Source organism: Shinella zoogloeoides, from assembly GCF_003574625.1.
Classification (GTDB): Bacteria; Pseudomonadota; Alphaproteobacteria; order Rhizobiales; family Rhizobiaceae; genus Shinella; species Shinella zoogloeoides_A.
Genome location: NZ_QNUJ01000004.1, coordinates 1 through 227166 on the forward strand (window position 1 = coordinate 1; position 227166 = coordinate 227166).

General features: G+C 65.3%; 205 protein-coding genes, 1 tRNA gene and 2 other RNA genes (1 of these 208 only partly in view). 138 read left to right on the plus strand and 70 right to left on the minus strand.

The annotated features are described in order from the left end of the window. Window positions 1–272: 272 nt before the first annotated feature. Window positions 273–989, plus strand: coding sequence for a ParA family protein (locus DSD28_RS08420; protein ID WP_119255956.1), 717 nt, complete (start codon window positions 273–275; stop codon window positions 987–989). Window positions 990–1252: 263 nt separating this feature from the next. Further along, entirely contained in the window at window positions 1253–2773 is a 1521-nt protein-coding gene (locus tag DSD28_RS08425; protein WP_119255957.1) for a globin-coupled sensor protein, read from the plus strand. 116 nt (window positions 2774–2889) lie between these two features. On the opposite strand, the gene DSD28_RS08430 is transcribed toward DSD28_RS08425, so the two are convergent. Beyond that, a complete protein-coding gene (locus tag DSD28_RS08430) occupies window positions 2890–4257 on the minus strand; it encodes a L,D-transpeptidase family protein (protein ID WP_432430851.1) in 1368 nt (455 codons plus the stop codon). Between the two features lie 352 nt (window positions 4258–4609). Between DSD28_RS08430 and DSD28_RS08435 the strand changes: the two genes are divergently transcribed. Together DSD28_RS08435 and DSD28_RS08440 are read left to right on the plus strand one after the other, a co-directional pair. Further along, window positions 4610–5461: a DUF4432 family protein gene (locus DSD28_RS08435; protein ID WP_119255959.1), complete on the plus strand. Its 852-nt coding sequence runs from the start codon at window positions 4610–4612 to the stop codon at window positions 5459–5461. A 209-nt stretch (window positions 5462–5670) separates the two neighbouring features. Continuing rightward, the gene (locus DSD28_RS08440) at window positions 5671–6009 is read left to right on the plus strand and encodes a TIGR01244 family sulfur transferase (protein ID WP_119255960.1); all 339 of its coding nucleotides are present in this window, start codon (window positions 5671–5673) and stop codon (window positions 6007–6009) included. A gap of 196 nt (window positions 6010–6205) precedes the next feature. On the opposite strand, the gene DSD28_RS08445 is transcribed toward DSD28_RS08440, so the two are convergent. The 4 genes from DSD28_RS08445 to DSD28_RS08460 all read right to left on the minus strand — a co-directional run bounded on the left by DSD28_RS08445 (window position 6206) and on the right by DSD28_RS08460 (window position 11132). Next, window positions 6206–7855, minus strand: a complete 1650-nt coding sequence (locus DSD28_RS08445) for a thiamine pyrophosphate-binding protein (protein ID WP_119255961.1) — start codon at window positions 7853–7855, stop codon at window positions 6206–6208. Beyond that, window positions 7852–9048 (minus strand): CaiB/BaiF CoA transferase family protein, encoded by a 1197-nt coding sequence (locus DSD28_RS08450; protein ID WP_119255962.1) that lies wholly within the window; start codon window positions 9046–9048, stop codon window positions 7852–7854. The genes DSD28_RS08445 and DSD28_RS08450 overlap by 4 nt, the downstream gene beginning before the upstream one ends. Before the next feature lie 183 nt (window positions 9049–9231). Beyond that, window positions 9232–10176: a DMT family transporter gene (locus tag DSD28_RS08455; protein ID WP_119255963.1), complete on the minus strand. Its 945-nt coding sequence runs from the start codon at window positions 10174–10176 to the stop codon at window positions 9232–9234. Continuing rightward, on the minus strand, window positions 10173–11132 hold the full coding sequence (locus DSD28_RS08460; RefSeq protein WP_119255964.1) for an alpha/beta hydrolase: 960 nt from the start codon (window positions 11130–11132) through the stop codon (window positions 10173–10175). Before DSD28_RS08460 ends, DSD28_RS08455 begins: the two co-directional genes overlap by 4 nt. A gap of 223 nt (window positions 11133–11355) precedes the next feature. Between DSD28_RS08460 and ettA the strand changes: the two genes are divergently transcribed. The 3 genes from ettA (at window position 11356) to metF (ending at window position 15244) form a co-directional block, all read left to right on the plus strand. Continuing rightward, window positions 11356–13005, plus strand: a complete 1650-nt coding sequence (ettA, locus tag DSD28_RS08465; protein WP_119256372.1) for an energy-dependent translational throttle protein EttA — start codon at window positions 11356–11358, stop codon at window positions 13003–13005. Window positions 13006–13332: 327 nt separating this feature from the next. Beyond that, window positions 13333–14340, plus strand: coding sequence for an ArsR/SmtB family transcription factor (locus tag DSD28_RS08470; RefSeq protein ID WP_119255965.1), 1008 nt, complete (start codon window positions 13333–13335; stop codon window positions 14338–14340). A 1-nt stretch (window position 14341) separates the two neighbouring features. Beyond that, complete coding sequence (gene metF / locus DSD28_RS08475) at window positions 14342–15244, plus strand: methylenetetrahydrofolate reductase [NAD(P)H] (protein WP_119255966.1); 903 nt, start codon at window positions 14342–14344, stop codon at window positions 15242–15244. 497 nt (window positions 15245–15741) lie between these two features. Here metF and DSD28_RS08480 read toward each other — a convergent pair whose 3' ends face one another. From DSD28_RS08480 to DSD28_RS08495, 4 genes are all read right to left on the minus strand, one after another. After that, window positions 15742–16677 (minus strand): DMT family transporter, encoded by a 936-nt coding sequence (locus tag DSD28_RS08480; RefSeq protein ID WP_119256373.1) that lies wholly within the window; start codon window positions 16675–16677, stop codon window positions 15742–15744. Window positions 16678–16811: 134 nt separating this feature from the next. Further along, window positions 16812–18008, minus strand: a complete 1197-nt coding sequence (locus DSD28_RS08485; RefSeq protein WP_119255967.1) for a lytic murein transglycosylase — start codon at window positions 18006–18008, stop codon at window positions 16812–16814. Window positions 18009–18164: 156 nt separating this feature from the next. After that, window positions 18165–18944, minus strand: a complete 780-nt coding sequence (locus DSD28_RS08490) for a glycoside hydrolase family 25 protein (protein ID WP_119255968.1) — start codon at window positions 18942–18944, stop codon at window positions 18165–18167. Between the two features lie 156 nt (window positions 18945–19100). Beyond that, the gene (locus tag DSD28_RS08495; protein WP_119255969.1) at window positions 19101–19763 is read right to left on the minus strand and encodes an outer membrane protein; all 663 of its coding nucleotides are present in this window, start codon (window positions 19761–19763) and stop codon (window positions 19101–19103) included. A 232-nt stretch (window positions 19764–19995) separates the two neighbouring features. Between DSD28_RS08495 and DSD28_RS08500 the strand changes: the two genes are divergently transcribed. Beyond that, entirely contained in the window at window positions 19996–21402 is a 1407-nt protein-coding gene (locus DSD28_RS08500; RefSeq protein WP_119255970.1) for a serine hydrolase domain-containing protein, read from the plus strand. Here DSD28_RS08500 and DSD28_RS08505 read toward each other — a convergent pair. Beyond that, a complete protein-coding gene (locus tag DSD28_RS08505) occupies window positions 21387–21788 on the minus strand; it encodes a ketosteroid isomerase-related protein (RefSeq protein ID WP_119255971.1) in 402 nt (133 codons plus the stop codon). The genes DSD28_RS08500 and DSD28_RS08505 overlap by 16 nt on opposite strands. 82 nt (window positions 21789–21870) lie before the next feature. Here DSD28_RS08505 and DSD28_RS08510 point away from each other — a divergent pair, with 82 nt between their 5' ends. Then, window positions 21871–22458: a GNAT family N-acetyltransferase gene (locus tag DSD28_RS08510; protein WP_119255972.1), complete on the plus strand. Its 588-nt coding sequence runs from the start codon at window positions 21871–21873 to the stop codon at window positions 22456–22458. Window positions 22459–22639: 181 nt separating this feature from the next. Here the strand turns inward: DSD28_RS08510 and DSD28_RS08515 are convergent, their stop codons facing one another. From DSD28_RS08515 to DSD28_RS08525, 3 genes are all read right to left on the minus strand, one after another. Continuing rightward, window positions 22640–23590 carry a lytic transglycosylase domain-containing protein gene (locus tag DSD28_RS08515; RefSeq protein ID WP_119255973.1) on the minus strand — a complete coding sequence of 317 codons (951 nt, stop codon included), beginning with the start codon at window positions 23588–23590 and terminating at the stop codon, window positions 22640–22642. Window positions 23591–23722: 132 nt separating this feature from the next. Beyond that, the gene (locus tag DSD28_RS08520; RefSeq protein WP_119255974.1) at window positions 23723–24352 is read right to left on the minus strand and encodes a LysE family translocator; all 630 of its coding nucleotides are present in this window, start codon (window positions 24350–24352) and stop codon (window positions 23723–23725) included. Between the two features lie 72 nt (window positions 24353–24424). After that, complete coding sequence (locus tag DSD28_RS08525) at window positions 24425–25639, minus strand: pyrophosphate--fructose-6-phosphate 1-phosphotransferase (protein ID WP_119255975.1); 1215 nt, start codon at window positions 25637–25639, stop codon at window positions 24425–24427. Between the two features lie 239 nt (window positions 25640–25878). Between DSD28_RS08525 and DSD28_RS08530 the strand changes: the two genes are divergently transcribed. The 19 genes from DSD28_RS08530 (at window position 25879) to aqpZ (DSD28_RS08620) (ending at window position 45880) form a co-directional block, all read left to right on the plus strand. Beyond that, window positions 25879–26619 (plus strand): TerB family tellurite resistance protein, encoded by a 741-nt coding sequence (locus tag DSD28_RS08530; protein ID WP_119255976.1) that lies wholly within the window; start codon window positions 25879–25881, stop codon window positions 26617–26619. After that, a complete protein-coding gene (locus DSD28_RS08535) occupies window positions 26616–27380 on the plus strand; it encodes an N-acetylmuramoyl-L-alanine amidase (RefSeq protein ID WP_119255977.1) in 765 nt (254 codons plus the stop codon). Before DSD28_RS08530 ends, DSD28_RS08535 begins: the two co-directional genes overlap by 4 nt. A gap of 225 nt (window positions 27381–27605) precedes the next feature. After that, window positions 27606–28256, plus strand: a complete 651-nt coding sequence (locus DSD28_RS08540) for a lytic transglycosylase domain-containing protein (RefSeq protein ID WP_245424785.1) — start codon at window positions 27606–27608, stop codon at window positions 28254–28256. Between the two features lie 68 nt (window positions 28257–28324). Beyond that, window positions 28325–29506, plus strand: a complete 1182-nt coding sequence (locus DSD28_RS08545; protein WP_119255978.1) for an NAD(P)/FAD-dependent oxidoreductase — start codon at window positions 28325–28327, stop codon at window positions 29504–29506. Window positions 29507–29547: 41 nt separating this feature from the next. Beyond that, window positions 29548–29943: RNase P RNA component class A (rnpB, locus tag DSD28_RS08550), an RNA gene on the plus strand. Window positions 29944–30362: 419 nt separating this feature from the next. Then, complete coding sequence (gene mraZ / locus DSD28_RS08555; RefSeq protein WP_119255979.1) at window positions 30363–30803, plus strand: division/cell wall cluster transcriptional repressor MraZ; 441 nt, start codon at window positions 30363–30365, stop codon at window positions 30801–30803. Between the two features lie 14 nt (window positions 30804–30817). Beyond that, window positions 30818–31843, plus strand: coding sequence for a 16S rRNA (cytosine(1402)-N(4))-methyltransferase RsmH (gene rsmH, locus DSD28_RS08560; protein ID WP_119255980.1), 1026 nt, complete (start codon window positions 30818–30820; stop codon window positions 31841–31843). 3 nt (window positions 31844–31846) lie between these two features. Further along, window positions 31847–32227: a cell division protein FtsL gene (gene ftsL, locus DSD28_RS08565; protein WP_119255981.1), complete on the plus strand. Its 381-nt coding sequence runs from the start codon at window positions 31847–31849 to the stop codon at window positions 32225–32227. After that, the gene (locus tag DSD28_RS08570) at window positions 32227–33969 is read left to right on the plus strand and encodes a peptidoglycan D,D-transpeptidase FtsI family protein (protein WP_119255982.1); all 1743 of its coding nucleotides are present in this window, start codon (window positions 32227–32229) and stop codon (window positions 33967–33969) included. Before ftsL ends, DSD28_RS08570 begins: the two co-directional genes overlap by 1 nt. A gap of 65 nt (window positions 33970–34034) precedes the next feature. Next, window positions 34035–35486 carry a UDP-N-acetylmuramoyl-L-alanyl-D-glutamate--2,6-diaminopimelate ligase gene (locus DSD28_RS08575; protein ID WP_119255983.1) on the plus strand — a complete coding sequence of 484 codons (1452 nt, stop codon included), beginning with the start codon at window positions 34035–34037 and terminating at the stop codon, window positions 35484–35486. After that, window positions 35483–36910: a UDP-N-acetylmuramoylalanyl-D-glutamyl-2,6-diaminopimelate--D-alanyl-D-alanine ligase gene (locus tag DSD28_RS08580; protein WP_119255984.1), complete on the plus strand. Its 1428-nt coding sequence runs from the start codon at window positions 35483–35485 to the stop codon at window positions 36908–36910. Before DSD28_RS08575 ends, DSD28_RS08580 begins: the two co-directional genes overlap by 4 nt. A 119-nt stretch (window positions 36911–37029) precedes the next feature. Further along, window positions 37030–38130 carry a phospho-N-acetylmuramoyl-pentapeptide-transferase gene (gene mraY, locus DSD28_RS08585; RefSeq protein WP_119255985.1) on the plus strand — a complete coding sequence of 367 codons (1101 nt, stop codon included), beginning with the start codon at window positions 37030–37032 and terminating at the stop codon, window positions 38128–38130. Window positions 38131–38136: 6 nt separating this feature from the next. Beyond that, window positions 38137–39534, plus strand: a complete 1398-nt coding sequence (gene murD / locus DSD28_RS08590) for a UDP-N-acetylmuramoyl-L-alanine--D-glutamate ligase (RefSeq protein ID WP_119255986.1) — start codon at window positions 38137–38139, stop codon at window positions 39532–39534. 14 nt (window positions 39535–39548) lie between these two features. Further along, window positions 39549–40703, plus strand: coding sequence for a putative lipid II flippase FtsW (gene ftsW, locus DSD28_RS08595; protein ID WP_119255987.1), 1155 nt, complete (start codon window positions 39549–39551; stop codon window positions 40701–40703). Window positions 40704–40712: 9 nt separating this feature from the next. Next, window positions 40713–41834: an undecaprenyldiphospho-muramoylpentapeptide beta-N-acetylglucosaminyltransferase gene (gene murG / locus DSD28_RS08600; RefSeq protein WP_119255988.1), complete on the plus strand. Its 1122-nt coding sequence runs from the start codon at window positions 40713–40715 to the stop codon at window positions 41832–41834. After that, complete coding sequence (gene murC / locus DSD28_RS08605; protein ID WP_119255989.1) at window positions 41831–43246, plus strand: UDP-N-acetylmuramate--L-alanine ligase; 1416 nt, start codon at window positions 41831–41833, stop codon at window positions 43244–43246. Before murG ends, murC begins: the two co-directional genes overlap by 4 nt. Further along, window positions 43243–44217, plus strand: coding sequence for a UDP-N-acetylmuramate dehydrogenase (gene murB / locus DSD28_RS08610; protein WP_119255990.1), 975 nt, complete (start codon window positions 43243–43245; stop codon window positions 44215–44217). Before murC ends, murB begins: the two co-directional genes overlap by 4 nt. Window positions 44218–44367: 150 nt before the next feature. Further along, a complete protein-coding gene (gene aqpZ / locus DSD28_RS08615; RefSeq protein WP_119255991.1) occupies window positions 44368–45054 on the plus strand; it encodes an aquaporin Z in 687 nt (228 codons plus the stop codon). Between the two features lie 139 nt (window positions 45055–45193). Next, on the plus strand, window positions 45194–45880 hold the full coding sequence (aqpZ, locus tag DSD28_RS08620) for an aquaporin Z (RefSeq protein ID WP_119255992.1): 687 nt from the start codon (window positions 45194–45196) through the stop codon (window positions 45878–45880). 71 nt (window positions 45881–45951) lie between these two features. Here the strand turns inward: aqpZ (DSD28_RS08620) and DSD28_RS08625 are convergent, their stop codons facing one another. Continuing rightward, entirely contained in the window at window positions 45952–47256 is a 1305-nt protein-coding gene (locus tag DSD28_RS08625) for an MFS transporter (protein WP_119255993.1), read from the minus strand. Between the two features lie 429 nt (window positions 47257–47685). Here DSD28_RS08625 and DSD28_RS08630 point away from each other — a divergent pair, with 429 nt between their 5' ends. The 8 genes from DSD28_RS08630 (at window position 47686) to ligA (ending at window position 59099) form a co-directional block, all read left to right on the plus strand. Continuing rightward, complete coding sequence (locus DSD28_RS08630; protein ID WP_119255994.1) at window positions 47686–48612, plus strand: D-alanine--D-alanine ligase; 927 nt, start codon at window positions 47686–47688, stop codon at window positions 48610–48612. After that, complete coding sequence (locus DSD28_RS08635; RefSeq protein WP_119255995.1) at window positions 48600–49520, plus strand: cell division protein FtsQ/DivIB; 921 nt, start codon at window positions 48600–48602, stop codon at window positions 49518–49520. Before DSD28_RS08630 ends, DSD28_RS08635 begins: the two co-directional genes overlap by 13 nt. Beyond that, the gene (gene ftsA / locus DSD28_RS08640) at window positions 49517–50848 is read left to right on the plus strand and encodes a cell division protein FtsA (RefSeq protein WP_119255996.1); all 1332 of its coding nucleotides are present in this window, start codon (window positions 49517–49519) and stop codon (window positions 50846–50848) included. The genes DSD28_RS08635 and ftsA overlap by 4 nt, the downstream gene beginning before the upstream one ends. A 96-nt stretch (window positions 50849–50944) precedes the next feature. Continuing rightward, window positions 50945–52702, plus strand: a complete 1758-nt coding sequence (ftsZ, locus tag DSD28_RS08645; RefSeq protein WP_119255997.1) for a cell division protein FtsZ — start codon at window positions 50945–50947, stop codon at window positions 52700–52702. A 331-nt stretch (window positions 52703–53033) separates the two neighbouring features. Then, a complete protein-coding gene (gene lpxC, locus DSD28_RS08650; protein WP_119256375.1) occupies window positions 53034–53993 on the plus strand; it encodes a UDP-3-O-acyl-N-acetylglucosamine deacetylase in 960 nt (319 codons plus the stop codon). A gap of 154 nt (window positions 53994–54147) precedes the next feature. Further along, window positions 54148–55014 (plus strand): outer membrane protein assembly factor BamD, encoded by an 867-nt coding sequence (locus DSD28_RS08655; RefSeq protein WP_119255998.1) that lies wholly within the window; start codon window positions 54148–54150, stop codon window positions 55012–55014. A gap of 21 nt (window positions 55015–55035) precedes the next feature. Then, window positions 55036–56706: a DNA repair protein RecN gene (recN, locus tag DSD28_RS08660; RefSeq protein ID WP_119255999.1), complete on the plus strand. Its 1671-nt coding sequence runs from the start codon at window positions 55036–55038 to the stop codon at window positions 56704–56706. 230 nt (window positions 56707–56936) lie between these two features. After that, window positions 56937–59099, plus strand: a complete 2163-nt coding sequence (ligA, locus tag DSD28_RS08665; protein ID WP_119256000.1) for an NAD-dependent DNA ligase LigA — start codon at window positions 56937–56939, stop codon at window positions 59097–59099. On the opposite strand, the gene DSD28_RS08670 is transcribed toward ligA, so the two are convergent. The 4 genes from DSD28_RS08670 to DSD28_RS08685 form a co-directional block, all read right to left on the minus strand. After that, window positions 59086–60003 (minus strand): M23 family metallopeptidase, encoded by a 918-nt coding sequence (locus tag DSD28_RS08670; protein ID WP_119256001.1) that lies wholly within the window; start codon window positions 60001–60003, stop codon window positions 59086–59088. The genes ligA and DSD28_RS08670 overlap by 14 nt on opposite strands. Window positions 60004–60133: 130 nt before the next feature. Continuing rightward, entirely contained in the window at window positions 60134–60544 is a 411-nt protein-coding gene (locus DSD28_RS08675) for a TIGR02588 family protein (RefSeq protein WP_119256002.1), read from the minus strand. A gap of 7 nt (window positions 60545–60551) precedes the next feature. Further along, a complete protein-coding gene (locus DSD28_RS08680; RefSeq protein WP_119256003.1) occupies window positions 60552–61379 on the minus strand; it encodes a TIGR02587 family membrane protein in 828 nt (275 codons plus the stop codon). A gap of 68 nt (window positions 61380–61447) precedes the next feature. Continuing rightward, complete coding sequence (locus DSD28_RS08685) at window positions 61448–63520, minus strand: DEAD/DEAH box helicase (protein WP_119256004.1); 2073 nt, start codon at window positions 63518–63520, stop codon at window positions 61448–61450. Between the two features lie 281 nt (window positions 63521–63801). On the opposite strand from DSD28_RS08685, the gene panC reads away from it, so the two are divergent. The 4 genes from panC to DSD28_RS08705 all read left to right on the plus strand — a co-directional run bounded on the left by panC (window position 63802) and on the right by DSD28_RS08705 (window position 66706). Continuing rightward, a complete protein-coding gene (gene panC, locus DSD28_RS08690) occupies window positions 63802–64665 on the plus strand; it encodes a pantoate--beta-alanine ligase (protein WP_119256005.1) in 864 nt (287 codons plus the stop codon). A 6-nt stretch (window positions 64666–64671) separates the two neighbouring features. Then, complete coding sequence (gene panB / locus DSD28_RS08695) at window positions 64672–65496, plus strand: 3-methyl-2-oxobutanoate hydroxymethyltransferase (RefSeq protein ID WP_119256006.1); 825 nt, start codon at window positions 64672–64674, stop codon at window positions 65494–65496. Between the two features lie 161 nt (window positions 65497–65657). Then, window positions 65658–66392: an AzlC family ABC transporter permease gene (locus tag DSD28_RS08700; protein ID WP_119256007.1), complete on the plus strand. Its 735-nt coding sequence runs from the start codon at window positions 65658–65660 to the stop codon at window positions 66390–66392. Between the two features lie 2 nt (window positions 66393–66394). Then, window positions 66395–66706, plus strand: a complete 312-nt coding sequence (locus DSD28_RS08705; RefSeq protein ID WP_162911347.1) for an AzlD family protein — start codon at window positions 66395–66397, stop codon at window positions 66704–66706. On the opposite strand, the gene DSD28_RS08710 is transcribed toward DSD28_RS08705, so the two are convergent. From DSD28_RS08710 to DSD28_RS25835, 4 genes are all read right to left on the minus strand, one after another. Next, window positions 66696–68531, minus strand: coding sequence for an aminopeptidase P family protein (locus DSD28_RS08710; protein WP_119256008.1), 1836 nt, complete (start codon window positions 68529–68531; stop codon window positions 66696–66698). The genes DSD28_RS08705 and DSD28_RS08710 overlap by 11 nt on opposite strands. A 491-nt stretch (window positions 68532–69022) precedes the next feature. Further along, entirely contained in the window at window positions 69023–69904 is an 882-nt protein-coding gene (locus DSD28_RS08715; protein ID WP_119256009.1) for a 50S ribosomal protein L11 methyltransferase, read from the minus strand. A gap of 78 nt (window positions 69905–69982) precedes the next feature. Next, window positions 69983–70582: an SCO family protein gene (locus DSD28_RS08720; RefSeq protein ID WP_119256010.1), complete on the minus strand. Its 600-nt coding sequence runs from the start codon at window positions 70580–70582 to the stop codon at window positions 69983–69985. A 227-nt stretch (window positions 70583–70809) separates the two neighbouring features. Further along, window positions 70810–70968 carry a hypothetical protein gene (locus DSD28_RS25835; RefSeq protein WP_162911309.1) on the minus strand — a complete coding sequence of 53 codons (159 nt, stop codon included), beginning with the start codon at window positions 70966–70968 and terminating at the stop codon, window positions 70810–70812. Between the two features lie 255 nt (window positions 70969–71223). Between DSD28_RS25835 and DSD28_RS08725 the strand changes: the two genes are divergently transcribed. Beyond that, entirely contained in the window at window positions 71224–71688 is a 465-nt protein-coding gene (locus DSD28_RS08725; RefSeq protein ID WP_117366518.1) for a chemotaxis protein CheW, read from the plus strand. A 151-nt stretch (window positions 71689–71839) separates the two neighbouring features. Next, the gene (locus tag DSD28_RS08730; RefSeq protein ID WP_119256011.1) at window positions 71840–72193 is read left to right on the plus strand and encodes a hypothetical protein; all 354 of its coding nucleotides are present in this window, start codon (window positions 71840–71842) and stop codon (window positions 72191–72193) included. A gap of 54 nt (window positions 72194–72247) precedes the next feature. Here the strand turns inward: DSD28_RS08730 and DSD28_RS08735 are convergent, their stop codons facing one another. The 7 genes from DSD28_RS08735 to DSD28_RS08765 all read right to left on the minus strand — a co-directional run bounded on the left by DSD28_RS08735 (window position 72248) and on the right by DSD28_RS08765 (window position 78580). Continuing rightward, window positions 72248–72745 (minus strand): CreA family protein, encoded by a 498-nt coding sequence (locus tag DSD28_RS08735; protein WP_119256377.1) that lies wholly within the window; start codon window positions 72743–72745, stop codon window positions 72248–72250. Window positions 72746–72813: 68 nt separating this feature from the next. After that, a complete protein-coding gene (locus DSD28_RS08740) occupies window positions 72814–73560 on the minus strand; it encodes a copper homeostasis protein CutC (protein WP_119256012.1) in 747 nt (248 codons plus the stop codon). Window positions 73561–73581: 21 nt separating this feature from the next. Continuing rightward, window positions 73582–74637 carry a dipeptidase gene (locus tag DSD28_RS08745; RefSeq protein WP_119256013.1) on the minus strand — a complete coding sequence of 352 codons (1056 nt, stop codon included), beginning with the start codon at window positions 74635–74637 and terminating at the stop codon, window positions 73582–73584. 90 nt (window positions 74638–74727) lie between these two features. Next, window positions 74728–75888 carry an N-acetylglucosamine-6-phosphate deacetylase gene (gene nagA / locus DSD28_RS08750; RefSeq protein ID WP_119256014.1) on the minus strand — a complete coding sequence of 387 codons (1161 nt, stop codon included), beginning with the start codon at window positions 75886–75888 and terminating at the stop codon, window positions 74728–74730. Further along, the gene (locus DSD28_RS08755; RefSeq protein WP_119256015.1) at window positions 75885–76907 is read right to left on the minus strand and encodes an SIS domain-containing protein; all 1023 of its coding nucleotides are present in this window, start codon (window positions 76905–76907) and stop codon (window positions 75885–75887) included. Before DSD28_RS08755 ends, nagA begins: the two co-directional genes overlap by 4 nt. Before the next feature lie 24 nt (window positions 76908–76931). Next, window positions 76932–77696, minus strand: a complete 765-nt coding sequence (locus tag DSD28_RS08760; protein WP_119256016.1) for a GntR family transcriptional regulator — start codon at window positions 77694–77696, stop codon at window positions 76932–76934. Then, window positions 77693–78580 (minus strand): N-acetylglucosamine kinase, encoded by an 888-nt coding sequence (locus DSD28_RS08765; protein ID WP_119256017.1) that lies wholly within the window; start codon window positions 78578–78580, stop codon window positions 77693–77695. Before DSD28_RS08765 ends, DSD28_RS08760 begins: the two co-directional genes overlap by 4 nt. A gap of 196 nt (window positions 78581–78776) precedes the next feature. On the opposite strand from DSD28_RS08765, the gene DSD28_RS08770 reads away from it, so the two are divergent. From DSD28_RS08770 to DSD28_RS08815, 10 genes are all read left to right on the plus strand, one after another. Continuing rightward, window positions 78777–79670 (plus strand): N-acetylmuramic acid 6-phosphate etherase, encoded by an 894-nt coding sequence (locus tag DSD28_RS08770; protein ID WP_119256018.1) that lies wholly within the window; start codon window positions 78777–78779, stop codon window positions 79668–79670. A 44-nt stretch (window positions 79671–79714) separates the two neighbouring features. Beyond that, a complete protein-coding gene (locus DSD28_RS08775) occupies window positions 79715–80974 on the plus strand; it encodes an ABC transporter substrate-binding protein (protein WP_119256019.1) in 1260 nt (419 codons plus the stop codon). A gap of 290 nt (window positions 80975–81264) precedes the next feature. Further along, window positions 81265–82215 carry a carbohydrate ABC transporter permease gene (locus tag DSD28_RS08780; protein WP_119256020.1) on the plus strand — a complete coding sequence of 317 codons (951 nt, stop codon included), beginning with the start codon at window positions 81265–81267 and terminating at the stop codon, window positions 82213–82215. Between the two features lie 14 nt (window positions 82216–82229). After that, entirely contained in the window at window positions 82230–83072 is an 843-nt protein-coding gene (locus DSD28_RS08785) for a carbohydrate ABC transporter permease (RefSeq protein WP_119256021.1), read from the plus strand. Continuing rightward, window positions 83069–84133, plus strand: coding sequence for a Gfo/Idh/MocA family protein (locus DSD28_RS08790; protein WP_119256022.1), 1065 nt, complete (start codon window positions 83069–83071; stop codon window positions 84131–84133). Before DSD28_RS08785 ends, DSD28_RS08790 begins: the two co-directional genes overlap by 4 nt. Before the next feature lie 12 nt (window positions 84134–84145). After that, window positions 84146–85147: an ABC transporter ATP-binding protein gene (locus DSD28_RS08795; RefSeq protein WP_119256023.1), complete on the plus strand. Its 1002-nt coding sequence runs from the start codon at window positions 84146–84148 to the stop codon at window positions 85145–85147. Window positions 85148–85324: 177 nt separating this feature from the next. After that, the gene (locus DSD28_RS08800) at window positions 85325–86662 is read left to right on the plus strand and encodes an efflux RND transporter periplasmic adaptor subunit (RefSeq protein ID WP_119256024.1); all 1338 of its coding nucleotides are present in this window, start codon (window positions 85325–85327) and stop codon (window positions 86660–86662) included. An 11-nt stretch (window positions 86663–86673) separates the two neighbouring features. Beyond that, the gene (locus DSD28_RS08805; protein WP_119256025.1) at window positions 86674–89808 is read left to right on the plus strand and encodes an efflux RND transporter permease subunit; all 3135 of its coding nucleotides are present in this window, start codon (window positions 86674–86676) and stop codon (window positions 89806–89808) included. A 6-nt stretch (window positions 89809–89814) separates the two neighbouring features. Continuing rightward, window positions 89815–90438: a TetR family transcriptional regulator gene (locus DSD28_RS08810; protein ID WP_119256026.1), complete on the plus strand. Its 624-nt coding sequence runs from the start codon at window positions 89815–89817 to the stop codon at window positions 90436–90438. A 95-nt stretch (window positions 90439–90533) separates the two neighbouring features. Then, the gene (locus DSD28_RS08815) at window positions 90534–91199 is read left to right on the plus strand and encodes a TetR family transcriptional regulator C-terminal domain-containing protein (protein WP_119256378.1); all 666 of its coding nucleotides are present in this window, start codon (window positions 90534–90536) and stop codon (window positions 91197–91199) included. Window positions 91200–91294: 95 nt separating this feature from the next. Here DSD28_RS08815 and DSD28_RS08820 read toward each other — a convergent pair whose 3' ends face one another. After that, on the minus strand, window positions 91295–91528 hold the full coding sequence (locus tag DSD28_RS08820; protein ID WP_245424786.1) for a hypothetical protein: 234 nt from the start codon (window positions 91526–91528) through the stop codon (window positions 91295–91297). Between the two features lie 280 nt (window positions 91529–91808). Between DSD28_RS08820 and DSD28_RS08825 the strand changes: the two genes are divergently transcribed. The 3 genes from DSD28_RS08825 to DSD28_RS08835 all read left to right on the plus strand — a co-directional run bounded on the left by DSD28_RS08825 (window position 91809) and on the right by DSD28_RS08835 (window position 95861). Further along, window positions 91809–92912, plus strand: a complete 1104-nt coding sequence (locus DSD28_RS08825; RefSeq protein WP_119256027.1) for a hypothetical protein — start codon at window positions 91809–91811, stop codon at window positions 92910–92912. A gap of 67 nt (window positions 92913–92979) precedes the next feature. Next, window positions 92980–94398 (plus strand): amidase, encoded by a 1419-nt coding sequence (locus DSD28_RS08830; protein ID WP_119256028.1) that lies wholly within the window; start codon window positions 92980–92982, stop codon window positions 94396–94398. 389 nt (window positions 94399–94787) lie between these two features. Further along, window positions 94788–95861: a DUF2778 domain-containing protein gene (locus DSD28_RS08835; RefSeq protein ID WP_162911311.1), complete on the plus strand. Its 1074-nt coding sequence runs from the start codon at window positions 94788–94790 to the stop codon at window positions 95859–95861. 128 nt (window positions 95862–95989) lie between these two features. On the opposite strand, the gene DSD28_RS08840 is transcribed toward DSD28_RS08835, so the two are convergent. Next, on the minus strand, window positions 95990–98452 hold the full coding sequence (locus DSD28_RS08840; RefSeq protein WP_119256380.1) for an ATP-dependent helicase: 2463 nt from the start codon (window positions 98450–98452) through the stop codon (window positions 95990–95992). 332 nt (window positions 98453–98784) lie between these two features. On the opposite strand from DSD28_RS08840, the gene DSD28_RS08850 reads away from it, so the two are divergent. From DSD28_RS08850 to DSD28_RS08865, 4 genes are all read left to right on the plus strand, one after another. Continuing rightward, the gene (locus tag DSD28_RS08850) at window positions 98785–99945 is read left to right on the plus strand and encodes an efflux RND transporter periplasmic adaptor subunit (protein WP_119256031.1); all 1161 of its coding nucleotides are present in this window, start codon (window positions 98785–98787) and stop codon (window positions 99943–99945) included. Then, window positions 99945–103103, plus strand: a complete 3159-nt coding sequence (locus tag DSD28_RS08855) for an efflux RND transporter permease subunit (protein WP_119256032.1) — start codon at window positions 99945–99947, stop codon at window positions 103101–103103. The genes DSD28_RS08850 and DSD28_RS08855 overlap by 1 nt, the downstream gene beginning before the upstream one ends. Window positions 103104–103198: 95 nt before the next feature. Continuing rightward, window positions 103199–104620 (plus strand): FAD-binding oxidoreductase, encoded by a 1422-nt coding sequence (locus tag DSD28_RS08860; protein WP_119256033.1) that lies wholly within the window; start codon window positions 103199–103201, stop codon window positions 104618–104620. 42 nt (window positions 104621–104662) lie between these two features. Beyond that, entirely contained in the window at window positions 104663–108451 is a 3789-nt protein-coding gene (locus DSD28_RS08865; protein ID WP_119256034.1) for an AsmA family protein, read from the plus strand. On the opposite strand, the gene DSD28_RS08870 is transcribed toward DSD28_RS08865, so the two are convergent. The 6 genes from DSD28_RS08870 to DSD28_RS08900 form a co-directional block, all read right to left on the minus strand. After that, entirely contained in the window at window positions 108444–108674 is a 231-nt protein-coding gene (locus tag DSD28_RS08870) for a ribbon-helix-helix domain-containing protein (protein WP_119256035.1), read from the minus strand. The two genes, DSD28_RS08865 and DSD28_RS08870, sit on opposite strands and share 8 nt — an antisense overlap. Window positions 108675–108743: 69 nt before the next feature. Beyond that, the gene (locus tag DSD28_RS08875) at window positions 108744–108953 is read right to left on the minus strand and encodes a DUF4169 family protein (protein WP_119256036.1); all 210 of its coding nucleotides are present in this window, start codon (window positions 108951–108953) and stop codon (window positions 108744–108746) included. A 9-nt stretch (window positions 108954–108962) separates the two neighbouring features. Then, window positions 108963–109481, minus strand: a complete 519-nt coding sequence (locus DSD28_RS08880) for an SspB family protein (RefSeq protein ID WP_119256037.1) — start codon at window positions 109479–109481, stop codon at window positions 108963–108965. 471 nt (window positions 109482–109952) lie between these two features. Further along, window positions 109953–110308, minus strand: a transfer-messenger RNA (tmRNA) gene (ssrA, locus tag DSD28_RS08890). Beyond that, window positions 110309–110848 carry a hypothetical protein gene (locus DSD28_RS08895; RefSeq protein ID WP_119256038.1) on the minus strand — a complete coding sequence of 180 codons (540 nt, stop codon included), beginning with the start codon at window positions 110846–110848 and terminating at the stop codon, window positions 110309–110311. A 43-nt stretch (window positions 110849–110891) separates the two neighbouring features. Beyond that, the gene (locus tag DSD28_RS08900; protein ID WP_119256039.1) at window positions 110892–111140 is read right to left on the minus strand and encodes a hypothetical protein; all 249 of its coding nucleotides are present in this window, start codon (window positions 111138–111140) and stop codon (window positions 110892–110894) included. 835 nt (window positions 111141–111975) lie between these two features. Between DSD28_RS08900 and DSD28_RS08910 the strand changes: the two genes are divergently transcribed. Beyond that, on the plus strand, window positions 111976–113106 hold the full coding sequence (locus DSD28_RS08910) for an HNH endonuclease domain-containing protein (protein WP_162911312.1): 1131 nt from the start codon (window positions 111976–111978) through the stop codon (window positions 113104–113106). A gap of 1 nt (window position 113107) precedes the next feature. Then, window positions 113108–114148: a hypothetical protein gene (locus DSD28_RS25840; protein WP_162911313.1), complete on the plus strand. Its 1041-nt coding sequence runs from the start codon at window positions 113108–113110 to the stop codon at window positions 114146–114148. 88 nt (window positions 114149–114236) lie between these two features. On the opposite strand, the gene DSD28_RS08920 is transcribed toward DSD28_RS25840, so the two are convergent. Then, the gene (locus DSD28_RS08920) at window positions 114237–115463 is read right to left on the minus strand and encodes a DUF6634 family protein (protein WP_119256042.1); all 1227 of its coding nucleotides are present in this window, start codon (window positions 115461–115463) and stop codon (window positions 114237–114239) included. A 175-nt stretch (window positions 115464–115638) separates the two neighbouring features. On the opposite strand from DSD28_RS08920, the gene DSD28_RS08925 reads away from it, so the two are divergent. The 8 genes from DSD28_RS08925 (at window position 115639) to DSD28_RS08960 (ending at window position 122235) form a co-directional block, all read left to right on the plus strand. Then, window positions 115639–115881, plus strand: a complete 243-nt coding sequence (locus DSD28_RS08925) for a helix-turn-helix transcriptional regulator (protein WP_162911314.1) — start codon at window positions 115639–115641, stop codon at window positions 115879–115881. Window positions 115882–116387: 506 nt separating this feature from the next. Then, window positions 116388–116699, plus strand: a complete 312-nt coding sequence (locus tag DSD28_RS08930; protein ID WP_119256044.1) for a DUF2853 family protein — start codon at window positions 116388–116390, stop codon at window positions 116697–116699. Between the two features lie 87 nt (window positions 116700–116786). Next, window positions 116787–117581, plus strand: coding sequence for a thymidylate synthase (locus DSD28_RS08935; protein ID WP_119256045.1), 795 nt, complete (start codon window positions 116787–116789; stop codon window positions 117579–117581). Window positions 117582–117603: 22 nt separating this feature from the next. After that, window positions 117604–118125 (plus strand): dihydrofolate reductase, encoded by a 522-nt coding sequence (locus DSD28_RS08940; RefSeq protein ID WP_119256046.1) that lies wholly within the window; start codon window positions 117604–117606, stop codon window positions 118123–118125. A gap of 197 nt (window positions 118126–118322) precedes the next feature. Then, window positions 118323–119447: an FtsH protease activity modulator HflK gene (gene hflK / locus DSD28_RS08945; protein WP_119256047.1), complete on the plus strand. Its 1125-nt coding sequence runs from the start codon at window positions 118323–118325 to the stop codon at window positions 119445–119447. Next, the gene (gene hflC, locus DSD28_RS08950) at window positions 119447–120388 is read left to right on the plus strand and encodes a protease modulator HflC (RefSeq protein ID WP_119256048.1); all 942 of its coding nucleotides are present in this window, start codon (window positions 119447–119449) and stop codon (window positions 120386–120388) included. Before hflK ends, hflC begins: the two co-directional genes overlap by 1 nt. A 10-nt stretch (window positions 120389–120398) precedes the next feature. Then, on the plus strand, window positions 120399–120587 hold the full coding sequence (locus DSD28_RS08955) for a DUF2065 domain-containing protein (RefSeq protein WP_119256049.1): 189 nt from the start codon (window positions 120399–120401) through the stop codon (window positions 120585–120587). 127 nt (window positions 120588–120714) lie between these two features. After that, complete coding sequence (locus DSD28_RS08960) at window positions 120715–122235, plus strand: Do family serine endopeptidase (protein ID WP_119256381.1); 1521 nt, start codon at window positions 120715–120717, stop codon at window positions 122233–122235. Between the two features lie 135 nt (window positions 122236–122370). On the opposite strand, the gene DSD28_RS08965 is transcribed toward DSD28_RS08960, so the two are convergent. Both DSD28_RS08965 and serB read right to left on the minus strand, forming a co-directional pair. Next, window positions 122371–122940: a GNAT family N-acetyltransferase gene (locus DSD28_RS08965; RefSeq protein WP_119256050.1), complete on the minus strand. Its 570-nt coding sequence runs from the start codon at window positions 122938–122940 to the stop codon at window positions 122371–122373. Next, window positions 122940–123830 carry a phosphoserine phosphatase SerB gene (gene serB / locus DSD28_RS08970; protein WP_119256051.1) on the minus strand — a complete coding sequence of 297 codons (891 nt, stop codon included), beginning with the start codon at window positions 123828–123830 and terminating at the stop codon, window positions 122940–122942. The genes DSD28_RS08965 and serB overlap by 1 nt, the downstream gene beginning before the upstream one ends. On the opposite strand from serB, the gene miaA reads away from it, so the two are divergent. Beyond that, on the plus strand, window positions 123829–124740 hold the full coding sequence (miaA, locus tag DSD28_RS08975; protein WP_119256052.1) for a tRNA (adenosine(37)-N6)-dimethylallyltransferase MiaA: 912 nt from the start codon (window positions 123829–123831) through the stop codon (window positions 124738–124740). The genes serB and miaA overlap by 2 nt on opposite strands. Here the strand turns inward: miaA and DSD28_RS08980 are convergent. Beyond that, window positions 124730–126784 (minus strand): ATP-binding protein, encoded by a 2055-nt coding sequence (locus DSD28_RS08980; protein WP_119256053.1) that lies wholly within the window; start codon window positions 126782–126784, stop codon window positions 124730–124732. The two genes, miaA and DSD28_RS08980, sit on opposite strands and share 11 nt — an antisense overlap. Window positions 126785–127125: 341 nt before the next feature. Here DSD28_RS08980 and DSD28_RS08985 point away from each other — a divergent pair, with 341 nt between their 5' ends. Together DSD28_RS08985 and ilvN are read left to right on the plus strand one after the other, a co-directional pair. Further along, the gene (locus DSD28_RS08985) at window positions 127126–128904 is read left to right on the plus strand and encodes an acetolactate synthase 3 large subunit (RefSeq protein ID WP_119256054.1); all 1779 of its coding nucleotides are present in this window, start codon (window positions 127126–127128) and stop codon (window positions 128902–128904) included. 17 nt (window positions 128905–128921) lie between these two features. After that, the gene (gene ilvN / locus DSD28_RS08990) at window positions 128922–129494 is read left to right on the plus strand and encodes an acetolactate synthase small subunit (protein ID WP_119256055.1); all 573 of its coding nucleotides are present in this window, start codon (window positions 128922–128924) and stop codon (window positions 129492–129494) included. A gap of 71 nt (window positions 129495–129565) precedes the next feature. Here the strand turns inward: ilvN and DSD28_RS08995 are convergent, their stop codons facing one another. Then, entirely contained in the window at window positions 129566–130411 is an 846-nt protein-coding gene (locus DSD28_RS08995; protein WP_119256382.1) for an aldo/keto reductase, read from the minus strand. 120 nt (window positions 130412–130531) lie between these two features. On the opposite strand from DSD28_RS08995, the gene DSD28_RS09000 reads away from it, so the two are divergent. From DSD28_RS09000 to DSD28_RS09015, 4 genes are all read left to right on the plus strand, one after another. Further along, window positions 130532–131125 carry a LysE family translocator gene (locus DSD28_RS09000; RefSeq protein WP_119256056.1) on the plus strand — a complete coding sequence of 198 codons (594 nt, stop codon included), beginning with the start codon at window positions 130532–130534 and terminating at the stop codon, window positions 131123–131125. Window positions 131126–131217: 92 nt separating this feature from the next. Further along, a complete protein-coding gene (gene nthA / locus DSD28_RS09005) occupies window positions 131218–131793 on the plus strand; it encodes a nitrile hydratase subunit alpha (protein WP_119256383.1) in 576 nt (191 codons plus the stop codon). Continuing rightward, on the plus strand, window positions 131790–132449 hold the full coding sequence (nthB, locus tag DSD28_RS09010; RefSeq protein WP_119256057.1) for a nitrile hydratase subunit beta: 660 nt from the start codon (window positions 131790–131792) through the stop codon (window positions 132447–132449). The genes nthA and nthB overlap by 4 nt, the downstream gene beginning before the upstream one ends. After that, the gene (locus DSD28_RS09015) at window positions 132436–132795 is read left to right on the plus strand and encodes a nitrile hydratase accessory protein (RefSeq protein WP_162911315.1); all 360 of its coding nucleotides are present in this window, start codon (window positions 132436–132438) and stop codon (window positions 132793–132795) included. The genes nthB and DSD28_RS09015 overlap by 14 nt, the downstream gene beginning before the upstream one ends. A gap of 98 nt (window positions 132796–132893) precedes the next feature. On the opposite strand, the gene DSD28_RS09020 is transcribed toward DSD28_RS09015, so the two are convergent. Then, window positions 132894–133985 (minus strand): AbrB family transcriptional regulator, encoded by a 1092-nt coding sequence (locus tag DSD28_RS09020; protein ID WP_119256385.1) that lies wholly within the window; start codon window positions 133983–133985, stop codon window positions 132894–132896. A gap of 144 nt (window positions 133986–134129) precedes the next feature. On the opposite strand from DSD28_RS09020, the gene DSD28_RS09025 reads away from it, so the two are divergent. Further along, a complete protein-coding gene (locus DSD28_RS09025) occupies window positions 134130–135257 on the plus strand; it encodes an ATP-dependent DNA helicase (protein WP_119256058.1) in 1128 nt (375 codons plus the stop codon). A gap of 77 nt (window positions 135258–135334) precedes the next feature. On the opposite strand, the gene DSD28_RS09030 is transcribed toward DSD28_RS09025, so the two are convergent. Together DSD28_RS09030 and DSD28_RS09035 are read right to left on the minus strand one after the other, a co-directional pair. Further along, entirely contained in the window at window positions 135335–136012 is a 678-nt protein-coding gene (locus DSD28_RS09030) for a MerR family transcriptional regulator (protein ID WP_119256386.1), read from the minus strand. 319 nt (window positions 136013–136331) lie between these two features. After that, window positions 136332–137411, minus strand: a complete 1080-nt coding sequence (locus DSD28_RS09035; RefSeq protein ID WP_119256059.1) for a hypothetical protein — start codon at window positions 137409–137411, stop codon at window positions 136332–136334. 245 nt (window positions 137412–137656) lie between these two features. On the opposite strand from DSD28_RS09035, the gene DSD28_RS09040 reads away from it, so the two are divergent. Further along, on the plus strand, window positions 137657–138409 hold the full coding sequence (locus DSD28_RS09040; protein WP_119256060.1) for a pyridoxine 5'-phosphate synthase: 753 nt from the start codon (window positions 137657–137659) through the stop codon (window positions 138407–138409). Window positions 138410–138446: 37 nt separating this feature from the next. Here DSD28_RS09040 and DSD28_RS09045 read toward each other — a convergent pair whose 3' ends face one another. After that, a complete protein-coding gene (locus DSD28_RS09045; protein WP_119256061.1) occupies window positions 138447–139334 on the minus strand; it encodes an NmrA family NAD(P)-binding protein in 888 nt (295 codons plus the stop codon). Window positions 139335–139480: 146 nt separating this feature from the next. Here DSD28_RS09045 and DSD28_RS09050 point away from each other — a divergent pair, with 146 nt between their 5' ends. Both DSD28_RS09050 and DSD28_RS09055 read left to right on the plus strand, forming a co-directional pair. Then, window positions 139481–139888, plus strand: a complete 408-nt coding sequence (locus DSD28_RS09050) for a winged helix-turn-helix transcriptional regulator (RefSeq protein WP_119256062.1) — start codon at window positions 139481–139483, stop codon at window positions 139886–139888. 35 nt (window positions 139889–139923) lie between these two features. Then, window positions 139924–141162 carry an FAD-dependent oxidoreductase gene (locus DSD28_RS09055; RefSeq protein WP_119256063.1) on the plus strand — a complete coding sequence of 413 codons (1239 nt, stop codon included), beginning with the start codon at window positions 139924–139926 and terminating at the stop codon, window positions 141160–141162. Window positions 141163–141219: 57 nt separating this feature from the next. Here the strand turns inward: DSD28_RS09055 and DSD28_RS09060 are convergent, their stop codons facing one another. Both DSD28_RS09060 and DSD28_RS09065 read right to left on the minus strand, forming a co-directional pair. After that, a complete protein-coding gene (locus DSD28_RS09060; protein WP_119256064.1) occupies window positions 141220–141429 on the minus strand; it encodes a cold-shock protein in 210 nt (69 codons plus the stop codon). 293 nt (window positions 141430–141722) lie between these two features. After that, window positions 141723–142103 carry a hypothetical protein gene (locus DSD28_RS09065; RefSeq protein ID WP_119256065.1) on the minus strand — a complete coding sequence of 127 codons (381 nt, stop codon included), beginning with the start codon at window positions 142101–142103 and terminating at the stop codon, window positions 141723–141725. 402 nt (window positions 142104–142505) lie between these two features. On the opposite strand from DSD28_RS09065, the gene DSD28_RS09070 reads away from it, so the two are divergent. From DSD28_RS09070 to DSD28_RS09080, 3 genes are all read left to right on the plus strand, one after another. Continuing rightward, window positions 142506–143153 (plus strand): TetR/AcrR family transcriptional regulator C-terminal domain-containing protein, encoded by a 648-nt coding sequence (locus tag DSD28_RS09070; RefSeq protein ID WP_245424788.1) that lies wholly within the window; start codon window positions 142506–142508, stop codon window positions 143151–143153. A gap of 57 nt (window positions 143154–143210) precedes the next feature. After that, window positions 143211–144230: a ketol-acid reductoisomerase gene (gene ilvC, locus DSD28_RS09075; RefSeq protein WP_119256067.1), complete on the plus strand. Its 1020-nt coding sequence runs from the start codon at window positions 143211–143213 to the stop codon at window positions 144228–144230. 479 nt (window positions 144231–144709) lie between these two features. After that, window positions 144710–145933 carry a PLP-dependent aminotransferase family protein gene (locus tag DSD28_RS09080; RefSeq protein ID WP_119256068.1) on the plus strand — a complete coding sequence of 408 codons (1224 nt, stop codon included), beginning with the start codon at window positions 144710–144712 and terminating at the stop codon, window positions 145931–145933. Between the two features lie 154 nt (window positions 145934–146087). Here DSD28_RS09080 and DSD28_RS09085 read toward each other — a convergent pair whose 3' ends face one another. Continuing rightward, entirely contained in the window at window positions 146088–147731 is a 1644-nt protein-coding gene (locus DSD28_RS09085) for a M20/M25/M40 family metallo-hydrolase (RefSeq protein ID WP_245424789.1), read from the minus strand. A 140-nt stretch (window positions 147732–147871) separates the two neighbouring features. Between DSD28_RS09085 and DSD28_RS09090 the strand changes: the two genes are divergently transcribed. The 4 genes from DSD28_RS09090 to DSD28_RS09105 all read left to right on the plus strand — a co-directional run bounded on the left by DSD28_RS09090 (window position 147872) and on the right by DSD28_RS09105 (window position 150670). Next, on the plus strand, window positions 147872–148288 hold the full coding sequence (locus tag DSD28_RS09090; RefSeq protein WP_119256069.1) for an Lrp/AsnC family transcriptional regulator: 417 nt from the start codon (window positions 147872–147874) through the stop codon (window positions 148286–148288). Window positions 148289–148372: 84 nt separating this feature from the next. Next, window positions 148373–149479 (plus strand): endonuclease/exonuclease/phosphatase family protein, encoded by a 1107-nt coding sequence (locus DSD28_RS09095; RefSeq protein ID WP_119256070.1) that lies wholly within the window; start codon window positions 148373–148375, stop codon window positions 149477–149479. Window positions 149480–149561: 82 nt separating this feature from the next. Further along, window positions 149562–150476 (plus strand): PhzF family phenazine biosynthesis protein, encoded by a 915-nt coding sequence (locus DSD28_RS09100; protein WP_119256071.1) that lies wholly within the window; start codon window positions 149562–149564, stop codon window positions 150474–150476. A gap of 118 nt (window positions 150477–150594) precedes the next feature. Beyond that, a tRNA-Lys gene (locus DSD28_RS09105) sits at window positions 150595–150670 on the plus strand. Between the two features lie 206 nt (window positions 150671–150876). Here DSD28_RS09105 and DSD28_RS09110 read toward each other — a convergent pair. From DSD28_RS09110 to gmd, 3 genes are read right to left on the minus strand one after another with little or no spacing between them, the layout of a single operon-like run. Next, window positions 150877–151953, minus strand: a complete 1077-nt coding sequence (locus DSD28_RS09110; protein WP_162911316.1) for a glycosyltransferase family 4 protein — start codon at window positions 151951–151953, stop codon at window positions 150877–150879. Between the two features lie 31 nt (window positions 151954–151984). Then, the gene (gene fcl / locus DSD28_RS09115) at window positions 151985–152953 is read right to left on the minus strand and encodes a GDP-L-fucose synthase (RefSeq protein WP_119256073.1); all 969 of its coding nucleotides are present in this window, start codon (window positions 152951–152953) and stop codon (window positions 151985–151987) included. Then, window positions 152946–154040, minus strand: a complete 1095-nt coding sequence (gene gmd, locus DSD28_RS09120; RefSeq protein ID WP_119256074.1) for a GDP-mannose 4,6-dehydratase — start codon at window positions 154038–154040, stop codon at window positions 152946–152948. The genes fcl and gmd overlap by 8 nt, the downstream gene beginning before the upstream one ends. 325 nt (window positions 154041–154365) lie before the next feature. Between gmd and DSD28_RS09125 the strand changes: the two genes are divergently transcribed. From DSD28_RS09125 to DSD28_RS09145, 5 genes are all read left to right on the plus strand, one after another. Further along, window positions 154366–155103, plus strand: coding sequence for a WecB/TagA/CpsF family glycosyltransferase (locus DSD28_RS09125; RefSeq protein ID WP_162911317.1), 738 nt, complete (start codon window positions 154366–154368; stop codon window positions 155101–155103). Window positions 155104–155250: 147 nt separating this feature from the next. Next, window positions 155251–156495: a glycoside hydrolase family 5 protein gene (locus DSD28_RS09130; RefSeq protein ID WP_119256076.1), complete on the plus strand. Its 1245-nt coding sequence runs from the start codon at window positions 155251–155253 to the stop codon at window positions 156493–156495. A 290-nt stretch (window positions 156496–156785) separates the two neighbouring features. Further along, window positions 156786–158327 carry a GumC family protein gene (locus DSD28_RS09135; RefSeq protein ID WP_119256077.1) on the plus strand — a complete coding sequence of 514 codons (1542 nt, stop codon included), beginning with the start codon at window positions 156786–156788 and terminating at the stop codon, window positions 158325–158327. A 6-nt stretch (window positions 158328–158333) separates the two neighbouring features. Continuing rightward, window positions 158334–159443, plus strand: a complete 1110-nt coding sequence (locus DSD28_RS09140; RefSeq protein ID WP_119256078.1) for a glycosyltransferase — start codon at window positions 158334–158336, stop codon at window positions 159441–159443. Window positions 159444–159455: 12 nt separating this feature from the next. After that, window positions 159456–160883 (plus strand): glucosamine inositolphosphorylceramide transferase family protein, encoded by a 1428-nt coding sequence (locus DSD28_RS09145; RefSeq protein WP_162911318.1) that lies wholly within the window; start codon window positions 159456–159458, stop codon window positions 160881–160883. Window positions 160884–160890: 7 nt separating this feature from the next. Here the strand turns inward: DSD28_RS09145 and DSD28_RS09150 are convergent, their stop codons facing one another. Both DSD28_RS09150 and DSD28_RS09155 read right to left on the minus strand, forming a co-directional pair. After that, window positions 160891–162240 carry a VpsF family polysaccharide biosynthesis protein gene (locus DSD28_RS09150; protein WP_245424790.1) on the minus strand — a complete coding sequence of 450 codons (1350 nt, stop codon included), beginning with the start codon at window positions 162238–162240 and terminating at the stop codon, window positions 160891–160893. A gap of 141 nt (window positions 162241–162381) precedes the next feature. Then, window positions 162382–163812: a lipopolysaccharide biosynthesis protein gene (locus tag DSD28_RS09155; RefSeq protein WP_119256080.1), complete on the minus strand. Its 1431-nt coding sequence runs from the start codon at window positions 163810–163812 to the stop codon at window positions 162382–162384. A gap of 404 nt (window positions 163813–164216) precedes the next feature. Between DSD28_RS09155 and DSD28_RS09160 the strand changes: the two genes are divergently transcribed. Further along, complete coding sequence (locus tag DSD28_RS09160; RefSeq protein WP_119256081.1) at window positions 164217–165974, plus strand: serine aminopeptidase domain-containing protein; 1758 nt, start codon at window positions 164217–164219, stop codon at window positions 165972–165974. Here DSD28_RS09160 and DSD28_RS09165 read toward each other — a convergent pair. Then, a complete protein-coding gene (locus DSD28_RS09165) occupies window positions 165971–166468 on the minus strand; it encodes a cupin domain-containing protein (RefSeq protein ID WP_119256082.1) in 498 nt (165 codons plus the stop codon). The genes DSD28_RS09160 and DSD28_RS09165 overlap by 4 nt on opposite strands. Before the next feature lie 175 nt (window positions 166469–166643). Here DSD28_RS09165 and DSD28_RS09170 point away from each other — a divergent pair, with 175 nt between their 5' ends. The 5 genes from DSD28_RS09170 to DSD28_RS09190 all read left to right on the plus strand — a co-directional run bounded on the left by DSD28_RS09170 (window position 166644) and on the right by DSD28_RS09190 (window position 172648). Then, window positions 166644–167201 (plus strand): DUF924 family protein, encoded by a 558-nt coding sequence (locus DSD28_RS09170; RefSeq protein WP_119256083.1) that lies wholly within the window; start codon window positions 166644–166646, stop codon window positions 167199–167201. 84 nt (window positions 167202–167285) lie between these two features. Next, complete coding sequence (locus DSD28_RS09175) at window positions 167286–169763, plus strand: mechanosensitive ion channel domain-containing protein (protein ID WP_432430847.1); 2478 nt, start codon at window positions 167286–167288, stop codon at window positions 169761–169763. Window positions 169764–169921: 158 nt separating this feature from the next. Next, window positions 169922–170170 carry a hypothetical protein gene (locus DSD28_RS09180; RefSeq protein ID WP_432430848.1) on the plus strand — a complete coding sequence of 83 codons (249 nt, stop codon included), beginning with the start codon at window positions 169922–169924 and terminating at the stop codon, window positions 170168–170170. Window positions 170171–170360: 190 nt separating this feature from the next. Continuing rightward, on the plus strand, window positions 170361–171188 hold the full coding sequence (locus DSD28_RS09185) for a response regulator (protein ID WP_119256085.1): 828 nt from the start codon (window positions 170361–170363) through the stop codon (window positions 171186–171188). Window positions 171189–171325: 137 nt separating this feature from the next. Further along, window positions 171326–172648 (plus strand): GGDEF domain-containing response regulator, encoded by a 1323-nt coding sequence (locus tag DSD28_RS09190; RefSeq protein ID WP_245424791.1) that lies wholly within the window; start codon window positions 171326–171328, stop codon window positions 172646–172648. Between the two features lie 92 nt (window positions 172649–172740). On the opposite strand, the gene DSD28_RS09195 is transcribed toward DSD28_RS09190, so the two are convergent. Beyond that, the gene (locus tag DSD28_RS09195) at window positions 172741–173748 is read right to left on the minus strand and encodes a GlxA family transcriptional regulator (protein WP_119256086.1); all 1008 of its coding nucleotides are present in this window, start codon (window positions 173746–173748) and stop codon (window positions 172741–172743) included. A 296-nt stretch (window positions 173749–174044) separates the two neighbouring features. Here DSD28_RS09195 and DSD28_RS09200 point away from each other — a divergent pair, with 296 nt between their 5' ends. After that, complete coding sequence (locus DSD28_RS09200) at window positions 174045–174647, plus strand: GNAT family N-acetyltransferase (protein ID WP_119256087.1); 603 nt, start codon at window positions 174045–174047, stop codon at window positions 174645–174647. An 86-nt stretch (window positions 174648–174733) separates the two neighbouring features. Here DSD28_RS09200 and DSD28_RS25845 read toward each other — a convergent pair whose 3' ends face one another. Continuing rightward, entirely contained in the window at window positions 174734–174937 is a 204-nt protein-coding gene (locus DSD28_RS25845) for a hypothetical protein (protein ID WP_162911307.1), read from the minus strand. A gap of 107 nt (window positions 174938–175044) precedes the next feature. Then, complete coding sequence (locus tag DSD28_RS09205; protein WP_119256088.1) at window positions 175045–175263, minus strand: hypothetical protein; 219 nt, start codon at window positions 175261–175263, stop codon at window positions 175045–175047. 115 nt (window positions 175264–175378) lie between these two features. On the opposite strand from DSD28_RS09205, the gene DSD28_RS09210 reads away from it, so the two are divergent. Beyond that, on the plus strand, window positions 175379–176296 hold the full coding sequence (locus tag DSD28_RS09210) for a LysR family transcriptional regulator (protein WP_119256089.1): 918 nt from the start codon (window positions 175379–175381) through the stop codon (window positions 176294–176296). A gap of 25 nt (window positions 176297–176321) precedes the next feature. On the opposite strand, the gene DSD28_RS09215 is transcribed toward DSD28_RS09210, so the two are convergent. Next, window positions 176322–177104 (minus strand): formyl transferase, encoded by a 783-nt coding sequence (locus tag DSD28_RS09215; RefSeq protein ID WP_245424792.1) that lies wholly within the window; start codon window positions 177102–177104, stop codon window positions 176322–176324. A gap of 188 nt (window positions 177105–177292) precedes the next feature. Here DSD28_RS09215 and DSD28_RS09220 point away from each other — a divergent pair, with 188 nt between their 5' ends. The 5 genes from DSD28_RS09220 to DSD28_RS09240 all read left to right on the plus strand — a co-directional run bounded on the left by DSD28_RS09220 (window position 177293) and on the right by DSD28_RS09240 (window position 181699). Beyond that, the gene (locus DSD28_RS09220; RefSeq protein ID WP_119256090.1) at window positions 177293–177451 is read left to right on the plus strand and encodes an entericidin; all 159 of its coding nucleotides are present in this window, start codon (window positions 177293–177295) and stop codon (window positions 177449–177451) included. Window positions 177452–177547: 96 nt separating this feature from the next. Beyond that, window positions 177548–178240 carry a 4Fe-4S dicluster domain-containing protein gene (locus DSD28_RS09225; protein ID WP_119256091.1) on the plus strand — a complete coding sequence of 231 codons (693 nt, stop codon included), beginning with the start codon at window positions 177548–177550 and terminating at the stop codon, window positions 178238–178240. 116 nt (window positions 178241–178356) lie between these two features. Then, on the plus strand, window positions 178357–179049 hold the full coding sequence (locus DSD28_RS09230) for a phosphodiester glycosidase family protein (protein WP_245424793.1): 693 nt from the start codon (window positions 178357–178359) through the stop codon (window positions 179047–179049). 80 nt (window positions 179050–179129) lie between these two features. After that, on the plus strand, window positions 179130–179651 hold the full coding sequence (locus tag DSD28_RS09235; RefSeq protein ID WP_119256093.1) for an RNA polymerase sigma factor: 522 nt from the start codon (window positions 179130–179132) through the stop codon (window positions 179649–179651). Window positions 179652–179665: 14 nt separating this feature from the next. Then, window positions 179666–181699 (plus strand): vWA domain-containing protein, encoded by a 2034-nt coding sequence (locus tag DSD28_RS09240; protein ID WP_119256094.1) that lies wholly within the window; start codon window positions 179666–179668, stop codon window positions 181697–181699. A gap of 340 nt (window positions 181700–182039) precedes the next feature. Here DSD28_RS09240 and DSD28_RS09245 read toward each other — a convergent pair whose 3' ends face one another. Continuing rightward, window positions 182040–182345 (minus strand): hypothetical protein, encoded by a 306-nt coding sequence (locus DSD28_RS09245; RefSeq protein WP_162911321.1) that lies wholly within the window; start codon window positions 182343–182345, stop codon window positions 182040–182042. A gap of 100 nt (window positions 182346–182445) precedes the next feature. On the opposite strand from DSD28_RS09245, the gene DSD28_RS09250 reads away from it, so the two are divergent. Beyond that, the gene (locus DSD28_RS09250; protein WP_119256096.1) at window positions 182446–183330 is read left to right on the plus strand and encodes a LysR family transcriptional regulator; all 885 of its coding nucleotides are present in this window, start codon (window positions 182446–182448) and stop codon (window positions 183328–183330) included. On the opposite strand, the gene DSD28_RS09255 is transcribed toward DSD28_RS09250, so the two are convergent. Then, entirely contained in the window at window positions 183315–183662 is a 348-nt protein-coding gene (locus tag DSD28_RS09255; RefSeq protein ID WP_119256097.1) for a hypothetical protein, read from the minus strand. The two genes, DSD28_RS09250 and DSD28_RS09255, sit on opposite strands and share 16 nt — an antisense overlap. Window positions 183663–183791: 129 nt before the next feature. Here DSD28_RS09255 and DSD28_RS09260 point away from each other — a divergent pair, with 129 nt between their 5' ends. Both DSD28_RS09260 and DSD28_RS09265 read left to right on the plus strand, forming a co-directional pair. Beyond that, window positions 183792–184439: a helix-turn-helix transcriptional regulator gene (locus DSD28_RS09260; RefSeq protein ID WP_119256391.1), complete on the plus strand. Its 648-nt coding sequence runs from the start codon at window positions 183792–183794 to the stop codon at window positions 184437–184439. After that, window positions 184436–185569 carry an aminotransferase class I/II-fold pyridoxal phosphate-dependent enzyme gene (locus DSD28_RS09265; protein ID WP_119256098.1) on the plus strand — a complete coding sequence of 378 codons (1134 nt, stop codon included), beginning with the start codon at window positions 184436–184438 and terminating at the stop codon, window positions 185567–185569. The genes DSD28_RS09260 and DSD28_RS09265 overlap by 4 nt, the downstream gene beginning before the upstream one ends. Window positions 185570–185642: 73 nt before the next feature. On the opposite strand, the gene DSD28_RS09270 is transcribed toward DSD28_RS09265, so the two are convergent. The 3 genes from DSD28_RS09270 to DSD28_RS25850 form a co-directional block, all read right to left on the minus strand. Then, on the minus strand, window positions 185643–186686 hold the full coding sequence (locus tag DSD28_RS09270; protein ID WP_119256099.1) for a quaternary amine ABC transporter ATP-binding protein: 1044 nt from the start codon (window positions 186684–186686) through the stop codon (window positions 185643–185645). Window positions 186687–187076: 390 nt separating this feature from the next. Next, window positions 187077–188075, minus strand: coding sequence for a glycine betaine ABC transporter substrate-binding protein (locus DSD28_RS09275; RefSeq protein ID WP_119256100.1), 999 nt, complete (start codon window positions 188073–188075; stop codon window positions 187077–187079). Between the two features lie 598 nt (window positions 188076–188673). Then, window positions 188674–188817 carry a hypothetical protein gene (locus tag DSD28_RS25850; protein WP_162911322.1) on the minus strand — a complete coding sequence of 48 codons (144 nt, stop codon included), beginning with the start codon at window positions 188815–188817 and terminating at the stop codon, window positions 188674–188676. A gap of 245 nt (window positions 188818–189062) precedes the next feature. On the opposite strand from DSD28_RS25850, the gene DSD28_RS09280 reads away from it, so the two are divergent. The 7 genes from DSD28_RS09280 (at window position 189063) to cobO (ending at window position 199958) form a co-directional block, all read left to right on the plus strand. Next, window positions 189063–190526, plus strand: a complete 1464-nt coding sequence (locus tag DSD28_RS09280) for a cobyric acid synthase (RefSeq protein WP_119256101.1) — start codon at window positions 189063–189065, stop codon at window positions 190524–190526. Window positions 190527–190674: 148 nt separating this feature from the next. Next, window positions 190675–192546 (plus strand): peptidoglycan-binding domain-containing protein, encoded by a 1872-nt coding sequence (locus tag DSD28_RS09285; protein ID WP_162911323.1) that lies wholly within the window; start codon window positions 190675–190677, stop codon window positions 192544–192546. A 604-nt stretch (window positions 192547–193150) separates the two neighbouring features. After that, entirely contained in the window at window positions 193151–193675 is a 525-nt protein-coding gene (gene cobU, locus DSD28_RS09290; RefSeq protein ID WP_119256103.1) for a bifunctional adenosylcobinamide kinase/adenosylcobinamide-phosphate guanylyltransferase, read from the plus strand. 3 nt (window positions 193676–193678) lie between these two features. Next, complete coding sequence (cobW, locus tag DSD28_RS09295) at window positions 193679–194728, plus strand: cobalamin biosynthesis protein CobW (RefSeq protein ID WP_119256104.1); 1050 nt, start codon at window positions 193679–193681, stop codon at window positions 194726–194728. A 304-nt stretch (window positions 194729–195032) separates the two neighbouring features. Further along, window positions 195033–198929, plus strand: coding sequence for a cobaltochelatase subunit CobN (gene cobN, locus DSD28_RS09300; RefSeq protein WP_119256105.1), 3897 nt, complete (start codon window positions 195033–195035; stop codon window positions 198927–198929). Further along, window positions 198929–199315, plus strand: a complete 387-nt coding sequence (locus tag DSD28_RS09305; RefSeq protein WP_119256106.1) for a GFA family protein — start codon at window positions 198929–198931, stop codon at window positions 199313–199315. Before cobN ends, DSD28_RS09305 begins: the two co-directional genes overlap by 1 nt. 1 nt (window position 199316) lies before the next feature. After that, a complete protein-coding gene (gene cobO / locus DSD28_RS09310) occupies window positions 199317–199958 on the plus strand; it encodes a cob(I)yrinic acid a,c-diamide adenosyltransferase (RefSeq protein ID WP_119256107.1) in 642 nt (213 codons plus the stop codon). A 138-nt stretch (window positions 199959–200096) separates the two neighbouring features. On the opposite strand, the gene DSD28_RS09315 is transcribed toward cobO, so the two are convergent. Then, window positions 200097–200882 (minus strand): TSUP family transporter, encoded by a 786-nt coding sequence (locus DSD28_RS09315; RefSeq protein WP_119256108.1) that lies wholly within the window; start codon window positions 200880–200882, stop codon window positions 200097–200099. A 243-nt stretch (window positions 200883–201125) separates the two neighbouring features. On the opposite strand from DSD28_RS09315, the gene DSD28_RS09320 reads away from it, so the two are divergent. The 6 genes from DSD28_RS09320 to DSD28_RS09345 all read left to right on the plus strand — a co-directional run bounded on the left by DSD28_RS09320 (window position 201126) and on the right by DSD28_RS09345 (window position 206302). Continuing rightward, window positions 201126–201602: a cobalamin biosynthesis protein gene (locus DSD28_RS09320; protein WP_119256109.1), complete on the plus strand. Its 477-nt coding sequence runs from the start codon at window positions 201126–201128 to the stop codon at window positions 201600–201602. Beyond that, window positions 201602–202444: a uroporphyrinogen-III C-methyltransferase gene (gene cobA, locus DSD28_RS09325; RefSeq protein ID WP_119256110.1), complete on the plus strand. Its 843-nt coding sequence runs from the start codon at window positions 201602–201604 to the stop codon at window positions 202442–202444. Before DSD28_RS09320 ends, cobA begins: the two co-directional genes overlap by 1 nt. Continuing rightward, entirely contained in the window at window positions 202441–203748 is a 1308-nt protein-coding gene (locus DSD28_RS09330) for a cobyrinate a,c-diamide synthase (protein ID WP_119256111.1), read from the plus strand. The genes cobA and DSD28_RS09330 overlap by 4 nt, the downstream gene beginning before the upstream one ends. Next, window positions 203745–204755: a threonine-phosphate decarboxylase CobD gene (gene cobD, locus DSD28_RS09335; protein ID WP_119256112.1), complete on the plus strand. Its 1011-nt coding sequence runs from the start codon at window positions 203745–203747 to the stop codon at window positions 204753–204755. Before DSD28_RS09330 ends, cobD begins: the two co-directional genes overlap by 4 nt. Beyond that, a complete protein-coding gene (gene cbiB / locus DSD28_RS09340) occupies window positions 204752–205732 on the plus strand; it encodes an adenosylcobinamide-phosphate synthase CbiB (protein WP_119256113.1) in 981 nt (326 codons plus the stop codon). Before cobD ends, cbiB begins: the two co-directional genes overlap by 4 nt. Before the next feature lie 141 nt (window positions 205733–205873). Next, window positions 205874–206302 carry a L,D-transpeptidase gene (locus DSD28_RS09345; RefSeq protein ID WP_119256114.1) on the plus strand — a complete coding sequence of 143 codons (429 nt, stop codon included), beginning with the start codon at window positions 205874–205876 and terminating at the stop codon, window positions 206300–206302. Between the two features lie 9 nt (window positions 206303–206311). Here DSD28_RS09345 and DSD28_RS09350 read toward each other — a convergent pair whose 3' ends face one another. After that, on the minus strand, window positions 206312–207037 hold the full coding sequence (locus DSD28_RS09350; RefSeq protein ID WP_119256115.1) for a Crp/Fnr family transcriptional regulator: 726 nt from the start codon (window positions 207035–207037) through the stop codon (window positions 206312–206314). Window positions 207038–207245: 208 nt separating this feature from the next. Between DSD28_RS09350 and hemN the strand changes: the two genes are divergently transcribed. The 8 genes from hemN (at window position 207246) to DSD28_RS09390 (ending at window position 215028) form a co-directional block, all read left to right on the plus strand. Further along, entirely contained in the window at window positions 207246–208595 is a 1350-nt protein-coding gene (gene hemN / locus DSD28_RS09355) for an oxygen-independent coproporphyrinogen III oxidase (protein WP_119256116.1), read from the plus strand. 123 nt (window positions 208596–208718) lie between these two features. Then, a complete protein-coding gene (locus DSD28_RS09360; RefSeq protein WP_119256117.1) occupies window positions 208719–209003 on the plus strand; it encodes an acyl carrier protein in 285 nt (94 codons plus the stop codon). Window positions 209004–209115: 112 nt separating this feature from the next. Beyond that, window positions 209116–209598: a 3-hydroxyacyl-ACP dehydratase FabZ family protein gene (locus DSD28_RS09365; RefSeq protein WP_119256118.1), complete on the plus strand. Its 483-nt coding sequence runs from the start codon at window positions 209116–209118 to the stop codon at window positions 209596–209598. 2 nt (window positions 209599–209600) lie between these two features. After that, complete coding sequence (locus tag DSD28_RS09370) at window positions 209601–210800, plus strand: beta-ketoacyl-ACP synthase (RefSeq protein WP_119256119.1); 1200 nt, start codon at window positions 209601–209603, stop codon at window positions 210798–210800. 10 nt (window positions 210801–210810) lie between these two features. Beyond that, complete coding sequence (locus tag DSD28_RS09375; protein WP_119256120.1) at window positions 210811–212097, plus strand: beta-ketoacyl-ACP synthase; 1287 nt, start codon at window positions 210811–210813, stop codon at window positions 212095–212097. Between the two features lie 13 nt (window positions 212098–212110). Continuing rightward, window positions 212111–213139 carry a zinc-binding dehydrogenase gene (locus tag DSD28_RS09380; RefSeq protein ID WP_119256121.1) on the plus strand — a complete coding sequence of 343 codons (1029 nt, stop codon included), beginning with the start codon at window positions 212111–212113 and terminating at the stop codon, window positions 213137–213139. Window positions 213140–213150: 11 nt separating this feature from the next. After that, a complete protein-coding gene (locus tag DSD28_RS09385; protein WP_162911325.1) occupies window positions 213151–214080 on the plus strand; it encodes a lipid A biosynthesis lauroyl acyltransferase in 930 nt (309 codons plus the stop codon). A 237-nt stretch (window positions 214081–214317) separates the two neighbouring features. Beyond that, window positions 214318–215028, plus strand: coding sequence for a PAS domain-containing protein (locus tag DSD28_RS09390; protein ID WP_119256123.1), 711 nt, complete (start codon window positions 214318–214320; stop codon window positions 215026–215028). 3 nt (window positions 215029–215031) lie between these two features. On the opposite strand, the gene DSD28_RS09395 is transcribed toward DSD28_RS09390, so the two are convergent. After that, window positions 215032–215514, minus strand: coding sequence for a hemerythrin domain-containing protein (locus DSD28_RS09395; protein WP_119256124.1), 483 nt, complete (start codon window positions 215512–215514; stop codon window positions 215032–215034). A 210-nt stretch (window positions 215515–215724) separates the two neighbouring features. On the opposite strand from DSD28_RS09395, the gene ccoN reads away from it, so the two are divergent. The 4 genes from ccoN to ccoP are packed head-to-tail and all read left to right on the plus strand — an operon-like array spanning window position 215725 to window position 219121. Then, entirely contained in the window at window positions 215725–217347 is a 1623-nt protein-coding gene (gene ccoN / locus DSD28_RS09400; RefSeq protein WP_119256125.1) for a cytochrome-c oxidase, cbb3-type subunit I, read from the plus strand. Between the two features lie 11 nt (window positions 217348–217358). Next, a complete protein-coding gene (gene ccoO, locus DSD28_RS09405) occupies window positions 217359–218090 on the plus strand; it encodes a cytochrome-c oxidase, cbb3-type subunit II (RefSeq protein WP_119256126.1) in 732 nt (243 codons plus the stop codon). 12 nt (window positions 218091–218102) lie between these two features. Further along, window positions 218103–218255: a cbb3-type cytochrome c oxidase subunit 3 gene (locus tag DSD28_RS09410; protein WP_119256127.1), complete on the plus strand. Its 153-nt coding sequence runs from the start codon at window positions 218103–218105 to the stop codon at window positions 218253–218255. 2 nt (window positions 218256–218257) lie between these two features. Further along, complete coding sequence (gene ccoP, locus DSD28_RS09415; protein WP_119256128.1) at window positions 218258–219121, plus strand: cytochrome-c oxidase, cbb3-type subunit III; 864 nt, start codon at window positions 218258–218260, stop codon at window positions 219119–219121. 313 nt (window positions 219122–219434) lie between these two features. On the opposite strand, the gene DSD28_RS09420 is transcribed toward ccoP, so the two are convergent. From DSD28_RS09420 to DSD28_RS09430, 3 genes are all read right to left on the minus strand, one after another. Continuing rightward, entirely contained in the window at window positions 219435–220172 is a 738-nt protein-coding gene (locus DSD28_RS09420; protein WP_119256129.1) for a GGDEF domain-containing protein, read from the minus strand. A gap of 214 nt (window positions 220173–220386) precedes the next feature. Then, the gene (locus tag DSD28_RS09425) at window positions 220387–220743 is read right to left on the minus strand and encodes a VOC family protein (protein WP_119256130.1); all 357 of its coding nucleotides are present in this window, start codon (window positions 220741–220743) and stop codon (window positions 220387–220389) included. Further along, the gene (locus DSD28_RS09430; protein WP_119256131.1) at window positions 220740–221156 is read right to left on the minus strand and encodes an SRPBCC family protein; all 417 of its coding nucleotides are present in this window, start codon (window positions 221154–221156) and stop codon (window positions 220740–220742) included. Before DSD28_RS09430 ends, DSD28_RS09425 begins: the two co-directional genes overlap by 4 nt. A 213-nt stretch (window positions 221157–221369) precedes the next feature. On the opposite strand from DSD28_RS09430, the gene ccoG reads away from it, so the two are divergent. The 5 genes from ccoG to gndA all read left to right on the plus strand — a co-directional run. Beyond that, window positions 221370–222941, plus strand: coding sequence for a cytochrome c oxidase accessory protein CcoG (gene ccoG / locus DSD28_RS09435; protein WP_119256132.1), 1572 nt, complete (start codon window positions 221370–221372; stop codon window positions 222939–222941). Further along, window positions 222938–223438 (plus strand): FixH family protein, encoded by a 501-nt coding sequence (locus DSD28_RS09440; RefSeq protein ID WP_162911326.1) that lies wholly within the window; start codon window positions 222938–222940, stop codon window positions 223436–223438. The genes ccoG and DSD28_RS09440 overlap by 4 nt, the downstream gene beginning before the upstream one ends. Beyond that, window positions 223435–225729 carry a cation-translocating P-type ATPase gene (locus DSD28_RS09445; RefSeq protein ID WP_119256134.1) on the plus strand — a complete coding sequence of 765 codons (2295 nt, stop codon included), beginning with the start codon at window positions 223435–223437 and terminating at the stop codon, window positions 225727–225729. Before DSD28_RS09440 ends, DSD28_RS09445 begins: the two co-directional genes overlap by 4 nt. Continuing rightward, window positions 225726–225881, plus strand: a complete 156-nt coding sequence (gene ccoS / locus DSD28_RS09450) for a cbb3-type cytochrome oxidase assembly protein CcoS (protein WP_119256135.1) — start codon at window positions 225726–225728, stop codon at window positions 225879–225881. The genes DSD28_RS09445 and ccoS overlap by 4 nt, the downstream gene beginning before the upstream one ends. Window positions 225882–226049: 168 nt before the next feature. Next, window positions 226050–227166, plus strand: the 5' portion of a protein-coding gene (gene gndA, locus DSD28_RS09455) for an NADP-dependent phosphogluconate dehydrogenase (protein WP_119256136.1). The gene runs 314 nt beyond the window's last position; only the first 1117 of its 1431 coding nucleotides appear in the window; its start codon is at window positions 226050–226052; the stop codon falls past the right edge of the window.

Sequence of the window (227166 nt, forward strand, 5' to 3'; positions counted from 1 at the left end):
GCCGGGAAAGGTCGCAATCGTCGCCGTCATGCGCAAGATGATCGTCATTCTCAACGCCAGAATGCGAGAGTATAGAGCAACGGCGCTTGACGCCTAACACCGTTGCTTTTTCTTTGCGAAATCCACATGCCGTCCGTCCGCATCGTTAATCTTCGCGATCCGGAAATTTCCTCTTTGTTAACCATGTTTTGAAAGGTTCGCTTAAGCGGGCGCCATTCTTCGGCGGTTCGACCGGAGCGATGAGCACGCTCGCAGCCTTCAAGAGGAAAGTCATGCCAGTCATCACATTTGCCAATGCCAAGGGCGGCGCGGGCAAGACCACCGCAGCCCTCATTCTCGCCACCGAGCTTGCGAGCCAGGGATACCGCGTCACCATTCTCGATGCGGACCCGCAGCGCTGGATCAGCCACTGGCACGAGATTTCCGGCCGTCAGCGCAACATCGCCGTCATCTCGGAAGTCTCCATGGGCTCCCTGCAGAGCCATATCCGCGAGAACCGCGCTGCCACCGACTATTTCATCATCGACCTTGCCGGCGCGCGCGATGCGCTCGTGGCGACGGCCATCGGCCTTTCCGACCATGTGATGATCCCGGTGCAGGGCTGTGCGATGGATGCGCGCGGCGCTGCGCAGATCCTTGAACTCCTGAAGCAGCTCGACGAGAAGGCGGGCATCCGCATCAACCATTCGGTCGTGCTGACGCGTATGAACTCGCTCGTCACCACCCGCGCCATGGCGGCGATCAAGGCGCTGCTCGCCGCCCGCGGCGTGACGGTGCTCGATACGCCGATCGGCGAGCGCACCGCCTTCCGCGATATCTTCGATTGCGGCGGCACGCTCTATTCGATGGACCCGGCGAGGGTCAGCAATCTCGACAAGGCGCGCGAAAATGCGCGGCTCTTTGCCGGAGAGGTGCTGCGTCTCGTGCCGGCGCGCCATCGGCCGGCGGGCGAGCGCGGGCTCTTCCGTACGATCCGGCGGGCGGCCTGAGCCCTCTGAAATTGACGAAAGGCAAGAACGGCTGCGACCAATTGCGCGGCCGTTTTTCATGCCGGAAGCGACGGTGGGGTAAGGAACAATTTACCACGCCTAACCTAATGATATCCCGTCAGAAAGCTATCCAATGAAGGCCAGGAGCCTTCGGCTGGACCCATGAAGGGTCGCGGGGATGGGCGTGCCGTGCGGCGCCGCCCTTCCGCTGGAGTTTTGTTGCTTTCTCCTCCGTTTCTCGCGTTGCCAGGATACCGCCCAGAATGAAGACTGCCTCGACCGCCAGCCCGAACCATGACATCGCGCGCCGTCTCGACTATCTCGGCCTCGACGAGGCCGCGCTGAAGCGGCTGCGCACCCTCAAGCCCTTCATCGAGAAGGAGATGGGGCCGGCGCTCGACAAGTTCTACGCCATCGTGCGCAAGAGCCCGGAGGTGAACCACCTCTTTTCCAACGACGCGCATATGAACCGCGCCAAGACTGCGCAGCTCGGCCATTGGGCGAACATCGCCGCCGGCGACTTCACCGGCGACTATGCGACGAAGGTGCAGACGATCGGCCATGTGCATGCGCGCATCGGTCTCGAGCCGCGCTGGTATATCGGCGGCTATGCGCTCATCGTCGAGCACCTGCTGACGGAAGCGGTGAGGTCGCTCTGGCCGAAGGGTGGGCTCTTCTCTCGCCAGGAAATCACGCCGGAAGAATTCGCCGCGCGCTTTTCCAGCCTGCTGAAGGCCATGTTCCTCGACATGGACCTTTCGATCTCGGTCTATCAGGACATGTCGGACGTCGCCAAGCAGCAGGCGGTGCAGGCGCAGGTCGTCGCCGAGGAGCGCAAGATCGTCAGCGACAGTTTCGGCGCCGCGCTGAAGCGCATTTCGGATGGCGACCTCACGGCCCGCATCACCGGCGCGCTGCCGGAAGCCTACGAAACGCTGCGCCACGACTTCAACCACGCCATTTCCACGCTTGCACAGGCTATCGGCAATATCGGTACCGGCGCCGGCTCGATCCACCTCAGCGCCCGTGAGATCGCCTCGGCCTCCGACGATCTCGCCAAGCGCACCGAGCGGCAGGCGGCGAACCTCGAGGAAACGGCCGCCGCCGTCGAGCAGGTGACGACGACCGTGCGCCAGACGGCGCAGAGCGCCAACGAGGCGAACGCCCTCGTCATGGCCGCGCGCGACAATGCCCAGCGCAGCGGCGAAGTGGTGGAAGAGGCGATCACCGCCATGGGCGAGATTCAGGCCTCCTCCGCCGCCATCGCCAATATCATCGAGGTGATCGATGAGATCGCCTTCCAGACCAACCTTCTCGCCCTCAATGCCGGCATCGAGGCGGCGCGGGCCGGCGAGGCGGGGCGCGGCTTCGCCGTCGTCGCTTCCGAGGTGCGGGCGCTCGCCCAGCGCTGCGCGGACGCGGCCAAGGACATCCAGAACCTCATCGCCAAGTCGCATGGCCAGGTCGAGGACGGCGTGCGCTCGGTGGGCGAGGTTGCCCAGTCGCTGCGCCAGATCGTTTCGCAGGTCGTGGAGGTCAGCTCGGTCTTCAACGCGATCCGCGCCAGCACGGCCGAGCAGGCGACCGGCCTCCAGGCGGTCAACCAGGCGGTCAACGCCATGGACCAGATCACCCAGCAGAACGCCGCGATGGTGGAACAGGCCAATGCCGCAAGCCAGGCCCTGACGGCCGAAGCGGCCTCCATCGCCGCCCAGCTCAGCGCCTTCCGCACCGGCGGCACCGCCCAGCCGGCGGAGAATTCCGGTTACACCCGCGCCGCCTGAACGAGGGTGAGACTTTAAAAAAGGCCGGGCAGCGGATTTCGCGCCCGGCCTTTTCGTTGGCCAAAAGAAAAGCCGGCCTTGCGGGCCGGCTTTCGATATCTGCTTGCGGGGAGACCTCAGTCGACGAATTCGACCGTCACGCCGGCGCTCGTCATCTTGGCGAGCTCGGTGGCGTCCCAGTTGGTCAGGCGGATGCAGCCGTGGCTCTGCGTCTTGCCGATCTTCGAGGGTTCCGGCGTGCCGTGGATGCCGTAGGTCGGCTTGGAGAGCGCGATCCAGACGGTGCCGACCGGGCCGTTCGGGCCGGGCTGAAGGGTGAGGATCTTGTCGTTGCCGCCCTGCTTGAAGTTGATCTTCGGATTGTAGGTATAGCCCGGATTGAGCGCGACGCGCTGGACCGTGACGGTGCCGGAGGGCGAGGGCGTGTCGGCCGAGCCGATACTTGCCGGATAGGCGGCGATCAGGGTGCCCTCCGCGTCATAGGCGAGAACCTGCTTGCGCGCCTTGTCGGCGAGGATCTTCGCCACCTTGCCGGTCTTCGCCCGGCCGGTATCCACGACCTTGACGATCGTGCCGGGAATGGTGAAGTCGACGCCCGGATTGATCTCCTTCAGGTAGGCCTCGTCCATGTGGAACTTTTCGGCCAGCATTTCGGTGGTCGAGGTGAAGGACATGTGGGGCAGGGCCGCCTTCTGGGAATAGTCGTCCGGGATCGCCGCCACATAGGGGCCGGCCGCGTCTGCGGCGCTGATCTCGTAGGTGGTGAAGGCCATGCCGCCGGAAAGGCGCAGGCGCTCCAGGATATCGTCGGCATTGTTCGGGTCGAGCGTTTCGCCCGTCGCATTCTGCCAGGCCTCGATCGCCTTGGTGACGTTGGAGCCCTTCCTGCCGTCGATCACGCCCGGCGAGAAGCCTTCGCGGTCCAGGAACACCTGAAGCGCGGTGACTTCGGCGGACGACATCTTGCCGAGCGCCTTGGCCGGCTGGAATTTCGGGCCGGGCACGAATTCGGCGTTCGGATCGGTATCGGCCGGCAGCGAGGCGGTGTCGCCCGGATTGTCGGAGAAATCGGGCAGGGGCTGCGAGGTGCCGAAATCGCTGCCCGGCAGGGGCTGGCGCTCGACATTGCCGTTGAGGCCGTCGCGCATTTCCGGCACGGAACTGGTCGTCAGGTCGTTGTCGTCGCTCGGTGCGGGCGGGAAGTAATCCGGGCTGGTCTCGGGATAGCCGCGGACCTCGCGATAACGGCCGCGCCGCGGATTGTAGTTGTCGCCGTCGCCGTAGTAGCGCGCGGCCGGCATGGCCGTGGCGACGATGTCGCCCCAGGAATCGACGAGGACCCGGCGGCCGCGATTGTCGCGCGCCCAGCGCACGCTGCCGTCGTTGGGAACGTAGTCCAGGATATCGCCGTCGGGGGAGACGAGGATGGTGTCGCGGGGCTGCTGGGCCTTTGCAGGCAGGACGGCGAATCCAAGGGCGGACACCGCTGCAAGGAGCGAAACGCTTGTTTTGAATATCGAATTCACGATTTTTGACCTGCCAGATTGCATATATCGCGCGGACGGAACACTTCAATTCAGACCTTAATATGGAAAAACTGAATCGATGGTGAACGTAAGGTCAACGCGAATGGCAAAAACTTGTGACCCGGCCTCCGGGTTCCGTGAGAAGAGGAGCGCGGTGCGGGTTCGGCCCTTGAGCATTTCCGCTTTTCCTCGAATCGCGGAAAACGCTCTAACTCTTTGTTTCATCGCGTTTGCGAACGCAAAACCGTTTCGCACTTTTGCCGGAAATGCTCTAGCATGCCGAGGTTTCATCCTGCCCGTCGGAGTCCCGATGACCTTCGCCCTTTCCGCCGATACGCCCGACCATTCCTTCCGCCTCGACCTGACGCCGCAATCGGCGCTCGATGTCGGCAGCGCGGTCTTTCGCGGCATCGACATCGCGCCCGGCTCGGCCATCCCGTCGGACGGCGATCCGCGCATCGACAGGGCGCTGCCGGGCTTCCTCTTCACCTGCGGGCCCGATCACATCCGCCATCCGGTGCCGGTGGAGGGGGCGGCGGACGGGCGGCGCTACCCGCTGCACGGATCGCTCTCCTCCCATCCGGCGCGGGACATCCTCATCGAGGAAGACGAGGGGGAGGTGGTCTGCGAGGGGCGGGTCGCTGTGTCGCTCGCCCATGGCGGGTCGGCCGATCTCGCGCGCCGCTGGCGGGCGGACCGGCGCACGGGGCACATCACCCTCGATGATGTCGTCACCAATACCGGCGGCAAGCCGTGGCCGCCCTTCGCCATGTACCACATCAATTTCGGCACCGGCCTCTTCGACGAAAGCACGCGGCTGACCGGCGCCATGCTGCCCGGCGGCCTGCCGTGGCGTTTCGACGAGGGGGACATGACGATCTTCTGCGTGCCGGCGGCGGAGACGGCCGAGCATGGCTGGGCGGAAATCGCCGTCGGGCCGATCCCCGCCCTCGGCGGGCGCAGCATGCATATCCGCTTCCGCACGGATACGCTGCCCTATCTACAGGTCTGGCGGAACCAGTCGCCCGGCTGCGCGGTGCTCGGCATCGAGCCGGTCTCGCACCGGCTCGCCTCCCGCGAGGAATTGATCGCCTCCGGGGAGGCGCCCGATTTCGCGCCCGGCGAGAGCGTCGGCTACGGGCTTGCCTTCGAGCTGCGGTAGGACCGATCGGCATTCAGCCCATGCCGGCCTGCAAACGGCGCTTTTCCGGGCTTCCGGTGCTCACGTACCGAAGTACGCTGCGCTCCGGATCCCGGAAAGGCACCATTTTCGGCTCAGCCTGAACTGAATGTCGATTGGTCCTGACACGATTGACGCTCCCGCGGCGCGGGCTTAAACGGTTTGCGCATCTCTTTCGAAAGGACACGTCCATGGATATCCGCGAGATCAACGACGAATATTCGGTTTCCGGCCAGATCACGGTCGAGGACCTCGACGCGATCGCCGCCATGGGCTTCAAGTCCATCGTCTGCCATCGCCCGGACCATGAGGAAGCCGGCCAGCCGGACTTCTCCACCATCGCCGCCCGCGCGCAGGAACTCGGCATCGAGACGGCCCATGTGCCGGTCGGCCCGATGGGCGTGACGGCGGAGGCGGTGCAGGGCATGGTCGACGCGCTCGACGAATTGCCGCGCCCGATGCTCGGCTATTGCCGCTCCGGCATGCGCTCGACCAAGACCTACGAGCAGACGCGGCATATCCGCGGGTGAGGAGTGGCGGGGAGGCGCTGCCCCTCATCCCGCTGCCGCGACCTTCTCCCCGCAAGCGGGACGAAGGGGCAAGAGGCGATGCCTCGCTCCCTCTTCCATGTTCATGATCTCGGGAAACCGGTCCCGCATATCCCTTCTCCCCGCCTGCGGGGAGAAGGTGCCGGCAGGCGGATGAGGGGCTTTCCAGCCCCGGGCCTCACTTTCCGCCGCGGATATCCGACAGGGTGCGCGTCGGCGTGATCGCTTCCGGGTCCAGCTTCACCTCGATGATCGACGGCTTGCCGCTGGCGCGGGCGCGCAGGAAGGCGGCGGCGAAGTCTTCCGTCTTCTCCACTGTCTCGCCATGGCCGCCATAGGCGACGGCAAGCGCCGCGAAATCGGGGTTGGTGAGGTCCGTGGCGCTGACGCGGCCGGGATATTCGCGCTCCTGGTGCATGCGGATCGTGCCGTAGATGCCGTTGTTGACGACCACGGTGATGATCGGCAGCTTGTAGCGCACGGCCGTCGCGAATTCCTGACCGTGCATCATGAAGCAACCGTCACCGGCAAAGCAGATGACCTCGCGCTCCGGGTGGAGTTGCTTGGCCGCGACGGCGGCCGGCAGGCCGTAGCCCATGGAGCCGGAGGTCGGGGCGGCCTGCGTGCCGAAGCGGCGGAAGCGGTGGAAACGGTGCACCCAGGTGGCGTAGTTGCCCGCGCCGTTGGTGAAGATCGTGTCTTCGGGCGTGTTTTCCTCGAGCCAGGCCATGATCGGTCCCATCTGGACCGCGCCGGGGCCTTCCATCGGCGGCGTCGACCACTTCAGGTAGCTTTCATGCAGGGCGGCGGTGCGGGCGGTCCAGCGCGGCGCGGTCTTCGGCGCAAGGCCGTCGAGTGCGGCGACGAAATCCTCCGGCGCGGCGCAGATCGCAAGATCCGGGCGGTAGACGCGGCCGAGTTCGGACGGGTCGGGATAGACGTGCACCAGCTTTTGCGCGGGGTAGGGGCTCTGCATCAGGCTGTAGGTGGAGGAGGGCATTTCGGAATAGCGCCCGCCGAGCAGCACGACGAGGTCGGCCTCGCGAATTTCCTTGCCGAGCGTCGGGTTGATGCCGATGCCGGAATCGCCGGCATAGTTGGGGTGCTGGTGATCGAACAGCATCTGGCGGCGGAAGGAACAGGACACCGGCAGCGACCAGCGCTCGGCGAAGGCGGTGATGCCCTTCACGCTCTCCTCGGACCAGCGCGTGCCGCCGAGGATGACGATGGGGCGCTCGGCCTTTTCGAGCAGGTCTGCCAGTTCTTCGACCTGCCTGCGGCCCGGATGGGCTTCGACAGGCATGTAGGGCTTCGCTTCGACCGTCTCGACCTCGTCCGTCAGCATGTCCTCGGGCAGCGCCAGCACGACGGGGCCGGGCCGGCCGGAAGTTGCGACGGCGAAGGCGCGGGTGATGAATTCGGGGATGCGGCGGGCATCGTCGATCTCGGCCACCCATTTGGCGACTTCTGTGAAGGCGCGGCGGTATTCCACTTCCTGGAAGGCCTCGCGCTCGCGCGCGTCGCGCTGCACCTGGCCGATGAAGAGAATCATCGGGATCGAATCCTGCCTTGCGATGTGCAGGCCTGCCGAGGCGTTGGTGGCGCCGGGACCGCGCGTGACCATGCAGATGCCGGGCTCGCCCGTGAGCCTTCCCCAGCAATCGGCCATCATCGCCGCGCCGCCTTCCTGGCGGCAGACGACGACGTCGATATTGGTGTCGTGCAGTGCGTCGAGCACCGCCAGATAGCTTTCGCCCGGTACGCAGGCGACGCGCTTGACGCCATTGGCTGCGAGGGCATCGACGATCAGCTGGCCACCGGTCTTCATGCGCTTTTCTTTCCTGCTTCGAGAGTTTCGAGTTCCGCCATGACGGCGTCGGTATGTTCGCCGAGCCGCGGGCTCGGGCGGTCGTAGACGAGCGGCGTGCCGGAGAAGACGATGGGCGTGCGCACGCCGGGGATGAGGTTTCCGTCGGCATCCGGCAGGTCGACGCGCAGGCCCCGGGCCTTCACCTGCGGGTCTTCGAAGGTCTCGGCGATGGAGTTGATCGGCCCGGCCGGAACGCCCTCGCGCTCGCAGGCCTCGAGGAGGTCGGCCTTGCTGATCGCCGCCGTCGCGCCGGTCACGAGGCGGCGCACCTCGCCGCGATTGGCGACGCGGGCGCGGTTGGTGGCGAAGCGCTCGTCGTCGGCAACACCGGCAAGCTTCAGGATGCCGCAGAGCTTGCGGAACTGCCCGTCATTGCCGACGGCGAGGATGATGTGGCCGTCGGAGGCCGGCACGACCTCGTAGGGCGAGATGTTCGGATGCGCGTTGCCGAGCCGGCCCGGGGCCTTGCCGGAGGCGAGGAAATTCATGTTCTGGTTCGCCATGACGGCGGACTGCACGTCGAGCAGCGCCATGTCGACATGCTGGCCCGTGCCGGTCTTCATGACATGGATGAGCGCGGCCTGGATGGCGCTGACGGCGTAGATGCCGGTGAAGATGTCGGCGATGGCGACGCCCGCCTTCATCGGCTCGCCGTCCGGCGCGCCGGTCACCGACATGAAGCCGGACATGCCCTGCACGATATAGTCGTAGCCGGCACGGGCGGCATAGGGGCCGTCCTGGCCGAAGCCTGTGATGGAGCAGTAGACGAGCTTCGGATGCTGCTTCGCGAGGCTCTGGTAGTCGAGGCCGTATTTGGTGAGGCCGCCGACCTTGAAGTTCTCGATCACCACGTCGGCCGTCGCGATGAGGCGATGGACGGTCTCACGGCCTTCCTCGGTCTTGAGGTCGAGGGCGATGGAGCGTTTGCCGCGGTTGGTGGAGTGGTAATAGGCGGCGGAAAGGTTCTCGCCGTCCTTGCCCGTCACGAAGGGCGGGCCCCAGGCGCGCGTGTCGTCGCCGCCGTCGGGGTTCTCGATCTTGATGACGTCCGCGCCGAGGTCCGCCAGCATCTGGCCGGCCCAGGGGCCCGCGAGAACCCGCGCCAACTCGATGACGCGGATGCCGGCCAGCGGCAGGTTCGACTTGTCCATCCCGTGCTCCCTCCAGGGCATTTCCAACACCATGGCGGGCGCGCGACGGTGCCCGCCGGGCGTCCCGGCCCGTTTTCCATTGGATAACAAAAAGCCGGAGGGCAGGATAGCGGGGTGCACGGGGGACATGATGACGGGTTCGACTGACTTGATGCCTGCCGCGTGCGCCTTGCGCGCCTTGGGTCAGATCGGTGTCGAAACCGTGGGAATGGTCGCCGTCTTGTTGATCTTCCGTTCGCGCCAGATGACGTAGAGGCCCGAGGCGATGATGATGGCGATGCCGAGCCATTTCACCGCATCCGGCAGATGGCCGAAGACCCACCAGCCGAGGATCGTCGCCGAGACGATCTCCAGATATTGCAGCGGAGCGAGCGTCGAGGCGGGCGCCGAGCGGTAGGCATAGACGCCGAGCACGCCGGCGATGGTGGCGGCGACGGCCGCGCCCGCGATGAAGAGCGTGTGTTTCACATCCGGCATGACGGGGGTGAGCATGGCGATGCCGGCCTTGCCGCCGACGATGAGAAGCATGCCGGCGAAGAGTGCGCCCCACAGGCCGGCATAGAACTGCATCGACCACGGGTCCTCCTTCTGCGCCACCATGCGGGTGAGCAGGAAGAAGAGGGCGAGCGAGGCGGCGGCCACCACCGGCAGGAGGGCGATGAGGCCGACTTCCTGCAGGCTCGGCTGGATGACGAGCAGCGAGCCGAGGAAGCCGACGCCGCAGGCCGTGTAGCGTCGCCAGCCGATGGTCTCCTTGAGGAAGATGGAGCCGAGGATGGTGAGGATGATCGGCTCGACGAAGAAGATGGCGATAGCATCGGCCACCTCCATGACGGCGAGCGGCGTGACGAAGCTGATCATGGTGATGGCCATCAGCAGGCCGCGGGCGGCGTGCAGGCCCATCTTCCTCCAGCTCACGTCGAACAGCGAGCCGCGCATCAGGCAGATCGGCCCCAGAACCGTCATCTGGAAGAGAAGCCGCACGAAGGTGATCTCCGTCGCCGGAACGGCGGTGACGGCGAGCTTGGCGAAAATGTCGATGATCGGCGAGATGAGCACCGAAAGAACCATGAGGAAGAGCCCAAGGCTCACCTCGTTGCGCAGCGGCGTTGCGGCGGTCGTGCTCATGCTTTTTCCGGTAGCCGGCGTCTTTCCTCGACAACCCGACGACACCAGCCGGCAAAGGCGTCGATGGCGGGATCGCGCAGCGCCGGGCTTTCGTTCAGCGTTTCGTGACGCATGCCGCGATAGACGATCGCGGTGACATCCTCAAGTCGTGATTTTTTCAACCGCCTTGCAAAGGCGTGTGTCGCGCGGCCATGGTCGGTCGCCGGGTCCTCCTCGCCGCCGACGAGGTGGATGGGCAGCGTCTTCGGCAGGCGCGCAAGGCCTTCCACCGAGGCATCGGCATAGGTGACAGTGAAGATGTCGAGCCACATCGACACATTGACGTCGAAGCCGCAGAGCGGGTCGGCGATATAGGCGTCGACCTCGCCCGGCTCGTGCGACAGCCAGTCGAACTCCGTCCGCCGGCCGGCAATGGCCTTGCTCCAGGCGCCGAAGGTGAGCCGCGGCAGGAGCCCGCTCGGCACGTCCGAGCCCTTCAGCATGCGCTCGGCCATCAGAATGGCCTGCGCCAGCCGTCCGGCAGCGCCCGGTTCGAGGTTGGAATTCCAGACGGCGAGCGCGTCGATGTCGGCTGGATGCGCCTCAGCGAAGGCGAGCGCCAGCAGGCCGCCCATCGAATGGCCGAAGAGCACGACCGGCAGGCCGGGATGCGCGCCGACGGCCAGGTCTCGCACGGCGCGCATGTCCTCGACGACACGCCCGATGCCGTTTCGCGGCGCGAACTGGCCGCGCGGCGCATCCGGCGCGGTGGTGCGGCCGTGGCCGCGATGGTCGTGGGCATAGACGTGGAAGCCTTCGCCCGCCATGCGGCCGGCGAAGGCCGCGTAGCGCGCGCTGTGCTCGGCAAGGCCATGGCTGAGAAGAAGAATGCCGCGCGCCTCGCCCCGCGCCGGCTCATGCCGCAGCGCCAGCGTCGCCCCGCTCGGGCTCTTCAGCGTCCTGAACTCTGAAAACACGGCACGTCCTCCCTCGGAAAGGTCAACGCGATTTGCGGGGGGAAGACAATGGGAGGTGGCATCTATTTTTCGATTTCCCGCCTGCTTCGCTATTCTTCGTGCGAAATCACCTGCCTGCCGAAGCTTGGGGCGCGGCGGCTGGGGACGGGGCTTTCGCTGATTGCCGCGGGCGGAGAATTCACCTACATAGCGGGCAAATTTGTCCGATCCGGAGCGCGTTTTCATGGCACGTCAGTTCATCTACCACATGTCTGGGCTCAACAAGGCCTATGGCAACAAGAAGATCCTCGAGAACATCCACCTCTCGTTCTACCCCGATGCCAAGATCGGTATCCTCGGCCCGAACGGCGCCGGCAAGTCGACGGTGCTGCGCATCATGGCCGGCCTCGACAAGGAATTCACCGGCGAGGCGTGGCTGGCCGAAGGCGCGACCCTCGGCTACCTGCCGCAGGAGCCGCAGCTCGACGCGTCCAAGACCGTGCTCGAGAACGTCATGGAAGGCGTCGCCCCCAAGAAGGCGATCCTCGACCGCTATAACGAGCTGATGATGAACTATTCCGACGAGACGGCGGAAGAGGGCGCGAAGCTCCAGGACGTCATCGACAGCCAGAATCTGTGGGACCTCGAAAGCCAGGTCGAGATGGCGATGGACGCATTGCGCTGCCCGCCGGGCGATGCGGGCGTCGAAAGCCTTTCGGGCGGCGAAAAGCGCCGCGTGGCGCTCTGCAAGCTGCTGCTCGCTCAGCCGGACCTCTTGCTGCTCGACGAACCGACCAACCACCTCGACGCCGAGACGATTGCCTGGCTCGAAAAGCACCTGCGCGAATATCCCGGCTCCGTGCTGATGATCACCCACGACCGCTACTTCCTCGACAACGTCACGGGCTGGATCCTAGAGCTCGACCGCGGCCGCGGCATCCCCTACGAGGGCAACTACTCCGCCTACCTGCAGGCCAAGGCCAAGCGCATGGCGCAGGAGGAGCGCGAGGAGGGCGCCCGTCAGAAGGCGCTGTCGCGCGAGCAGGAATGGATCGCCTCCTCGCCCAAGGCCCGCCAGGCAAAGTCCAAGGCCCGCATCAAGGCCTATGACGAACTGGTCAAGGCCGCGTCCGACCGCCGTCCCGGCGACGCGCAGATCGTCATCCCGGTCGGCGAGCGTCTCGGCAACGTGGTCATCGAGGCGGAGAACCTCACCAAGGCCTATGGCGACCGCGTTCTCATCGAGAACCTCACCTTCAAGCTGCCGCCCGGCGGCATCGTCGGCGTGATCGGCCCGAACGGCGCCGGCAAGACGACGCTGTTCCGCATGATCACCGGCCAGGAGCAGCCGGATTCCGGCACGATCACCGTCGGCGAGACGGTCGATCTCGGCTATGTCGACCAGAGCCGCGACGCGCTCGGCGCCGACAAGACCGTCTGGGAGGAAATCTCCGGCGGCAACGACGTGCTCAAGCTCGGCAAGCACGAGATGAACAGCCGCGCCTATTGCGGCGCCTTCAACTTCAAGGGCGGCGACCAGCAGCAGAAGGTCGGCACGCTCTCGGGCGGCCAGCGCAACCGCGTGCACCTCGCCAAGATGCTGAAGGGCGGCTACAACGTCATCCTGCTCGACGAACCGACCAACGACCTCGACACGGAAACGCTGGCGGCGCTCGAAGACGCGCTGGAAAACTTCGCCGGCTGCGCCGTCATCATCTCGCACGACCGCATGTTCCTCGACCGTCTCGCCACCCACATCCTCGCCTTCGAGGGCGACAGCCATGTGGAATGGTTCGAGGGTAACTTCGAGGACTACGAGCAGGACAAGATCCGCCGCCTCGGCGCGGATGCCGTCAATCCGAAGCGGGTGACCTACAAGCGCCTGACGCGCTGAGTGGGGGTAGGCGAAAGGATGGTGGGCGAATGCCCCTCATCCCGCTGCCGCGACCTTCTCCCCGCAAGCGGGGAGAAGGAGCATTGCCGCCCTGTTTTCCTTCCTTTTGGAAAAGCGTTGCCACAACTCCCTTCTCCCCACTTGCGGGGAGAAGGTGTCGGCAGGCGGATGAGGGGCAGCGCCCTTCCATCGTCGTTCACTAGCAAACCCCGGCTTGCCGGGGTTTTTCTTTATCCCTGTTGATGGGAAGATCGGCGGCATGGAATGGCTCTTGTGCGGCGTCGATTAATCGCATAAAGATATCTTTATGTCTTGATTGGAAAGATCATGGGCGAGATGCAGAAACTCGGACTGGACGATATCGTGGAGATCCTGAAGGCGGCGGGCGAGCCGACGCGCCTTCGCCTTCTCGCGCTGCTTTCGCATGGCGACCTCACCGTGACGGACCTCACCGACATTCTCGGCCAGTCCCAGCCGCGCATCTCGCGCCATCTCAAGCTCCTTGCGGAAGCCGCGCTCGTCGATCGTTATCAGGAGGGCGCCTGGGCCTTCTTTCGTCTCGGGCAGGGGGGCGTCGCCGTTTCGCTCGCCCGGCAGCTGCTCGACGCCATCGATCCGGCGGATGCGGTGTTCGCCCGCGACGACGAGCGGCTGCGGGCGCTGAAGCGCGTGCGCGCCGACAAGGCGCAGGCCTATTTCAGCCGCAACGCGGCGGAGTGGGATGCGGTGCGGCGTCTCCATGTCAGCGAGGCGGAGGTCGAGGCGAAGCTTGCGGCGATGATCGGCACCGAGCCGGTCGACGCCTTCCTCGATCTCGGCACGGGCACCGGGCGCATTCTTCAGCTTTTCGAAGGTCTCTACCGGCGCGGCGTCGGCGTCGATGCCAGCCGCGACATGCTGGCGGTCGCCCGCGCCAATCTCGACCGCGCCGGCATCACCAAGGCGTCCATCCGCCACGGCGACATCTTCAATCTGCCGCTGGAGCGCGACGAGTTCGACGTCGTGACGATCCATCAGGTGCTGCACTTCCTCGACGAGCCGGAGGCGGCGATCGCCGAGGCCGCGCGCATGCTGGCGCCGGGCGGCAGGCTCGCCATCATCGACCTTGCCCCGCACGCGCTGGAGCACCTGCGCGACGAGCATGCCCATATCCGCCTCGGCTTCTCCCACCAGACCATGTCCGAATGGCTGGAGCGGGCAGGGCTCTCCGTCGAGGAGGTCGTCGATCTCAAAGCCGCGCATCCGGATGCCGGTGCGCTCACCGTGACCATCTGGCTTGCCCGCGACCAGCGCGCGGAGGCGGCCGACCCCATTGCGATCCGCAGAAGGAGTTGACATGAAGCCGGCGACCGTCACGCCAGGGGGAAAGGCCCTTCGCCTGTCCTTCGAATTCTTCCCGCCCAAGACGCCGGAAGGCGAAAGCCAGCTCTGGGAAACGGCTGGCGCGCTTTCCGCCTATGATCCGGGCTTCATGTCGGTCACCTATGGCGCGGGCGGCACCACGAAGGTGCCGACGCTGGCGACGGTCGGCCATCTCCTGAAAATGGGCCTGCCGGCCGCCTCGCACCTTACCTGTGTCGGTGCGACGAAGGAGGAGACCCATGCCGTGGTCGCCGACTTCCAGGGTGTCGGCGTCAAGCATTTCGTCGCGCTGCGTGGCGACCCGCCGGGCGGCGTCGGCGCGCCGTACCAGCCGCACCCGGGTGGCTATGCCAATGCGGCCGAGCTCGTCGCGGGCCTGCGCGGCCTCGGTTTCGAGATCTCCGTCTCGGCCTATCCGGAAAAGCATCCGCAGAGCCCGGATGTCGCCGCCGATATCGACATGCTCAAGCGCAAGGTGGATGCGGGCGCGACGCGCGCGCTGACGCAGTTCTTCTTCGAGAACGACGATTTCGAACGCTACCTGGAGCGGGTCCGCAAGGCGGGCATCTTCATCCCGATCGTGCCGGGCATCCTGCCGGTGCACAATCTCTCGCAGGTCCAGAAATTCGCCGGCATGTGCGGCGCCACCGTGCCCGGCTGGCTGGCCGACCGCCTCGGCCCGGTCGACGACCGGCCGCAGGAGCGCGCGGCCGTCGCGGTGGAGCTGGCGATCCGCCAGGTGGAGGATCTCATCGCCCGCGGCATCGACGAATTCCACTTCTATACGATGAACCGGTCGACACTGGTCTCGGCGGTCTGCGACGGCGTCGGTTTCGCGAAGGCGGAACGCAGCCGTGCAGCGGGCGCTGCGGCCTGACGCCTTCTGAAACCCCTTCCTGAAAATGAAAATGCATGGCGCCGTCTCCGGGGCCATGCATTGCTTTGAATGGGTTTCGGCAGGGTTTCTCGATTTAGCCCCTGACCTTTCTGCTTCGCTTGTGCCGCCTCAGATGAAGATCATCGTCGCGACGAAGAGGAACGCTGCACCGATCATCAGAACATTCAAGGAATGTGTGAGTCCCATGGCTGACCTCCTTGCGTCTACGGTTCGATATTACGACCGAAAAAAGCGGGTTGGAAAGGTGTTTTGTTGCTGCGTTGCAACATCAGGCCCGCGCCGGACCGTTATTCACAATGCTAACCTGCTGAATTTCCTCCATTTTCGTACTCGCCACAAAAAAATCACAATCCCTACCGGATGACGAATGCCGACATTGTGCATTTACCATTGTGGCGCAAGCCGCACCCGCAATCCGCCGGATTGCCATGAAACGGCCGGAAAGGCGCTTTGTTCCGCCATGCTCCGCACCGGCCTCAGCCGGCCCTGAAACGGGCGAAGACGCGGCCGTCCAGCACCACGAGGCCCATGAGGACGAGCGCCATGCCCAGCATTCCGAGCGGCGTCAGCCGCTCGCCGAGGAAGAGCATGCCGGCGAGAATGGCGCTGGGCGGCACGAGCAGCGTGACGAGCGAGGTGTTGGTGGCGCCCGCCGCGGCCATGATTCGGAAGAAGAGGATGTAGCCGTAGGCGGTGGAGAGCAGCGCCAGCGCCAGCACGGCGAGGACGGCCGACAGTGGGGGCAGGGGAAGCTGCCAGGGCGAATCGGCGACGAGCGACACCGGCAGCACCAGCAGTGTCGCGGCGGTGAGCTGGCCGGCCGCCGTGACCGGCGGGGCGATGCCGCGGAAGCGTTTGCCGTAGGTCGCGGCGAGGCCGTAGGAGATGGCGGCGAAGACCGGCAGGATGACCGCCCAGAGCGGCGGGCCGCCGTCGCCGGTGAAAGGCGCCAGCGCCCGCGGGCCGATCAGCACCGCCGTGCCGAGAAGGCCGATTAGGCAGCCTGCGACCTTCTGCGGGGAGAGCTTCTCGTCCACCGTCATGCTGTTGGCGATCAGCACGGTGAAGATCGGCGTCGTCGCGTTGAGGATGGAGGCGAGCCCCGCGCCGATCTGCGTCTGGCCGAGGAAGATCAGGAGATGCGGCACGGCGTTGTTGATGAGGCCGAGCAGCAGGAATTCGCGCCAGCGGGCGCGCAGCGTCGGATAGATGTCGAAGCGGCCGGCGATATAGATATGCAGGGCAAGCGCCGCGATGCCGACGCGCAGCAGCACCAGCGTTGCGGGCGGCACATAGGCGACGGCGACGCGGGCGAAGAAGAACGAGCCGCCCCAGATCATGCCGAGAAGGGCGAGCAGGCCCCAGGTCTGGATATTCATGCGCGTCGGCGCGGCCGCAAGCGACTGTTGCATCATTCCCCCCGAATGCATCCGGCGGACGGATGCGGTGCGACAGAAAAGCGGCGCTGCCCGGTTTCGGTCGGGCAGCGCCGCTCAGGTCGTGACAGTCCTATCGCACCGGGCGGCGGCTTGCCACCCGATTTCCGTCAGAGGGCGGACAGCAGGGCCTGCGTCGCCCAGCCGTCGGCCGGCAGGCCGAGACGGAGCTGTTCCTTCTGGATCGCCGTGCGCGTGCCGGAGCCGAGAATGCCGTCGATCTTGCCGACATCGTGGCCATGGGCCTGCAGCTTGGTCTGGAGCTGCTTCATGCCGTCCTCGGAAAGGCCTTCCTCCGGGGTGCCGCGCTCATAGGGCGGGGCGCCGGCAAGGCGGGTCGCGAAATAGGCGGCCGAGGTCGTGTAGATGAACGACTGGTTCCATTCGAGATAGATGTTGAAGTTCGGATAGGTCATGAAGGCCGGGCCCTTACGGCCCTGCGGCAGCACGACGGAGGCCTCGAGATTGCCGAAGGAGGTGTCGCCGTCGCGCGGCTTGACGCCGAGCGCGAACCAGTCGCTCGCCTTCATGCCCGGCTGCAGGCCGGTTTTCTCGAAGGGCAGGTTGTCCGGCACGCTGATTTCCTGGATCCAGGGCTGGCCCTTCGTGAAGCCGAGATGCTGGATAAACTTGGCCGCCGTCAGGATGGCGTCGGGCGCGCTCTTCTTGACGTCGATATGGCCATTGCCGTCGCCGTCCACGCCGAATTCGATGATGTCCTTCGGCAGCATCTGCACCTGGCCGATCTCGCCGGCCCAGGCGCCCGTCGTGCCGTTCGGGTCGAGGTCGCCGTGGCCGACCATCTCGATGGCGGCGAGGAGCTGCTTGCGGAAGATTTCCGGCCGGCGGCAGTCATGCGAGAGCGTGACGAGGGCGTTGCGCGTATTGAAGTCGCCCTGCACGGCGCCGAAGTCGGTCTCCATCGCCCAGAAGGCGGCGATGATCGGGCCGGGAACGCCGAATTCCTGCTCGGCGCGGGCGAAGACGTCGGAAAGGTCCTTCAGCTTCTTGCGGCCGATGTCGAGGCGGGCCTGGCTGACCGTGCGCTTGGAGAATTCGAGGAAGGTCTGGCGGAAGACGCCCTGCGCGCGGTCGCGCGATAGCACCTTCTGGTCGATCGCCGCGCCGGCCAGCGCCCGGTCGGCGACCTCGGCGGAAACGCCGCGCGACAGCGCCTCGGCCTTCACGCCTTCGAGGAAGGCGGCAAGGTCGCCGCCGCAGGCGGGCGCCGTCTGGGCATGGGCGCCGCCGGCCAGAAGAAAGGCCGCAAGGCTTGCTGCAAGTGTCGTCTTCAGGGGGTGCCGCATCCGTTGTGCTCCTTGGTCCGTTGCCCTGTCATCCGGGATCGCCCGGCGTCTCGGTTGCCCGGCTGTCTCAGATGAATGTGACGGAAGCAAGAAGAAAACGGCGGGCGCCTCACGCCGCCGCTCTTTCTCGCGCCTGTGTTGCATTCGCCAGCGGCGTCAGCGGGAAACCGAGGCGACCCACTTGTTCCAGTTCTTGGCCGAGCCCGCGAAGACGTTGATGTCCGTATTGGTCGGAACGCCCGGAACGACACCGGTGGAGGTATATTGCCAGAAAGCCCATTTGCGCGCCGGATAGATGTTTTCCGGGTGGTTCGCCACCGAGCGCAGCCAGAAGGGATAGCCGTCGAAATACCCGACGAGGTTGTCGCGGTGGAAGTCGACGGTCGTGTAGATGATCGGCCGCTTGCCGTAATGCGCCTCGAGGCGGTCCATGAAACGCTTGAGGACCGTGCGCACTTCGTCGGCCGGCGGGCGGGTCTTGCAGGTGGGAGAGGCGGGGTTCCACTCGGCATCCAGCACCGGCGGAAGCTGCACGGCCTCCTTCGGCACATTGGCGATGAACCAGTCCGCCTGGGCATCCGCCGTCGAGCAGAAGTAATAGAAGTGATAGGGGGCGTGGAGGACGCCGGCCGTCTTCGCGCCCTGCCAGTATTCGGAAAAGCGGCCGTCGATGCGGTCGGTGCCCTCGGTCGCCTTCAGGAAGGCGAAGGAGACGCCGCCCTTTTTCGCCGCCTGCCAGTCGATGTCGCCGTTCCACTTGGACACGTCGATGCCGTGAACCTGATGGCGGTGCGGACTGCGGGCGCCGAAATCCTGCGGGTCCTTGTCGGCGAAACGCGGCGGAAGCGAGCCGGTGACGCCAAGGTCGTAATCCGTGGTGGAGCAGGACGTCGCCAGAAGGGCGAGGGGCAGGAGAGCCAGAATCAACCGACGCATGGAGGTCCCGTTTTTGCGCGTTTACCAATCCTGCCTCGAATGAACCGGGCCGTAAAGGGGAGCGCGCGAGACGGGTCCCATGACCTATCGCGCATTTTCGTAAAATTACGGTTAGCGGGAGGTTAAGCCGGGGCGACGGATCGCCCCAGCCCTCGGTCAGAACTTCATGCTCACGCCGAGCATGATGGAATGCGAATCGATGTCGCCATCCGAACCGGCAACGCCGAAGACGTCGGACTTGCCGTAGTCCGTGTAGCGATATTCGACACGCCCGGCGAGATTGTCGGTGAAGGCATGTTCGACACCGGCGCCGATGGTCCAGCCGTGGAAGGTTTCCTTGTCGGTCGCGCCGCCCGGGTCGGTCAGCTTGGCATTGGTGAAGGCATAGCCGCCCGTGCCGTAGATCAGGGTGCGGTCGATGGCGTAGCCGAGGCGGGCGCGGACCGAACCGCCCCAGGTCGTTTCATATTCGACGGGTCCGCCGCCGCTCGTGAAGCGCTCGTTGTTGAAGTCGTGCTTCACATCGGCTTCGACACCGTAGACCCAGCCGTTGTTGAAGAAGTTGTAGCCGGCGAAGGCGCCGAGGGCCCAGCCGTCCATGCTGTGGTCACCCGGCAGGCCGCCGCCGGTATAGTCGCCCTGCGTCCAGGCATAGCCCGTGTTCACGCCGACATAGAAGCCGCCCCAGTCGTAGACGCCCGCCGTCTCGACGATCGGGGTCTCCACAGGAGGCTCGGCCACGGCCATATCGGCTGCGAAAGCCGGCAGCGCGCCCGCGGTTACCAGGATGCCGGCGGCACCGAAGATCATGGATTTCATAAGATGGTCCTTCCCACTCGTTTGACGCGCGAAGCCCCACGCACGAATGACAACACCGCCCGAACGCACCAATCCGGCGATGGTTCCGCAAAAATAGGCGCCGTTCGGGGCGATAGCGTGGCATTTCGGTCAACAGGTCGGCCGGCCGGAGAGCCGGCCTGCCGCCGGCGACCCGAAAAGCCTTTTCATGACAGGGGAATCCTGCTTGTCTCCTGCCGAAGGAGAGGCCGCGATGAGACGATTGCAAAGGCTGGCCGCTTGGACGCTGACCGTCCTTGCCCTTGTCCTTGTGGTGGGGGCGAGCTGGCTCATCGTATCGCCGCCGTCGCTGCTGAGCGTCGGTTCGGGCTATGCTGCCAAGATCGTCTGCTCCAATGTCTTCGTCGCCGGGCGCGACCCGGCAAAGGTGCTGGCCGAGGACGTCCAGGCGCCCGGCCATCCGCTGCTGAAGCTGATGCGGCAGGACGTCGACTTCAAGGAAAAGACGGTGACGACGCATCTCCTCGGCCTCTTCGCGCCGGGCTATGCCGTCTGGCACGAGGGATTCGGCTGCTCCGGCGTGCCGGACGGCGATTTCCGCGCGGCGCAGCAGGCGGTCTCCGATGTGCCCCTGCCGAAGATCGCGGCGGGCGATCCCGCCACCCCCTGGCCGGACGGCGAGGCGGTGACGCCGGACGCGCGCCTTGCCGCTCTCCTCGCCGATTCGGCGCTTGCCGGGCCGGGCATGCGGGCGATCGTCGTGGTGCATGACGGGCGCATCGTCGCCGAGGCCTATGGTGACGGGTTTTCCGAAGCGACGCCGCTCCTCGGCTGGTCGATGACCAAGACCGTCAATGCCGCCCTCATCGGCCGGTTGATGCTGGCGGGCGCACTGTCACCCGACATGGCCGGTCTCTTCACGGAATGGCGCGGGGATGCGCGCTCGACCATCACGCTCGGCCAGCTCCTCGCCATGGAGAGCGGGCTTGCCTTCAACGAGGACTACGGCTCCGTCACGGATGTCACGCGCATGCTGTTCCTCGAGCCCGACATGTCGCGCTTTGCGATCTCACAGCCGCTGGCGGCCAATCCGGGCGAGACATTCAACTATTCGAGCGGCACGGCCGTCCTGCTTTCACGGTTCTGGATGGGCGCGCTCGGCGGGCGCGTGCAGGCGCTTTCCTTCCCCGCACGGGCCCTGTTCGGCCCGCTCGGCATGGCGAGCGCGGTCATCGAGCCTGACGAGACGGGCATCTTCGTCGGCTCGTCCTACATGTATGCGACGGCGCGCGACTGGGCGCGGTTCTCGCTGCTGCTGCTGAACGACGGCGTCTGGAAGGGAAGCCGGCTGCTGCCGCAGGGCTTCGTCGCGGCGATGACGGCGCCCAGCAAGGCATCGGGCGGCATCTACAGCCATATGCAGACCTGGACGAACGGGCCGGGCGAAAAGCGCGACGCGGATTACGGTCTTCCGGAGGACGCCTTCTGGATCCTCGGGCATGACGGCCAGTCGGCGGCGATCATCCCCTCGCGGGGGCTTGCGGTGATCCGGCTGGGGCTGACGCCGTCGAAACTCGGCTATCGGCCCCAGCCGCTGGTCAAAAGCATCCTCGACGCGCTGGATGCGTCGAGGCTCGAGGCCGGTCAGGCGCCGACCTGAGCGATCCAGTCGTTGAGATTGTAGGTGTTGGAGATGCGCGCGACCTTGCCGTCGCGGATCTCGAAGAAGGCGCCGGCGGGCAGGACATAGGTCTGGCCGTTCGCTTCCGGCAGGCCCTCGTCGGTGACGAGATACTGGCCGTTGACGACGAATTCGGCCGCCCCGCGCGCACCGTCGTCGCTCGACATGATGACCATGTCCGTCAGCGTCTCGCGGTAGCAGCGGTTCATATGCGCCATGAAGTCGCGGAAGGCGTCCTTGCCGACCTGACGTCCGCCCTGGTTGATGTCGTGGACGACATCGTCATGCAAGAGATTAAGGAAGGCCTCCATGTCCTGCCTGTTGAAAGCGTCGTAATAGGCGCGGATCGTCTCTTTTGCTGGCATGTCATCCCTCATATCGTTGTCGCAAGGCCGAAACCCGATCGCCTTATAGCATTGTTCAAGCCCTTGGGAACATTTACGGATCATGCAGATCAAGATCGTCCACGGCGAGGCCGTCACGCCGCATATCGCAGACCTCGCGCGCCTGCGCATCGAGGTCTTCCGCGCCTTTCCCTATCTCTACGAGGGGAGCGAGGACTACGAGGCCTCCTATCTTGCGACCTATGCGCGCTCGCCCGAAAGCCTCTTCGTGCTGGCGTTCGACGGCGCGCGGATCGTCGGCGCCTCGACGGGCGTGCCGATGACGGATGCCGCGGAGGAATTCAGGGCGCCGTTCGTTGCGGCCGGGATCGATCCGGCGAAGGTGTTCTATTTCGGGGAATCCGTCCTGCTCTCCAGCTACCGGGGCAGGGGGCTGGGCGTTCGTTTCTTCGAGGAGCGCGAAGCCTATGCGCGCCGCCTCGGCCGTTTCGACTGGTGCGCCTTCTGTGCGGTGGAGCGGCCGAAGGACCATCCGCTGCGTCCGGCCGATTACGTGCCGCTCGACGCGTTCTGGGGCAGGCGGGGTTACGTGCACCGCGCCGATCTTGCGACGACGCTGGCGTGGCAGGATATCGGTGAGGCGGAGGAGAGCGGGAAGCCGATGTCGTTCTGGCTGAAGGCGGCGGGTTAAGGGCCCCTCATCCGCCTGCCGGCACCTTCTCTCCGCAAGCGGGGCGAAGGGACATGTGGCGATGACTCGCGTCACGCGAACGTTGATATTCTCGGGAAATCGGATCGGCATATTCCCTTCTCCCCGCTTGCGGAGAGAAGGTCGCGGCAGCGGGATGAGGGGCCGCCGCTATCGTGCCGCCTTATCTCAGCCCGGTCTCGTCGAGCAGGCCCTTGCGCTTGGCATGGTAATAATAGCCGGCCGCATAGAGGCGCACGGCGCCGTCGTTCTTGTCGTCGGCCACGAGCCAGGCGCCGCGCAGGTACTTGCCGGCATATTTGATGTTGGTCTCGGCGTCGAACAGGCCTTCGGCCGGGCCTTCGTAGCCCATGCTCTTGGCCGTCGCATACTTGATCTGCATCAGGCCGTAATGGCCGCGGTTGAAGGCCTTCGGATTATAGCGGCTCTCGCGCTTGACGACGCGGTGGAGCAGCGATTCCGGGATGCCGTAGAGGCTGGCATATTTTGTGATCAGCCCGTCGATCGGCGTGCCGGATTTCTGTATCGGCTGCTCGGCGCGCGGCATGACGAGACGGGTCTCGGTGGTCAGCACGGCGTTGCTGAGCAGGGCGGGCTTTGCGACGGGCACGATCTTGTGGGTGGCGACGAGCTGTTCGAGGCCTTCCGGCTCGCCCGTGTCGAAGCCCGGTTCCATGACGGAGACGCCGATGGCCATCTCGGTCGCCTGCGGCATTTCGCTGACCGGGACCACGCCGGCAGCGGCGGTGTTGCCGGCAAGGGCAGCGGTGGCCGCGGCAGCGCCCGTCACGGGCCTCGCCTCGGCGAGCGCGGAAACGGGCATGGCCGCGCCGCCCGCATCCTCGACGGCCGCGACGGCGACCGGGGTCGGCAGGGCTGCCGGCGTGTTCTCGGTGCCGGGCTTTGCGGCGGGCATGGCGGCATAGGCGACTTCGGTGGCCGCGCCGTCGGCGGAGGCGATATCCGTGGTGGCGGGCGTTGCCGAAGCCGGCGTCACGGTCCTGGCGGTCGTTGCGTCCTCGGCGACACTGGCGCAGCCGGCAAGCGTTGCAAGAAGGCCTGCGCAGGCAAGCGCGGCAATGCGTGCCGGACGGGAAACGGGGATATCAGCCATGGTCGTCGCTCTCGGTTTGCCGGGGTGCGCGGGCGCCGGAACGCCCATGCTTTTGCAAATCAACCGGCCGTGGCCGTGCCCCGCTCATAACCGATCAGGCGCCAAGCGGCAACCCGCAGCGCTCGCCTTGCCTCAGGCGGCCGCGCGCTTGAGGCTTGCCGTCAGCAGTCCGGCGCTTATCAGTAGCGTTCCGCCGGTGCGGTTGACGATCTTCTGGACCGAGGGTTTGCGGATCGTCTTGCGGGCCGCGGAGGCGAGCAGCGCATAGGAAAAGGCGTTCAGCGTCGCGAGTACCAGGAAGGTTACCTCGAAGATCGCCATCTGCGGCAGGACGGGTCGCGAGAGGTCGAGGAACTGCGGCAGGAAGGCGACGAAGAAGACGATGCTCTTCGGGTTCAGCGCCGTGACGACATAGGCGTGGGCGAAGATGCGGAAGGGTTTTTCCTCCGCCGGGGCTTCGCCCTCCGCGCCGATCGTCACGGGCGCGCGCAAGAGCTTGATGCCGAGCCAGACGAGATAGGCCGCGCCCACCCATTTGAGAACGGTGAAGACGGCGGCGGATGCGGCGAGCAGCGCGCCGAGGCCGAGCATGGAGGCGGTCATGGCGGTGAAATCGCCGAGCGCCACGCCCGCGACCGTCGCGCCCGCGGTCCGCCTTCCGTGGCCGAGCGCGTAGGAGATCACGAGGAGGATCGTCGGCCCGGGAATGGCGAGCATGACGGCGGAGGCGGCGGCGAAGGCAAGCCAGTGGTCGAAGGACATGAAAACTCCCCGGATCGATGGTCGATCCGGGGAGCAAGCCATTGCAAATTTCCGGCGTCAAGCCCGGTGCGGTCAGGCCGCCGGCTTCCACTTCTGGCCGATGACGTCCATCACCTCGCCGAACCATTTCGCCGAGGTGTCGAAGTGCTTGCCGCCCTTGATGCGCGGGAACTCGATGGTGCGCAGCTTGCCGCCCTGGCCCTCGTCGTGGCCGGTGACGCCCGAGACCTTGTTGAGCGCGCTTTCGACGGCAAGATCGGTCATGCTCTGGATGAGGCGCAGGTCGTCGCGGTTGGCGGGGGCGGAGCGGGCGTAATAGCCCGACTTCTGCACCATGGAGCGCTCGGCGCCGAGCAGGGCGGCGAACTGCTTGGAGAACCAGTTGCCGACATTGATCGTGTCGATCTTCACATGGCCGAAGGCGTCGCGCTTGACGGTCTCGCCAGCCGCTTCCCGCTCGGCGACGATGGCGTCGAGGCAGGCGCCTTCCGAGACGAAGAGCGTGACGAAGCCGGTGCGGTCCATGACCGCCCTCAGGCGCTCGGCCTCGGCCTGGAGGTTGAAGTCCATCTCCGGCAAGTAGAGGCCGTCGATGTTCTTCAGCTGCGTGTTCATCATGAAGCCTTCGACATATTCGTTGCCGCTGGTCTTCTGGATATAGGCGCGGGCGGTGGCGGCGGTGAGCCAGCCGCAATGGCGGCCCATCACCTCGTGCACCACGAGGGTGCGGGGCGCGGCGCTCTGCTCGTTGCTGACATGGTCGAAGAAGCCGGCGCCGACTTCGGCCGCCGTCCAGGCGCCGAGCGACTGGCGGATCGGCACGACGTCGTTGTCGACCGTCTTCGGCAGGCCGACGACGGTGAGGTTGTAGCCGTTGGCGCCGAGATAGGCGGCAAGGTCGGCCGCCGTCGTATTGGTATCGTCGCCGCCGATGGTATGGAGGATGGTGATGCCGTCCTTGGCGAGGCGCTCGGCGGCGACGCGCAGCGGGTTCTCGCCCTCCTTGACGAGGCCGCGCTTCACGCAGTCGGCGGCGTTCGTCAGCTTCACGCGGCTGTTGCCGATGGGCGAGCCGCCGTAGCGATGGAGGAGGGGCGCCTTCTCGCGCATCTCGCGGGTGATCTCGATGCGGTCGGCAAGCAGCAGGCCCTGGTAGCCCGAGCGGTAGGCGACGAGCTCGATCTCCGGTGCGACGTCGCTGTAGCGCTCGATGAGGCCTCCGACGGCGGACGACAGACAGGGCGCCAGTCCGCCTGCGGTCAGCATTGCGACTTTCTGCTTGGCCATGTTTCCTCCTCGGCTTCAGCTCGTCTCGATGGTGCGGGTTGTCTAGCGCAGAATCCCCGGAAGGGAAACGGCGCGGCGAACTTATCCGCGTTCTGTGACGGATTGTCTTTTGTGCTCCACAGGCGAAAATCACGGCGCCGGAAAATCGGATGCATCCACTTATTGAGGGGCATCAAAATTTTGTCATCCGGGTATTTCCTGCCTTGCTTTCCCTGCAATTGTCTGCTCAAGATCACCTTATGTTCCAGAACTCCCCCAGTTGCTTCGTCAGTGCCGTATGGGACCGTCTCGTCGGCATCGTCTCCGATGCCGCCAGCAATGTTCTGTCCGGCGTGGTGGAAGCCGTGCGGACGCTCTTCGAGGGCGATCCGGAGACGCGCAGGCAGGTCGCCTTTTCCGTCGCGATGATCGCGCTTTCGGCCAAGATGGCGAAGGCCGACGGTGTCGTCACGACCGCCGAGGTCGATGCCTTCAAGGACATCTTCAAGTATCCGGACAACCAGGCGGCCAATGTCGCCCGGCTGTACAACCTCGCGCGGCAGGACGTTTCCGGCTACGAGGCCTATGCGGAGAAGATGAAGGCGCTGTGCGTCTCCTGCGAGAAGAACTGCCCGATCCTCGAGGATATCGTCGACGGTCTGTTCCATATCGCCAAGGCGGACGGGCTGATCCACGAGAACGAGATGGCCTTCCTCTCGCGCGTGGCGGAAATCTTCGGCATGGCCGAGGAGCGCTTCGAGCAGATCACGGCGCGCCACGTCCATATCAGCGGGCGCGATCCCTACAAGGTGCTCGGCGTCAAGCCCAGCGACGATTTTTCCGAGATCCGCAAGCGTTACCGGGTGCTTGCCTCCGAGAACCATCCTGATAGGCTGGTGGCGCGTGGCGTGCCGGCCGAGTTCCATCAGATCGCGAACGACCGCATGGCCGCGCTCAACGCTGCCTATGAGGCGATCGAGAAGGAACGCTGCGCTGCATGAGCGCATTCACATGTGACTATTCCGGCGCCTCCGCCGCGCCGTCGCCGAATTTCGGTGAACGGGCGGGCGGGCGCTCCCCCGACATCATCCTCCTGCATTATACCGGCATGGAAACGGCTGAAGGCGCGCTGAAATGGCTTCGCACGCCGGAAAGCGAGGTTTCCTGTCACTACCTCGTTCACGAGGACGGCCGCGTCGAGCAGCTCGTGCGGGAGGCGGATCGCGCCTGGCATGCGGGCAAGAGCTTCTGGAAGGGCGAGACCGACATCAACTCGGCCTCCATCGGCATCGAGATCGTCAATGCCGGCCATCCCGGCGGGCTGCCGGATTTCCCGGACGCGCAGATCCGGGCGGCCGTCGAACTTTGTCTCGATTGTGGCGAAAGGTGGGGTATCGCCCCCGAACGGGTGCTGGCGCACAGCGATGTGGCCCCCGTCCGCAAGGTCGATCCGGGTGAAAAATTCCCCTGGGGGCGCCTTCATGCCGGAGGCGTCGGGCACTGGGTCGAGCCGACGCCGGTCGCCGGCGGGCGCTTCTTCCAGCGCGGGGATGCGGGCCAGCCCGTCGAGGCACTGCAGACCATGCTGTCGCTCTACGGTTACGGCATTGAAATCGATGGGATTTATTCGGAAAAGACGGAGGGCGCCGTGGCCGCTTTCCAGCGTCATTTCCGGCCCGCGCAGGTCGACGGCATCGCCGATTTCTCGACCATCGATACGCTGCATCGGCTGCTTTCAACACTGCCGCGGCTAGGCGTCTGACAGCCCATTCTTATATTCGAATATTACGGTCTGTAACAGAAGTTTACCGCTTCGCCACATCCTGACCCGATTGGGCATGTTCTTTCCGGCTGCGTTCATTGCAGCGCAGCATGCGGTCAGGGCCTGACCGCGATCAATGAGGATCGAGACGTTTGCGCAGGGTGCGCGGCTTGGATTGCCGCGGGCCAGGGCTCTGCCTTTGCGCCTTTTGGAGACTGAAACTAGATGAGAAGACTACTTGCTGCCATCAGCGCGGCCTGCCTTTGCGTGTCCGTTTTTTCCGCCGGCCTGGCGCATGCCGCTTCCGGCGACCATCGCGGAGCGCTGGTGAAATCGTCCAAGGCGGAAAAGGCCGAAAGCAAGCAGAAGACCCGGAAGGTGTCGGCCAAGCGTAGCAAGCGCAAGGCGGCGGCCGACAGGAACGGCGTCGTCGTCGGCCAGTTGAAGACCTTCAAGAGCACCACCGGCTATCCGAAGGCGGAGAACCCGCTGAAGACCGGCGTCCAGGCGGCCAGCTATTCCAGCCTCATCCAGACCTATGCGAAGACCTATGGCGTGCCGGTCGATCTCGCCCATGCCGTCGTCCGCGTCGAGAGCAACTTCAATCCGCGGGCCCGCGGCAGCGCCGGCGAAATCGGCCTGATGCAGATCAAGCCGGCGACGGCGCGCATGATGGGCTATCGCGGTAGCGCCAAGGGCCTGTTCGATCCCGAGACCAACATCAAGTTCGGCATGAAGTACCTCGCCATGGCGCATGACCTCGGCGGCGGCACGACCTGCGGCACCATCCTGAAATACAATGCCGGCCATGGTGCCAAGCGCATGAACCCGGTTTCCAAGCGCTATTGCGGCAAGGTGCTGAGCTATATCGATTGAGGCCCGGGCCGCCGGGCTGGAATCGGTGCGCCGCCATGCTATGCCATCGCTGAAGAACGAGGGTGAGCATGGTTCGGCATTTCGATTTCGTCGTCGTGGGCAGGGGCATGATGGGGGCGGCGGCGGCGCGGCACCTTTCCCGAACGGGCGCTTCGGTGGCGCTCGTCGGCCGGGGCGAACCGGCGGACTGGAAGGCGCATGACGGTGTCTTCGCCAGCCATTACGACAGCGGCCGCATCACCCGCACGATCGACCAGGATCGCGACTGGGCGCTGCTCGCCAACCGCTCCATCGCCCGCTACCGCGAAATCGAGGAAGAGAGCGGCATCGCCTTCTACGGCGAGACGGGCTGCCTGATCAGCGGTCATGCGGATGGGGACTTCGTCTCGTCCGTCGCGGCGGTCGCCGCGCGCTACGGCCTCGATGCGCCCCTCTTGGACCGAGCGGGACTGCGCGCGCATTTTCCATGGTTCTCGCTGCCGGAACGTTCGGCGGGCGTCTTCGAGGCGAAGGGCGCTGGCTATATCGACCCGCGCAAGCTCGTCACCGCGCAGGTCATCTGCATGGAAAAGGTGGGCGGCGTTTCCATTTCCGACGACGCCGTCTCCGTGACGGAGGAGGGCGGCCATGCATCGGTGGCGCTGCGGTCGGGCGAAGCCGTCACTGGCGGGCGCGTGCTGGTCGCGACCGGCGGCTTTTCGCGGGCGCCGGGGCTGCTGCCCAGGGTGCCGAAGCTTACCGTCAAGGCACGGACCGTCGTTCTGGCCCAGCTTTTGCCGCAGCAGGCGGAGGCCTTTGCGGCCATGCCGTCATGGATCGACGAAAGCGCCGATCCGTCCGAGCATTTCTACCTGCTGCCGCCCATCGTCTATCCGGACGGGCATGCCTATCTCAAGATCGGCGGCGACCCGACGGATATCGATATCGCCGAGGAGCCGGCGATTGCCGACTGGTTCCGCGGGGAGGGCAATCCGGCAGCCATCGCCCATCTCAAGCGTCTGCTGGCCCGCTCCATTCCCGATCTCGATCCGGTGCGTCTCGTCTCCGCGCCCTGCGTCACGACATTCACCGTGCACGGCTATCCCTATGCCGGCTTTGCCGGCGGCGAGCGGATCGCGCTTCTGACCGGCGGCAACGGGGCGGCGGCCAAGAGTTCGGACGAGATCGGCCGCATCGGCGCGGACCTTCTGATTCGCGGCCGGCTCGACGAGCCGGACTATGCCACCGATTTCGCGGTTCATTTTCGCTGAGCCTATGGTGTTTCCGCCCGTCATGGGCTAGTCAGCCCCTGCCAGTTGGCCGGGCAGCCGCGCCTTGCAAGGGTCGAAAGGCCGCAGGGTGAGGAAAGTCCGGGCTCCACGGAAACACGGTGCCGGATAACGTCCGGCGGGGGCGACCCCAGGGAAAGTGCCACAGAAAGCAAACCGCCTTCCTCGGAAGGTAAGGGTGAAAGGGTGGGGTAAGAGCCCACCGCGGCCATGGTGACATGGACGGCAAGGTAAACCCCACCGGGAGCAAAACCGAATAGGGATGACGCGAGCCGCGCAAGCGGTTCAGCCTGTTTCCGGGCCGGTCATCCGGGTGGGTTGCAAGAGGCCGGGCGCAAGTCCGGTCCCAGATGAATGGCTGCCACGTTCCGGCGAAAGCCGGAGCCATACAGAACCCGGCTTACAGGCCAACTGGCAAAATCTCCCTTTCAGGCATGAATTTTTCGATGCCGCCAACGCGCTGGAATCGCGGGCGTTCGCGCCATGCGTGCGGCGTGCCGGAATGCGCGCCCGCGGCGTTTTTGCGCGTGCAGATTCAAGACGTTGGCGGGTCGTTCCTAACCTTTTGTTAAACTTAACGCCTTATAAACATTTGACGGTCTGAACAGCGGGTAAGAGGTCTCTTCCCATTGACGCCCATGTGGTCCCATGTTATCCCAGAACCATACTGCACGAGGACGCATGAGCGTCCGATCATCGCAAAGCTTTGAGGCAAACCGGCTGGGGACGGTGCGGCGCGCATGCGTTGCATCAGGGCTGGTTCGTGCGCGTTGTGTTGTGTTGGTGATGCCGGGGTGGATGCACAGTGCTCCGGCTTTGGAAGCGGCTGTATCGCGTCATGAACCGGTTCCTGTCGAATGCGACAAACAGGATCGATGCCAAGGGGAGGGTTTCCGTTCCTTCGGCATTCCGTTCCGTCCTGTCGCAGCGCGACATCCGGGAACTTTACTGCTTCCAGGATTTCATGTTTCCGGCGATCAGCGTCGGCGGGCTGGATCTGCTCGATCGTTTCGAGCGCCAGATCGCCAGCGAGGATGCTTTTTCGCCGAGGGCCAACCGGATGTCGCTCCTCATTCACGGGGGCGGCGTCTTCATGAAGCTCGATTCGGAGGGGCGCCTGCCGGTCACGGATTTCATCCGGGACTATACGGGCATCACCGCGGAGGTGACCTTTGTCGGTCGGGCGGATCATTTTCAGCTCTGGGCGCCGCAGACATTTCAAGCCACGCAGGCGGCCGCCCGGGAAGAGTTCAGGACGCGAGGTCCGGGCTCGGGGTAAGACGGAGAATCGGAATGGCGGCGGATCTTGGCGGAGGTTCTTCTGATGCCGATGGCGGATCGGTCCGTCACATTCCGGTTCTTCTCTCCGAGGTCATCGAGGCGCTCCAGCCCAAGCCCGGTCAGGTCATCCTCGACGGCACCTTCGGCGCAGGCGGCTATACGTCCGCGATCCTTACCGAGGGCGCGAGTGTCATCGGCCTCGACCGCGACCCGACGGCCATTGCCGGCGGGCAGGGGCTCGTAGAGGCCTCCGGCGGCCGGCTCACGCTCGTCCATTCGCGCTTTTCCGATCTCGCGCGCCACGCGCCCGCGGGCGGGCTCGATGGCGTCGTGCTCGATATCGGCGTTTCCTCCATGCAGATCGATGAGGCCGAACGCGGCTTCTCCTTCCAGAAGAACGGGCCGCTCGACATGCGCATGTCCGCCTCCGGCGTTTCGGCGGCCGACGTGGTGAACCGCGCCAAGGTCTCCGACCTCATCCGCATCTTCGGCTTCCTCGGCGAGGAGAAGCAGGCCGGCCGCATCGCCCGTGCCATCGAGAAGGCGCGCGAGAAGGAGCCCTTCACCACGACGCGCCAGCTCGCCAACCTCATCGAGCTGACGACGCCGCGCAAGGCCAAGGACAAGATCCATCCGGCGACGCGCGTCTTCCAGGCGCTGCGCGTCTTCGTCAACGACGAACTGGGCGAGCTTGCCCGTGCGCTGATCGCCGCCGAGCGCGCCCTCAAGCCGGGCGGCCGGCTCGTCGTCGTCAGCTTCCATTCGCTGGAAGACCGCATCGTCAAGAAATTCTTCCAGGATCGCTCCGGCAAGGCCGCGGGCTCGCGCCATCTGCCGGAGGTTCACGACAGGGCGGCAACCTTCGCACCAGTCGGGCGCCCTATGGTGGCCGCCAGCGACGAGGAGAGTGCGGTCAACCCGCGCGCCCGGTCCGCGAAGCTGAGAGCGGGCGAGCGCACCAGCGCCCCCGCCGGGACGGATGACCTGTCCATTTTCAACCTGCCCAACCTTGCCGGCCTCGAGAAGATGGGAAGCTGAGTGATGTTCCGTACCCTTGATGTCGTGATGATCGCCGTCATGACCGCTGCAGCCACCGTCACCTACTCGATCAAGCACCAGGCCGAGAACAAGCTCGAGGAGGTGCGCAAGCTCGATGCCGAGATCAAGCTGGAGGAGGACACGATCGACCTCCTCAAGGCCGACTGGGCGCTGCTGACGCAGCCCAACCGCCTCAACCGCCTCGTCAAGATCTTCGAAAGCGACCTGAAGCTCGTGCCGACGGAATCGACCCAGCTCGCCCGGCCGAGCGAGCTGCCGATGCCGACCGCCGAACTGCCGGCGCTGCCGGAAGACAAGGTCGCCAAGGCCAAGAAACCTGCCTCGGGCACGGACGCAATCCAAACCGGATCGGTGGCACGCTGATGTCGTTTCTCTCCCGCATCATGGACGTCAAGAGCAAGGCGCATTTCAACGCCGGCGGCAACAACAACGCCAGGACCGGTGGCCAGGCCTTCGAGGGCACGCGCAAGCGCTCGGGCTCGCAGGCCCGCAGCCGCGTCGCGGTGATGATCTGCTGCTTCGGCATGGCCTATGCGGTGATCGGCGGCCGTCTCGTCCAGTACGGCATGGCCTCCACCGAGACCGTCTCCAGCATCGGCCCGGCCGACCACCTGATGGCCTCGCGCCCCGACATCGTCGACCGCAACGGCGAAATCCTCGCCACCGACATCCGCACCGTCTCGCTCTATGCCGAGCCGCACAAGATCGTCGATGCGGACGAGGCGGTGGAAATGCTCGCCACCGTGCTGCCGGACCTCGACCGCCGCGGCATCTACCGCAAGCTCACCTCCAAGTCCCGCTTCCAGTGGCTGAAGCGCCAGCTCACGCCCAAGCAGCAGAGCCGAATCCTCGCGCTCGGCATTCCCGGCATCGGCTTCCGGCCGGAAAAGCGCCGCTTCTATCCGGGTGGCGCCACCGCCTCGCACATCGTCGGCCATGTCAATATCGACAACCGCGGCATTGCCGGCATGGAGCGCTATATCGACAACCAGGGCCTTGCCGACCTTGCCGCCATCGGCATGACGAGCGACGCCAAGCTGGAGCCGGTGCGGCTTTCCATCGACCTGCGCGTGCAGGCGATCGTGCGCGAAGTCGTCAAGGACGGCATGGAGCGCTACAAGGCGCTGGCCGCCGGCGCCGTCGTGCTCGATGTCCATACCGGCGAAGTGCTCGCCATGGCCTCCTATCCGGACTACGACCCGAACAATCCGGCGGAGGGCGCGAAGGAAGGCTGGATGAACCGCATGTCGAACGGCACGTTCGAGATGGGCTCGACCTTCAAGAGCTTCACCACCGCCATGGCGCTCGATTCCGGCAAGGTGAAGATCACCGACAGCTTCGACGCCCGCGCGCCGATCCGCATCGGCGGCTTCACCATCAAGGACTTCCACGGCAAGCATCGCGTGCTCTCCGTTCCGGAAATCTTCCAGTATTCCTCCAATATCGGCACGGCCAAGATGGCCGACGTCATCGGCATCGAGGGGCACAAGGAATTCCTCACCCGCATGGGGCTCTTGACCCGCATGGATACCGAGTTGCCGGAGGTGAAGACCCCGAGCCAGCCGCATGTGTGGAAGAAGATCAACTCGATCACCATCTCCTTCGGTCACGGCGTTTCCACGACGCCGCTGCAGACGGCGGTCGCCGGCGCCGCGCTCATCAACGGCGGCAAGCTCCTCAACCCCACCTTCCTGCCGCGCACGCGGGAGGAGGCCGACGAGATCGCCAAGGTGGTCATCAAACCCTCGACGGTCGAGAGCATGCGCTACCTCTTCAAGCTCAACGCGAATGACGGTTCCGGCCGCCGCTCGCTCGTTCCCGGCTTCAATGTCGGCGGCAAGACGGGCACGGCCAACAAGGTCGTGGGCGGGCGCTATTCCAACACGCAGAACTTCAACGCCTTCCTTTCGGGCTTCCCGATCGACGATCCGCAATATGTGGTCCTCACCTTCATCGACGCGCCGCAGACGGGCGAAGGCGGCGGGCGCACCGCCGGCCTCAACGCTGCGCCGATGGTGGGCGAGATCATCCGCCGGTCCGCCGCGCTTCTCGGTGTAAAGCCGAAATTTGGTGAGGACGGGTCTGCCTTGCTTGTGTCTTATTGAATGGAGAAGACGGGACGCCGATTCGTGAGCGAAGCGGCTACCAACGGAAAGCAGCAGAGCGGACAATGAAGATCAGTGACCTTGCCGGACCCGAAACCAACGACCTGGGCGCCGCAGCCGCGATAGACGCGACCGGCATCGCCAGCGACAGCCGCAAGGTCAAGCCCGGTGATCTCTTCGTTGCCCTGTCCGGTACCAAGGCTGACGGCAGCGCCTTCATCGCCGATGCCGTGGCCCGGGGCGCAGCCGCCGTCGTCGTTGCCGAGGGCGTGAAGGTCGAGACGTCCGTACCGGTCATCGCCGTTGCCGAGCCGCGCCGCTTCCTGGCGCTGGGCGCCGCCCGCTTCTACGGCCGCCAGCCGGAGACCATGGTTGCCGTCACCGGCACCGCCGGCAAGACCTCCGTCGCCTCCTTCACGCGGCAGATCTGGGAGCAGGCCGGCCATTCGGCCGCGATGATCGGCACGACCGGCGTCATCGCGCCCGGCCGCAACGACTACGGCTCGCTGACGACGCCCGATCCGGTCTCGCTGCATGCGTTGCTCGCCGAGCTTGCCGATGTCGGCGTCACCCATGCCGCCATGGAAGCCTCCAGCCACGGCCTCGACCAGTCGCGCCTCGACGGCGTGCGGCTTTCCGCCGGCGCCTTCACCAATCTCGGCCGCGACCACATGGATTATCATCCGACGGTCGAGCACTACATGGCCTCCAAGATGCGGCTTTTCGATACGCTGCTGGCGAAGGGCGCGCCCGCCGTCATCTATGCCGACGACGAATGGTCGGGCGCGGCGATCGAGGCCGCGCGCAAGGCCGGCCTCGACGTGCGCACGGTCGGCCGCAAGGGCGATTATCTCACCTTGAAGCGCGTCGAGCATTTCCGCCACAAGCAGACCGCCGAGATCCATGCCGGCGGCGACATCCATGAAGTGCACATTCCGCTGGCGGGCGATTTCCAGGTGGCCAATGCGCTGGTCGCGGCGGGCCTTGCCATGTCGACCGGCGTTTCCGCTTCCGTCGCCATGGCGGCACTCGAAAAGCTGATCGGCGCGTCCGGCCGCCTCGAACTCGTCGGCCATGCCAGGAACGGCGCGCTCGCCTATGTCGACTACGCGCACAAGCCGGATGCGCTGGAGAACGTGCTGACTTCCGTGCGTCCCTTCACGACGGGCCGCATCATCGTGGTCTTCGGCTGCGGCGGCGACCGCGACAAGGGCAAGCGGCCCATCATGGGCGAGATCGCGACGCGGCTTGCCGACGTGGTCATCGTCACCGACGACAATCCGCGCTCGGAAGTGCCCGAGGTCATCCGCTCTGAGATCATGGCCGCCGCCAAGGGCGCGACCGAGATCGGCGACCGTGCCAAGGCGATCCGCAGCGCCGTCGGCATGCTGCAATCGGGCGATACGCTGATCGTCGCCGGCAAGGGGCATGAGGAGGGGCAGACCGTCGGCTCCGTGACGCTGCCCTTCTCCGACCATGCCGAACTCGGCAAGGCACTGGAGGAACTCGACAGGTGACATGGCTCTGGACCACCGCTGATCTGCTCGCAGCCGTGCATGGCCGTCCCATCGGCAACATGCCGCAGGGCGTGACGGGCATTTCCATCGACAGCCGCGCCATCGCGCCGGGCGAAGCCTTCTTCGCCATCAAGGGCGACCGCGTCGACGGCCATGACTTCGCAAGCTTCGCCGTCGCCAACGGCGCGGCGCTGCTCGTCGTCAGCGAGGGCAAGCTGCCGGCGCTCGGCCGTCTCGTCACGCCGATGATCGTGGTGCCCGACGTGTTGCAGGCGCTCGTCGACCTCGGCTGCGCGGCGCGCGACCGCACGGCGGCGCGGATCATCGCCGTCACCGGCTCGGTCGGCAAGACGACGAGCAAGGAGATGCTGCGCCAGGCGCTTTCGCCCTCGGGCAACGTGCATGCCTCCGTCGCCTCGTTCAACAACCATTGGGGCGTGCCGCTGACGCTGGCGCGCATGCCCGAGACCACCGACTACGGCATCTTCGAGATCGGCATGAACCATGCGGGCGAGATCCGCCCGCTGGTCTCCATGGTGCGCCCGCATATCGCGATGATCACGACCATCGCGCCGGCCCATCTCGGCAATTTCCGGGACCTCGAAGAGATCGCCGCCGCCAAGGCGGAGATTTTCGACGGCGTCGTGCCGGGCGGCCACGCCATCCTGAACCGCGACAACGCGCAATATGCCTTCCTCGAAGCGGCGGCGCGCAAGGCCGGCGTCTCGCACATTCACAGCTTCGGCGCCGATCCGCAGGCGGAGTTCCGCCTGCTCGATTTCACCAGCGGGCCGGATGGCAGCCTGCTGCGCGCGGCGGTCGGCCGGCAGACGCTCGAAGTGCCGATGGGCGCACCGGGCCGCCACATCGCCGAAAACGCCGTCGCCGTGCTCGGCGCGGTACATCTTGCCGGCGCGGATATCGAGAAGGCGATGGCGGGGCTCGCCGCCATGCAGGCGGAAAAGGGCCGGGGCCGGCGCTACAGGCTGGCCAAGGACGGCGGCTGGTTCACGCTGATCGACGATAGCTACAATGCCAATCCCGCCTCGATGCGCGCTGCGATCGCGCTGCTGCGCGATGCGGAGCCGCATGGCCGGGGCCGGCGCATCGCCGTGCTCGGCGACATGCTGGAAATGGGCGAGCATTCGCCCGCCGTGCATGCCGGCCTTGCCGAACCGCTGCTCGAGGCCGCCATCGGCACCGTCTGGCTCGCCGGCCCGGACATGGCGTCGCTGCGCGACGCGCTGCCCGAGGGCATCGAGATCGACTACCGCGAAACCGCCGACGAGCTGGCCGCCCATGCGCTGCAAGGCGTTCAGCCGGGCGACGTGCTGGTCGTCAAATCATCGAAGGGCACGGGCTTCAGCCGCATCGTGGCGGCCCTGCTTGACAAATACGAGGCGTTCCCGGAGAGGGAGCGTTAGAGTTGTGGGAGGTTCGGCCGGGCAGACGCCCGCCGGACCTCGTCTTTTATGCGATCTGCTTTCATCGCCGGCCGGTCACGCCGGGATGCTTCACAGAACCTTTTGGGGAAAGGGTGACAATGCTGCTTTGGCTCGTCGAGCTGGCGAACACCATCCAGGTGTTCAACCTGTTCCGCTACATTACCTTCCGGACCGGCGCTGCGCTGTTCACCTCGGCCACCATCGTCTTCTTGTTCGGCCCGATGATCATCTCGTCGCTGCGCATCCGCCAGGGCAAGGGCCAGCCGATCCGCGCCGACGGGCCGCAGACGCATTTCAAGAAGGCCGGAACGCCCACCATGGGCGGCCTGATGATCCTTGCCGGCATCGTCGGCAGCGCGCTGCTCTGGGCCGACCTTTCCAACGTCTATGTGGTGGCGACGCTGCTCGTCACGCTCGGCTTCGGCGCCATCGGCTTCTATGACGACTACCTCAAGGTCACCAAGCAGACGGAAAAAGGCTTTTCCGGCAAGGCGCGCCTCGGCCTCGAATTCGTCATCGCCGGCATCGCCACCTATTTCATGATGCATGCCACGCTGTCGGCGGGCGCGGCGGGCTCGACCTTCGGCTCCTCGATCACCTTCCCGTTCTTCAAGGACATGCTGGTCAATCTCGGCATCTTCTTCGTGCTGTTCGGCGGCTTCGTCATCGTGGCGGCCGGCAATGCGGTGAACCTGACGGACGGCCTCGACGGCCTTGCCACCGTGCCGGTGATGATCTCGGCGGCGGCCTTCGGCCTCATCGCCTATCTCGCCGGTAACGCGGTCTTCGCGAACTACCTGCAGATCCATTTCGTGCCCGGCACCGGCGAGCTTGCCGTGGTGCTCGGTGCGGTCATCGGCGCCGGCCTCGGCTTCCTGTGGTTCAATGCGCCGCCGGCCGCCATCTTCATGGGCGATACCGGTTCCCTGGCACTCGGGGGTCTCATCGGCACCGTCGCCGTCGCCACCAAGCACGAGATCGTCATGGCCATCATCGGCGGCCTCTTCGTCATGGAGACGCTGTCGGTCATCATCCAGGTCGCCTCGTTCAAGCTCACGGGCAAGCGCGTCTTCCTCATGGCGCCGATCCACCACCATTTCGAGAAGAAGGGCTGGACGGAAAGCCAGGTGGTGATCCGCTTCTGGATCATCTCCGTCGTGCTGGCGCTGGTCGGCCTGTCGACGCTGAAGCTGCGGTAAGGCGCCATGATCCCCGTCACCACATTCAAGGGAAAGTCGGTCGCGCTCTTCGGGCTCGGCGGCTCGGGCCTTGCGACGGCAATGGCGCTGGCCGCGGGCGGCGCGAACGTGACCGCCTGGGACGACAATCCCGCGAGCGTCGAGAACGCGTCCACCGCCGGCATCCGGACCGCGGACCTGCGCGCGCTCGACTGGAAGGGGATCGACGCGCTGGTGCTGTCGCCCGGCGTGCCGCTGACCCATCCCAAGCCCCACTGGAGCGCGGACCTTGCGCGCGCCGCGGGTGCCGAGATTATCGGTGACGTCGAGCTCTTCGTGCGCGAACGCCGGGCGCAGGCGCCTGATTGCCCCTTCATCGCCATTACCGGCACCAACGGCAAGTCGACCACCACGGCGCTGATCGCCCATATCTTGCGGGCGAGCGGCCGCGACACGCAGCTCGGCGGCAATATCGGCACGGCCGTTTTGACGCTCGATCCGCCGAAGGCGGGTCGCTTCTACGTGGTCGAGTGCTCGTCCTACCAGATCGACCTCGCGCCGACGCTGAACCCCTCCGCCGGCATCCTGCTGAATCTTACACCCGACCATCTCGACCGCCACGGCACGATGCAGCACTATGCCGATGTCAAGGAACGGCTCGTCGCCGGCAGCAGTACGGCCATCGTCGGCGTCGACGACAGTTTCTGCACGATGATCGCCGATCGTATCGAGCGGGCCGGCACGAAGGTCGTGCGCATCTCCCGGCGCAATGTCGTCGCCGACGGCATCCATGCCGACGGTTCGCGGCTCCTCCTGGCGCAGGGCGGAACCTCGCGCGAGATCGCCGACCTTTCCGCCATCCAGACGCTGCGCGGCAGCCACAATGCGCAGAACGCGGCGGCTGCCGTCGCGGCCTGCCTTGCCGTCGGGCTCGGCGAAACGGAAATCCGCGCGGGCCTTGCCTCGTTCCCGGGCCTCAAGCATCGCATGCAGCCGGTCGGCCGCAAGGGCGACGCGCTCTTCGTCAACGATTCCAAGGCGACGAATGCCGATGCGGCGGCGCCCGCGCTGTCGAGCTTCGAACGCATCTACTGGATCGCCGGCGGCGTGCCGAAGGAGGGGGGCATTTCCACCCTCGGCGGCTTCTTCCCGAGGATCGCCAAGGCGTATCTCATCGGCGAGGCGGCGCCGGCTTTCGCCGCGACGCTCGGCGAGGCGGTGCCCTTCGAGATCGCCGGCACGCTGGAGCGGGCGGTGGCCGATGCGGCGGCGGATGCCGAAAGGGACGGAGGCGGTCCGGTCGCCGTTCTTCTATCCCCGGCTTGCGCAAGCTTCGACCAGTACAAGAATTTTGAAGTCAGGGGCGACGCCTTCGTGAAACACGTGGCGGCGCTGCCGGGCGTGTCCATGCTGGTGGAAATTTAAACGAGGAAAGAGACATGGTTAGTCGTGCCGAACGTGGTGCATTGGCGGACTGGTTCTGGACGATAGACCGGTTCTTCCTCGCGGCCTTCATCCTCCTGATGGGCCTCGGCTTCATGCTGTCCTTCGCGGCGAGCCCCGCGGTCGCCGAGCGCATCGGCCTCGACAGCTTCCACTTCGTCCGGCGCCACGCCTTCTTCCTCATCCCGGCCATCGGCATCATGCTCGGCATTTCCTTCATGTCGCCCCGGCAGGTGCGGCGGGCGGCGATGATCCTTCTCATCGTCTCGCTTGCGGCCATGGTGCTGGCGCTGTTCTTCGGCGTCGAGGTCAAGGGCTCGCGGCGCTGGATCTCCATCGGCAGCCTTTCCATCCAGCCTTCGGAATTCATGAAGCCGGCCTTCGTGGTGATCTGCGCCTGGCTCTTCGCCGAGCATGCGCGCCAGCCGGAAATCCCCGGCAACCTCTTCGCCATCATCCTCTTCGGCATCGTCGCGGCGCTGCTCGTCGCCCAACCCGACCTCGGCCAGACGATTCTCACCGCCTCCGTCTGGGGCGGTATGTTCTTCATGGCGGGCATGCCTTGGCTGTGGATCATCATCCTCGGCGGGGCGGGCGTCGGCGGCCTGCTGACGGCCTATACGCTGCTGCCGCACGTGGCGGCGCGTATCGACAAGTTCATGACCGGCGAGGGCGACACGTTCCAGATGGACACGGCGCGGGAAGCCATCATCCGCGGCGACTGGTTCGGCCAGGGGCCGGGCGAGGGCATCGTCAAGCGCATCATCCCGGACAGCCACACCGACTTCATCTTCTCGGTCGCGGCCGAGGAGTTCGGCATCGTCTTTTGCATGGCCATCGTGCTGGTCTTCGCCTTCGTGGTGATGCGCGGCCTCAATCATGCCTTCAAGGAGCGCAACGATTTCACGCGCTTTGCCGTTGCCGGCCTCGTGCTGCAGATCGGCATCCAGTCGATGATCAATATCGGCGTGAATCTGGAGCTGCTGCCGGCCAAGGGCATGACGCTGCCGCTGATCTCCTATGGCGGCTCATCGATGATCGCGATCTGCGTGACGGCCGGCTTCATCCTGGCGCTGACCCGTCACCGGCCGGAAAAGCGCGCCTCCGAGCGCAGCCTCTTCCGCGGCGGCATCGTGGCGCCCGCTGAATAAGGGTTTTGAATGGACAAGGGCATCGTTCTTCTCGCCGCCGGCGGCACCGGCGGCCATCTCTTTCCGGCAGAGGCGCTGGCGCATGAGCTGAAGGCCGGCGGCTGGTCGGTCCATCTCGTCACCGACAGCAGGGCCGAGCGATTTGCCGGCAAGTTCCCGGCGGACGAGATTCATGTCGTTCCCTCCGCCACCATCGGTTCGAAGAACCCGGTCAGCGTCGTCCGCTCGCTTCTGACCCTCTGGAAGGGCATTCGCGCCGCGCGCAGGCTGATGGCGCGGCTGCGGCCGAAGGTCGTCGTCGGCTTCGGCGGCTATCCGACCCTGCCGCCGCTGCTTGCCGCGACGGGCATGGGCATCCCCTCGATGATCCACGAGCAGAACGCCGTGATGGGCCGCGCCAACAAGGCGCTCGCCGCCCGCGTCAAGGCTATCGCCGGCGGCTTCCTGCCCGAGACGGGCGGCCAATATTCGGAAAAGACGGTGACGACGGGCAATCCCGTGCGCCCGGCCGTGCTGGACGCATCGGCCATTCCCTATGAGGCCTCGGCGGACGGTGAATTCCGCCTCGTCGTCTTCGGCGGCAGCCAGGGCGCGCAGTTCTTCTCCAAGGCCATTCCCTCGGCGATCGCCGCGCTGGAGCCGCAGGACCGGGCGCGGCTGAGGATCACCCAGCAGGCGCGGCCGGAAGACCGCGACGAGGTGGTGCGCTCCTATGCCGATCTCGGCATTCCAGCCGACGTCTCGCCCTTCTTCACCGACATGGCCGCGCGCATCGGCCATGCCCATCTCGTCATCAGCCGCTCGGGCGCCTCGACGGTCTCGGAAGTCTCGGTCATCGGCCGGCCCTCCATCCTCGTGCCTTACCCTTACGCGCTCGACCACGACCAGGCGGCCAATGCCGCGGCGCTTGCCGCCGGCGGCGGGGCGAAGGTGATCGCCCAGTCCGAGCTTTCGACGGAGCGCCTTGCCGGCATCGTCTCCAAGGCGATGCACGACCCCTCGCGCATGGCCGCGATGGCCGCGAATGCCAGAAAGGCGGGCAAACCGGACGCCGCGCGCTTGCTCGCCCTGATGGTTGAGGCTATTGCGGGCGGCAAGACGATCGCACAATTCAAGGGAGAACGGCCATGAAGATGCCGCAGAGCATAGGGCTCGTTCATTTCATCGGCATTGGCGGCATCGGCATGAGCGGCATCGCCGAGGTGCTGCACAATCTCGGCCATCGCGTGCAGGGCTCCGACCAGTCGGACAGCGCCAATGTGCAGCGCCTGCGCGACAAGGGCATCGAGGTCTTCGTCGGCCACAGGGCGGAAAACCTCGGCGACGCGGAAGTCGTCGTCGTGTCGACCGCCATCAGGAAGAGCAATCCGGAACTCGTCGCGGCGCGCGAAAAGCTGCTGCCGGTCGTGCGCCGCGCGGAAATGCTCGCCGAGCTGATGCGCTTCCGCAACGCCATCGCCATCGGCGGCACGCACGGCAAGACGACGACGACCTCGATGGTCGCGACGCTTCTCGAAGCCGGCGGGCTCGACCCGACCGTCATCAATGGCGGCATCATCAATGCCTACGGCACCAATGCCCGCATGGGTGAGGGCGAGTGGATGGTGGTGGAGGCCGACGAATCGGACGGCACCTTCCTCAAGCTGCCGGCGGACGTCGCCGTCGTCACCAATATCGACCCCGAACATCTCGACCATTACGGCAATTTCGACGCCGTGCGCGCGGCCTTCCGCCAGTTCGTCGAGAACGTGCCGTTCTACGGCTTCGGCGTCATGTGCCTCGACCATCCCGAAGTGCAGTCCATGGTCAGCCGCATCGAGGACCGCAAGGTCATCACCTATGGCGAGAACCCGCAGGCGGACGTGCGCTTTTCCAATATCCGCATGGACGGCGCGACCTCCGTCTTCGACGTGGAGATCCGCCGCCGCCGCACCGGCCAGGTGATTTCCATGAAGGATCTGCGCCTGCCGATGCCCGGCCGCCACAACGTTTCCAACGCGACCGCCGCCATCGCCGTCGCCCAGCGCCTCGGCATTTCGCCGGAGGCGATCGCCAAGGGGCTGGCGAGCTTCGGCGGCGTCAAGCGCCGCTTCACCTTCACCGGAAGCTGGAACGGCGTGAACGTCTATGACGACTACGGCCACCATCCGGTCGAGATCAAGGCCGTGCTGCGCGCCGCGCGCGAAGCCTGCTCGGGCCGCATCATCGCCGTGCATCAGCCGCATCGCTACAGCCGCGTGGCAAGCCTCTTCGAAGAATTCGCCGGCTGCTTCAACGATGCCGACACGATCATGATCGCGCCGATCTACGCGGCGGGCGAGGACCCCATCGACGGCGTGAGCGCGGAGGAACTGGTTTCGCGCATCAAGTCCGCCGGCCATCGCGACGCGCGGTTCCTGACCGCGCCGGAGGCACTGGCGCCTCTCGTGGCCGGCATTGCAAAGCCCGGCGACTTTGTGGTTCTCTTGGGAGCTGGCAGCATCACGTATTGGGCGCAGGCGCTGCCGAAGGAACTGGCAGGCATTTCGGGTGAGGTGGCATGAAGACGGTTGACGGGGCAAAACTTCTGGCGTCGCTGGGCGAGGGTATCAAGGACGTTCGCGGCCGCCTGACGCCGGATGCGCCGATGGATCGCGTGACGTGGTTCCGCGCCGGCGGCTTTGCCGAGCTGATGTTCCACCCGCATGACGTCGAGGACCTTACGACCTTCCTCAAGCTGCTGCCGGAAGAGGTGCCGCTGACGGTGACGGGCGTCGGTTCGAACCTGCTGGTGCGCGACGGCGGCATTCCGGGCGTCGTGATCCGTCTTTCGGCCAAGGGCTTCGGTGATGTCGAGCTCGTCGGCGAGAACCGCATCAAGGCGGGCGGCATCTGCCCGGACAAGAATATCGCCGCCATGGCGCTCGATCACGGCATTGCCGGCTTCGAGTTCTACTACGGCATTCCCGGCTCCATCGGCGGCGCGCTACGCATGAATGCCGGCGCCAATGGCGGGGAGACGAAGGACCTCGTCGCCGAGGTTCATGCCGTGGACCGCAAGGGCAACACGCATGTGCTGAGCAATGCGGACATGGGCTATACCTATCGCCATTCCGCCGCGCCCGCCGGCCTCATCTTCACCCATGCCGTCTTCGAGGGGCAGGCGGGTGACAAGGACGAGATTCGCGCGAAGATGGACGCCGTGCGCCAGCATCGCGAGACCGTGCAGCCGATCCGCGAGAAGACCGGCGGCTCGACCTTCAAGAATCCGGAAGGCCATTCCGCCTGGAAGCTGATCGACGAGGCGGGTTGCCGTGGCATGATGATCGGCGGCGCACAGATGTCGCCGATGCATTGCAACTTCATGATCAATACGGGGCAGGCGACCGGCTACGAGCTGGAATATCTCGGCGAGACCGTGCGCAGCCGCGTGCTGGAGCATTCCGGCATCATGCTGCACTGGGAGATCAAGCGCCTCGGCAATTTCATCCCGGGCTACGAGGTGAAGGAATTCCTGGGCCGCGCAACGGCCTGATACGCCAAGCTTGCTGGGGAGTTCGCGTGCGGCATCGACGCCACGCTACTCCTTCTCCCCCTTCGGCAAGCTCATCCAAAACTGTCTGAGATCGTGCGCACCGAGAGTGCGCCGGAGCCCTGCTGCATGGGCTTCGAAGGGGGAATATTCATGTTGAGGAAGCTCACGGCCGAGTTCATCGGCACGTTCTGGCTCGTTTTCGTCGGCAGCGGCAGCGGCATTCTGGCCGCGCATTTTCCGCAGATCGGCATCGGGATCGTCGGCATCGCCTTTTCCGCCGGCATCGCCGTGATGAGCATGATCTATGCGATCGGCCATGTTTCCGGCGGGCATATGAATCCCGGCGTTTCGCTGGGCCTGGCCGTTGCCGGCAGGTTCCCGGCTGCCCATGTGCTGCCTTATGCCATCGCGCAGGTTGCCGGCGGGATCGCGGCGGCAGCGGTGATCTACCTTGTCGCCTCCGGCAAGGCCGGTTTCGTGGCGGGCGGCTTCGGTGCGAACGGCTATGGCGAGCTTTCCCCGGGCGGCTACTCGCTGACGGCGGGTTTCGTTACCGAAACGGTGCTGATGGCGCTTTTCCTTTTCGTCATCCTCGGCTCGATCCACGAGCGTGCGCCCGCAGGCTTTGCACCGATTTCCATCGGTCTCAGCCTGACCGCGATCAACCTCGTATCGATCCCGATCACCAATACGTCGCTGAACCCGGCCCGCTCCACGGGTCTGGCATTGTTTGCCGAGACGGCCGCGCTCCCGCAGCTCTGGCTGTTCTGGCTGGCGCCCATGCTGGGCGCGGTCATCGGTGCGGTGCTTTGGAAGGTCGTTTGCGAAGATGCCTGATCGCCGGGCGCGGTTCAGCGTGCGGCGAACAGGTTTCATTCATCCCCTGTTCAGCAAGGTTTAGTGAATGCTATGCTCGGTCGCGCGACGGTTGCGCGGCGCGGCTCCGCTCCAGCGGGGCCCGGACCAGGGGGCATTCATGTTCAAGAAACTTTCCGCCGAGTTCCTCGGCACGTTCTGGCTCGTCTTCGGCGGCTGCGGCAGCGCCATCTTCGCCGCCGCCTTTCCGGCGCTCGGCATCGGCTTCCTCGGGGTCGCGCTGGCGTTCGGCCTCACGGTGCTGACCATGGCCTATGCGGTCGGCGGCATTTCCGGCGGCCACTTCAATCCGGCGGTCTCCGTCGGCCTGACGGTCGCGGGCAAGTTCCCGGCTTCCCGCCTCGTTCCCTATATCGTGGCGCAGGTTGTGGGCGCCGTCGTTGCGGCGGCCGTGCTCTACCTCATCGCCTCCGGCAAGGACGGCTTCCAGGCGGGCGGCTTTGCCTCGAACGGCTATGGCGAGCTTTCGCCGGGCGGCTATTCGCTGACGGCGGCGCTGGTTGCCGAGGCGGTGCTGACGGCGTTCTTCGTCATCATCATCCTCGGCTCGACCCACGGCCGCGCGCCGGCGGGCTTCGCGCCGATTGCCATCGGCCTCGGCCTGACGCTCATCCACCTCGTGTCGATCCCGATCACCAATACGTCGGTGAACCCGGCGCGTTCAACGGGCGTGGCGCTCTTCGCCGATACGGCGGCGCTCTCGCAGCTCTGGCTGTTCTGGGTGGCGCCGATCCTCGGGGCCGTCATCGGCGGCATCGTCTGGAAGATCGTCGGCGAGGACGACTGATCGCCGGCAAAAGAAAACCCGCCGCGGCGACGCGGCGGGTTTTTCGATTCGGGGCCTTTTTCCGTGAAGGCTCAGACCTCTTCCTTGCCCGAAAGCAGGATGCAGGCCAGTGTGATGACGGCCGAGAGGCCGAGATAGTAGCCGACATAGGTCATGCCGTAATTCGCCTGCAGCCAGGTCGCGATATAGGGCGCGAGCGAGGCGCCGAAGATGCCGGCGAAGTTGAAGGTGATCGACGAACCCGTATAGCGCACCTTCGTGGGGAAGGGCGCGGCGAGCGCCGTGCCGATCAGGCCGTAGGTCATGCCCATCAGCGCCATCGCGAAGATCACGAAGACGAAGATGCCGGTTTCGCCGCCGGTCATCAGGCCCGGCAGGAAGAACGAGAAGACGCCGATCAACACGGTCGTGGCGATCAGCACCTCGCGGCGGCCGAACCTTTCGGCGAGCTTGCCGGCGAAGGGAATGAACAGGCCGAACAGCACCGAGCCGACGAGCTGGATCTCGAGCGCCTCGACGAAGGGCAGCTTCAGCACCTTGACGTTATAGGACAGCAGATAGGCCGAGCCGATATAGAACAGCACGAAGGTGGCGAGCGCCACGAAGGTGCCGAGCACGAGGCTGCGCTTGTGGTTGCGGAAGAGCTCGACGACCGGCACTTCGACGCGTTCCCGCTTCTCGATGGCCTTCTGGAAGGCGGGCGTCTCGGTGATCGACAGGCGGACCCAGAGGCCGACGGCGATGAGCACGATGGACGCCACGAAGGGAATGCGCCAGCCCCAGGCGAGCAGCGCGTCCTGCGACATGACGTGCAGCAGCAGCCAGAAGATGCCCGAGGAGAGGAAGAGGCCGACCGGCGCGCCGAGCTGCGGGAACATGCCGTACCAGCTGCGCTTGCCCGGAGGGGCGTTTTCCGTCGCGAGCAGCACCGCGCCGCCCCATTCTCCGCCGAGGCCGAAGCCCTGGCCGAATCGGCACAGCGCCAGCAGCAGGGGTGCGAGCACGCCGATCGAGTCATAGGACGGCAGGAGGCCGATGATCACGGTCGAGACGCCCATGGTCAGGAGCGCGGCGACGAGCGTCGTCTTGCGGCCGATGCGGTCGCCGTAATGCCCGAAGACGATGGCGCCGAGCGGGCGGGCGAAGAACGCGATGGAGAAGGTCGCGAAGGAGGCGAGCAGCGCCGTCGTCGGATCGCTGTTCGGGAAGAACAGCGTCGGGAAGACCAGCACGGCGGCGGTGGCGTAAACGTAGAAATCGAAGAATTCGATGGTCGTTCCGACCAGGCTTGCAAAAAGAACGCGCGCCGGGGAATTGAGCCCGGCGCGGTTGGAATGCGCTGCGGTCGGCGACCCGGAAGAGAGTGTCTTACTCATCGGGGGTGCCTTTTTTGATGTTTCTTGTTTGCCGTCTTGGGAGGCAGCAGCGGGCTTTTACGCCAACCATCCGGTCGACGAAACAATAAAACTACCCGAATGGGCGAAAAATCGTACTTTTCGTTCTTCCCTGAGACCCGAGCATTTACGAAGCGCATTGCCGGTGCGCGCATGGACGTGATGATGCCCGATTTGCCGGTTTTTCTTGCGCCGCGCGCAACTCTCTGATTCCAGAGAGAGAATCGAAGCGTTGCCTGATTCGGCGCGAGGAAAATTTGTCCCGCGATGCGTCAGGTTAACGAAAGTAAACGCTTCATTAACCTTAATGGCGCTCTAGTGGTCCCAACTCGCCCGTCGAGTCGGACCGCAAGGCAAATCAGGTCCGCGCAAGGGTCGAGGGGCAGTGTGCGGAATACAGTCGAGGGTTCTATGAGCGTGAAGCATGTCGCGGTGCTGATGGGTGGTTTTTCGTCGGAACGGCCGGTGAGCCTTTCGTCGGGGAATGCTTGCGCCGATACGCTCGAGGCTGTCGGCTACAGGGTCACGCGCGTGGATGTCGGCCATGACGTCGCCAGCGTGCTCGCCGATCTCAAGCCGGACGTCGCCTTCAATGCGCTGCACGGTCCCTTCGGCGAGGACGGCACCATCCAGGGCATCCTCGAATATCTGGAAATCCCCTATACCCATTCCGGCGTGCTCGCTTCCGCGCTCGCCATGGACAAGGCGCAGGCGAAGATCATCGCCAAGGCGGCCGGCATTCCTGTTGCCGAGCAGCGCCTGATGAATCGCTTCGACTTCACCTCCAGCCATCCGATGAAGCCGCCGTATGTGGTCAAGCCCGTGCGTGAGGGGTCGTCCTTCGGCGTGGTCATGGTCAAGGAAGACCAGTCGCATCCGCCGCAGATCATCACCTCCTCGGAATGGCGCTATGGCGACAGCGTCATGGTCGAGCGCTACGTCTATGGCCGCGAGCTGACCTGCGGCGTCATGGGCGATGTCGCGCTCGGCGTCACGGAAGTCATTCCGCAGGGGCATTCCTTCTACGACTACGATTCCAAATATGTAAAAGGCGGTTCGAAACACGTCATCCCGGCGCAAATTTCACCGAATATTTACCAAAAAGTACAAACACTCGCACTCAAGGCGCATCAAGCGATCGGGTGCCGTGGCGTCAGCCGTTCCGACTTCCGCTACGACGACCGTTTTTCCGAGAATGGCGAGCTTATCTGGCTGGAGATCAACACCCAGCCCGGCATGACCCCTACCTCCCTGGTGCCCGAAATGGCCGACCACGCCGGCCATTCCTTTGGTGAGTTCTTGAAGTGGATGGTGGAGGACGCGTCGTGCTTGCGTTGAGCCTCAGGAAGAGCAGGGTGCGTCCCGCCGGGCTTTCCGAGCCGGAAGCCGGCCGCGTGCTGCCGCGGCCGCTGCGCCGGGTCGTGCGTTTCCTCGTCAGCCTTGCTGCCGGTCGCATCGCCATTCCGCGCCATGCCGGCAGCGTCGCGACGGTGCTGTTCCTCGGCTCGACCGGCCTTTACGGCATGTCGCTGGGCGGCCATTCGCAGGATTTCGCCCAGGCCTCGACCACCGCGATGGGCTTTGCCATCGAGGACGTGAAGGTCTCCGGCAACCGCGAGACCTCCGAGATCGACATCCTCGAACGCCTCGGCCTCGACGGCACGACCTCGCTGGTTGCGCTCGACGTCAAGGATGCGCGCGCCAAGCTCGCCGATCTGCCCTGGGTGCAGGACGTTTCCGTCCGCAAGGTCTATCCGGGCACGATCGAGATCGCGCTCAAGGAGCGCGAGGCCTTCGCGATTTGGCAGCACGGCAACGACCTGTCGCTGATCGAGAAGAACGGTTCGGTGATCGCGCCGCTGCGTGACAACAAGTTCTCCTCGCTGCCGCTCTTCGTCGGCCGCGACGCCGAGACGGCCGCCGCCGGCTTTGCCGACGAGTTCGACAACTGGCCGGAGATCAAGGCGCGGGTGAAGGCCTATATCCGGGTCGCCGGCCGCCGCTGGGACCTGCGCCTCGACAACGGCATCGTCGTGAAGCTGCCGGAGCACAACGTGCCGCGCGCCATGGACATGCTGGCGACGCTGGAAGGCGAGGAGGGGCTGCTGGAACGGGACATCGCCGCGGTCGACCTGCGGCTCGAGGACCGCACCACGGTGCGGCTCACGGAAGGGGCGCTGGAACGCCGCAATGCGGCGGTCGAGCAGAGGGCAAAGGACCTGAAGAAGGCAGCGAAACGCACATGAGCATTTTCGGTTCGTCCCATTTCGGCCTGCCGCGCTTGAAGCCGCTTTCCTCCAAGCGTGCTCACGTCGTTTCGGTCCTCGACATCGGTTCCACCAAGATCGTCTGCATGATCGGCCGGCTGACGCCGCGCGCCGAGAGCGAGATCCTGCCGGGCCGCACGCACAATGTCGAAGTGATCGGCATCGGCCACCAGAAATCCCGCGGCGTGAAGAACGGCGTGATCACCGACCTCGACGCAGTCGAGAGCGTCGTGCGCCTTGCCGTCGACGCGGCCGAGCGCATGGCCGGCCTCACCATCGAGAGCCTGATCGTCAACGTTTCCGCCGGCCGCCTGCAGAGCGACGTCTACACCGCCACCATCGACCTCGGCGGCCAGGAAGTCGACGCCAACGATCTGCGCAAGGTGCTCGCCGTCGCCGGCCAGCAGTCGCTGCGCCAGGACCGCGCCATCCTCCATTCGCTGCCGACCGGCTTCTCGCTGGACGGCGAGCGCGGCATCCGCGATCCGCTCTCCATGTTCGGCGACGTCCTCGGCGTCGACATGCATGTGCTGACGGCCGAGCGCACCGCGCTGAAGAACCTGGAACTGTGCATCAACCGCGCGCACCTCTCCGTCGAGGGCATGGTGGCGACGCCCTATGCGAGCGGCCTTTCGGCCCTCGTCGACGACGAGGTCGAGCTCGGCTGCGCCTGCATCGACATGGGCGGCGGCACGACGACGATCTCCGTCTTCGCCGAAGGCAAGCTGGTGCATTCCGACGCGGTCTCGCTCGGCGGTCACCACGTCACCACGGACCTAGCGCGTGGCCTCTCGACCCGCATCGAGGATGCCGAACGCCTCAAGGTCGTCCATGGCTCGGCGCTGCCGAACGCCGGCGACGAGCGCGACATCATCACCGTCCCGCCGATCGGCGAGGACGACCGCGACCAGCCGACCCACGTGCCGCGCACGCTCATCTCGCGCATCGTGCGGGCCCGGATCGAGGAAACGCTCGAGCTTATCCGCGATCGCATCCAGCGCTCCGGCTTCTCGCCGATCGTGGGCAAGCGGATCGTGCTGACGGGCGGCGCAAGCCAGCTGACCGGCCTGCCGGAAGCGGCCCGCCGCATCCTCGCCCGCAATGTCCGCATCGGCCGGCCGCTCGGCGTGTCCGGCCTGCCGACGGCGGCGAAGGGCCCGGCCTTTTCGACCGCGGTGGGCCTCATGATCTATCCGCAGGTCGCGGAACTGGAAGAACACGCTGTGCAGGGCGGCATGCTCTCGCAGCTCACGGGTGGCAACGGCCGCATAGCCCGCATGGGCCAGTGGCTGAAGGAAAGTTTCTGACGGGTTTCCCGGCGGCGCGCCGCCGGGAAAGACCGACAACGAGTATCGTGAATAGACCGGCTGGGCGAAGCGGCCGGAAACGAAAGGAACAATGCAATGACTATCAAGCTGCAGAAGCCGGACATCACTGAGCTGAAGCCCCGCATCACCGTCTTCGGTGTCGGCGGCGGCGGCGGCAATGCCGTCAACAACATGATCACCGCGGGCCTCGAAGGCGTCGACTTCGTCGTCGCCAACACCGACGCCCAGGCGCTGTCCATGACCAAGGCTTCGCGGATCATCCAGATGGGTGTCCAGGTCACCGAAGGCCTCGGCGCCGGCTCGCAGCCGGAAGTCGGCCGCGCGGCCGCCGAAGAGTGCATCGACGAGATCATCGACCACCTCAACGGTACCCACATGTGCTTCGTCACCGCCGGCATGGGCGGCGGCACCGGCACGGGTGCTGCCCCGATCGTCGCGCAGGCCGCCCGCAACAAGGGCATCCTGACCGTCGGCGTCGTCACCAAGCCGTTCCACTTCGAAGGCGGCCGCCGCATGCGCCTCGCCGAAGAAGGTATACTGGAACTCCAGAAGTCGGTCGACACGCTGATCGTCATCCCGAACCAGAACCTCTTCCGCATCGCCAACGACAAGACCACCTTCGCCGACGCCTTCGCGATGGCTGATCAGGTGCTCTATTCGGGCGTCGCCTGCATCACTGACCTGATGGTCAAGGAAGGCCTCATCAACCTCGACTTCGCCGACGTCCGCTCGGTGATGCGCGAGATGGGCCGCGCCATGATGGGTACGGGCGAAGCTTCGGGCGAAGGCCGCGCAATGGCCGCTGCGGAAGCCGCCATCGCCAACCCGCTGCTGGACGAAACCTCGATGAAGGGCGCGCAGGGCCTGCTGATCTCCATCACCGGCGGTCGCGACCTTACGCTCTTCGAAGTCGACGAAGCTGCGACCCGTATCCGCGAGGAAGTCGATCCGGATGCGAACATCATCCTCGGCGCCACCTTCGACGAAGAGCTCGAAGGCCTCATCCGCGTCTCCGTCGTCGCCACCGGCATCGACCGCTCGGCCTCGGAGGTGGCCGGTCGTTCTGCTGACTTTCGCGGCCATAGCAAGCCAGTAGTCCGTCCGTCGGCCGCCGTTCCGGTCCAGCCGCAGGTCCAGCCCGTCGCCGCCGCTCCGCAGCCTGTCGCGCAGCAGCCCGTGATGCAGCACCAGCCGGTCATGCAGCAGCCCGTCGCCCAGCAGCCGGTCATCGACCCGATTGCCGAAGCGATCCGCGCTTCCGAGGAAAACCTCGAGCGGGAACTCGCCATCTCGGCAAGCCGCCCGGCACCGGTCCAGCAGGTCGCCGCGCATCACGAAGAGCCGCGCCTGCAGAACCGCATCTTCGCAGCGCCCGCCGAAATGCCGGTCGTCCAGCGTTCGGTCCCGGTCCAGCAGCCCGTGCAGCAGGCCCCGGTCATGCAGCAGCGCGTCGAGCCCGCCGCTCCGATCATCCGTCAGGAGCCGCAGGCCATGCGCATGCCGAAGATCGAGGACTTCCCGCCGGTCGTGCAGGCCGAAATCGACCACCGCACCGCCCAGCAGCCGGCCATGGGACACCAGGAAGAACGCGGCCCGATGGGGCTCCTCAAGCGCCTGACCTCGTCGCTCGGCCGTCATGAAGAAGCGCATGCACAGGAGCAGGCCGCCCCTGCCGCCCAGCAGCAGCGCCGCCCGCTCTCGGCCGAAGCCAGCCTCTACGCACCGCGTCGCGGCCAGCTCGACGACCACGGCCGCGCCAATCCGCAGCCGCGCGCGCTGCAGGAAGACGACCAGCTGGAAATCCCGGCGTTCCTCCGCCGGCAGTCCAACTGAGGCCCTTCGGGTAGCCCCCTGAAACAAGATGCCCGGATCGCCGATCCGGGCATTTTTATTTCCGTTTCCTTTCAATAACTTGTTAGCTGAAACATGCGTAACAAAACGAAAGAAACAGTGATTTGTCTGAAGGTGAGGGGCCTACTACATTCAGGCTGGGCAAAGGGGATAGTCAGGATTCGCGCGGAAGGCCTTGCCGGAGCGCACATCACACTCCAGACGGTCCGGCATGAAAGTCGGCGGACGTAGCGCGTCCGGCGAATGGCTTCCTGAGCCCTGGACAGACAATATCGGCGAAGAATGAGCCGATAGTAAGATAAGGCGAATGCAGATGACGATCGGTATGCTCGGTTTCCAGACGACGATTTCCAGCCCGGTGACGATTTCCGGGACGGGCGTCCATTCCGGCGCGGCCGTATCGATCACCTTCAATCCGTCCGAGGCCGACAGCGGCGTCGTCTTCCAGCGCCTGCACGACGACGGCACGGTCAGCGAATACCGCGCGGTCTCCTCGCAGGTCGGCAACACCGACCTCTGCACCGTCCTCGGCTTTTCCCCCGCAGCGTCGATCGCCACGGTCGAGCACGTCATGGCTGCGCTCTACGCGCTCGGCCTCGACAATGTGCTGATCGAAGTGCACGGCGCTGAAATGCCGATCATGGACGGCAGCTCCGCCCCCTTCATCGACGCCATCGACCAGGTCGGCCTCGTCGCGCTCTCCGTGAAGCGCCGCTATATCCGCATCGTCAAGCCGGTGCGAATCGAAGCCGGCGCCTCCTGGGCCGAGTTCCTGCCCTATGACGGCGGCACGCGATTCGAGGTCGAGATCGATTTCGACTGCCCGCTGATCGGCCGCCAGTCCTGGAAGGGCGACCTGACCTCCACCACCTTCCGCAACGAGCTGTCGCGCGCCCGCACCTTCGGCTTCATGCGCGATGTCGAGCGGCTCTGGGCTTCCGGCCATGCGCTCGGCTCGTCGCTGGAAAACTCCGTCGTCATCTCCGACGACAACACCGTGATCAATGTCGAGGGCCTGCGTTACGCCAAGGACGAGTTCGTCCGCCACAAGACGCTCGACGCCGTCGGCGACCTCGCCCTTGCCGGTGCGCAGTTCATCGGCTGCTACCGCTCCTATCGCGGCGGCCACAAGATGAATGCCTATGCGCTGAAGGCGCTGCTCAGCGACCGCACCGCCTATGAGGTGGTCGAGGCCTCCGCACCGCGTTCGCGCGCCGGCCAGCGCGAGCTGATCGCCGTCAACGCTCCGGAATTCGCGCCCTGGTCTCTTTGAGCCAGGGGCAGCCCGGCGTCATCCTCCCGGTACGATTGCCATAAAAATGCGTTAATGCGTCGGCATGGCGTTGCGATCTTCCTGTATTTGGAGATACAACGCGGGGCGCGTGTGCGGCCTGTCCGCTTCAAGTGCCGTTAACTGGGATTGTCACATGGTTGTTGCAGGGTCTGTTGGTGTGAAGAAGACGGCGCGCATTGTCTATCTTACGCTTTTCGCTACGGCGTCTTCGATTGGTCTTTCTGCTTGCCAGTCGGACCCGGACATCGACATCACGAAACTGACCGGCGAAGCCGAATCCCCGGACACGCTCTACAATCAGGGCCTTGCCAACCTCAATGCCGGCAAGGTGGGTGAGGCGGGCCGCAAGTTCGAGGCGGTCGACCGCCAGAGCCCGTTCTCCGACCAGGCGCGCAAGTCGCTCGTCATGCTGGCCTTCACGAATTATCGCCAGGGCCGCAACGAAGAGGCGATCACTGCCGGCAAGCGTTACCTGTCGCTCTATCCGGGGTCGGAAGATGCGGCCTATGCGCAGTACATCATCGGCCTTGCCTACTGGAAGCAGATCCCGAGCGTGACGCAGGACCAGCGCGCCTCGCAGCAGACGATGGAGGCTATGCAGGCCGTCGTCGACAACTATCCCAACTCGGAATATGTCGAGGATGCGCAGGCGAAAATCCGCTTTGCCCGCGACCAGCTCGCCGGCAAGGAAATGCAGATCGGCCGCTACTATCTCGAGCGCAAGGAATATATCGCCGCGGCGACCCGTTTCCGCGTCGTCGTCGAGAAGTATCCGATGACCAACCAGATCGAGGAGGCGCTGGCGCGTCTCGTCGAGACCTACTACGCGATGGGCATCGACAGCGAAGCGCAGACGGCGGCGGCCGTTCTCGGCCACAACTACCCGGACAGCCAGTGGTATTCCGACAGCTACAAGCTTCTGCAGACCAAGGGTCTCGAGCCGCGTGAAAATTCCGGTTCCTGGATCGCGCGCGCCGGCAAGAAGCTGATCGGCGCCTGAGCGAAGAGAAACGATGCGGCAATGCTGGCGCAGCTATCGATCCGCGATATCGTCCTGATCGAACGGCTCGACCTTTCATTCGAGCCGGGTCTTTCCGTGCTGACGGGCGAGACGGGCGCCGGCAAGTCCATTCTTCTCGACAGTCTCTCGCTGGCGCTCGGCGGGCGTGGTGACGGTTCGCTGGTGCGCCACGGCATCGAGCGCGGCCAGGTGACGGCCGTCTTCGACGTGCCGATGAGCCACGCGGCGCGCGCGCTCCTGCGCGACAACGGCATCGACGACGACGGCGACCTCATCTTCCGCCGCCAGCAATCGGCCGACGGCCGCACCAAGGCCTATGTCAACGACCAGCCGGTCTCCGTGCAGCTGATGCGGCAAGCCGGTCAGCTTCTCGTCGAGATTCATGGCCAGCATGACGACCGCGCGTTGGTCGATACGGACGCGCACCGTCTGCTGCTCGACGCCTTCGGCGGCCTTGCGGAAGCGGCGGGCGATGTCGGCGCGCTGTATCATCATTGGAAGGATGCCGAGCGCACGCTGCGCCGCCACCGCGAGAAGGTGGAGGCCGCCGCGCGCGAGGCGGATTATCTGCGCTCCTCCGTCGAGGAGCTGGAGACCCTTTCGCCGCAGGACGGCGAGGAGGATGCGCTGGCCGAAGTGCGTGCCCGCATGATGAAGGCCGAGCGCATCGCCGGCGACGTCAACGAGGCGAGCGAATTCCTGAACGGCAATGCCTCGCCCGTGCCGCTGATCGCCGCGCTCGTGCGCCGGCTGGAGCGCAAGAGCCACGAGGCGCCGGGGCTGCTGGAAGAGACGGTCGAACTGCTCGACCAGGCGCTGAACCAGCTTTCCGACGCGCAGATGGCCGTCGAGGCAGCGCTGCGCAAGACGGAATACGACCCCAAGGAACTGGAGCGCACGGAAGAGCGGCTTTTCGCGCTGCGCGCCGCCGCCCGCAAATATTCGGTTCCCGTTACCGGCCTTCCGGCGCTTGCGGCGAAGATGATCGCCGACCTTGCCGATCTCGATGCCGGCGAGGAGAAGCTGGTGCAGCTCGAAGCGCGTCTCAACGAGGCGCGCGCGGCCTATGCCGTCTCCGCCCGCGCGCTTTCGGAAAAGCGCCACCATGCCGCCGATGCGCTGGCCGCCGCCGTCATGGCCGAGCTGCCGGCGCTCAAGCTGGAGCGCGCGCGCTTCACCGTCGAGATTACCACCGATCCCGAAGGCGGGGCGGAGGAGGGGATCGATACGGTCGAATTCCATGTCCAGACCAATCCCGGCACGCGTCCCGGCCCGATCATGAAGGTGGCGTCCGGCGGCGAGCTGTCGCGTTTCCTGCTGGCGCTGAAGGTCGCGCTTGCCGACCGCGGCTCGGCCCCGACCCTCGTCTTCGACGAAATCGATACCGGCGTCGGCGGCGCGGTGGCCGATGCCATCGGCCAGCGGCTGAAGCGGCTCTCCTCCACGGTGCAGGTGCTTTCCGTCACCCACGCCCCGCAGGTCGCGGCCCGGGCGGCGACGCATCTCCTCATCTCCAAGGGGCCGGTGGAGGGCAGCGAGACCGTCGCCACCCGCGTCGCCCGCATGGACGACGGCGCCCGTACGGAAGAGATCGCCCGCATGCTGGCCGGCGCCTCCGTGACCGACGAGGCTCGGGCGGCGGCCGCGCGGCTGCTGTCGGGCGGGGTATAGCCGCCCCTCATCCGCCTGCCGGCACCTTCTCCCCGCAGGCGGGGAGAAGGAGGATGTCGCGCTGTTTTCGCCATTCTTCAGTGATGCGGGAAATCCTGGCGGCATGGCCCTTCTCCCCGTTTCCGGGGAGAAGGTCGCGGCAGCGGGATGAGGGGCTGGCTCATCCGTGCCCTCGCATCTTTCCTTTCGTCAGCTTTGCTCTAAAACGACTCCCAAATCCGGAGCATGCCATGGCGAACGCGAAGACCCCCGTCGAGACCCTGACCGAAGAAGAAGCAGCAGCGGAGCTTGCCTATCTGGCGGCGGAGATCGCGCGCAACGACGAGCTCTACCACGGGCAGGACGCGCCGGAGATTTCGGATGCCGACTACGACGCGCTGAAGCGCCGAAACGAGGCGATCGAGGCGCGCTTTCCCGCGCTCGTCCGCGATGACAGCCCGTCGCGCCGCGTCGGCTCCGCGCCGCTTGCGACCTTCGCGCCGATCACCCATTCCCGCCCGATGCTCTCGCTCGACAATACGTTTTCCGATGAAGACGTGCGGGATTTCGTCGCCTCGGTCTACCGCTTCCTCGGCCGCCTGCCGGACGATTCGATCGCCTTCACCGCCGAGCCGAAGATCGATGGGCTTTCTATGTCGATCCGCTACGAGAACGGCCGCCTTGTGACCGCTGCGACCCGCGGCGACGGCACGACGGGCGAGAATGTCACGGCCAATGTGCTGACCATCACTGAAATCCCCGACCGCCTGCCGGCCGGCGCGCCGGCCGTCGTGGAGGTGCGCGGCGAGGTCTACATGGCCAAGAGCGACTTCCTCGCGCTCAACGAGAAGATGGCGGCGGAAGGCAAGCAGACCTATGTCAATCCGCGCAACACGGCCGCCGGCTCGCTCCGCCAGCTCGACGCCTCGGTGACGGCGAGCCGCAAGCTGCGCTTCTTCGCCTATGCCTGGGGCGAGATGTCGGACATGCCGGCGGACACGCAGTTCGGCATGATCGGCGTGCTGAAATCCTGGGGCTTCCCCGTCAACCCGATGACCGAGCGGCTGACCCGCGTCGACGACATCATCGCGCATTACCGCGAGATCGGCCTTGCCCGACCGGACCTCGACTACGATATCGACGGCGTCGTCTACAAGGTGGACGAGCTGGCGTTGCAGGAGCGTCTCGGCTTCCGCTCGCGCTCGCCGCGCTGGGCGACGGCGCACAAGTTCCCCGCCGAACAGGCGTTCACCACCGTCGAGAAGATCGATATCCAGGTTGGGCGCACCGGCGCGCTGACGCCCGTCGCGCGCCTCGTGCCCGTCACCGTCGGCGGCGTGGTCGTCACCAATGCCACGCTGCACAATGCGGATTATATCGAGGGCATCGGCAACAGCGGCGAGCGCATCCGCGAGGAGGGACACGATATCCGCATCGGCGATACCGTCATCGTCCAGCGGGCCGGCGACGTCATCCCGCAGGTGCTCGACGTCGTGATGGAAAAGCGGCCGGCCGAAGCACAACCCTACGAATTCCCCAAGACCTGCCCGGTCTGCGGTAGCCACGCCGTGCGCGAGCGCCACGAGAAGACGGGCCGGCTCGATTCCGTCACGCGCTGCACCGGCGGCTTCGTTTGCCGCGCGCAGGCGGTGGAGCATCTGAAGCACTTCGTCTCGCGCAACGCCTTCGATATCGAGGGGCTCGGCTCCAAGCAGATCGACTTCTTCTTCGAGGCGGAGGACCCGTCGCTGTCGATCCGCACGGCGCCCGATATCTTCACGCTCAAGCGGCGGCAGGAAGCCTCGCTGCTGCTCAAGCTGGAGAATATCGACGGCTTCGGCAAGGTCAGCGTTCGCAAGCTCTTCGACGCCATCGATGCCCGGCGCTCCATTGCCCTCAACCGCTTCATCTATGCGCTCGGCATCCGCCATGTCGGCGAGACGAATGCCAAGATCCTGGCGCGCGCCTACGGCACCTATGCCGCCTTCGAGGAGGCGATGAAGGCGGCGGCGCCGCTTTCGGGCGAGGCGTGGAGCGAGCTCAACAGCATCGACGGCATCGGCGAGGTCGTCGCCCGGGCCATCGTGGAATTCTACAAGGAGCCGCGCAATCTCGACGTGCTCGGCCGGCTTCTCGAGGAGGTGGTGCCGGAGGCCGCCGAGGCGGTGGTGGCGACGTCGAGCCCGGTTGCCGGCAAGACGGTCGTCTTCACCGGCTCGCTGGAGAAGATGACGCGCGACGAGGCCAAGGCCATGGCCGAGCGGCTGGGGGCCAAGGTGGCGGGCTCGGTCTCCAAGAAAACCGACCTCGTGGTCGCCGGCCCCGGTGCGGGCTCCAAGCTCGACAAGGCGCGCGAGTTCGATGTCGAGGTGATCGACGAGGACGGCTGGTTCGACCGCATCAAGGGATCGTGACGGTCGAGCCGCGCACCAGGAAACGGCCGCCGTCGAAGGTCATCGGCACGCCGAGGCCGGTATCGGGTTCGAGCGTGCCGCCGAGATAGGCGTGGATGTGCAGGTGCGGCTCCGAGGAGTTGCCCGAATTGCCCACCCGGCCGAGCGTCTCGCCCTCCGTGACGATCGCGCCGCCCGAAACGGCGATCGAGCCCTTCCTGAAATGGGCGAGCAGGATGCGCGCCGTGCCGCAGGCAAGGATGATGTGGTTGCCGGCGGGCTCGCTCGTATTGGTCTGTGAGATGGGATTGTCCGCGATGCCGTCATGGGCGGAGATGGCGACGCCCGTGCAGGGGCTCTTCACCTCGCGGTCGAAGATGACATAGTCGGTGAGGTTCTCGGGCATCAGGCCGTTTGCCCGCGCGCCGAAACGGTTCAGCGCGACGATATCGAGCGCGTAGCGCTGACTCCGCTCCGCATGGTGGTAGTTGATCGCCGTCGCGCCGCCGCCCTGGCCGATATAGTAGGTGCCCGGGCCGAAGGGGAAGGCAAGCTCCACCGCGGTTTCCTGATAGCCGTAGCCGGAAAGCGCGCGGGCCGTCAGCGCGAGGAAGAAGACCGCCATCGCCGCCGTCAGGCCATGTTTGCGGATGGCGGAGCGGGCTCCGTTCCATGGGCGATCCCGCACGCGCAGGTAGGAGAGGGCGGCGAGGGCGACAAAGAGGATGGGCAGGACCAGCGCCAGATCCGCGCTTAGGAAATCCCAGCGGCCGATCACGAGGATGAGGGCGAAGTAGCTCGCTCCGTAGAGCACGCGCATCGCCCAGCCCAGCCGGTCGACGGGGCGCGGCAGCCAGAGCCACAGCAGGAAGAAGAGCGGAAGCAGGACCTGGGTCGTCAACAGGATGAGAAGAGGCAGTTCCATGGTTCCGACCTTGCTGGATCAGCCATGCCCTCCCTCACCACCGGACACGGGTGTTATCGTTGCTGGACAATCCGCGTGGATGGATTTGGTTCCGCTTTTCAGAATCCTTTCCGCAACTTATCGCCCTTTCCTAAGGATCGGTATAGCCGGCGGCCCGGATGTCCAGGTCCAGGCCGGCAGGATCGTTGCGGAAGAGGATGGCGCCGGTCGACTTCGATTCGGCGGCGACATAGTCGAAGGTGACCTGGTTCTCCTCGACGATCCTGTCGCCCTCCGTCAGCCGGCCGATCACGGTGACGGAGGCGGCCGTGGTGGTGGCGGAGTTGTAGATGTCGAAGGCGACGCGGTGGCCGGCGGCGGTGGCTTCCGTTGCCAGCACCCTGATGGAAAGGTCGGGCGGGGTCGCCTTGCGAGTGACGGCTTCCCAGCCTATCCATGAGAGCATTCCGGCGATCAGGACGGCGGAGACGAGCCCTGTCAGCCATTCGATCCAGTGCGGGTCGTGGCGTTCGCGGTGGCGGCTTGTGCCGGAGCGCGTCATGGCAGCCTCACAGGATCAGCCGCGCGGCGGCGGCACCGAGCGAGGCGGGAAAGCCGAGCACGATGACGGAAAGCATGATCTCGACGGCCGAACTGTCGCCGAGCCGCTCGAATATCCACAGCGTGAAGACGCAGATTGCGAGCGCGACCACGTAGCCGGGCAGGGTGAAGCGCACGAAGGCGTGCCACCAGGGCGTCTCGGGCGAAAGCTCGTGGCCGCCGATGAAGGAGACCGCGTAGACGAAGCCGTGCATGAGGGTGATCGACAACAGGGCGACGACAAGCGCGTGCCATGCCGTCATCTTGTAGGCGAGCACCACGATCTCGTCGGTCGGCGCGATGTTGAGCGAGAGGAAGAGGGCGCCCGTCGCCATCAGCAGGAGCTCACCGGGATAGGTGCCTTTCTTCCCGTCGTCCGTCTCCTCATGGCCGAGCTGGCTGCGGCCGAGCATGGCTCCGATGCTGGCAGGCACCGATTGCAGCGCCGTCTTTCCCACGATCTCGGCCGCAGGCATCCCGCCGCGCAGGAGGCCGAGCGCCGCCAGCACGACGAGGCTCGTCACGATGCCGATGCCATAGGCGATGATGGCGTCGCGCACCGCCTCGCGCCAGGTCGAGATATTCTCGAAGCCGATGCGGTGGGCGAGAAGGACAAGCAGCGGAATGTTGAGAAGCAGGAGCAGGAAAAGACGCTCGCGCGCCATGTAATAGCCGAGATGCCACATCTCCATGGTCATCAGCATGGGAAGCGCAAGGAACAGCGCGCCCGCGACGCCGCGCCCCAGACCGGTTACGAACCGGCTGAACCCGCTTGTCTCATCCTCGGCAACGGCCATTCATGAATCCCCTCGCAAAGCGCGGGGGAAACGCGGTGCGGACCTGCAAGTTCCGCACCGCGCGCATTTCAATGCCGATCCGGCTTCTTGCCCTTCGGCTTGCGGGCGTCGCCGGGCTTGGTGAACGTCTCGTCGCGCTTGCCCTTGAAGGGCTTTGCGCCGGCAAAGGGCTTGGCAGGCTTCTTGCCGCCGTCCTCGCGATCCTTCCAGTGCGGCTTGGCGCTTGCGCCCTCCGGCTTGTCGAAGTCGCGCTTCTTCTCGAAGCGGGGCTTCTTGTCGACATCGCCCTTGTTGAAGTCGGGCTTGTCGCCGCGGTCCTTCCAATGCGGCTTGGCGCTCGCGCCTTCCGGCTTGTCGAAATCGCGTTTCTTGTCGAAGCGCGGCTTCTTGTCGTAGCCGCCCTTCTTCTCGAATTCGCCCTTCGGCTTCCAGTCGGCGCGGCGCTCCGGACGGTCGTAGCGCTGGGTCTTCTCGCCGGGCGTGCGCTCATAGAACTGCGGCGTCAGGTCGGGCATGCCGTCCAGCACCTTCACGCTGATGCCGCGCTCCAGCATGCTGTTCGGGCCGAGTGCGCCGAGGAAGCCGTCGGCGGCGTCGGCGGAGAGCTCTACATAGGTCTCCTCCGGCTGCATCTTGATCGCGCCGATCTCGTTCTTGGTGATGTTGCCGTTGCGGCAGAGCATGGGGATCAGCCAGCGCGGTTCGGCCCGCTGCTTGCGGCCGACCGAAATGGAGATCCAGACGCTGGCGGCAAAGCTGTCGCGGGGGCGCTTGGTCTCGGCCGGGATGGCATCGTTGCTGCGCTCGCGCGGCTTGCGCTGCTCGAGCGAGACCTCGATCAAGTCTTCCGGCGCGGAGCGACCGGCCTTGAAGAAGCGCGTGACGGCGGCGGCAAGCTGGCGGGAGTCGAATTTCTCGACCAGCGCCGCGACCGTTGCTTCTTCGTCTTCGGTGACCTTGTCGGAAAGCAGCGGATCGGCGAGCAGGCGCTCGTCGTCGCGGCGCAGGATCTCCTCGGCCGAGGGCGGGGTCGCCCAGTTGGCCTTGAGGTTCGCCATCTGAAGCAGGCGCTCGGCCTTGCGGCGGGCGTTGAGCGGCACGATCAGGGCGCTCACCCCTTTTCGACCGGCGCGGCCGGTGCGGCCCGAACGGTGCAGCAGGGTATCGGGATTGGTCGGCAGGTCGGCATGGACGACCAGCTCGAGGTTCGGCAGGTCGATGCCGCGGGCGGCGACGTCGGTGGCGATGCAGACGCGGGCGCGGCCGTCGCGCATGGCCTGAAGGGCGTGGGTGCGCTCGTTCTGGCTGAGTTCGCCGGAAAGGGCGACGACCGAGAAGCCGCGATTGTTGAAGCGGGCCGTCAGGTGGTTCACCGCCGCGCGCGTCGAGCAGAAGACGATGGCGTTCTGCGCATCGTAGAAGCGCAGCGTGTTGATGATGGCGTTCTCGCGGTCGGCAGGCGCGGTCAGCAGGGCGCGATAGTCGATATCGACATGCTGCTCCTTCTCGGCGGCCGTCGAGATACGCATCGCATTGCGCTGGTAGTTTTTCGCGAGCGCGGCGATCTCCTTCGGCACGGTGGCCGAGAACATCAGCGTGCGGCGGTCTTCCGGCGCGGCTTCCAGGATGAATTCGAGGTCTTCGCGGAAGCCGAGGTCGAGCATTTCGTCGGCCTCGTCGAGCACGACGGCGCGGATGTCGGAAAGATCGAGATTGCCCCGGGTGATGTGGTCGCGCAGGCGTCCCGGCGTGCCGACGATGATATGGGCGCCGCGCTCCAGCGCGCGCCGTTCCGTGCGCACGTCCATGCCGCCGACGCAGGAGGCGATGACGGCGCCGGTCATCTCGTAGAGCCATTCCAGCTCGCGCTTGACCTGCATGGCAAGTTCGCGCGTCGGGGCGATGACGAGGGCGAGGGGGCTTGCGGCGCGGCCGAAGCGCTCTTCGCCGTCAAGCAGCGTCGGGGCGACGGCGAGGCCGAAGGCGACGGTCTTGCCGGAGCCGGTCTGCGCGGAGACCAGCGCGTCGGCATCGCCGATCTTCGGGTCGGAGACGGCGATCTGCACCGGCGTCAATGTGGTATAGCCGCGTTTTTCCAACGCCTTTGCCATCGCCGGAGCGAGGCCTTCGAAACTCGTCATAGGGGGTCTTTCGGAATTCGGGTTCAGCGGCGATCTTGCACCGCACTCTCAAGCCCGCGCGTAACGGGCGTGTGTGGGCGCTCTCTACTGTTCCTTGCCGCAAATGTACAGTGCGCAAAACGCAAAGCTGCCCAGCGGGTTAAGCGATGGCGGGCAAGAGTCTTTCCCGATTGTCTTTTTGCGCTGCACAAGATAGAAAACGGCGCTCCCCGAAATGCTCCCGAGAAGGCATGCGGACAGGGCCGCCCGCGGGAGAGGGCGAGAGCAAGGAGGAACCGGCGATGCAGACCTTCACCACCATCGCGGACCTGCGCGCGGCGCTGGCGCCGCACCGCCTGGACGGCCGGACCATCGGTCTCGTTCCCACCATGGGCTATCTTCATGTCGGCCATATGGAGCTTGCCCGCCGGGCGCTCGCCGACAACGACATCGTCGTCGCCACCATTTTCGTCAATCCGCTGCAGTTCGGCGCGAACGAGGATCTCGCGCGCTATCCGCGCGACCTTGCCCGCGACCAGGCGATGCTGGAGGCGGCGGGTGTCCACTATCTCTTCGCCCCCGGCGTCGCCGACATGTATCCGCGGCCGATGGAAACCGTGGTCGACGTGCCGACGCTCGGCGCGGAGCTGGAAGGCTCCGTCCGTCCCGGCCATTTCGCCGGCGTCGCGACGGTCGTGACCAAGCTCTTCAACATCGCCGGTCCCGACCGCGCCTATTTCGGCGAGAAGGACTACCAGCAGCTCGCCATCATCCGCCGCATGGTCGCCGATCTCGCGCAGCCCCTGGAGGTGGTCGGCGTGCCGACGGTGCGCGAGGCGGACGGGCTCGCCTGCTCCTCGCGCAATGTCTACCTGTCCGCGGAAGAGCGTGCCGCCGCCGCCATCGTGCCGCGCGCGCTGGAAGAGGCCGAGCGGTTGGTCGCGGCGGGCGGGACGGATGCGAAGCGGCTGGAAGCGGCCGTGACGGCCTTCATCGCCGCGGAGCCGCTGGCAAGGCCCGAAGTGGTCGCCATCCGCGATCCCGACACGCTGGCCGAGATCGGCAGCGTTGGCGACAGGCCGGTTCTTTTGTTGCTTTTCGTGCGCTTTGGGGGCACGAAACTCCTCGATAACCGGGTCATCGGCCCGAAAAACGCGAAAAGGTAGCGTGATATGAGCGTACACACCGCCAAACGCCGTCTGGCTCCCGCCGACATCAAGGCTTTGAAGGGCCAGCGCCCGATCGTCAGTCTCACCGCCTATACGACGCCGGTTGCCAAGCTGATGGACCCGCATGTCGATTTCATGCTGGTCGGCGACAGTCTCGGCATGGTGCTCTACGGCCTCGATTCGACCGTCGGCGTAACCATCGAGATGATGATCGCCCATGGCCAGGCCGTCATGCGCGGCTCGTCCAATGCTTGCGTCGTGGTCGACCTGCCGTTCGGCTCCTACCAGCAGTCCAAGGAGCAGGCCTTCGCAACCGCCGCCCGCGTGCTCAAGGAAACCGGCTGTTCGGCTATCAAGCTCGAGGGCGGCGCGGAAATGGCCGAGACGGTGCATTTCCTCACGCAGCGCGGCATTCCGGTGCTCGGCCATGTCGGGCTTATGCCGCAGCTCATCAACACGACCGGCGGCTACCGCACGCTCGGCCGCAACGACAAGGAAGTCGACAAGATCCGCAAGGACGCCGCGGCCATCGACGATGCCGGCGCCTTCGCCATCGTGGTGGAGGGCACGGTCGAGCCGGTGGCGCGCGAGGTGACCGCCGAGATCAAGGCGCCGACCATCGGCATCGGCGCATCGCCGGCCTGCGACGGCCAGGTTCTCGTCGTCGACGACGTGCTCGGCATCTTCACCGACTTCAAGCCGCGCTTCGTCAAGCATTTCGCCAATCTCGCGCCGGTGATGAGCGAAGCCTTCGCCACCTATGCCGAGGAGGTGAAGGCCCGCAGCTTCCCGGGACCGGAGCATACGTTCCAGCTCAAGAAGAGCTGAGCCTGAAGATCAGGAGGCCCGCCTCCTGATCTTCATCCATCAGCGCCGGTCGTCACAGGGCGCCGATCGATCAATCCTGCTGAACGGTCCATCAGCCATATTGGTTTGCCGGTGGACCGTGCCTGCTCTATGGCTTCAGCCAACGCAAGAGAGCAGAACCCATGACACCCGCCACGAAAGAAGAAATCCGCGACGCCGCCCGGCGCGGGCTGGCCATCGCGCTCGCCGCCGCGCCGTTCGGCGTGCTGTTCGGCGCCGTCGCCGTCGATAACGGCCTCAGCATCGCCGAAGCGGCGCTGATGAGCGCCACGCTCTATGCCGGCGCGAGCCAGCTCGTCGGCGTCGAGCTGTTCAATCATCATGTCGCGCCGTGGCTGGTGGTGCTGTCGATCTTCGCGGTGAATTTCCGCCACGTGCTCTATTCGGCGGCGATTGCCGCCCATATCCGGCATTTCACCTTCTGGCAGAAGGCGACCGGGCTTTTCCTGCTGGTCGATCCGCAATTCGCCGAGACGGAGCGGCGGGCCGATGCCGGCATTCGCGTCGGCTATGTCTGGTTTCTGGTGCTCGGCCTCAGCGTCTATATTCCCTGGTTCTTCCTGACGTTGCTCGGCGGCTTCCTCGGCAACCTCATCGGCGATCCCAAGGCCATCGGTATCGACGTGCTGCTGCCGATCTACTTCATGGGGCTGGTGCTCGGCTTCCGCAGCCGGGCGAACTGGCTGCCGGTGGTGCTCGCCTCGTCCGTCGGCTCGATCCTGGCGCTGCATTTCGTCGGCTCGCCCTGGCATGTCAGCCTCGGCGCGCTGGCCGGCATCGCCGTCGCCGCTGTCATGCCCATCGACGGGGAAGAGAGCGCGGCGCCCATCGGCGATACCGTTGAAGGGGAGGCATGAGCATGGACACGATGTTCCACACCCAGACACTGCTGATCATCGCGGCCGGCGCGATCGCCACCTATCTCACGCGCATCGGCGGCTATGTCTTCATTACGCGCATGAAGCGCATTCCGCCGCGGGCCGAAGCGGCGCTGAATGCCGTTCCGGCCGCGGTCCTGACGACGCTGGTGGCGCCGGCCGCCGTGACCGGCGGCCTCGACGTCACCCTCACCATGGCGGTCGCCTTCCTCGTCGGCCTGCGTATCTCGCTTCTGCCGATGCTGGGCGTGGGCTGGATCGTCGTGATGATCCTGCGTCACGTCATCGGCTGATCGGGGCCGTCGCCTTTTCCAGCCATGCCTTCGTCGCGTCGTCCGAAAGGAGCGGCGCGATCTTTTCGCGCGTTTCGGCGTGATAGGCATTGAACCAGGCGAGCTCCTCGTCCGTCATCAGCGCCGGCACGACGAGGCGGCGGTCGATGGGGCAGAAGGTCAGCGTCCCGAAACCGAGCATGTCGATATCACCGCCCTCGACGGGCGCGGCCGGCAGGGTGTGGATGAGGTTCTCGATGCGGATGCCGAAGCTGCCGGGGCGGTAGTAGCCCGGTTCGTTCGAGAGGATCATGCCGGGCAGAAGCTCCTGTGTCGAAAGCCGCGAAATGCGCTGCGGGCCTTCATGCACCGAGAGATACGAGCCGACGCCATGGCCGGTGCCGTGCGCGAAGTCGGCGCCGGCCTTCCACAGGGCGATGCGGGCGAGGGGGTCGAGATCGCAGCCGCGCGTTCCTTTGGGGAAGCGGGCCGTGCTGATGGCGATCATGCCCTTGAGGACCAGCGTGAAGAAGCGCTTCTGCTCCTCCGGCACCGCGCCGATGGCGACCGTGCGGGTGATGTCCGTCGTGCCGTTGATATATTGCGCGCCGGAATCGATGAGGAAGAGCGTGCCCGGTTCGAGCGTCGCATCGCTCGCCGTCGTCACGCGGTAATGCATGATGGCGGCATGCGCGCCGGCGCCGGAGATGGTGTCGAAGGAAATGTCCTTCAGCGGGTTCTGCTGGCGCTCGCCGACGCGGCGGCGCACCTCTTCCAGCTTCTTCGTGACGGCGATCTCGGTCTCGGTTCCCGGCGTCGTGCCATCGAGCCAGGCGAGGAATTCCACCATGGCCGCGCCGTCCTGGAGATGGGCGCGGGCGGAGCCCTGAAGCTCGACGTCGTTCTTGCAGGCGCGGGGCAGGCGGGCCGGGTCGGCGGCCTCGACGAGCGTGCCGCCCTTGCCGCGGACGATCTCGGCCAGCGCGAAGGGTGCGTGGTCCGGGTCAATGAGGATGCGCTTGCCTTCCGCCGCCAGCGCCGCGATGCGTTCGTCGAACTGTGAGGGGGGCACGAGGTCGGCGAGCTGCGTGAGATAGGCTTCCTGCTCGATGCCGGTCTTGCGCTTGTCGAGGAAGAGCTGCGGGCGGCCGTTCGCCGGGATGATGGCGCGGGCCAGCGGGTGGGGCGTGTGCGGCACGTCGCTGCCGCGGATGTTGAAGATCCAGGCGATGGAGGAGGGATCGGTGACGGCGAGGGCATCGGCGCCGGCCTTCGCCGTCGCCTCGGCCATCTTCACGAGCTTGTCCCTGGCGAGCTCCCCGGCATGGTCGATGGTCTGGATGGCGACGCGGCCGAGCGGTTCGCTCGGGCGGCCGGTCCAGATGCGGTCGAGCGGGTTGTGCGGCAGGAGGACGAGCGCGCCGCCGAGGCCGGCAAGCGCCTTTTCCAGCCGGCGCACTTCCGCGCCGGTGTGCAGCCAGGGATCGATACCGAGGCGGAAGCCCTTCGGCGCATGATTTTGCAGCCAGAGATGCGGCGGTTCGCCGACGAGGTCGCCGCCGGTGAAGACCGTGCCGTCCACCTGCTCGGCGAGCTGCGTGACATAGCGCCCGTCGACGAAGACCACGGCCTCGCCGCGCATGACGAGCGCGACGCCCGCCGAGCCGGTAAAGCCCGTCAGCCAGGACAGGCGCTCGGCGGAGGCCGGCACATATTCGCCCTGATATTCATCGGCGCGCGGCACGAGGAAGCCGTCGATGCCGAGCGTGTCGAAGGAGGCGCGCAGTGCATCCGCGCGCTCGCGGCCGAACTGGGGCGTGGAGGTGACGTCGAAACTCTGGAACATGGGTGGCTTCCGGTGAGGCGATGAATCGTGCAGGCAATTTAACCGATCCCGGCAGGGAGGGAAACGCGGGCGGGGGCATACGGACGGATCGAGAGGTCTCAGATTGGACTTATGCGCTCCGCGCATGGCACCCATGACGCAAAAGGGACTATCTCTATTTTTTCTATCGATTATAAGCGGCGTCAACGAAGCGAACTTAAACGCGCTTCAAGCGAAACGAAGTGAAAGTTCCTCCAGTCCTTCGTGTCGCACATAGCTAGGTGTTCCGATCAGGCGTCTTGCCGGTCACTCCTCCTCCCTCCTCCGGGAAGGCGCTCGGAACACATAGGTCCGCTCGAGCACTCCTCCTCCTCAAGCTCGCGGGCAGGCCGGTTCGCCGGTCCATAGGCGGTGCCTCTGGCACCGCCTTTTATTTTGCCCGGATTTCCAGTCGACACCGCGCCATGGCCTCGGGGCGAGCCCGAGGGCGATGGAGATGAGGAGAGAGAAGCCTAGCGGCGGTTGTCGAGGTGGATCGTCACCCAGCCTTCGCGCCAGATGGTCTTCACATGGCGCAGGCCCGCGCCGTTATAGGCGGCGAGCACCTTCCAGCGTTGCGAGGCGAGGATACCCGACAGGATGACGTCGCCGTTCGGGGCGAGCTGCGCCGCCAGTTGCGGGGCCATGCGCATCAGCGGGCGGGCGAGGATATTGGCGATGATCAGATCGAACGGACCGTGGCGACCGAAGGCGGTGGAGTGGAAGCCCGGCGCGGTTTCCAGCGCGATGCCCGAGGCTATGCCGTTGAGGCGCACGTTCTCGCGCGCGACGCGGGTGGCGATGGGATCGATGTCGGTCGCCAGCACCCGGATGGGGGCGAGCTTGCGCGCGGCGATCGCCAGCACGCCGCTGCCCGTTCCAAGGTCGAGCGCGCGCTTTACCCTGCGCTTGCGCATCACGTCGAAGATGACTTCCAGGCAGCCCGCCGTCGTGCCGTGATGGCCGGTGCCGAAGGCCTGCCCGGCATCGATCTCGATGGATATCTCGCCGGCGCGCGCCGTGCCGCGGTCATGCGAGCCGTGCACGACGAAGCGCCCGGCGCGCACGGGCTTCAGGCCCTCGAGCGACTTGGCGATCCAGTCGATATCGGGAAGAACCTCGCGCTGGATCTCGACGCCCGGGAAATCGGCGGCGAGCAGGGCGGCGAAGCGTTCGTGGATATCCGCCTCTTCCGGCCGGAACATGTAGACGGAGGCTTCCCAGACGTCGTTCTTCTCGTCGATCTCCATCGTGGCGATGGCGTAGCCTTCTTCCTCGAAGGCGTCGCTCATCAGCGAAAGTGCCGCTTCCGCCTTTTGCTCGGTGGTGCTGATATAGAGGCGGATTTCGCTCACGGGCCGGGTTCCTGTTGTTTCAGGTCCGCCTAGCATGTCCGAAAGCCGAGGGCAAAGGTGGATCGCCGGTAAGCGCGCTTATCCCTTGATCAGGTTGGCGAGCTTCTTTTCGGCGACGTCCGGGTTTTCGCCATAGGAGATCGTGCCGGTGAAGCGGCCGGTCGCGTCGAGCAGGAAGACCGAGGCCGTGTGGTCCATCGTGTAGTCGCCGTCCGGCTTTTCCTCGTCGAGCGGCACCTTGCGGTAATAGACGCGGAAGCCCTTGACCATGTCCAGCACCTTGGCCGGCGGGCCGGAAATGCCGGTGATGCGCTTGGAGACGTTGCCGACATACTGGCCCATCAGCTCGGGCGTATCGCGCTCCGGGTCGACGGTGACGAAATAGGCCTGCAGCTTGCTGCCGTCCGGGTCCACCTTGTCGAGCCAGCCGTTGAGCTCGAAGAGCGTCGTCGGGCAGACTTCCGGGCAATGGGTGAAGCCGAAGAAGAGGGCTGTCGGCTTGCCGGTGAAGGCCTTCTCGGTGATCGGCTTGCCGTCCTGGGCGACGAGTTCGAAGGGCACGCCGAACGGACCGCTCGCCACCTGGTCCTTGGAGCGGGTCATTTCCAGCGTGAACCAGCCGAGCAGGCCGGCGACGAGCGCGACGGCGATCCAGAGTACGAGGCGCAGGGTCTTCATGGCAGTCCTTCGGTGGGCTCCGGAGCATTTTCGCTTTTCTTCGAATCGCGAAAGCGCCCCAACTCTTTGTTTCGCCGCATTGTCCGGCGCCGAAGCGATCCCGCTTCGGCTGGAAATGCTCATGTCGGCAACGCCGCTCGCCCGGTGTCATAGTCCTTCGGCGCAGGGCGCGCAAACGCGCCAATTGCCGCAATGCCGGCAAAGCGGAAGGGCTCGCGCGATTGTGATCAGAAGCACCAGGACATGCCGGATTCGGCAAGGCTGAGGAAGATCGCCGTGCCGTGCTCCAGCCAGCCGGCAAAGGCCGCCGTCGCGACCATGACGGCGAGCCCGAGCGCGACCAGCGCGGCGGGAACGACGGTATATCGGCGGGCTGTCTTGTCCATGGCGGGACCATAGCACGGAACGGCCATGTTCGAAACCGCCCCGGCCTGCCGCTACGTCAGGCGTTTCAATGTGCCGAAACCGGCCGGAATACCTCATTCTGCAAGGTTTCCTTAGGCATTGTTTAATCTCTCTTTGTCACCTTGCCATGACGCGCATCAGGCCCTCGGGCTCCGGGACATGACGTCCGCCGCACGCCGAACGGCGCGCCGCGCATCTCTCACAGTTCGCTCCCTCGTCGGGAAGAGGTCTTGTCCATGTCCAACGCCATCAAGCAGTCCGGCGCCTATCTCGAAATCGTTTCCTTCCATCTCGGTGAGCAGGAATTCTGCATCGACATCATGGCCATCCGCGAAATCCGCGGCTGGGCGCCGGTGACGCCGATGCCGCACACGCCGCCCTATGTGCTCGGCCTCATCAACCTGCGCGGCGCGGTGATCCCGGTCATCGACATGGCCTGCCGTCTCGGCATGAAGATGACCGAGCCGTCCGAGCGCTCCGCGATCATCGTCACGGATATCGCCGGCAAGCTGGTCGGCCTCCTCGTCGAGCAGGTCTCCGACATGATGACCATCAAGAGCGAAGCCCTGCAGCCGGCGCCGGAGATCATCCCGGAAGCCCAGCGCGCCTTCTGCCGCGGCATCGTGGCGCTGGAAAAGTCGATGGTCTGCTTCCTCAACCTCGACACCGTCATCGCCGACGAACTCGCCCAGGCCGCCTGAGGCCGAAGGCACCGGAATTTCAGCGAAAGCGCCCGTCGTCTCCGCCGGGCGCTTTCGGCTGCGCACGTTCTCGTGAAAATCCATGAGGAACCAAACGAGACTCCTCCCGTTTTCTCCATGCTTCCGCAAATGAAAACAGTGGAGAATGACAATGAACAGGACAGTTACGATCGCCCTTGCCTCGCTTCTCGCCGTGTCGCCCGTCGCAGGCGTCGCCTATGCCCAGCAGGGCATGGATGCGGACAGGATGACCACCGGCTCGATCGGCACCGACAACGTGAGTGTCGTGCAGATGTCGACGCTGGAAATGGACCAGAGCCAGCGCGGCGAATTCGACCGCCTCTCTCACCGGATGAACGATCCGGCCTCGGTCGAGCGGGTGCAGGCTGAACTTCAGTCCAACCCGGACCTGACGGCGCTTCTTGCTTCCAAGAACGTCCAGCTCAACAATGTCGTCGAAATCAAAACGGCGGCCGACGGCAGCAAGATCGTCTATGTGAGGTAGATGCCTTGCCGTTCCGCGAACCGCGCCCCGAGCCAATCACGGCCGGGGCGTTTTTCATGGTTTGCCCTTGGTCCAGGTCACGGTCTCGCCATAGAGCGGGACGGTCGAGATCGACATCTTCGCCGAGCCGTTCACCACCTCGCGCGAATGGGCGAGGTAGATCAGCGTGTCGTTCTTTCTGTCGTAGACGCGCGTGACGATCAGCGATTTCCAGATCAGCGACAGACCGGCCTTGAAGACCTCCTCGCCGCCGCGGGAAAGATCGATATCGTCGATGGTGATCGGGCCTGTCTGCTGGCAGGAGATGGCATTGTTCGACGGGTCCTCGAACCAGTTGCCCTTCTGCAGGCGGTCGATGACCGAGCGGTCGAAATAGGTGACGTGGCACGTCACGCCGGAGACCTTGGGATCGCTCACCGCATCGACATAGATATCGTTGCCGATCCAGTCGACGCCGACCTTGCCCACCGTATCGGCGGCGGCGGGAAGGGCGGCGACAGCCAGCAGGCCGGCGGTGAGAGTGGTGCGCAGGCAGGCATGGGCAGAAGGCATGGGCATGGCAGGTCTCCTTGTTCCCGTGAAAGGTAGGGATAACCGACCGCTGCCCGCAAGATGGCGCGTCAGGATTTTGCGGCGGCGATGGTCGCCCGGACGGCGTCCTTGTCCGTCAATGTCAGTTCGTATTCGCGGTCCTTCTCGGTGCCGCCCATGCCGACATGCGGATTGCGGAAGACCATGCCGCTCGGCACGGTCGTCAGCGCCGCGAAATGCATCTCGGCAAGGCCGGCCTCATCGCGGACCTTGCGGATGTTGCCGGCGTCGAGCGCGCCGCAGCCCATGATGACGATGCGGCCGGCGGCCTGCTCAACCGCGCTTCTCAGGATGGCAATGCCTTCGACGGCGGTGTCGCGCTGGCCGGAGGTCAGCACGCGGTCGATGCCGCAGCGGATCAGGGCCTCCAGCGCCTCGCCGGCATCCGCCGTCATGTCGAAGGCGCGGTGGCAGGTGACGGACATCGGCCGTGCCGCCTCGACCAGCGCGCGGGTGCGTTCCTCATCGATCCGGCCGTCCGGCGTGAGGCAGCCGATCACGACGCCGGAGACGCCCTCGCTTTTCAGCGCCCTGATGTCCTCGACCATGGTCTCGAATTCGGTATCCGAATAGAGGAAGTCGCCGCCGCGCGGGCGGATGATGGCGTGGACGGGAATGCGCGCGGCCTTCACGGCGGCGCGGATCGTCGCGAGGCTCGGGGTCAGGCCGCCCTCCATCAGGCTTGCGCAGAGCTCCACCCGGTCGGCGCCGGCCTCCTGGGCCGCGAGGAAACCGTCGATGCCTTCGACGCAGAGTTCGATGAGGGGCTTGGTCATGTAATCTGTCCGTGTTGTTCGTCAGGCTTCGCGCCAGACGGTTTTCAAAAGCCGCAGCCAGTTCTCGCGGCAAAGTTTCGCAAGGTCGTCCTCGCCGTAGCCGGCGGCGCGCAGCGCCTCGACCAGCGCCTGGTTGCCGGCCGCATCGCCGATGGCGGCGGGGATCGTCGCGCCGTCGAAGTCCGAGCCGATCGCCACGCAGTCGATGCCCATGCGCTCCACCATATGGTCGATATGGCGAACCATGTCGGAGAGCGGCGTGTCGGCATTCTCCATGCCGTCGGCGCGCAGCATCGTGGTCGCGTAGTTGAGGCCGGCAATGCCCTTGCGCTCGCGGATCGCATCGAACTGGCGGTCGGTGAGGTTACGCGAGATCGGCGTCAGCGCATGGGCGTTGGAATGGGTGGCGACGAGCGGCTGCGTGCTTTCGCGCGCCACGTCCCAGAAGCCCTTTTCGGTGATGTGGGCAAGGTCGATCATGATGCCGAGCCGGTCGCATTCCTTCACCAGCGCGACGCCGGCCGGGGTGAGGCCGGGGCCGGTATCGGGCGAGGAGGGGAAGGCGAAGGGCACGCCGTGGCCGAAGCGGTTGTGCCGGCTCCAGACCGGGCCGAGCGAGCGCAGGCCCGCGGCGTAAAGCGTCTCCAGTGTCGAGAGGTCCTCTGCGATCGGCTCGCAGCCTTCGATATGCAGCACGGCGGCGAAGCGGCGGGCCTCCATGGCGGCGCGGATATCGGCGGTGGAGCGGCAGATCGAAAGCGCGCCGGCGCGTTCCAGCCGGAAGGCGATCGCGGCCATTTCGAGCGCGGTGGCGAGCGCGGCGGGCTGTTCCAGCGGGCCGACCATCGGAATGCTGTAATGGCCGTTCGCGTCGACTTCCCGCGCCGGATAGTCCTCGTTCGGCGGGATGAACATGGCGCAGAAGCCGCCGGCAAGGCCGCCCTTCAGCGCGCGCGGGGCGTCGATATGGCCCTTGTCGGTTCCGTGGGCGAATTCGGCGACGGGATCGATCCCCTCCCGCGCATGCTCCCAGAGCCGAAGGAGAACATCGTTGTGGCCGTCGAAGATCAATTGCATGTACCGCTCCCGGACAAATTCTATCCTGCTGGGCTCGGGTAGAGCCGATTCCGCCGCGGTCCGCAAGGAGAGCGGCGGGGCCGTCATGCATCAGGCATGGAAGACCGGGATGCCGCCGATCCAGGTCGACAGGACATTTACGCCGTCGTCGATGACCGCGAAATCGGCGTCGTGGCCATGGGTGAGGCGGCCCTTACGGCCGGTCATGCCGATGGCCTCGGCGGGATAGAGCGAGGCCATGCGCAGGGCCTCTTCCATATCGATGCCCACGGTGTCGCGCATGTAGCGCACGCAGGAAGCCATATCGATGTCGGCGCCGGCGAGCGTGCCGTCGGCCAGCGTCAGGCGCCCGCCCTCGCGGAAGATCTCGCGGCCGTTCAGGAAGAAGCTCGTCATGTCCGTGCCGATGGGCGACATGGCGTCGGTGACGAGGAAGATGCGGCCGGGGCCGCGCTTTGCCCGGAGCGCCGCGCGGATGGCGACGGGGTGGACATGGTAGCCGTCGGCGATCAGGCCGGCATTGACATGGCCGAGATCGAGCGCCGCGCCGACCATGCCGGGCTCGCGGTTGCCGAGCTGGCTCATGGCGTTGAAGAGATGCGTCATCATGTGCGCGCCCGCCTCGACGGCCGCCGCCGCCGTGGCATAGCTGCTGTCGGAATGGCCGAGGCTGACGGTGACGCCGGCCGCATGCAGCGCGGCGATCTGCTCGTTGGTCGCGTTTTCCGGTGCGAGCGTCATCAGCAGGGTATCGAGGCCCTTGCGGGCGGCGATGGTCCGTTCGAGGTCCGCCTGTTCCATCGGCCGGATGAGAGCCGGGTCGTGCGCGCCCTTGCGGGCGATGGAAAGATGCGGGCCTTCGAGATGCAGGCCGAGGAAGCCGGGCACGCCCGCTTCGCGCGCCGCAAGGCCGGCCGCGATGGTCTTCGCGGTCACCTCGCGGTTGTCGGTGATCAGCGTCGGCAGGAGGCCGGTGGTGCCGAACCGGGCATGGGCGGCGCACATGGTGCGGATGCCCTCGACATCGTGCTGCTCGTTGAGCAGCACGCCGCCGCCGCCATTGACCTGGAGATCGATGAAGCCGGGAACGAGCGAAAGCCCGTCCATCGGCACGATCCGGGCGTCGGCCGGCACGTCGCGCAGCGCGGCGATGGCGGCGATCTTGCCGCCCTCGACGATGAGCGCGCTGTCGTCATGCCACAGATTGCCGTCGAAGATCCGGGCTCCGGTAATGGCGGTGAGGGCTGTCATCGGGTTTCCGTCACTTTCTTGAGGTTGACCGGCTTGTCGGGGTCGAGGCCGCGCCCGCGCGACCAGGCTTCGACGAAGCCGTAGAAGGGAACGATCAGCGCCAGCGCGTCGGTGATCGGATGTCCCGTGGCGACGAAGGGCAGTTTTCGCGCGCTCTTGGCGCCGGCCGCGGTGATGCCGACATAGGCGCCGCGCTCGGCGAGGCTGTCGGCCATGCCGGTGACGGAGGCTTCGGCCGCATCGCGGGCGGCAAGGGCGATCACCGGGAAGGAGGGGCCGACGAGGGCGACGGGGCCGTGCAGCACTTCCGCCGAGGAATAGGCCTCGGCATGCATGCCCGAGGTTTCCTTGAACTTCAGCGCGGCCTCGCTCGCAATGGCAAGGCCCGGGCCGCGGCCGAGGACATAGAGCGACTGCGCGTCCTTGAGGTCGCCGGCAAGCTCGGACCAGTCGAGCGCGACGGCCTTGGCGAACTGTTCCGGCAGGTTCTTCACGGCGCGGTCGAGATCGGCGTCGCCCGTCCATTCGGCGAGCACGGCAAGGCCGGCGACGATGGAGTTCACATAGGACTTCGTCGCCGCGACGCTGATTTCCGGGCCGGCCGAAAGATCGAGCGAATGGGTGCAGGCATCGGCGAGCGGCGAGGGCAGCGTGTTGGTGAGCGCGATGGAGATCGCGCCGCCCTTCGTGGCGCCGTCGGCCATGGCGACGATGTCCGGGCTCTTGCCCGACTGGGAGATGGCGATGGCCGCGCCGCCGCCGAGCTTCAGCTTCGCGCCGTAGATCGAGGCGAGCGATGGGCCGAGGGAAGCGACCGGCCGGCCGGCGGTGAGTTCGATCGCATATTTCAGGAAGAGGGCCGCGTGGTCGGAGGAACCGCGGGCGACCGTGACGAAGAACTGCGGATCGCGCTCGCGCAGCGCCTTGCCGGCAGCGGCGATGGCATCGGCGGAGCCGGCAAGCAGGCGGGCCGCCGCTTCTGGGATTTCATTGATCTCTTTTCGCATGTTGGTCTGCATGGAATTCCCTTTGCGATTGGACGCTCACGTGTCGGACAGCGTCAGTTCGGCGACGAAATCGTAGGCGTCGCCGCGGTAGATGGAGCGGGTGAACTCGACCACCCGGCCGGTGCGCAGATAGGAGATGCGCTCGATGGAAAGGCCCGCCGCGCCCGGCGGCACGCCGAGCATCGAGGCGTCCGGGTCCTTCATGTTGTAGGCGGAGATGCGCTGCACGGCGCGCACCGGGCGGCAGCCGCGCTTTTCCAGCGCGGCATAGAGCGAGCCCTGCACCTGCATGGGATCGGGCAGGAACTCGGCGGAGATGCAGGCGCGCTCGATGGCAAGCGGCATGTCGTCGGCAACGCGCAGGCGCCCGAGGCGGGCGACAAGCGCGTCGGCGGGCAGGCCGAGCATCATCATCTCGTCGGGCGAGGGATGGAACAGGCCGCGGTCGATCCACTCGGCGCGCGTCGTCAGGCCGCGCCGCGCCATGTCCTCGGTAAAGGAGGTGAGGCGCGAGAGCGACTGCTGCACCTTCGAGACCGGCTTTGCGACGAAGGTGCCGGAGCCGTGGCGGCGGACCAGGAGGCCGTCCTTGACGAGATCGTCGACGGCCTTGCGCACGGTGACGCGGCTGACATTGGCATGGTCGGCAAGGTCGCGTTCCGCCGGCAGGGCATCGCCGTAATTCAGCTTGCCGGAGGTGATGGCGTCCTCCAGCGTCTGGCGGAGCTTCAGGTAGAGCGGACCGGGCACGCCCGATTGCAGGCTTTCCGGCGTCAGGATGGCGGAAAGGGGCGTGCTCATGCGGCCGCTCCCGTTCTTTGCCGGTAGCCCTTGGCGGCGAGCGCCACGGCGCCGGTCAGCGCATCGGCCTCGGCCTCGACGAGGATCGAGCGGTGCCGTTCGCACAACCATTCCGGATAGATCGGCGCAAGGCCGCCGAGCAGGCAGAGGCGCTGTTCGCCGGCCAGCGCCATGATGGCGTCGAGGGATTCGTTCACCGTCGCCGCGCCCGCCTTGACGATGGCGATCGCCTGGGCGTCGCCCCGGCGGGCATGGTCGAAGAGGACGGGGGCGAAGCGGCCGAAGTCGCCGGGCTTGGAGAGGCGCGCGAATTCGACGATGCCGCGCGGGTCGCCCTTGAATTCCTCCAGGATGGCGTCGGTAACGCCCGAGCGCGGATGCACGCCGTCATGGGCGAGCAGCGCCTCCTGGAGAAGCGCATGGCCGAGCCGCGCGCCGCCGCCGAGATCGCCGACGGTGAAGCCCCAGCCGCCGATATAGCGGACGGTGTTGTTCCGGCGCGCCATATAGATGGAACCGGTGCCGAGGATCGCCACCGCGCCGTCGCCGTCGCCGATCGCGCCCTGCAGGGCGATCAGGCCGTCGCTGTCGATGTCGGTGTGGCGGAAGGGCAGGCGGTCGTGCACATAGCGGGTAAGGTCGCCGACATTGGTGCCGGCAAGGCCGAGAAAGGCCGAGGCGCCGTTGACACCGGCTTCGTCGAGCCCGGCGTCGCGATAGGCGGCTTTCGCCGCTTCCGTGATGGAGATGATCGCGTTGTTGGGATCGGTCAGGATATTGGCCGCGCCGCTCTTGCCGCGACCGAGGATGATGCCGTCCGGCCGCGCCACCGCTGCGCGGCAGCTCGTTCCCCCACCGTCGATACCGAGAATATAGTCAGTCATGGGCACCTCCGAGCACAACGATACCAAAAAAATACCATTAACCAAGGGGTATGGTGGTATCGAAAATCAGCTTTTATGTAACTAATTGATTTTTATCGATTAAAATATTTGAGGCCAAAAAAGTGGTCTCATAAATTAATTTCCTATGGACAATTGGTATTTTTTTGGCATTAATTTCGGCCAGAGGAGAAACGACATGGCCGCAGGCAGGACCGAGGGCAGGCATGATCAGGCGAACGGGCTGGACGAACGTCAGCCCGTGGACGCGCTGAAAGTGCTTGCGGATGGGCAGAAGGCCGCGGCCGCCGTGGTCGATGCCGCGCTTGCCGATATCGCCGCCGCCGCCCGCCTTGCCGCCGATGCGCTTCTTTCCGGCGGCCGCCTCGTCTATGCCGGCGCCGGCAGTTCCGGCCTCATGGCCATGGCGGATGCGCTCGAGCTTCCCGGCACCTACGGCATCGCGCATGACCGCATCGTCATCCTGCTCGCCGGCGGTGCCGCGAGCCTCGTCGACCTTGCCGGCGGCTATGAAGACGACCGCGACCTTGCCGTGAACGATGCCGTTTCCGCCGGCGTCGATGCGAAGGACTGCGTGATCTGCGTTTCCGCGAGCGGCAGCACGCCTTATGCGCTGGCGATGGCCGCCCATGCGAGGGAGAAGGGTGCCCGCGTCGTCGCGATGGCCAATAATCCGGGCGCGCCGCTCTTTAAGGGCGCCGATGTCTCCATTCTTCTGCAGACGCCGCCGGAGGTGATTTCCGGTTCGACGCGCATGGGTGCCGGCACGGCGCAGAAGATCGCCTTCAACCTGTTCTCGACGCTCGTCGGCATCCATCTCGGCCATGTCCATGACGGGCACATGGTCAATCTCAAGGCCGACAACATCAAATTGAAAGGGCGCGCCTGCCGCATCGTTTCCGACATTTCGGGTGTCGGGCTCGACGAGGCGGAGCGCCTTCTTGCGCGCTCCGGGGGCTCGGTCAAGGCGGCCGTGCTTCTGGCCGCGGGGGCGGAGGATCCCGGCGCCGCACAGGCGGCGCTGGAGCGTTCGGGGCAGAGCCTTCGCCGCGCCCTCAATTCCATCGGATAAACTGGTCTCAAAACGCGCTACGGCGCATAAAAGGGGAGAATGCAATGACACGCAACGCTATCAAAGGTCTGCTTCTTGCCACGAGCATCCTCGGCACGGCCGGGATCGCTCAGGCGGCGGACGTCACGCTGACGGTCGAAAGCTGGCGCAACGACGACCTCGCCATCTGGCAGGAAAAGATCATCCCGGCCTTCGAAGCGAAGAATCCGGGCATCAAGGTCGTCTTCGCGCCGACCGCGCCGACCGAGTACAATGCCGCGCTCAACGCCAAGCTGGACGCCGGCTCGGCGGGTGACCTCATCACCTGCCGTCCGTTCGACGCTTCGCTCGAACTCTTCAACAAGGGTCACCTGACCGCCCTCAACGACCTGCCGGGCATGGAGAACTTCTCCGACGTCGCCAAGTCGGCCTGGACGACGGACGACGGCTCCAAGACCTTCTGCGTGCCGATGGCCTCGGTCATCCACGGCTTCATCTACAACAAGGACGCCTTCGAGCAGCTCGGCATCACGCCGCCGGCCACGGAAGCCGAATTCTTCGCCATGCTCGACAAGATCAAGGCGGACGGCAACTACATCCCGATGGCCATGGGCACGAAGGACCTCTGGGAAGCCGCGACCATGGGCTACCAGAACATCGGCCCGACCTACTGGAAGGGTGAGGAAGGCCGCAAGGCGCTGATCAAGGGCGAGCAGAAGCTGACCGACGAAGGCTGGGTCGAGCCCTACCGCGTCCTCGCCAAGTGGAAGGACTATCTCGGCGACGGCTTCGAGGCGCAGACCTATCCGGACAGCCAGAACCTCTTCACGCTCGGCCGCGCCGCCATCTATCCGGCCGGCTCGTGGGAAATCGGCCTGTTCAACACGCAGGCGCAGTTCAAGATGGGCGCCTTCCCGCCGCCGGTGAAGAATGCCGGCGACACCTGCTACATCTCGGACCACAACGACATCGGCATCGGCCTCAATGCCAAGAGCCCGAATGCGGACGCCGCCAAGAAGTTCCTGACCTTCGTCTCCTCGCCGGAATTTGCCGACATCTACGCCAACTCGCTGCCGGGCTTCTTCAGCCTGAACTCGACGGCCGTGAAGATGGCCGACCCGCTGGCGCAGGAATTCGTCTCCTGGCGCGAAAAGTGCAAGCCGACGATCCGTTCGACCTACCAGATCCTGTCGCGCGGCACGCCGAACCTCGAAAACGAGACCTGGACGGAATCGGCCAACGTCATCAACGGCACCGACACGCCGGAAGTGGCCGCCGAAAAGCTCCAGAAGGGCCTCGACAGCTGGTACAAGCCGGCGAAGTAAGCCTCGCGCTTCGGCTGCCGGACTTTGCTTGAGGAGCGGGCTTTCCCGCTCCGGTCCTCTCCCCGCTCATGCGCGGGGGGAGGGACCCGGGCGGCGCGGCTGACTATTGCAGACGCGCCTGCCGCATCGCCTCTTCGTCCCGGTGGACAGAGGCCGCCGAAGGGCAGATTGGGGCAGCGACCCCGTCACTATCGTGTATGCTGAACTTGTCATGTGCGGCCGGGCTGCCGCGCACGGCGTTCGCGCATGCAAAAACCGAACGAACAACAACCGGAGGGGCAAGCTGGGCCATGAGCGACATACCTTCTTCCCGTGATGCAGCAGAGCCGATCAAGCGCCCCATGCGCTGGCATATCGGCGTTTTCCTGCTGCCCGCCTTCATCGTCTATTCGGCGGTCATGATCCTGCCGCTGATCGAGACGCTGCGCCTGTCCCTGTTCAACGTCGTGGACGGTCAATCGACCTTCGTCGGCCTTGGCAACTTCAAGGTCCTGTTCGGCGACGAGCGCTGGGCGGCGGACTTCTGGAACGCGCTCAGGAACAACTTCGTCTTCTTCGTCATCCACATGCTGGTGCAGAACCCGATCGGCGTGGCGCTCGCGGCCATGCTGTCGCTGCCCAAGCTGCGCTTCGCGGCCTTCTACCGCACGGCGATCTTCCTGCCGACGCTGCTCTCCTTCGTGATCGTCGGCTTCATCTGGAAGCTGATCCTTTCGCCGATCTGGGGTGTCTCGCCCTATCTCATGGATCTCGTCGGCCTGAAGTCGCTGTTCTCGCCCTGGCTCGGCAAGCCCGGCTCGGCGCTGATCGCCGTGTCGCTGATCTCCGTCTGGCAGTATGTCGGCATTCCGATGATGCTGATCTATGCGGCGCTGCTGAACATCCCGGAAGAGGTGGTCGAAGCGGCCGAATGCGACGGCGTGACGGGCTGGAGCCAGTTCTGGAAGATCAAGCTGCCGCTGATCATGCCGGCCATCGGCATCATCTCGATCCTCACCTTCGTCGGCAACTTCAACGCTTTCGACCTCGTCTACACCGTGCAGGGCGCGCTGGCCGGGCCGGACAAGTCCACCGACATCCTCGGCACGCTGCTCTACCGCACCTTCTTCGGCTTCCAGCTCCAGCTCGGCGACCGTTCGATGGGCGCGACGATCGCGACGGTCATGTTCCTCATCATCCTCGCCGGTGTCTCGCTGTATCTCTTCGTGATCCAGCGGCGCATGCGTCGCTACCAGTTCTGACCGGAGGGCCCGACATGTCCAACAAGGCACGCACCTCGCTCGCCCGCTCGTCCTTCGTCCACCTCGCCCTGATCGCCTATGCGGTGGTCTCGGTCTTCCCGGTGTTCCTGACGCTCATCAATTCGATGAAGGATCGCAACGCGATCTTCCGCAATCCGATGCAGCTTCCGACCACCAAGACCTTCGACCTCGTCGGCTATTACACGGTGCTGGGGCAGGGGGATTTCGCCACCTACTTCCAGAACAGCTTCATCGTCACGGTGGTCGCCATCGCCCTGGTGCTGCTGTTCGGCGCCATGGCCGCCTTCGCTCTTTCGGAATACCGCTTCCGCGGCAACACGATGATGGGCCTCTATCTCGCCATCGGCATCATGATCCCGATCCGCCTCGGCACGGTCGCGATCCTGCAGGGCATGGTGGCGACGGGTCTCGTCAACACGCTGACGGCGCTGATCCTGGTCTATACGGCGCAGGGCATCCCGCTCGCCGTGTTCATCCTGTCGGAATTCATGCGGACCGTCTCCGACGACCTCAAGAATGCCGGCCGCATCGACGGGCTTTCGGAATACGCGATCTTCTTCCGCCTCGTGCTGCCGCTGGTGCGGCCGGCCATGGCCACGGTCGCCGTCTTCACGATGATCCCGATCTGGAACGACCTGTGGTTCCCGCTGATCCTGGCGCCGAGCGAGGCGACCAAGACGGTGACGCTAGGCTCGCAAATCTTCATCGGCCAGTTCGTCACCAACTGGAACGCAGTGCTCGCGGCGCTGTCGCTGGCGATCTTCCCCGTCCTTGTCCTCTACCTCGTCTTCTCGCGGCAACTGATCCGCGGCATCACTTCGGGAGCTGTAAAGTGAACTCTGCCATGACCCCCATCCGTGTCCTTTCCGCCGGTCTCGGCAACATGGGCAGGAGCCATGCGCTCGCCTATCACGAAAATCCGGGCTTTACGATCGTTGGCCTCGTCAACCGCTCGAAGGTCGCCGTTCCGGAAGGCCTCGAAGGCTACGAGATCCTGCCGTCCTTCCCGGAGGCGCTGAAGGAGTTGAAGCCGGAGCTCTGCTCGATCAACACCTATTCGGACAGCCATGCCGAATTCGCCATCGCGGCGATGGAAGCGGGCGCCCATGTCTTCGTGGAAAAGCCGCTGGCCACCACGGTCGCCGATGCCGAGCGCGTCGTCGCCTGTGCCCGCGCCAACGGCCGCAAGCTGATCGTCGGCTACATCTTGCGCCATCATCCCTCGTGGATGCGGCTCATCGACGAGGCGCGCAAGCTCGGCGGGCCTTACGTCTTCCGCATGAACCTGAACCAGCAGTCGAGCGGGCCGACCTGGGCGACCCACAAGGCGCTGATGCAGACCACGCCGCCCATCGTCGACTGCGGCGTGCACTATGTCGACGTGATGTGCCAGATCACCGACGCCAAGCCCGTCGAGGTGCGCGGCATGGGCCTGCGCCTGTCGAACGAGATTGCGCCGGACATGTACAATTACGGCCATCTCCAGGTGCTGTTCGACGACGGTTCGCTCGGCTGGTACGAGGCGGGCTGGGGCCCGATGATCTCGGAAACGGCCTTCTTCGTGAAGGACGTCATGTCGCCGAACGGCTCGGTCTCCATCGTCATGGATCCGAACGCCAAGTCGGACGACATCGACACGCACACCAAGACGGCGGTCATCCGCCTTCACAACGCGGCGACCGGGCCGGACGGGAAGTTCCTGTCGCCGGACGAGGACCTGAAGATGGCGGGCGAGCCAGGCCATCAGGAACTGTGCGACCGCGAACAGGCCTTCGTGCTGAAGGCGATCCGTGAGGACATCGATCTTTCACGGCACATGGACGATGCGGTGCAGTCGCTCAGGATCTGCCTCGCCGCCGACGAAAGTGTCAGAACCGGTCAGACGGTCAAGCTCTAAAGGGGATATCGGGTGGGCTCTCTTCAACTCAAATCCGTACGCAAGTCCTTCGGCAATGTCGATGTGATCAAGGGCATCGACCTTGACGTGAAGGACGGCGAATTCGTCATCTTCGTCGGCCCCTCGGGCTGCGGCAAGTCCACGCTGCTGCGCATCATCGCCGGCCTCGAGGACGCGACGTCCGGCTCGATCACCATCGACGGGACGGAAGTGGCGACGGTGCCGCCGGCCAAGCGCGGCATCGCCATGGTGTTCCAGTCCTACGCGCTCTATCCGCACCTGTCGGTCAAGGACAATATGGGTCTTGGCCTCAAGCAGGCCGGCACGCCGAAGCCCGAAATCGACAAGCGCGTCGACAAGGCCTCGGCCATGCTGTCGCTGGAGAAGTATCTCGCCCGGCGCCCGGCGGAGCTTTCCGGCGGCCAGCGCCAGCGCGTTGCCATTGGTCGCGCCATCGTGCGCGAACCGAAGCTCTTCCTCTTCGACGAGCCGCTGTCGAATCTCGACGCGGCGCTGCGCGTCAACACGCGTCTGGAGATCGCAAGGCTGCACCGCGAGCTGAAGGCGACGATGATCTACGTCACGCACGACCAGGTCGAGGCGATGACGCTGGCCGACAAGATCGTCGTTCTGGATGCGGGCGTGATCCAGCAGGTAGGCTCACCGATGGAACTCTACAACCGTCCGGCCAACCTCTTCGTCGCCGGCTTCATCGGCTCGCCGGGCATGAACTTCATCGATGCGGCGCGCCTCGGTGTCGCGGGCGCGAAAACTGTCGGGGTGCGCCCGGAGCACATCACGCTGTCGCGCGAGAGCGGCGAATGGCAGGGCAAGGTCGTGCATGTCGAGCATCTCGGCGCCGATACGATCGTCTATCTCGAATCGGAAAAGGTGGGTGCGCTTACGGCACGGCTGTTCGGCGAGCATCACTATGCGGTCGACGACGTCGTCTTCGCGACGCCCGCGGCGGGTCAGACGCATCGTTTCGATGCGGATGGCCGAGCGATACGTTGAGGACCCTCATCACAATTTTGTGATGAGGGTGGATTGCTGCCTTTCTCGCGGCTATCCTCAGTTGTCAAAAGACAGAAACTAACATACAGCCTTGTTTGTATGTTGCGATGCGGTGATCCTGCGGTCACCGCATCTTCACGTTTTCAGCTCCTTGCCGGCCTTTTGCCGACATCGCCTATGGAAGAACCCATGCGTTTTACGAGACCGATTTCGATTGCGACCTTTGGCGCCCTCATGATCCTCGCCGGCTGTAAGGACGAACAGGCGCCGCAGGGAGCGGGGGGCTTCCCGCCGCCGCAGGTGGCCACCATCACCGTCAAGGCGGAAGACGTGCCGATCACCAACGACCTGCCGGGCCGCATCGCGGCGACGCGCACGGCCGAAGTTCGTCCGCGCGCGACGGGCATCGTCATCGAGCGCGTCTTCGAGCAGGGCTCGCTGGTCAAGGAAGGCGACGTGCTCTACCGCATCGATCCGGCGCCGTTCCAGGTGCAGGTCGAAAGCGCCGAGGCGACGCTGCGCCGCGCCAAGGCCGTACAGGCCCAGGCGAAGAACGACACCGTTCGCCAGGAACAGCTCCGGAAGTCCAACGTCGCTTCCGCACAGGCTTATGACGACGCCGTCGCCAAGCTGGCGCAGGCCGATGCCGATGTCGCAATCGCGGAAGCCGGTCTCGCGACGGCCAAGCTCAATCTCGAATATACCGAGGTGAAGGCGCCGATCAGCGGCCGAATCGGCCGCGCGCTCATCACCGAAGGCGCGCTGGTCTCGGCCAACGGCACGGAGAACCTGGCGACCATCCAGCAGCTCGATCCGGTCTATGCCGACTTCACCCAGTCGGCGACCGACCTCATCCGCCTGCGCAAGGCGCTGCAGGACGGCGACCTGATGGCCGACAACAATTCGGCCGACGTCACGCTGATGCTCGACGACGGTTCGACCTATGCGCAGCCGGGCAAGCTGCTGTTCTCCGAAGCGGCCGTCGACGAATCGACCGGCCAGGTGACGCTGCGCGGCGAATTCCCGAATCCCGATGGCGACCTCCTGCCGGGCATGTATGTGCGCGTGCAGATCGAACAGGGCATCGAGAGGGGCGCCGTTCTCGTGCCGCAGCAGGCCGTGCAGCGCGACGCCTCGGGCAGCGCGCTCGTCTATGTCGTTTCCGCCGACAACAAGGCCGGTCCGCGTCCGGTTCACGTCGGCCGTGCCGCCGGCACGCGCTGGGTCATCACCGAAGGCCTGAAGGACGGCGAGAAGATCATCGTCGAGGGCTTCCAGAAGGTCCAGCCGGGCGCTGAAGTCGTGCCGTCCGAATGGGACCCGAATGCTGTCGCCAACGCTGCCAAGACGCCCGCCGAAGGCGGCGCTGCGGAAGCCGGCAAGGATGCCAAGACCGAGGGGGCTGCCCCGGCAGGCGAGGCAGGCAAGGCTGAGGGCGGCGAAGGTGCCGCCAAGACCGGCGATGCCGGCAAGGCCGAAGGCGGCGATGCCGCCAAGACCGAGCAGGCAAAGTAAGGATCCGGACTATGCCCAGTTTCTTTATCGACAGGCCGATTTTCGCCTGGGTCGTCGCGATCTTCATTATGATCGCCGGCGCCATCTCCATCCCGCTCCTGCCGATCGCGCAATATCCGAACGTCGCCCCGCCGCAGATCTCGGTCTCGACGACCTATTCCGGCGCGTCCTCGCAGGACACCTACCAGAGCGTCACCAAGCTCATCGAGGATGAGCTGAACGGCGTCGACGGCCTGCTCTATTTCGAATCGACCTCCAGTGCCGCCGGTTCGGCCGAAATCAACATCACCTTCGCGCCGGGCACCGATCCGAGCCAGGCCTCGGTCGACGTGCAGAACCGCGTCAGCCGCGTCGAGCCGCGTCTTCCCGATTCGGTCCGCCGCCAGGGCGTGCAGGTCGAAGAAGCCGGCTCCGGCTTCCTGCTGATCGTCTCGCTTACCTCCACCGACGGCTCGATGGACGCCATCAGCCTCGGCGACTACCTGAACCGCAACATCCTGTCGGAAATCCAGCGTGTGCCCGGCGTCGGCCGTGCGCAGCTCTTCGCGACCCAGCGCTCGATGCGCGTCTGGCTCGATCCGGCCAAGATGCTCGGCCTCAACCTGACGGCCGCGGACGTCACCGCCGCCGTGCAGGCGCAGAACGCGCAGATCGCGGCCGGCAGCATCGGTGCCCAGCCGAACCCGATCACCCAGCAGATCGCAGCTCCCGTCAACATCAAGGGCCAGCTCACGACGCCGGAGGAGTTCGGCGCCATCGTGCTGCGCGCGAATGCGGACGGTTCGGCCGTGCGCCTGCGCGACGTGGCGCGTGTCGAAGTGGGCGGCGAGACCTATTCGTTCTCGACGCGCCTCAACGGCCAGCCTTCCGCCGCCATCGGCGTGCAGCTTTCGCCGAGCGGCAACGCCATGGCGACGTCCGAGGCGATCAAGGCGCGCATGGATGAACTGGCGAAGTTCTTCCCGCCGGGCATCGAATATTCGATCCCCTACGACACGTCGCCCTTCGTGAAGGTGTCGATCGAGAAGGTTCTGCATACGCTGCTCGAAGCCGTCGGCCTCGTGTTCCTCGTGATGTTCCTGTTCCTGCAGAACATCCGCTACACGATCATCCCGACGCTCGTCGTTCCGGTCGCGCTGCTCGGCACCTGTGCTGTCATGCTCGCCATGGGATTCTCGATCAACGTCCTGACCATGTTCGCCATGGTGCTCGCCATCGGCATTCTCGTGGACGATGCGATTATCGTCGTGGAGAACGTCGAGCGCATCATGTCGGAAGAGGGGCTGCCTCCCAAGGAAGCGACCCGCAAGGCGATGAAGCAGATCACCGGCGCCGTCATCGGCATCACGCTGGTGCTCGCCTCGGTGTTCATTCCGATGGGCTTCTTCCCCGGCGCGGTCGGCGTCATCTACCAGCAGTTCTCGCTGACGATGGTCGTCTCGATCCTCTTCTCGGCCTTCCTCGCCCTGTCGCTGACCCCGGCGCTCGCCGGCAGCTTCCTCAAGCAGGTTCCGAAGGGACACCATCACGAGAAGCGTGGCTTCTTCGGCTGGTTCAACCGCAGCTTCGACCGCAGTTCGAGAGGCTATAGCGGCACGGTCGGCTGGCTGGTCCGCAAGGCGGGCCGCGTGATGGTGATCTATCTCGCGATCCTCGCCGGCCTCGGCTACATGTTCATGAAGCTGCCGTCCTCGTTCCTGCCGGACGAAGACCAGGGCTTCGTGATCGTCATGATGCAGCTTCCCTCGGAGGCGACCGGCCACCGTACGGACGAAGTGCTTTCGCAGACCGAGAAGATCTTCGGCAAGGAGCCGGCGGTCGACACCATCGTCGGCATCAATGGCTTCTCGTTCTTCGGCGCGGGCCAGAATGCAGGTCTTGCCTTCGTGACGCTGAAGGACTGGAGCGTGCGCGGACCGGACGATTCGGCCCAGTCGATCGCAGGGCGCGCCAGCATGGCGATGAGCCAGATCAAGGATGCGATCAGCTTCGCGCTGTCGCCGCCGCCGATCCAGGGCCTCGGCACGACGGGCGGCTTCTCCTTCCGTCTCCAGGACCGCGGCGGCCTCGGCCAGCAGGCTCTTTCGGCCGCGACGGCCCAGCTCCTCGATCTTGCCGGCAAGAGCAACGTCATCACGGGCGTGCGCGTCGACGGCATGCCGGACGCCGCGCAGGTCAACATCGTGATCGACCGCGAGAAGGCCAACACCTTCGGCGTGACCTTCGCGGACATCAACACGACGATCTCGACCAATCTGGGCTCGACCTACGTCAATGACTTCCCGAACGCGGGACGCATGCAGCGCGTGACGGTCCAGGCGGACCAGAACGAACGCATGCAGATCGCCGACCTCCTCAACCTCAACGTCCGCAATTCCAAGGGCGGGATGGTTCCGATCTCGGCATTCGCGACCGCCGAATGGGTGAAGGCGCCTACGCAGACCGTGGGCTATAACGGCTATCCGTCGATCCGCATCAGCGGCGATACCAAGCCGGGCTTCTCCTCGGGCGATGCCATCACCGAGATGGAGCGGCTTGCCGCCCAGCTGCCGCCGGGCTTCGGCTACGAGTGGACGGGGCAGTCGCTGCAGGAAATCCAGTCGGGTTCGCAGGCGCCGATCCTCGTCGGTCTCTCGATCCTCCTGGTGTTCCTGTGCCTTGCGGCGCTCTATGAGAGCTGGTCGATCCCGTTCGCGGTCATCCTCGTCGTGCCGCTCGGCGTCATCGGCGCGGTCATCGCAGTGACGCTCCGCGACATGTCGAACGACGTGTACTTCAAGGTGGGTCTCATCGCGATCATCGGCCTTTCGGCGAAGAACGCGATCCTGATCATCGAGTTCGCCAAGGAACTGATGGCGGACGGCCGGTCGCTGATCGAGGCGACCATCGAGGCCTGCCACCTGCGCTTCCGCCCGATCCTGATGACCTCGCTCGCCTTCACGCTCGGCGTTCTGCCGCTCGCCATCGCGACGGGCGCCAGCGCCGGCAGCCAGCGCGCCATCGGCACCGGCGTCATGGGCGGCATGATCACCGCCACGGTGCTCGCCATCTTCTTCGTGCCGGTCTTCTTCGTCTTCGTGATGAAGCTGTTCGGCTACGGGAAGAAGAAAGAGGAGCCGGCTCCGGCCGCAAGCCCGGCGGAGTAGGCCGCCATGCGCCGGACCAAGGCGGAGGCCAAGGAAACCCGCCAGCAAATCCTGCTGGCGGCCGAGAAGGTCTTCTACGAAAAAGGTGTCGCCCATGCCTCCATGGAGGATGTGGCGCGCGCCGCGGGGGTCACCCGCGGCGCCATCTACTGGCACTTCGCCAACCGGGCGGACCTCGTGCTGGAACTCTACGATTCGCTTCCCCTGCCGCAGGAAGACCTGATCGCCCGCGAGCTGGAGGCGGAGAATGTCGACGTGCTCGCCGTTCTGGAGCGGGTCGGCAAGGAATGGCTGGAACTGCTGGCTGCCGACGAGCATCGCCAGCGCATCCTGTCGATCCTCCTGCGTTGCGACGCCACCGGCGAATTCGCCCGTATCTCCGAGCGCCAGAACGACATCGACGACGAGCACATGCAGACGCTGGAAACGGCCTTCGCCAAGGCCGAGCGGCAGGGCCAGCTCTGCGCCTGCTGGACGCCCCGTTCCGCCGCATCCATGCTGCGCTGGGTCCTCAAGGGGCTCTGTTCGGAATGGCTGCTGTTCGGCCGCAGGTTCGACATCGCAGGCGAGGGAACGGAGGCCCTGCGCCGTCTTTTCCGCACCTATGGATCGCACGCGCCGTCCGGCTGAGCGGCACCCGCTGCCGGCCTGTCGCAGAAGGTTCTTGACAGCGGGGCGCATTGTCCCGCTCTTCTGCGCACAAGCGAGGCAGGGTGACGGCGAAGATGCGGGCAGGCGGGGCTGAACAGGGCTCGGGCGAAGGCGAGAAACGGGTACGCAAGGCCCCAAAGGCGACGCGCCGGCAGCAGCTCATCGAGGCGACGATCGATTCGCTTGCCAAGCGCGGCTATTCCGACACGACGCTTGCCGACGTCGCCGATGGCGCCGGCCTTTCCCGCGGCATCGTGAACTTCCATTTCGAGAGCAAGGAAAACCTGCTCGTCGCCACGCTGCAGTTCATGTCCGAGGAATATTCGGACCATTGGAACGCGGCGCTGGAAAAGGCGGGAGAGAGCCCGGCGGCCCGGATCTGGGCGCTCGTCCACGCCGATTTCGACCGCAGAATCTGCACGAGACGCAAGCTGGCGGCCTGGTGCGCCTTCTGGGGCGAGGCGAAGTCGCGGCCGACCTACCAGGCGCTCTGCGGCGCGCGCGACGTCAAGTATCAGGAGACGGTGATCTCGCTCTGCGCCGGCCTCAAGGCGGAGGGCGGCTATGCCTTCCAGCCGGAAGCGGTCGCACTCGCTCTTTGCACCCTGCTGGAAGGCCTGTGGCTGCGCCTGACGATGGGCGACGGCACCACGCGGGAAAAGGCGTTGGAGGCGGCTGTCGCCTTCCTCGCCACTGCCTTTCCGAACCATATCACCCCGCAGGGACTGCGGCCGGAATAGGCATGCGCCCATACCTTTGCTAAAACCCCGGCCTTCGCGAAAACCCCGGTCGCGGCGCAACCGGGGCATGGCGATTCCGTCGATGAGGCCGGCGCTTAGCGGCAGACCCTCACGCGCTTGAAGACGACATGGCCCCACTTGTTGTAGCGCTTGATCTTCTTCCAATGGCAGTGGCGATGGTGATGGCCGTAATAGTGCGAGACATGGCGGTGATGGCCGCCCCAGCCGTGGCCATAGCCGCCGCCATAGGAACCGGCGGCCTGCGAGGGAGCGGCGAAGGAGAGCGCTGCGGCGATGGCGACCACGGCTGACAGGATGAACTTGCGCATTTCAATATCCTCTCTTCAGGTCAAAGGATGAACCATTCATCCGATGGCATTCTCGCAGGCAAGACGCCGCAGGGTTGTTCCGTCGGGAACATGTTTGCCGTCACCTTTCCGGTCCCTGTCGGACGAGAAATGCATCACGCATGAAGCGCGGAAAGAGCGTGCGTTCTTCAAAAAACGGTGATAGCCACGAATAGTCGCCCGGTTGTGAACGTCCGTCCTGCTGCCTCTCCGATTGCGGGACGGGTAGATCGTTTCCCGGCCGGCGGGGGGATCACGCGACATGGGTTTCAAGGATATTTTCAGCGCCTGGCGCAACCGGAATGCCGCCCGCCCGACCGGCGGTGGGGGAGAAGAGCCGCTGTCGCTGGAAGGCAGCCTCGTCCGCGATTACGACCTCTATCTCGTCGAGCTTCACGACGAGTTGCCGGACCTCGTTCCGCAGCGCGATGCGATGCGCGCCGCATGGAGCCTGGGGGATTTCGAGGCCTATCATCAGGCCTTCGAGACGGCGCGGGCGAGCGGTATTATCGCTGCGAACGGCAAGCCGCTCCATGCGCTCGTCAGGGACTGGTTCCTGGAGTCCTTCCCGGGCCTGCCGGACGATGCGGACGCCGCGCCGCCGCAGGGCGACATGCTGGCGCCCTTCCGGGCGTTCTTCGAGCGCAGTCCCTCGGCCTTTTCCGCTGCGACCTATGCCGATGCGCTGCGCACCGCCGCCTTCATGCGGCGCGGCACGGCCTGGGGGCACGAGGTGACGGCCGACCAGTGGAAGGGCTTTGAAGCGCTGCTGAAGGAGGCGGACGCCGTTCTCGACAGCCATGCCGATCCGAAGGATTTCAGCTGGCGCATGAGCGATTATCGCCGTTCGGCGAACGAGGGCAGTTTCGAGACGTTCAAGGCGCGCTTCGAGCGGGCATGGCTGCTCGACCGCTACAATATCGACCTCTGCCGCGCCCATGCCCGCATGATCCTGCCGCGCTGGCTGGGCCGGAACGCGCGGGACCTCGAGGATTTCGCCCGGCGGGCAGCGGAACTGACCGGCGACCGCTTCGGCCTCGGCTTCTATGCGCTGATCCATCAGGCGAACACGGATGTCGGCGACCACCAGCTTGCCGATACGCTGTGCGATCCCGCCCTCGTCAAGCAGGGGTTCGAGGACCTTCTGACGCGCTTTCCGGCGCCGAGCGTGATGAACCTCTATGCCGACATGCTGGAATGGATGGGCGACACGGAGGCGCTGGCCGACCTCCTCGAAACGCGCTTCCGCGTGATGGTGCCGCAGATCTGGTACGGCGAAACGCGCAGCGACAAGATCTCCTACCTTTTCGCCACCTTGCTGGAGGCGGCCGAGGTGCTGGACGAACGGCGCGCGGCGCGGCGCTAGGGACGGGCTGGCGCGGCGTGCCTCTGCCTGCTAGCTCTAGCATCAGACGATTGCCGGAGCGCCGACCTTGCAGGACATCACCGATCTTTCCGCCCTTGCCCTTTCCGCCGCCATCGCCGAGCGCCGGCTCGATTGCCGCACGGTGATGGCCGCCTATCTTTCGCGCATCGAGGCGGTCAATCCGCGCATCAACGCCATCGTCAGCCTTCGCCCGGCCGAGGCGCTGCTCGCCGAGGCGGAGGAGGCCGACCGGGCGCTTGCGGCCGGGGACTATCGCGGCTGGCTGCACGGCATGCCCTTCGCGGTGAAGGACCTTTCCGAGGCCAGGGGCATCCTCTGCTCCTTCGGCTCGGCGAACTATGCGGATTTCGTGCCGGACTATGACGACATCCATGTCGAGCGCATCCGCGCGGCCGGCGCCATCATCATCGGCAAGACCAATGCGCCGGAGATGGGGCTTGGATCCCACAGCTACAACCCGATCTTCGGCGTCACCCGCAATCCTTATGACACGGCGAAGAGCGCCGGCGGTTCTTCCGGCGGCGCGGCGGCGGGGCTGGCGGCGCGGATCCTTCCGGTCGCCGACGGCAGCGACATGATGGGGTCGCTGCGCAACCCTGCGGCCTTCAACAATGTCGTCGGTTTCCGTCCGTCCTTCGGCCGGATTCCCTCGCTCGGCAGCGAGCTCTTCCTCGGTCAGCTTGCCGTCAACGGGCCGATGGGGCGCAGCGTCGCCGATGTGGCCGCGCTCCTTGCGACCCAGGCCGGGCACGACCCGCGCGATCCGCTTTCGCTGCGCGACGAGGACCTGTCGCTGGACGGAAGCCGCGATCTTTCCGGCGCCCGTGTCGGCTGGCTCGGCGATTTCGGCGGGTACCTTCCCTTCGAGCCGGGCGTGCTGGAGCTCTGCCGTGCCTCGCTCGACGTGTTCCGCCGGCTCGGCTGCACGGTGGAGGATGTTCCGCCGGGCTTCGACATGGCGCGGCTCTGGCAGGTCTGGCGCACGCTTCGCCATTTCCTCGTTTCCGGCGGGCAGGCCGCCGACTATGCCGACCCGGAGCGCCGGGCGCGCATGAAGCCGGAGATGATCTGGGAGATCGAGCATGGCCACGACCTTACGGGCGCGGAGATCTATGCCGCCTCGCTCGGCCGCAGCGACTGGCACCGCCATGTCGCCGGGCTTTTCGAGACTTACGATTTCCTGATCCTGCCCGCCGCGCAGGTCTTCCCCTTCGATGCGGAGCTGGACTGGCCGAAGGCGATCGAGGGGCGGACGATGGATACCTATCACCGCTGGATGGAGGTGGTGATCGGCCCGACGCTCGCCGGGCTTCCCGTCGCGGCCATGCCGGCCGGCTTCGGCGCGAACGGGCTGCCCGCCGGCATCCAGATCATCGGCCCGGCGCGGGGCGACCGGGACGTGCTCGCCGCGGCCGCCGCCTATGAGCGGGCGACGGACTGGCTGGCCCGGTATCCCGAATTCTAGGGAGTCCGGCCCTTCGGACACGCCAGCGCCGCATTTTCGTGAAAGGCACGCTTGCCGGGTGTTGAGGACCGCCCGGCCGCATTCCTTCAAAAACATGAGGCGCCGTTTAGGAATTGCTTACCATATTTCGTCATTCTTTGCTCGTTCGGCAGACACCCGGGACGCGTGATCCCCACTGCCGCCAGCGTAAAGGCCTTCGGACTGTTTTTTCCGCGGCCGCGTCGAGTAACGAGTATCGGGTAACGAGTATCATGGCGTCTGTGTACAATTCCGCGCGTTCCGCGTCGAAATCCCGTGGGGGCCGCTCCGGGGGTATCTTTCTCGGTGCATTGATTGCTTGCGGCGTCATTGCCGGGTCCGCCTGGGCGGTCGTTTCGACGCTCGGCGCGATGCAGGATGCCGCTTCCTCCCTTTCGGACGGAAAGAAGAATATCGCCGCTTCCCTTCTCACCGCCACGCCCGGCGTCGAGAAGAACCAGCCGGCGCGCATGATCAAGGTCGCGAAATTCTCGCGCCTTTCGCCGCCCTCCGAGAGCGAGATCCGCCAGAAACAGCTTACCGCCGAGGCGATCCAGGCCGCGCATCAGCGCAAGATTTCCGTCCAGCTCGCTTCCGCCGTCAAGCGCGAGAAGGCCAAGGCCCTGATGCTGGAAGCCGCCTTCGCCCGTGCCGAGCGTTCGGTGGAACAGGAGAAGGCCGTGAGCGGCCAGCCCGCGCTGGTGACGGCGCTGCTGCCGAATGACGTTTCCGCCCGCAAGGATCTCCAGCCCTTCGGCCTCGTGATGAAGAAGCCGGAAGAGGAAAAGTCCGAGGAGGATATGATCCTCGGTGAAATCCCGCTGCCCGAGGCCCGGCCGGCGCTGGAGACTGTCACCATCGAGCGCAAGCCGGCGGAGGAAAAGCCTGCCACCCGCACCGCCCGCGAAGAAAGCAAGGACAAGGACGACGACAAGGATGTCGCCGCCATCGTCAAGCCGGAGCGCTCGCTCTTCGGCGGCCTCTTCTCGGGCAAGAGCAGCACCGGCTGGCCGGGCAAGGGCACGCGGGTCGCGATCTACGACGTCTCGGCCGCGACCGTCTACATGCCCGACGGCACGAAGCTTCGCGCCCATTCCGGCATCGGCAAGATGCGCGACAACCCGAATTACGAGCATGTGAAGATGAGCGGCCCGACGCCGAAGGGCATCTATCGCCTGAGGATGCGCGAGCAGCGTTTCCACGGCGTCGAGGCGATCCGCATGCTCTCGGTCGATGGCCGCGATCCGAAGAACCGCACGGGCCTGCTGACGCATACCAATCTGCTCCGTAACCAGAAGGGTTCGCACGGCTGCGTCGCCTTCCAGAACTACGAGCCGTTCCTCAATGCCTTCAAGCGCGGCCATGTCACCATGATGGTCGTGGTGCCGGAACTGCCGTCCTCCCGCACGCAGCTCGCCGCGCTCTATCGCAAGGCTGGGGCGTAAGGGAGACCCCTCCCTAAATCCCTCCCCGCAAGGGGGAGGGATTTAACATGCCGCGTCCTTGGCATTCCATTTTGAACGATGAGCAAGCCTCCCGCTGGGCGAAATGCCGGCAGGCAGAGGTGATCGCGTCAAACCCGCTCGACGAAGCCGTCGAGCACGCGTTTCTGGCCGGCGCGGTCGAAATCGATCGTCAGCTTGTTGCCCTCGACCGCCGCCACGTTGCCGTTGCCGAATTTCAGGTGGAAGACCCGGTCGCCGATCGAAAATTGCGACGGCTCGCTCGTGGTCGACTTGGCGACCAGCTCGCCCTCGATGGTGCGGCCGCGCGGGCCGCTTTCGCCGTAGCCGATACGCTCGACCGCGTGGCCGGAGCGTGAGCCCCAGTTATCCCGCGTCGCATCCGTGCGGTTCGCCTGCGCGCGCCGCCAGCCGGGTGTCGAATAGGCGTTCTGGAACGGCTCCTGCTTGTCGAAGCGCGACTGGCCATAGCCGCCGCGGCCGTAACCGCCATAGGACTGTTCCACCTCGGCCACTTCGACATGCGTTTCCGGCAGCTCGTCGAGGAAGCGCGAGGGCAGGGTGGATTGCCACAGGCCATGGATCCGCCGGTTCGAGACGAACCAGATGTGGCAGCGGCGTTTCGCCCGCGTGATGCCGACATAGGCGAGGCGGCGTTCCTCCTCCAGCCCGGAGCGGCCGCCCTCGTCGAGCGCGCGCTGGTGCGGGAAGAGGCCTTCCTCCCAGCCCGGCAGGAAGACGGTCTCGAATTCGAGGCCCTTGGCCGAGTGCAACGTCATGATCGATACGGCGTCGAGGTTCTCGTTCTGCTCGGCGTCCATCACGAGCGAGACGTGCTCCAGGAAACCGCGCATGGACTCGAAGGCCTCCATGGAGCGGATGAGTTCCTTCAGGTTCTCCAGCCGCCCCGGCGCCTCGGCCGACTTGTCGGCCTGCCACATGGCGGTATAGCCGCTCTCGTCGAGGATCTGCTCGGCAAGCTCGGTATGCGGCATCGTCTCCAGCAGCGACTGCCAGCGGCGGAAATCGGTGACGACGTCGAAGAGCGCCTTGCGCGCCTTCGGCTTCAGTTCGTCCGTATCGATGATCTCGCCCGCCGCCGCGAGCATCGGAATGTCGCGGGCTCTCGCATAGTCGTGCAGGTTGCGGATCGTCGTGTCGCCGAGGCCGCGCTTGGGCGTATTGACGATGCGCTCGAAGGCGAGGTCGTCAGCCGGCTGGCTGACAAGGCGGAAATAGGCGAGCGCATCGCGGATCTCCAGCCGCTCGTAGAAGCGCGGGCCGCCGATGACGCGATAGTTGAGGCCGAGCGTGACGAAGCGGTCTTCGAATTCGCGCATCTGGAACGACGCACGCACGAGGATCGCCATGTCGTTCAGCTTGTGATCCTTGCGCTGAAGCTGCTCGATCTCCTCGCCGACGGCGCGGGCTTCCTCCTCGGAATCCCAGGCGGCGTGCACGACGACCTTGTCGTCGTCGGGGTCGTGCCTGTCGGTGAAGAGCGTCTTGCCCAGCCGGTCCTCGTTATGGGCGATCAGATGGCCGGCGGCGCCGAGGATATGGGCGGTGGAGCGATAGTTGCGCTCCAGCTTGATGACTTTGGCGCCCGGGAAATCTTTCTCGAAGCGCAGGATATTGTCGACCTCCGCGCCGCGCCAGCCGTAGATCGACTGGTCGTCGTCGCCGACGCAGCAGACGTTCTGTGGCGTGCCCTTGGGGCGCTGGGCGAGGAGGCGCAGCCACATATATTGCGCGGTGTTGGTGTCCTGGTACTCGTCGACGAGGATATAGCGGAACTTCTGGTGATATTCGGCGAGCACGTCGGGATTGGCGCGGAACATGCGGATCGGATGCAGCAGCAGGTCGCCGAAGTCGCAGGCGTTCAGCGTTTTCAGGCGGTTCTGGTAGGCGACATAGAGTTCGCGGCCCTTGCCGTTGGCGAAGGCGCGTGCGTCTCCCTCCGGAATCTGCGCCGGGTCGAGGCCCTTGTTCTTCCAGGTGTCTATCATGCCGGCGAATTGCTTGGCCGGCCAGCGCTTGTCGTCGATGCCCTCGGCCTGGAGGATCTGCTTGATGAGGCGCACCACGTCGTCGGTATCGAGGATCGAGAAGTCCGACTTGAGGCCGACGAGTTCGGCATGGCGGCGCAGCAGCTTGACGCCGATGGAGTGGAACGTGCCGAGCCAGGGCATGCCCTCAACCGCGCCGCCGACGAGGAGGCCGATGCGTTCCTTCATCTCGCGCGCTGCCTTGTTGGTGAAGGTCACGGCGAGGAGCTGGCTGGGAAAGGCGCGGCCGGTGGCGAGGATATGGGCGATGCGGGTGGTGAGCACCCGCGTCTTGCCGGTGCCGGCGCCGGCGAGCACCAGAACGGGGCCGTCGAGCGTCTCGACCGCCTCGCGCTGCTCGGGATTGAGGCCGGAGAGATAATCCGGCGCCCGGTTGGCATCGCGGGCCGCCATGGCGCGTGCGGCGATGCCGAGGCCGCCGGCCGGCTTGGCCGGTGCCGCGGGCTTTCCACCGAGCTGCGGGTCCTCGTCGAAGAAGGGAATGTCGTCGTAACCGCTGATCATGCGGCTCAATGTAGTGATTCGGTCCCGAAAGGCCAGTTTTCCGTTCTGCTTTTATTCCGCGGGGAAGGACGAGGGCCGAAAGATTGTGGAAACCGCCGCCGTCCGGGCCCTTGCGGGGCCGCCGGCGGAGATGTCGTCCCCGTCGAGGGAGGGGAGGTCCGGCTCGGCGGAATTCTCCACTTTTTCTTACATTTCGGTAACAGACCGGCCCGGCTATCTTACAATTTCGTAATGATCGTACTCTTTCATTGCCGGTTCATTTCCAAAGCGGGATACTTGCTCTATGTCGCGTCGCAACAGGCGATGTTTCGCTTCCATCGGAGAGTGTGTGCATGCGGGTTTGGAAACAGCTCCTCATCGGCCTTGGCGTGATCGCGGCGGGGGTGTTGCTTTGGGGCCGCTTCGTTCCGGGAGCGAACGGCATGCTGGAGGCCGCGGGCCTGCCCGGAGGGCTCGTCGCGGCCATTGCGCCGGCCGGTGACGGCAAGGCCGAAGGCGGGAAAGAGGGTGGTGGACGCCGCGGTTTCGGCGGCGGGCCGACGCTCGTCGCCACAAGGCCCGTCGCCATGGCCGTCGTCAACGACCGGCTGAACGCCATCGGCGACGGCGAGGCGATCCGCACCGTGACGGTCACGCCCTATTCGACCGGCAACCTCACGGAAGTCCTCGTCGAATCCGGCGAGCGCGTGGAACAGGGGCAGGTGATCGCCCGGCTCGACAGCGACGAGCAGAAGATCGCCGCCGACCAGGCGCGCGTCGCCCGCGACAGCGCGGAGCAGAAGCTCAAGCGCATCCAGAACCTGCGCTCCTCCACCAGCCTTGCCGACCTGCAGGATGCCGAGACCGCGCTGAAGGCGGCGGAACTTGCCCTCAGGAATGCGGAACTGACGCTCCGCCGCCGCGATATCACCGCGCCCTATAGCGGCGTGGTCGGCATCATCTCGGTCAATCCCGGCGACTACGTCACCACCGCCTCGGCGATCGCCCGCATCGACGACCGCTCGGAAATCCTCGTCGACTACTGGGTGCCGGAGCGCTTCGCCACCAGCGTGCGCGTCGGCAACGACCTGACGGCGACGGCCGTCGCGCGGCCGGGGGAGACCTTCACCGGCAAGATCCAGGCCGTCGACAACCGCATCGAGCAGGAAAGCCGGACGTTGCGGGTGCGGGCACGCATCAGCAATCCCGAGGACGTGCTGCGCGCCGGCATGTCCTTCCAGGTGAACATGCGCTTCGAAGGCGACTTCTATCCGAGCGTCGATCCGCTGGCGATCCAGTGGAGCGCCGACGGCTCCTATATCTGGAAGCTCAAGGGCGACACGGTCGAGCGGGTTCCGGTGCATATCGTCCAGCGTAATCCCGACAAGGTGCTGGTGAAGGCCGCGCTTGCCGAGGGCGACGCCGTCGTCACGGAAGGCGTGCAGACGCTGCGCCCGGGCGGCGCGGTGCGCACGGCCGAGGAGAAGACCCCCGCCGTGACGGAGGGCTCGTGATGTCGGGTGAGGCAGGCGGGCTCAACGATACCGGCACGGCGGGCTTTACCGCGCTCTTCATCCGGCGGCCGATCTTCGCCCTCGTCCTCAACACGCTGATCGTCGTCGCCGGCCTCGCCGCCTTCAACGGCGTGGAGATTCGCGAGCTTCCTTCCGTCGACCAGCCGGTCATCAGCGTGACGACCACTTTCGACGGCGCTTCGCCCGAGACGGTAGACCGCGAGCTGACCGACGTCATCGAAGGCGCCGTTTCCCGCGTGCAGGGCATCAAGGATATCTCCTCGGTCTCGTCCTTCGCGCGCAGCCGCGTGACGCTGCAGTTCTCGGATACGACGGACGTCAACCAGGCCGCCAACGACGTGCGCGACGCGCTCGGCCGCGTGGCCAACAAGATTCCGGACGGCGCCGAGGAGCCCCGCGTCGTGAAGGCCGATGCGGACAGCCAGCCGATCATGCGGCTTGCGCTGACCTCCGACACGCAGTCGCTCGAAGACCTGACGCTGCTCGCCGAGAACGAGATCACCGACCGTCTCGCCTCGGTCGAGGGGGTCGCGGACGTCGCCGTATATGGCGACCAGGAGAAGATCTTCCGCGTCGACGTCGACCAGTCGAAGCTCGCGGCACGCGGCCTGACGGTGGCGGACCTGCGCAACGCGCTGGCGACCGCCGCCTTCGACGTGCCGGCCGGCTCGCTGAAGAGCCGCAGCCAGGACATCACGGTGCGTGCGACGGCCGACCTTGCCAAGCCCTCCGACTTCGAGAACCTGATCCTCAAGAACCGCGTGCGCCTCGGCGACATCGCCATGGTGACGCTGGGGCCGGACGAGGGCTCGACGGCGCTGCGTTCCAACGGCCGCCAGGGTATCGGCCTCGGCATCATCCGCCAGGCGCAGTCCAACACCCTCGATATTTCCGAGGGCGTGAAGCAGATGGTCTCGCGCCTCGGCACCATCCTGCCCGAGGGCACCCAGCTCAAGATCACCAGCGACGATGCCGTCTTCATCGACGGCGCCATTCACGAAGTGGAGATCGCACTCGTCGTCGCCGTGCTGATCGTGACGCTCGTCATCTATCTCTTCCTGCTCGACTGGCGCGCGACGCTCATTCCGACGATCAGCATGCCCATCGCGCTGATCGGCACGATCGCGGCCATCTACATGGCCGGTTTCTCCGTCAACATCCTGACGCTGCTGGCCATCGTGCTGGCGACCGGCCTCGTGGTGGACGACGCCATCGTGGTGCTGGAAAACATCGTGCGCCGGCGCGCCGAGGGGCTGAAGCCGCGCGCGGCGGCGATCCACGGCACGCTCGAAGTGTTCTTCGCCGTCATCGCGACGACCGCGACGCTCGCCGCCGTCTTCGTGCCGCTCTCGTTCCTGCCGGGGCAGGCGGGGCGCCTCTTCCGCGAATTCGGCTTCGTGCTGGCCTTCGCCGTGCTGCTCTCCTCCTTCGTGGCGCTGACGCTCTGCCCGATGCTCGCCTCGCGCATGCTGACCAAGGAGGTCAAGCACGAGCACACCGGCATTCTCGCCCGCATCGGCGGGGCGGCCTCGCGCTTCTATCGCTCGACGCTGAGTGCCTGCCTCGGCGCGCCCTTCGTCGTCTTCCTCGTGGCGCTGCTCTTCACGGCGGCGGGGGCGACCTCGTTCTTCACGATCAAGTCGGAACTGACGCCGAGCGAGGACCGGTCGATGGTCATGCTGCGCGTGAACGCGCCGCAGGGCGTGTCGCTCGATTATGCGCAGGACCAGATGAAGGTGGTCGAGAACAAGCTGCGTCCGCTCTACGACGACGGCGAGATCGTCAACATCTTCTCCATCTCGGGGCAGGGCGGCTCGACGAACAGCGGCTTCATGGTGCTGACGCTGGCGCCGTGGAGCGAGCGCGACCGCACGCAGCAGCAGATCGTGCAGGACATCAACGCCGCCGTGGCGACGGTGCCGTCCGTGCGCGCCTTCACCATGCAGCCGAACAGCCTCGGCATCCGCGGCGCCGGCAACGGCCTGCAGGTGGCGCTCGTCGGCAACGACTATACCAAGCTCGGCAGTGCGGCGGCCGAACTCGTGCGCAAGATCGAGGACAGCGGCCGCTTCCAGAACGTGCGTCTCAACTACGAGGCCAACCAGGCGCAGCTTTCGGTGACGATCGACCGCGAGCGCGCCGCCGATCTCGGCATCGACATCACCGGCCTTGCCGCCGCGCTGCAGGCGATGCTGGAGGGCACCAGCGTCGTCGACGTCTATGTCGAGGGGCAGGCCTATCCGGTGAAGCTCTCCTCCACCACGACGCCGATCAACGACCCGATGGACCTGGAGAACATCTTCCTCAAGACCGGCGACGGCAAGATCGTGCCGATGTCCTCCATCGCCTCGCTGGAGGAAAAGGCCGTCGCGCCGCAGCTCTCGCGCGAGCAGCAGCTTCGCGCCGTCTCGCTTTCCGCCGGCCTCAAGGACGGGCTGGCGCTCGGCGATGCGCTGAAGATGGTGCAGGACATGGCCGAACCGCTGCTGCCGGAGGGCTCGCGTCTGATGCCGATGGCGGAAGCCGCGACGCTGCAGGAGAATTCGAGTGGCCTCGTCGTCACCTTCGGCTTCGCCATCGCCATCATCTTCCTCGTGCTGTCGGCGCAGTTCGAAAGCTTCGTCAGCTCCATCATCATCATGGTGACGGTGCCGCTCGGGCTTGCCTGCGCCGTCTTCGCGATGATCCTGACGGGGACGACGCTCAACATCTACAGCCAGATCGGCCTCGTGCTGCTCGTCGGCATCATGGCGAAGAACGGCATTCTCATCGTGGAATTCGCCAACCAGCTGCGCGACCGCGGGCAGGATATCCGCAGCGCCATCGAGAACGCCTCGAACATCCGCCTGCGTCCCGTGCTGATGACGATGATCGCCACCGTCGTCGGCGCGGTGCCGCTGGTGCTGGCAAGCGGGGCGGGCGCGGAAGCGCGCATCTCGCTCGGCTGGGTACTGGTCGGCGGGCTCGGCCTTGCGACGGTGGTGACGCTGTACCTGACACCGGTCGCCTATCTGGTGATCGCCCGCTTCACCAGCCCCCATGCCGACGAGGAAAAGCGCCTTGCCGCGGAGCTGGAGCATGCGCGCATGCTCGCAAAGGGCGATGAGGCCGAGGTCCTGCCGCTGGCGGCCGAGTGATCGCTGCCGGCAAAGGTGGCAACAAGCCGATATTGCGGCTGGACAGCCGGGCGGCAATTTGCTGAGTAAATCCCCACGAATGTGAGGACGTTACGATGGCATTGGCGGATATCAGGACCGGGGCGCGCAACGAGGCTGGCATTGCCGAGGCGCTCGCGCGCCTCGCGGAGCGCTTCGGGCCGCGATTGCAGACGGGCGAGGCGATGCGCGCCCAGCACGCGCATACCACCACCTATATTCCCGCCCAGCTTCCCGACGGGGTCGTCTTCGTGGAGAATGCCGAGGAGGTGAAGGCGGTCGTGGGCCTTTGCGCCGAACTCAAGGTGCCGGTCGTTCCCTTCGGCACGGGCTCCTCGCTGGAGGGGCAGGTGAATGCGCCCGAGGGCGGCATCTCCATCGATTTCAGCAACATGAAGCGCGTGCTCGAGGTCAATGCCGAGGACCTCGACTGCACGGTCGAGCCCGGCATCACCCGCGAGGAGCTGAACCTCTATTTGCGCGACACCGGCCTTTTCTTCCCCATCGATCCCGGCGCCAATGCCTCGATCGGCGGCATGGCCTCGACGCGCGCCTCCGGCACCAATGCGGTGCGCTACGGCACGATGAAGGACAACGTGCTTGCCGTGACCGCCGTGACAGCGACGGGCGAGGAGATCCGCACCGCCCGCCGCGCGAGGAAGTCCTCGGCCGGCTACGATCTCACCCGCCTCTTCGTCGGCGCGGAAGGAACGCTCGGCGTCCTGACCTCGGTCACGCTGCGCCTCCAGGGCATTCCCGCGGTGATCGCCGGCGGTATCTGCGGCTTTCCGACATTGAAGGACGCCTGCAATGCGGTGATCATGACGATCCAGCTCGGCATTCCCGTCGCCCGCATCGAGCTGCTCAACACGCTGCAGATCAAGGCGTGCAACGCCTATTCGGGCCTCACCCTGCCGGAGCAGCCGACGCTCTTCCTCGAATTCCACGGCAATGAGGAAAATGTCCGGCTGCAATCGGAGGAGTTCGGTGCCATTGCGGCCGAATGCGGCGGTGGCGCATTCCAGTGGACGGCGGACGCGGAGGAGCGCGCCAGGCTCTGGAAGGCGCGGCACAATGTCTACTGGGCGTCCAAGGCGCTGCATCCCGGCTATGCCGCCATCGCGACGGATGTCTGCGTGCCGATCTCCCGGCTGGCCGACTGCGTGGCCGAGACGGAACGGGACATCGAGGAGCACGGCCTGCTGGCGCCCATCGTCGGCCATGCCGGCGACGGCAATTTCCATGTCAGCCTGATCTTCGACGACAAGGACGCGGCGCAGATCGCCGGGGTCGAGGCCTTCGTCACCCGGCTCAATGCGCGCGCGCTCGCCATGGACGGCACCTGCACGGGCGAACATGGCATCGGGCAGGGCAAGCAGGCCTTCCTGCCGGGCGAGCTCGGCGGCGCGGTGCATCTGATGCGGCAGATCAAGCAGGCGCTCGACCCCGACAACATTCTCAACCCCGGCAAGATTTTTTCGACCCTGCCGGAGAATTAGACGTTATCGTGAAGCGATTGAACGGAATTCGAGGCTTGCGGCGTGCTTTCTAGGATCGGGCTCTTTGTCGGCGGCGTGGTGGTCGTGGCGCTGTTCGCGGCGCTGCTTGCCCCGCTCTTCGTCGACTGGACCAGCTTCCGGCAGGATTTCGAGCGCGAGGCGAGCCGCATCATGGGGCGTCCCGTCACCGTGCATGGCAGCGTCGATGCGCGGCTGCTGCCGTTTCCCTCCGTCACGCTGAGCGACGTGCGCGTCGGCGCGCCGGAGGACGGCAAGCCGCTGGTGGAGGTCGAGCGTTTTTCCATGGATGCGGAGCTTGCACCGTTCCTTTCCGGCGAGGCGCTGATCTTCGACATGCGCATCGAGGAGCCGAAGGCGCGCGTCAAGCTGTTTTCCGACGGCACGCTCGACTGGGCGCGCGGCCTGAAATCCGACATTCCCGCCAAGACGGTCATCCTCGAAAACGTTGCGATCACCGGCGGCGAGATCGAATTCGTCGACGAGCAGACCGGCCGCACGCGCCATGTCACCGGCCTCGACGCGCAGGTTTCGGCCAAGTCGCTCGGCGGGCCGTGGCGCATCGACGGGCGCGCGGCGCTCGACGGCGAGACCGGCGCCTTCCAGCTTGCGAGCGGGCAGGTGGAGAATGGCGAGCTCTCGATGCGCGCCCGCATCGTGCCGGACCGGCTGTCCTTCAGCGCCGATCTCGACGGCGTGCTGAAGGTGGTGGACTTCCGCCCGCAATACCAGGGCGGCTTCACGCTCGCGGAAAAGCCGCGTCCCAAGGGCGAGGCGACGGCCGATCCGATCCGCGTCGCCGGAAAATTCGAGCTTTCCAACGAGCGCATCCGCGTTCCCGAATACCGGCTGGAGGCCGGGCCGCAGGACGATCCCTATGTGGTGACCGGCGAGGCGACGCTCGATACCGGCCGCGCGCCGGAATTCCTGCTGATCGCCGACGGCCAGCAGATCGACGTCAGCCGCATCGGCAACAAGGGAGAGGGCGGCAAGACCGGCCGCAACCCGCAGGTTTCCGCCCGCCAGCGGCTCCAGGCGCTGCTGGCGATCGCCGCCGACATCCCCATTCCGCAGGTGCCGGGGCGGGCAAGCCTGTTCCTGCCTGCCGTGGTCGTGGGGGACACGACGGTGCGCGAGATCCGCCTCGACGTGAAGCCGGACGGCAATAGCTGGCGGATCGACCGCGCGGATGCGCAACTGCCCGGCCGGACGGCGCTGGAGGCCAAGGGCCGCCTGACGCTCCGGAACAATCGCGGCTTCGTCGGCAACCTGCTGGTGGCGTCCAATCAGCCATCCGGCCTTGCCACCTGGCTGGCCGGTTCCGTCGATCCGGAAATCCGCAGGCTGAAGACCGCGGGCTTTTCGGCCGACGTGAACCTCACCGACGATTTGCAGCGTTTCGAAAACCTCGAAATCGCCGTGGACGGCGCCTCGCTCACCGGCCGGCTGGAGCGCGAATCCCGCGCTGACGCGGCCCCGACGCTTTCGCTGCAACTGCGCGGCGACGAGGTGGAGCTGGATTCGCTGCAGGCCCTTGCCGGGCTCTTTGCCGGCGATGCCTCGCTGCCGGCCGTGCTCGGCCATTCCATCGCGCTCGATATCAAGGCGGATCATCTACGCGCCTTCGGCGAAAGCGCCGATGGCGTCGAGGCCGTGCTGTCCGCCAAGGACGGGCTTCTCACGCTCAGCCGCTTCGACGTCGCCTCGCTCGCGGGCGCTGCGCTTTCGGCGAAAGGCACGCTCGGCGGCACGTTGACCGAGCCTAGCGCCGGGCTCGACGTGGCGCTCAAGGCGGATGCCATGCAGCCCGTCGTCGATCTCCTGGCGCGCCACCTGTCGGCCCATCCGCTGCTCACCCGTTTCGTCGCCAATGCCGGCTACTACGACAATGCGAACCTGTCGCTGCGCGCCGCCGTTTCCGGGGAGGCGGGCGCTCCCGCCACCTTCACGCTGGCGGGGCCGGTCAATGACGGACGTGTCGATCTCAAGCTCTCGGCGTCCGGTCTTGCGCAGCTTCTGGACGGGCGCGGCTTCGAGTTGGAGGGCAGCCTCTTCAATCCGCAATCCGTGGTGCTGGCCGGGCAGATGGGCCTCGATCCGCTTCCCTTCGACGCCGATCCCGACGGGAGCGTCACCTTCAGCGTCGACCAGCCGGAGGAGGGGCCGGCTACGGTCTCGGCGGCGTTCAATGCCGGCAGGACGTCGATCTCGGCCAAGGGCACGGCGGCGCTTTCGGCAGCGGACTTCCTGACGGGCGCGCTCACCCTTTCGGCGAAGAGCGACGATATCGAGCCCTATCTGATGATGAACGGCATCGCATTGCCGCAGGGCGGCGCGGGGCTGCCGCTGACCTTGCAGGCATCGGTCGACACCAGCGCCGAGGCCGTCGCCATCACGGATATCTCCGGCGAGGCCGACCGCAACGGCTTTTCCGGCGGGCTGACGCTCGATCGGACGGCGCCCACGCTTGCCGGCACCGGCGCCCTTCGCTTCGACACCCTCGACTTCGCCTTCCTTGCCGAGGCCGTGGCGGGCCCCGTGACCGATGCAGCGGAAGGCGGGCTCAATGCCGCGCCGCTCGGCCGGCCGCTGCTTGAGAATGCGGACCTTACCGTTGCGCTCGAGGCCGGCGCGTTCTGGCCGGGGCTTTACGGCGCGGTGGAGGGCTTCAAGGGCAATCTCGCCTGGAAGGGCGGCGAACTGACGCTGACGGACATGGCCGGCGACTGGCTGGGCGGCAAGCTGTCCGGCCGCCTCAAGGTGGCGAATTCCGAGGAGAACGGGTTGTTCGAGGCGCGCGTTGCCCTTTCAGGGACCGATCTGTCGAAGATCGTCTGGGCGAGCCCCGATGGCGCGGTCGCGGGCGGCAAGGCGGATGTGACGCTTGCCGTGGACGCGTCCGGCAAGAGCGTGCGGGCCATGGCCGAAGGCGCGAGCGGTTCGGGCGAGGCGCGGGTGGCCGATTTCGTCGTGCGCGGCATCGATACCGGGGCGTTCCCCTCGCTGCTTTCGGCCGCGGACCGGATCGAAGGCGACGTCACGCCCGAGCGGGTCGCCGGCTTTGCCGCGGATGCCGTGCTGAAAGGCGAGGCGGCGTTGGGGACCGCTCGCATTCCCTTCGCGCTCGCCAGCGGCAAGCTGCGCGTCCAGAACGTCACGGCGGAAGACGGCAAGGCGGCGCTTTCCGGCGATGCGGATATCGATCTTGCCGACGAGACCATGACCGGCCGGCTCGCTGTGACCTACAAGGCCGGCGAGGAGGCGCTCGCCGGGGCGGAGCCGGAAGTGGCGCTCGGTTATCGCGGCCTTGTGGACGCGCCGGGCGTCGAGCTCGATGTCCAGCCGCTTGCCAATTACCTGTCGCTGCGCCGCTTCGAGACGGAGCGGCGGCGCGTGGAGACATTGCAGGCCAACGTGCTGGAGAAGCAGCGGCTGCGCCGGGAGGCCGCGCTCTATCGCGCACGCGCCGAGGCACGCGCGGCGGAGGCCGAGGCGGCGCGGCTGCGGATGGAGGAGGAAGAGCGCCTGCGCGCCGAAGCGCGCGCGCGGGCCGAGCAGGAGCGCGCTGCGCAGGCCGCCGAAGAGGCGAAGCGCAAGGCTGCCGAGGATGCGCGCCGGGAGGCGGAAGCGCAGGAGCAGGCGAGACGCCTTGCAGAACAGAAGGCTGCCGAGGACGCGCGCAAGGCCGAAGAGGAGGCCGCGCGCCGACGCCTGCCGGTCTCGCCGGAGGAGGGCGTCGAGCGCGGCAGCGAGTTGCCGCCCGTCGGCAACGGACAAAGCCTGAATTTCGACGCGCTGCCCGGCGTCAATTGAGCGGGACGTCGCCCGCCCGCTGCTTCAGCCATTGCAGGACGAAGAGACGCAGCGCCGAAGACAGGTTGCCCTCGACGCCGCGCGCATCGTCGATCTCCCTGAGAAGCGCGGCCAGCGGCATGGCGCGCGCGTCCGCGATGCGTTTCAGCTCGTCGTGGAATGCCGGTTCGAGCGAGAAGCTCGTGCGGTGGCCATGCAGCGTGGTGGAATATTTGCGGATCATGCCGTCCTCACAGGATGATTCAGGCCGTTGGCGGATCGATTCCGGGGATGCCGGCAAGGTGCTGGGATGTCAGCCTTTTTCGCCATCCGAGGCATCGCCGGGCCGCTCGAGGCGGCCCTGCTCCAGCGTCTTTTCCGCCTTTTCGTTCAGCGCGCGCGTCAGGGATTTCTCCGCCTTCGTGCGGCCGAAGGCGACGCGGTTCTGCTCGGCCTGCTTCTCCTTGTCGGAGCGCGCCTTCTGCTTGCGGAACTGGCGGAGATTGACGACGTCGCCGCTCATCGGAAAGGCTCAGTTCTTCTTGCGGAAGGAATCGAGCGAGACGACCGAGCCGCCCTTGTTGTCGCCGCCGCCGGTCGGGGGCGCCGGCTCTTCGGCGGCATCCTCGGCCTTTTCCGGCGCGGCGGGATAGGCCGTCACCTCGGCGGAATGATCCTCTTCCTCCTCGACCGTCGGCACGTCGAACTCCAGTTCGAAGCTGACGGACGGATCGTAGAAGCCGCGGATGGCATTGAAGGGGATGACGAGCTTTTCCGGCGTATCGGAGAAGGAGAGGCCGATCTCGAACAGGCTCTCGGTGACCTTGAGGTCCCAGAACTGATGCTGGATGACGATGGTCATCTGCTCGGCATATTTCGCCTTGAGGTGCTGCGAGATGCGCACGCCGGGGGCGTTGGTCAGGAAGGTGATGAAGAAATGGTGCTCACCGGGCAAATGGCCCGTGACCGCAACTTCGGACAGAACCTTGCGAATGACGCTGCGCAGCGCGTCCTGGGCGAGAATGTCGTAGCGAATGTGGTCTTGCGCCATCCGTTCCTGTCTTTCTTCCTGCCCTTGTATTCGGGCATTCTTCGTTTGCTTCATGCCTTCCGGCACGAGTCATCTGGCACAGCTATAGACCATTTCAAGGGATTGGAGAAGGTGAAGGCTTCTGTTGCCAGGTGCCTTCGGACCCCGCCTGCCGGTGCGACCCGTCAGGACTTTGAGTGAAGTGTCACACCGCCATTAGGCAGCGAGACGAGCTTCCGCATAGTTGTCGTTTGCAACTACAAGTTTAGCCCGATAACGGTGGTACAATGCCGAGCAAAAAGTCGATCTTTACGCCCTTGTCGATCCTATTTCGCCCCCATCAAAAGCCGGTCCGTCAAGGTCGACCGGTTTTTGGTGGAGGCGCCGGGTACCGAACCTTATAAAGACAACTTCGGAGTTAGCCGACGTAAGTTTCTAATTAAATCAGAGGCTTATGTGGTTTCGTCGTGGGCTAACTGGCGAGTGGGAGGAAGTGGAGGTTTCTGTTGCCAGGTACCTCCGAACCCCGCCTAAGAGTGCGACCCCTTAGGACTTGATTTGAAGTGTCACACTGCGATTAAGCAGCGAGACGAGCTTCCGCATAGTTGTCGTTTGCAACTACTATTTTGACCCGATAACGGTGGTATCATGCCGAGCACAGCTTTTGTCTTTCAATGCCAGTCGATCCCATTTCGCCCCCATCAACAGCCGCCGTACCCGGCGGTTCTTGGTGGAGGCGGCGGCTTCGAAGCCGCGTCCTGTACATCTATTGCACAAAAGGTTTAGCACCATAGCCTCCTTGCGGGGGCATTTGTGAGATAGTGCATTCGTCCGCCGATTTCAATGGGCTATCGGCGGTGAAGGTGTACAACTGACACACCCGCAGCCTCCTTGAGTTCTCGCACCATGCGAAGGGCCTGGAGGCGTTCCAAATGCCATTCATGGGTGCGGGTGAGCACGCGATTGAGATAGTCGCGCAGTTCGTCCCGTTCCTTCTTCAGTCGCTCGTACCGGGCCTGAAGCTGGACGAACGCCTTGGTAGGAGACTTTCCTATCTCGACGTCCGGAAGATCAGCAAGTTGCTCGCGCAGAGTTCGATTCACGCGGGCAAGGAAGTCTACCACATCGCGTTTCGTTGTTTCCTTGTGCTTGGGACCATTGAGGAAGTTCCACCCTAGTCCGCATAGGACCATGAAGTCTCCCTGTTCAAGCTGCACTTTGTCGTCGCGCGTTAACCTGTCCCAGAGTACTCCGCTCTGAAGCTCTTTCTCGACGAGGGTCATGCCAGACTGGATCTTCCGGAGCGCGTCTTCCGTCCGAGAGCAAGCCGCACCCTTGAGGCCATCCAAGACCTTTCTCTTGTTGGAGGTGGACTTCTTCGATGTCATCGGGTTCTCTCCAGCGCTGGAACAGTGTCAAAATCATTCGAAATCAGCCCTCCAGTCTGGCCACGCGGCTGACTGGGCGGTCAGCAAGTTGCTCGCGCAGCCTCTGATTCACGCCAGCGAGGAAGTCGATGACATGGCGTTTCGTGGTTTCCTTTTGTTTCGGACCGTTGAGGAAATTCCAGCTTAGTCCGCACAGGACCATGAAGTCCTGTTGCTGAAGTTCGACTTTATCGTCGCGCACCAGCCGGTGCCAAAGAACTCCACTCTGAAGCTCTTCCTCGACCAGGGCCATACAAGCCTGGATCTTCTGGAGCGCCTCTTCCGTCCGCCAGTGAGGTGCATCCCTGAGACCATCCAAGGCCCCTTGTTGTGTCACCGAATCCCAAGCGTTCGCCCTTCATCGATGCCTAAGGTCGTGAAGACTTGAAATGATCGAACGTAGTTTCGAACCTACTGACGAGCCGTGCCTCGCGTCTCGTATTCAGGGGTGTAAGGCCTAGCTCATTGTTCTTCCGATGCGCGGCAAACAGGGTCTTAACACTTGAGGACTCCGCAGTTCCGACGAAGTAGCGGTCGCCCTTGTAGACATCGTTCAGCAGTCCAAGAAACGAGCGTCCCAAGCCGATCCCGATCCCGGAATTCAGGTAGTATTTGCACTCGGCGGCGAGGACAAGCTTGCTACTCCGGGGTTCGACGTTGGAAGCGCGGCAGATGTCGGCCTCGCTTTTGTAGAGCACGGCAACATCGCATTCGTGCGCGATATGGGAGCGAGGGTTTCGAACCGATGCGGCCCCATAAAGTCACGACATCCAGGGCGAGCCTTGTTTCTTAGTAAGATCCTCGAAACACGCGGTGATGTTCATGCGGGATCGATAAGCAACGACGACATCGTTTTCATAGAAGTTAGCCCTTTAAGATTGTAATTTACTGCGTGGAGAGGTTGGGTAAGGTAGTGGAATCGTGCTGAGAAATGCTGGAAGCGTGCGAAGCGCAATGGCTTCGGGATGAAAGTCGTTCAACGGAGCCTGATAAGCGCATTCCCCATTGCTTGTCGGCTCCGCGCTCAAGGAACGTCGTTCTCTGGCATCCGCCGAGGGATCGGCTTACAACTATCCCGGGAGCATTCGTTGAGACTACCCGACAAAGAACCTGTCCACGGAAAACTGCTTGGAGAGGCGCTCGATCGGACGACCGCCACCTACAAAATCACCCTGATGAAGACGATCATTGCACATGTCCGCGGCGGTGGTGGGGCGTTTCTTTCCTTCGGATCCATACTCCGCGGCATGATTGAAACCATCTGGGTCCCAGTCGCCCGGTTCCGCCTGACGCTCGGCCATGCCGATCAACTCGCGGGGTTTCTGGATTCGGTTCCCGAAGACATCCGCCTCTACGGCACCTTCCAGACCGCGCTCTCGCATCTCGACATGGGCCGGGCGGCTCATGAGACCATCCTCCGCTATCCGCTGGCGGTCTTTCTCACGCCGTGGTTCAAAGCAGCGAGCGTGCAGCACAAGAGGAGCATCAGGCCTGGCAGGGATGCGATCCGCGCAGCCGATGCCGGGATCTACCTCCCGTACGACATCGAGGCCGACGGACTGAGACTGGATTCTGCCTTCATAGACTATGTTGCCGGGAACATGGCACTGCTCGAGGGCTGGACTGACATGTGTCTCGTAGACTATCTGCAGCGGCGAAATCCGAACGTTCCTGCCATACCGATGAAACTGCGCGATCTGGATCGGCCGGGCCTCGCAATCCAGCGCCGCTTCTGGAAGCAGGCGATGCAGAATGTGCCGCGCGCGTGCTTTTACACTGGGCGGCCGCTCGATCCGGAGAACTTCCATCTCGACCACTTCGTTCCCCGGCGGTTCGTCGCTCATGATCGCATATGGAACCTTGTCCCGTCGCTTCCGGAAATCAACCTCAGCAAGGGTGTGGGCGTGCCGGATGCGAACCTGATCCCGGCCATGGCGCGGCTGCATTTTGACGCCATCGGAGCCATCCGGCAGCACTCCCCGCAGAAATGGGCGCGCGACCTGCGCGAGGAGTATCTCGATGATCTAGGGGTATCGCCGGAGGCGTTGGCGGACAACGCCAGCTTCGCGGCGGCCATGTCGGACACCCTGCAGCCACTGCTCAATCTTGCGCGCAAGCGCTTCCCTGACTGGCGGGGGCATCCCAACCTGCCACACGCGGTGGCCTCCCGGCGACATCCACGGCGAGTTCCTCTACTGCAGGGAATACTTCAGGGATGACATGAACTGGCGGGATCGGCTGGCCGACGCACTGGAGCGGACCGATCATCGGCGCATCCGTCTCGCGACGATCCTCGCCGCAGTGTCCGGCTGCGATCTGAAGACGATCATCGAGAAGGTCTCGGCAGATGCCGTCCTTGCCCAGATCGACGGTCTCGAGGAGGAGTTCGGCCTGCAGGCGGTTGGCATGGCCGCGGCGCTCGCCGAACGCGGGCTGCTGCCGCTCTACGGCATGCCAACGCGGTCGCGAAATCTCTACGTCGAGCTGAAGAAGGCGAACGGGAAGGGAAACTTCGAGGCCGAGTGGGACACCATCGACCGCGACCAGGACATGGCGATCTTCGACTTCGCGCCGGGAAGCGTTCGAACGCGGGAAAAGCTGCGCCACCGCTGCATCGGCTTCACTGGCGTTCTGCTCGATCCTGACCAGCACGCAACGAACTTCGACGGCCCCGTGGATCCCATCTCCGAATGGAGGAAGGACGACTTCCACCTCCGCTTCTGCGGCCAGTGCGGCGCGTGGAGCAGGGGCACCGAACATACCGTCGCCTGCCATGCCTGCGACGCACCCCTGGCCGATGCCGGGATCCGGTGCATCACTCCTGCAGGCTACCGTACGGAACTCATCCCCACGGACGAGAGCCTTGCCTCCAAGGTCGGCCAGCGCATGACGCTTGCGAGCCTCGGCAAGCCGGACGAACAGAAGACCGACGCAAATCTCAGCGTCAATTTCGCGGAGCAGTCGGAGATCTTCCTCGTCAATCCCGGCTTCAGGGATGAAACGGACTTCACGGGCTTCGAGGTGCAGGAGGTGGTCGACAACAACGCCCAGCGCATCTGGTGGTGGGTGGACAAGCCGCTTCTGAGGCTTTCGGGACCCTGGCCGGTTCGAAGCCAACCTTTGACAGCGCTTCCCCAAGCGTTTCTTTGTCGCCCGTCCGTTCTTCATGCGACCCAAGGTCGTCGGCTTTGGTCGTCTCGTTCTTACCACCGTGCGGCATCCCAGACTCCATTTCGCCATCCCGTGGACGATCCTGTTTAGGTCGCCCGCCAGGGGCGTGAGCTGCAATGAGAGATGCCTGCATGCGAAGTGGCCGAGCGACTTGGGGTGGACATCATCGCATGCGGCCTTATTGTCGTCGCCTTGCACGTTCACGCGCCTCCCGCAATACTTCGACGAGACGCTCCAGCTTCCGGATCGAACCACCCGTCCAAAAGCTCGCCAAGGCGTCCAACTCGAATCCTTCAAGCGGAGTTGCCCAGCGCGGATCATGACCCGTCTCGATGTACAGCCGCTGCAGGATTCGCGTGGCGAACAGCGGCAACTGGTCGGCTCCCGGATTGGGAAAAGGCAGGATTCGGCACCTGTCCCGCAAAGCCGCCGGGACCGGCTCCAGTGAGTTCGCCGTCATCAGCCATGATACGCGCGACAGATCGCAGTGGGCCTCAAGGTAGGGATCATGCCAGCGTCTCGATGTCTCGGGTTCGAAAAGTCCGATCAACACGTCGTGCACGTTGCCATTGTTGCGGCCGGCACCGATCTTCTCGATCTCGTCGAGAATGACAACTGGCCCGGCGCATTCGTGTTCACGCACGGCCATGACCGGAAGGCTAGGTTCGCCCGACGACCATCTCCGGGCGGTTCCGCCGATGGCGCTATCGCTCAAGCCTCCACACGAGATGAGCTCACAGGGCGCCCTGAGTTCCTCCGTCAATCGCCTGGCGAACCGCGTCTTGCCACTTCCGGGTGCTCCGAGCAGGACGGTCGGCTTCAGGTGAACATTTGGCCGACCGACAAGGCCCTCGAGCACGTTGTCAACAACCGCCACCGCATAGGGAAATTCCGCGATCAGTTGCGCTCGAACTGTGGTTAGGTCGGGCATGCCGGGCAGCGGCAACGGACGCAGTTTGAACTTCGCGAATTCCTTCTCCACTCGCTTCCCATCGGCTGTCGTGTCGTTGCCGATGCCGCTGATAACGACGACTCCGTCGGTCGGTCGCGTTTCGAGTTCTGATGGTTCCTTTTTTTCCCAGGTTGCTTCTGCAAGGCCAGCAGATGATGAATCCTTGGGTTCTGGCTCGGCAGCCAGGCGGTACCAACGGTTGATCGTACGCGCGATGCCAACCTCCGTGTCCATGTACATGAGCTGACTGGTCATGATTTCACGACTGTCTCCCAGAGATGGATGTCCAAAGACGTATCCTGAGAGGCAGGCCGTCCTGCGTGAATACATCTGGTGTGCTTCGAGGATGGGAGCGGTGTGGAGTGACAGTATGTGGGTGATTCCAGCCTCAACCGAGCGCAAATCGGCGGACAGTCTCTGTGCATCTTCTGCGCTCAAATAGGCGAACTTCATGGGATTGCCCTCTCCTGTTGATTCGCTGCTTTCAAGAACCACGAAATATTAGCGATTATGTCGCTTTAATTAGCGAATCTATCGCTACTTTTCGCGAGTCTTTCGCTATTGTCAACATTTGTTTGCGAACCGGGGCTTTTGATGACACCAAGGCGGCATGAGGCCGCCATCACGAATGCTTGCTGTCGCTCGACTTGTCCTTGGTCAAACTCAGGCCGAGGTGGCGGAGGATTCCGGCATCAGTCCACGCACGATCTACATGATCGAGAAGGGAGCAGCCGGGATCGCAAGCGTTGAAAAACTGGTCCGCCACTACGGCAAGCGCGGCGTGATCTTTCTCGCGCCTAGTGGGGCGGAAGGCTGGGGTATCCGCGCCAGCTTTGTAGCCGGATGTTATGATGATGAACGGCCAGAGTGATCGACTGCCAGTGTTGCTGAGGTCGGGCGCTCAAAGCCCCTTCCTTCGGTCGGGGTCCAAGTCGGCTTCGCCGCAAATGACGGCCTACCGGCCGGCTTCTTAAGTTCTTTTTGACGACAAGACCTCGTCCGCTGCGAAGTTGGGCTCCGCTCCTCGGCCTTGTCTTCTAAGCGGAATGCGTGCTGTTCGATCGCCTAGGGGCGATCGGCACGCATGCTTCATTCTAAGGGAGAGTTGGCTGGTCGACTAACTGGCGCGGGTTGTCTGTATAACGCCCCCGGGTCCAATGGGTTTATTACACCGCCCGTTTATTGCCATAGCTGCCGAAGCAGCACTTCACATATAGGCATTCCGGGCGCGCAAGAAAAGGGCTTTGTGACAGAGATTTTGCCCCGCGGCCGGGCAGGCGTTCATTAGCGCTTGACTTGCCGCCATGCGTTGAAAAACATGGGCATGCGGCGGGACCCCCATGACGGCGGCAGCCGAACGACCGTAGAGGAGACACCATGACCGACTATCTCGCAGATGTCCGCAAGTATGACAGCGGTGCCGACGAGGCCATCGTCAAGAAGATCGTGAGCCATCTGGGCATCGCCCTGCGCAACCGCGACTCCTCGCTCGTCTCCTGCTCCGACCCCGAAGAACTCAACCGCGTGAAGGAAAAGTGGTGCGGCAAGAAGCTCGGCATCACGGGCGACGCCGCCGACAAGGCCGTCGAGGCCGTCTGCAAGGCGATGGCCGACGACCGCTCCAAGTCGCGCGTGACCTTCTACTATCTCACCGCCAAGGAACTCGGCAAACTCGGCGCGCTCGCCTGAGGAAAGCCGGGGAAATCCCATTTCGCCCTTTGGCTGCCGCCGCTTCGGCTCTAGTATCGAACGCTGGACAACGAATCGGCGGCGACCATGCAGCAGTATCTCGACCTTCTCGCCCATGTGATGGAAAACGGCACCGACCGGGGTGACCGGACCGGCACCGGCACGCGCGGCGTCTTCGGCCACCAGATGCGCTTCGACCTTTCCGAAGGTTTCCCGGTGCTGACCACCAAGAAGCTGCACCTGCGCTCCATCATCCACGAGCTGCTGTGGTTCCTGAAGGGCGACACGAACATCGCCTATCTGCGCGACAACGGCGTCACCATCTGGGACGAATGGGCCGACGACAACGGCGACCTCGGCCCGGTCTACGGCTACCAGTGGCGCTCCTGGCCGACCCATGACGGCCGGCATCTCGACCAGATCGTCGCGGTCCTCGACAGCATCCGCAACAATCCGAATTCCCGCCGGCACATCGTCTCGGCCTGGAACCCGGCGCTGGTCGACGATATGGCGCTGCCGCCCTGCCATTGCCTCTTCCAGTTCTACGTGTCGGACGGCAAGCTCTCCTGCCAGCTCTACCAGCGCTCCGCCGACATCTTCCTCGGCGTGCCGTTTAATATCGCCTCCTACGCGCTCCTCACCATGATGGTGGCGCAGGTGAGCGGGCTGCAGCCGGGCGACTTCGTCCACACGCTGGGCGACGCCCATATTTATTCCAACCATTTCGAGCAGGTGCGCGAGCAGATGAAGCGCCGGCCGAAGCCCTTGCCCTTCATGAAGATCAATCCCGAGGTGAAGGACCTTTTCTCCTTCAAATTCGAGGACTTCACCCTGATCGGCTACGAAGCCGATTCAAATATCAAGGCACCCATTGCCGTCTGATTTCCAGGAGAGCCCGAGCCGCATGAGTGAAGCCAGGATCGTTCTCGTCGTGGCCGTTGCGAGAAACGGCGTGATCGGCCGCGACGGCGACCTGCCGTGGCGGCTGCCTTCCGATCTCAAGCGCTTCAAGGCGCTGACCCTCGGCAAGCCGGTGCTGATGGGGCGCAGGACCTGGGATTCGATCGGCCGGCCGCTGCCGGGGCGCCCGAATATCGTCATCACCCGCGACAGGGCCTTTTCCGCGCCCGGCGCGGAGGTGGTCGCCTCGCTCGACGAGGGACTGGCGGCGGCGGGCCGCGCGGCCGAGGCGCTCGGTGTCGACGAGATCTGCGTCATCGGCGGCGGGCAAATCTATGCGCAGGTCTTCGACCGCGCCGATATCCTCCACGTGACGTATGTCGAGGCGGAGGTCGAGGGCGACACGCGGTTTCCGGATATCGACCCCGGCCTTTTCGACAAGGTCGTCGAGGAGCCCATTCCGCAGGGCGAGAAGGACAGCCACGCCATGCGCTTCGTCACCTGGCGGCGCCGGAAAACCGCCTGAATTTCGCCGATCACGAACTATTTTGCCGCACGGGCGCGCAACGCGCCGTGGATTTGTTGAAAGGTGCCCGAGGGATACCTATAACGGGTTCACCTAGCGTTGCGCGGCGAAACAATCTGCGAAATGCTTAGAACAAACGATGGAGCGCTGCCGCATCCGCGGAAGCGCTCCAAGGGGATGCAAAGAAAGAGGTATTGATGCCCTGGAGCAATCAGAATGGCGGCGGCGGCCCTTGGGGCGGCGGCGGCGGCGGAAACAATCAGGGGCCATGGGGGCAGGGACCGAACCGCCCCCGCGGCGGCGGCGGTGGCGGCAATGGCGGCCCGCCGGACCTTGAGGAGATCATCCGGCGTGGCCAGGACCAGCTTAAGAACGTCATGCCCGGCGGCTTCAACGGCGGCATCGTCGTTATCGCACTGCTGCTCGTCGGCGTCTTCTGGCTGATGAACGCCATCTATACCGTCCAGCCGGACGAGCGTGGCGTCGAGCTGCGCTTCGGCAAGCCCAAGCAGGAAGTCTCCATGCCGGGCCTGCATTTCCATTTCTGGCCCTTCGAGACCGTCGAGCTCGTCAAGATCACCGAGCAGCAGCAGAATATCGGCCGCCGCGCGGCCTCTGCGAATTCCGACAAGTCCGGCCTGATGCTGACGGGCGACCAGAACATCGTCAACGTCCAGTTCTCGGTGCTCTATTCGGTCACCGACCCGCAGGCCTATCTCTTCAACCTCGAATATCCGGCCGAGACGCTGCAGCAGGTCGCCGAAAGCGCGATGCGTGAAGTCGTCGGCCGCCGTCCAGCCCAGGACATCTTCCGCGACAACCGCCAGGCGATCGCCGAGGGCGTGAAGTCCACCATCCAGGCGACCATGGACGCCTACGGCGCCGGTCTCTCGATCAACACCGTCGCCATCGAGGATGCGGCCCCGCCGCGCGAAGTCGCCGATGCGTTCGACGAAGTGCAGCGCGCCGAGCAGGACGAAGACCGTTTCGTCGAGGAAGCCAACCAGTACGCCAACCAGAAGCTCGGTCTTGCCCGCGGTCAGTCGGCGCAGATCCGCGAAGAGGCGGCGGCCTACAAGGACCGCGTCGTCAAGGAAGCGGAAGGCGAGGCGGCACGCTTCCTCTCCGTCTACGAGCAGTACAAGGCCGCTCCCGACGTCACGCGCAAGCGTCTCTTCCTTGAAACCATGGAAGGCGTGATGAAGAGCTCCAAGAAGGTCATCATCGACGAGAAGCAGGGCGGACAGGGTGTCGTTCCCTTCCTTCCCCTCAATGAACTCGGCCGGACCACCGGCCAGCAGCAGGCGGGAGGCACGCAGTGATGGGTAACCGCGTACCGGCAATCCTGATCGCCATCGGCGTTCTTCTCTTCATCGCCTATTCGTCCGTCTTCGTCGTGAACGAGCGGCAGCAGGCCATCGTGCTGCGCTTCGGCCAGATCAAGGACGTCAAGACGGAGCCCGGCCTCTATTTCAAGCTGCCCTTCGGCTTCATGGACGCCGACAGCGTCCAGTACATCCAGGACCAGGCGCTGCGCTTCGACCTCGACGATATCCGCGTCCAGGTCTCGGGCGGCAAGTTCTACGAGGTCGATGCCTTCGTGGTCTACAAGATCACCGATGCACGCCGCTTCCGTGAAGCGGTCTCGGGCGACCGCGAAGCGGCGGAAGCGCGCCTGCGTACCCGTCTCGATGCGGCCCTGCGCCGGGTCTACGGTCTGCGCGGCTTCGAATCCGCGCTGTCGGAAGAGCGCGCCTCGATGATGCGCGAAGTCCGCGGCGAGCTGACGAACGACGCTTCGAACCTCGGCCTTACCATCTCCGACGTCCGCATCCGCCGTACCGACCTCACGCAGGAGGTCTCGCAGCAGACCTACGACCGCATGAAGGCCGAGCGTCTTGCGGAAGCCGAGCTCATCCGCGCCCGCGGTAACGAGGAAGGCCAGCGCCGTCGTGCCATCGCCGACCGCCAGGTCGTCGAGTTCGTCGCGGCCGCCCAGCGCGATTCGGAAATCCTGCGAGGCGAGGGCGAGGGCGAGCGCAACCGCGTCTTCGGCGAAGCTTTCTCGCAGGACCCGGACTTCTTCGAGTTCTACCGCTCGATGAGCGCCTACCGCAACTCGATGAATTCGGCCGACACGACGCTCGTCCTGTCGCCGCGTTCGGAGTTCTTCCGCTTCTTCGAGGATGCGTCGGGCCAGAAGCCCGCGGCCGCCTCGGGCGCGACCAACGGCGCGGCGGCGACGCCCTCCACGGCAAACTGAGAACGCTTCCGTGTCCGATTTCCTGACGGGGATCGCGTTCTTCCTGATCATCGAGGGGCTGGTGTACGCACTGGCCCCTTCGGTTTTGAGGCGCATGGCGCAAATGCTGCCGCAGATTCCGGAGAACCAGTTGCGCACCTCCGGGCTCGTCGCCGTCGCGCTTGGCGTGCTGATGGTATGGTTCATCCGCGGCGCGTGAAACCCGCCCTTGCGGCCGGTGGCCAATGCGGGCAAGACTTGACGGCAAATCATCGCGGCCGACTGATTTTCGCCTCATGGCGGGCAAAGACTGGCCGCGACCCAGCAGACGAAAGAGGATGCCGAACATGGCTTTGAAGACCAGGTCCAACGTAGCCCATGCGGCACTCGCGCTCGCGGTGAGCCTTTCGCTCGGCGCAGGGCCGCTCGCCGTTCCGGCAAGGGCCGAGGTGAAGCCCGCAGGCCCCGAATCCGTCGCCGACCTCGCCGAGGGCCTGCTCGACGCGGTGGTCAACATCTCCACCTCGCAGAACGTCAAGAGCGACGACAAGGCGCCCATCCCGCAGGTGCCGGAAGGCTCGCCCTTCCAGGATTTCTTCGACGATTTCTTCAAGGGCGAGGACGGCTCGAACCAGCCCCAGACGGTCAATTCGCTGGGGTCCGGCTTCGTGATCGACCCCAAGGGCTTCATCGCCACCAACAACCACGTCATCGAGGGTGCCGACGACATCGAGGTGAACTTCGCCAACGGTTCCAAGCTGAAGGCCAAGCTGGTCGGCACGGACCCGAAGACCGACCTTGCGCTCCTCAAGGTGGAGCCGAAGGCGCCGCTGAAGGCCGTGCCCTTCGGTGATTCCCGCACCATGCGCATCGGCGACTGGGTGATGGCGATCGGCAATCCGTTCGGCCTCGGCGGCTCGGTGACCGTCGGCATCATTTCCGCGCGCGGCCGCAACATCAATGCCGGCCCCTACGACAACTTCATCCAGACGGACGCCGCCATCAACCGCGGCAATTCCGGCGGCCCGCTGTTCAACATGAAGGGCGAGGTCATCGGCATCAACACGGCGATCATCTCGCCGTCGGGCGGGTCGATCGGCATCGGCTTCTCCGTGCCGACGGAGCTCGCCGAGAATATCTTCCTCCAGCTTCGCGACTACGGCGAGACGCGCCGCGGCTGGCTCGGCGTGCGCATCCAGCCGGTCACCGACGACATCGCCGAAAGCCTCGGCATGACGGAGACCAAGGGAGCGCTGGTCGCGGGCGTCATCAAGGGCGGGCCGGTCGACAACGGCTCTATCATGACGGGCGACGTCATCGTCCGCTTCGACGGCAAGGACGTGCACGAGATGCGCGACCTGCCGCGCGTCGTCGCCGAAAGCCCGGTGGGCAAGGCGGTCGACGTCGTGCTTCTGCGCGGCGGCAAGGAGATGACCGTCAAGATCACGCTCGGCCGCCTGGAAGACGGGGAAAAGCAGGCGGATCCCGCCGACGAGGCGACGCCGGACGAGGGCACGACCAAGGAGGGAACGGCCCCCGATACCGAGGAGCAGGCGCTGCCGAAGAACATCGAGACCGTTCTCGGCATGGGCATTGGCGAACTCGATGAGGATGCGCGCAAGACTTTCAACATCGTCGAAAGCGTCAAGGGCGTGGTGATCACCGAGGTCGCACCGGGCTCGGCCGCCGCCGAGCGCGGCATCGTGCCGGGCGACGTGATCGTCGAGGTCGGGCAGGAGGCCGTCACGACGGCGGAAGAGGTCAAGAGCCGTGTCGCCAAGCTGAAATCGGAGGACCGGCGCAACGTGCTGATGATGGTCTCCAACCGCACCGGCGCGCTGCGCTACATCACCGTGCGCATCGACTGACGGAAAGCCGAGTCCCGTCAGGGGTTTGGCATCAATTTTCGAGAAAGAGATTCAGGCCGCTGCAGCTTTGCTTCAGCGGCCTTTTCTCGTCACCCTCGCTCCGGGCGCTGCCGCCATCCTATACCCTGTCCCTCGTCAGCGGTTTTTCTTCTGCCAGGTGGCGCGGTCGAGCGTGTAGAGCACATGCCGGCGAAGCTCCGCGCGTGCGTCCTCGATGCCGGGCATGTCGAAATCGCGATCCGGTGCGGCCACCATGCCGATGCGCTTCATGACGGCGGTGGAGCGTGTGTTGCCTGCCACGGCAAAGGAAACGATCTCCTCGAGGCCCTTATCCTCGAAGCCGAACTCCAGGAGCCTTTCGGCTGCTTCGGTGACGTAGCCCTTCCCCCAATGGCGGCGGGCGAGGCGCCAGCCGATCTCGACCGCACCGGCGGGCACGAAGGGCTCCAGCCGATCCGTCAGGCGCGAGAGGCCGCAAAAGCCGATGGCCTCATCCGTCATGCGGTCGGCAAGCGCGAAGAAGCCGAGGCCGGTTTGCGCGATGATGTCGCGAAGGCGCTCGAAGAGCTCGTCGGACTGGGCGCGCGTGCGCAGGAAGGGGAAGAATTCCATGACGACGGGATCGGAATTGATCTCGTGAAAGAGCTCCCGATCCTTCTCCTGCCAGTTGCGCAGGGTAAGGCGCGTCGTCGTGGTGATGATCATCAATCTGTCATGAAGTCCGATTTGCGGTAGCCCTGCAGATAAAGAAGGGCGGTGAGGTCGCCGTGGTCGATGCGGATCTTCGCTTCCGCCGCGACGGCGGGCTTGGCGTGCAGGGCGATGCCGGCGCCGGAAAGGTGCAGCATGCCGAGGTCGTTGGCTCCGTCGCCGACGGCCATGGCCTCCTCCGGCGAAATGCCGAGGCGCGCGGAAATGTCGACCAGCGCATCCACCTTGGCCTGCTTGCCGAGGATCGGCTCGGCGACCTCGCCCGTGAGCCTGCCGTCGGCGTCGAGCAGGATGTTGGCGCGGTTCTCGTCGAAGCCGAGCGTTTCGGCGATGCGGCTGGTGAAGACGGTGAAGCCGCCGGAGACGAGGGCGGTGTAATAGCCTTTCGCCTTCATGGTCGCGATGAGCTCGCGCCCGCCGGGCGTCAGCGTGATGCGCTTTTCGATCACCTCGCCGATGACGGAGACCGGCAGGCCCTTCAGCAGCGCGACGCGCTCGCGAAGGGCGGGCTCGAAGGCGATCTCGCCGTTCATGGCGCGGGCGGTGATGGCGGCGACCTTGTCCTTCAGGCCGACTTCCGCCGCCAGTTCGTCGATGCATTCCTGGCCGATCATGGTCGAATCCATGTCGGCGATCAGCAGCTTCTTGCGCCGCGTCTCGGCTTCCTGCACGGCAAGGTCGATTGGCGCGCCGGCGATGACCGCGAGGATCGCGTCGCGGGCGGCGTGGATGTCGCCATCGTCGCGCAGCGCGATATCGCAGGCGATGCCGTCGGCGAGCCAGTAGAGGCCGGATGCCTTGACCGCATCCGCGGCCTTTTCGGCGATGGCGGGCGTCAGAACAGGATTTGACGGATTGGCGACAAGCGTGGCAACGAAAGCCATGATGAGAAACCTTGATCGAATGCGGGACGCGATCCTGATAACGGGCCCGACGGCGAGCGGCAAGTCCGCGCTTGCCGTGCGGCTGGCGGCCGAGTACGGCGGCGTCGTGGTCAATGCGGACAGCATGCAGGTCTACGACACGCTGAACGTCCTGACGGCCCGCCCGCAGCCGGAGGACATGGGCGGCATCGAGCATCGGCTCTACGGCCATGTGCCGGCGGGCGAGGCCTATTCCACCGGCGACTGGCTGCGCGAGGCGACGGCCCTTGTCGGCGAATTGCGGGAGCGGGGGAAGCTTCCCGTCTTCGTCGGCGGCACGGGCCTTTATTTCCGCGCGCTGACTGGCGGCCTTTCCGACATGCCAGTGATTTCCGATGACGTGCGCGAGCGCCTGCGCGCCCGGCTTGCGGCGGAAGGGGCCGAGGCGCTGCACAAGGAATTGGCGGAGCGCGACGGGGAAACGGCCCGGCGCCTCATGCCGGGGGACGGGCAGCGCATCCTGCGGGCGCTCGAAGTGCTGGAGACGACCGGCCGGTCGATCGCGCATTTCCAGGCGACGGCGGGGCCGGCGGTGATCGATGCCGCGCGGGCGGAAAAGATCGTCGTTCTGCCGGACCGGGCGGTGCTTGCCGCCCGCATCGACCGGCGCTTCGCCGGAATGCTGAAAACGGGGGCGGTGGAGGAGGTGAAGGTGCTGCTGGCGCTGGAGCTTTCGCCCGCCATGCCGGTGATGAAGGCGATAGGCGTGCCGCAGATCGCGGCCATGCTGGCCGGCGATATGAGCGATGCGCAGGTCATCGAGCGCGGCGCGGCGGCGACACGGCAATATGCCAAGCGCCAGATGACCTGGTTCCGCAACCAGCTCGACGAGAGCTGGCGGCGGATCGATCCGCTGGCCTCTAGCGCCTGATCAGGCTGCTGAGCGGCTTCTTGAGGAGCTGTTCGCGGATGGAGCCCTCGCGGCGCGGCTCCTGCTGCTCGCCGAAGGCGGGGCGCTGCGGCTGGCGATAGGGATCGGCGGCGGGGCGTTGCGGCTCGGCCAGTTCCCGGCGGATGGCGTCGAACCGCTCCTGCGGCGAGGGCTCGTAGACGCTGCCCGCGCCGGGGAGCATGTCGGGCCGGTATGGCTCGGGCGGTGGCGCGGCGGCCGGGCGGGCGGGCGGCGCGGCCTGGAGCGTCTCGATATAGTCTTCCTCGTCCTCGTAGGGTGCGTCTTCGTAGCCCGTCGGCAGCGTGGCGCCCTGGCCCTGCGAGGCGAGATAGGCATTCTGGAAATTGGAGATGTCCGGGCCGGAGACCGCACGCATGCGGGCGACGATCGACCGGAGGTCGACGCTTTGCGGGGTGTCCTCGCTGGTCTTCACGCCGGAGCTGCCGGCCTTCGGCAGGCGGTTCGATTCCACGCGGGAAAAGCGCATGCGCATCGGCACCGCCACGGCCTCGCCGAAGGCGATGGCCTCGCCGTTGCCGATGGAGGAAATGAAGCTCGTCGTCGAGGACGACGAATTGGGGATCGCCGAGCGAATGATCTCCTGGTCGTGCTCGTTGGCAAGACGCATGGCGAAGATCGTCGAGCACTGGGAAAGGATGGTCGGGTCGAGTTCGCCGGGGCGCTGGGTGATGATGCCGAGCGACACGCCGTATTTGCGGCCTTCCTTGGCGATGCGGGCGATGGCCTGGCGGGTCGGGGCGAAGCCGAGCCTCGGATCGGCCGGCACGTAGCGGTGCGCTTCCTCGCAGACGACCAGCATGTGCACGCCGCCATTGCTCCACAGGCCGATCTCGAAGGCCATGCGGCAAAGCACCGAGGCAACGGAGTTGACCACTTCCGACGGGATGCCGGCAAGCTGGAAGGTCGTCACCGGCTTGCCTTCGCCGGGAATGCGGAAGATGCGGGCGATGGTGTCGAGGATCGTGTCTGTGATCGTGTTCGAGGAGAACATGAAATGGTAGCGCGGGTCGTTGATCGCCGACATGATCTTGACCTTGAGCGAGCGCAGGTGCGGCTTCTCCGCCCGGCCTTCGAGGCGCCCGATGCGCTCGTCGACGAGTGCCAGCAGGTCGGCGATGCGGAAGGGCACCGGCGTATCGGCGGTGATCGAGCTCTTCTCGCTGGCGCGGCGCATCACCCCGCTCTCGTTCGAGCCGCGGAAGGCGCGCTTGGCCTCGGGAATGAGGTCGCGCAGGATATCCATCTCCTCCGGCACCGGCGGGCGGCCGCGGAAGATCACCTCGGCCAGTTCCTCCAGCCGGAACAGCCAGAAGGGCAGGTCCAGCGTGTCGGTATCGATGACGACGGCGAGGTCGCCGAAGGCGGAGGCGAATTCGTTGTGCGGATCGAGGATCAGGACGCGCAGGCTCGGGTCGGCCTGGATCGCCTTGTGCAAAAGCAGGGTCACGGAGGTGGACTTGCCGACGCCGGTGGTGCCGACGATGGCGAAGTGCTTCTCCAGCATGGAAGGCACGTGGATCGTCGCGTCGAGGCTCTCGTCCTGCGTCAGCTTGCCGATGACGCAGACGTCGTTCTTGCCGGTGTCATAGACCTTGGCAAGGTCGGAGGCGCGGATGCGGTGCGCGATGGCGCCGAGATAGGGATAGTCGGTGATGCCGGCGGAGAATTCCTCCCGGCCGTCCGCGCTGACATTCACCTCGCCCAGAAGCTCGACCTCGATGCGGAAGACCGTGTCGCGGTTGTCGATCCAGTTCTGCTGGTCGGCGGCCATGGAATAGACAAGGGCGACGACGCGGTTGCGGCCGACGGAGATGGAGATGAGGCGTCCGACGGACCACAATTCCGTCAGCGCCGTCTCGCCGCCCTCGGCCACGGCGCTGATCGTGGCGCGCGAGCCGTTGCAGGCGACGACGCGGCCGAGCAGGCGGTTTCCAGGCGCCAGCCCGTCGCGGCGATCCTGCTCGCCCGCCGTCAGAGAGGTCTGGAAATCATTGTTCAGCACGCCCGGCGCTCCTTGCCACCAACCGCCAGCCTAGCGAATGCCGCTTAATAAGACGTTTCGGGTTGAGGCGGCCGTTTGCGGGTCTTTGCGGCCGGGATGGAGGGCGTGCCGTAGCGAAACGAACCAAAAGGCGTTGACGCGCCTTTGCTTTGTGTCTAACAATCCGCCCCATGAAAAATCTGACGGCTATCATTCTTGTGGTGGGAAGGCGCATGGGCAGGGTGGTGTAACCACCCGGCGAAAGCACCCATGCGCGGTAAGCAGGCTCCTCCAGGGGCCTTTTTTTATGCCCAGAAATTCGATAATCACCCGAAATGCGAAAAGAGACGGACGGAAATCCGATGAGCGGAACAGAAAACCAGATGACGGGCGCCGAAATTGTCTTGCAGGCCCTGAAAGACAATGGCGTTGAACATATCTTCGGCTATCCGGGCGGCGCCGTCCTGCCGATCTATGACGAGATCTTCCAGCAGGAAGACATCGAGCACATCCTCGTCCGCCACGAGCAGGGCGCCGGCCACATGGCCGAAGGCTATGCCCGCTCCACCGGCAAGGTCGGCGTCATGCTCGTCACCTCCGGCCCCGGCGCGACCAACGCCGTCACGCCGCTGCAGGACGCCCTGATGGATTCCATCCCGCTCGTCTGCCTCACCGGTCAGGTTCCGACCACGCTCATCGGATCGGACGCCTTCCAGGAATGCGACACGGTCGGCATCACGCGCCCCTGCACCAAGCACAACTGGCTGGTCAAGGACGTCAACGATCTCGCCCGCATCATCCATGAGGCGTTCCGCGTTGCGCAGTCCGGCCGTCCCGGTCCCGTCGTCGTCGATATCCCGAAGGACGTCCAGTTCGCGACCGGCACCTATACGCCGCCGTCCGACGCGCCTATCCAGAAGAGCTACCAGCCGAAGGTTCAGGGCGACGCCAACCAGATCGCGGCCGCCGTCAGCCTGATGAAGTCCGCCCGCCGGCCGATCATCTATTCCGGCGGCGGCGTCGTGAATTCCGGTCCGGAAGCCTCGCGCCTCTTGCGCGAGCTGGTCGAGATCACCGGCTTCCCGATCACCTCCACGCTGATGGGCCTCGGCGCCTATCCGGCCTCCGGCAAGAACTGGCTGGGCATGCTGGGCATGCACGGCTCCTACGAGGCGAACATGGCGATGCACGATTGCGACGTCATGGTCTGCATCGGCGCGCGCTTCGACGACCGCATCACCGGCCGCCTCAACGCCTTCTCGCCGAATTCGAAGAAGATCCACATCGACATCGACCCGTCCTCGTTCAACAAGAACGTCCGCGTCGATGTTCCGATCCTGGGCGATGTCGGCAACGTCCTCGAGGACATGGTCCGCCAGTGGCGGGCGAGCGCGAAGGACTACGACAAGGCGGTCCAGGCCGACTGGTGGACGTCGATTGCCAAGTGGCGGGCGCGCAATTCCTTCGCCTATACGCCGAGCCCCGACGTCATCATGCCGCAATATGCGATCCAGCGGCTCTACGAGCTGACCAAGGACCGCGACACCTACATCACGACGGAAGTCGGCCAGCACCAGATGTGGGCGGCGCAGTTCTATGGCTTCGAGCAGCCGAACCGCTGGATGACCTCGGGCGGCCTCGGCACGATGGGCTACGGCTTCCCGGCGGCAATCGGCGTGCAGGTCGCGCATCGCGACAGCCTCGTCATCGACATTGCCGGCGACGCCTCGATCCAGATGTGCATCCAGGAAATGAGCTGCGCCGTGCAGTATAACCTGCCGGTCAAGATCTTCATCCTGAACAACCAGTATATGGGCATGGTGCGCCAGTGGCAGCAGCTGCTGCACGGCAATCGCCTGTCGAATTCCTACACGGAAGCCATGCCCGATTTCGTCAAGCTGGCGGAGGCCTATGGCGGCGTCGGCATCGCCTGCGACAAGCCGGCCGATCTCGATGCGGCCATCCAGGAGATGATCGACGTCAAGCGCCCGGTCATCTTCGACTGCCGCGTGGCGAATCTCGCGAACTGCTTCCCGATGATCCCCTCGGGCAAGGCGCATAACGAAATGCTGCTGCCCGACGAGGCCACGGACGAAGCGGTCGCCAATGCGATCGACGCCAAGGGCCGCCAGCTCGTTTGATATAAGGTAGAGAACCCATGAACGCACACCTTCAGCCCACGGGCTCCGCCTATTTCATCGCCAAGGAAACGCAGGTCGCCGAGAGCCATACGCTCTCGGTGCTCGTCGACAACGAGCCGGGCGTCCTTGCCCGCGTCATCGGCCTGTTCTCCGGCCGCGGCTACAACATCGAGAGCCTGACGGTTTCCGAGACCGAGCATGAGGCGCATCTTTCGCGCATCACCATCGTCACGCGCGGCACGCCGGGCGTGCTGGAGCAGATCAAGTCGCAGCTCGAGCGCATCGTGCCGGTCCATCGCGTGGTCGACCTTACCGTCCGCGCCAAGGTGCTCGGCCAGGAGCGTCCCATCGAGCGCGAAGTGGCGCTGGTGAAGGTCGTCGGTTCCGGCGAGATGCGTCAGGAGACGCTGCGCCTCGCAGACGCCTTCCATGCCAAGGTCGTCGATGCGACCACCGAGCATTTCATCCTGGAGATCACCGGCAAGTCCTCCAAGATCGACCAGTTCGTGGCGATCATGAAGCCGCTTGGCCTCGTGGAAGTCTGCCGCACCGGCATCGCCGCGATGAACCGCGGCCCGCAGGGAATGTGAGCTGTCGAAACACGGCAAAATTGACTGAAAAAATGAAGGGCTTTCCGTCTTGGCGGAAAGCCCTTTTCGTTTCAGATCATCTCCAGCGGCTGCTTGCGCGTCGGGGGCGGGAAGGCTTCGTCGAGGAGGCGGAGATCTTCCGAGGTCAGGCGGATCTCGGAGGCCTTGAAATTCTCGCGCACCCGGTCCGGCGAGCCGGACTTCGGGATGGCGATGACATTCGCCCGCGTCAGCAGGAAGGCGAGGGCGACCTGGGCGCTCGTCGCTTTGTGGATGCGGCCGATCTCCTCCAGCGCCGGGTGGCCGATGAGCCGGCCCTCGTCGAGCGGCGAATAGGCCATGAGCGGGATGCCCTGAACCTGGCTCCAGCGCAGGAGATCGTATTCGATGCCGCGGCGGGCGAGATTGTAGAGGATCTGGTTGGCGGCGGGCCGGGCCGGCTCAGCGACGCCGAGCAGTTCCCTCATGTCCGGCTCGTCGAAATTGGAAACGCCCCAGGCGCCGATCTTGCCCGCGGCCTTCAGCCCCTCGAAGGCCTCGACCGTCTCCGCCAGCGGATGGCGGCCGCGCCAGTGAAGGAGATAAAGGTCGATATGGTCGGTGCCGAGCCGCCTGAGGCTCGCCTCGCAGGCCGCGACCGTGCCGGCGCGGCTGGCATTGTAGGGCAGCACCTTGCTGACGAGGAAGACCTCGTCGCGCCGGCCGCCGATCGCGTCGCCGACCACCTCTTCGGCCCCGCCGTCGGCATACATTTCCGCCGTGTCGATCACCGTCATGCCGAGGTCGAGCCCGGCCCGGAGGCTTGCTGCCTCCTCGGCGCGAGAGGCTTCGCCTTCCCCCATGTGCCAGGTGCCGAGGCCGAGCGCCGGCACCTGCCGACCGCCGGGGAGGGTAACTGCCGGTAGTTCCGCTTTCATCTTGCGCTCCGCGAACAATGGGCCGCCAGCCGGAATTGTCTCAATGACAAGAATTGGCTGGCCGTCACCAAGAGATGGACTATCAATCGGAAAAAACAATCCGGATCACAAGAGTCTGCCATGCAGATCGAAATCTTTCTGGCGCTGCTCGTCTTCGCCTTCACGACCTCCATCACCCCCGGTCCAAACAACATGATGCTCTTCGCCTCGGGCGTGAACTTCGGTTTCGTCCGGACGATCCCGCATATGTGCGGCATCGGCGTCGGGTTCCTCGTGCTGCTGCTGGCCGTCGGCTTCGGCCTCGGCGCGCTGCTGGAGACGGTGCCGCTCGTCTATACGGTGCTGAAATTCGCTGGCGGGGCCTATCTCGTCTGGATCGCCTGGAAGATCGGCACCTCGCGCAGCCTCGGCGAGAGCGCGGGCGCGACCCGGCCGATGAGCTTCCTCGAGGCCGCCGCCTTCCAGTGGGTCAATCCCAAGGCCTGGGTCATGGCCGTCTCCGCCATGGCGACCTATACGAATGCCGCGAACTACACGATGAGCGTGCTCGTGGTCGGCCTTGCCTTCGCCATCGTCAATTTCCCGAGCGTTTCCACCTGGGCCGGCTTCGGCTCGGCGCTGCGCCAGTGGCTGTCCGATCCCGTGCGGCTGAAATGGTTCAATATCACCATGGCGCTCCTGCTTGTCGCAAGCCTCTGGCCGATGCTGCGCTGACAGCATAAGGTCGGGGCAAAGCCGGAGGGACTGCCGTGTCGCACGATCACGATCACGACGACCATCACCATCACGACAACCATTTCTCGCCGATGGAAGCGCGCGTGCGCGCGCTGGAGACCATCCTGACGCAAAAGGGGCTGATCGATCCCGGGGCCATCGACGTCATCGTCGAGACCTATGAGACGAAGATCGGCCCGCGCAACGGCGCGCGTGTCGTCGCCAGGGCCTGGGCGGAGCCGGACTTTGCCGACTGGTTGAAACGCGACGCCACGGCGGCCATCGCCAGCCTCGGCTATACCGGCCGGCAGGGCGAGCATATGCGGGCGGTGTTCAACGATGCCGGGACGCACAATCTCGTCGTCTGCACGCTCTGCTCCTGCTATCCGTGGTCCGTGCTCGGCCTGCCGCCCGTCTGGTACAAGGCGCCGGCCTACCGGTCGCGCGCGGTCATGGACCCGCGCGGCGTGCTGGAGGAATTCGGCGTGACGCTGCCGGCTGACAGGAAAATCCGCGTCTGGGATTCGACCGCGGAGCTGCGCTACCTCGTCGTGCCCGAGCGGCCGGCCGGCACGGAAGGGCTCGACCAGGAGGCGCTGGCCGATCTCGTCACGCGCGATTCGATGATCGGTACGGGGCTGGCGCTGCCGCCGGAGGCGCGGCCATGAACGGGCCGCACGATCTCGGCGGCCTGCACGGTTTCGGCCCCGTCGCGCCGGAGCCGGGCGAGCCCTATTTCCATGCCGAATGGGAAACGCGGGCGCTCGGCGTGACGCTCTCCTGCGGCGCCTTCGGCGCCTGGAGCATCGACGAGAGCCGCCATGCGCGGGAAAGCATTCCGCCGGCCACCTACCTTTCGGCGAGCTATTACGAGATCTGGATCCGTGCGCTGGAAACGCTCCTTGAGCGGCACGGTTTCGTCAGCACCGCCGAGCTTGCCGAAGGGCGAATGCTGGAGAAGGGGGCGGAGCCGAAGCGCGTTCTCAAGGCGGAGATGGTGCCGGCGGTGCTTGCGAGGGGCGGGCCCTGCGACCGCCCGCTCGACACCGCGCCGCGCTTTGCCGCCGGCGCGCGCGTGCGCACCCGCAACCTCAATCCACCGACGCATACCCGCCTGCCGCGCTACGCCCGCGACAAGGTGGGCGTGGTGGAGGCCGTGCAGGGCTCCTTCGTCTTCCCGGACGACAGCGCCCACGGCAGGGGCGAGAACCCGCAATGGGTCTATACCGTCGTCTTCGATGGCGCGGAAATCTGGGGCGAGGGGGCGGAGCCCGGCCTGACGGTCTCGATCGATGCCTGGGAGAGCTATCTTGAGCCAGTGTGAGACGCCGATCGATTCGCCCGGCCTGCCGCGCTCCGCCGAGGGCGATCCGGTTTTTGCCGAGCCGTGGCAGGCGCAAGCCTTTGCGATGACCGTCCGCCTGCACGAGCAGGGTGTCTTCACTTGGGCGGAATGGGCGGAGGCCCTTTCGCGCGAGGTGCACCGCCCGGGCCGCGCCGCCGATGGTGCGGATTACTTCGACTGCTGGGTGGCGGCGCTGTCCGTGCTGCTTTCCGAGCGGGGCGTTGCGAGCGAGGGGGAACAGGCCGCGCTTTCGGATCGCTGGGCCCGCGCGGCCGAGGCGACGCCGCACGGCAAGCCCATCCTGCTCGAAAACGCGCCCGGATAGAGCATTTCCGCTTTTCCTCGAATCGCGAAAACGCTCTATCCTTTTGTTTCTACGCAATTTCCAACGCAAAACCGCTGCGCACTTTTGCTGGAATTGCTCTAGGCACGATCCGCGACGAAGCGGGCGAGCCACGGGCCGATCAGCGTCACGAGGATCAGCCGCGCCGTCTGCAAGGTCATGACGAAGGCGATGTCGACCTTGCTCGAAGCGGCGATGACGGCGATGGAATCGAGGCCGCCCGGGCTGGTTGCGAGATAGGCCGTCAGCGGATCGACGCCGAGGACGAGGATCAGGAGACCGGCGAGCAGGCCGGAAAAGCTGATCAGCGCGATGATCGAGACGACCGTCGGCAGCAGCGCGCGGCGGGCGTGCAGCAGGATCGCCCGGGTGAAGCCGAGGCCGATGTTCCAGCCGAGCAGGGTGAAGGCGGCGACGAGCAGCCATTGCGGCAGGACGATCGTCACCGTGCCCGCCGAATTCAGCACCGAGGCGAGGGCGAAGGGAACGAGGAAGGCGCCGGCCGGGATGCGCAGCCGCTGGCCGATGACGCCTGCGAGGACGCCGATGACCAGCATGGCGGCGAGCGGCAGCAGCGGCACGGGCTCGAACCAGGCATGGGGCAGCACCGCCGCGCCGTCGTGGCCGCCGAAATGGGCGACGAGCGTTGCGAAGCTCGCGACGAAGACCACGCGCAGATACTGCATGAAGGCAACGAGGCGGATATCCGCCCCATAGGCTTCCGCCATCACCATCATGGTCGAGGCGGCGCCGGCGGAGGAGCCCCAGATCGCCGTCGTGCCGGGCAGGATGCCGGTGCGGGCGATCAGCCAGCCTGACAGCGTGCTGACGCCGATGACGGAGAGGACGACCAGCAGCATCAGCGGCCAGTTCTGCGCGAAGGTGCCGACGAAATCCTCGGAGACCATGGTTGCGATCATCAGCGCGAGCACGACCTGCACGACGAAGAAGAAGATGCGGGGCAGGCGGATCGTGCCGCCGCAAAGCGCAACGACGATACCGGCGAGCATCGGCCCCATCAGCAGCGCGGCCGGGAAGCCCGCCGCCTCGAGCGGCACGGTGGTCGCCGCCGAAAGGATGGCGACAAGGCCCCATTGCAGGGCCACGGGAAGCCGGCCGAGGCCGGGATGCGGGGACAGGCTGTCGCTCGGGGTGCGGGAGGCGGGGGGCAAATCATCGCTCCGGAAGTTGCGCCCTGAATATCGCGTCGGCGGGCCGGCGAACAGGGCCAAATAAAGGGGGGACGCGATTTCTCCGCGACCCCTCGGAAGGCGTTGCCTCTTGCCTCGCCGCTGCGAATCCTGCCAAGTCCGGGCATGGAATTCGCACCTCAACAGGATGAAGCGCTGAAGGCCGTCGCGCGGTGGCTGAAGGAAGGGCGCGAGCCGCTGTTCCGGCTGTTCGGCTATGCCGGCACCGGCAAGACCACGCTTGCCCGGCACTTTGCCGAGAATGTCGACGGCGAGGTGCTGTTCGCCGCCTTCACCGGCAAGGCGGCGCAGGTGCTGCGCTCCAAGGGCGCGACGAACGCCAAGACCATCCATTCGCTGATCTATCGCCCGCGCGGCGAGGAGGAGGTCTCCGACGAGGAGACCGGCAAGACGTCGATCTCGCCGATGTTCTCGATCAACCGCCAGAGCCCGGTCGCCAAGGCCGCGCTCGTCGTCGTCGACGAGTGCTCCATGGTGGACGAGGCGCTCGGGCGCGACCTGATGAGCTTCGGCACGCCGATCCTCGTGCTCGGCGATCCCGGCCAGCTGCCGCCCGTCTCCGGCGGCGGCTATTTCACCAACCAGGAACCGGATTACCTGCTGACGGACATCCACCGGCAGGCGCGCGACAACCCGATCATCCAGCTCGCCATGCAGGTGCGCGAGGGCAGGGATATCGCTTACGGCGACTATGGCGCGGCGCGCGTCATCGGGCGGGGTGAGGTAGATCAGACGCTGGTGCTCGATGCCGACCAGGTGCTCGTCGGCACCAACCGCACGCGGCGGCGCTACAACCAGCGGCTCCGCGAGCTCAAGGGCTTCACCACCGATTATCCGCAGTCCGGCGACAAGCTGGTGTGCCTGCGCAACGACCCGGCCAAGGGGCTGCTCAACGGCTCGCTGTGGCAGGTGATGAGCTCGTCCAAGGAGACGGTGAAGCCCGGCATCAACCTGATGATCCGGCCGGAAGACGACGACATGGATCGCGGCGCGGCCAAGATCAAGCTGCTCAAGGCGGCCTTCGAGAATCTCGACGAGGAGATCCCGTGGTCGACGCGCAAGCGCTATGACGAATTCGATTTCGGCTATGCGCTGACCGTGCACAAGGCGCAGGGCTCGCAGTGGAACAATGTCGTGCTGTTCGACGAGAGTTTCGCCTTCCGCGACACGCGCGAACGCTGGCTCTACACCGCCATTACGCGCGCCGCGGAAACGCTCACCGTCGTGCGGTAAATCATATCCCCACGACGGACCGCTTTTCAGGAAGCGGTTGAAGGGCCGGTCGTCATGTCCGGCCGCTTACGCCGGCCTCAGTGGCCGACGATCCCCAGCATGACCGCCTTGGCGACGGCCTGGAAACGGTTGTTGCTGTTGAACTTGGCGATGATGTTCTTTTCCATCACCTGCACTTCGCCGGGCTCGATTTCGAGTGCGCGGGCGATGCGGCTGGTGGGGTAGCCCTCGGCCATCAGGGCGATGCAGCGCAGCTCCACCGGCGTCAGGTTGGCTTGCGGGACATTGTCGTTGGTCTCGACTTCCAGCGCGCCGGTGAAATCGAGCAGTTCGTTGATCTGCTGCATCTGGCGGCGGATCGTCGATTGCTGGGCGGCGAGCTCGCGCTTGCGCGCGGTCATGGCGGCGCGGAAGATGCCGTCGGCTTCCTCCTGGCTTGCGGCCGCGGCGAGCCGCTCCAGCAGTTCCTGGATCACGGCGACGGGCATTCCCGTCTCGCGGCAGGTATTGACCACGGCCATCTGCTGGATTTCCGCGGGGCCGTAGACCCGCATCGGACCGACACGGGCTGCCGTCAGCAGGCCCTTTTCCTCATAGAAATGCAGCGTGCGGTGGGTGACGCCGAAGGCATTGGCCATGTCGGCAATGGCAAGGCGGCCTTCCGGCAGGTTTTCCGGCAGAGGCGCGACGGGCAGGAACCGGATGGACTTGCGCCCGCCCGACCGGGCACCGGCTTTCTTCGACTCACTCGTCATCATGAAAGCGGCCCCCGAAAAAGAAGATCGGTCATGTATTTACCCCCGGTCGCCGTCGCGAGGCCATCTTCCCTGTGAAGGCTGGATGTCGAGACGGCGGATAGTACTCTTTACCGCATGCGTTTTGCCGGCCTGTGCACTCCGGCAAGTGTATACGATCCTGCTGCGGTTTCCGATCCCTATTGTGCATGAATGTTCAGGATCGTCGAATCCGGGCGATAAACATTACCATTTCGCCCATTGTCCTAAAATAGGACGCCGGTGCCGATCTGCATATCGCTATATCTAGGGATGTGTTTTTTTGCCCGGTTGTAGAGCGCTATCGCGTCAGCGCCGTTCCGGTCCCGGGTGCCGCGTCGGCCAGTGCTTCCGGCACCAGCAGGGAACAGGCGTGCCTTCCGTCGGGATAGGGCACGCCCTGCGGCGCCATCGCCTCGCGCGCGAGGCATTCCATGATGTCGCTGGCGGTGCCGTTGCGCAGCGCGTGGCGATAGAGCGGCCCGCTTGCCGAAAGCGCCCGCGCCACGAAGCCCACGGCTTCGAAGGCGATGCCCGCCTCGCTGCGCAACTGTTCGCTGGAAAAATGGCGGGCGAAGATCGTTGCGCCGGATTGCTCGTGAATGAGCTTTGCGTAGACGCCGTGACCATCCGGGCCGTTCTCGATCCGGATGGCGTAGGAGAGCGCACGGAATTCGTCGGGCGTGTGCGCTTCGATCACGCGCACGGTCCTGTGGTAGGCGGCGGCATCGGCCACGACGCGCGCAAGGGCGTTGCAAGCACCGCCGGCAGGCCAGCATTGCAGGATATGCAGATGCGGAAGATCCTGCGTGCTGCCGGCGAGTTTCGACTGCATGACGAGCGCGAACTGGGCTTTCGCGATCGCCGCATCGGTCTGGTCCGGATAGGCGAAGGGTGCGAGGAAGACCAGCGGCAGCAGGGAGAGGAGCGCCAGCGGCGAGGAGACCGGCGCGGGGATCCAGGGGCGGCGCGCCTTCGGCGGCGGGCTGATGGCGCGTGTGGTCGTCGCGGCGGGGAGGGCGGTGGCCTGCCGGGTCTCGCGAAACATGTATTCCGGCACATAGCTGCCGAGCGGCACACGGATGCGCAGGCTGTCCGAGGCGCCCTCGGTCTCGTAATACTGGTCCAGCAGCTTGCGCAGCTTGCCGGCCTGCACGCGCACCAGCGGATCGTTTCCGGCGTCGAAGCCGGAGGTCCGGCCGAAGACGTCGATGCCGATGCTGTAGCCCTTCAACTGGGCGGCCTTGCCGGAAAGCTCGTTCTGGACGATGTAGGCGAGGAAGGAGCGCAGCCGCTCGGAGCGGGCGAAAGTCTCGCTGGTCAGGACAGCATCAAGGGCAAACCGCACGCGCTCGCATGCCGGCCGGTCGGTCGTGCTCATCGTGTCGCCACAGAGAAGACCATCGTCGCCGCCTGATGTCCCTTCGTCCCCGCCTCGCAATGCGCCGCAGCGCATACTTTCTCAGATGAAGCGAGTTTATCGATGATTCTTGATCAACGGCAAGGGTCAAGCGCGGGCTGGCGGAGCGAATCTTCCGCAATGCCGGTTCGCCAGGCTGTTGCGGCGATTGCCCTTGTGGAAACAACAAGCTAGACGTTGATCCTTCAACGAGGAGTCCGCGTCCCATGCCTGCCAAGCTGTCGGTCAATCTCAACGCCATCGCCATGCTGCGCAACCGCCGGGACCTGCCCTGGCCGAGCGTCATCGGCCTCGGCCGTATCGCGCTCGAGGCAGGGGCGAGCGGGCTGACCGTGCATCCCCGGCCGGACCAGCGCCATATCCGCTTCAGCGACCTCGCGCCGATCCGCACGCTCATCGACAGCGCGTTTCCGGAGGCGGAATTCAACATCGAGGGCTTCCCGGAAGACAACTTCATGCGCCTCGTCGAGGAGCATCGCCCCGAGCAGGTGACGCTGGTGCCGGACGATCCGTCGCAGGCGACTTCGGACCATGGCTGGGATTTTCGTAAAAGCCGCGCCCTGCTCGGCGATATCGTCGGCCGGCTGAAGAAGCTGGGCCTGCGCGTGTCCGTCTTCGCCGACGGCACGCCGGACCGCGAGGCGCTGACGATCGCGAAGGAGGTTGGGGCCGACCGGATCGAGCTTTACACTGGCCCCTATGGCGGCTGCCACGACAATCCGGCCGAGGCGGCCCGGATCGTCGAGGAACTCGGCGAGACGGCGGACATCGCCTTCGAGCTCGGGCTCGGCGTTAATGCCGGCCACGACCTGACCGTCGCCAACCTGCCGGCACTCGTCGCGCGCATTCCCCGCTTGGCGGAGGTGTCCATCGGCCATGGCCTGACGGCCGATGCGCTGGAATACGGCATGGCGGAAACGGTGCGCCGCTTCTGCCGCGCCTGCGGCCAGGATATCTGAGTGCGCGGCGGCGCCCGGAGGGACGCCGCCTTGCCCGTCAGCCGAGGAAGGCCGCCTTGCTGGCGGCGATGAAGTCTTCCAGCGGTGTCGTCTTGCGGCCGGAGAGTGCTTCGGCATCCAAGGTGACCGCGGCGATCTTGCCTTCGCGCGTATTGGCATCGAAGGAGACGACGGTCGGGATGAAGCCTTCCGGCAGGCCGGCGGCTTTCAGGCCTTCGGTAAGCTGCGCATCCGTGACCTGCACGACTTTCAGCGGCTTTCCGGTCGCCCCGGAAACCAGCGCGGCGATCTCTTCCGCCGTGCGGCTCTTCGTGCCGGTCAGCGTATAGGTCCGGCTTTCGTTCCCCGCCTTCAAAAGCGCGCCGGCGAGGGCGGCGGCGGTGTCGGCGCGGGTGATATGGGCGATCCGGCCGGTGCCGGTCGAGGTGTACCAAGCGCCGGTCGTGAGCGCATGCGGCAGCGACTGGAAGAGGTTTTCCGCATACCAGCCGTCACGCAGGATCGTATAGGGGATGCCGGTCGCCTTGATCGCCTCTTCGGTGCCGAGATGGTCGGGGGCGAAGGTGACGAGCGAATCCTCCGGCTGCGGCATCGACGTATAGAGAATGTGCTTCACGCCGGCCTTCTTCGCCGCGGCGACGGCGGCCTTGTGCTGGACAAGGCGCTTGCCGGGTTCCATCAGCGCGTCGGTGGAGATGATCAGCACCTTGCCGGCCCCGGCGAAGGCGGCATCGAGCGAGGCCGGATCGTCGAAATCCGCCGCGCGCACGGTCACTCCCCTGGCGGCATAGTCGGCGAGTTTTGCCGGATCGCGGGTCGTGGCGACGATGCCGGTGGGGGCGACCTTGCCGGAGGCGAGGAGGTCGTCGAGGACGAGGCGGCCGAGCTGGCCGGAGGCGCCGGTAACGAGAAGCGTGTCGGTCATGTCTTTCCCTTTCTGGCAGGGCTGGCGAAAGGGCCTCATCCTGCTGCATGTTGGTCTCTTATTGAGACTTGCTCTTATCTGGTAATCTGATAGAGCGTGTAAAGAAGGCAGTTTTTTCTGCGGTGGTTACCTGGAGGGAACCGGCTATGAACAGGATCGTCGACAGTGCCCGGGGCGAGCGCGTCATCCTCATCGATGGCGTCGCCATGTCGATGGACGATTGTCCGGTCCGCGATGTGCTGGCCAGCGTCGGCGGCAAGTGGACCTCGCTGATGATCATCGGTCTTGCCGACGGGCCGCGCCGCTTCTCCCAGCTGCGCCGCTTCATTCCCGACATTTCGCAGCGCATGCTGACCCAGACGCTGCGCGACCTGCAGCGCGACGGCTATCTCACGCGTACCGTCTATCCGACGCAGCCGCCGAGCGTTGAATATCAATTGACGCCGCTCGGGCACTCCTTCCTTGCGCTCCTGCGCTCCCTCGTGCAGTGGTCTACCGAGAACCATGCCGCGATAAGGGCCGCGCGGGCGGCCTACGACGCGGAACAGGCATGACGCTCCGGTAAGCCCGGAGCCTATCGGGGAAGGGCATGAAACCACTGGATATCGGCATTGCCGGTGCGGGGCCCGCGGGGCTTGCCGCCGCATTGTTTCTCGCCCGGGGCGGCCATCGGGTGGAGCTTATCGAACGGTTCGAGCGGCCGTCGCCGGTCGGTTCCGGCCTGCTGATGCAGCCGACGGGCCTGACCGTGCTGGATGCGCTCGGCCTTTCCCCGGCAATCCATGCCCTCGGCAACAGGATCGATCGGCTGCATGGCGCGGATGCGCGCAGCGGCCGCACCGTGCTCGACGTCCGCTACGATGCGCTGGCCGGTGGGCGCTATGGCCTTGCGGTCCATCGCGCCGCTCTCTTCTCGACATTGCACGACGCCGTCGCCGCCGAGGGTATTCCCATCCGCACCGGCGTAACGCTGGCAAAGGCCGAGACGCGGCACGCCCGCACGGCGCTGCACGATGGCGATGGCGAGATCGTCGGCGACTACGACCTGGTGATCGATGCGACGGGCGCGCGCTCGCAGCTTGCGGCGGATTCCATCGCCGCGCCGCGCGTGAAGGAACTGCCCTGGGGGGCGTTCTGGGCGACGCTCGACTGCGAAGGGATCGCGCACGAGCCGCGGGCGCTCAGCCAGCGCTACGATGCGGCGAAGGTGATGATCGGCGTCCTGCCCGTCGGCCGGGCGCATCCGGGCGAGGGCGACAAGGTCGCCTTCTTCTGGAGCCTCAAGACGGCGAATGCCGAGGCGGTGAGGCAGGCGGGGCTCGACCGCTGGAAGGCCTCAATCGCCGATTACTGGCCCGAGACCATGCCGTTCCTCGACCAGATATCGGACTGGGACCAGTTGACGCTGGCGCGCTACGCGCACCGCACGATGCTGCCGCCCCATGCGGACGGCATCGTCTTCATCGGCGACAGCGCCCATTCGACCAGCCCGCAGCTCGGGCAGGGGGCGAACATGGCCCTGCTCGACGCGGCGACGCTGGCTCATGCCCTTTCGTCGGCGGCATCGCTGGACGAGGCGCTTGCCGCCTATGCTGCTGCACGGCGCGGCCATGTGCGGCTGTTCCAGCTTCTCTCCTACGTCTTCACGCCGTTCTACCAGTCGGATTCACGCTCGATCGCCTGGCTGCGCGACCGGCTGGTGGCGACGGTCGCGCGGATTCCGCCGGCGCCGCAGATCCTTGCGGCCATCGTTTCCGGCACGCTGGCCGACCCGTTCACGCAGGCGGGCCTTCAGGAATGCCGCTGGCCCGAACTGCGGCTTGCCTGACCCCAAAAACAAAAAGGGCCGGTTTCCCGGCCCTTTCCGATGCGTATATCGCGAAGATCAGGCTGCGGACAGCTGATCGGCCGACATCTTGCCGGACTTGCGGTCGCGAATCAGCTCGAAGCTGACCTTCTGACCTTCGTTGAGGCCTGCGAGGCCTGCGCGCTGTACGGCGGAGATGTGGACGAATACGTCCGGTTCACCGCTGTCCTGCTGAATGAAGCCGTAGCCCTTGGTCGTGTTGAACCACTTTACGGTGCCAGTTGCCATGACGAAACCTTTCCTGAACCGTCAAATCAATCGTCGGTCGCCTGAGGCGACCATGGGTGGTCGAATTTGAAGGGGAAGTCGTCAAGGTACAGGCGGTCGCCTGCAAATGCAGAAGTCAACGTTCAAATCGATGCGGGAGAAATAGGGGGTTCGGTGGAAACGGTCAAGATCGTGCGCGCGTACGAGGCGCCGCCGAGCCTGAAAATATCAAGCCGCGCCGGCTGCCCCCCTGAGAAAAGGCGTCTGCAGGGCGGGCGGAAGAAGGCTCCGTTTCCGGAGCCTTCCGATTCGCTTCAGGCGGGCCGCCGCTTGTCGACGCGATGGTGGTCGAGGAAGGCCGCGATTGCGGCCTCGCCGCAAAGGCGGCGCTGCTGGGTAAAGGCGGTGGCGATGCGCGCGGCATCGCCGAAGGTGACGATCGCCGCCTCAGCGCTCCCGGGCGCGCGGGTGAGGGTGTCGGTCACGATATCCGCCATGGTGCGCGGCAGGATGTCGGTGCAGTCATGCATGCGTTCGAAAACAGTGCCGATGGGCACGATCTGGTCCTCGAAGATCACCATCGGTTCGGCGCGCTCGTCTTCCCAGGCATCAAGCGCCTCGAGGGCATTGCCGAAAAGTTGCTGCAGAGTGATGGGAGCATGTCCTTCGTGAAGGTCGGGCAGGAAATTCAACATTTTCTGTCTCCTTGGCGTAAGGGCGTTTCGCTTCGTACTCCTACTGAATTCCCGGGATGCAGACTTGCCGGCGGGTCGGCGCACGGATTGCTGCGTCGCGGGTCTCACAAATCTTAACAACGGGAAACGGATTGGGAAGCGAAAAATATTGTCCGCTCCCGGCCGCCTGGCAGTTAATGGTAGAGTTCTGTTTCAAAACAGCGACATAGCAGGAAGAATATTTTTGTTCCCGTTGTGCGCTGCAGCGATGCCGCTCCGCTATCCTGCGCCGTGAACCAGTGCACATCATCCGCAAATCACTTCCTTTCGTTTCCGGCGAAGAAGGCTGTTGACCGGAAGGGGGGACATCGCTAGAACATGCCGAACCGTACGGTACGGTACGCATCGAAAGTGGACGATATCTTGCAAACGCTGGAACAGGGCAGGGCAGGCGCAGCCGCCGCGGGACTGACGGAACGTCAGGGCGCGGTGCTGGAACGTGCGCTCGGCCTTCTGGTCGAGGGCGGCGAGCGGGCGCTGACGACGGCCGGTGTCGCGCGTGCGGCCAACTGTTCCAAGGAAAGTCTCTACAAGTGGTTCGGCGACCGCGACGGGCTGATCTCCGCGATGATCACCTACCAGGCCGGCAAGGTGCGCACCGTCGAGGTCGATGCCGGCAAGCTGACGGCCGAAACGCTGCGCCAGAATCTCGTCGCCTTTGCGCGCGATCTGATCGACGTGCTTTCCGGCGAGGTCTCTCTGGCGCTGAACCGTCTTGCCATCGGCCAGGCGAGCCGCGAGGGCGCCGGGCTCGGTCGCCTGCTGCAGGAGCGCGGCCGCCGGCAGATCGGCAAGCGCGCCGCGGCGCTGCTGGAAGCCGGCCGCAAGGCGAAGCTGCTTGCTTTCGACAGTGCAGACGAGGCATACGGCACGCTCTACGGCCTCATCGTTTCGGACATGCACCTGCGCATGCTTCTGGGAGAAGATGCCGCAGCGCTCAAAAAGGAATTCTCGCCGCGTGCGGAGAGGGCTGTGGAAGCCTTCCTGACGCTTCACGGTGCGAAAGGATAAGCCGGCAGGAAACCGCCGGTTCGGATCAAACAGACCAGCTAAGGGAAGGAACCATCGATGCGCGTCTATTACGATCGTGATGCCGATCTCAACCTCATCAAGGCGAAGAACGTCGCCATCGTCGGCTACGGCTCGCAGGGCCGTGCGCACGCTCTCAACCTCAAGGATTCCGGCGCCAAGAACGTCGTGATCGCGCTCAAGGCCGGTTCGCCGACCGTCAAGAAGGCCGAAGCCGATGGCTTCAAGGTCATGACCGTCGCCGAAGCCGCCAAGTGGGCCGACCTCCTGATGATGGCGACGCCGGACGAACTCCAGGCCGACATCTACAAGGCCGACATCGCCGGCAACATCCGCGACGGCGCTGCCATCGCCTTCGCTCACGGCCTCAACGTCCACTTCGGCCTCATCGAGCCGAAGGCTTCGCTCGACGTCGTCATGATCGCGCCGAAGGGCCCGGGCCACACGGTTCGCGGCGAATACCAGAAGGGCGGCGGCGTTCCCTGCCTCGTCGCCGTTCACCAGAACGCTTCCGGCAACGCGCTTGACGTTGCTCTGTCCTACGCCTGCGGCGTCGGCGGCGGCCGTTCGGGCATCATCGAAACCAACTTCAAGGAAGAGTGCGAAACCGACCTCTTCGGCGAGCAGGTCGTCCTGTGCGGCGGTCTCGTCGAGCTGATCCGCGCCGGTTTCGAAACGCTGGTCGAAGCCGGCTACGCTCCGGAAATGGCCTATTTCGAGTGCCTGCACGAAGTGAAGCTGATCGTCGACCTGATCTATGAAGGCGGCATCGCCAACATGAACTACTCGATCTCCAACACGGCAGAGTGGGGCGAATACGTCACGGGTCCGCGCATCATCACCGCCGAGACGAAGGCCGAGATGAAGCGCGTCCTCACCGATATCCAGACCGGCAAGTTCACTTCGGACTGGATGCAGGAATGGAAGGCCGGCGGCGCCCGCTTCAAGGGTATCCGCCGCAACAACGACGCGCACCAGATCGAGGAAGTCGGCGCCAAGCTGCGCGGCATGATGCCCTGGATCGGCAAGAACAAGCTGGTCGACAAGGCCGTCAACTGATCGTCCCTGCCTTTTGCAGGACAGGAAGCCGGGCGGATATTCCGCCCGGCTTTTTCATGCGGGTCGCTCATTCTTCGAGCGAGCCATGGTGCAGCGCATATTTTCGAACATTGCGGCGCAACAAGTAATAACCTTGCGAAAACCTCCCTTTAGGAACAAAATACGAGAGTGTTTCGTTCGGCTGTCAGGAGGATAGTGCGATGACCACGATTGCTCAATACTTCGCATGGTTCGACCTTTTCATTCTTTGCAGTATAGCTGCACTGGTGCTGGTCAGCCTTTATACCGACCGGGCAACCTGAAAGCCCGGAACACGTGAAACGGACGCCGGCCGGCCCTTCGGCTGGCAAGAGTATTTTTGCGTAAAACCTTGGGCGTTTGCCCACTTTGTCTTGGCGGGAATATTTAGGTCAGCATTGTTGACATAAATTCATCGTCGTGATGAGGTGCGGGTCAAACAACAGCCCGAGGAAAACCCTATGTTCGAATGGGACAAGGCCTTCGCGACACGTGCGTCGCGGATGAAGGCATCCGAAATCCGCGAATTGCTGAAACTCCTGGACCGGCCGGACATCATCTCTTTTGCCGGCGGCATCCCAGACCCCGCGCTGTTTCCGAAGGAAGCTTTTGCGGCGGCCTATGCCGATGCGCTTGCGGGCGAGGGCGCGGCGGCGGGCCTGCAATATTCCGTCAGCGAGGGCTACAGGCCGCTGCGCGACTGGCTGGCCGGCGAGATGGGCAGGATCGGAATTCCCTGCACGGCGGAGAACGTCTTCATCGTCTCCGGCTCGCAGCAGGGGCTCGACTATCTCGGCAAGCTCTTCCTCTCGCCGAAGGATACGGCGCTCGTCACCTGGCCGACCTATCTCGGCGCGCTGCAGGCCTTCAACGCCTATGAACCGACCTATGACCGGCTGAACCTTTCCGGCAACCGCACGCCCGAAGCCTACCGCGCGACGGCGGCGGAGGCGGGCGGGCGGGTCAAGTTCGCCTACCTTTCCGCCGACTTCGCCAATCCGACAGGCGAGACTGTCGACCGCGCCGGCCGCGAAAAGCTGCTTTCGCTTGCCGAGGAGCTGGACATCCCCGTCATCGAGGATGCTGCCTATCAGTCGCTGCGTTACGACGGCGAGGCCATCCCGCCGATCCTGGCGCTGGAGATCGCGAAGAAAGGCAATATCGACGCCGCGCGCACCATCTATTGCGGCAGCTTCTCCAAGACGCTCGCGCCGGGCCTTCGCGTCGGCTACATCGTCGCGGCTGCGCCGGTCATCCGCAAGCTGGTGCTGATGAAGCAGGCGGCGGATCTGCACTCCTCCACCATCAACCAGATCGCCATCGCCCATGTCGCCGCGCGCGGCTTCGACGCGCAGGTCGCGAAGATCCGCGCCGCCTACAGCCAGCGCCGCGATGCCATGCTGGCGGCGCTCGACAGGTATATGCCGGAGGGCGTGAGCTGGACGCGGCCCGAGGGCGGGATGTTCGTCTGGGTGACGCTGCCCGCCGGGATGGACGGCGCGAAGCTGCTCGCCCGTTCCATCGAGACGGAGAAGGTCGCCTTCGTGCCGGGACAGGCCTTTCATGCCGACGGCAGCGGCGCCAACACGCTGCGCCTCAGTTTCTCCTGCGCCGATGCCGCGACGATCGAGGAGGGCATTTCCCGCCTCGGCCGGCTGCTGGGCAGCGAGCGCATGGCGGCGTAAGGCAGTGCGGGTTTGCCCCTCACCCTAACCCTCTCCCCGCAGGCGGGGAGAGGGACCTTGCCCCACGCAACGTTGAAGGCTTGGAAAACGGTGCGGCATATCTCCTTCTCCCCGCAGCCAAGGAGAAGGTGCCGGCAGGCGGATGAGGGGCACCTTAATCACCGAGGCAGGCCAGCGCCGATTCGAAGACCAGGTCCGGCAGAACCCCGAACGTGTAGGGCGCGTGCACACGCTCCCACTTCTGGTGATAATCGCGCCCCCACGGCCCGATATTGACCGTCGGGAAGGAAAGCAGCCCTTCCGGCACATCGTCGGTGAAGGCCGGCGAGGGGGTATTGGCGGCCAGCAATCCGGTCTCGCCCGCATCCGGTCGGTGGCCGAAGAAGCTCATGTCGGAAATGCCGGCGAAGATCTGCTTGAACTTGATCGCGGTGCCGTGCCTGCGCGCGGTCTCGTCCATCACGCGCCTGAACCTTTCCCTGAGGTCGCGTCCCGCCCCGGACTGTTCGAGATGCACCAGCGGATAGTGCAGGCTGCCGAAGCCGACGATCACGGCCGGCCCCTCGATGCCCGCCTCGGTGACCGCGGCCGAGACGATCTCGCGGCTCACCTTCAGCGGATCGGTGCCGCCGGAAAGTGCCCGGTCGAGCGCGGTGAGACGCGCCAGCGCGTCCGCCCCGCCGCGCGCCTCCACCCGCTCCACAAGCCCGGCATAGGTCAGCACGAGGCCTTCCGTCCTGATGGGCTCGCGGCCCCGGTAGCGGGCGGCGTTGGAGTCCTGCGCATCGAGCGCCGTTCGCAGCGCGCCGGAAACGATGGTGTGGAATTCGGCGAGGATATCGCCGGCGCTGCGGCGGTGCGTCAGCCAGTTGAAGGACAGCCAGACGCGGTCCGGCGTCGTCACGTCATAGCCGTCGCGGATGTCCCGGGCCTCAAGGCAGACGGGCGGCGGCGAGCGCTCGCCGAAGGCCTCGTCGCTGAGCTCCGGCACGGTGTCCATGGCGCGGGTGATCTCGGCGCTGATGCGGTGGGCGCTGGTGCCGTTGAACGGATAGCCGGCATGGGTCGGCCGGCCGATGACGAAGGCGAAGGGCGCGAACTTGCCGATGGAGCCGAGATAGACCGCCCGGCCTTCCTCGCCGTCGCGCTCGCAGCTCGACGCATCGAGATTGATGCCGGCGACGATGTCGAGGTCGAAGCGGCGCGCGATTTCAGGCAGGGCGTTGCGCAGGCTGCGCATGCCGCGCGAGCGGTTCTCCTCGTCGGGCGTCGCGACGAAGAGGATGTTGCCTTTCGGCGCCTCCAGCCCGGCAAAGCGCTCCAGCGCCGCGATGCCTGCCGCAAGGCCGCTCTTCATGTCGAGAAGGCCCCGCCCGGCGATGAAGTCGCCGCTCTCGAAATCCTCGAGCGCCTTCTCCTCCGCTCCATTGAGGGGGCGGCTGCGAAGCTCCTTCGTCAGGGCCTCCGTCAGCGGCTCGGGATCGCAGGCGAGCGGCGCAAGCGTGCCGTAATTGGCGATGGAGACCGTATCGAAATGGCCGGCCAGCACCACGGTCTTCCGTCCGCTTCCGCGCACCAGCGCGACGACGCTCCGGGTCAGCGGCTCGCCGTGGCTGTCTACGGTGAAGAGCCGGTCCGGGTGGCGGCGGAAATAGGGCGTTTCGGCAAGATGCGCCCGCAGCCGTTCGGAAAAGTCCGCCTCGTCCGGCGAGCCCGTCACGCTCGGCCAGCGGGTCATCATAAGGGAGAGTTCGCGCGTGCGGGCGGCGGCGGTGCCGAGGGCGGTTTCGTTGGTCATGACGGGCCTGCCGAAAGCTGTTGCATTGAAGGAAGGGGAAGGCTAGCCAAGAGCGATGGCAGGCGAAACGGCAATTTCCTGGAAAAATCGCAGGTAGTATTGTCCTTTCGGCAGGTGAAACTGGCATTTCGGCAGGATCGATGGACACGACGGACCGCAAGCTTCTCGCCCTTCTGCGCAAGGATGGCCGCGCCTCGCTTTCGGCGCTTGCGGCGGAGCTGAAGGTTTCCCGCGGCACCGTGCAGAACCGCATCGACAGGCTGGAGCGCGACGGCGTCATCGCCGGCTTCACCGTGCGGGTGACCGAGGCCGACGATCCCCATGCCGTGCGCGCCGTCATGATGATCGAGATCACCGGCCAGAAGACGCTCGCCGCGATAAAGGCGCTGCGCGGCATACCGGAGGTGCGCGCGCTCCACACCACCAACGGCGCGTGGGACCTCATCGCGGAAATCCAGGCGGAGAACCTCGTCGAGTTCGAGCGGGTGCTGCGCGGCGTGCGTGCCATGGATGGCGTGTCGAAATCCGAGACGAGCCTGCTGCTGACCACGCTTTGAGGCTTCGTGTCCGGTGGGTGCGAAAAGGCGCTTTCCATTGCCGGTCAGCCGGTTACACTCGGCGGGCCTATCCGGAAGGACCTCATGTCGCTACGCCTTGCCACCTTCAATATCGAAAACCTCATGACCCGTTTCGATTTCACGGGTTTCCGCAATCAGACTCGCCAGGATCGCGTGCTGCGCCTTTTCGACATCCGCAACGAGGCGGAATACCAGCGGCTGGAGGAGGCGCGCACCATCGCGCATACGGACGATGCCCGCCAGCACTCGGCGCTCGCCATCGCCGATGCGGATGCCGACATCCTCTGCCTGCAGGAGACCGACAACATGGCCGCCCTGCAGGCCTTCGAATATGGCTATCTTTTCCGCATGGTGGGCAACGGCTACCGTCAGAAATACCTCATCGAGGGCAATGACAGCCGCGGCATCGACGTCTCCGTGCTGATGCGCGAGGAAACGCGCGACGGCCAGCGCATCGAATGTGTCGATATCCGCAGCCATGCCGGCGTCACCTATCGCGATTTCGGTCTCTATACGCCCGATCTCGGGCCGGGCATCGACCAGAACGACAAGATCTTCAAGCGCGATTGCCTGGAGATGGACCTGCGCATCGGCGGGCGGCCGCTGACACTCTACGTCGTCCATTTCAAATCGATGGGCCCGGGACGGGACGGCATGGACGGCCGCCAGTCCACCATGCCCGTGCGCATGGCGGAGGCGCGGGCCGTGCGCCGCATCGTCGAGGACCGATTCGGCCCCGGCCGCACGGCGGACAAGGCATTCGCCATCTGCGGCGACATGAACGACTATCAGGAAAAGCTCGCCATCGAGGGCGACAGGCGCAATGGCTACCGCTTCATCCCGCGCAAGGAGGACGTCAGCGCGCTTGATGCCTTCACCGCGGATGGCTTTGCCGTGAACCCGATGCTGCGCCGGCCGGTGGACGACCGCTGGACGCTCTATCACAGCCGCGGGCCTGAGGAGCGCCATCTCTGCCAGCTCGACTATATCTGGCTCTCGCCGTCGCTTGCCGAGCGCAATGCCCACCATGTCCCGGAAATCATCCGTGCCGGCCAGCCCTTCCGCACGCTCTTCCCGCCGGGGCAGGAGGTGGAGCGCTATCCGCGCGTCGGCTGGGACCGGCCCAAGGCCTCCGATCACTGCCCGGTGGTCATGACGCTCGATCTGTGAGCTGTCCCGCGGCTCATTTCCACTTGCCCGCGGCCGGCCGCTCGGGCAGGCTTACGGCCGAAAATCGAATAGGGAGAATGCCTTGTCCCGCCGCTACGCCATCTATGACGTCTTTACCGACACGCGGCTTGCCGGCAACCCGCTGGCGGTCGTCTTCGATGCCGAGGGTCTCGACGACGATGCGATGCAGCGCATCGCCGGGGAGTTCAACCTGTCGGAAACCGTCTTCGTGCTGCCGCCGGAAAAGGCGGGGCATACCGCGCGCCTGCGCATCTTCACCCCCGGCCGTGAGCTGCCCTTCGCCGGGCACCCGACCGTGGGGGCCGCGATCGCCATCGCCGAAGCGGGCGAGGGCGGGCGGGAGCCGCGCGACCAGGTCAGCGTGCTGGAGGAGAATGTCGGCCCGGTGCGCTGCGCCACGCGCCTTGCCGGCGGCAAGGCGTCCTTTGCCGAATTCGACCTGCCGCGCAAATCCGCGCGGCTCGACGCCGCCTTCGACAAACAGGCGCTCGCGGATGCGTTCAGCCTGAAGCCGGCGCAGATCGGTTTCGAAAATCACGTCCCGTCGCTGTGGAGCGCGGGCGTCGCCTTCGTGATGATGCCGGTGCACGATCTCGCCGCGGCGGCGGCCGTGGAGTTCGATCCGATGCTCTGGGAGCGTTGTGCGCCCTTCGCCGAGGGGCGGCTGGCATCCGCCTATCTCTATTGCCGCGCCGGCGTGAACCACAATGCGAAGTTCCACGCCCGCATGTTCGCGCCCGACATGGGCATCACCGAGGACCCTGCGACCGGCTCGGCCGTCGCCGCCATGTCCGGCGCCATCCATTTCTTCGACAAGCTGGTCGACGGCCACCACCCGTTCCTCATCGAGCAGGGCGTCGAAATGGGCCGCCCGTCGCTCATCCACCTCCATCTCGACATCTCGGGCGGAACGATCGCCGGTGCGCGCATCGGCGGGGAAGCCGTCCGCATCGCCACCGGAACGCTGGATTTGTGACGCCTTTTTTGCGCTGCGGAAGAAATTTGCGCCAAGACGCATTTTTTTCAAACCGCGGTATAGACAAGCCCCGAGAACGCCTTTATACGCCCCTCCAGCACCGCAGCAGCGGTCAAGTGGGTGATTAGCTCAGTTGGTAGAGCAGCTGACTCTTAATCAGCGGGTCCACGGTTCGAGCCCGTGATCACCCACCAAATACAATTACTTAGCGGTTTTCTACCAACCCGCATTTTACAGAAGCAAGAGTTTTACTCTTTTCAGCCTGCGTCCTGTCTGAAACAGGTAGTGCTTGCGACTGATTGCTTCAGCATCGCTCTAGACTGACCGGAACACTCCGAAATCAGTCTGATTTTCTCTTCGTGCCAGCGGTCGTGATTTGTCCGGGAGATGGTGCCGGGCCCTAACGCGAATGCAGGGCGCGGTAGATCGAAGCAAGTCGCGTGTTGTGGTGATGCAGGTCGAAATGCGCGCGCACGCGATCCGCTGCTGCCTGCGCCATTTCCCGCCGTGCCGTTTCATCCTTCGCGAGCCGGCAGATGGCATCTGCGAGGCGCTCCGTGTCGCCGGGCTGAACCAGGATGGCCGAACGGTCATCCACCAGCTCGGGAATGCCTCCTACGGGACAACTGACGACGGGCAATCCATAGGACATGGCCTCCAGTACGGACATCGGCATGCCTTCGGCATAGGAGGGAAGGACGTAGGTGTGGGCGGAAAGGAAAGCTTGCTCCCGCTCCTTGCCCCCGATCCAGCCCAGATAGCGGACACGCCCGGCCAGCGCCGGAGATGCGGACAGGCGGCCCGTCAGACGCTCCACATCGCCGTTTCCGCCGATGGCAAGGCGGACTTCCACGCCCCGCCGGCATGCGACTTCCATCGCTTCCAGAAGGTCGAATAGGCCCTTGCGCTCGCCGATCAAGCCCATGAACAGCAGTTCCAGCGGCTCTTCCGGCGACGTTCGTCCTGGCGACTGCAGGGCAGGCACGGATACCGCGTTGGGCAGCACCACGGCTTGCGACAGCCCGAATTCCGCCGTCAGGTCGCGGCGCCAGCTTTCCGACAGGCATAGAACGACATCGAACCGCCGCAGGAACCATCGTACGAACCGTCGACGCCCACGCGGCAGCCTGGCATATTCGACCAGGAAGTTTGCGCCGTGGAAATGAAGGATGCTTTTCGTTCTCCGCATCAGAAGCGGCAGGATGACGGCTGCCTTGCGATAAAGGCTGGGAAAGTCGCCGACATGGACATGGATCATGTCCGGCGGGCGGTGCAGGGCCAATCTCACGGCTTGCATAAGGGCGCGACCTGCCACAGCAAGCTTTTTCACACGCGAGCCGTCTGCATGGGTCTGTATGAAGGTCATCTCGAACGCGCGGGCTAGCTCGGATCCCCGATAGTTGGAAACCACCGTCGATATCCCGCCCCGCGTATCATCGAGAGGCGAGAAGTGCGCGATTCGAATAGGATGATCCACCAGTGCTCTCCGGCTTCGGCTTGGAGGACGGTCAGGAGGCCTGCCGTGTGCGCTCGGTATAGTCTCCATCCAGAAACGCCCGGTATGCGTCGGCGATGCCCTCTTCCAGCCCTATGCGCGGATTCCAGCCGAGTGCGCGTAACTTCGCTGCACTCATCAGCTTGCGCGGCGTGCCATCCGGCTTGGAGAGATCGTGCACGATTTCCCCCGTGAAGCCGACGACCTTGCAGATGAGCCGGGTCAGTTCCAGGATCGTCACGTCCTCGCCGAGCCCGACATTGATGTGCCCATCGCCGGAATAGTTCTTCATCAGGTGGACGCAGGCGTCGGCGCAGTCATCGACGTGCAGGAACTCACGCCGCGGTGTTCCCGTGCCCCAGACGGTAAGCTCCGGCAGACCGTCGACCTTTGCCTGGTGGGCCTTGCGGATCAGCGCCGGCACCACATGGCTGGACGTCAGGTCGAAATTGTCGCCCGGCCCATAGAGATTGGTCGGCATGGCGGAGATGAAGTCGTCGCCATACTGCTTGCGGTAGGCTTGGCAAAGCTTGATGCCCGCGATCTTGGCGATCGCGTACCACTCGTTGGTCGGCTCCAGCTCTCCCTTAAGCAGGGCCTCTTCCACAATGGGCTGATCGGCAAACTTCGGATAGATGCAGGAGGATCCGAGGAACAGCAGCTTCTGCACTTTCACCCGGTGCGCGGCGTGAATGATATTGGTCTCGAGAACGAGATTCTCGTACAGGAATTCCGCCGGATAGGTGTCGTTCGCCAGGATGCCGCCGACTTTCGCGGCGGCCAGGAAGATGGCATCGGGGCGACGCTCCTCCATCCAGGCCTCGACATCGGCCTGGCGGGTGAGGTCGAGCTCTTTCCGCGTCGCGGTCAGGATATCGCAATCTTCCTGAGCGAGACGCCGGACGATCGCGGCCCCGACCATTCCACGATGCCCGGCGACGAAGACTCTCTTGCCGGCAAGGTTGTAGGCGCCCTCACGCATGAGGGTTGCTCTGTGCGTTGAAGGTCTTGCTCTGCATGGACCTGAAATCCTGCTCGACCATTTCACCGACGAGCTGGTCGAGATTGATCTCATGTTTCCAGCCGAGCTGGCGGTGCGCCTTGGCCGGGTTGCCGATGAGGAGCTCGACTTCGGTGGGGCGGAAGTACCGCGGATCGACTTCTATGAGGAGGCGTCCGGAGGCCTTGTCGTACCCCTTTTCGTCGACGCCCTCACCACGCCATTCGATGGCGATGTCGAGTTTCGCAAAGGCCTTTTCGACGAAGGAGCGCACGGTATGGGTTTCGCCGGTGGCTAGGACGTAGTCGTCGGGGATTTCCTGCTGCAGCATCAGCCACATGCCCCGAACATACTCGCGGGCATGGCCCCAGTCACGCTTCGCGTTGAGGTTCCCGAGGTAGAGCTTGTCTTGGAGACCGAGGCGAATGGCCGCCGCTGCGCGGGTGATCTTGCGCGTGACGAAGGTTTCACCGCGAATGGGGCTTTCGTGGTTGAACAGAATGCCGTTGGAGGCGTGCATGCCGTAGGCCTCGCGGTAATTGACGACGATCCAGTAGGCGTAGAGCTTTGCGGCGGCATAGGGAGATCGCGGATAGAACGGCGTCGTCTCGCTCTGCGGCACTTCCTGCACCTTGCCGTAGAGCTCGGACGTGGACGCCTGATAGAAGCGGGTCTTGCCGGTCAGGCCGAGCAGGCGGATGGCCTCCAGAAGGCGCAGCGTGCCCATGCCGTCGGCGTTGGCCGTGTATTCGGGAGTCTCGAAGGAGACGTGCACATGGCTCTGGGCGGCCAGGTTGTAGATCTCGTCGGGCTGGGTTTCCTGCACGACGCGGATCAGGTTCGTGCTGTCCGTCATATCGCCGAAATGCAGGATGAACCGCGGATCTTCGACATGGGGATCTTCGTAGAGGTGCTCGATGCGATCGGTGTTGAAGGAGGAAGAACGCCTCTTGATGCCGTGAACCGTATAGCCCTTTTCGAGGAGAAGTTCGGACAGATAGGCCCCGTCCTGTCCCGTCACACCGGTGACGAGGGCCACCTTGCCATTACTTTCTACACGCTTGCCCATCGGGTCCCAGTCTTTCATATAATCATTCAATTGGATGGAAGGCGACATGCTCGATGCGCCGATCGTGATAATCGGCGCTACACTAGCCGGAATTTTTTGCTGCACAACACTCCCCGGCTCCTATAGTTAACTGCCGATTCTTCTTTGCGAAGTAAAAATGCGTATCTCGTAAACACAAGGATAGTCTTAATCGCGGGTACCTTCGGCCGCAAAGCCACACCGGGCCTGCCTCTTCCCTTTCCGTCCGTACCTATCGCCTGGAAATAGAACCTTGCATATGCACCAACCGCCCAAACCTCGCCAGTTCTCCATTCTGGGGATTCCAGTGAGTATCGTCGACCTGAAACGCAGCGCCGACCTCGTAAGCCGGTGGGCTGGCGGGAGCGGTGCCAAAACCGTATTCGTGCGCGAGGTGGCGAGCCTGATGGCCGCGGTGGACGAGCCCTACCTTGCAACCCTGCACCAGAAGGCCGACCTGGTCGTGCCGGACGGCGTCCCGCTCGTCTGGACCGGACGGCTGCGTGGCATCGGCAGCGAGCTTGGCCGGGTCCCGGGCGCGGACCTGTTGGATGCGGTCTGCCGGCATTCGCTGTCCACCGGGCAATCGCATTATTTCTTCGGCGGCAAGCCGGGCGTGGCCGAAGAGATGGTCAAGCGCCTTGCCGAGCGCCACCGTGGCCTTGCCGTCGCCGGAACCTTGTCGCCGCCCTTCAGGGAGATCGGCCCGGATTTCAAAATGGAGGGGCAGGCGCTGGCGGAGTTGGAGGAAATCAGGCAGGCCAATCCGGATTTCATCTGGGTTGGCATATCGAGCCCCAAGCAGGAATACTGGATGATGCAGGCCGCCGAGCGGCTTCCGCGAGGCGTATTGATCGGCGTCGGCGCTGCGTTCGACTTCCATTCCGGCGCGGTGAGGCGCGCGCCGCGCTGGATGCGCGACAACGGCCTTGAATGGCTGCATCGATTGAGTAGTGAGCCGCGGCGGCTCTGGCGTCGCTATCTGGTCCTGGCGCCGCGCTTCGTCTTCGCCGTCGCCCTGGAATCGGTTCGTCGCAAGGTGTGACGGCTCCCCGTGTTTACCTTCCCGTCCGATTCCCGATGACACAGACCATGATGCATCTATGCTCGCAGGTGGCCTTCAGGTCTCGCTGCCGGCGTCTGACCTGTGGATAGCCTTCATCCATTGGAACGGGACTTGGGGTCAAACGCAATGAAGCTGTTCAGTCTCCTGTCCCTTCTCTTCGCCCTGGCTATGGGCACGGGAGTGCACGCTGCCCCGTTGGCGCTTCATCGCGGCATCAGCGTCCAGGACTGGCTGAACTGGTCTCCGCTCGATTCGGACGGCACTTATCGCTGGCCGCCTTATCGTAGTGAGACGGAATGGATGACGCTTGCCCGCCCGCTCTCCGATTGGCCGCAGTCCGACCAGTTCCAGCGCATTCGGGCGATGGGCTTCGATTTCGTAAGGCTGAGCGTCGACCCCGGTCCGCTCCTGGCCAGTGAGGGAGAGCGGCGCGAGCAGGCGCTGGCGGTTCTAGAACGGGCCGTCGAGCGTGTGACCTCTGCTGGCCTGAAGGTCGTATTCGATCTACACGCTGCTCGCCAGGTGCCTGCCTACAGCATCGACATGATAGGCCGCGGGGCCAACAGTCCTGGCGTTGCGCAGTATCGCGGGATGGTTCGGCGTGTCGCGGCCATGCTGACACGCTTCGATGCCGGCCTGGTCGCGCTGGAGCCGTTCAACGAGCCGGAATATTATCCTTGCGACGAAACCGATACCGGCGACTGGCAGCGCATCATGGCTGCGACAGTCGCTGACATCCGCGCGATCAGCAGGGACTTGACGATCATCGTGACGGGCGCCTGCGGCGGCAGCATCACGGGCCTCGTCGACCTGGATCCGAGCTTCGACGATCCCCGCCTTTACTACAGTTTCCACATGTATGAGCCGCACAGCTTCACCCATCAACTGTCGAGCGCCACGCAGCCGTTCAATTCGAGCCTGCCCTGGCCGGCGGCCATCGGCTCGCCCGACGAGGCCGTCGCGCATCTGAAGAGCTACATGACGGCGGCCGGAATAGGCGAGGGGGAGCAGGCTGCGAACCTTGCCGCGGCACGTGACCCGATCGCCCGGTATTTTGCGGAGAACTGGGGTTTTCCGCAACTTCAGGCGCGTATCAATGAGGCGGTCAATTGGGCAGAAAGGCACCGAATCCCGACGAGCCGGCTGTTCATGGGGGAATTCGGCTGCTACGGCCTAGCCGCCGATGGACGCTCGGGGGCGCGCGACGAAGATCGGTTGCGCTACCTGGCGGCCGTCCGGCTGGAGGCGGAAGGACGTGATATCCCTTGGGCCGTATGGGAATACAGCAATCCCCACGGCATCAGTCTGATCGCGCCATGGGGGGCGGCCGTTCCTGATGGCGGAATGTTGTATGCGCTGGGATTGCCATAGTGATCGTGCAGCTTTCGCGGGAGCTTGCTGCTCTTCTTTTCGCTGGCACGCGAATCAATCAATGATTGTGCCATTTCCGCTATTACTGCGGCGCGGCTGGAGTTCCGTGACGTCGTCGTTTGCATGCGCGAAACAGTCTCACCTATGCCTCTGAACGGGCTCTCCAACGGCGTGTTTTCGGTACGGAGTATATATCTTAAGTTTCTATTGAGCATTGCATTCTAAAACAAGGAACCGCCGCGAGAATGCCAAGTGAGTCGTCAGGCATGCCGTTTGCCAGGAGTTGATCCATGTCAGTGCTTTCAGACGTCCCCAAGGGAAGTCCGGTCGTGCGCACGCTCACGCGTGACCATGCCAAGCCCCTTGGCCGTAAGATCAAGGACAGGGATTTGCCGCATGTGGAAAGGCAGATGCCGATTCCAATGGCTACGGACAGCTCTACCGCGATCGACAAGGTCGGTGAGTTTCTCGAATTCGATTTTCGCAAGATGTCCGATTGGTTGCGCGCCGGGATGAAGGGCACTGTCGTCCTCGCCCTTGTCGGCGGCCTTGCGGGCGGAGCTTACGGCCTCCTGAGCAAGCGGCTCTATACCGTCGGAACCGATATCCTCATCAATCCGTCTAACCTCCAGGTGGTCGCCAACGATCTTTACGCGGCGCCGACCCAAGGGGAAAACCAGGTGCTGGCGGTGCGCAGCAAACTGCGCGTACTGACCTCCCGCAACGTGCTGCTGCACGTGGTGGACGAGTTGGGCCTGACGCGCGATCGCGAATTCAACGATCCTTCGCCGGGCTTGCTTTCCTCCCTGATCGGCTCCCGTTCCGGCGGCGCCGCTTCGGATCCTCGTACTGCGGTGCTGGAAGTGCTCGGCAAGCGGATTGTTGCTAAGGCCGACGAGACCTCGTTTGTCGCGACCCTGTCCGTCTCCGCAGAAACCGTCGACAAGGCGATCCGCATCTCGCAGTCCGTGGTGACAGGCTTCCAGGACGAACTGGCCAAGGCCGAATCCGACGGGGCCGCGCGGGCCGCGCGGGCCATTGACGACCGGCTCGACCAGCTCAAGCAGGAGGTGCAGGCGGCCGAGGCGAAGGTGGAATCCTATCGACGGACGCATAACCTCGCCTCGAGCCAGGGCCAGCTCGTCAGCTCGCAAAGCATGACCCAAGTCAACAGCGAGATGATCACTGCCCAGTCCCGTGTAATCGCCGCACAGGCCGCCTATGACGCCGTCCTTGCCGCCGGTTCCAACGCTACCACCCAGGATCCCGTCGCCTCTGCGTCGCTTGCCGCATTGCGCACCCGGGCGAGCGGTCTGCAACAGGAACTCGACGGATTGTCGATGACCTATGGTCCGCGTTATCCGCGGCTGGCGCAGCTACGTGCCGAACTCGATGCCGCCAACGGACAGATCAAGACCGAGCTGTCACGTATCCTTGCCAAGGCCCGCTCGAGCCTGGAGGAGGCGAAGGCTTCCTTCAAGGCGCTCGACACCAAGATGAAGGACATGACGGGCACGGTCTTCACGGATAACGAGGTACAGGTCGCCTTGCGCGAACTCGAACGCGATGCCGCTTCGAAGACCGCGGTGTACGAAAGCTTCCTCGCGCGTGCGCATCAGATAGCCGAGCGTGAGCAGATCGACACCACCAATGTAAGGGTCATTTCCACCGCCGTGCCTCCGCAAAGCCGGTCCTGGCCGCCGCGCACCAGCCTTCTCATCGTCGTAGGTGTCGTTCTCGGCCTTGCTGCCGGCCTCTTCCTAGCGCTTGCGCGCGGCATGCTGCGCGAACTGCGGGACCCTCAGCCGGCGGTCGCCGAGCAGCGCGCCTGATCCCTCATGGTGAGGCGCATCCTCTTCCACGCACCCAGTCTGGCCGGCGGCGGCGCCGAACGGGTACTCGTGCTGATGGCCAACGAGATGGCTGCGCGCGGCCATGAGGTGACGCTACTGGTCTGGAACGGGCAGGGGCCGAATGCGGACCTGCTGTCACCTGCCGTCGATCTCGTCGACCTCCACTTCCCCATGCGCGGGGATGGGTTCGGCAAGGTGAAGACGCTCCAGGGACTGGCAAGAACCGTGCGGATGCTGCGCGCCTTCCGGCCCGACGCCGTTTTCAGCGCGCCCGACTTCGCAAACCTCGTCATGGCCGCCGCCCTGACCCTTGCACGAAGCCGTGCACGCTTTTTTCCGGGCTTTCACGGCGCAGCGGCCCTCAAGTCGGAAAAGATCGGTGCGATCCTCGCAGACCGCCTCACCGGCTTTGTCGCCGCGCGTGCGACGCGTGCCATCGCCGTCTCCAAGGGGGTTGGCCGCGACCTTGTGCAAAATGGCTATCCGCTCGAGAAGATCGCTGTCATCTACAATCCGCTGCCGCCCGAGGGCATGGGCATGCCGGGTCCGCATCCCTGGCTTCAGGCGCTTGAGGCGATGGGCGATGGCCCGGTGATCGGCACCCTCGGCCGCCTTGTCGCCGTCAAGGACCATGCGACCCTCCTGCGCGCCTTCGCGATCCTGCGCGCCAGCCGTAAGGCCCGACTCGTGATCTTCGGCGAAGGCCCCCTCGAAGCCGAGACAAGGGCGCTCGCGACCGATCTTTCCATCGCGAATGATGTCCTCTTCGCCGGCTACATCAACGATCCCGCCGCGTGCTACGCTGCCCTCGATCTCCTCGTCCTCTCTTCCACCAGTGAAGGTTTTGGCAACGTGCTGATCGAGGCCATGGCTCACGGTGTTCCGGTCGTGTCCACCGATGCGCCGCATGGGCCGCGCGAAATTCTCGATGACGGCCGTTTCGGCCCTCTCGTCCCCATCGCAGATCCAGCGGCCCTCGCCAGCCAATTGCAGAATTCGCTTGAGAGGCCAATCGATTCCGAACTGCTCAGGCAAAGAGCCGACGAGTTCAAAATCAATGTCATTGCTGACAAATACGAGGGGCTCTTCGCCTGATAAGGTTTAACGTTGGGAAAAATTCTCCTTCTCACCCGTGAAAGGAACTCGAGGCGCTGGCATGCCGCGCTCGTCGAGCGTCTTGAGGCGGCGGGTCACGAGATCTCCATCAGTAAGCTGGCTGGAGCCGGAACCGGTCGGCATGCGCTCGATCGGGCCCTGGCGGTCGAACGCCATTTTTTCAATGTCTCGCTCGCTCAATTGGCCGCCCCGATGGCGCCGAAGAGCTCCGACAAACACGATCTCGTCATCGATCTGACCGGGACGGCCGGTGCGCAGGACAAGCCCATGCTCAGCCTGGAGATTTTCGGCTCCGGCAATGTCATCGACGGAATCTCCCGTGCGGCAGCGGCGCGGCAGTCGGCGGAATTCGTTGCCCGGCTCGATGGTGTTGCGGTCGGGCGTGCTCGTCCTGCCATTTCCAATGGACTGCAGGTATCGCGCATCCTCGATGAGCTGCTCGTCGGCGCCATCTCGCTGACCGTGCAGGTCGCGAACCGTTTCCTCGACGGCACGCTCAAACCGGCTGTGGAACGGCCGGCCGACCGCGCGCCCTGTGGCGGCTTCCTACGAGCCTATCTTTCCTTCGCTGCCGCCGCGCTTTTCGCTCGCCTCGGACGCAAACGCGCTGTCCATTGGCAAGTCGCCTATCGCATGATCGATGGGCCCGGCGTTGCCGAAACCGGCAGGCTCGATGGAGAAGCCTATTCTATTCTCGCCGACGACGGCGAACGCTTCTATGCGGATCCCTTTGTTTTCGAGCACGACGGTCGTCACTATCTCTTCGTTGAGGAATTACCCTACAATACCGGGAAAGGGATCATCTCCGTCTCCGTGCTGGACGACAACGACCGGTTCAGCCTGCCGCAAGTCGTGCTCGAGGAGTCGCATCATCTTTCTTATCCCCAGATATTCGCCGAGAACGGCGAGATATACATGATCCCCGAAAGCGGCGCGGCACGCGAGGTCGTTCTCTATCGTGCCGTCCGGTTTCCCGACCGGTGGGAGCGCCAGGCCGTTCTCATAGAGGGGCGGAATCTGAACGACATGACGCTCCTGCGTTCGGACGGAGCCTACTGGCTGTTCGGCACCGAAAGAATCGGCAACGGCAACCCGTCGGACACGATGGTCGTCTACCGTGCGCCTGCTCTTGAGGGGCCGTGGGTGCCGCATCCCATGAATCCCATAGTGATCGACGAAGCGGGTGCACGGCCAGGCGGTGCGTTCATTCGCCGGGACGGGCGGATATTCCTGCCCGTGCAGGACTGCTCGCGAATATATGGGGGAGGCCTTGGTCTAATGGAGCTTATGCGACTGGACGAGACAGCTGTCGTCTTTGGTTCGGTCGTTCCGATAGAAGGCGGTCCGGCATGGGTTCGCTCGGGTACGCATACGCTCAACCGAGAGGGGCGGCTCGAAGTCGTGGATAGCTGCGGCTGAACGGCTGTTAGGTTCGCCCGATACGGGGCTTGCCACCGGTTGCGGCGGAGTCTGGCGTGCGAGTGGCCGGTGTCGGCACGGATAAGCCCGCCGATATGGATGAAGGTATGAGTGGCGAAGGGCGCCGATAGGCGATCAACAGGACGAAGATCATCGCCACCACGGATGTCTTCTCGGTGAATGTGTTGTTAGACAGCGAGGCGATGACGAACACGGTGGCGCCGAGCTGCGCCGAGCCGGCCGCACCGCGGATGAGCCGGGAAAAAAGGCGAACGAGCGCCACTGTGAACACGATCGCGGCTGGCAGACCGAATAGCATCGTCAATACGACCGGAGCGCTCTCGATGAATTCCAGGCCCAGCTTCTTGTTCACGACGAACATCAGGTCGTCGATATGCACGCCCATCATGATCTGCGACCAGCTGAAATATTCGAAGACACGATAGATCGTGACGCGGGCCATGAAGCTGTCGTCCACGATGCCGCCTCTGAAGCGTTCCAGGAAACCGGCACCTGCAAGCACGACAATGAGAACGACGCTCAATGGAATGAGGAGGAGAAGGACGATGCTCTTCGCCCGGCGTTCCGTCCGTTTCGACAGCTTCGGCCAGCGCGTGAAGAGCAGGAGAAGGAGCAGTTCGACCGAAGCGAGCACGAAGGCCGTTCGGGCCGTTGAGATGGCGGACCCGATATAGAGCGTGAAGATCGCGAGAAGCCGCATCCAGAGTGGCCAGCGCGTCGCGGCTACGAAGCCGATGCCAGTCGCGGACATCGCGCCGAGGGTCAAAGGATGTCCCGTCAACCCGATGGGGCGAAACACGTCGCGTATCGGGGGGTAGGGGAGCAGGCGTACCTGCATGATCGCCTCGCCGAAGCCGATGACCGCGCTCGCGACCAGAAAGACCAGCGTGATATCGCCAAGCAGCCGGCGCATATCGGGAGGCAGCGTGAGCATGATCATGCAGGCGCATCCGGCCATGACATAGGTATCTATGATGAAGCCGACCGACCCCGAGCGCCCTACCGCACCAAGATAGAAGATCAGAACCACCATCAGGCACGAAAAGAGCAGCAACGATCTGAAAAGGGCGATGTCGCTGCCCTGGAGGACGAACGGCCGGGAGGCGAGGGCGAATGGGAGGAGCAGGAATATGCCGATCGTTCCGAAATGCAGCTTCTCATATATCGCGCCGCCCGTATCGGTATAGGTGACGAACAGGTTCATCACATGCGGCGACATGTAGAAGCGCAGCTGGAAGAAGAAGGCTGCGCACAGGAAGACCGCCATGACCAGTGTCTTCTGCCGGGAGGCGCTCAGCGATGGCGATTGATCCGGCACGGATCTGGCGTAGCTCATGGCTCACTCAAGGCGATTGCGGTGAATCCGGATACGAGAACGGCGAATCTCGCACAACGACCGGATCATGGCAGTAGAACTGTAAATATCCAGCTTCGCAAGACGATATGCGGAGCCCCCGAAGGCTTGGGCCGCGCGCCGCTACAACCGGCTGCGCACGGCCGCAAGTCCCCGCCGCGCTTCCGCGGGATAGCACAGCGCATTGACGGCGAAGAAGATGAGGCCCGCAGCCGATCCTGCCAGCGCCAGGCGGAAGACGGCATGTGTGCCGCCGAGCGAATGGCTGATGAACGCGGCCGCGCCGCCTACGGCGAGCGAGGTGGCGAGCGCCGTCGCAAGCGCGCGCCAGGGCAGGGGCACCGGTGTCAGCCTCTCGCTGATCACCACGGAGACCAGGAGGTTTATCACGGCGCCTCCGGCGAGCGCCGCGGCGGCGCCGACCTCGCTCATCGTCGGGATGAGCAGGAAGGAAAGGCCGATGGTGCTGACCGAGCCGAAAAGCTTGCTGACGATGAGCAGCCAGGGTCTTTTGTGGGCATAGACCACCGCGCCATAGACGAAATCAGCAAGGTTCGTGCAGACGGCGCTGACGGCTACGATCCCGAACAGCAGGTTGTAGGGCCCGTCGTAATTTGCCGGCAGCAGCAGTTCCGTCAGGTCGTGGCCGAGCGCGGCGAGAAGAGCGGCGACCGGAAGGCTGAAAGTGAAGATAAGGGAGAGGAACTGCTTGAAGAGGGCTGCGGCCGCCGCCGGTCCTTCTTCGTCGAAGCGGCCGACCGCCTCGGGGAACGCCCCCATGTTGATGGCATTCGCGATCATGTCAACGGGCTGCCGGGCGAGGGCATAGGCGGCCGCGAAGACGGCGACGGCGGAGGCGCCGTGATAGATCTTGAGGAAGATTCGTTCCGCGTTGGCGAGGCCGAAGCTGACGAGCGCGATCGCGATGATCGGCAGCCCGAGGGCGAAGAACTCACGATGGGTGAAGCGCGGCGGGCCGGGAACGATCTTCCGGGCGGCGACAATGCCGCTGATGACGCCGGCCGTCAGCATGCCGAGGCTCGATGCGAGCGAGATCGCAACAAAGGTATCGTGCTCCGCCAGCATGGCGAGGATCGGAAAGACGAGCTGCAGCAGGGCCCGCAGGAACTCCATCATGGCGTAGGTTGTATGCCGTTGCTGCATCTGGAGGATGACGAGACCGTAGCGGGCGACCGCGCCGGCGACGAGATAGCCGCAGACGGCGATCGAGAAATCGGTCCAGCGCTCGGGCGCGACATAGCCGCTGGCGACGATGGAGACGACGATGGCGAGCAGCGTCGTGAAGAGCAGGATCGTGCCGGCACGCGAGAGGCTTCCGCTGGTCACGTCTCCCTTGCCTCCGAGCCGCAACAGTGAAATGCGCAGCCAGTTCGTCAGCGCGACGTCCGTCATTTCGCCGACGGTTACCACCAGCGTCAGCAAACCGTATTCCGTCTGATCTATCAGGCGCGTGGCGATGACGAGAAACAGAAGTGCGGAAATGCGCGTCAGCAGGATGGCCGGGCCATATATGAGCGTGGATTTGAGCAGCAACGGGTATTCCTTGGGATGGCTTGGCCGTGAGCCTGCGCCAGAATGCAGGATTTAGCGAAATCCTAGTGGCAAAGTGTTAACAGCTATGTGCTGCCGCCCGACGGTTTAAAATAAGAAGAAAACCCTATTCCGGCTGCGGCGTTGTCGGTCAAGCCGGGAGAAGTCTTTCGCAGATCGGGCCTTGCATGGCCCTGCCGCAAGGGCTCCGGCAGCATATGCGTTCTGTCGAGCAATATGACAATCGGCCTCATGCCGAATAACCTCGCTTGAATTGGATGTTAACCCAAATGGCCTAGAGCGTAATCCCTAATCTAAAAGACTGGCGGAACGGTAAATGACGAAGCGTCTCAGCGGGATTGCATTTCGACCGTTCGACCGGCTTCGGCCGATGACAGGAGACACCCATGCTTGACGTGCAGCGCCCGCCGGTCGCCGGTGTGCATCCGGCGGCGGAGCCGATAACGTTTTCCGGAACGGTCGGGCTGTTCACGGCGGCGCAGGGCGTGGCGCGACCCTTGGCAGTGCTGTTTGCCAGTCCCTGGGGGCTGGAGGAAATGTGCACGCGGAAATTTAGGCGCATCCTGGCCGAACGGTTGGCTGAGGAGGGGATTGCGAGCCTGCGCTTCGATTATCCGGGTACGGGCGATGCGCTGGACGGGATCGAATTTCGCGCCGGGATGGAAACGTGGACAGAGTCGCTGCTCGCCGCCACGCGCCTGCTCCAGGAACGTTCGGGGTGCGCACGGCTGGTGATCGTCGCCGAGGGCGTCGGAGCGGCGGTCGCAGGTCTTGCGGCGGATCGGCTGGCGAACCTCGAGGGCATCGCATTCCTCGCGCCCGTCGTTTCCGGGCGCGCGCATGTGCGCGAGCTGTCCGTCTTTTCCCGCCTGATCGAGGACAAGCTGGGGCTGAAGAAGAGGGATACGGCGGCAGCTCTGGAGATCGCCGGGCTCGTCCTGCCGCAGGAGATCGAGGCAGGTCTTCGCGGTGTCGATCTGATGAAGACGGACAAGGCGCCAGCTCGGAACGTTGCGGTTTTCACGCGCGACAACCATCCGGAGGACGCCGCTTTCGCCGCCTATGTCCGCACGCTCGGCGCGAACGTCCTTGAAGCACCCTTCGAAGGATTCGAGAAGCTCACATCCAATCCGACGCTTGCCGTCGTACCCGAGCCGGTCGTTGCGAATCTGGTCTCGTGGGTGGCAGGCTTGGCGCCGCGCGATCCTGCCTTGCAGGCGCCACCGCTGCATGAATGGCCCGCGAGCCATCACGGCGATGGCTATGTAGAGACCGCCGTGCGAATCGGCGAGGGCGGTCGGATGGCCGGCATCCTTTGCGCGCCCGCGGAAGCGCATACTCCGACTGGCCCGGCGGTGCTATTCCTGTCGTCGGGCTATGATCGATCCACAGGCTGGGGGCGTTCGACCGTCGAGTTCGCACGCGCTCTTGCCAAGGAAGGCACCGGCTCATTGCGCTTCGACTGCGCCAATATCGCCGATAGCCCGCCGGTAGAGGGGTTTGCCGGACAGGTCCTTTACGATCCGGTGCAGGTCGGGGACGTTCGCGAGGCGATCGACTTTCTCGCGGAAACGGGGACGAAGTCCGTGATCGTGGCGGGGCGTTGCAGCGGTGCCTATCTCGGGCTGCAGGCCGCAGTGGCCGATGGGCGGATTACCGGTGTAGTGGCCGTCAATCCGATTGTCTTCCGCTGGCACAACGGGCAATCCGTCGACGAGGCGCTGGACAATCCGCTTCAGACCCTGGAGCACTATGGCCGCCGCTTCATCGAGAAGGAGACGCTGCTGCGTGTCCTCCGGGGCGAGATCGACGTGGTACAGAAGGGCCGGGATGTGCTGGGGCGGCTCCTGGTACGCGCCGTCCGGCCGCTCACGAGGGTTTTTGGTGGTATTTCGCGGCGGGAGCGAGCTGTCTTTACGGATTTCCGTGTGCTGCGGGATCGCGGTGTTCGCGTCGCCCTTCTATATGGAGCCGATGAGTTCGGCCTGGAGGAGTTCGCGCTTTTCTTCGGCAAGGACGGGCGAGGGCTCCGGCGCTTCGGGAACGTGCGCCTTTCGATCGTTCCCGATACCGACCATAATTTCACGCCGGCCCATGCCCGCGCGCACTACCTCGACGCCATCCGGTCGCTGGCTTCCCGTTAAAGCCCGTGCTTGACCACGGAGCGCAGCCGCCCGAGGACCCGGTAGAACAGCGACAGGGGAAGCGGGAAGGGGCGGCGCGTGACGGCGGCTTTCCTGACATAGCGGTCGATGCGCCAGGTCGCCCAGCTGCCCGCGCGGAAATAGGCGACGTCTCCGACGGCCAGGGTGCGGGCGCTACCGTCCTCGGCGGTCACATGGACCTCGCCTTCGAGGATCACGACCATTTCATCCCAGCCGAAGAACCAGCGAAACTCGCCGGCCGTGCAATCCCAGACCACCGTCGAGGCGCATTTGTCCGCCGGCTGGGAGTGGAAGGCGGCGCGGGCGACCGGGTTGCCGGACAGTATCCAGTCGGGATTGATCGGCCGTGACACCATCGGCAAGGTATCGGGACCAGCGGCGACGAAGGTGTCCGGCTCCGGACGCATCGGTGCGTAGCCCCTGTAGAGGGAAGTTGCGATCGCTGCGGTCGCGGTAACAAATTGCCAGTTCATCGGAACTCCATCCATCTTTGCCGGGCGGAGGATAGCGCGTGGGAATCAGCAATCGGTTGAAGGGAAAGCTAAGATTTTAACGGCTTCGTCCATGCACGCGGCTGCCGTTTCGCCTTGCGCTTGCCATGCCCCGGGATAACGCCATATTGCGGCTAGGACGAATGGAGGTTTTGGGATGAGCTATGATGCGATCAGGCGGCCGGAGGAGGTTGTCGGCTATTGGTGCGAGACCCTGACGGCGAAGGACTGGTGGCAGGGGACGCCGGAGCTCGATGGGCGGGTGCGCGAGCAGTTCGCCGCCACGCATCTTGCTCTTTCCCGCGAAGTGTCGCCGGAATGGCGGGCGAGCCCTGAGGCGCGGCTTGCGGCGATCATCGTGCTCGACCAGTTTCCCCGCAACATGTATCGCGCTTCGCCGATGGCCTTCGCCACGGACTGGATCGCCCGACGCGAGGCGCAGCTCGCGCTGGAGGCGGGGGCCGACAAGCTGGTGGACTATGGGCGCCGGCATTTCTTCTACATGCCCTTCGAACATTCCGAGGACCTTGCCGACCAGGACCTCTGCGTTTCGCTGTTCGAGGCGCATGGCGACGAAATGTATCTCGACTATGCGGTGCGGCATCGGGACGTCATTGCGGAATATGGCCGCTTCCCCCACCGCAATGCCTTCCTCGGGCGGGTCTCGACCCATCATGAGGAGGCTTATCTCGCGGAGCCGGGTGCCGGATTCTAGCACCGGTTTAAAATGGCCGCATTCATGGCTAGAAGAGTGCGGAATCGCATGATCGCGATGCGTCGTTCTTTCAGCGAGGGGCCTTTGCCTATACTCCGCCTTCTCTCCATGTTTTTCGTGGTGCTGCTGCTTGCGGTTTCTCCTGTCTCCGCGCAGACGGCGGCCGCGCCCGCCGCCGATGCGACGACGCAATTGCAGCAGGCGAGTGCCGATCTCGACAAGGCCGGCCAGCAGCTCGCCTCCATTCGCGAGCGGGTCGAGAAGTTCAAGGATGACGATACGCGGCTCGTCGACCTGAAGGTCGAGGTCGAGGCACTGAACCGGTCGATCATCGCCATATCCGTCGCGACGCGGCCGAGGCTGGAGGCGATCAAGGCGCGCCAGACGGAGCTTGGCGATCCGCCGGCCGAAGGCGCGCCGGCCGAGGCGGATGTCGTTGTCGCCGAACGCAAGAAACTGGCGGCCGAGCGTAACGAGATCAATGCGCTGACCGGGGAGGCGGAGAACCTCTCCATCGAGGCGACGAAGCTTTCCAACCGCGTCACCGAGATCCGCCGGCAGCTCTTCACCGATGCGATCCTCAAGCGCACCGAAATCAGCTCCACGCTCTTTACCGAAGCCTCCGGCGCCCTTGCAGACGAGACGCAGACGCTTCGCCGCACGGCCGCCGCCTGGACGCAGTTCGTCTGGAAATACAAGCGCATGCAGCTTCTGGGCGCGGTCACCCTGTCGCTGCTTGCCGCGCTCATCCTGCTTTCCGGCAGCTACCGGCTGTTCTCGCCCTATATCACGCGTGCCGCCCGGCAGGAGAAGCCGCACTATATTACCCGCCTTTCCGTCGCCTTCTGGTCGACGGTGCTGCCGACGACGGCGGCCGGCGCCTTCGCGGGGGCCAGCTACTTTTTCCTCGATGCGTTCAAGGTGCTGCGGAGCGATATCGCGCCGCTGGTCGCAGTGGCGCTTGGCGTGACGGTCGCCATCTATTTCGTCGCGCAGCTCGCCAATGCGGTGCTGTCGCCGGGCGACGGCCACTGGCGGCTGGTGCGGGTTTCCGACCGGGGCGCCCGGCTTCTCTGGCTGCTGATCTTCGGCATGGCCATCGTCAACGGCGCGGATTTCTTCCTCGGCACGATCAGCGAGGTGCTCGGCTCGCCGGTGGTTCTGACGGTGGTGAAGAGTTTCTTCGCCTCCATCGTCATCGGCGCCCTGCTGGTGGTGACCGCCTTCATCAAGCCGGTGCTGCGGCAGGGTGAAATGCCCGGCTCGCAGGGGCGGCCCTGGCCGCGCTCGATCTTCGTTTTCCTGATCCTGATCGGCCTCGGCCTCATTTTCTCGGCGCTGCTCGGCTATGTCGGCATGGCCCGGTTCGTCGCCACCCAGATCGTCGTGACGGGCGCGGTGGTGGTGACGATGTATATCGGCTTCCTGTCCGGCCGCGCCGTTTCCGGGCCCAACGCCTTCGCGGAAACGGCGGTCGGCAAGCGGATGGAAGAGCGCTTCGGCCTCAGCCAGGTCGCGCTCGACCAGATCGGGCTTGCGGCGGGGCTGGCGATCTACCTGCTGCTCTTCGTCTTCTTCGTGCCGCTCATCCTGCTGCAATGGGGCTTCCAGGTTGCGGACATCGAATCCTGGACCTATCGCATCTTCACGGAAATCCGCATCGGCACGATCACCATCTCGCTGATCGGCATCCTCGCCGGCATCCTGCTGTTCGTCATCGGCCTCGTCGTCACGCGCTGGTTCCAGAAATGGGTGGACGGCAATGTGCTGGCGCGCAGCCAGGTCGATGCCGGCGTGCGCAATTCGGTTCGCACGGCCGTCGGCTATGCGGGCGTGGCGCTGGCCGGTCTCATCGGCATCTCGGCGGCGGGCATCAACCTTTCCAGCCTCGCGCTCGTCGCCGGTGCCCTCTCGCTCGGTATCGGTTTCGGCCTCCAGAACATCGTGTCGAATTTCGTCTCGGGCCTGATCCTCCTGGCCGAACGGCCCTTCAAGGTGGGGGACTGGGTGGTGGCCGGCACGACGGAAGGCTTCGTGCGCCGCATCTCGGTGCGCGCCACGGAGATCGAGACCTTCCAGCGCCAGACGGTCATCGTGCCGAATTCCGTGCTGATCAACGGGCAGGTTGGCAACTGGACGCATCGCAACAAGCTCGGCCGCGTGGAGGTGGCGATCAGCGTGCATGGCGGCAACGATCCGCATCGCGTGCAGGCGGTCCTGACCGAAGTGGTGCGGGCGCAGCAGGGGCTGCTGCGCAATCCCGAGCCGGTGGTCGTGTTCCAGGCGTTTTCCGCCGCCACGCTGGATTTCGAGATCCGCGCCTTTCTTGCGGATATTCTCAACGGCACCGGCGTCAAGTCGGAGCTGCGGGCGGCCATTCTTGAGCGGCTGCGCGCGGAAGGCATCGCCATCGGCGCGCCCGCCGCGCCGGAAGTGCCGGTCAAGATTTCGAAGGAGGGGGCCGAGCTCATCTCCGCGCTTCTCGAACAGGCGACGGAAAAGGTTCGCCCCGCGCCGGCCCGGCGCCGCGGCAAGCCTGATGGAGAGGCGCCGCCGGCCTGAGACAGCTTGCCCGATTTCCGGCACATGAACGCCGCATTCACGCTGCATTCAGCACTTGCCCCATAAAACACATGCAAATCCGATCGGGGAACGGTAGTGTTCCCTCGGGCTTGAACAGGGGCGGCGCTCGGCGCCGGGCAAAAATGAAGCGAATGATCATGATGCTGCTTGTGTCGGCTGCGATGACCGCTCCGGCCGTGGCTGCCTCCGTGACCAACAAGGATGCCGATACGCAGGTGCTCGTGGTCGTCGAAGGCGGCAGCCGCATGGAAATCGCGCTGGAGCCCGGCGCGACCGAGACGATCTGCCCCTCCGGCTGCTTCGTCACCCTGCCGAACGGCGACCGCATCGCGCTCAATGGCGGCGAGAATGTCGAGATCGAGGGCGGGGCCGCCTCGGTCAAGTAAACCCGGAATCCCGATTTCATGACGACGGCGCGGAAGAAGAACCGCGCCGTTTTACTTTATACGGAAGGTTGGTCCGCGTGTCGGGCCAATTCTGCTTCCCCGTGTTTTCATGCCTTCTGAATTTAACGCTTTCGCAAAGGGTTGCCGTTACGCCTTAAGCTGGGGAAAATCCATATTATGAAGGCATATCATGGCGTTTATCGGCATTTCCGGAATGCAATATTCCGGCGCGTCTCTTTCGCATCATCGTATTCTTGTTGCCGAAGACTCCAATGTCTTCACGTCCATGATCTCCAAGCGGCTGAAGGAGCTTCTCGGCCTCGATGTCGAGATCTGCCGCAGCTTCGAGGAGCTGGAACTGGCCTATGACAAGTCCAGCGAGAAGATCACGCTAGCGATCTCCAACATCAACCTGCCGGGCGCCGAGAACGGCGAGGCGCTGAACTATCTGGTCGATCTTTCCATTCCGACGATCGTCTTCACCGGCACGTTCCAGCAGGCGACGCGCGATCAGTTGCTGTCGAAGGAAATCGTCGATTACATCATCAAGGACAATGTCTTTGCGGTCGATATGCTGGCCGAGTCCGTCTGCCGGTTCCTGACCAATCACCAGCACCATGTGCTGATCGTCGACGACAGCGCGACGGCGCGGGCGCTGCTTTCGACGCGCCTCAAGCGCTACAATTTCCGCGTCAGCACGGCGGAGAACGGGGCAAGCGCGCTGGCGCTGCTCAAGGCCAATCCCGATATCGGCCTGATGATCACCGACTACAACATGCCGGATATCGACGGCTTCGAGCTGACGCGGCGCATTCGCGGCACGGTCGGATCGCACCAGCTGCGCATCATCGGCATCTCGTCCTCGACGGACCGGCTGCTCTCCGCCCGATTCCTGAAGGCCGGCGGCAACGATTTCATCATGCGCCCCTTCATCGACGAGGAATTCTACTGCCGCGTCAACCAGAACCTCGATACCCTCGCGCAGATCCGGTCGGCGCAGCTCAAATTGGCGAGCTGACCGGCGCGCAGACCATATTCACCCAAGACTGTCCTCACGTTACGTGAGATATTTCCCGGCGAGTTAACCACTTGGTAAAACCGCTGGTTTGTAATGCGGCCCAACGGGAGCAATACGGGGTATTGGACGAGGTGGGAGTGGAACCGAATTCGCAGCGGGGACCTGCATTTCTGCGCCATTCCGGCCAGCAGGTGCTGCTCGTGGAGGATTCGCGCATGTTCTCCACGGCGCTGAAATACCGCCTGGAGACCGAGCTCGGCCTTTCCGTCACGCATTGCCCCAGCATGGCGGCGGTGCGGGCGATCTTCCAGTCGGAAGCGCCGGAATTCGCGCTCGCCGTGCTCGATCTCAACCTGCCTGACGCGCCCAATTGCGAAGCGCTCGACTACGTGATCTCCAAGGGCATCGCGCCGCTGGTCTTCACCGGCTCCTTCAGCGATACGACGCGTGACGCCATCCTGGCCAAGAACGTGCTCGACTATGTCGTCAAGGACAGTCCGGCGGCCATGCAGCAGCTCGTGCTCGCGGTCGACCGCATCCTGACGAGCGGCAAGACGCAGGTTCTCATCGTCGATTCCGAGCCGGAAAGCCTGCAGCAGCAGGTGAGCCTCATCGCCAAGCAGCGTTTCCAGATCGTCGCGGTCGAAACCGGGGCGGCGGCGCTGGAAGCGCTCGACAGCTATGGCGGCATCGACCTCGTCGTCACGGATCTCGATCTCTTCGACATGGACGGCTTTACGCTGCTGCAGGAAATCCGCAAGCGTCATGGGGACGATACCGTGCGTGTCGTGGGGCTTGCGAAGTCGGAGGACCGGATGGTCGCCGCGCGGTTCCTGCGGGCGGGCGGCGACGAATATATCCAGAAGCCGTTCCTGGTCGAAGAGTTCAACAGCCGCATCTTCCATGTGGCCGCCATCCAGAAGCGCGTGCAGTCGCTCCATCGCATCGCCGCGCGGGACTACCTGACGGACATCTACAATCGCCGCTATTTCTTCGAGGCCGGCCCGCGGCTCGTCGACCAGGCGTTGCGCCGCGGCGAGCAGATGTCCATCGCCATCCTCGACATCGACCATTTCAAGCGCCTCAACGACACCTATGGCCACGAGGTCGGCGACGTCGTGCTGAAGGCCGTGTCGCGCCGCCTCAAGCACCGGGTCGGCGACCGTCATCTTCTCGCGCGCCTCGGCGGCGAGGAGTTCGGCATCATCTTCCACGGGCTGGGGCTCGAGGAGGCGCTCGATTATTGCGAGCGGCTGCGCACGGAGCTTGCCGCCCAGCCGATCAGCGCGGACGGCGAGCCGCTGACGATCACCGTCTCGGCCGGCCTTGCCGCCATTTCCGTGCGGGAAACCTTCGACAACTATCTCAATGCCGCCGACCAGTTCCTCTACATGGCCAAGCATGCCGGGCGGAACCGAGTCTTCTCCGAGCTGTCGCTGATGAACGCGCTTGCCAGCTGACCCCGCCTTCGAGGCGGGGCGCTTTGGCTAACTGATTTTTCGCATGTCGTTATCGCAAAGCCGCTGCACGCTTTTGCGCGACATGCTTCAGGTCAGCGCGCGATGGCCGAAAGGGTCAGCTTGCGCTCGGCGCGCTCCTGCTGGGGCGAGCGGTTGTAGAGTTCGCGATAACACTTGGAGAAGTGCGAGGCGGAGACGAAGCCGCAGGCGACCGCCACTTCCACCACCGGCATGGACGACTGAACGAGCAGGTGGCGCGCGCGGTCGAGCCTGATTTCGAGATAGTAGCGGGCGGGCGAGCGGCCCATTTCCTGGCGGAAGAGCCGTTCGATCTGGCGGCGCGACAGGTCGGCGCCGTCGGCGATATCGAGCAGGGAGAGGGGCTCGGAGAGGTTCTTCTCCATCAGTTCGATGATCGACAGCACCTTGGCGTTCTGCACGCCGAGGCGGGCGCGCAGCGGCAGGCGCTGGCGGTCGTGCGGGCCGCGCACGCGGTCGGTCAGGGCCTGCTCGCAGACGCGGTTGACGAGGTTCTCGCCGAAATCCTCGTCGATGAGGTTCAGCATCATGTCGAGCGAGGCGGTGCCGCCGGCGCAGGTATAGATATTGCCGTCGATCTCGTAGAGGTCGGCATAGACGTCGGCCTGCGGGAAGGCCTCGGCGAAGCCCGGCAGGTTCTCCCAGTGGATCGCACAGCGCTTGCCCGCGAGCAGGCCCGCCTGGGCCAGCACATGGGCGCCGGTACAGAGCGACCCGACGGCGACGCCGCGGTTATAGACCTCGCGCAGCCAGGCATTGACCGACTTGTTGTTGAAATCCTCGACATAGACGCCGGAACAGACCAGCACCATGGAGGGGCGGTTCTCGCCGCCGAGATGCTTGCGCTCGTCGGCAAGCGAGGAGTTCACCTCGATGCCGATGCCGGCGGAGGACAGCACCTGCTGGCCGTCGCTGGAGGCGAGGCGCCAGCTATAGGCCTCGTAGCCGAGCATGCGGTTGGCGATGCGCAGCGTCTCGATCGCCGCCGAAAAGGGCAGCATGGAGAAGTTGGGCACGAGGAAGAAAACGAGAGAGCGCTTCTTGACGTTTTGCTTGTTCATCGGTGTGTCCATGCTGATGGGGCGATGTCGCAATGGTCGCAGGCAGGTCCGGGATCGGATAGCATTTTTGCGACGTTGAAAAGGACGGATACGACTGCGACATCCTTCGTATCTCCGCAATGTCAACGTGTTCCGGCGGAATTATGACGATTGTCCAGTGATGGCGCATTTGCGACCAGCGCCTTCGTGTCGTCGGATTGCGACAAGCCCCCGGTGCTTCCCGCCTGTTTGACGAGGTCGTTTGACAAGGCTGGCGCGCTCGGCCAAAACGAGCCGGATTTTCAAGGATGACGCCGATGCTGCCAGACGGATATTCGGACGTGCCGGCGGGCAAGCTCGCGGCCGTCGTGACCTGCCTCGAAATGCGCGAGCCGCCGGACCGGCGCGCCGACCCAGCGCAGCCCGGCATCACGCTGGAACATGTAGAAAGGGCGGACCCGGCCTGGTACCGCGATCTCTATCGGCGGATCGGCACGGACTGGCTCTGGGCCTCCCGTCTCGTCCTTCCCGAAGACGAACTCGCCGCCATTCTCCATCATCCGGACGTGGAGGTCTACGCGGTGATGAAGGACGGGCATGCGGAGGGACTGCTGGAACTCGACTTCAGGGAAGAGGGGATCTGTGAACTCGCCTTCTTCGGACTGACCGCCGCGGCTATCGGTCGGGGCACGGGCCGCTGGCTGATGAACCATGCGATCGCGCGGGCGTGGTCGCGGGAGGGGCATCCGCCCATCGGGCGCTTCTGGGTGCACACCTGCACGCTGGATTCGCCGCAGGCGCTCGATTTCTACATCCGCTCGGGCTTTTCGCCGGTGAAGCGCCAGATCGAGGTTTTCGACGATCCACGGCTGACCGGTGCGTTGCCGGCGGCGGTCGCGCCCGGGGTTCCGCTGATCTAGAATGAAAAACCGCCGGAGGGACTTTCGTCATCTCCGGCGGTATCGGGCGTCGTCTTCCTTCGGCATGTCGCCGTGACAGTCATCGGTCATCGTGTCGTCTTGTCCCATGCGCGAAAGCCGATGTCCTTGCGCAGGTCGAAGGGCAGGCTTTCCAGTTCGCGTTCGACGCGATGACGCTGCCAGGCCGAGGCGAACCGGCCGGTGACGGTCCGCAGGAGGTGGACGAGGCTGCCGGACACCTGCACGCCTGATGCGTGCCGGACCGGACGATGTTCCAGTGCAATTGCCATTTTCAGGGTTCCTTTCGAGCTTGGGAGGTATCGAAAGGTCGCGACCTTGATCGTGACTATTCCTCAACCTCACGCATCAATCAAACGAATATAACTGATCGAACCGATCAACGGTCTTCATGCTTCGTGACGGCGGGCCAGTCGATGTCCTGCTTGAGGTAGTCCGGCAGGTGTGCCAGTTCCTCGGCCGTGTGGCGCGCAACGGCGCGCCGGCGGCGGGCCTCGATGGTCTCGCCTACGAAGCGCCGTATTGCGTAGTAGAATCCGTTTCCGCGGGCGAGCACGGCAAGATCGGCACCGTCGGTCAGCGACTTTTGCGTTTTCATGGCGTTTTCCTCACGTTCGTTTGCTTTGCAGGTTGACTATCCGCCCGTCTCGGTTTTCAATCAAACGAAATGAAGTGACGCTTTGCTTCAGATTTTCTGATCCATGGAGGCGACAATGAACCTTCTGATGCGCCAGACGCTCCCGCTGCTGGAACTCGATATCCTGAGGACCTTCGTGGCGATCGCCGAGACCGGAAACTTCACCACGGCCGCCGAAACCGTGCACCGGACCCCGTCTGCCGTTTCCATGCAGATCAAGAAGCTCGAGGAGCTTCTCGGCTGCACGCTCTTCCGCCGCGATGCCCGGTCGGTGGTGCTGACCCATCACGGCGAGGTGCTGCTTTCCTATGCCCGCCGGCTGATCGCCCTCAGCAACGAGGCCGTCTCGCGCTTCATGATGCCGGAAATGAACGGCGTCGTGCGGCTCGGCGCGCCGGACGACGTCGGCGAGCTCATCCTGCCGGAAGTGCTCAGGCGTTTTGCGGAAACCTATCCGTCGATTGCCGTCAACGTCTCCATCGAGACGAGCAGCAACCTGCGCCGCGCGGTCGCCGAGCGCCGGCTCGACCTTGCCATCTTCAATGCGACGGACGGCACGATCCCGATTCCGGGCGAGGTGCTGCTCAAGGAACAGCTCGTCTGGGCCGGCAAGAATTGCGGCAACGCGCATCTGAAGAACCCGCTGCCCGTCTCCGTCTGGGAGGAGGGCTGCATCTGGCGCGCGCGGGCGCTGGAGGAGCTGAGCCGCTCGGGCCGGGATTTCCGCGTCGCCTATTTCTGCGCCCATCACATGGGCCAGCGAGCCGCGATCCGGGCCGATCTTGCGGTCGCGCCGCTTGCCCGCTTCCTGGTGGGGGACGACATGGTGGCGCTCGGCGAGAAGGACGGCCTGCCGGACCTCGGCCATTATCTCATCGGCCTCGTCGTCAACGAGGAGGCCGAGGCGCCGGCGCAGGCCGTGGCCGACTATATCCGCGCGGCCTTCGCCCGCATGGAGCGCCGGCCCATGGACATGCTGCAGGTCGCCTGCTGAAGCCTGGCCTTCCTTTCGCGCGCGGCTACCAGATGCCGCGCGTGACGCCGTTCCACAGCCAGGTCCAGACCGGCGGGTGATACCATTGCCGCGAGGGCGCCTCGATCGTCCGGGGCATCAGGGTGCCGTTCACGGCGTCCGTCAGCGCCGTAAGGATGATCCCCGTCGCCGCCGCCGTCTGCAGGAGCGGATAGGTGTGCATCGTGTCCCGTTTGCCGGGCTTCATCCGCTGCTGGTAGAGCACGCCGCCGGTGTCGACGCCCGCGTCGACGAGATGCACGGTCGTGCCGAAATTCGCCTCGTCCCCCAGCACGCGCGACCAGTAGCCGCCCTGCAGGCCGCGATATTGCGGATTGATGCCGGCATGGAGATTGAGCACCGGGCAGGAAATGGCCGCAAGGGTCTGCGCCTTCAACATGCGGCAGCTTACGAGCAGCAGCGCTGCGGGCCGGATGCCGTCGAAGGCCTCCAGGAATTGCGGGCTGTTGGCGGAGGGAACGACGATGCGGCGGACGGCAGGGTCGATCGAGGCGTCGGCGCCATGGGCCGCGAGGATTTCCCGGGCGCGGCCCTCGGTGAAGCGCTTGCCGAATTTCGAGACGGCCATGGTCGCGAACTGGCCGAGCGCCTGGAACCATCCGAGCGTCCTCGCCCGCCGCCGCAGAAAGAGCGATTTCGGCTCGGGCTGCTCCTCGATGACGACGAGGTTGGGGAAGGCGGCCTTGACGGCATTGACGACGATTTCGGGATTGGTGCCCGGCTGGATCAGCATGGCCACCGTCTCCATCCTTGCGTCGCGTTCCGTCATGTCCGTCATTCCATCGTTGCCTTCGGCGGCATGATGGCCGGGGAGCCTTAGGAAGCGGTAACCGCCGGCGGGAATCGCCGGGCAGGGCTAAGGATTGGTTAGTGCACTTTTTGCTTGCCGATCCCGTTCCCCTCCGGCGCGGGCTGGTCTAGATTTCCCTTCGATGTGATTCACGAGGAGAATCTTCCATGACCGCAAAGAATCTTGCCCGTCTCGGTGCCGTGTTTGCCGCGCTGCTGGTGCTCAGCGCCTGCGGTAATACGATCCGCGGCCTTGGCCGGGACACGGCGAACACCGTGGACGCGACCAAGGATGCCGGCCACCGCATCGCGCGCGCCGCGAACTGAGACGCCTGAGGGCAAGCCCCGACGCCGCTGGCCTCAGGGCGGTGGCGTTCGGGGATCGGTCATGACCGGCCCGGCGCATGAAGGGGATCTGGTCCGGTGAGAGCCCGCCATCCCGACAGTGAGAGCATCCGTGCGGTTCTCGAGCCGCACGGTCTTTTTTTGCGCGGTGTCGTGAATTTCTCCGATGGCGAGGCGGCGCCGGTCCTTTCGAATGGGCGCCCCGCCGCAAGCGTGCTGCTTGTCGGCAATGTCGGCGGCTCGATCTGGCCGGCCTTTTCCCGCTGGCGCGCCGCGCAGCCGGACGGCGGCGGCAGCGATCCGCTCGATGCCTGGTCGAAGGCGGTCATCGGCGCCGTCGCGCTGTCGGCGGGGGCGACGGCATGGTTTCCCTCCGATCCGCCATGGCAGCCCTTCCAGCAATGGGCGATGCGCGCGGAGGGGCTGAAAGCCTCCCCGCTCGGCATCCTGATCCACCCGGTCTACGGTCTCTGGCACGGTTATCGCGGGGCGCTCGGTTTTTCCGTGCCGGTCGAGGGCGAGGCCTTGCCGCCGCGCCCGCATCCCTGCGAACGCTGTCCGGACAAGCCGTGCCTTGCGGCCTGTCCGGTCGGTGCTGTCCGTCCCGAGGCCTTCGACGTCGCCACCTGCCGGTCGCATCTGCGCGGGCCGGAGGGGCAGGGCGGCTGCATGGTGCTCGGCTGTCTTGCCCGCGCGGCCTGTCCCGTCGGAGCGGACTATCGCTACGGTGATGCCCAGCTCCGCTTTCACATGGCGGCGCTCTCTCTTTGACCTTTCGGCGGGAATCGCCGCTAAATTCGCCGCATTGCCGGCGGAGCCAGAGGGTCATGCGAGCGCTTCTGTTTGTCCTTTTCCTGTTTCTCACGCCTGCCCTGTGGAGCGTTGCCATGGCCGAACCGCCGAAATGCGCCGCGATCGAGCATCTTTCCGGCCGCTACACCGTCTGCACCTTCGATCCCGCGAAGGAGACGATCCGTCTCTTCGGCACGCAGACGCTCGGCGTGCGCGGCGCGACCTACGACCAGCTCAACACGTATCTCCTGCGCAACGGCCAGCATATGAGCTTTGCCATGAACGGCGGCATGTATCACCCGGACTACGGGCCGGTCGGCCTGCTGGTCGAGAACGGCCGGGAGACGGGCGCGCTCAACAGGCAGGATGCCTTCGGCAATTTCTTCATGAAGCCGAACGGCGTCTTCTTCATCGAGGACGGCAAGGCGGGCGTGACGGAAACGGAGGCCTATGCCGAGGCCGGGCTTTCGCCGCAGGAGGCGACGCAATCGGGACCTATGCTGGTGATCGACGGCAAGCTCCATCCGCGCTTCCTGCCGGATGCCACGAGCCTGCAGATCCGCAACGGCGTCGGCATCCTGCCGGACGGGCGCGTCGCCTTCGCCATCTCGAACGACCGGGTGCGCTTCCACGACTTCGCGACGCTCTTCCGCGACCGGCTGCAATGCCGTAACGCGCTCTTTCTCGACGGCAGCATTTCCAGCCTCTATTCCCCGGAAATCCGGCGGCACGACCGCCGCGCCGTCATGGGTACGATCATCGCGGTCGTCAAGAATCTGCCGTGGTGAGAAAAAAATTGCAGCCGCGACCCAAGGATTGCGGTCCGGCGCACGTCTGAAAGGATAGTGCACGCAATCGGGATGGACCCGTGGAAACAGAACTCGTCGAAAAGGCGGCCTTGGGGGATCGGCAGGCATTCGCCGCGCTGGTCGAGAGCCGCTATGATTTCATCCATGCCGTCGCCTGGCGATGGTGCGGCGACCGGCAGGATGCCGAGGACGTGGCGCAGGAGGTGTGCATACGCCTCGCAAGCGCCATCCGCGGCTTCAAGGGTGCGAGCCGCTTCGGCACATGGCTCTATGCGGTGACGCTGAACGCCGCGCGCGACCAGATGCGCAAGCGGCGGCGAGGCGAGTGGCGCGACGCCGCCTATCTGCGCGAGCAGGCGGTGCTGGAAGGCGGCTCCAGCGACGACGGCGGCGAGGAACTCTGGCAGGCCGTGCGCCGGCTTCCTGACAAGCAGCGCGACGCCGTGCTGCTGATCTATGGCGAGGGGCTCAGCCATGCGGCGGCGGCCGATGTGCTCGGCTGCGCCGAAACGACGATTTCCTGGCATGTGCACGAGGCCCGCAAGCGCCTGAAGGTGCTGCTGCGCGACACGGCCGCGTGACGGAAGGACAGACGATGACCGATCTTGACCTCGACAGACTTTCCCGCCGCCGCCCGCCGGTCGCAAGCGCCGCCGCCCGTGCCGAAGCGCTCGCCGCCGCCATGCAGGCTTTCGACGGCGCGGAAAAAAGTGCGGATGCTCCCCAAGGTTCGGCGGATGGCGGGCGTCGAAGCTCCATCTTCAACCGGATATGGAGCCCCATCATGAACCGCAGACTTCTCGCCGGCTCGGCGCTTGCCACGCTGCTTGTCGTACCCGTCGCCGGCCTCGTCACCTATGAGCTGGTGCGCAATGGCACGGTGCCGCTGACAACCGAGACCGGGATCGCCGCCAAGCCCGCCGATGCGGACCAGCGTGCCCGAAAGCCGGTCGAGGAGGCGGCGAAGGCTGAGGTCCGGGTCGCCGCCGAGGCGGATGCCAAGGCGAAGGCCACCGCCGATACGGCCGCCGGCACGCTTGCGGCCGAGCCCGCGCCGCTTGCCGAAAGCCGCGAGGAGGAGGCGGTCGCCGCCATGCCGGAATCGCTTGCCGTCGGCGGCGCCGCGAATATGCAGGCGCTGAGCCGCATGGCGGTGCCGTCCTCGGACATTGTTGCCATGCCGATGCCGGTGGAGGATCGCGAGCGCTTCGCCTCCGCCGATCCCAATCCGGTGAAGAGCGTTGCGACCGATCCGGTCTCCACCTTCTCGGCGGATGTCGATACAGCTTCCTATTCCTATGTGCGCCGGTTGCTGCTCGGCGGCAGCCTACCGGATCCCGAGGCGGTGCGCGTCGAGGAGATGGTGAACTACTTCCCCTATGACTGGAAGGGGCCGGAGACGGCGGAAAAGCCGTTCAACGCCACCGTTACCGTCATGCCGACGCCGTGGAACACGGGTACCGAGCTCCTGCATATCGGCATCAAGGGGTTCAACACCGCTCCGGCGAAGCAGCCTTCGGCCAATCTCGTCTTCCTCATCGACGTTTCCGGCTCGATGGACGAGCCGGACAAGCTGCCGCTCCTGAAGAGCGCCTTCCGCCTCCTGGTCGGCAAGCTGAAGGACACCGACACGGTCTCCATCGTCACTTATGCGGGTGATGCCGGCGTCGTTCTGGAGCCGACGGCGGCAAAGGAGCGGCAGAAGATCCTCGATGCCATCGACACTCTCCAGCCCGGCGGCTCGACGGCCGGCGCGGCGGGCATCGAAACGGCCTACAAGCTCGCCGAAAAGGCGTTCAGGAAGGATGGCGTCAACCGCGTCATGCTGGCGACGGACGGCGACTTCAATGTCGGGCCGGCCAGCGACGAGGACCTGAAGCGCATCATCGAGGAGCGCCGCAAGAGCGGCATCTTCCTTTCCGTGCTGGGCTTCGGCCGCGGCAACTACAATGACGGCATGATGCAGACGCTGGCGCAGAACGGCAACGGCACGGCCGCCTATATCGATACGCTCGCCGAGGCGCAGAAGGCGCTGGTGGAGGAGGCGGGGTCCTCGCTCTTCCCCATCGCCAAGGACGTCAAGTTCCAGATCGAGTTCAACCCGGCGCGTATCGCCGAATACCGCCTGATCGGCTACGAGACCCGCGTGCTCAATCGCGAGGATTTCAACAACGACAAGGTGGATGCCGGCGATATCGGCTCAGGCCACCGCGTCACCGCGATCTACGAGGTGACGCCGAAGGGCAGCGCCGCCGTGCTGAACGATCCGCTGCGCTATGGCAAGGGCGAGGCGGCCGCGACGCCGGCGGCGGAAAGCGGCGAGCTGGCCTTCCTCAAGATGCGCTGGAAGAAGCCGGATGGCGACACCAGCGAGCTTACCACGATGCCGGTGACGGATGCCGATGCGGTCGCCGACGTGAATGCCGCTTCCGCCGATGTCCGCTTCTCGGTCGCCGTCGCGGCCTTCGGGCAGAAGCTCAAGGGCGTGACGGCCCTGCAGGACTATGCCTATGGCTCGATCCTCGGCCTTGCGGAAGCCGCGCGCGGCAACGATCCGTTCGGTTACCGGGCGGAGTTCTTGAAGCTCGTGCAGCTTGCGCGGGGGCTTTCGGGCGAGACGGCGCAGTAGGGCAGGCCGTCCCTCATCCGGCCTGCCGGCCACCTTCTCCCCGCAGGCGGGGAGAAGGGGATATGCGGCGCCGCTTTCCTCAAGCAATACCCTGCGGGGGCTGTATCTTGCTGCAAGGCTGTCGCACATGAAAGGAAAGCATTGCCCCATCTCCCTTCTCCCCGCTTGCGGGGAGAAGGTGCCGGCAGGCGGATGAGGGGGATGCCGGAGGCAAAAAGAAAAGTCTTTCCGTGCCGCGCACCATCATCTGGCCCTTCGGGCCACCTCTCCCCGAGGGGAGAAAGGGGAAAGTGACAATGTCGAACTCGTTCGATAGCCCTGCGGCTCGCGGTGGACAGGATTATGCGGCGGGCTTTTCCCGCTCCTTGCCTGACTTGCCCGGGGATGCGCTTGCCGCATCCCCTTCGTCCCGCTTGCGGGGAGAGGGCGGCAGCAGGCGGATGAGGGGGGTGGTCCAGCGCCTTTCCTTCGTTTGGGGCAAGGGCTCGCAGCGCAGGACGTCGTTTTCCGCCTCGATCAGGTTCAGTCCGGCATCGCGCAGCAAGCGTCGGTCTTTTCGGGCGACGAGCAGCCGCAAGGCCTCCCGCTCCGCCTGCCGTTGACGCCATTCTCTCAGTCTTTCCAGCGCTTTTTTCAGGATGCCCATGGCCGTTGCCCTTCGTTCCGCGCATCAGTCAAGCAAGGCGATAGACATTTCACAAACGAATAGCGATGATGGCAGGTATCAGGAAAAGCGATGGTGCGTCATGTATCCACCCCTTGAAAGCGATCTCCTGCGCATCTTCGTTGCCGTCGCGCAGGCCGGTAATGTCACCCATGCGGCGGAAAGGCTGGCGCGGACCCAGTCGGCGGTCAGCATGCAGGTGCGCAAGCTGGAGGATTCTGTCGGCGCCGTGCTGTTCGAGCGCGGTCCGCGCGGCGTTTCGCTGACGCCGGAGGGCAAGCGCCTGCTGCCCTACGCGCGGCGCATCGTCGGGTTGGTCGACGAGACGACGGCCGTCATGCGGACTGCGCCGCTCGACGGGCCCGTGCGCGTTGGCATTCCAGAGGAATACAACCAGACGGTCCTGCCCAACGCGCTGGCCGCCTTCGCCGAAATCCATCCCAATATCGAGGTGACGGTGCTTTGCGGCTATACCGCGCAGCAACTGGCGGCGCTCGAAGCGGACCAGCTGGACCTTGCCATCATCTTCGACTGGTGCGACGGCATCTCCGGCGAATTGCTGGCGGTCGATCCCACTGTCTGGGTGGCCTCGGCCGCGCATGGCCGGTATCTGGAGAGGCCGGTGCCGGTGGCGGTCTACTGGCGCTCAAGCTGGTGCCGGGATTTTGCGCTCCGCTCGCTCGAGCGGCACACCATCCCCTATCGCATCGCCTATACCTGCGATACGAGCGGCGGCCTGCGCTCGGCGGTGACGAGCGGGCTCACCATCGCGCCGCTCTCGCGCAGCAACATTCCGCCCGGCGCACGGGAGCTGACGATCGCGGACGGCTTTCCGCCGATCGATTCTTCCCGCGTCATCCTCAAGCGCAATCCGCGCCGCAGCGGGCCGGCTATAGAGGGCATGGCGGACATGATCCGCAAATCCTTCGGGCCGCTCGCGAACGCGGGTGATCAGGCTTTCGGATAGGCGCGGTCGAGGCCGCCGGAGCGGGTGAGGCCGGCGCGGAAGGCGCCGTAGGCGGCGTGCTGACTGGAGCGGGCGGTTTCCATGAGCCGTATCTGCAGGCGCGCGGGCGCCGCCTCGCCAAGCCATTCGCCGAGCTTTTCCAGCTTCAGCGAATTGAGGAAGCGGGCGGTCGCGGCGCGGTTGAGATAGAGGTCCAGGCCTTCGAGCAGGTTCTCGTCCTGCTGCGGGTTTTCCATCAGGAGGGCGAGATAGGCCCGGTCTGCCTCGCCGAGCGTGCCAAGCTTGTCGGCGACGGTTTCCCGGTCCGGAAAGGCTGCAAGATCGGCGCTCATGGTGTCCCCTCCTGGAATCGTTCGTCCCTTGGGAATAGGACGCACCCGACCGGCCCGCAAGCGGAGAGGGTGGAATTGGATTGAAAATCCAATATTGACAAATCATCCAATATTGGATTGTTTGTCGCCATGTTCGATACAGCAAATGCCGATGCGCTTCTGCGCCACCATGCCGCGACTGCCGCGGCCATCTCCACGCTTTTCTATCCCCATGCCGAAGTGGTGCTGCACGACCTCGAAACGGGGCTGATCGCGGGTATCTGGAATGCCTTTTCCGGCCGCAAGCCGGGCTCCGAATCGCTCGTCGAGGACGAGCTCGACCAGGCGGGCGAGGGCGGTGTCTACGGACCCTATGAAAAGACCGGCGAGGACGGACGGCGCCTCAAATCCGTGACGGCGGTACTGAAGGACGATTTCGGCCAGGCCGTCGGCCTTCTGTGCATCAACATGGACGTTTCGCATTTCGAGGCTGCGGCCAAGCTGCTGGCGGCCTTCACCGGCGCTACCGCGCCGCGGCCGCCCTCGCTCTTTGCCGGCGACTGGCGGGAGGAGATCAACACCGCGCTGCACGACTGGCTGCGCACCCGCGGCCTTGCCCTGACAGCGATGCGCAAGGGCGACCGGGTGGCGCTCGTCGCCGAGCTCGACCGGCGCGGGCTGTTCCAGACCCGCAACGCCGTCGATCATCTCGCCGGCCTCATCGGCGCCTCGCGCGCCTCGATCTACAACTATCTCGCCGATGCCCGGCGCCAGACCCAGAAGGACAAGACCTCGTGACCACGCTGCCGGATTTCCGCCTCGAAACCCATTTCTCGCGCTGGGAATTCAAGGCCCGCCACCACATGACGGCGAGCGACGCCGAGACGATGAGCATGTCGGACCTGCTGGCGCTTGCCGGGCCCGAAGACCTGGATGCCTGGGACCGGGTCTCGCTCGGCTATACCGAGACCTGGGGCGCGCCGGCGCTGCGTGAGACCATCGCCTCGACCTACGAGACGCTTTCGGGCGCGGATATCCTCACCTTCGCCGGGGCGGAGGAGGGGCTCTACTGCGCCATGCTGGCCCTGCTCGGGCCGGGCGACCATGCCATCGTCACCGTGCCGAACTACCAGTCGATGGAGACGATGCCGGTTACCATCACCCGCAATGTCACGGGCGTCGCGCTGCGGCCGGAGAACCGCTGGCAGCTCGATCTCGATGAGCTGCGCGCGGCCCTGCGCCCGGAAACCAAGGTCATCGCCGTCAACTTCCCGAACAATCCGACAGGCGTGATCGCCGATCAGGATATTTTCCGCGCGCTGGCCGATCTCTGCGCCGAGCGCGGCATCCACCTCTTTTCCGACGAGGTCTATCGCGGGCTGGAGATCGATGCGGCAAAGCGCCTGCCGCAGGCGGCCGACCTTTTCGACAAGGGCATTTCGCTCAACGTGATGTCGAAGGCCTACGGCCTGCCGGGCCTGCGCATCGGCTGGATCGCCAGCCGCGACCGCGCGCTGTTGTCGCGCATGGAGCGAATGAAGCACTACCTCTCCATCTGCAACGCGCGTCCCTCCGAGGTGCTGGCCGGCATCGCGATCAAGGCGCGCGAGACGATCTTCGCCCGGCTTCGCGCCCTCTGCGCTGAGAATATGGAAAAGCTCGACGCCTTCTTCGCCGACCATCCGGATCGCTACGAGTGGACCCGGCCCGATGGCGGCTGCGTCGCCTTTGCCCGCTATCTCGGCAAGGACGGCGTGGAGGAGCATTGCCGGCGGCTGGTCGAGGAGAAGGGCGTCCTGCTCCTGCCCTCCAGCCTCTTCGTCTCCGACCTCCTGCCCGTTCCGATGGACCGTTTCCGCGTTGGCGTCGGGCGCCGCAATATCGATGCGGGGCTTGCGGCATGGCGGGAATTCCTGGCCGAGGGCTGAGGCGGACCGCTGGACGCCGGAACGAAAAAGGGCGCCGTTCGGCGCCCTTGTCGTATTCGGCATTCCCTGGATTTCAGGCGGCTTTGGTCTCGTGGCTCGTCTGCGTCACCATGGCGGCGATGATCGTGCTGATGCTGAGCGCGCCGATCGGCCGTCCGGCTTCGTCCACCACATGGGCGAGCGTCTGGTTGGCGGCGGTCATGGCGCGGGCAGCGGTTTCGAGCACGGTGCCCTTGGCGAGCGGCATGCCTTCCGGATTGCCGGAAAGCGGCGCCATGATCGTCTCGACATTGACGACGCGGCCGCGGTTCACTTCCTTGACGAAGGCGGTGATGTATTCGTCCGCCGGGTTCAGCACGATTTCCTGCCCGGTGCCCTGCTGCACGACCATGCCGTCGCGCAGGATCGCGATCTTGTCGCCGAGGCGGAGCGCCTCGTCGAGGTCGTGGGTGATGAAGACGACGGTCTTCTTCAATTCCTTCTGGAGGTCGAGAAGAACGGTCTGCATGTCGACGCGGATCAGCGGGTCGAGCGCCGAATAGGCCTCGTCCATCAGGAGGATGTCGGCGTCGTTGGTCAGTGCGCGTGCAAGGCCGACGCGCTGCTGCATGCCGCCCGAAAGCTGGTTCGGATAGTGGTTCTCGAAGCCGGCAAGGCCGACGCGGGCGATCCATTCCTTCGCGCGCTTTTCCCGCTCAGCGGCGGCGACGCCCTGGATCTCCAGGCCGTAGACGGTGTTTTCCAGAACGGTGCGGTGCGGCAGCAGCGCGAATTTCTGGAAGACCATCGCCGTCTTGTGGCGGCGGAACTGGCGCAGGTCGCTCTCGTTCATCCGACAGACGTCGACGCCGTCATAGAGCACTTCGCCGGCCGTCGGGTCGATCAGGCGGTTGATGTGGCGGATCAGCGTCGACTTGCCCGAGCCGGAAAGGCCCATGACCACCATGATGCCGCCCGCCGGCATGGAGATGTTGATGTCGCGAAGGCCGAGGACATGGCCGTATTTCTGGTTCAGTTCGGCCTTGCCGAGGCCGTTCTTCACGGCGTCGACGTAATCGCTGCCGCGCGGCCCGAAGATCTTGTAGAGATTGCGGACCTCGATTGCATGACTAACCATGAATTATCTCCCAGTGCTTCTGGCGCCGCGCGCCGTGGGAATGGCGGCGACGGTCGAAAATGATGGCGATGGCCACGCGCGCGAAGCGCCCGCGGATATCCGTCCTTGGATGATGTTCGCCGCGCGGAAGCGGGCGTCGCGAACGGCTGAAAATCTGCAAAGTAAGTCTGGCGATGCTTCGCGCAGGCCTGCCATCCGTTTCCCCTCTTCTCCGGCAGTGACTGCCCCGTACCGCGAGGCGCGATGGCCTTGCGAACGGAACGGCGCGCGCGGGATATTCTTCTTATGGTTCCCGGCTTGCCTCTTCTTCATTGCATGAACCGCGGGTTCATATTGTGCTATTTGCGACCTCTTCGGTTTCCTGACGCGCATCGGAGCCCGCGGCCGCGTTCAAAGCGCGGCCTTGACCTTGCCCGCGATGTCGGGCGCGACCCACGGCGTCCATATCTCCGGGAAGGTCTCCAGGAAGTACTTCGCGGCGTCTTCCGTGGAGGCATTGTTCTCCTCCATCCAGGCGAGCACCTTGGCGACGGTGCCGTTGTCCCACTGGCGGACCTTCATGTAGTCCATCGCCCCGCCCGCCTTTTCGGCGAAGTCCTTCGTGGCGACGGTGAAGACGTCCGAGGTCGGGTAGGAATTGACCTTTGGATGAGGGCAGGCCGGCACCGCCGTGCAGCTGTCCCATTCGGTCTTGTCGAATTCGACGCCGAAGGAGAGCTTGACCATCTGGTACTCGCCGAGGATCGCGGTCGGCGCCCAGTAGTAACCGAGCCAGCCGGTCTTCTTTTCGAAGGCATCGGCGATGGAGCCATCGAGGCCGGCGGCCGAGTCCGTCTCGACGAGGTGGAAGCCGAGCTTGTCGGCGCCGAGCGCGCGGTAGAGGTTGTCGGTCGTGACCTGGCAGTTCCAGCCCGCCGGGCAATTGTGGATCGCGGCCTTCGACGGGTCCTGCGGATCGGGGAAGAGCTCGGGATGCTTCAGCGCGTCCTGCACCGTCCTGATGTCCGAATTGTCGTCCGCGATGAATTTGGGGATCCACCAGCCCTCGACGCCGCCTTCGGAGAGGAGAGGGGCAAGCTGCATCAGCCGGCCCTCGGCAATCGCCTTGTCGAGCGGCGTGCGCACGGCGTTCACCCACATTTCGGGCGCAAGGTCCGGCTCGCCCTTCTCGTTCATCGAGGTGAAGGTCGACATGGTGTCGCCCGCCACCAGGGTTACGGTGCAGCCATATCCCTTTTCGAGGATGAGCCTGTCGAGATGGGCGGCGATGCCGGCCGAGGCCCAGTTCATTTCGGCGATGGAGACCGCACCGCATTCCGCCGCCCGGGCCGGACCGGCAAGGCCGCAGAGACCGGCGGCAAGCAAGGCGGCGGCGAGGAGCTTCTTCATGGGCTGGAGACCTCCCAGTCTCGGCATGCAGCGATCGATCCGGATGGCAGCGCAGGTTACTGCGTGGTCCCGACTGCCCGAACGTTTTGTCCGACAGGAAAACACGGCGCCATATCGGTGAGCCGGTCTGCCTGTTGCGGTGACGCCGCGCTTTTTATGTTTGCCGCCGGAACCCTGCTGCCGGCGCCCGTCTTCGTGCGTCACCGACAAGCCTACGGGTTCCTATTGAGAAATCAACCTCCTGCACCTCGCAAGCGGCCCGAGGATGGCGCCAGCGGCCCGCCGGGCGGGAATTTTTCGAAATCACCCGAAAAAGTTCGCGATTCACCATTGCTTAAGGTCCCGATAACGGTCCGGTAACGATGTGCCGCTATTGGTGTTGTCACGGCGGGGGACACCGCCGCCTGCTCCGGAAAGGTTTTGCGTACCGGGGTGCCTGGGCTTCGATGCGTTTTTGTCGAAGCCGCCATGCGTATTTTGGCAAGCCGTGCATCCTTCCGGGATGCACGGCTTTCGCCATTTCAGGGCAATAAAAAACGCCGCCTTCCGGGGAAAGGCGACGCGGGATGCGGGCGAACCTGACGGTGGCTCGAAGGGATCAGCCGACGTTGCCGGTGCGGATGACGCCGAGCGGGCCGAGCGGCGCGTCCATGACGACGTTGCGCACGCGGGATTCGCTTCTGGGGGCTTGGCCATTCCAGGCGATCTGAACGAAATTCGGCTTGCTGAAGATATACAGCATGGTCTTGATCCTTGAAACCCGAAGCCACTTGCCTCGGCTGTGCGATATATTGGATATAGGCTCGAACGCGGGAAAAGTCATCGTCGCCGACGGCGCAAAATGTCGCAGACAGGATATCAAGGCAGGCATGCTCGAAACGCATGGCGGGTCCGTTCGAATAGAGCCGGGGCGGCATGGCCGGATTACGGCAATATTGCGGTAAATCAGGCTTTTCCGGCGGCGAAAAGGAGTGTTGGAAGAACGCCATGACCAGAACGATCATGCTGCAGGGCACCGGCTCCGATGTCGGAAAAACGGTATTGGTCGCGGGCCTCTGCCGCATCGCCGCCAACCGTGGGCTGAAGGTGCGTCCCTTCAAGCCGCAGAACATGTCCAACAATGCCGCCGTGTCGGCCGACGGCGGCGAGATCGGCCGCGCCCAATGGCTGCAGTCGCTTGCCGCGCGCGTGCCGTCCTCCGTCCACATGAATCCGGTCCTCCTTAAGCCCCAGTCGGAGACCGGCAGCCAGATCGTCGTGCAGGGCAAGGTGTTCGGACAGGCGAAGGGGCGGGACTATCAGGCGCTGAAGCCGAGGCTGATGGGTGCGGTGCTGGAAAGCTTCGCGACGGTCTGCGAGGGCGCTGACCTCGTCGTCGTCGAGGGCGCCGGCTCGCCGGCGGAGATCAACCTGCGCGCCGGGGATATCGCCAATATGGGCTTTGCCACGCGTGCCGGCGTGCCGGTCGTGCTGGTCGGCGATATCGACCGCGGCGGTGTCATCGCGTCGCTGGTCGGGACCCATGCCATCCTGCCGGAAGAGGACCGGCGCATGGTCACCGGCTATCTCATCAACAAGTTCCGTGGGGACGTGACGCTCTTCGACAGCGGCATCGCCGAGATAGGGCGCTTCACGGGCTGGCCGTGCTTCGGCGTCGTGCCGTGGCTGAAGGAGGCCGGCCGGCTGCCGGCCGAGGATTCCGTCGTGCTGGAACGGCTCGCGCGAAGCGGGACGGGGGCGCTGAAGGTCGCCGTGCCCGTCCTGCCGCGCATCGCCAATTTCGACGATCTCGATCCGCTGAAGGCCGAGCCGCAGGTCGATCTCGTCTTCGTGCGGCCGGGCGAGCCGCTGCCGGCCGATGCCGGCCTCGTCGTGCTGCCGGGATCGAAATCCACCATCTCGGACCTTCGCGCCTTCCGCGCCGCCGGCTGGGACCGCGACCTCGCCCTCCACATGCGGCGCGGCGGCCGCGTCATCGGCATCTGCGGCGGCTATCAGATGCTCGGCGAGCGCGTCACCGATCCGCTCGGCATCGAGGGCGGCGAGCGGGAGGTGGCAGGGCTCGGTCTGCTTGCCGTGGAGACGGAGATGGCGCCGGAAAAGACCGTGCGCAACAGCGCCGCCCGTTCGCTGCAATATGACGTGCCGCTGGAAGGCTACGAGATCCATCTCGGCCGCACGACGGGGCCGGATGCGCTACGCCCCGCCGTCAGCATCGACGGGCGGCCGGACGGCGCGCTCTCGGCCGATGGCCGGGTGATGGGCACCTATCTGCACGGGCTGCTTTCCAGCGACGCCTACCGGGCGCGGCTGCTCGCCGATTTCGGCATCGCGGGCGGCGGGTTCGATTATCGCGCGAGTGTCGATGCGGCGCTCGATGGCGTCGCGGCCGAGCTGGAGGCCGTCCTCGACCGCGGCTGGCTCGAAGGTCTTCTCGGCGCGGCTGATTAAACCGGCCGTCTGAAACGTACAGCCATCGGGTTCCTTCTGCATCCGCCTGCCGCACCAAAGTTGCGCCAGAATTGGGTGCAAGGAGTGACGAAAATCCGCCCGGCATGCCGGGTGCCGACGCCTGCGCGCGATCCGAAAGGGTGAATATATGGGTTCTGGACCTCTCGTACGTTCCGTTCTGGCCAGCCTTGTGGGGCTGTCGCTGGCCGGTCTTCCGGCTGCCGGCTTCGCCCAGGGCGCCCAGGAAACCACGAGTGCCGGAAAGCGCTGGGAGGAGGAGTTCTCCTTCTGGCAGAAGGCCTCGTCCGGCAACGACCTTGCGCAGTACGAGCGCTACCTGAAGCAATATCCGACCGGCACCTTCGCCTCCATGGCGCGGCTGCGTATCGCCGAATTGCAGGCCGCCGCGAAGACGAAGGACGCGCAGGCTACCACCGACGACGCTGCCGCCAAGGCAAAGGCGGAGGACGCGGCCGCCGCCGAAAAGGCCAAGGCAGAGGAAGAAGCGCGCAAGGCGGAAGACGCCCGCAAGGCGGATGAGGCCAGGAAGGCCGCCGAAGCCGGGAAGGCGAAAGCGGACGAAGCGGCCCGCAAGGCGGCCGAAGCGAAGAAGGCCGCCGACGAGGCCGCGCGCCTGAAGGCGGAGGCCGAGGCGAAGAAGGCCAAGGAAGAGGCCGCCGCCCGCAAGCTCGCCGAAGAAAAGGTTGCCGCTGCCGAAAAGGCGAAAGCCGAAGCCGCTGCCGCGGAGAAAGCCCACGCCGAGGAGGCGGCCCGCCTGAAGGCCGAGACCGAGGCGAAAGAGGCCGCCGCCCGCAAGCTCGCCGAGGAGAAGGCCGCCGCTGCCGAAAAGGCGAAGGCTGAAGCCGCTGCCGCGGAGAAAGCCCGCACCGAAGAGGCCGCCCGCCTGAAGGCTCAAGCCGAGGAGAAGGAAGCCGCGGCCCGCAAGCTCGCCGAGAAGCAGGCGGCCGAGGCCGAACGCCTGAAGGCGGAAGCGCAGGCCGCCGCCGACAAGGCGAAGGCGGAAGAAGCCGCGCGCCTCAAGGCCGAGGCGGACCGCAGGAAGGCCGAGGAGGCCGCTGCGGCCGAAAAGGCCCGCGCCGAGCAGGAAGCTGCCGCCCGCCGGGACGCCGAGGCGAAGCGCGTCGAAGCCGAAAAGGCCGCTGCCGCCGAGAAGGCGCGCATCGAGCAGGAGGCTGCCGCCGCCCGCAAGCTTGCCGATGAGAAGGCGGCCGAAGTGGAGCGCCTGAAGGCCGAGGCCGCGAAAGCGGCGGCGGATGCTGAGGCCAAGGCCGCGGAAGCCGCCCGCCTTGCCAAGGAAGCCGAAAAGCGCGCGGAAGAAGCCGAGGCCGCCCGCAAGCAGGCCGAAGGCGGCGCTGCCGCGGCGAACGCCGGCAAGGCTGAAGCCGCCGGCGGCCAGGACGGCGATATCGCGGCCCGCAAGGCGGAGGACGCCAGGCGCGAGGAGGAGACGTTCCAGAAGGCGGTGCTCGACGGTTCCGAAAAGGCGTTCCGCGCCTATATCGCGGCCTATCCGAACGGCCGCTTCCTCGCGGATGCCCGCGAGCGCCTTGCCGCGCTCCCTAAGGCCAAGCGGCCGGAAACCGGCACGGCGACCGCGGACACCGAGCGCAAGGCCGTGGAGCAGCCCGTGGTCGATCCGCGCGAGGCCTATATGGACCGCTCGCTGCGCGCCCAGGCCCAGCGCTGGCTGAGCGCGCTCGGCTACAACACCTACGGTGCCGACGGTGTCTTCGGTCCGCGCACCCGCGCGGCGATCTCCGCCTGGCAAGGGGCATCGGGCTATCGCACCAGCGGCTATCTCACGCGCCAGCAGTACCGCGTGCTGCGCGAGGCCGCGCAATATGCCGAGGCGCGCCAGACCCGCCAGCGGCGCTACCAGCGGCAGCGCGAATACGACGTGCTGGAAGGCCCCGTCGACGGTTACTATGACGGGCCGTATTACCGCGACGACGGCTATTACAATCGCCGCGGCGGCGTGGTGATCATCCCCGGCTATTGAGGCCGGGGCGCAGGACCTCCTTATGCCCGCCGCTCGATTGACTTGGCGGCGGGGCACGCTTAATCATCCGACCATCGGATGGTTCCCGACGGCCGCAAACCGGCCCGGGAGAGAAGGGAACGTGACACGGTGGACCCAGACCGGGCGCCGCAATCACGGCCGACCCCGCGACTGTAGAGTGGCGAGGAACGATCGGCCGATGGAACCGAGGGCGTGCGGGGCGGCATGGTGCCACCCCGGCAAGGCGCCGGAGAGCCATCGGAAAAGCCACTGGGCTGCACTGCGATAAGCCGGGGTTGGACGCCTCTATCTCTACGAATCGTCCGCCTTTCGCAAAGCCTGCCCGGGAAGGTGAGAGCGTTCCGCCGGTGCCTTGGCACCTGACGCCGCGAGCCAGGAAACCTGCCATCCGACAGAGGGCATGTCGCCCGATCCGGGAGTTCTCCCCTGTGCCTGAACGGAGGTTGTCATGGCGCTATCCACATCATTCCTTTGGCTCCGGGCCGGTCCGGCTGGGGCCGCGTGCGCGCCTCCTTTCCTCGCGTCCGCCTGAGGCCGCCGTCATGGCGGGCATTATCGACATGAATTTCCGGAAAGCCGGACGATGACGGTTCCTGAAAACGGAGCCGTGTTCGTGCTTGGCGGAGCGCGTTCGGGAAAATCCGCATTCGCCGAAAGGCTGGTCGCCGGCACCGGCCTCGAACGCCATTACATCGCCACCGGCCGCGCCTTCGACGACGAGATGCGCCAGCGCATCGCGAAACACCGGGAAGACCGCGGCGGCGGGTGGCGGACGCATGAGGAACCGCTGGCCCTTGCCGCGCGCATCGCCGAGGTGGCGCGGGAAGACCGCGCGGTGCTCGTCGATTGCCTGACGCTCTGGGTGACGAACCTGATGCTGGAGGAGCGCGACATTCCCGCCGAATTCGCTGGCCTTCTCGCCGCGATCGCTGGCGCCCCCGGCCGGCTGGTCCTCGTGTCGAACGAGGTCGGCCTCGGCATCGTGCCTGACAATCGCATGGCGCGCGAATTCCGCGACCATGCCGGGCGGCTGCACCAGCAGGTGGCCGCTCTCGTGCCTGAAGTCTATTTTATCGCGGCCGGACTGCCGCTGAAAATGAAGGGTTGAGCCATGCTGCAACAGAAAATCCCCGCCACCGTCATCACCGGCTTCCTCGGCGCAGGCAAGACGACGATGATCCGCAACCTCCTGCAGAATGCCGGCGGAAAGCGCATCGCGCTCATCATCAACGAATTCGGCGACCTCGGCGTCGACGGTGATGTGCTGAAGGGTTGCGGCGCGGAGGCCTGCACTGAGGACGACATCATCGAGCTCACCAATGGCTGCATCTGCTGCACCGTCGCCGACGATTTCATCCCCACCATGGCGAAACTGCTGGAGCGCGAGAACCGCCCGGACCACATCGTCATCGAGACCTCGGGCCTCGCCCTGCCGCAGCCGCTCGTCGCGGCCTTCAACTGGCCTGAGATCAAGACGCAGGTGACGGTGGATGGCGTGATCACCGTGGTCGATAGCGCCGCCGTCGCCGCCGGCCGCTTCGCCGACGATCACGACAGGGTGGACGCGCTGCGTGTCGAGGACGAAAATCTCGACCATGAAAGCCCGCTGGAAGAACTCTTCGAGGACCAGCTCACCGCCGCCGACCTCATCGTCCTCAACAAGACGGACCTCATCGATGCCGCCGGCCTTCAGGCCGTGCGCGACGAAGTCGCCTCGCGCATTGCCCGCAAGCCCTCGATGATCGAGGCGCGGAACGGCGAGGTCGGCGCCGCCGTGCTGCTCGGCCTCGGCGTCGGCACGGAGGACGACATCGCCAATCGCAAGTCGCACCACGAGCTGGAGCACGAGAACGGCGAGGAGCACGACCACGACGAATTCGACAGCTTCGTCGTCGAGCTCGGCGCCGTCGCCGATCCCGCCGCCTTCATCGAACGCCTGAAGGGTGTGATCGCCGAGCATGACGTGCTGCGCCTCAAGGGTTTCGCGGATGTTCCCGGCAAGCCGCTGCGCCTGCTCGTCCAGGCCGTGGGCAGCCGCATCGACAGCTATTTCGAGCGCGCCTGGGCGCCGGGCGAAGTCCGCGGCACCCGCCTCGTGGTCATCGGCCTGCACGACATGGACGAGCAAGCCGTCCGCGCCGCCATCGCGGCGGCGGTGTGATTTCGGCATGAAAGTGCTGCGGTTCCTCTCTTCGGTGCGTCGGCCATCTCCCCGGCGGGGGGGGCAGGGCGCTTGCCTATGGCATTCGGCGCGGCCGCTTTTCCCTTCTCCCTTCGGGGAGAAGGTGGCCCGAAGGGTCGGATGAGGGGGCACGACACGCAATGACTTCTCTTTTTTGCCTTCGACATCCCCCTCATCCGCCTGCCGGCACCTTCTCGCCGCTGGAGAGAAGGGGATGGGGCGCCGTTTTACATTCGATAGCCCCTTCTGCGGGGGAGACCGCCTCCGGGCCGAAGGGCATGCCATGCACCTCCTGCTAGCCCAGAAAGGCACCATCGCCGACGGCAAGGAGGCAATCGACCTCGGCCAGACGCCGGGCGACATCCTCTTCCTCTCCGCCGCCGACACGGAACTCGCCGCCATCGCCGCCGCCCACCGTGCGCGGGGCGGCGATACGCGCCTTCGCCTCGCAAGCCTCGCCACGCTGTCGCATCCGATGTCGGTCGATACCTATGTCGAGCGCACGGCGCGGCATGCCAAACTCATCGTCATCCGCGCCCTCGGTGGGGCCAGCTATTTCCGCTACGTGCTGGAAGCCCTTCTGGCGACGGCCGTCGCCAATGGCGTCACGCTCGTCGCGCTGCCGGGTGACGACCGGCCGGACGACGGCCTGATCCCCTTCAACCGCATCGAAGACGAGGACCGCCAGAGGCTCTGGGCCTATCTCAACGAGGGCGGCGCGGAGAACGCGGATCGCTTCCTCGCCTATGCGGATGCCGTGGTCTTCGGCGGCGAAAAGCCGGAACCGGCGACGCCGCTGGACAAGGCCGGCATCTGGTGGCCGGGGCAGGGTGTCGTGGATATCGGGACGTGGCGGGAGCTTGCCGGCGTTTCACCCCCCTCTGGCCTGCCGGCCATCTCCCCCACAGGGGGGGAGATCGATGGAGGAACGGTTTCGCGGAATTCAGGCGCTTCTACGGAAGCAAATGCGTGCCGCCTGCCAATCTCCCCCCTTGTGGGGGAGATGGCCGGCAGGCCAGAGGGGGGTATCCCAACCGCCGCCGTCTGCTTCTACCGCGCCTATGTCCAGAGCGGCGAGACGCGCCCCGTCGAGATGCTGATCGAGGCGCTGGCCGCCGAGGGCATCCGCGCCCTGCCGCTTTTCGTCTCCAGTCTCAAGGAAGCCGCCTCCATCGAGGCGGTCCGCGCCGCCTTCGCTGAGGTCCGGCCGGACATCGTCCTCAATGCTACCAGCTTCGCTGTCTCCGCCCCCGGCGCAGGCCGCAAGCCGACAGTGCTCGACGAGACTGGCTCGCCGGTTCTCCAGGTCATTTTCTCCGGCTCCTCGCGCGAAGCCTGGGAGACGTCGGGGCAGGGGCTGACGGCGCGCGACCTCGGCATGAACGTTTCCCTGCCGGAGGTCGATGGCCGCGTGCTTTCCCGCGCCGTCTCCTTCAAGGCGGCGGCGCGCTACGACGAGCGGGTCGAGACCAATATCGTCAGCCTCGATCCCGTCGAGGACCGCATCCGCTTCGTGGCGAAACTCGCCGCCGGCTGGGCGCGGCTGCGGCGGGCAAAGCCGGCGGAGCGCCGCATCGCCCTCGTCATGGCGAATTATCCGAACCGCGACGGCCGCCTCGGCAATGGCGTCGGCCTCGACACGCCGGCCGGCACGATGGAGGTGTTGCGCGCCATGGCGGCTGAGGGCTATGCGGTCGCCGATCTGCCGGAGGACGGCGATGCGCTGATCGCCCATCTCATGGCCGGCCCGACCAATGCGGCGCGCGACGGGCGGGAAATCCGCGAGACGCTTTCGCTGAATCATTACAAGGCCTTCTTCGCCTCGCTTCCGAAGGCGATTCAAGAGGAGATGGCAGGCCGCTGGGGCGAGCCGGAGGACGATCCCTTCGTCACCGGTGACGTCTTCGCCCTGCCGCTCGCCCGCTTCGGCGAAACGCTGGTCGGCATCCAGCCGGCGCGGGGCTACAATATCGATCCGAAGGAAAGCTACCATTCGCCGGACCTCGTGCCGCCGCACGGTTATCTCGCTTTCTACGCCTTCCTGCGCCTGCACTACGGCGCGCATGCCATCGTGCACATGGGCAAGCACGGCAATCTCGAATGGCTGCCGGGCAAGGCGCTGGCGCTGTCGGAGGCCTGCTATCCCGAAGCCGTGCTCGGCCCGGTGCCGCACCTCTATCCCTTCATCGTCAACGATCCGGGCGAGGGCACGCAGGCCAAGCGCCGCTCCGCCGCCGTCATCGTCGACCACCTGACGCCGCCGCTGACGCGTGCCGAAACCTACGGCCCGCTTAAGGACCTCGAAGCGCTGGTCGACGAATATTACGACGCCTCCGGTGGCGATCCCCGGCGCATCAGGCTGCTCTCCAAGCAGATCCTCGATCTCGTGCGCGATATCGGCCTCGACAGCGATGCCGGCATTGCCAGGTCCGATGGCGAGGCGGCGGCGTTGCAGAAGCTCGACGCCTATCTCTGCGACCTCAAGGAGATGCAGATCCGCGACGGGCTGCACGTCTTCGGCGTGTCGCCGGAAGGGCGGCTGCTCACCGACCTGACGGTGGCGCTCGCCCGCGTGCCGCGTGGATTGGGCGAAGGGGGCGAGGCTAGCTTGCAGCGGGCGATCGCGGCGGATGCGCTTGCGGCGGCGTCCCGCTTCGACCCCCTCGACTGCATCGCCTCCGACCTCTGGGCCGGGCCCCGCCCCGACATCCTCGCCTCTCAGTCCGACGCCCCTTGGCGCAGCAACGGCGACACGGTGGAGCGCATCGAGCTTCTGGCGGTAAGGCTGGTGGACGGCACGCTGCCTTGCCCGGACGGCTGGCAGGCTACCCGCGCCGTCCTCGACACCATCGACACGACCATCCGCCCCGCCATCGCCGCCTGCGGCCCGGCGGAGATTTGGGCACTGATGCGCGGCCTCGACGGGCGCTTCGTCGAACCCGGCCCCTCTGGCGCGCCGACGCGCGGGCGGCCGGATGTGCTGCCGACAGGGCGCAACTTCTATTCCGTCGACAGCCGCGCCGTGCCGACGCCCGCCGCCTGGGAGCTCGGCCGCAGATCCGCCGAACTGATCGTCACCCGCTATGCGCAGGACCATGGCGAATGGCCCGCCTCCTTCGGCATCACCGCCTGGGGTACCTCCAACATGCGCACCGGCGGCGACGACATCGCCCAGGCCTTGGCGCTGATCGGCGTCAAGCCGACCTGGGACATGGCCTCCCGCCGCGTCACCGGCTTCGAGATCATCCCGCCCGCCACGCTCCGCCATCCGCGCGTCGACGTAACTTTGCGCATCTCCGGCTTCTTCCGTGATGCCTTCCCGGAGCAGATCGCGCTCTTCGACCGCGCCGTGCGCGCCGTCGGGGCGCTGGACGAGGATGATGCCGACAACCCCATCGCCGCGCGCATGCGCGCCGAAGCGGCGGCGCTGGCGGCGAAGGGCGCATCCGATGACGAGGCGGCGAGGCAGGCGGGCTTCCGCATCTTCGGCGCGCAATCCGGCGGTTATGGCGCAGGGCTCCAGACCATGATGGACGAGGGGCTGTGGAGCGAGCGCGGCGACCTTGCCGAGGCGTGGCTGGCCTGGGGCGCGCACGCCTATGACGGGACGAGCGACGGCGTGCCGATGCGCGCGCGGCTGGAGGCGCGCATGAAGAGCCTTCAGGCCGTCATCCAGAACCAGGACAGCCGCGAGCACGACCTGCTCGACAGCGATGAATATTACCAGTTCGAGGGCGGCATGGCGGCGGCCGCCGAGCACCTTTCCGGCCAGCAGCCCGTCGTCTATCACAACGACCTGTCGCGCCCGGAAAAGCCCGTCGTGCGCACGCTGGAGGACGAGATCGGCCGCGTCGTGCGCGCCCGCGTCGTCAATCCCAAGTGGATCGATGGCGTCATGCGCCATGGCTACAAGGGGGCATTCGAGATCGCCGCGACGGTCGATTTCATGTTCGCCTTCGCGGCGACGACCGGCGCGGTGAAGGATCATCATTTCGAGGCCGCCTACCAGGCCTATGTGCAGGATCCGCGCGTGCGCGATTTCCTTGCTGAAAAGAACCCGGCGGCGCTCGCCGAGATGGCGGCGCGCTTTGCCGAGGCGGTCGACCGTGGCCTGTGGACGCCGCGCTCAAACTCGGCGCGCTATGAGCTCGACATGCTCGGAAAGAGGAGGGCATCGTGATGAACCTTGCCGGCCGCTGCCTTTGCCGTTCGCTGACATTTTCCGTTTCCGGCGATATCGTCAGCACGGGCCATTGCCATTGCGAGAGTTGCCGGCGCGCCACGTCCTCGCCGGTCACGACCTTCTTTTGCGTGGCGGCGGGCGATGTCGCGTTCCAGGGCGGGACGCTGCGGCACTATGCATCCTCACCCGGCGTGCGGCGCGGCTTCTGCGGCAATTGCGGCTCGCCGATGAGCTACGAGAGCGAGAAACGGCCCGGCATCGTCGATCTCTATGTCGCCTCGCTGGACGATGCGGCGGGCGTCGAAATCACCCAGCACGGGTTTTGGAACGAGCGGGTTTCCTGGCTACATTGCCAGGACGACCTGCCGAAACGGGAAGGCTGACATGACAGACAACCACGACGAAACCGCCGGCATGAGCGAAGCCGAGCTTGCCCGCCATTCGGAGAAGATGGCGAAGAAGAAGCAGGCGCGCGAGAAGATCATGGCGACCAAGACGGACGAGAAGGGCCTGGTCATCGTCCATACCGGCAAGGGCAAGGGCAAGTCGACCGCCGGCTTCGGCATGATCTTCCGCCATATCGCCCACGGGAAGCCCTGCGCCGTCGTGCAGTTCATCAAGGGTGCGATGGTGACGGGCGAGCGCGACCTGATCGAGGCGCATTTCGCCGATCTCTGCCAGTTCTTCACGCTCGGCGAGGGCTTTACCTGGGAGACGCAGGACCGCGCCCGCGACGTGGCGATGGCGCAGAAGGCGTGGGAAAAGGCCAAGGAACTCATTCGCGACGAGCGCAATTCCATGGTGCTGCTCGACGAGATCAACATCGCGCTGCGCTACGATTATATCGATATCAGGGAGGTCGTCGACTTCCTGAAGACCGAGAAGCCCTACATGACCCATGTCGTGCTGACGGGCCGCAATGCCAAGGAAGAGCTGATCGAGATCGCCGACCTTGCGACCGAGATGGAGCTCCTGAAGCATCCGTTCCGCTCGGGCATCAAGGCGCAGCAGGGCGTGGAGTACTGAGGGAAGCTTTCGCCCCTCATCCCCCTGCCGGGACCTTCTCCTTGGCTGCGGGGAGAAGGGAGCAGAATGGCGCGCCCAGCGGTCCTCGCCCCGCTTGCGGGGAGAGGATGCCGGCAGGCAGGTGAGGGGCCGTGCGGCCTACCAGCCGAGCCACACCCGCAGCGGATGGCTCGGATCGGCCATCAGGCGGATGGCGAGCGCGATGGAGGTGATGACGAGAAGCGGCTTGATGATCTTCGCGCCGCTCTTCATCGCCACGCGCGAGCCGGCCTGCGCGCCGAGGAACTGGCCGGCGCCCATGACGAGGCCGACCTTCCACAGCACGACGCCGTAGAGCAGGAACACGGCGAAGGCGCCGACATTGGAGCCGAAGTTCAGGAGCTTCGTATGCGCCGTCGCCTTCAGCACGCCGAAGCCGGCGAGCGTGACGAAGGCCAGCATGAAGAAGGAGCCGGTGCCGGGGCCGAAGACGCCGTCGTAGAAGCCGATCGCCGGCACGATGGTGACGGTGAAGAGGAAGACGCTCATGCGCCGGTGCTTGTCCACGTCGCCGATATTCGGCTTCAGCCCGAAATAGACTGCGATGGCCACCAGCAGGAAGGGCAGGATCGCCTTCAGCACGTCGCCCGGAACCACCGTCGCCAGGAGGGCGCCGAAAACCGCGCCGAACGCCGAGAGCGCCGCCATCGGCAATTGCTCGGTGAGCCGCACATGGCCGGCGCGCGCATAGGCGAGCGTCGCCGATCCCGAGCCGAAGAGCGATTGCAACTTGTTGGTACCGAGCGTTTCCAGCGGCGGAATGCCGGCGAGCAGCATGGCCGGAATGGTGATCATGCCGCCGCCGCCGGCGATCGAATCGATGAAGCCGGCGAGGAAGGCGGCGAAGAACAGGAAGACGAGAAGGTGGAGGGCGATATCGGCCACGGCGGGACTCGGGAAAACGAGGGGTCTGCCGTCCTTCTGTCAGACTGCATGACAAAAGCAAAGCCTGCCGGCGATCCACCGATCCGGTTTGACCGGCCTTTCGCCCTTCGATACTAAGGAGACGCGACGGTGCCCCGAGCGGGCCGAGCGGTGTCCGGTGCGGCTGACCCAGAGGGGCCTCATCCGGAGCTGTCGGAAACGGCAAGGCCGGGCTCTTCGCGTGGAATTTAGCAAGAGACCGCCATGAGCGCCGAGGCCCCATCACCCGACACCGGACGACGACCGCTCGTTCTCGGCCTTGGCTGCGAGCGCGGAACGCCACCGGGCGAACTCGTCGATCTCGCCATTTCCATCGTGACCCGCCCGGAGGATATCGCCTTCGTCGCGACGCTGGACATGCGCGCCGAGGAGCCGGCCATGCAGGCCGTCGCGCGGCATTTTTCCGTGCCGCTTGTGACCTTCTCCGCCGCGCGCCTCGAAGCCGAGACGCCGCGGCTTGCCAATCCGTCTGACCTCGTCTTCGCCCATGCGGGCTGTCACGGTGTTGCCGAAGCGGCGGCGCTGGCGCAGGCGGGGGCGGGCGGGCGGCTGGTCGTGGAGAAGACGAAATCTGCCCACGCCACGGCGGCGGTGGCTGAATCCGTTCAATTGCTTGTCGCCGTTTCCTCGCAAGGCGATTCCATGTCCTCGCATTTCGATTCAAGCCGGGAGCACATCTGATGCACGCCCTGTTCTCCGCCCTCCCGCCGATGGAAAGAGGCGCCGTCTGGCTCGTCGGCGCGGGCCCCGGCGATCCGGGCCTCCTGACGCTCCATGCCGCCAATGCGCTGCAACAGGCCGATGTCGTCGTGCATGACGCGCTGGTCAATGCCGATTGCCTGTCGCTGGCGCGTCCCGGCGCCGTGCTGGAATTTGCCGGAAAGCGCGGCGGCAAGCCCTCGCACAGGCAGCGGGACATTTCGCTGCGGCTGGTCGAGCTCGCCCGCGCCGGCCATCGCGTGCTGCGGCTGAAGGGCGGCGATCCCTTCGTCTTCGGGCGCGGCGGGGAGGAGGCGCTGACGCTGGTCGAGCACGGCATTCCCTTCCGCATCGTGCCGGGCATCACGGCGGGCATCGGGGGGCTTGCCTATGCCGGCATTCCGGTGACGCACCGCGAGGTCAACCATGCCGTCACCTTCCTGACGGGGCACGATTCCTCCGGGCTCGTGCCGGATCGTATCGATTGGGAGGGCATCGCCAAAGGCTCGCCCGTCATCGTCATGTACATGGCGATGAAGCATATCGGCCAGATCGCCGCCAATCTCGTCGCCGGCGGGCGCTCGCCGGACGAGCCGGTCGCCTTCGTCTGCAATGCGGCGACCAGCGAGCAGGCGGTGCTGGAGACGACGCTCGCCCGCGCGGAGGCGGATGTCGCCGCCGCCGGCATCGAGCCGCCCGCCATCGTCGTGGTGGGCGAGGTCGTGCGCCTTCGCCCCTCGCTCGACTGGATCGGCGCGCTGACCGCCGGCCGCAGGCTCGCACCCGATCCCTTCGGCTCGCGCGAAAGGAAGGATCCGGCATGAGCGGACTGCTCATCGCCGCTCCCGCCTCCGGCTCCGGCAAGACGACGGTGACGCTCGGCCTTGCCCGCGCGCTGGCCGATGCCGGCCTCCGCCTCGTTTCCGGCAAGGCGGGGCCGGATTACATCGACCCGGCCTTCCATGCCGCGGCGAGCGGAAAACCCTGCTTCAACTACGATCCCTGGGCCATGCGCCCGGACCTCATCCGCGCCAATGCCGCCAATCAGGCGGGCGAGGGGGATTTCCTGCTTATCGAGGCGATGATGGGCCTTTTCGACGGGGCGGCCGACGGCACGGGCGCGCCGGCCGATCTGGCCGCGACGCTCGGCCTGCCGGTGGTGCTCGTCATCGATTGCAGCCGCATGTCGCAGTCCGTCGCAGCGCTGGCGAGAGGATACAGGGATCATCGCGGCGATGTGCATGTCGCCGGCGTCATCCTCAACAAGGTGGGCAGCACCCGGCACGAGGCGATGCTGCGCGCGGCGCTGGAAACCGCCGGTATCGCGATTTTCGGCGTGCTGCGCAGCGACCCGGCGCTTGCCCTGCCGGAGCGGCATCTCGGCCTCATCCAGGCGGGGGAGCATGGGGCGCTGGAGGCCTTCATCACCCATGCCGCCGGCGTGGTGGCCCGTGACTGCGATCTCGACCGTCTTGCCGCCCTTGCTTCCGGCCGCGCCTCTTCCCTGCCGCCTTCTGTCGTCCTGCACCTTCCGCCGCTCGGCCAAAGCATCGCGGTTGCCGAGGACCGGGCCTTTGCCTTCACCTACCAGCACCTGCTGCTCGGCTGGCGCATGGCGGGGGCGAGCCTTTCGTTCTTTTCCCCGCTTGCCGACGAGGCGCCCGCGGCCGATGCCGATGCGGTCTACCTGCCCGGCGGTTATCCGGAACTGCATGCTAGGACGCTTGCCAATGCCGGCCGTTTCCGTCAGGGCATGCTGGAGGCCGCGCGCCGCGGCGCGCGCATCTATGGCGAATGCGGAGGCTACATGACACTCGGGGAAGGGCTGGTCGATGCAGCAGGAACGCGCCATGCCATGCTCGGCCTGTTGCCGCTCGTCACCAGCTTCGCCGAGCGGCGCCGCCATCTCGGCTATCGCCGCGTCACGCCGCTGGCGGGTTCCGGCTTTGCCGCGCCGATGACGGCGCACGAGTTCCATTATTCGACCCTCGTGCAGGAGGGAGAGGCGGAACGGCTCTTCGCCGTCACGGACGCCGTCGGCGAGGATCTCGGCGTGGCCGGGCTTCGCCGGGGGGCCGTCAGCGGCTCCTACATGCACCTGATCGACCTTGCACCGGAGGCCGCATGAGCGCGCCGCGCATCGTCCACGGCGGCGGCATTGCCGCCGCCGCCGCCCGCTACGGCGGCAAACCCGAGGACTGGCTCGACCTCTCGACCGGCATCAACCCCCATCCCGTCGCCGTTCCCGAGGTGGACATCGCCGCCTGGCACCGCCTGCCGGATCGCCACCGCCAGGATGCCGCCCGCATCGCCGCGCAGCGTTATTATGCGACGCCGGAAGCCCTTCCGCTTCCCGTGCCCGGCACGCAGTCAGCCATTCAGTTCCTGCCGCGTCTCCTCGCGCCCGGCCGCCGCGCCGCTGTGCTTTCCCCCACCTATGGCGAATATGCCCGCGTGCTCGCCAATGCCGGCGTGGCGGTGGACCGGATCGCAAGCCTCGATGCGGTGACGGCCGGGCACGGCCTCGTCGTCGTCGTCAATCCGAACAATCCCGACGGCCGGCTTTTCCCGCGCGACGCGCTGCTGTCGCTCCATGCGCGCGTCGCCGCGAATGGCGGCCTGCTCGTCGTCGACGAGGCCTTCGGCGACATGCGCCCGGAAGGTTGCATCGCGCCGCTTGCCGGCGACGACAGGCCGGGCCTTCTCGTCTTCCGCTCCTTCGGAAAGTTCTTCGGCCTTGCCGGTCTTCGCCTCGGCTTCGTCATTGGCGAGGCGGCGGTGCTCGACCGCATCGAGGACGGGCTCGGCCCCTGGGCCGTCTCCGGCCCGGCGCTGACGATCGCGACCACGCTCATGGCCTCCGACACGTCCGCCATCCGCCGCGCCATCGACGAGCGCAAGGCCGCGCTCGACGCGGTGCTGGCGGCTGCGGGCCTTACTGTTGCCGGTGGAACGGGCCTCTTTTCGCTGGTGGACCATGCGGATGCCGCCGCCATCCATGAAGGCCTTTGCCGCCATCATGTGCTGGTGCGTCCTTTCGATTATAATCCGCGATGGCTGCGGTTCGGCCTTTCCCCCGACGCCACGGGGGATGGTCGGCTGGCCGCGGCGCTGGCGGATGTGATGGGCCGATGACGGAGACGCTGCTGATCCTGTTCTTGGCGCTGCTGCTGGATCGCCTCGTCGGCGATCCCGACAGGCTCTGGCAGCGCGTGCCGCATCCGGTCGTGCTGTTCGGCCGGGCGATCGGGGCGATGGATGGGCTTTTCAACGGCAAGCGCCTTTCGCCGGCGACGCGGCGCTTCAATGGGGCTGCCGGTATTGCCGTGCTGCTTGCGGCCAGCCTTTTCGCTGGCTTCGTCCTGCACCGGCTTTTCGCGCCGCTCGGCGTCGTCGGCGCGGTGGTCGAGGTTGTCGTCGTCGCTGTCTTCCTCGCGCAGAAAAGCCTTCACGACCATGTCCGCGCCGTCTCGACCGGGCTCAAGGACGACGGCCTCGAGGGCGGGCGGCGGGCCGTGTCGATGATCGTCGGCCGCGATCCGGCGACGCTCGACGAGCCGGCGGTCTGCCGCGCCGGGATCGAGAGCCTTGCCGAGAATTTCTCCGACGGCGTCATCGCCCCGGCACTCTGGTATGCGCTTCTCGGCCTGCCGGGCCTCTTCGCTTACAAGATGCTCAACACGGCCGATTCGATGATCGGCCACAGGAGCGAGAAATATCTCGATTTCGGCTGGGCCTCCGCCCGGCTCGACGACCTTGCCAACTGGCCCGCCGCGCGCCTGTCGATCCTCTTCATCGCCGCTGGCGCATGGCTGGCGCAGGGCCGGCGGGCGGCGCGCGCGGCCATCGGCACGGCGCTGCGCGATGCCGGCCTGCATCGCTCGCCGAATTCCGGCTGGCCGGAAGCGGCCATGGCCGGCGCGCTCGGCATCGGCCTTGCAGGTCCGCGCATCTACGGCGGCGCGCGCGTCGACGAACCGATGATGAATGCCGCCGGCCGCACCGTCGCGACGGTCGCCGACATCGATCTGTCGCTGCGTATCTTCTCGGCCGCCTGCGCCGTTCTTGCCGTCACGGTGCTGCTGGCGGCAGGTCTTGCGGCCTCCGTCTAGGCGCAACGATAAAATTTTACGTCTTAACTTCGTTTTCTTTTCTCCACCCCCGTCAATATTGTGGAAGGCTGGAACTTCTATAGTCTGTCTTGCTGTCAGACATGGCGCCGATGTCATGCGCGAACGAATAGAGGGGAAATCATGCGTGGCTTGCTTGCGACTGCGGTCGCATTCCTTCTGGTCCTGTTCCAGGCCGAGACTGCACTTTCCGCCAACCTTGTCGCGGAGGTCAGCCTTTCTTCACAGACGATGATCGTTACTCAGAACGGTATCGTGAAACACCGCTGGCGCGTCTCGACGGGCCGCAAGGGCTTCGGCACGCCGACGGGCGCGTGGAAGGCGAAATGGGCCTCGCGCAACCACCGCTCGCGCAAATACGACAATGCGCCGATGCCCTATGCGATCTTCTTCAACGGCGGCTATGCGGTGCACGCGACCTTCGACACCAAGCGCCTCGGCCGTCCCGCCTCGCACGGCTGCGTGCGGCTGCATCCCTCCAACGCCGCGACGTTTTTCCAGCTGGCGAACAACAGCGGGCTTTCGAACACCCGCATCGTCATCTCGCGCTGAGGGCGGGGATCAGTCGTTGCCCGCAAAGCGCATCAGCCGGTCCATGTCGGGGACGGTGACGTGGCGGTTGTTCTCGATGCGGATGACGTTTTCCTTGCGCAGCTTGGTGAACTGACGGCTGACGGTCTCGATGGTGAGGCCGAGGAAGTCGGCGATGTCGGCGCGTGAGAGCGGCAGGTCGAAGGACGACATGTCGACGCTTTCCGGGTCGATATGGGTGGCGATGAGGTAGAGGAAGCTCGCCACCTTCTCCTGTGCCGTCTTGCGGCCGAGGGTCAGCATCCAGTCGCGCGCCTCGTCCAGCTCCTTGAGCGCCTGGCGGTGCAGCTTGTGCTCCAGCTCGGGCGTCCGCCTGACGAGGCGGTCGAGTACGTTGCGCGGGAAGTTGCAGACTTCGCTTTCGGTGGCAGCTTCCGCGGTGATCGCGCTCTCTTCCAGGAAAGGGCGGCCGAGGAAGTCGGGGGCGAACTGCAGGCCGACGATCTGCTGACGGCCGTCTGCCATGACCTTGGTCAGCTTCACCACGCCGCGCATGATGTTGGAATAATTGACGATCGTCTCGCCCTGGCCGATCACCTCGGCGCCCGTTTCCAGCCGGTGGCGGGAGGAGTGCTTGTTGAGCTCGGTCAGCTGTTCGGCCGTCAGCGCGCCGCACACGCCGCCATGGCGCGCCTCGCAGGCGCGGCAGACCAGCGGAATGTCGGAATTATGGATATCCTGACGGCGAACTTCCATGTCGGCTTTTCCTTTCGCCCCGCGGCTGACGACGCAACGATGCCGTGCTAGCCCACGCAGGCATGAACATAAAGCGTGCCGCCTCGCGGCAAAATAGCGCTTCCTGACTATTGTCAAATCGTAGCGCAGTCCCGCCGGCTTTCACTTGATCAAAATCAAATGGCGGCGCGCCTTTCGGGGTTATTTGCGTATGCGAAGGAGATATTCCATGCAGGACGCACTCGTAAGACGCCTTTCTTCCCCGGTTCCGCGCTATACAAGCTACCCGACCGCCCCGCATTTCAACGCGGGGATCGGTCCGCAGGTCTATACGGAAGGGCTGGGACGGCTGGGAAAGGCGAACCGCCTGTCGCTCTATGCGCATGTTCCCTATTGCGACCGGCTCTGCTGGTTCTGCGCCTGCCACACCAAGCAGACCCTTCGTTACGAGCCGGTCGAAGCCTATCTCAAGGGCCTTCATGCCGAGATTGCGGCCGTCGGCCGGCGCGTCTCGCGGGAGGCGCCCGTCACGGCGCTGCATTTCGGCGGCGGCTCGCCGACGCTGCTGCGGCCGGACGACATGGTGGCGCTGAAGCGCTGTCTCGAGCGGAGCTTCGCCTTCTCGCCCGAGGCGGAAATCTCGGTGGAGATGGATCCGAACGACCTAGACGAGGCGCGGCATGATGCGCTCGCCGCAATCGGCATGACGCGTGCCAGCCTCGGCATCCAGGATTTCGATCCGAAGGTGCAGAAGGCGATCAACCGCATCCAGACCTTCGAGCAGACGCGCGGCGTCGTGGAAGCGGCGCGGCAAAGGGGCGTGCGCTCGGTGAACTGCGATATCCTCTATGGCCTGCCATACCAGACGATGGAGACGCTGGCGGAGACGGTGCGCGCCGTCATCTCGCTTAGCCCCGACCGTGTCGCACTGTTCGGCTATGCCCATGTGCCGTGGATGAAGAAGCACCAGACGATGATCGATGAAGCGGCCTTGCCGGATATCGCCGCGCGTTTTGCCCAGATGACGATGGCCGGGAAAATGCTGGTCACCGCCGGTTATGAGGCCGTCGGCATCGACCATTTCGCCCTGCCGGCCGATCGGCTCGCCGTTGCTGCGCGCAACGGCACGCTTCGCCGTAATTTCCAGGGCTATACCGACGACCAGGCCGATGCCCTGATCGGGCTCGGCGCATCGGCCATCGGCCAGTTGCCGGAAGGCTATTTCCAGAACATGCCGGCGACCGGCGAATATCTGCGCCGGGTGGAGGAGGGCGGTGTCGCCGTCGTCCGCGGCTATGCGCTGACTGACGAAGACCGCGCCCGCGCCTTCGTGATCGAACGGGTGATGTGCGATTTCGGCTTTTCCTTCGCCGATCTTGCCATCCGTCATTCGCTTTTCGCCGCGACGATCCGGGCGGAGGCCTGCGGCTTCGCCGCTTCGGACAGGGACGGCCTTTGCCGCATCGAGGGGGACAGGTTCATGTTGACGGAGGCGGGCAAGCCTTTCGCCCGCACGGTCGCGGCAGCGTTCGATGCGCATCTTTCCAGCGGGCGCGGGCGGCATTCCATCGCGGTCTGACGGCGGGCTTGGGCATGTTCTTTCCGCAACACAGGGGCGCAGATCATGCAGGGCCCTCATCAACCCCATTGGCAATCGCATCGGATTTCCATATAGGATCGCCCAACTATAGATTCATGAGGTATGGGCGTGACTGCTACATTCGACAAGGTTGCCGACATCATTGCTGAAACGAGCGAGATCGATCGCGAGACGATCACGCCGGAAAGCCACACGATCGACGATCTCGGCATCGATAGCCTGGACTTCCTCGACATCGTCTTTGCGATCGACAAGGAATTCGGCATCAAGATCCCGCTGGAAAAGTGGACGCAGGACGTCAACGAAGGCAAGGTCGCGACGGAAGAATACTTCGTCCTGAAGAACCTCTGCGCCAAGATCGACGAACTGCGGGCCGCCAAGGCCTGATCATACGGCGCCCGGCCGCCGCTGGCGGCGCTGTTCCGGACGATCCCGGCGCAAGGGGCTATCGGCCTGCCGTCTTCGGCAGGCCTTTCGGTTTTCGGCGGAGGCATATCCGATGCTGCTAGAATATTTCCAGATGATCGACCGGGTGGAAGCCGTCGATGGCGCGCGCCGCGTGCTGAAGGCCCGCTCCGTCGTTCCGTCCAAGAGCCCAGTCTTCGAGGGCCATTTCCCCGGCATGCCGCTCGTTCCCGGCGTGCTGCTCATCGAGACCATGGCGCAGGCTTCCGGCTTCCTCGTGCTGGCGGCATCCGATTTTGCGGCCATGCCTTTCCTGATGAGCGTCGACGGGGCCAAGATGCGCACCTTCGTCGAGCCCGACGCGGTACTCGACATCGAGGCCGTGCTGGAGCATGACGGATCGGGCTATGCGGTGACGAAGACCAAGATTACGTCGGCCGGCAAGAAGGTGTGCGACGCGCAGCTCAAGCTGCGCACCATGCCGTTTGCCGAAGTGCCGCTGGCCGATATCGTGCGCAAGCGCGCGGGCGAGGTGGGTTTGTTCGAGGCGCTGGCAGCGTCTGCTGAAGGGAAGTGAGCATGGCGAAGGCGAAGAACGATGTGGTCATCACCGGCGTCGGCATCGTCACCTGTCACGGTGTCGGGGCCGAGGCCCATGTGCAGATTCTGGGAAGCGCAAAGGCTCCGGAGCTGAAGATCGATACGGAGCGCTTCGCGCCCTATCCGGTCCATCCGATGCCGGAGATCGACTGGAACCAGCAGATACCCAAGCGCGGCGACCAGCGCCAGATGGAGAACTGGCAGCGTCTCGGCGTCTTCGCCGCGGGCCTGGCGCTCGACGATGCCGGCTTCAAGGACGATGCGGATGCCTGCGGCACGATGGACATGATCGTGGCGGCCGGCGGCGGCGAGCGCGACATCACGGTCGATTCGCTGATCGTCGACGAAGGCCTGAAGCGCAACGACCGCGAGCGCCTGCTCAACGAGAAGCTGACCACGGAACTGCGCCCGACGTTGTTCCTCGCCCAGCTTTCCAACCTGCTCGCGGGCAATATCTCCATCGTGCACAAGGTCACGGGTTCGTCGCGCACCTTCATGGGCGAGGAAGCTGCCGGCATCAGCGCCGTCGAGACCGCTTTCCACCGCATCCGTGCCGGCCAGTCGACCCATACGCTTGTCGGCAGTGCGCTGGTTGCCGAGCGCCAAGACGTTATCCTGCTCTATGAAGCCATCGGCGCGCATGCGACGGGCGGCTGGACGCCGCTCTGGTCGCGTGACGAGAATGCCGGTGGCGGCATCATCACCGGCTCGGCCGCTGCCTTCCTCATCCTGGAATCCCGCGAACATGCGGAAGCTCGTGGCGCGCGCATCTACGCGACCATCGACGCCATCGGTGGCGACCGCGGCTCGCGTGACGAAGGCCGGCTGGAAGCGCGTCTCGAGCGTCTTGCCGAAGGCGCTTCGGCGGGCAACGAAACCGTCGTCTTCTCCGGTGCATCCGGCGCGCATGACGCGACGGCCCGCGAAAAGGCCTGGCTCGACCAGCGTTTTGCCGGCAGCGCGGTGCGCGGCTACAGCGCCGTCATCGGCCAGTCGCTCGAAGCGCAGTTCCCGCTCGGCCTGTCGCTTGCCGCGCTGACGCTCGGTGCGGGCGTCAAGGTCGCGCCGTTCGATACGGCCGTCGAGGCCGCCATGAACGCACCTGCCGCTACGGCCGTCGTCACGACGGTCGGCCATTCGCGCGGCGAGGGCGTCGCAATCCTTTCCGCAGAGAAGTGAGGTTCCGGCCATGACGAATGCCGCTTACAGGGATCATCTCGGTCGCCCCATCGTCGCCGTGACGGGCATGGGCGTCGTCACGTCGCTCGGGCAGGGCCTCAAGGACAACTGGGCCGCGCTCACAGGCGGCGTTTCGGGTATCCATGGCATCACCCGCTTTCCGGTCGACGGGCTGAACACCCGCATTTCCGGCACGGTCGATTTCATCGACGTGCCGGTCGAAAACCCGGTCGAGCGCTCCTATGCCTACGCCCGCGAAACGACCGACGAGGCGCTGGCGCAGGCCGGTATCTCCGGCGAGTTCGGCGGCCCGCTCTTCCTCGCTGCCCCGCCGATCGAACCGGACTGGCGCGACCGCTTCGCGCTCGCCGACCGCGCGCCGGCCTCGCAGCGTCCGGGCGATGCCTATGACCGCTTCCTTGCCGTGCTACGTGACAATCCCAGCCCGGCGCTGCATGAAGCCTGGGCCTTCGGCTCCATTTCCGAGCGGCTTTCCGACCGCTACGGCACGCGCGGCCTTCCGGTGACGCTGTCGACCGCCTGCGCTTCCGGCGCGACGGCGATCCAGCTCGGTGTCGAGGCGATCCGCCAGGGCCGCACCGACCGCGCGTTGACCGTCGGCACCGATGGCTCGGTGACGGCCGAGGCGCTGATCCGCTTCGCGCTGCTCTCGGCGCTTTCCACGCAGAACGACCCGCCGACCAAGGCTTCCAAGCCGTTCAGCAAGGATCGTGACGGTTTCGTCATTGCCGAAGGTGCGGCGACGCTGGTGCTGGAATCGCTGGAATCGGCCATTGCCCGCGGCGCCAAGGTGCTCGGCATCCTCAAGGGTTGCGGCGAGAAGGCCGACCATTTCCACCGCACGCGCTCCTCGCCGGATGGCGGCCCCGCCATCGCGACGATCCGTGCGGCTCTGGAAGACGCCGGCATCGACGAAAGCGGCATCGGCTACATCAATGCCCACGGCACCTCGACGCCCGAGAACGACAAGATGGAGTATCTCTCCATGTCGACCGTCTTCGGCGACAAGCTGGCGAATATCCCGGTCTCGTCCAACAAGTCGATGATCGGCCACACGCTGACGGCCGCCGGCGCGGTCGAGGCCGTGTTCTCGATCCAGACCATGCTGACCGGCACCCTGCCGCCCACCATCAACTACACGAACCCCGACCCGACGATCCAGCTGGATGTCGTGCCGAACGTGAAGCGCGATGCGCGCGTCACGGCGGTTCTGTCCAACTCCTTCGGCTTCGGCGGCCAGAACGCCAGCCTCGTGATGACGGCCGAACCGGCCTGATAGGAATTCTACCATGCGCGCCCTCCAGCTTCTCGACGACCGCAAGCTTGAAATCACCGATATCCCGGAACCGGAAGCTCCCGGCCCGGGCGAGGTGACGCTGCGCGTCAAGGCCGTCGCCCTCAACCATATCGATGTATGGGGCTGGCGCGGCATGGCCTTTGCCAAGCGCAAGATGCCGCTGGTCATCGGTGCGGAAGCGGCCGGCGTCGTCGAGGCCCTGGGCCCCGGCGTTTCCAACGTTCTGCCCGGCCAGCTGGTCTCGATCTACGGCGCGCGCACCTGCGGCCTCTGCAAGCCCTGCCGCGAGAAGCGTGACAACCTGTGCGAACATGTCGGTGGTGTCTACGGCTTCCATCTCGACGGCTTCGCGCAGGAGAAGGTGAACCTTCCCGCCCGCCTGCTGGTTCCGGCACCGCCCGGCATCGATGCCGTTGCCGCAGCGCTCGCGCCCGTCACCTTCGGCACGGTAGAGCACATGCTCTTCGACAACGCCAAGCTCGAGCCCGGCGAGACGATCCTCGTCCATGCCGGCGGTTCGGGCATCGGCACGGCGGCGATCCAGCTTGCCAAGAAGATCGGCTGCACCGTCATCACCACGGTCGGCTCGAACGAAAAGATCGAGAAGGCCAAGGCGCTGGGTGCCGACCACGTCATCAATTACCGCGAAGACCGCTTCGAGGGCGTCGTGCGCAAGCTGACGAAGAAGAAGGGCGTCGACGTCGTCTTCGAGCATGTCGGCAAGGACACCTGGGCCGGCTCCATGCTCTGCCTCAAGCGCGGCGGTCGCCTCGTCACCTGCGGCTCCACCTCGGGCGTCTCCACCGACATGAACCTGATGATGCTCTTCCAGCAGCAGCTCAAGCTCCTCGGCTCCTTCGGCTGCCGCATGGAGAACATGGCGGATGCCATGCAGAAGATGGCGCGCGGCATCGTGCATCCGGTCATCGACACGGAAGTCACCTTCGACGGCATCGAGACGGCGCTGGAGCGCATGGAATCGCGCCAGATCTTTGGCAAGATCGTCCTGAAGCTGGACTGACGCCGTTGCGGATGCTGATCACCCGCCTCGTCCTGGCGCTGCGCAATTCGAAGGACTGGTTCGTTGCGCAGCTCGCCTTCGGCCTGCTCAATATCCTGAAGCTCCTGCCGGCGGACGGCGCGATCAATTTCGCCGACCGCGTCGCGCGTCGGATCGGGCCCAAGACAAGCCGTCACACGCTGACGCTGACGAACCTGCGCAATGCCTATCCGGAAAAATCCGAGGCGGAGATCGAGGCGATCGCGCTCGATGCTTGGGGCAATATGGGCCGGCTTGCCGCCGAGTATGTCTTCCTCGACCGCCTGTTCGACTTCGACCCGGAGAAGGCGGAGCCCGGCCGGATCGAAGTCTCCGGTATCCCGCTCTTCATGGATCTGCGCGACAATCCGCGCCCCTTCATCGTCTTCACCGCCCATACCGGAAATTTCGAGCTTCTGCCGGTTGCCGGCGCGGCCTTCGGGCTGGACGTGACTGTGCTCTTCCGCCCACCGAACAACCCTTATGTCGCGGAGAAGGTGTTCGAGTTCCGCAAGGCCCGGATGGGCCAGCTCGTGCCCTCCCATGCCGGTTCTTCCTTCACGCTTGCCCGCAAGCTCGAGGCGGGACAGCCGGTTGGCGTGCTTGTCGACCAGAAGTTCGGCAAGGGGCTTTATACGAAGTTCTTCGGTCAGGACGTGCGGACCAATCCGCTGCTGGCCAAGCTCGTCCGCCAGTTCGACTGCGAGGTCTATCCGGCGCGCTGCATCCGCCTTCCGGGCAACCGCTACCGGCTGGAACTGGAACCGGCGATGGCGGTCCCCCGCAAGGCGAACGGTGCGGTCGATGTCGATGCGACGGCCCAGATGCTCAACGACAAGGTGGAGCAATGGGTGCGCGAATATCCCGGCCAGTGGCTGTGGTATCACGACCGCTGGAACATCAAGCGCAGTCTTAATACTTGATGGCTTCCAATTCCTTTCTTCATTTCCCCGGCTGAGCATATCCGGCCACGCCATTTACGTGTTTTCTGTCCCATTATGGGTTTGACATATCTCCCTCCGCTTATATGATTTTATCGAGCCGCCCGCTTTGGCAGTGGTTTGACGGAGGGTAGAGTCAAAAAAGAGCTTTCGATTCGGACACGATAAGTAAAATGATGATGCAATTGCTGTAGTTCTCAGCAATTCATGGAGCATGATTTGAAAGCTCTTGTAGGGTTGTTCTGGTTTAAGTATTCGCAACTTCAGCATGCGGTGAGGGCGGGAGACGAAAAGCTCATCGCCATGCTGGACAGGGAAATCGAAACGGCCTTGCTGGCCGTCCTGCAGAAGGAGGCGAGCGACGCCTCCGAATTCCGCTCCCAATTCCAGTTCTTCGTGGATCTTCTGCGAGAGGAGGCGGAAGACAAGGCCTGCGTGCTCCGGCAGGCACGCCATTTCAAGCTGCTGCTTGACCGCTATTTCGGCACCGAAGAGGGCGCCGCGTTCCTCGGCTTCAGGCCGTCTCCCGGAGTTCGCCCCGTTGCCGCGCCGCGTGTCATGGAGGATGGGCTGCTCAACGAGGCGATCCTCGACAGCCTGCCGGACCGCGTGGCGGTCGTCACCACCGACTATCGCTACATCTATTCCAACCCGTTGAATGCGGAGCGCTTCGGCGGCAAGCCCATCGATCTCGTCGGGCGGCACATCGCCGAATTCATCGGCCGCCCGCGTTTCGAAAACCTGCTGAAGCGGCATCTGGATCGCTGTTTTACGGGCGAGGCGGTGGAATACGACTATATGTCCACCCGCCCGGGCAAGGGCATGACCCGTTGCCGGATGACGCCCTGCATGTCGGTGGCCGGGCATGTGCTGGGCGCCATCGTCGTGCTCCAGGACATGCTGGAGTTCCGCGATCCGATGGCGGCCTGAAACCTAGGGCGCGAGGCCTGCTTCGGGCAGCATGAACCGCTGTTCGAAGGCGATGTGGCGCCGGATGGATTCGAAGAAGCCGCGAAGCATGTAGCCTGCGGCTTCCGCGTTCACGCTGCCGTCGCCGCTGCCGAGGCGCGTCAGCGTGTCGGTCAGCTCTTCCGCGAAGCACTCGTCCTCGACATGCTCGAATTTCAGCCGGGCGATCGTCCCGGCCATTTCCTCGCCGCCCGATGCCTGCGTTTCCAGCATGGGGAACAGGGCTTCCTCTTCATAGCGATGGATGCCGTTGATCAGCGGGATCAGGGACTTGGCCGCGTAGATGCATTTCTGCCGGTTGATGTTGGCCGGCAGGCTGTCGGCAATTTCTTCCAGTGCGCTACAGAGCGCCAGCTGGGCGTCATGGGCCTTTTTCAGCCAGTCCAGTGAAGCGGTGTCCGTCGGGCGATCCGAGAGCAACCGGGCGATGCCAGCGTAATCCGTCATGTCGTGCTTCCTCGTTGAGGGGAGGGCCGCGGTGTTTTCGACGCGCGGCTGCGTCAACCTGTCCCTTGATGCCGCCACCTTCCGATCCGCGCCTTGATCCAAGTCAAGGATACGGGCTCGCGCATCTGCGATGGCTCCATGGAGCGCAATGGCCGATTCCGTGCGGGAACCGGGCGTTGCGGTACTTTGACCGGTTGGGGGATGCCAACGATGAAATACATAACGGAAACAATCGTCCTGGCCGTCGGCGCCTTCCTTGCGCTGCTCGGTGTGGCCTTCGCTCAGGACAAGCTCTTCGAGGCCCATATGTGGGTCCTCTTCTTCGTGCTGCTCGCCAGCACGCTCGTCATGGTGCGGCGCGTGTCCTTCGTGCCTGCCGGCCCCGCGCCATCCTCGCAGGATGACGGCGGCTATTTCGACGAGGTCATCAAGTACGGCGTCATCGCGACGGTGTTCTGGGGCGTCGTCGGCTTCCTCGTCGGCGTCTTCGTGGCGCTGCAGCTTGCCTTCCCCGACCTCAACATCGAGCCTTGGCTGAATTTCGGCCGCACGCGTCCGCTGCACACCTCGGCCGTGATCTTCGCCTTCGGCGGCAATGCGCTGATCGCGACGTCCTTCTACGTCGTGCAGCGCACCTCGCGGGCCCGCCTCTTCGGCAGAAATCTCGGCTGGTTCGTGTTCTGGGGCTACCAGCTCTTCATCGTCATGGCCGCCACCGGCTACCTGCTCGGCGTCACGCAGGGCCGCGAATATGCCGAGCCGGAATGGTATGTCGACCTCTGGCTGACCATCGTCTGGGTCGCCTATCTGGTCGCCTTCCTCGGCACGATCATGACACGCAAGGAACCGCACATCTACGTGGCGAACTGGTTCTTCCTGTCGTTCATCGTGACGATCGCCATGCTGCACATCGTCAACAACCTGGCGATCCCGGTTTCGTTCCTCGGCTCGAAGAGCTATTCGGCCTTCTCGGGCGTGCAGGATGCGCTGACGCAGTGGTGGTATGGCCATAATGCCGTCGGCTTCTTCCTGACGGCCGGCTTCCTCGGCATGATGTACTACTTCATCCCGAAGCAGGTGAACCGTCCGGTCTATTCCTACCGCCTGTCGATCATCCACTTCTGGGCCCTGATCTTCATGTATATCTGGGCCGGCCCGCACCACCTGCACTATACGGCGCTGCCGGACTGGGCGCAGACGCTCGGCATGGTCTTCTCGGTCATGCTCTGGATGCCCTCGTGGGGTGGCATGATCAACGGCCTGATGACGCTCTCGGGCGCCTGGGACAAGATCCGCACCGACCCGATCGTGCGCATGATGGTCATGGCCGTCGCCTTCTACGGCATGGCGACCTTCGAAGGCCCGATGATGTCGATCAAGTCGGTCAACTCGCTCAGCCACTATACGGACTGGACCATCGGCCACGTGCATTCGGGTGCGCTCGGCTGGAACGGCCTCATCACCTTCGGCGCGATCTATTTCCTCGTCCCGAAGCTGTGGAAGCGCGAGCGCCTCTACTCGATCCGCATGGTCAACTGGCACTTCTGGCTCGCAACCCTCGGCATCGTCGTCTACGCGGCCGTCATGTGGGTCGCCGGCATCCAGCAGGGCCTGATGTGGCGCGAATACGACGAGCAGGGCTTCCTGGTCTACTCGTTCGCCGAAACCGTCGCCGCCATGTTCCCCTACTACGTGCTGCGCGCCGTCGGCGGCGGGTTGTTCCTCCTGGGGGCGATCATCATGGCCTACAACGTGACCATGACAATCCTCGGCTACCAGCGTGACGAGGCCCCGATCCCGGGCGCCGCGCCCGCCTTGCAGCCGGCCGAATAGGAGGGGACAGAATGTCCATTCTTGATAAACACGCCATCCTCGAACGCAACGCGACGCTTCTCCTCGTCGGCTCGCTCCTCGTGGTCACCATCGGCGGCATCGTCGAGATCGCCCCGCTGTTCTACCTGGAAAACACCATCGAGAAGGTGGAGGGCATGCGGCCCTACTCGCCGCTGGAGCTCGCCGGCCGCGACATCTACGTCCGCGAAGGCTGCTACGTCTGTCACAGCCAGATGATCCGGCCGTTCCGCGACGAGGTGGAGCGCTACGGGCATTACTCGCTGGCGGCGGAATCGATGTACGACCATCCGTTCCAGTGGGGTTCGAAGCGCACCGGCCCGGACCTTGCCCGCGTCGGCGACCGCTACTCGAACGAGTGGCACGTCCAGCACCTGATCGAGCCGCGCTCGGTCGTGCCGGAATCGGTGATGCCGAGCTATTCCTTCCTCAAGGAGACGAACCTCGAGGTGAAGAACGTCGCCATGCACCTGACGGCCAACCGCGACGTCGGCGTGCCCTACAGCGACGAGATGGTCGAGAACGCCGAGGCGGACATGAAGGCGCAGGCCGATCCGAACGCCGACACGGCGGGCCTTCTCGCCCGCTACCCGAAGGCCAAGATCGGCGATTTCGACGGCGATCCGGCGCGGCTCACCGAAATGGACGCGCTCGTCGCCTATCTCCAGATGCTTGGCACGCTGGTGGACTTCTCCACCTACGATGATGCCAGCGGCTACCGTTGAGGAGGACGTCTCATGGAAACCTATACCGCCATGCGCCACTTCGCCGACAGCTGGGGCCTGCTCGCCATGACGCTGTTCTTCGTGGCCGTCCTCGCCTTCACCCTTCGCCCCGGCGGCCGCAAGGCTGCCGAACGGGCCGCCGAAATCCCCCTCAAGGAGGACTGATCATGGCCGAGAAGCATATCGACGAAATCTCGGGCGTCGAAACCACCGGCCATGAATGGGACGGCATCAGGGAACTGAACAATCCGATGCCGCGCTGGTGGGTCTGGACGTTCTACCTGACGATCCTGTGGGCCATCGGCTATACCATCGCCTTCCCGGCCTGGCCGATGATCTCGGATGCGACGCGGGGCATGCTCGGCTGGTCGAGCCGCGCCAACATCGCCGCCGAGCTTGCCAGCGCCAAGGAAGCGCAGGCCGTCAATGTCGACCGCATCGCCAAGTCGTCGCTGGAGGAGATCCTGGCCGATCCGCAGCTCTCGCAGTTCGCGATCTCGGGCGGCGCCTCGGCCTTCAAGGTCAACTGTGCCCAGTGCCACGGCTCGGGCGCGGCCGGCGGCGCGGGCTTCCCGAACCTCAACGATGACGACTGGATCTGGGGCGGCACGGTGGAGGATATCTACCAGACCATCGCCCACGGCATCCGCCATCCCGGCGACGATGAGACCCGCGTCTCGGAAATGCCGGCCTTCGGCGAGATCCTCGAGCCGGCGCAGATCAAGGAAGTCGCCGCCTATGTCGTCAGCCTGACGGGAACGCCCTCGGATGCGAGCCTGGTCGAGCCCGGCAAGCAGGTCTTCGCCGACAATTGCGCTTCCTGCCATGGCGAGGACGCCAAGGGCAACCGCGAGATGGGCGCCCCCGACCTTGCCGACGCCATCTGGCTGAAGGGCGAGGGCGAAGCCGCCATCGCCGCGCAGGTCCGCTCGCCCAAGCACGGCGTCATGCCCGCCTGGCTCCCCCGCCTTGGCGACCCGGCCGTCAAGCAACTCGCCATCTTCGTGCATTCGCTCGGTGGCGGCGAGTAGGCGCCAGAGCACGCATGAGGAAAGGCCGCGGGAGACCGCGGCCTTTCTGTTTATGGGGCGAGGGGTTGTTCCGGATCGGCGGAGCAGGTGCCGGATGGCGTTGATCATCGGGTCGAGCCCGAGGATGAAGACGGCAGGAAGGTTTCGACGCTGAAGGCGATGGTTTCCTCCGCCGCGCCGCCTGATGGGCGCGCACCTTTGCTCCCCTCCGTCACCCTCGGCCTAGAGCCGAGGGTCCACACTTACACCCGTAACAGGTCGGCTGCCGCTATGCGGCAAGGCCAACGATGTCGCTGCCCCGCAGGGCTACCGTTCAGGCCACGACCGTGTTCCGGCCCGCCGATTTCGCGCGATAGAGGTTCCGGTCCGCTGCAGCGAGCGCTTCGGCCGGGTCGAAGTGAGGCGCGCAGTGGAAGGCGCCGATGCTGATGCCGAGGGCGATGCGGACGCCGGAGGGCGTGCGCAGGTCGATCGCCGCGACCGCCTTGCGGATTGCCTGCGAGTGGTCGAGCATGCGCTCGGGCGCGGCTTCGTGCAGGAAGACGGCGAATTCCTCGCCGCCGAGACGTCCGACCAGATCGCCGTTGCCGGAAAGGCCCGAGAGCACCGTGCCGACACGGGCGAGCGCTTCGTCGCCGGCCGCATGGCCGAATCGGTCGTTGACCGACTTGAAATGATCGATGTCGAGGAAGAGCAGGCCGCCATGCGCGCCGGCCCGGTTGCGCTCGTCCAGCCCGGCCATGAAGGCCGCGCGGTTGAGGACGCCGGTGAGGGCATCGCGCCGGGCCTGGTCCTGCAGGCGGTCATAGGCCGCCGCCAGCGCGTCGCGCGCCTGGGCGAGCGCGGTGTTGGCGGTGCGCAGCCTTTCCGCCTGCCAGAAGTGCAGCATGGAGGCCGGTATGGAGATGGCGATGGGGCAGGCGATGGTCATGACGAGGCCCGCGCCGGCGACCTTGCCGCCCAGCATCGGCACGAAGGCGAAGCTGATCATGAGCGAGGCCAGCACGGAGAGCGCCGCCACCGCCAATGTCTTGCCGAGGATCCTGTACATCGAACGAGCCCGTCCGTTTCAACCGCGGCACTCGCTAGAGCATTTCCGCTTTTCGCCGAATCGCGAAAACGCTCCAACTCTTTCTTTGCCGCATTTCCGAACGCAAAACCGCTTCGCGCTTTTGCTGGAAATGCTCTAGGAGCCGATGATTGAAAAAGCCTGAATTCATTCGATAAAAGTCACCTCGCGATCATAATGACGTTACGGCAGGTTTTTATCGGTCCGACCAGACCGCCAGTTCGTAGCCGTCGGGGTCGGCGAAGTGGAAACGCCGGCCGCCGGGAAAGGCGAAGATCGGCCGGACGATCTTTCCGCCGGCCGTCTCGATGCGCGCGAGGGCGTCCTCCAGATCGTCGGCGAAGAGGATGACGAGCGGTCCGCCGCCAGCCGCTACGGGCGCCGTCGTCGTGAAGCCGCCGGTGAGGCGGCCGTCCTGGAATTCGCAATAGTCCGGACCGTAATCGGTGAAGGTCCAGCCGAAGGCGCCGCCGTAGAAGGCCTTGCTCCTCGCGATGTCCGAAACGTTGAATTCGATATAGTCGATCCTGTGATCGGCGTCCCTGCTGCTCATCGCGGCCTCTCCTCGTTTTCTATCAATCGCGCCAGCGCGTCGAGATCGCGGGCGACATGCGCCGCGTCCGCCGCGAAGGCCGCATCGTCCATATCCGCCTGCCGCAGCAGGGTGAACATCACCTCCGCGCCATCGCCATTCGGCACGACGCGCAGGGCATTTTCGACCCGCAGCCCATCCGGCAGCGTCACCGTATGGTCGATGACGCCGAACTCGTTCGGCGGGGCGAAGCGCACGCGCACATTGCCGACGGGGCCGCCGTCGGCGATCCAGTCGTCGCCGTCGCGCGTCAACCCCGCGGCGAGACCGGACGCCCAGAGCGGCATGGTCTCCGGCCTCGACGCGAAATCGTAGACCGCGCGCCAGTTACGTCGAATCGTCCGGTGGACGATGCGGGCGGGAAGGGTGGTCATGGCTGTCTCCTCTCTCCCGATCATAGGCGGGTAACGGAAAAATGTCGAACAAAAAGTGAACGTATTGCCGTGCAGCGGTGTGCCGCGCATGCCGTACAATGCCTTCTGCGGCAACCCGCCACGCCATGCGATGCGCGAAACTTGACGTAGATCAACGATAGCGGCCCCTGTTGGCGTCATTGTGCCGGCACAACGACAGGTGCGGCCCCTCCCATGCAACAGACTTCCACCACGATCTATAATTCCGTCGAGCGCCACGAAGCGGAGCCCGTCAATTCGGCGAAGGTGCGCAAGCCGCTTTACGAGAAGCGCAAGAAGATCTTCCCCAAGCGCGCCGAAGGTCGCTTCCGCCAGTTTAAGTGGCTGGTGATGCTGATCACGCTCGGCATCTACTACCTGACGCCGTGGATCCGCTGGGATCGGGGCCCGCATGCGCCGGATCAGGCCGTGCTGGTCGATCTTGCCGGCCGCCGGTTCTACTTCTTCTTCATCGAGATCTGGCCGCAGGAATTCTTCTTCGTGGCGGGTCTGCTCGTCATGGCGGGCTTTGGGCTCTTCCTCGTCACCTCGGCGGTAGGGCGCGCCTGGTGCGGCTATGCCTGTCCGCAGACCGTCTGGGTCGATCTTTTCCTCGTCGTGGAGCGCGCCATCGAAGGCGACCGCAACGCGCGCATGAAGCTTGATGCAGGCCCCTGGACGCTCGACAAGATCTGGAAGCGCGTCAGCAAGCACGTCACCTGGCTGGTGATCGCGGTGGCGACCGGCGGCGCCTGGATCTTCTATTTCGCGGATGCGCCGACCCTACTCGTCGAGTTCGTGACGCTGCAGGCGCCGCCCGTCGCCTATATCACCGTCGCCATCCTGACGGCCACGACCTACGTCTTCGGCGGGCTGATGCGCGAGCAGGTCTGTACCTATATGTGTCCCTGGCCGCGCATCCAGGCGGCGATGCTCGATGAGAGCTCGCTCGTCGTCACCTATAACGACTGGCGCGGCGAGCCGCGCACCCGCCACGCCAAGAAGGCCATCGCCGCCGGCGAGAGCGTCGGCGACTGCGTCGATTGCAATGCCTGCGTCGTCGTCTGTCCCATGGGCATCGACATCCGCGACGGCCAGCAGCTCGAATGCATTACCTGCGCGCTCTGCATCGACGCCTGCGACAACGTGATGGACAAGCTCGGCAAGGAGCGCGGCCTCATCGCCTATGCCACCCTTTCGGACTATTCGACCAACATGGCGCTGGCGACCGCCGGCGGCACGGTTCCCGTCGATCCGAAGCGTGTGCGCGATGCCGACGGCCGCTTCATCGATGCGATCAGGCATTTCGACTGGCGCATCATCTTCCGCCCGCGCACGCTGCTCTATTTCGGCGTCTGGTCGCTGGCCGGTCTTGCGCTCGTCTTCGCGCTGCTGTCGCGCGACCGGCTCGACCTCAACGTCATCCACGACCGCAACCCGCAATTCGTCGTCGAATCGGACGGCTCGATCCGCAACGGCTATGCCGTGAAGCTGCTCAACATGATTCCCGAGCCGCGCGTCATCACCGTCTCCATCGAGGGCATGCCGGGAGCGACGATGAAGATAGCGGGCCATGACAGCGCGGACGGCCGCAGCGTCGACGTGCCGGCCGACCCCGACAAGGTGACGGCGCTGCGTGTTTTCGTCACCCTGCCCAAGGATCGGCTTGCGGAAGCCGCCGAAGGCTTCCAGATTATCGCCGAGGACCGGCAGGGTCACGAGCGCGACGTCTATTCCGCCAAATTCAACACGCCGGGAGCAAAGTGATGGCCGCAGATCGCAAGGAACAGGGCTTCGTCTTCACCGGCTGGCATATGCTGGGCGTCATGGTGCTATTCTTCGGAACGATCATCACCGTGAACCTCATCATGGCGTGGAACGCCTCGCACAGCTGGAGCGGCCTCGTCGTGCCGAACACCTATGTCGCCAGCCAACAGTTCAACGGCAAGGTCGCCGAGGCCAAGGCGCTCGCCGCCAGCGGCATCGAGGGCAGCCTGACCATCGAGGCCGGCCGCGTCGCCTATCGGGTGGTGGACGCCAAGGGCGCGCCGCTCGTTGCCGACGACGTCTCCGCCGTCTTCAAGCGCCCGGTGGACGAACGCGACGACTTCACCCTCGCGCTCCAGCCGGACGGGCAGGGGCTCTTCACGGCCGAGCGCGACATCGCCTCCGGCCAATGGGTCGTCGACATCGCCACGAGGAAGGACGGCAGGAAGGTATTCCACCAGACCGTCCGCACCGTGGTCGCGGGAGGCGCGAAATGAGCTGCTGCGCACCCGGCACGGAAGGCGCGATGGAGGCCGAGCGCGCCAGCCACGCGCTGCCGTCCTCGGAGGAGCTGATGCTCGCCAGCCGCACGGTGGGCGAGGGGCTGCGCCAGAGCGACCTCAGCGTGCCGGGCGTGCATTGCGGCACCTGCATCACCACCGTCGAGGGCGCTCTGAACGCCCTGCCGGAAGTCGCGCGGGCACGCGTCAACCTCTCCACGCGCCGCGTCTCGGTCGTCTGGAAGGAGGAGGTCGAGGGCCGCCGTACCGATCCGCAGGCGATCGCCGCCGCCATCCGCGCCACGGGCTATGACACGCATCTCTTCTCGCTCGCCGCCGAGGGCGACGACAGGCTACGCAACCAGCTCATCCGCGCCGTGGCCGTCGCGGGCTTTGCAGCGACGAACATCATGCTGCTGTCGGTTTCCGTCTGGTCGGGCGCGGAAGACGCGACGCGCGACCTCTTCCACTGGATCTCCGCCTTCATCGCCGGGCCGACGCTGATCTATTCCGGCCGCTTCTTCTACCAGTCCGCCTGGAACGCCGTGCGCCACGGCCGCACCAACATGGACGTGCCCATCGCGCTTGCCATCACGCTCTCCTATGCCGTCTCGCTGTGGGAGACGCTGCACAGCGCCGAGCATGCCTGGTTCGACGCGACGGTCAGCCTTCTCTTCTTCCTGCTCATCGGCCGCACGCTCGACCACGTCATGCGCGACCGCGCCCGCTCGGCCATCACCGGCCTTGCCCGCCTGTCGCCGCGCGGGGCCATGGTCGTGAGGCCGGACGGCTCGCGCGACTATCGCCCGGTCGAGGAGATCGCCGTCGGCGAACATCTCTCCATCGCGGCCGGCGAGCGCATCCCGGTCGATTGCCGCGTGCTTTCGGGCGTGAGCGATATCGACCGCTCCATCGTCAACGGCGAGAGCGATCCGCTGGCCGCCGCGCCCGGCACTGAGCTCGAGGCCGGGGCGATGAACCTCACCGGCTCGCTCACCGTGGAGACCGTCGCCACCGCGCGCAATTCGTTCCTCTCCGAGGTCATCGGCCTCATGGAAGCCGCCGAAGGCGGCAGGGCCCGCTATCGCCGCATCGCCGACCGGGCCGCGCAGATCTATTCGCCCGCCGTGCATCTGCTGGCGCTCGCCTCCTTCCTCGGCTGGGGCTTTCTCGACGGCGACTGGAAGCATGCCATGCTCGTCGCCATCGCGGTGCTGATCATCACCTGTCCCTGCGCGCTCGGCCTTGCGGTGCCGGTGGTGCAGGTGGTTGCAGCCGGACGGCTCTTTGCCGGCGGGGTGATGGTGAAGGACGGCTCGGCCATGGAGCGCCTTGCCGAGATCGACACCGCCGTCTTCGACAAGACCGGCACGCTGACGCTCGGCAAGCCGCGCCTCGTCGACCGGGACAAGCTGAACCGGGCGCACCTTGCCCTTGCCGCCGCGCTCGCTGCCCATTCGCGCCATCCGCTGTCGATGGCGCTGGCCGGCGCCAATGCCGGCCCCGCGCCGGTGATCGACGCGGTGACGGAGGTTGCCGGCGGCGGGCTCGAAGCCGTGACGGGGCAGGGAGTGCTGCGCCTAGGCAACCGCGCCTTCGCCTGCGGCCGGGCGGCCGCGAGCGAGGAGGCGCATGGTCTTTCGGAAGTCGTGCTCACCTGCGACGGCAAGGTGCTCGAAACCTTCCGCTTCGAGGATGCGCTGCGGGCCGGCGCGGGCGAGGCCATCGCCGCCCTCCGGCAGGACGGCATCGAAATGGCGATCCTTTCGGGCGACCGCGCCCCCGCCGTCTCGCGCATCGCCGGCCTTCTCGGCATCGGCCGCTGGCGCGCCGCGCTCTCGCCGCGCGAGAAGACGGAATCGGTGGCCGAGCGGGCGGCAGCCGGGCATCGCGTGCTGATGGTCGGCGACGGCATCAACGACGCGCCGGCGCTTGCCGCCGCCCATGTTTCCATCGCGCCCGCGACGGCGGCCGATGTCGGCCGGCAGGCGGCGGATTTCGTCTTCCTGCACGAGAGCCTCGAAGCCGTGCCCTTCGCCTATGAGACCGCGCGGCGCGCCGGCCGGCTCATCCGGCAGAACTTCGCGCTCGCCATCGGCTATAACGTCATCGCCGTGCCCATCGCGATCCTCGGCCATGCCACGCCGCTCATCGCCGCCATAGCCATGTCCACTTCCTCGATCATCGTGGTGGTGAACTCGCTTCGCCTGCGCGGCAGGATGCCGGCCTTCGCGGCCCGCGCCGCGGACGAGGCGCGCCCGGTCAAGACCATGGTGCGAGCCGCATGAACACGCTGATCTTCCTCATCCCTATCGCGCTCTTTCTCGGCGCGCTCGGCCTCGGGGCCTTTCTCTGGTCGCTCAGGAGCGGCCAGTACGACGATGTCGAGGGCGCCGCCTGGCGCGTGCTCGACGACGGCGACGACAAGCCGGGGACGTGATTTCGAGCGGTTCTAAAAACGCTGTTCGAACAAACAATTGCTTGTCGTAAATCGATTTGAATGCCAAAACACCTCCGCTGGAGCTAAGCTCCTCAGTCTCTTCTTGCGCGGCGTTTCCGGCATGAGCCCGAAACAATCCCCGCCGCGCCATTCTACGGAGGTATTATCGTGGCACAGGCGGAAATCGGTCTTATCGGTCTCGGCGTCATGGGGTCGAACCTTGCGCTCAACATTGCCGAAAAGGGCAACACGATTGCGGTGTTCAACCGCACGGCGGCGCGCACGAAGGAATTCTACGAGGAGGCCGGCGACCTCAAGGGCCGCATCGTGCCCTGCGAGACGATTGAAGAGTTTGTCGCCGCCATCCGCCCGCCGCGCCCGATCATCATCATGATCCAGGCCGGTGCCGCGGTCGACCAGCAGATGGAACTGCTGCGCCCGCATCTGGAAAAGAACGACATCATGATCGATGCCGGCAACGCGAACTTCCGCGACACGATGCGCCGCTTCGACGCGCTGAAGGATTCGGGCCTCACCTTCATCGGCATGGGCGTGTCCGGCGGCGAGGAGGGTGCACGCCACGGCCCCTCCATCATGGTCGGCGGCACGGAAGATTCGTGGAAGCGCGTCGAGAAGGTGCTGACCTCGATCGCCGCCAAGTACAACGACGACCCGTGCGTGGCCTGGCTCGGCGAGAACGGCGCCGGCCACTTCGTCAAGACCATCCACAACGGCATCGAATATGCCGACATGCAGATGATCGCCGAGATTTACGGCATCCTGCGCGACGGCCTGAAGATGAGCGCCTCCGAGATCAGCGCCGTCTTCGGCGAATGGAACAAGGGGCGCCTCGAATCCTATCTCATCGAGATCACCGCGACGGTGCTGGCCGCCAAGGATCCGATCAGCGGCAATGCGATGGTCGACATGATCCTCGACAAGGCCGGCCAGAAGGGCACCGGCAAGTGGTCCGCCATCGAGGCGCAGAACATGGGCGTGCCGGCGACCGGCATCGAGGCCGCCGTCGCCGCCCGCTCGATCTCCTCCTTCAAGACCGAGCGCGAGGCCGCCGAGAAGATCCTCGGCCTGCCGGCCGTTCCCGAGCTCAAGGTCGCCGACAGGGCTGCCTTCCTCAAGGACCTCGAAAGCGCGCTGCTCGCCGGCAAGATCGGCGCCTATGCGCAGGGCTTCGCCGTGATGGCCGCCGCTTCGAAGGAATACGGCTGGAACCTGCCGATGCCGACGATCGCGAAAATCTGGCGCGCCGGCTGCATCATCCGCTCGC

Bases quoted from the DNA above. Each gene is read 5' to 3' on its own strand.
- DSD28_RS08420 (WP_119255956.1), top strand. From the start codon at position 273: ATGCCAGTCATCACATTTGCCAATGCCAAGGGCGGCGCGGGCAAGACC.
- DSD28_RS08425 (WP_119255957.1), top strand. From the start codon at position 1,253: ATGAAGACTGCCTCGACCGCCAGCCCGAACCATGACATCGCGCGCCGT.
- DSD28_RS08435 (WP_119255959.1), top strand. From the start codon at position 4,610: ATGACCTTCGCCCTTTCCGCCGATACGCCCGACCATTCCTTCCGCCTC.
- DSD28_RS08440 (WP_119255960.1), top strand. From the start codon at position 5,671: ATGGATATCCGCGAGATCAACGACGAATATTCGGTTTCCGGCCAGATC.
- DSD28_RS08445 (WP_119255961.1), bottom strand. From the start codon at position 7,855: ATGAAGACCGGTGGCCAGCTGATCGTCGATGCCCTCGCAGCCAATGGC.
- DSD28_RS08450 (WP_119255962.1), bottom strand. From the start codon at position 9,048: ATGGACAAGTCGAACCTGCCGCTGGCCGGCATCCGCGTCATCGAGTTG.
- DSD28_RS08455 (WP_119255963.1), bottom strand. From the start codon at position 10,176: ATGAGCACGACCGCCGCAACGCCGCTGCGCAACGAGGTGAGCCTTGGG.
- ettA (WP_119256372.1), top strand. From the start codon at position 11,356: ATGGCACGTCAGTTCATCTACCACATGTCTGGGCTCAACAAGGCCTAT.
- DSD28_RS08470 (WP_119255965.1), top strand. From the start codon at position 13,333: ATGGGCGAGATGCAGAAACTCGGACTGGACGATATCGTGGAGATCCTG.
- metF (WP_119255966.1), top strand. From the start codon at position 14,342: ATGAAGCCGGCGACCGTCACGCCAGGGGGAAAGGCCCTTCGCCTGTCC.
- DSD28_RS08480 (WP_119256373.1), bottom strand. From the start codon at position 16,677: ATGCAACAGTCGCTTGCGGCCGCGCCGACGCGCATGAATATCCAGACC.
- DSD28_RS08485 (WP_119255967.1), bottom strand. From the start codon at position 18,008: ATGCGGCACCCCCTGAAGACGACACTTGCAGCAAGCCTTGCGGCCTTT.
- DSD28_RS08490 (WP_119255968.1), bottom strand. From the start codon at position 18,944: ATGCGTCGGTTGATTCTGGCTCTCCTGCCCCTCGCCCTTCTGGCGACG.
- DSD28_RS08495 (WP_119255969.1), bottom strand. From the start codon at position 19,763: ATGAAATCCATGATCTTCGGTGCCGCCGGCATCCTGGTAACCGCGGGC.
- DSD28_RS08500 (WP_119255970.1), top strand. From the start codon at position 19,996: ATGAGACGATTGCAAAGGCTGGCCGCTTGGACGCTGACCGTCCTTGCC.
- DSD28_RS08505 (WP_119255971.1), bottom strand. From the start codon at position 21,788: ATGCCAGCAAAAGAGACGATCCGCGCCTATTACGACGCTTTCAACAGG.
- DSD28_RS08510 (WP_119255972.1), top strand. From the start codon at position 21,871: ATGCAGATCAAGATCGTCCACGGCGAGGCCGTCACGCCGCATATCGCA.
- DSD28_RS08515 (WP_119255973.1), bottom strand. From the start codon at position 23,590: ATGGCTGATATCCCCGTTTCCCGTCCGGCACGCATTGCCGCGCTTGCC.
- DSD28_RS08520 (WP_119255974.1), bottom strand. From the start codon at position 24,352: ATGTCCTTCGACCACTGGCTTGCCTTCGCCGCCGCCTCCGCCGTCATG.
- DSD28_RS08525 (WP_119255975.1), bottom strand. From the start codon at position 25,639: ATGGCCAAGCAGAAAGTCGCAATGCTGACCGCAGGCGGACTGGCGCCC.
- DSD28_RS08530 (WP_119255976.1), top strand. From the start codon at position 25,879: ATGTTCCAGAACTCCCCCAGTTGCTTCGTCAGTGCCGTATGGGACCGT.
- DSD28_RS08535 (WP_119255977.1), top strand. From the start codon at position 26,616: ATGAGCGCATTCACATGTGACTATTCCGGCGCCTCCGCCGCGCCGTCG.
- DSD28_RS08540 (WP_245424785.1), top strand. From the start codon at position 27,606: ATGAGAAGACTACTTGCTGCCATCAGCGCGGCCTGCCTTTGCGTGTCC.
- DSD28_RS08545 (WP_119255978.1), top strand. From the start codon at position 28,325: ATGGTTCGGCATTTCGATTTCGTCGTCGTGGGCAGGGGCATGATGGGG.
- mraZ (WP_119255979.1), top strand. From the start codon at position 30,363: ATGAACCGGTTCCTGTCGAATGCGACAAACAGGATCGATGCCAAGGGG.
- rsmH (WP_119255980.1), top strand. From the start codon at position 30,818: ATGGCGGCGGATCTTGGCGGAGGTTCTTCTGATGCCGATGGCGGATCG.
- ftsL (WP_119255981.1), top strand. From the start codon at position 31,847: ATGTTCCGTACCCTTGATGTCGTGATGATCGCCGTCATGACCGCTGCA.
- DSD28_RS08570 (WP_119255982.1), top strand. From the start codon at position 32,227: ATGTCGTTTCTCTCCCGCATCATGGACGTCAAGAGCAAGGCGCATTTC.
- DSD28_RS08575 (WP_119255983.1), top strand. From the start codon at position 34,035: ATGAAGATCAGTGACCTTGCCGGACCCGAAACCAACGACCTGGGCGCC.
- mraY (WP_119255985.1), top strand. From the start codon at position 37,030: ATGCTGCTTTGGCTCGTCGAGCTGGCGAACACCATCCAGGTGTTCAAC.
- murD (WP_119255986.1), top strand. From the start codon at position 38,137: ATGATCCCCGTCACCACATTCAAGGGAAAGTCGGTCGCGCTCTTCGGG.
- ftsW (WP_119255987.1), top strand. From the start codon at position 39,549: ATGGTTAGTCGTGCCGAACGTGGTGCATTGGCGGACTGGTTCTGGACG.
- murG (WP_119255988.1), top strand. From the start codon at position 40,713: ATGGACAAGGGCATCGTTCTTCTCGCCGCCGGCGGCACCGGCGGCCAT.
- murC (WP_119255989.1), top strand. From the start codon at position 41,831: ATGAAGATGCCGCAGAGCATAGGGCTCGTTCATTTCATCGGCATTGGC.
- murB (WP_119255990.1), top strand. From the start codon at position 43,243: ATGAAGACGGTTGACGGGGCAAAACTTCTGGCGTCGCTGGGCGAGGGT.
- aqpZ (WP_119255991.1), top strand. From the start codon at position 44,368: ATGTTGAGGAAGCTCACGGCCGAGTTCATCGGCACGTTCTGGCTCGTT.
- aqpZ (WP_119255992.1), top strand. From the start codon at position 45,194: ATGTTCAAGAAACTTTCCGCCGAGTTCCTCGGCACGTTCTGGCTCGTC.
- DSD28_RS08625 (WP_119255993.1), bottom strand. From the start codon at position 47,256: ATGAGTAAGACACTCTCTTCCGGGTCGCCGACCGCAGCGCATTCCAAC.
- DSD28_RS08630 (WP_119255994.1), top strand. From the start codon at position 47,686: ATGAGCGTGAAGCATGTCGCGGTGCTGATGGGTGGTTTTTCGTCGGAA.
- ftsA (WP_119255996.1), top strand. From the start codon at position 49,517: ATGAGCATTTTCGGTTCGTCCCATTTCGGCCTGCCGCGCTTGAAGCCG.
- ftsZ (WP_119255997.1), top strand. From the start codon at position 50,945: ATGACTATCAAGCTGCAGAAGCCGGACATCACTGAGCTGAAGCCCCGC.
- lpxC (WP_119256375.1), top strand. From the start codon at position 53,034: ATGACGATCGGTATGCTCGGTTTCCAGACGACGATTTCCAGCCCGGTG.
- DSD28_RS08655 (WP_119255998.1), top strand. From the start codon at position 54,148: ATGGTTGTTGCAGGGTCTGTTGGTGTGAAGAAGACGGCGCGCATTGTC.
- recN (WP_119255999.1), top strand. From the start codon at position 55,036: ATGCTGGCGCAGCTATCGATCCGCGATATCGTCCTGATCGAACGGCTC.
- ligA (WP_119256000.1), top strand. From the start codon at position 56,937: ATGGCGAACGCGAAGACCCCCGTCGAGACCCTGACCGAAGAAGAAGCA.
- DSD28_RS08670 (WP_119256001.1), bottom strand. From the start codon at position 60,003: ATGGAACTGCCTCTTCTCATCCTGTTGACGACCCAGGTCCTGCTTCCG.
- DSD28_RS08675 (WP_119256002.1), bottom strand. From the start codon at position 60,544: ATGACGCGCTCCGGCACAAGCCGCCACCGCGAACGCCACGACCCGCAC.
- DSD28_RS08680 (WP_119256003.1), bottom strand. From the start codon at position 61,379: ATGGCCGTTGCCGAGGATGAGACAAGCGGGTTCAGCCGGTTCGTAACC.
- DSD28_RS08685 (WP_119256004.1), bottom strand. From the start codon at position 63,520: ATGACGAGTTTCGAAGGCCTCGCTCCGGCGATGGCAAAGGCGTTGGAA.
- panC (WP_119256005.1), top strand. From the start codon at position 63,802: ATGCAGACCTTCACCACCATCGCGGACCTGCGCGCGGCGCTGGCGCCG.
- panB (WP_119256006.1), top strand. From the start codon at position 64,672: ATGAGCGTACACACCGCCAAACGCCGTCTGGCTCCCGCCGACATCAAG.
- DSD28_RS08700 (WP_119256007.1), top strand. From the start codon at position 65,658: ATGACACCCGCCACGAAAGAAGAAATCCGCGACGCCGCCCGGCGCGGG.
- DSD28_RS08705 (WP_162911347.1), top strand. From the start codon at position 66,395: ATGGACACGATGTTCCACACCCAGACACTGCTGATCATCGCGGCCGGC.
- DSD28_RS08710 (WP_119256008.1), bottom strand. From the start codon at position 68,531: ATGTTCCAGAGTTTCGACGTCACCTCCACGCCCCAGTTCGGCCGCGAG.
- DSD28_RS08720 (WP_119256010.1), bottom strand. From the start codon at position 70,582: ATGAAGACCCTGCGCCTCGTACTCTGGATCGCCGTCGCGCTCGTCGCC.
- DSD28_RS25835 (WP_162911309.1), bottom strand. From the start codon at position 70,968: ATGGACAAGACAGCCCGCCGATATACCGTCGTTCCCGCCGCGCTGGTC.
- DSD28_RS08725 (WP_117366518.1), top strand. From the start codon at position 71,224: ATGTCCAACGCCATCAAGCAGTCCGGCGCCTATCTCGAAATCGTTTCC.
- DSD28_RS08730 (WP_119256011.1), top strand. From the start codon at position 71,840: ATGAACAGGACAGTTACGATCGCCCTTGCCTCGCTTCTCGCCGTGTCG.
- DSD28_RS08735 (WP_119256377.1), bottom strand. From the start codon at position 72,745: ATGCCTTCTGCCCATGCCTGCCTGCGCACCACTCTCACCGCCGGCCTG.
- DSD28_RS08740 (WP_119256012.1), bottom strand. From the start codon at position 73,560: ATGACCAAGCCCCTCATCGAACTCTGCGTCGAAGGCATCGACGGTTTC.
- DSD28_RS08745 (WP_119256013.1), bottom strand. From the start codon at position 74,637: ATGCAATTGATCTTCGACGGCCACAACGATGTTCTCCTTCGGCTCTGG.
- nagA (WP_119256014.1), bottom strand. From the start codon at position 75,888: ATGACAGCCCTCACCGCCATTACCGGAGCCCGGATCTTCGACGGCAAT.
- DSD28_RS08755 (WP_119256015.1), bottom strand. From the start codon at position 76,907: ATGCAGACCAACATGCGAAAAGAGATCAATGAAATCCCAGAAGCGGCG.
- DSD28_RS08760 (WP_119256016.1), bottom strand. From the start codon at position 77,696: ATGAGCACGCCCCTTTCCGCCATCCTGACGCCGGAAAGCCTGCAATCG.
- DSD28_RS08765 (WP_119256017.1), bottom strand. From the start codon at position 78,580: ATGACTGACTATATTCTCGGTATCGACGGTGGGGGAACGAGCTGCCGC.
- DSD28_RS08770 (WP_119256018.1), top strand. From the start codon at position 78,777: ATGGCCGCAGGCAGGACCGAGGGCAGGCATGATCAGGCGAACGGGCTG.
- DSD28_RS08775 (WP_119256019.1), top strand. From the start codon at position 79,715: ATGACACGCAACGCTATCAAAGGTCTGCTTCTTGCCACGAGCATCCTC.
- DSD28_RS08780 (WP_119256020.1), top strand. From the start codon at position 81,265: ATGAGCGACATACCTTCTTCCCGTGATGCAGCAGAGCCGATCAAGCGC.
- DSD28_RS08785 (WP_119256021.1), top strand. From the start codon at position 82,230: ATGTCCAACAAGGCACGCACCTCGCTCGCCCGCTCGTCCTTCGTCCAC.
- DSD28_RS08800 (WP_119256024.1), top strand. From the start codon at position 85,325: ATGGAAGAACCCATGCGTTTTACGAGACCGATTTCGATTGCGACCTTT.
- DSD28_RS08805 (WP_119256025.1), top strand. From the start codon at position 86,674: ATGCCCAGTTTCTTTATCGACAGGCCGATTTTCGCCTGGGTCGTCGCG.
- DSD28_RS08810 (WP_119256026.1), top strand. From the start codon at position 89,815: ATGCGCCGGACCAAGGCGGAGGCCAAGGAAACCCGCCAGCAAATCCTG.
- DSD28_RS08815 (WP_119256378.1), top strand. From the start codon at position 90,534: ATGCGGGCAGGCGGGGCTGAACAGGGCTCGGGCGAAGGCGAGAAACGG.
- DSD28_RS08820 (WP_245424786.1), bottom strand. From the start codon at position 91,528: ATGCGCAAGTTCATCCTGTCAGCCGTGGTCGCCATCGCCGCAGCGCTC.
- DSD28_RS08825 (WP_119256027.1), top strand. From the start codon at position 91,809: ATGGGTTTCAAGGATATTTTCAGCGCCTGGCGCAACCGGAATGCCGCC.
- DSD28_RS08835 (WP_162911311.1), top strand. From the start codon at position 94,788: ATGCAGGATGCCGCTTCCTCCCTTTCGGACGGAAAGAAGAATATCGCC.
- DSD28_RS08840 (WP_119256380.1), bottom strand. From the start codon at position 98,452: ATGATCAGCGGTTACGACGACATTCCCTTCTTCGACGAGGACCCGCAG.
- DSD28_RS08850 (WP_119256031.1), top strand. From the start codon at position 98,785: ATGCGGGTTTGGAAACAGCTCCTCATCGGCCTTGGCGTGATCGCGGCG.
- DSD28_RS08855 (WP_119256032.1), top strand. From the start codon at position 99,945: ATGTCGGGTGAGGCAGGCGGGCTCAACGATACCGGCACGGCGGGCTTT.
- DSD28_RS08860 (WP_119256033.1), top strand. From the start codon at position 103,199: ATGGCATTGGCGGATATCAGGACCGGGGCGCGCAACGAGGCTGGCATT.
- DSD28_RS08870 (WP_119256035.1), bottom strand. From the start codon at position 108,674: ATGATCCGCAAATATTCCACCACGCTGCATGGCCACCGCACGAGCTTC.
- DSD28_RS08875 (WP_119256036.1), bottom strand. From the start codon at position 108,953: ATGAGCGGCGACGTCGTCAATCTCCGCCAGTTCCGCAAGCAGAAGGCG.
- DSD28_RS08880 (WP_119256037.1), bottom strand. From the start codon at position 109,481: ATGGCGCAAGACCACATTCGCTACGACATTCTCGCCCAGGACGCGCTG.
- DSD28_RS08895 (WP_119256038.1), bottom strand. From the start codon at position 110,848: ATGACATCGAAGAAGTCCACCTCCAACAAGAGAAAGGTCTTGGATGGC.
- DSD28_RS08900 (WP_119256039.1), bottom strand. From the start codon at position 111,140: ATGGCCCTGGTCGAGGAAGAGCTTCAGAGTGGAGTTCTTTGGCACCGG.
- DSD28_RS25840 (WP_162911313.1), top strand. From the start codon at position 113,108: ATGAACTGGCGGGATCGGCTGGCCGACGCACTGGAGCGGACCGATCAT.
- DSD28_RS08920 (WP_119256042.1), bottom strand. From the start codon at position 115,463: ATGAAGTTCGCCTATTTGAGCGCAGAAGATGCACAGAGACTGTCCGCC.
- DSD28_RS08925 (WP_162911314.1), top strand. From the start codon at position 115,639: ATGCTTGCTGTCGCTCGACTTGTCCTTGGTCAAACTCAGGCCGAGGTG.
- DSD28_RS08930 (WP_119256044.1), top strand. From the start codon at position 116,388: ATGACCGACTATCTCGCAGATGTCCGCAAGTATGACAGCGGTGCCGAC.
- DSD28_RS08935 (WP_119256045.1), top strand. From the start codon at position 116,787: ATGCAGCAGTATCTCGACCTTCTCGCCCATGTGATGGAAAACGGCACC.
- DSD28_RS08940 (WP_119256046.1), top strand. From the start codon at position 117,604: ATGAGTGAAGCCAGGATCGTTCTCGTCGTGGCCGTTGCGAGAAACGGC.
- hflK (WP_119256047.1), top strand. From the start codon at position 118,323: ATGCCCTGGAGCAATCAGAATGGCGGCGGCGGCCCTTGGGGCGGCGGC.
- hflC (WP_119256048.1), top strand. From the start codon at position 119,447: ATGGGTAACCGCGTACCGGCAATCCTGATCGCCATCGGCGTTCTTCTC.
- DSD28_RS08960 (WP_119256381.1), top strand. From the start codon at position 120,715: ATGGCTTTGAAGACCAGGTCCAACGTAGCCCATGCGGCACTCGCGCTC.
- DSD28_RS08965 (WP_119256050.1), bottom strand. From the start codon at position 122,940: ATGATCATCACCACGACGACGCGCCTTACCCTGCGCAACTGGCAGGAG.
- miaA (WP_119256052.1), top strand. From the start codon at position 123,829: ATGATGAGAAACCTTGATCGAATGCGGGACGCGATCCTGATAACGGGC.
- serB (WP_119256051.1), bottom strand. From the start codon at position 123,830: ATGGCTTTCGTTGCCACGCTTGTCGCCAATCCGTCAAATCCTGTTCTG.
- DSD28_RS08985 (WP_119256054.1), top strand. From the start codon at position 127,126: ATGAGCGGAACAGAAAACCAGATGACGGGCGCCGAAATTGTCTTGCAG.
- ilvN (WP_119256055.1), top strand. From the start codon at position 128,922: ATGAACGCACACCTTCAGCCCACGGGCTCCGCCTATTTCATCGCCAAG.
- DSD28_RS08995 (WP_119256382.1), bottom strand. From the start codon at position 130,411: ATGAAAGCGGAACTACCGGCAGTTACCCTCCCCGGCGGTCGGCAGGTG.
- DSD28_RS09000 (WP_119256056.1), top strand. From the start codon at position 130,532: ATGCAGATCGAAATCTTTCTGGCGCTGCTCGTCTTCGCCTTCACGACC.
- nthA (WP_119256383.1), top strand. From the start codon at position 131,218: ATGGAAGCGCGCGTGCGCGCGCTGGAGACCATCCTGACGCAAAAGGGG.
- nthB (WP_119256057.1), top strand. From the start codon at position 131,790: ATGAACGGGCCGCACGATCTCGGCGGCCTGCACGGTTTCGGCCCCGTC.
- DSD28_RS09025 (WP_119256058.1), top strand. From the start codon at position 134,130: ATGGAATTCGCACCTCAACAGGATGAAGCGCTGAAGGCCGTCGCGCGG.
- DSD28_RS09030 (WP_119256386.1), bottom strand. From the start codon at position 136,012: ATGACGAGTGAGTCGAAGAAAGCCGGTGCCCGGTCGGGCGGGCGCAAG.
- DSD28_RS09035 (WP_119256059.1), bottom strand. From the start codon at position 137,411: ATGAGCACGACCGACCGGCCGGCATGCGAGCGCGTGCGGTTTGCCCTT.
- DSD28_RS09040 (WP_119256060.1), top strand. From the start codon at position 137,657: ATGCCTGCCAAGCTGTCGGTCAATCTCAACGCCATCGCCATGCTGCGC.
- DSD28_RS09045 (WP_119256061.1), bottom strand. From the start codon at position 139,334: ATGACCGACACGCTTCTCGTTACCGGCGCCTCCGGCCAGCTCGGCCGC.
- DSD28_RS09050 (WP_119256062.1), top strand. From the start codon at position 139,481: ATGAACAGGATCGTCGACAGTGCCCGGGGCGAGCGCGTCATCCTCATC.
- DSD28_RS09055 (WP_119256063.1), top strand. From the start codon at position 139,924: ATGAAACCACTGGATATCGGCATTGCCGGTGCGGGGCCCGCGGGGCTT.
- DSD28_RS09060 (WP_119256064.1), bottom strand. From the start codon at position 141,429: ATGGCAACTGGCACCGTAAAGTGGTTCAACACGACCAAGGGCTACGGC.
- DSD28_RS09065 (WP_119256065.1), bottom strand. From the start codon at position 142,103: ATGTTGAATTTCCTGCCCGACCTTCACGAAGGACATGCTCCCATCACT.
- ilvC (WP_119256067.1), top strand. From the start codon at position 143,211: ATGCGCGTCTATTACGATCGTGATGCCGATCTCAACCTCATCAAGGCG.
- DSD28_RS09080 (WP_119256068.1), top strand. From the start codon at position 144,710: ATGTTCGAATGGGACAAGGCCTTCGCGACACGTGCGTCGCGGATGAAG.
- DSD28_RS09085 (WP_245424789.1), bottom strand. From the start codon at position 147,731: ATGACCAACGAAACCGCCCTCGGCACCGCCGCCGCCCGCACGCGCGAA.
- DSD28_RS09090 (WP_119256069.1), top strand. From the start codon at position 147,872: ATGGACACGACGGACCGCAAGCTTCTCGCCCTTCTGCGCAAGGATGGC.
- DSD28_RS09095 (WP_119256070.1), top strand. From the start codon at position 148,373: ATGTCGCTACGCCTTGCCACCTTCAATATCGAAAACCTCATGACCCGT.
- fcl (WP_119256073.1), bottom strand. From the start codon at position 152,953: ATGCGTGAGGGCGCCTACAACCTTGCCGGCAAGAGAGTCTTCGTCGCC.
- gmd (WP_119256074.1), bottom strand. From the start codon at position 154,040: ATGGGCAAGCGTGTAGAAAGTAATGGCAAGGTGGCCCTCGTCACCGGT.
- DSD28_RS09130 (WP_119256076.1), top strand. From the start codon at position 155,251: ATGAAGCTGTTCAGTCTCCTGTCCCTTCTCTTCGCCCTGGCTATGGGC.
- DSD28_RS09135 (WP_119256077.1), top strand. From the start codon at position 156,786: ATGTCAGTGCTTTCAGACGTCCCCAAGGGAAGTCCGGTCGTGCGCACG.
- DSD28_RS09140 (WP_119256078.1), top strand. From the start codon at position 158,334: ATGGTGAGGCGCATCCTCTTCCACGCACCCAGTCTGGCCGGCGGCGGC.
- DSD28_RS09150 (WP_245424790.1), bottom strand. From the start codon at position 162,240: ATGAGCTACGCCAGATCCGTGCCGGATCAATCGCCATCGCTGAGCGCC.
- DSD28_RS09160 (WP_119256081.1), top strand. From the start codon at position 164,217: ATGCTTGACGTGCAGCGCCCGCCGGTCGCCGGTGTGCATCCGGCGGCG.
- DSD28_RS09165 (WP_119256082.1), bottom strand. From the start codon at position 166,468: ATGAACTGGCAATTTGTTACCGCGACCGCAGCGATCGCAACTTCCCTC.
- DSD28_RS09170 (WP_119256083.1), top strand. From the start codon at position 166,644: ATGAGCTATGATGCGATCAGGCGGCCGGAGGAGGTTGTCGGCTATTGG.
- DSD28_RS09180 (WP_432430848.1), top strand. From the start codon at position 169,922: ATGATGCTGCTTGTGTCGGCTGCGATGACCGCTCCGGCCGTGGCTGCC.
- DSD28_RS09185 (WP_119256085.1), top strand. From the start codon at position 170,361: ATGGCGTTTATCGGCATTTCCGGAATGCAATATTCCGGCGCGTCTCTT.
- DSD28_RS09195 (WP_119256086.1), bottom strand. From the start codon at position 173,748: ATGAACAAGCAAAACGTCAAGAAGCGCTCTCTCGTTTTCTTCCTCGTG.
- DSD28_RS09200 (WP_119256087.1), top strand. From the start codon at position 174,045: ATGCTGCCAGACGGATATTCGGACGTGCCGGCGGGCAAGCTCGCGGCC.
- DSD28_RS25845 (WP_162911307.1), bottom strand. From the start codon at position 174,937: ATGGCAATTGCACTGGAACATCGTCCGGTCCGGCACGCATCAGGCGTG.
- DSD28_RS09205 (WP_119256088.1), bottom strand. From the start codon at position 175,263: ATGAAAACGCAAAAGTCGCTGACCGACGGTGCCGATCTTGCCGTGCTC.
- DSD28_RS09210 (WP_119256089.1), top strand. From the start codon at position 175,379: ATGAACCTTCTGATGCGCCAGACGCTCCCGCTGCTGGAACTCGATATC.
- DSD28_RS09215 (WP_245424792.1), bottom strand. From the start codon at position 177,104: ATGACGGAACGCGACGCAAGGATGGAGACGGTGGCCATGCTGATCCAG.
- DSD28_RS09220 (WP_119256090.1), top strand. From the start codon at position 177,293: ATGACCGCAAAGAATCTTGCCCGTCTCGGTGCCGTGTTTGCCGCGCTG.
- DSD28_RS09230 (WP_245424793.1), top strand. From the start codon at position 178,357: ATGGCCGAACCGCCGAAATGCGCCGCGATCGAGCATCTTTCCGGCCGC.
- DSD28_RS09240 (WP_119256094.1), top strand. From the start codon at position 179,666: ATGACCGATCTTGACCTCGACAGACTTTCCCGCCGCCGCCCGCCGGTC.
- DSD28_RS09245 (WP_162911321.1), bottom strand. From the start codon at position 182,345: ATGGGCATCCTGAAAAAAGCGCTGGAAAGACTGAGAGAATGGCGTCAA.
- DSD28_RS09250 (WP_119256096.1), top strand. From the start codon at position 182,446: ATGTATCCACCCCTTGAAAGCGATCTCCTGCGCATCTTCGTTGCCGTC.
- DSD28_RS09255 (WP_119256097.1), bottom strand. From the start codon at position 183,662: ATGAGCGCCGATCTTGCAGCCTTTCCGGACCGGGAAACCGTCGCCGAC.
- DSD28_RS09260 (WP_119256391.1), top strand. From the start codon at position 183,792: ATGTTCGATACAGCAAATGCCGATGCGCTTCTGCGCCACCATGCCGCG.
- DSD28_RS09270 (WP_119256099.1), bottom strand. From the start codon at position 186,686: ATGGTTAGTCATGCAATCGAGGTCCGCAATCTCTACAAGATCTTCGGG.
- DSD28_RS09275 (WP_119256100.1), bottom strand. From the start codon at position 188,075: ATGAAGAAGCTCCTCGCCGCCGCCTTGCTTGCCGCCGGTCTCTGCGGC.
- DSD28_RS25850 (WP_162911322.1), bottom strand. From the start codon at position 188,817: ATGCTGTATATCTTCAGCAAGCCGAATTTCGTTCAGATCGCCTGGAAT.
- DSD28_RS09280 (WP_119256101.1), top strand. From the start codon at position 189,063: ATGACCAGAACGATCATGCTGCAGGGCACCGGCTCCGATGTCGGAAAA.
- DSD28_RS09285 (WP_162911323.1), top strand. From the start codon at position 190,675: ATGGGTTCTGGACCTCTCGTACGTTCCGTTCTGGCCAGCCTTGTGGGG.
- cobU (WP_119256103.1), top strand. From the start codon at position 193,151: ATGACGGTTCCTGAAAACGGAGCCGTGTTCGTGCTTGGCGGAGCGCGT.
- cobW (WP_119256104.1), top strand. From the start codon at position 193,679: ATGCTGCAACAGAAAATCCCCGCCACCGTCATCACCGGCTTCCTCGGC.
- cobN (WP_119256105.1), top strand. From the start codon at position 195,033: ATGCACCTCCTGCTAGCCCAGAAAGGCACCATCGCCGACGGCAAGGAG.
- DSD28_RS09305 (WP_119256106.1), top strand. From the start codon at position 198,929: ATGAACCTTGCCGGCCGCTGCCTTTGCCGTTCGCTGACATTTTCCGTT.
- cobO (WP_119256107.1), top strand. From the start codon at position 199,317: ATGACAGACAACCACGACGAAACCGCCGGCATGAGCGAAGCCGAGCTT.
- DSD28_RS09320 (WP_119256109.1), top strand. From the start codon at position 201,126: ATGAGCGCCGAGGCCCCATCACCCGACACCGGACGACGACCGCTCGTT.
- cobA (WP_119256110.1), top strand. From the start codon at position 201,602: ATGCACGCCCTGTTCTCCGCCCTCCCGCCGATGGAAAGAGGCGCCGTC.
- DSD28_RS09330 (WP_119256111.1), top strand. From the start codon at position 202,441: ATGAGCGGACTGCTCATCGCCGCTCCCGCCTCCGGCTCCGGCAAGACG.
- cobD (WP_119256112.1), top strand. From the start codon at position 203,745: ATGAGCGCGCCGCGCATCGTCCACGGCGGCGGCATTGCCGCCGCCGCC.
- cbiB (WP_119256113.1), top strand. From the start codon at position 204,752: ATGACGGAGACGCTGCTGATCCTGTTCTTGGCGCTGCTGCTGGATCGC.
- DSD28_RS09345 (WP_119256114.1), top strand. From the start codon at position 205,874: ATGCGTGGCTTGCTTGCGACTGCGGTCGCATTCCTTCTGGTCCTGTTC.
- DSD28_RS09350 (WP_119256115.1), bottom strand. From the start codon at position 207,037: ATGGAAGTTCGCCGTCAGGATATCCATAATTCCGACATTCCGCTGGTC.
- hemN (WP_119256116.1), top strand. From the start codon at position 207,246: ATGCAGGACGCACTCGTAAGACGCCTTTCTTCCCCGGTTCCGCGCTAT.
- DSD28_RS09360 (WP_119256117.1), top strand. From the start codon at position 208,719: ATGGGCGTGACTGCTACATTCGACAAGGTTGCCGACATCATTGCTGAA.
- DSD28_RS09365 (WP_119256118.1), top strand. From the start codon at position 209,116: ATGCTGCTAGAATATTTCCAGATGATCGACCGGGTGGAAGCCGTCGAT.
- DSD28_RS09370 (WP_119256119.1), top strand. From the start codon at position 209,601: ATGGCGAAGGCGAAGAACGATGTGGTCATCACCGGCGTCGGCATCGTC.
- DSD28_RS09375 (WP_119256120.1), top strand. From the start codon at position 210,811: ATGACGAATGCCGCTTACAGGGATCATCTCGGTCGCCCCATCGTCGCC.
- DSD28_RS09380 (WP_119256121.1), top strand. From the start codon at position 212,111: ATGCGCGCCCTCCAGCTTCTCGACGACCGCAAGCTTGAAATCACCGAT.
- DSD28_RS09385 (WP_162911325.1), top strand. From the start codon at position 213,151: ATGCTGATCACCCGCCTCGTCCTGGCGCTGCGCAATTCGAAGGACTGG.
- DSD28_RS09395 (WP_119256124.1), bottom strand. From the start codon at position 215,514: ATGACGGATTACGCTGGCATCGCCCGGTTGCTCTCGGATCGCCCGACG.
- ccoN (WP_119256125.1), top strand. From the start codon at position 215,725: ATGAAATACATAACGGAAACAATCGTCCTGGCCGTCGGCGCCTTCCTT.
- ccoO (WP_119256126.1), top strand. From the start codon at position 217,359: ATGTCCATTCTTGATAAACACGCCATCCTCGAACGCAACGCGACGCTT.
- DSD28_RS09410 (WP_119256127.1), top strand. From the start codon at position 218,103: ATGGAAACCTATACCGCCATGCGCCACTTCGCCGACAGCTGGGGCCTG.
- ccoP (WP_119256128.1), top strand. From the start codon at position 218,258: ATGGCCGAGAAGCATATCGACGAAATCTCGGGCGTCGAAACCACCGGC.
- DSD28_RS09420 (WP_119256129.1), bottom strand. From the start codon at position 220,172: ATGTACAGGATCCTCGGCAAGACATTGGCGGTGGCGGCGCTCTCCGTG.
- DSD28_RS09425 (WP_119256130.1), bottom strand. From the start codon at position 220,743: ATGAGCAGCAGGGACGCCGATCACAGGATCGACTATATCGAATTCAAC.
- DSD28_RS09430 (WP_119256131.1), bottom strand. From the start codon at position 221,156: ATGACCACCCTTCCCGCCCGCATCGTCCACCGGACGATTCGACGTAAC.
- ccoG (WP_119256132.1), top strand. From the start codon at position 221,370: ATGCAACAGACTTCCACCACGATCTATAATTCCGTCGAGCGCCACGAA.
- DSD28_RS09445 (WP_119256134.1), top strand. From the start codon at position 223,435: ATGAGCTGCTGCGCACCCGGCACGGAAGGCGCGATGGAGGCCGAGCGC.
- ccoS (WP_119256135.1), top strand. From the start codon at position 225,726: ATGAACACGCTGATCTTCCTCATCCCTATCGCGCTCTTTCTCGGCGCG.